Source organism: Bradyrhizobium sp. NBAIM03, from assembly GCF_020194055.1.
Classification (GTDB): Bacteria; Pseudomonadota; Alphaproteobacteria; order Rhizobiales; family Xanthobacteraceae; genus Bradyrhizobium; species Bradyrhizobium yuanmingense.
The window spans coordinates 1-228674 of the sequence record NZ_JADYVS010000008.1; the positions used below are offsets into that span (position 1 = coordinate 1).

At 62.3% G+C, this 228674-nt stretch carries 219 protein-coding genes, 2 tRNA genes and 3 pseudogenes (1 of these 224 running past the window's edge); 72 read left to right on the plus strand and 152 right to left on the minus strand.

The window, feature by feature from the left end; genetic code table 11:
- Together I6F21_RS13735 and I6F21_RS13745 are read right to left on the minus strand one after the other, a co-directional pair.
- Positions 1-249 (minus strand): hypothetical protein (locus I6F21_RS13735; protein ID WP_225183258.1); only part of this gene is annotated, 249 nt, incomplete at its 3' end.
- Positions 250-788: 539 nt separating this feature from the next.
- A complete protein-coding gene (locus tag I6F21_RS13745; RefSeq protein ID WP_050995957.1) occupies positions 789-1478 on the minus strand; it encodes a response regulator transcription factor in 690 nt (229 codons plus the stop codon).
- A gap of 892 nt (positions 1479-2370) precedes the next feature.
- On the opposite strand from I6F21_RS13745, the gene I6F21_RS13750 reads away from it, so the two are divergent.
- Positions 2371-2712 (plus strand): H-NS histone family protein, encoded by a 342-nt coding sequence (locus tag I6F21_RS13750; RefSeq protein WP_036025684.1) that lies wholly within the window; start codon positions 2371-2373, stop codon positions 2710-2712.
- A gap of 55 nt (positions 2713-2767) precedes the next feature.
- Here I6F21_RS13750 and I6F21_RS13755 read toward each other — a convergent pair whose 3' ends face one another.
- Positions 2768-2989, minus strand: coding sequence for a hypothetical protein (locus tag I6F21_RS13755; RefSeq protein ID WP_074448032.1), 222 nt, complete (start codon positions 2987-2989; stop codon positions 2768-2770).
- Between the two features lie 424 nt (positions 2990-3413).
- Between I6F21_RS13755 and I6F21_RS13760 the strand changes: the two genes are divergently transcribed.
- The 4 genes from I6F21_RS13760 to I6F21_RS13775 all read left to right on the plus strand — a co-directional run bounded on the left by I6F21_RS13760 (position 3414) and on the right by I6F21_RS13775 (position 8592).
- Complete coding sequence (locus I6F21_RS13760) at positions 3414-3977, plus strand: acyltransferase (RefSeq protein WP_050995956.1); 564 nt, start codon at positions 3414-3416, stop codon at positions 3975-3977.
- A gap of 51 nt (positions 3978-4028) precedes the next feature.
- Positions 4029-4355, plus strand: a complete 327-nt coding sequence (locus I6F21_RS13765) for a hypothetical protein (protein ID WP_036025687.1) — start codon at positions 4029-4031, stop codon at positions 4353-4355.
- Positions 4356-4373: 18 nt separating this feature from the next.
- On the plus strand, positions 4374-4616 hold the full coding sequence (locus tag I6F21_RS13770; RefSeq protein ID WP_036025692.1) for an acyl carrier protein: 243 nt from the start codon (positions 4374-4376) through the stop codon (positions 4614-4616).
- 280 nt (positions 4617-4896) lie between these two features.
- Positions 4897-8592, plus strand: a complete 3696-nt coding sequence (locus tag I6F21_RS13775) for a DUF4082 domain-containing protein (protein ID WP_225183259.1) — start codon at positions 4897-4899, stop codon at positions 8590-8592.
- A gap of 92 nt (positions 8593-8684) precedes the next feature.
- On the opposite strand, the gene I6F21_RS13780 is transcribed toward I6F21_RS13775, so the two are convergent.
- From I6F21_RS13780 to I6F21_RS13800, 5 genes are all read right to left on the minus strand, one after another.
- Entirely contained in the window at positions 8685-9521 is an 837-nt protein-coding gene (locus I6F21_RS13780) for a formyl transferase (protein WP_082641484.1), read from the minus strand.
- Positions 9515-10429, minus strand: a complete 915-nt coding sequence (locus tag I6F21_RS13785) for a polysaccharide deacetylase family protein (RefSeq protein ID WP_057029391.1) — start codon at positions 10427-10429, stop codon at positions 9515-9517. Before I6F21_RS13785 ends, I6F21_RS13780 begins: the two co-directional genes overlap by 7 nt.
- A gap of 6 nt (positions 10430-10435) precedes the next feature.
- Complete coding sequence (locus tag I6F21_RS13790) at positions 10436-11524, minus strand: glycosyltransferase family 2 protein (protein WP_225139943.1); 1089 nt, start codon at positions 11522-11524, stop codon at positions 10436-10438.
- A 441-nt stretch (positions 11525-11965) separates the two neighbouring features.
- Positions 11966-12763 carry a hypothetical protein gene (locus I6F21_RS13795; RefSeq protein WP_146207716.1) on the minus strand — a complete coding sequence of 266 codons (798 nt, stop codon included), beginning with the start codon at positions 12761-12763 and terminating at the stop codon, positions 11966-11968.
- 94 nt (positions 12764-12857) lie between these two features.
- The gene (locus I6F21_RS13800) at positions 12858-13460 is read right to left on the minus strand and encodes a transglutaminase-like cysteine peptidase (RefSeq protein WP_036029196.1); all 603 of its coding nucleotides are present in this window, start codon (positions 13458-13460) and stop codon (positions 12858-12860) included.
- Positions 13461-13784: 324 nt separating this feature from the next.
- Between I6F21_RS13800 and I6F21_RS13805 the strand changes: the two genes are divergently transcribed.
- Entirely contained in the window at positions 13785-14177 is a 393-nt protein-coding gene (locus tag I6F21_RS13805) for a hypothetical protein (protein WP_109143422.1), read from the plus strand.
- 313 nt (positions 14178-14490) lie between these two features.
- On the opposite strand, the gene I6F21_RS13810 is transcribed toward I6F21_RS13805, so the two are convergent.
- The 4 genes from I6F21_RS13810 to I6F21_RS13825 all read right to left on the minus strand — a co-directional run bounded on the left by I6F21_RS13810 (position 14491) and on the right by I6F21_RS13825 (position 22046).
- Positions 14491-15804, minus strand: coding sequence for an HlyD family type I secretion periplasmic adaptor subunit (locus tag I6F21_RS13810; RefSeq protein WP_036029191.1), 1314 nt, complete (start codon positions 15802-15804; stop codon positions 14491-14493).
- Positions 15801-17735 carry a type I secretion system permease/ATPase gene (locus I6F21_RS13815; RefSeq protein WP_225139942.1) on the minus strand — a complete coding sequence of 645 codons (1935 nt, stop codon included), beginning with the start codon at positions 17733-17735 and terminating at the stop codon, positions 15801-15803. Before I6F21_RS13815 ends, I6F21_RS13810 begins: the two co-directional genes overlap by 4 nt.
- 93 nt (positions 17736-17828) lie before the next feature.
- On the minus strand, positions 17829-20258 hold the full coding sequence (locus tag I6F21_RS13820; RefSeq protein ID WP_225139941.1) for an Ig-like domain-containing protein: 2430 nt from the start codon (positions 20256-20258) through the stop codon (positions 17829-17831).
- Between the two features lie 771 nt (positions 20259-21029).
- Positions 21030-22046, minus strand: a complete 1017-nt coding sequence (locus I6F21_RS13825; protein ID WP_225139940.1) for an aldo/keto reductase — start codon at positions 22044-22046, stop codon at positions 21030-21032.
- 2415 nt (positions 22047-24461) lie between these two features.
- On the opposite strand from I6F21_RS13825, the gene I6F21_RS13835 reads away from it, so the two are divergent.
- Positions 24462-25145, plus strand: a complete 684-nt coding sequence (locus I6F21_RS13835; protein ID WP_225139938.1) for a class I SAM-dependent methyltransferase — start codon at positions 24462-24464, stop codon at positions 25143-25145.
- 4 nt (positions 25146-25149) lie between these two features.
- Here I6F21_RS13835 and I6F21_RS13840 read toward each other — a convergent pair whose 3' ends face one another.
- The 5 genes from I6F21_RS13840 to I6F21_RS13860 form a co-directional block, all read right to left on the minus strand.
- Positions 25150-25875 carry a polysaccharide deacetylase family protein gene (locus I6F21_RS13840; RefSeq protein WP_225183260.1) on the minus strand — a complete coding sequence of 242 codons (726 nt, stop codon included), beginning with the start codon at positions 25873-25875 and terminating at the stop codon, positions 25150-25152.
- A complete protein-coding gene (locus I6F21_RS13845; RefSeq protein ID WP_346656817.1) occupies positions 25872-27062 on the minus strand; it encodes a glycosyltransferase family 4 protein in 1191 nt (396 codons plus the stop codon). The genes I6F21_RS13840 and I6F21_RS13845 overlap by 4 nt, the downstream gene beginning before the upstream one ends.
- Positions 27063-27086: 24 nt before the next feature.
- Positions 27087-28070 (minus strand): glycosyltransferase, encoded by a 984-nt coding sequence (locus I6F21_RS13850; RefSeq protein WP_225114272.1) that lies wholly within the window; start codon positions 28068-28070, stop codon positions 27087-27089.
- Positions 28071-28142: 72 nt separating this feature from the next.
- A complete protein-coding gene (locus tag I6F21_RS13855; protein WP_225139936.1) occupies positions 28143-29417 on the minus strand; it encodes an O-antigen ligase family protein in 1275 nt (424 codons plus the stop codon).
- A 225-nt stretch (positions 29418-29642) separates the two neighbouring features.
- Entirely contained in the window at positions 29643-30656 is a 1014-nt protein-coding gene (locus I6F21_RS13860; RefSeq protein ID WP_225139935.1) for a glycosyltransferase family A protein, read from the minus strand.
- 855 nt (positions 30657-31511) lie between these two features.
- Between I6F21_RS13860 and I6F21_RS38815 the strand changes: the two genes are divergently transcribed.
- On the plus strand, positions 31512-32366 hold the full coding sequence (locus I6F21_RS38815; protein WP_225139956.1) for a class I SAM-dependent methyltransferase: 855 nt from the start codon (positions 31512-31514) through the stop codon (positions 32364-32366).
- A 178-nt stretch (positions 32367-32544) separates the two neighbouring features.
- Here the strand turns inward: I6F21_RS38815 and I6F21_RS13870 are convergent, their stop codons facing one another.
- The 19 genes from I6F21_RS13870 to rfbC form a co-directional block, all read right to left on the minus strand.
- Positions 32545-33828 (minus strand): glycosyltransferase, encoded by a 1284-nt coding sequence (locus I6F21_RS13870; RefSeq protein ID WP_225114276.1) that lies wholly within the window; start codon positions 33826-33828, stop codon positions 32545-32547.
- A gap of 48 nt (positions 33829-33876) precedes the next feature.
- Positions 33877-35034, minus strand: coding sequence for a glycosyltransferase family A protein (locus I6F21_RS13875; RefSeq protein ID WP_225139934.1), 1158 nt, complete (start codon positions 35032-35034; stop codon positions 33877-33879).
- A 115-nt stretch (positions 35035-35149) separates the two neighbouring features.
- Positions 35150-36298, minus strand: coding sequence for a DegT/DnrJ/EryC1/StrS family aminotransferase (locus I6F21_RS13880; RefSeq protein WP_225139933.1), 1149 nt, complete (start codon positions 36296-36298; stop codon positions 35150-35152).
- Between the two features lie 504 nt (positions 36299-36802).
- A complete protein-coding gene (locus tag I6F21_RS13885; protein WP_225139932.1) occupies positions 36803-37318 on the minus strand; it encodes a UDP-N-acetylglucosamine--LPS N-acetylglucosamine transferase in 516 nt (171 codons plus the stop codon).
- Positions 37319-37486: 168 nt separating this feature from the next.
- Positions 37487-38344, minus strand: coding sequence for a glycosyltransferase (locus I6F21_RS13890; RefSeq protein ID WP_225139931.1), 858 nt, complete (start codon positions 38342-38344; stop codon positions 37487-37489).
- Between the two features lie 302 nt (positions 38345-38646).
- On the minus strand, positions 38647-39639 hold the full coding sequence (locus tag I6F21_RS13895) for an NAD-dependent epimerase/dehydratase family protein (protein WP_036029234.1): 993 nt from the start codon (positions 39637-39639) through the stop codon (positions 38647-38649).
- Positions 39640-39644: 5 nt separating this feature from the next.
- Positions 39645-40820 carry a DegT/DnrJ/EryC1/StrS family aminotransferase gene (locus I6F21_RS13900; protein WP_225139930.1) on the minus strand — a complete coding sequence of 392 codons (1176 nt, stop codon included), beginning with the start codon at positions 40818-40820 and terminating at the stop codon, positions 39645-39647.
- Between the two features lie 91 nt (positions 40821-40911).
- Positions 40912-41439, minus strand: coding sequence for an acyltransferase (locus I6F21_RS13905; protein WP_036029176.1), 528 nt, complete (start codon positions 41437-41439; stop codon positions 40912-40914).
- Positions 41440-41453: 14 nt separating this feature from the next.
- Positions 41454-42926: a lipopolysaccharide biosynthesis protein gene (locus I6F21_RS13910; protein WP_225139929.1), complete on the minus strand. Its 1473-nt coding sequence runs from the start codon at positions 42924-42926 to the stop codon at positions 41454-41456.
- A gap of 48 nt (positions 42927-42974) precedes the next feature.
- The gene (locus tag I6F21_RS13915; protein WP_225183262.1) at positions 42975-44039 is read right to left on the minus strand and encodes a Gfo/Idh/MocA family oxidoreductase; all 1065 of its coding nucleotides are present in this window, start codon (positions 44037-44039) and stop codon (positions 42975-42977) included.
- Between the two features lie 281 nt (positions 44040-44320).
- Complete coding sequence (locus tag I6F21_RS13920) at positions 44321-44833, minus strand: glycosyltransferase (RefSeq protein ID WP_225139928.1); 513 nt, start codon at positions 44831-44833, stop codon at positions 44321-44323.
- Between the two features lie 849 nt (positions 44834-45682).
- Positions 45683-47110, minus strand: a complete 1428-nt coding sequence (locus I6F21_RS13925; protein WP_225139927.1) for an HlyD family type I secretion periplasmic adaptor subunit — start codon at positions 47108-47110, stop codon at positions 45683-45685.
- Positions 47107-49326, minus strand: coding sequence for a peptidase domain-containing ABC transporter (locus I6F21_RS13930; protein ID WP_225139926.1), 2220 nt, complete (start codon positions 49324-49326; stop codon positions 47107-47109). The genes I6F21_RS13925 and I6F21_RS13930 overlap by 4 nt, the downstream gene beginning before the upstream one ends.
- Complete coding sequence (locus I6F21_RS13935; RefSeq protein WP_057029412.1) at positions 49304-49624, minus strand: hypothetical protein; 321 nt, start codon at positions 49622-49624, stop codon at positions 49304-49306. Before I6F21_RS13935 ends, I6F21_RS13930 begins: the two co-directional genes overlap by 23 nt.
- A 10-nt stretch (positions 49625-49634) precedes the next feature.
- Positions 49635-55343, minus strand: a complete 5709-nt coding sequence (locus I6F21_RS13940) for a DUF4082 domain-containing protein (RefSeq protein ID WP_225139925.1) — start codon at positions 55341-55343, stop codon at positions 49635-49637.
- Between the two features lie 514 nt (positions 55344-55857).
- Positions 55858-56745 carry a glucose-1-phosphate thymidylyltransferase RfbA gene (gene rfbA / locus I6F21_RS13945; RefSeq protein ID WP_109143414.1) on the minus strand — a complete coding sequence of 296 codons (888 nt, stop codon included), beginning with the start codon at positions 56743-56745 and terminating at the stop codon, positions 55858-55860.
- A complete protein-coding gene (gene rfbD, locus I6F21_RS13950; protein ID WP_225139924.1) occupies positions 56654-57643 on the minus strand; it encodes a dTDP-4-dehydrorhamnose reductase in 990 nt (329 codons plus the stop codon). Before rfbD ends, rfbA begins: the two co-directional genes overlap by 92 nt.
- Positions 57644-57650: 7 nt before the next feature.
- Entirely contained in the window at positions 57651-58709 is a 1059-nt protein-coding gene (gene rfbB / locus I6F21_RS13955) for a dTDP-glucose 4,6-dehydratase (protein WP_036029219.1), read from the minus strand.
- 14 nt (positions 58710-58723) lie between these two features.
- Positions 58724-59281 carry a dTDP-4-dehydrorhamnose 3,5-epimerase gene (rfbC, locus tag I6F21_RS13960; protein WP_036029165.1) on the minus strand — a complete coding sequence of 186 codons (558 nt, stop codon included), beginning with the start codon at positions 59279-59281 and terminating at the stop codon, positions 58724-58726.
- Positions 59282-59622: 341 nt separating this feature from the next.
- On the opposite strand from rfbC, the gene I6F21_RS13965 reads away from it, so the two are divergent.
- The 3 genes from I6F21_RS13965 (at position 59623) to I6F21_RS13975 (ending at position 65668) form a co-directional block, all read left to right on the plus strand.
- Positions 59623-61959, plus strand: a complete 2337-nt coding sequence (locus I6F21_RS13965; protein WP_225139955.1) for an AAA family ATPase — start codon at positions 59623-59625, stop codon at positions 61957-61959.
- A gap of 78 nt (positions 61960-62037) precedes the next feature.
- A complete protein-coding gene (locus I6F21_RS13970; protein WP_225183263.1) occupies positions 62038-64050 on the plus strand; it encodes a hypothetical protein in 2013 nt (670 codons plus the stop codon).
- Between the two features lie 148 nt (positions 64051-64198).
- Positions 64199-65668 (plus strand): exopolysaccharide biosynthesis polyprenyl glycosylphosphotransferase, encoded by a 1470-nt coding sequence (locus I6F21_RS13975; protein ID WP_036029161.1) that lies wholly within the window; start codon positions 64199-64201, stop codon positions 65666-65668.
- Between the two features lie 62 nt (positions 65669-65730).
- Here I6F21_RS13975 and I6F21_RS13980 read toward each other — a convergent pair whose 3' ends face one another.
- Positions 65731-66099 carry an H-NS histone family protein gene (locus I6F21_RS13980; protein WP_036013596.1) on the minus strand — a complete coding sequence of 123 codons (369 nt, stop codon included), beginning with the start codon at positions 66097-66099 and terminating at the stop codon, positions 65731-65733.
- Positions 66100-66817: 718 nt separating this feature from the next.
- On the opposite strand from I6F21_RS13980, the gene I6F21_RS13985 reads away from it, so the two are divergent.
- Complete coding sequence (locus I6F21_RS13985) at positions 66818-67204, plus strand: H-NS histone family protein (protein WP_081493007.1); 387 nt, start codon at positions 66818-66820, stop codon at positions 67202-67204.
- 146 nt (positions 67205-67350) lie between these two features.
- Here the strand turns inward: I6F21_RS13985 and I6F21_RS13990 are convergent, their stop codons facing one another.
- From I6F21_RS13990 to I6F21_RS14000, 3 genes are all read right to left on the minus strand, one after another.
- Entirely contained in the window at positions 67351-68379 is a 1029-nt protein-coding gene (locus I6F21_RS13990) for a nucleotidyltransferase family protein (protein WP_225139922.1), read from the minus strand.
- Between the two features lie 37 nt (positions 68380-68416).
- Positions 68417-69457, minus strand: coding sequence for a PqqD family peptide modification chaperone (locus I6F21_RS13995; protein WP_225139921.1), 1041 nt, complete (start codon positions 69455-69457; stop codon positions 68417-68419).
- Positions 69458-69740: 283 nt separating this feature from the next.
- Positions 69741-69986: a hypothetical protein gene (locus tag I6F21_RS14000; protein ID WP_036013565.1), complete on the minus strand. Its 246-nt coding sequence runs from the start codon at positions 69984-69986 to the stop codon at positions 69741-69743.
- A gap of 695 nt (positions 69987-70681) precedes the next feature.
- Here I6F21_RS14000 and I6F21_RS14005 point away from each other — a divergent pair.
- Positions 70682-70897 (plus strand): hypothetical protein, encoded by a 216-nt coding sequence (locus I6F21_RS14005; protein ID WP_074448160.1) that lies wholly within the window; start codon positions 70682-70684, stop codon positions 70895-70897.
- A 670-nt stretch (positions 70898-71567) separates the two neighbouring features.
- Positions 71568-71686: pseudogene (locus I6F21_RS14010) on the plus strand (SOS response-associated peptidase); the annotation flags it as partial.
- A 197-nt stretch (positions 71687-71883) separates the two neighbouring features.
- Here I6F21_RS14010 and I6F21_RS14015 read toward each other — a convergent pair.
- Positions 71884-71968, minus strand: a tRNA-Leu gene (locus I6F21_RS14015).
- Positions 71969-72164: 196 nt separating this feature from the next.
- Positions 72165-72407, minus strand: a complete 243-nt coding sequence (locus I6F21_RS14020; RefSeq protein WP_018647371.1) for a FliM/FliN family flagellar motor switch protein — start codon at positions 72405-72407, stop codon at positions 72165-72167.
- Positions 72408-72482: 75 nt separating this feature from the next.
- Between I6F21_RS14020 and lipB the strand changes: the two genes are divergently transcribed.
- A complete protein-coding gene (lipB, locus tag I6F21_RS14025) occupies positions 72483-73220 on the plus strand; it encodes a lipoyl(octanoyl) transferase LipB (protein ID WP_225139919.1) in 738 nt (245 codons plus the stop codon).
- Between the two features lie 198 nt (positions 73221-73418).
- Positions 73419-74132, plus strand: a complete 714-nt coding sequence (locus I6F21_RS14030; RefSeq protein ID WP_225139918.1) for a DNA helicase — start codon at positions 73419-73421, stop codon at positions 74130-74132.
- A gap of 45 nt (positions 74133-74177) precedes the next feature.
- Here the strand turns inward: I6F21_RS14030 and I6F21_RS14035 are convergent, their stop codons facing one another.
- The gene (locus I6F21_RS14035) at positions 74178-74600 is read right to left on the minus strand and encodes a 4-oxalocrotonate tautomerase family protein (RefSeq protein ID WP_225139917.1); all 423 of its coding nucleotides are present in this window, start codon (positions 74598-74600) and stop codon (positions 74178-74180) included.
- A 130-nt stretch (positions 74601-74730) separates the two neighbouring features.
- Between I6F21_RS14035 and I6F21_RS14040 the strand changes: the two genes are divergently transcribed.
- On the plus strand, positions 74731-75567 hold the full coding sequence (locus I6F21_RS14040; RefSeq protein ID WP_225183302.1) for a LysR substrate-binding domain-containing protein: 837 nt from the start codon (positions 74731-74733) through the stop codon (positions 75565-75567).
- A 4-nt stretch (positions 75568-75571) separates the two neighbouring features.
- Here I6F21_RS14040 and I6F21_RS14045 read toward each other — a convergent pair whose 3' ends face one another.
- From I6F21_RS14045 to I6F21_RS14055, 3 genes are read right to left on the minus strand one after another with little or no spacing between them, the layout of a single operon-like run.
- Positions 75572-77008 carry a TIGR01777 family oxidoreductase gene (locus I6F21_RS14045; protein WP_225139915.1) on the minus strand — a complete coding sequence of 479 codons (1437 nt, stop codon included), beginning with the start codon at positions 77006-77008 and terminating at the stop codon, positions 75572-75574.
- Entirely contained in the window at positions 77005-77670 is a 666-nt protein-coding gene (locus tag I6F21_RS14050; protein ID WP_225139914.1) for a DUF4166 domain-containing protein, read from the minus strand. Before I6F21_RS14050 ends, I6F21_RS14045 begins: the two co-directional genes overlap by 4 nt.
- A gap of 16 nt (positions 77671-77686) precedes the next feature.
- Positions 77687-78244 (minus strand): MarR family transcriptional regulator, encoded by a 558-nt coding sequence (locus tag I6F21_RS14055; protein WP_225139913.1) that lies wholly within the window; start codon positions 78242-78244, stop codon positions 77687-77689.
- Between the two features lie 140 nt (positions 78245-78384).
- Between I6F21_RS14055 and I6F21_RS14060 the strand changes: the two genes are divergently transcribed.
- Positions 78385-79902 (plus strand): PAS domain-containing sensor histidine kinase, encoded by a 1518-nt coding sequence (locus tag I6F21_RS14060; protein WP_225139912.1) that lies wholly within the window; start codon positions 78385-78387, stop codon positions 79900-79902.
- 44 nt (positions 79903-79946) lie between these two features.
- Here the strand turns inward: I6F21_RS14060 and I6F21_RS14065 are convergent, their stop codons facing one another.
- The 4 genes from I6F21_RS14065 to I6F21_RS14080 all read right to left on the minus strand — a co-directional run bounded on the left by I6F21_RS14065 (position 79947) and on the right by I6F21_RS14080 (position 84541).
- Complete coding sequence (locus I6F21_RS14065; RefSeq protein WP_036029132.1) at positions 79947-80246, minus strand: acylphosphatase; 300 nt, start codon at positions 80244-80246, stop codon at positions 79947-79949.
- Positions 80243-81112, minus strand: coding sequence for an isocitrate lyase/PEP mutase family protein (locus tag I6F21_RS14070; protein ID WP_225139911.1), 870 nt, complete (start codon positions 81110-81112; stop codon positions 80243-80245). The genes I6F21_RS14065 and I6F21_RS14070 overlap by 4 nt, the downstream gene beginning before the upstream one ends.
- A gap of 163 nt (positions 81113-81275) precedes the next feature.
- The gene (locus tag I6F21_RS14075; RefSeq protein WP_225139910.1) at positions 81276-83291 is read right to left on the minus strand and encodes an acetyl/propionyl/methylcrotonyl-CoA carboxylase subunit alpha; all 2016 of its coding nucleotides are present in this window, start codon (positions 83289-83291) and stop codon (positions 81276-81278) included.
- Between the two features lie 179 nt (positions 83292-83470).
- Positions 83471-84541, minus strand: coding sequence for a putative zinc-binding peptidase (locus tag I6F21_RS14080; RefSeq protein ID WP_225139909.1), 1071 nt, complete (start codon positions 84539-84541; stop codon positions 83471-83473).
- Positions 84542-84758: 217 nt separating this feature from the next.
- Here I6F21_RS14080 and I6F21_RS14085 point away from each other — a divergent pair, with 217 nt between their 5' ends.
- Positions 84759-87236, plus strand: a complete 2478-nt coding sequence (locus I6F21_RS14085) for a PAS domain S-box protein (protein WP_036013532.1) — start codon at positions 84759-84761, stop codon at positions 87234-87236.
- Positions 87237-87361: 125 nt separating this feature from the next.
- The gene (locus tag I6F21_RS14090) at positions 87362-88612 is read left to right on the plus strand and encodes an arsenic transporter (protein ID WP_225139908.1); all 1251 of its coding nucleotides are present in this window, start codon (positions 87362-87364) and stop codon (positions 88610-88612) included.
- Between the two features lie 9 nt (positions 88613-88621).
- Here the strand turns inward: I6F21_RS14090 and I6F21_RS14095 are convergent, their stop codons facing one another.
- Together I6F21_RS14095 and I6F21_RS14100 are read right to left on the minus strand one after the other, a co-directional pair.
- Positions 88622-89986, minus strand: coding sequence for an MFS transporter (locus I6F21_RS14095; RefSeq protein WP_057029694.1), 1365 nt, complete (start codon positions 89984-89986; stop codon positions 88622-88624).
- Between the two features lie 122 nt (positions 89987-90108).
- The gene (locus I6F21_RS14100; RefSeq protein ID WP_128266336.1) at positions 90109-90873 is read right to left on the minus strand and encodes a GntR family transcriptional regulator; all 765 of its coding nucleotides are present in this window, start codon (positions 90871-90873) and stop codon (positions 90109-90111) included.
- A 178-nt stretch (positions 90874-91051) separates the two neighbouring features.
- Here I6F21_RS14100 and I6F21_RS14105 point away from each other — a divergent pair, with 178 nt between their 5' ends.
- From I6F21_RS14105 to I6F21_RS14115, 3 genes are read left to right on the plus strand one after another with little or no spacing between them, the layout of a single operon-like run.
- Positions 91052-92251, plus strand: a complete 1200-nt coding sequence (locus tag I6F21_RS14105; RefSeq protein WP_225114304.1) for a mandelate racemase/muconate lactonizing enzyme family protein — start codon at positions 91052-91054, stop codon at positions 92249-92251.
- A gap of 11 nt (positions 92252-92262) precedes the next feature.
- A complete protein-coding gene (locus I6F21_RS14110; protein WP_225114305.1) occupies positions 92263-93030 on the plus strand; it encodes a glucose 1-dehydrogenase in 768 nt (255 codons plus the stop codon).
- Between the two features lie 26 nt (positions 93031-93056).
- Positions 93057-94088, plus strand: a complete 1032-nt coding sequence (locus tag I6F21_RS14115) for an L-idonate 5-dehydrogenase (protein ID WP_225139907.1) — start codon at positions 93057-93059, stop codon at positions 94086-94088.
- On the opposite strand, the gene I6F21_RS14120 is transcribed toward I6F21_RS14115, so the two are convergent.
- On the minus strand, positions 94078-94962 hold the full coding sequence (locus I6F21_RS14120; RefSeq protein ID WP_225139906.1) for a DUF3280 domain-containing protein: 885 nt from the start codon (positions 94960-94962) through the stop codon (positions 94078-94080). The genes I6F21_RS14115 and I6F21_RS14120 overlap by 11 nt on opposite strands.
- Before the next feature lie 186 nt (positions 94963-95148).
- On the opposite strand from I6F21_RS14120, the gene I6F21_RS14125 reads away from it, so the two are divergent.
- On the plus strand, positions 95149-96531 hold the full coding sequence (locus I6F21_RS14125; RefSeq protein WP_225114973.1) for a histidine kinase: 1383 nt from the start codon (positions 95149-95151) through the stop codon (positions 96529-96531).
- The gene (locus I6F21_RS14130; RefSeq protein ID WP_036029111.1) at positions 96528-97190 is read left to right on the plus strand and encodes a response regulator transcription factor; all 663 of its coding nucleotides are present in this window, start codon (positions 96528-96530) and stop codon (positions 97188-97190) included. Before I6F21_RS14125 ends, I6F21_RS14130 begins: the two co-directional genes overlap by 4 nt.
- A gap of 18 nt (positions 97191-97208) precedes the next feature.
- On the opposite strand, the gene I6F21_RS14135 is transcribed toward I6F21_RS14130, so the two are convergent.
- Positions 97209-98192 carry a VOC family protein gene (locus tag I6F21_RS14135; protein ID WP_225139905.1) on the minus strand — a complete coding sequence of 328 codons (984 nt, stop codon included), beginning with the start codon at positions 98190-98192 and terminating at the stop codon, positions 97209-97211.
- Between the two features lie 148 nt (positions 98193-98340).
- Here I6F21_RS14135 and I6F21_RS14140 point away from each other — a divergent pair, with 148 nt between their 5' ends.
- The 4 genes from I6F21_RS14140 to I6F21_RS14155 all read left to right on the plus strand — a co-directional run bounded on the left by I6F21_RS14140 (position 98341) and on the right by I6F21_RS14155 (position 102857).
- Complete coding sequence (locus tag I6F21_RS14140; RefSeq protein ID WP_036029106.1) at positions 98341-99132, plus strand: DNA-binding transcriptional regulator; 792 nt, start codon at positions 98341-98343, stop codon at positions 99130-99132.
- 72 nt (positions 99133-99204) lie between these two features.
- Positions 99205-100728, plus strand: coding sequence for a bifunctional 3-(3-hydroxy-phenyl)propionate/3-hydroxycinnamic acid hydroxylase (locus I6F21_RS14145; RefSeq protein WP_225139904.1), 1524 nt, complete (start codon positions 99205-99207; stop codon positions 100726-100728).
- Between the two features lie 23 nt (positions 100729-100751).
- Entirely contained in the window at positions 100752-101603 is an 852-nt protein-coding gene (locus tag I6F21_RS14150) for a fumarylacetoacetate hydrolase family protein (protein ID WP_225139903.1), read from the plus strand.
- A 42-nt stretch (positions 101604-101645) separates the two neighbouring features.
- On the plus strand, positions 101646-102857 hold the full coding sequence (locus I6F21_RS14155) for an ABC transporter substrate-binding protein (RefSeq protein ID WP_225132560.1): 1212 nt from the start codon (positions 101646-101648) through the stop codon (positions 102855-102857).
- Positions 102858-102920: 63 nt separating this feature from the next.
- On the opposite strand, the gene I6F21_RS14160 is transcribed toward I6F21_RS14155, so the two are convergent.
- On the minus strand, positions 102921-103763 hold the full coding sequence (locus I6F21_RS14160) for a hypothetical protein (RefSeq protein ID WP_036013504.1): 843 nt from the start codon (positions 103761-103763) through the stop codon (positions 102921-102923).
- A 214-nt stretch (positions 103764-103977) separates the two neighbouring features.
- Between I6F21_RS14160 and I6F21_RS14165 the strand changes: the two genes are divergently transcribed.
- From I6F21_RS14165 to I6F21_RS14180, 4 genes are read left to right on the plus strand one after another with little or no spacing between them, the layout of a single operon-like run.
- Positions 103978-104865 carry an IclR family transcriptional regulator gene (locus I6F21_RS14165; RefSeq protein ID WP_225139902.1) on the plus strand — a complete coding sequence of 296 codons (888 nt, stop codon included), beginning with the start codon at positions 103978-103980 and terminating at the stop codon, positions 104863-104865.
- Between the two features lies 1 nt (position 104866).
- On the plus strand, positions 104867-106063 hold the full coding sequence (locus tag I6F21_RS14170; protein WP_225132561.1) for a CaiB/BaiF CoA-transferase family protein: 1197 nt from the start codon (positions 104867-104869) through the stop codon (positions 106061-106063).
- Between the two features lie 52 nt (positions 106064-106115).
- Complete coding sequence (locus tag I6F21_RS14175) at positions 106116-107102, plus strand: tripartite tricarboxylate transporter substrate binding protein (protein WP_225139901.1); 987 nt, start codon at positions 106116-106118, stop codon at positions 107100-107102.
- 21 nt (positions 107103-107123) lie between these two features.
- On the plus strand, positions 107124-108338 hold the full coding sequence (locus I6F21_RS14180) for an ABC transporter substrate-binding protein (RefSeq protein WP_225139900.1): 1215 nt from the start codon (positions 107124-107126) through the stop codon (positions 108336-108338).
- A 17-nt stretch (positions 108339-108355) separates the two neighbouring features.
- Here I6F21_RS14180 and I6F21_RS14185 read toward each other — a convergent pair whose 3' ends face one another.
- Both I6F21_RS14185 and I6F21_RS14190 read right to left on the minus strand, forming a co-directional pair.
- On the minus strand, positions 108356-108622 hold the full coding sequence (locus tag I6F21_RS14185; protein ID WP_081493004.1) for a hypothetical protein: 267 nt from the start codon (positions 108620-108622) through the stop codon (positions 108356-108358).
- Between the two features lie 129 nt (positions 108623-108751).
- Positions 108752-109249 carry a ferritin-like domain-containing protein gene (locus I6F21_RS14190; protein WP_225139899.1) on the minus strand — a complete coding sequence of 166 codons (498 nt, stop codon included), beginning with the start codon at positions 109247-109249 and terminating at the stop codon, positions 108752-108754.
- Positions 109250-109509: 260 nt separating this feature from the next.
- On the opposite strand from I6F21_RS14190, the gene I6F21_RS14195 reads away from it, so the two are divergent.
- On the plus strand, positions 109510-109650 hold the full coding sequence (locus tag I6F21_RS14195; RefSeq protein ID WP_225139898.1) for a hypothetical protein: 141 nt from the start codon (positions 109510-109512) through the stop codon (positions 109648-109650).
- Positions 109651-109792: 142 nt separating this feature from the next.
- Positions 109793-110680 carry a manganese catalase family protein gene (locus I6F21_RS14200; protein ID WP_225139897.1) on the plus strand — a complete coding sequence of 296 codons (888 nt, stop codon included), beginning with the start codon at positions 109793-109795 and terminating at the stop codon, positions 110678-110680.
- Between the two features lie 108 nt (positions 110681-110788).
- On the opposite strand, the gene I6F21_RS14205 is transcribed toward I6F21_RS14200, so the two are convergent.
- Both I6F21_RS14205 and I6F21_RS14210 read right to left on the minus strand, forming a co-directional pair.
- Positions 110789-111280, minus strand: coding sequence for an SRPBCC family protein (locus I6F21_RS14205; RefSeq protein WP_225124945.1), 492 nt, complete (start codon positions 111278-111280; stop codon positions 110789-110791).
- A gap of 2 nt (positions 111281-111282) precedes the next feature.
- A complete protein-coding gene (locus tag I6F21_RS14210; RefSeq protein WP_225139896.1) occupies positions 111283-111663 on the minus strand; it encodes a metalloregulator ArsR/SmtB family transcription factor in 381 nt (126 codons plus the stop codon).
- 279 nt (positions 111664-111942) lie between these two features.
- Between I6F21_RS14210 and I6F21_RS14215 the strand changes: the two genes are divergently transcribed.
- Positions 111943-112998: a serine hydrolase gene (locus tag I6F21_RS14215; RefSeq protein WP_225139954.1), complete on the plus strand. Its 1056-nt coding sequence runs from the start codon at positions 111943-111945 to the stop codon at positions 112996-112998.
- Between the two features lie 9 nt (positions 112999-113007).
- Here the strand turns inward: I6F21_RS14215 and I6F21_RS14220 are convergent, their stop codons facing one another.
- Positions 113008-113712, minus strand: coding sequence for an SDR family oxidoreductase (locus I6F21_RS14220; protein WP_036013481.1), 705 nt, complete (start codon positions 113710-113712; stop codon positions 113008-113010).
- A 116-nt stretch (positions 113713-113828) separates the two neighbouring features.
- Here I6F21_RS14220 and I6F21_RS14225 point away from each other — a divergent pair, with 116 nt between their 5' ends.
- Positions 113829-114671 (plus strand): GNAT family N-acetyltransferase, encoded by an 843-nt coding sequence (locus I6F21_RS14225; RefSeq protein WP_225139895.1) that lies wholly within the window; start codon positions 113829-113831, stop codon positions 114669-114671.
- Between the two features lies 1 nt (position 114672).
- Here the strand turns inward: I6F21_RS14225 and I6F21_RS14230 are convergent, their stop codons facing one another.
- From I6F21_RS14230 to I6F21_RS14260, 7 genes are all read right to left on the minus strand, one after another.
- On the minus strand, positions 114673-115122 hold the full coding sequence (locus I6F21_RS14230; protein WP_225139894.1) for a hypothetical protein: 450 nt from the start codon (positions 115120-115122) through the stop codon (positions 114673-114675).
- 174 nt (positions 115123-115296) lie between these two features.
- Complete coding sequence (locus I6F21_RS14235; protein WP_225139893.1) at positions 115297-115578, minus strand: hypothetical protein; 282 nt, start codon at positions 115576-115578, stop codon at positions 115297-115299.
- 12 nt (positions 115579-115590) lie between these two features.
- Complete coding sequence (locus I6F21_RS14240; protein WP_036029066.1) at positions 115591-116052, minus strand: minor curlin subunit; 462 nt, start codon at positions 116050-116052, stop codon at positions 115591-115593.
- 45 nt (positions 116053-116097) lie between these two features.
- On the minus strand, positions 116098-116508 hold the full coding sequence (locus tag I6F21_RS14245; RefSeq protein WP_036029065.1) for a curlin: 411 nt from the start codon (positions 116506-116508) through the stop codon (positions 116098-116100).
- 26 nt (positions 116509-116534) lie between these two features.
- The gene (locus I6F21_RS14250) at positions 116535-116927 is read right to left on the minus strand and encodes a curlin (RefSeq protein ID WP_036029059.1); all 393 of its coding nucleotides are present in this window, start codon (positions 116925-116927) and stop codon (positions 116535-116537) included.
- Positions 116928-117046: 119 nt separating this feature from the next.
- Positions 117047-117448, minus strand: coding sequence for a hypothetical protein (locus tag I6F21_RS14255; RefSeq protein WP_036029057.1), 402 nt, complete (start codon positions 117446-117448; stop codon positions 117047-117049).
- 133 nt (positions 117449-117581) lie between these two features.
- Positions 117582-118223, minus strand: coding sequence for a response regulator (locus I6F21_RS14260; protein WP_157280488.1), 642 nt, complete (start codon positions 118221-118223; stop codon positions 117582-117584).
- Between the two features lie 589 nt (positions 118224-118812).
- On the opposite strand from I6F21_RS14260, the gene I6F21_RS14265 reads away from it, so the two are divergent.
- The 14 genes from I6F21_RS14265 (at position 118813) to I6F21_RS14330 (ending at position 129242) form a co-directional block, all read left to right on the plus strand.
- Positions 118813-120237 (plus strand): efflux RND transporter periplasmic adaptor subunit, encoded by a 1425-nt coding sequence (locus I6F21_RS14265; protein WP_225139892.1) that lies wholly within the window; start codon positions 118813-118815, stop codon positions 120235-120237.
- Positions 120234-120959, plus strand: coding sequence for an ABC transporter ATP-binding protein (locus I6F21_RS14270; RefSeq protein ID WP_225139891.1), 726 nt, complete (start codon positions 120234-120236; stop codon positions 120957-120959). Before I6F21_RS14265 ends, I6F21_RS14270 begins: the two co-directional genes overlap by 4 nt.
- Complete coding sequence (locus tag I6F21_RS14275) at positions 120956-122179, plus strand: ABC transporter permease (protein WP_225139890.1); 1224 nt, start codon at positions 120956-120958, stop codon at positions 122177-122179. The genes I6F21_RS14270 and I6F21_RS14275 overlap by 4 nt, the downstream gene beginning before the upstream one ends.
- 42 nt (positions 122180-122221) lie before the next feature.
- Positions 122222-122542, plus strand: a complete 321-nt coding sequence (locus I6F21_RS14280) for a LuxR C-terminal-related transcriptional regulator (RefSeq protein ID WP_198399585.1) — start codon at positions 122222-122224, stop codon at positions 122540-122542.
- 653 nt (positions 122543-123195) lie between these two features.
- Entirely contained in the window at positions 123196-123417 is a 222-nt protein-coding gene (locus I6F21_RS14285) for an AlpA family phage regulatory protein (protein ID WP_225183264.1), read from the plus strand.
- Between the two features lie 144 nt (positions 123418-123561).
- Positions 123562-124335, plus strand: a complete 774-nt coding sequence (locus I6F21_RS14290; protein WP_225183265.1) for a helix-turn-helix domain-containing protein — start codon at positions 123562-123564, stop codon at positions 124333-124335.
- A 5-nt stretch (positions 124336-124340) separates the two neighbouring features.
- Complete coding sequence (locus tag I6F21_RS14295) at positions 124341-124934, plus strand: hypothetical protein (RefSeq protein ID WP_225183266.1); 594 nt, start codon at positions 124341-124343, stop codon at positions 124932-124934.
- A gap of 29 nt (positions 124935-124963) precedes the next feature.
- Positions 124964-125521 (plus strand): hypothetical protein, encoded by a 558-nt coding sequence (locus I6F21_RS14300; protein WP_225183267.1) that lies wholly within the window; start codon positions 124964-124966, stop codon positions 125519-125521.
- Complete coding sequence (locus I6F21_RS14305) at positions 125521-125808, plus strand: hypothetical protein (protein ID WP_225183268.1); 288 nt, start codon at positions 125521-125523, stop codon at positions 125806-125808. Before I6F21_RS14300 ends, I6F21_RS14305 begins: the two co-directional genes overlap by 1 nt.
- A gap of 327 nt (positions 125809-126135) precedes the next feature.
- Positions 126136-127212: a hypothetical protein gene (locus tag I6F21_RS14310; protein WP_225183269.1), complete on the plus strand. Its 1077-nt coding sequence runs from the start codon at positions 126136-126138 to the stop codon at positions 127210-127212.
- A 5-nt stretch (positions 127213-127217) separates the two neighbouring features.
- Positions 127218-127754, plus strand: coding sequence for a hypothetical protein (locus I6F21_RS14315; protein ID WP_225183270.1), 537 nt, complete (start codon positions 127218-127220; stop codon positions 127752-127754).
- Positions 127747-127983: a hypothetical protein gene (locus I6F21_RS14320; protein WP_225183271.1), complete on the plus strand. Its 237-nt coding sequence runs from the start codon at positions 127747-127749 to the stop codon at positions 127981-127983. The genes I6F21_RS14315 and I6F21_RS14320 overlap by 8 nt, the downstream gene beginning before the upstream one ends.
- 505 nt (positions 127984-128488) lie before the next feature.
- A complete protein-coding gene (locus I6F21_RS14325; RefSeq protein ID WP_225183272.1) occupies positions 128489-128908 on the plus strand; it encodes a hypothetical protein in 420 nt (139 codons plus the stop codon).
- Positions 128886-129242 (plus strand): hypothetical protein, encoded by a 357-nt coding sequence (locus tag I6F21_RS14330; protein WP_225183273.1) that lies wholly within the window; start codon positions 128886-128888, stop codon positions 129240-129242. The genes I6F21_RS14325 and I6F21_RS14330 overlap by 23 nt, the downstream gene beginning before the upstream one ends.
- Positions 129243-129484: 242 nt before the next feature.
- Here the strand turns inward: I6F21_RS14330 and I6F21_RS14335 are convergent, their stop codons facing one another.
- From I6F21_RS14335 to I6F21_RS14345, 3 genes are all read right to left on the minus strand, one after another.
- Positions 129485-130816, minus strand: coding sequence for a type I restriction enzyme HsdR N-terminal domain-containing protein (locus tag I6F21_RS14335; RefSeq protein ID WP_225183274.1), 1332 nt, complete (start codon positions 130814-130816; stop codon positions 129485-129487).
- 319 nt (positions 130817-131135) lie between these two features.
- Positions 131136-132473 carry a tyrosine-type recombinase/integrase gene (locus I6F21_RS14340; RefSeq protein ID WP_225183275.1) on the minus strand — a complete coding sequence of 446 codons (1338 nt, stop codon included), beginning with the start codon at positions 132471-132473 and terminating at the stop codon, positions 131136-131138.
- Between the two features lie 972 nt (positions 132474-133445).
- A complete protein-coding gene (locus I6F21_RS14345) occupies positions 133446-134018 on the minus strand; it encodes a hypothetical protein (RefSeq protein ID WP_036011195.1) in 573 nt (190 codons plus the stop codon).
- 393 nt (positions 134019-134411) lie between these two features.
- Between I6F21_RS14345 and I6F21_RS14350 the strand changes: the two genes are divergently transcribed.
- Positions 134412-135071: a peroxiredoxin gene (locus I6F21_RS14350; RefSeq protein ID WP_036011192.1), complete on the plus strand. Its 660-nt coding sequence runs from the start codon at positions 134412-134414 to the stop codon at positions 135069-135071.
- A gap of 122 nt (positions 135072-135193) precedes the next feature.
- On the opposite strand, the gene I6F21_RS14355 is transcribed toward I6F21_RS14350, so the two are convergent.
- Entirely contained in the window at positions 135194-136924 is a 1731-nt protein-coding gene (locus tag I6F21_RS14355; protein ID WP_225139889.1) for a Cache 3/Cache 2 fusion domain-containing protein, read from the minus strand.
- 158 nt (positions 136925-137082) lie between these two features.
- Here I6F21_RS14355 and I6F21_RS14360 point away from each other — a divergent pair, with 158 nt between their 5' ends.
- Both I6F21_RS14360 and I6F21_RS14365 read left to right on the plus strand, forming a co-directional pair.
- A complete protein-coding gene (locus I6F21_RS14360; protein WP_249781902.1) occupies positions 137083-138474 on the plus strand; it encodes a deoxyribodipyrimidine photo-lyase in 1392 nt (463 codons plus the stop codon).
- Between the two features lie 66 nt (positions 138475-138540).
- The gene (locus I6F21_RS14365; protein WP_036011186.1) at positions 138541-138834 is read left to right on the plus strand and encodes a hypothetical protein; all 294 of its coding nucleotides are present in this window, start codon (positions 138541-138543) and stop codon (positions 138832-138834) included.
- Positions 138835-138950: 116 nt separating this feature from the next.
- Here the strand turns inward: I6F21_RS14365 and I6F21_RS14370 are convergent, their stop codons facing one another.
- Both I6F21_RS14370 and I6F21_RS14375 read right to left on the minus strand, forming a co-directional pair.
- Positions 138951-139823: a DMT family transporter gene (locus I6F21_RS14370; protein ID WP_225139888.1), complete on the minus strand. Its 873-nt coding sequence runs from the start codon at positions 139821-139823 to the stop codon at positions 138951-138953.
- 99 nt (positions 139824-139922) lie between these two features.
- Positions 139923-140369 carry a hypothetical protein gene (locus tag I6F21_RS14375; protein ID WP_036011182.1) on the minus strand — a complete coding sequence of 149 codons (447 nt, stop codon included), beginning with the start codon at positions 140367-140369 and terminating at the stop codon, positions 139923-139925.
- A 297-nt stretch (positions 140370-140666) separates the two neighbouring features.
- Between I6F21_RS14375 and I6F21_RS14380 the strand changes: the two genes are divergently transcribed.
- Positions 140667-140930 carry a hypothetical protein gene (locus tag I6F21_RS14380; protein WP_225113203.1) on the plus strand — a complete coding sequence of 88 codons (264 nt, stop codon included), beginning with the start codon at positions 140667-140669 and terminating at the stop codon, positions 140928-140930.
- 24 nt (positions 140931-140954) lie between these two features.
- Here the strand turns inward: I6F21_RS14380 and I6F21_RS14385 are convergent, their stop codons facing one another.
- Complete coding sequence (locus I6F21_RS14385; protein WP_036011176.1) at positions 140955-141416, minus strand: host attachment protein; 462 nt, start codon at positions 141414-141416, stop codon at positions 140955-140957.
- A 38-nt stretch (positions 141417-141454) separates the two neighbouring features.
- Positions 141455-141865 (minus strand): DUF3775 domain-containing protein, encoded by a 411-nt coding sequence (locus I6F21_RS14390; protein ID WP_036031620.1) that lies wholly within the window; start codon positions 141863-141865, stop codon positions 141455-141457.
- Positions 141866-142112: 247 nt separating this feature from the next.
- On the opposite strand from I6F21_RS14390, the gene I6F21_RS14395 reads away from it, so the two are divergent.
- Together I6F21_RS14395 and I6F21_RS14400 are read left to right on the plus strand one after the other, a co-directional pair.
- A complete protein-coding gene (locus I6F21_RS14395) occupies positions 142113-142397 on the plus strand; it encodes a hypothetical protein (RefSeq protein ID WP_036031624.1) in 285 nt (94 codons plus the stop codon).
- Positions 142398-142722: 325 nt separating this feature from the next.
- A complete protein-coding gene (locus I6F21_RS14400) occupies positions 142723-143685 on the plus strand; it encodes an AraC family transcriptional regulator (RefSeq protein WP_225113206.1) in 963 nt (320 codons plus the stop codon).
- A 73-nt stretch (positions 143686-143758) separates the two neighbouring features.
- Here the strand turns inward: I6F21_RS14400 and I6F21_RS14405 are convergent.
- From I6F21_RS14405 to I6F21_RS14415, 3 genes are all read right to left on the minus strand, one after another.
- Positions 143759-143835, minus strand: a tRNA-Arg gene (locus I6F21_RS14405).
- Positions 143836-143984: 149 nt separating this feature from the next.
- On the minus strand, positions 143985-144503 hold the full coding sequence (locus I6F21_RS14410) for a hypothetical protein (RefSeq protein ID WP_225139887.1): 519 nt from the start codon (positions 144501-144503) through the stop codon (positions 143985-143987).
- 161 nt (positions 144504-144664) lie between these two features.
- The gene (locus I6F21_RS14415) at positions 144665-145237 is read right to left on the minus strand and encodes a hypothetical protein (protein WP_036011161.1); all 573 of its coding nucleotides are present in this window, start codon (positions 145235-145237) and stop codon (positions 144665-144667) included.
- A gap of 181 nt (positions 145238-145418) precedes the next feature.
- Here I6F21_RS14415 and I6F21_RS14420 point away from each other — a divergent pair, with 181 nt between their 5' ends.
- Positions 145419-145805: a VOC family protein gene (locus I6F21_RS14420; protein ID WP_036011159.1), complete on the plus strand. Its 387-nt coding sequence runs from the start codon at positions 145419-145421 to the stop codon at positions 145803-145805.
- Positions 145806-145863: 58 nt separating this feature from the next.
- Here the strand turns inward: I6F21_RS14420 and I6F21_RS14425 are convergent.
- Positions 145864-146360 (minus strand): annotated as a pseudogene (locus I6F21_RS14425) (hypothetical protein).
- Positions 146361-146615: 255 nt separating this feature from the next.
- On the opposite strand from I6F21_RS14425, the gene I6F21_RS14430 reads away from it, so the two are divergent.
- On the plus strand, positions 146616-146969 hold the full coding sequence (locus I6F21_RS14430; RefSeq protein ID WP_036011154.1) for a GrlR family regulatory protein: 354 nt from the start codon (positions 146616-146618) through the stop codon (positions 146967-146969).
- Here the strand turns inward: I6F21_RS14430 and I6F21_RS14435 are convergent, their stop codons facing one another.
- The 8 genes from I6F21_RS14435 to I6F21_RS14470 form a co-directional block, all read right to left on the minus strand.
- Positions 146970-149657 (minus strand): PAS domain S-box protein, encoded by a 2688-nt coding sequence (locus tag I6F21_RS14435; RefSeq protein WP_036011152.1) that lies wholly within the window; start codon positions 149655-149657, stop codon positions 146970-146972. It lies immediately after the preceding gene.
- A 188-nt stretch (positions 149658-149845) separates the two neighbouring features.
- Positions 149846-150640 (minus strand): NUDIX domain-containing protein, encoded by a 795-nt coding sequence (locus I6F21_RS14440; RefSeq protein ID WP_225139886.1) that lies wholly within the window; start codon positions 150638-150640, stop codon positions 149846-149848.
- Between the two features lie 4 nt (positions 150641-150644).
- On the minus strand, positions 150645-151598 hold the full coding sequence (locus I6F21_RS14445; RefSeq protein WP_225139885.1) for a dihydrodipicolinate synthase family protein: 954 nt from the start codon (positions 151596-151598) through the stop codon (positions 150645-150647).
- Between the two features lie 125 nt (positions 151599-151723).
- The gene (locus I6F21_RS14450) at positions 151724-152602 is read right to left on the minus strand and encodes an SDR family oxidoreductase (protein ID WP_057029663.1); all 879 of its coding nucleotides are present in this window, start codon (positions 152600-152602) and stop codon (positions 151724-151726) included.
- A 179-nt stretch (positions 152603-152781) separates the two neighbouring features.
- The gene (locus I6F21_RS14455; RefSeq protein WP_225139884.1) at positions 152782-153642 is read right to left on the minus strand and encodes a MaoC family dehydratase; all 861 of its coding nucleotides are present in this window, start codon (positions 153640-153642) and stop codon (positions 152782-152784) included.
- Positions 153643-153839: 197 nt separating this feature from the next.
- Positions 153840-154229, minus strand: coding sequence for an OB-fold domain-containing protein (locus I6F21_RS14460; protein ID WP_036011139.1), 390 nt, complete (start codon positions 154227-154229; stop codon positions 153840-153842).
- Positions 154229-155386, minus strand: coding sequence for a thiolase domain-containing protein (locus I6F21_RS14465; RefSeq protein WP_225139883.1), 1158 nt, complete (start codon positions 155384-155386; stop codon positions 154229-154231). Before I6F21_RS14465 ends, I6F21_RS14460 begins: the two co-directional genes overlap by 1 nt.
- A gap of 978 nt (positions 155387-156364) precedes the next feature.
- Positions 156365-159856, minus strand: coding sequence for an indolepyruvate ferredoxin oxidoreductase family protein (locus tag I6F21_RS14470; protein WP_225183276.1), 3492 nt, complete (start codon positions 159854-159856; stop codon positions 156365-156367).
- A gap of 283 nt (positions 159857-160139) precedes the next feature.
- Here I6F21_RS14470 and I6F21_RS14475 point away from each other — a divergent pair, with 283 nt between their 5' ends.
- A complete protein-coding gene (locus I6F21_RS14475; RefSeq protein ID WP_225139881.1) occupies positions 160140-161387 on the plus strand; it encodes a c-type cytochrome in 1248 nt (415 codons plus the stop codon).
- 48 nt (positions 161388-161435) lie between these two features.
- On the opposite strand, the gene I6F21_RS14480 is transcribed toward I6F21_RS14475, so the two are convergent.
- Complete coding sequence (locus tag I6F21_RS14480; RefSeq protein ID WP_225139880.1) at positions 161436-162080, minus strand: trimeric intracellular cation channel family protein; 645 nt, start codon at positions 162078-162080, stop codon at positions 161436-161438.
- Positions 162081-162245: 165 nt separating this feature from the next.
- Between I6F21_RS14480 and I6F21_RS14485 the strand changes: the two genes are divergently transcribed.
- Positions 162246-162635 carry a hypothetical protein gene (locus tag I6F21_RS14485; RefSeq protein ID WP_036011109.1) on the plus strand — a complete coding sequence of 130 codons (390 nt, stop codon included), beginning with the start codon at positions 162246-162248 and terminating at the stop codon, positions 162633-162635.
- A 159-nt stretch (positions 162636-162794) separates the two neighbouring features.
- Here the strand turns inward: I6F21_RS14485 and I6F21_RS14490 are convergent, their stop codons facing one another.
- The 3 genes from I6F21_RS14490 to I6F21_RS14500 are packed head-to-tail and all read right to left on the minus strand — an operon-like array spanning position 162795 to position 164339.
- Complete coding sequence (locus I6F21_RS14490) at positions 162795-163604, minus strand: isocitrate lyase/phosphoenolpyruvate mutase family protein (RefSeq protein ID WP_036011106.1); 810 nt, start codon at positions 163602-163604, stop codon at positions 162795-162797.
- A 51-nt stretch (positions 163605-163655) separates the two neighbouring features.
- Positions 163656-164006 carry an antibiotic biosynthesis monooxygenase gene (locus I6F21_RS14495; protein WP_036011104.1) on the minus strand — a complete coding sequence of 117 codons (351 nt, stop codon included), beginning with the start codon at positions 164004-164006 and terminating at the stop codon, positions 163656-163658.
- 24 nt (positions 164007-164030) lie between these two features.
- Positions 164031-164339, minus strand: coding sequence for an NIPSNAP family protein (locus I6F21_RS14500; RefSeq protein WP_036011128.1), 309 nt, complete (start codon positions 164337-164339; stop codon positions 164031-164033).
- A 158-nt stretch (positions 164340-164497) separates the two neighbouring features.
- Here I6F21_RS14500 and I6F21_RS14505 point away from each other — a divergent pair, with 158 nt between their 5' ends.
- From I6F21_RS14505 to I6F21_RS14515, 3 genes are all read left to right on the plus strand, one after another.
- Entirely contained in the window at positions 164498-165196 is a 699-nt protein-coding gene (locus tag I6F21_RS14505; protein WP_036011101.1) for a winged helix-turn-helix domain-containing protein, read from the plus strand.
- A 160-nt stretch (positions 165197-165356) separates the two neighbouring features.
- On the plus strand, positions 165357-166367 hold the full coding sequence (locus tag I6F21_RS14510; protein ID WP_036011126.1) for an alpha/beta hydrolase: 1011 nt from the start codon (positions 165357-165359) through the stop codon (positions 166365-166367).
- A 195-nt stretch (positions 166368-166562) separates the two neighbouring features.
- A complete protein-coding gene (locus I6F21_RS14515) occupies positions 166563-166814 on the plus strand; it encodes a hypothetical protein (protein WP_036011098.1) in 252 nt (83 codons plus the stop codon).
- Positions 166815-166964: 150 nt separating this feature from the next.
- Here I6F21_RS14515 and I6F21_RS14520 read toward each other — a convergent pair whose 3' ends face one another.
- Complete coding sequence (locus I6F21_RS14520) at positions 166965-167252, minus strand: twin-arginine translocation signal domain-containing protein (protein WP_074448158.1); 288 nt, start codon at positions 167250-167252, stop codon at positions 166965-166967.
- Between the two features lie 143 nt (positions 167253-167395).
- Positions 167396-167710, minus strand: a complete 315-nt coding sequence (locus I6F21_RS14525; protein ID WP_036011092.1) for a hypothetical protein — start codon at positions 167708-167710, stop codon at positions 167396-167398.
- 130 nt (positions 167711-167840) lie between these two features.
- Here I6F21_RS14525 and I6F21_RS14530 point away from each other — a divergent pair, with 130 nt between their 5' ends.
- Positions 167841-168494: a glutathione S-transferase family protein gene (locus I6F21_RS14530; RefSeq protein WP_036011089.1), complete on the plus strand. Its 654-nt coding sequence runs from the start codon at positions 167841-167843 to the stop codon at positions 168492-168494.
- A 75-nt stretch (positions 168495-168569) separates the two neighbouring features.
- On the plus strand, positions 168570-168722 hold the full coding sequence (locus tag I6F21_RS14535) for a hypothetical protein (RefSeq protein WP_193374987.1): 153 nt from the start codon (positions 168570-168572) through the stop codon (positions 168720-168722).
- A 120-nt stretch (positions 168723-168842) separates the two neighbouring features.
- On the opposite strand, the gene I6F21_RS14540 is transcribed toward I6F21_RS14535, so the two are convergent.
- Together I6F21_RS14540 and I6F21_RS14545 are read right to left on the minus strand one after the other, a co-directional pair.
- Entirely contained in the window at positions 168843-169190 is a 348-nt protein-coding gene (locus I6F21_RS14540) for a hypothetical protein (RefSeq protein ID WP_036011086.1), read from the minus strand.
- A 110-nt stretch (positions 169191-169300) separates the two neighbouring features.
- Positions 169301-170833 (minus strand): acyl-CoA carboxylase subunit beta, encoded by a 1533-nt coding sequence (locus I6F21_RS14545; protein WP_225124913.1) that lies wholly within the window; start codon positions 170831-170833, stop codon positions 169301-169303.
- Positions 170834-170973: 140 nt separating this feature from the next.
- Between I6F21_RS14545 and I6F21_RS14550 the strand changes: the two are divergent.
- The 3 genes and pseudogenes from I6F21_RS14550 (at position 170974) to I6F21_RS14560 (ending at position 172834) form a co-directional block, all read left to right on the plus strand.
- Positions 170974-171375 (plus strand): annotated as a pseudogene (locus tag I6F21_RS14550) (DUF4260 domain-containing protein).
- 258 nt (positions 171376-171633) lie between these two features.
- Complete coding sequence (locus I6F21_RS14555; RefSeq protein ID WP_036011077.1) at positions 171634-172224, plus strand: hypothetical protein; 591 nt, start codon at positions 171634-171636, stop codon at positions 172222-172224.
- 190 nt (positions 172225-172414) lie between these two features.
- On the plus strand, positions 172415-172834 hold the full coding sequence (locus I6F21_RS14560) for a hypothetical protein (RefSeq protein WP_036011074.1): 420 nt from the start codon (positions 172415-172417) through the stop codon (positions 172832-172834).
- Positions 172835-172893: 59 nt separating this feature from the next.
- Here I6F21_RS14560 and blaOXA read toward each other — a convergent pair whose 3' ends face one another.
- The 8 genes from blaOXA to I6F21_RS14600 form a co-directional block, all read right to left on the minus strand.
- Positions 172894-173712: a class D beta-lactamase gene (blaOXA, locus tag I6F21_RS14565; protein ID WP_036011124.1), complete on the minus strand. Its 819-nt coding sequence runs from the start codon at positions 173710-173712 to the stop codon at positions 172894-172896.
- 76 nt (positions 173713-173788) lie between these two features.
- The gene (locus I6F21_RS14570) at positions 173789-174052 is read right to left on the minus strand and encodes an EscU/YscU/HrcU family type III secretion system export apparatus switch protein (protein WP_025036968.1); all 264 of its coding nucleotides are present in this window, start codon (positions 174050-174052) and stop codon (positions 173789-173791) included.
- Entirely contained in the window at positions 174049-175650 is a 1602-nt protein-coding gene (locus tag I6F21_RS14575; protein WP_036011072.1) for a flagellar hook-length control protein FliK, read from the minus strand. Before I6F21_RS14575 ends, I6F21_RS14570 begins: the two co-directional genes overlap by 4 nt.
- Positions 175651-175715: 65 nt before the next feature.
- Entirely contained in the window at positions 175716-176501 is a 786-nt protein-coding gene (locus I6F21_RS14580) for an ATP12 family protein (RefSeq protein ID WP_036011070.1), read from the minus strand.
- A 74-nt stretch (positions 176502-176575) separates the two neighbouring features.
- Complete coding sequence (locus I6F21_RS14585) at positions 176576-176833, minus strand: hypothetical protein (protein ID WP_225139879.1); 258 nt, start codon at positions 176831-176833, stop codon at positions 176576-176578.
- A gap of 83 nt (positions 176834-176916) precedes the next feature.
- Positions 176917-178131: an RluA family pseudouridine synthase gene (locus I6F21_RS14590; RefSeq protein WP_036011066.1), complete on the minus strand. Its 1215-nt coding sequence runs from the start codon at positions 178129-178131 to the stop codon at positions 176917-176919.
- Between the two features lie 52 nt (positions 178132-178183).
- On the minus strand, positions 178184-179521 hold the full coding sequence (locus tag I6F21_RS14595) for a replication-associated recombination protein A (protein ID WP_036011063.1): 1338 nt from the start codon (positions 179519-179521) through the stop codon (positions 178184-178186).
- Positions 179518-180924, minus strand: coding sequence for a DegQ family serine endoprotease (locus I6F21_RS14600; RefSeq protein ID WP_036011123.1), 1407 nt, complete (start codon positions 180922-180924; stop codon positions 179518-179520). Before I6F21_RS14600 ends, I6F21_RS14595 begins: the two co-directional genes overlap by 4 nt.
- Positions 180925-181236: 312 nt before the next feature.
- On the opposite strand from I6F21_RS14600, the gene I6F21_RS14605 reads away from it, so the two are divergent.
- Entirely contained in the window at positions 181237-182850 is a 1614-nt protein-coding gene (locus tag I6F21_RS14605; protein WP_225139877.1) for an OprO/OprP family phosphate-selective porin, read from the plus strand.
- 121 nt (positions 182851-182971) lie between these two features.
- Here I6F21_RS14605 and I6F21_RS14610 read toward each other — a convergent pair whose 3' ends face one another.
- Complete coding sequence (locus I6F21_RS14610; protein WP_036011060.1) at positions 182972-183346, minus strand: helix-turn-helix domain-containing protein; 375 nt, start codon at positions 183344-183346, stop codon at positions 182972-182974.
- A gap of 123 nt (positions 183347-183469) precedes the next feature.
- Between I6F21_RS14610 and I6F21_RS14615 the strand changes: the two genes are divergently transcribed.
- Positions 183470-184483, plus strand: a complete 1014-nt coding sequence (locus tag I6F21_RS14615; protein WP_109143366.1) for a zinc-binding alcohol dehydrogenase family protein — start codon at positions 183470-183472, stop codon at positions 184481-184483.
- Positions 184484-184572: 89 nt separating this feature from the next.
- Here the strand turns inward: I6F21_RS14615 and I6F21_RS14620 are convergent, their stop codons facing one another.
- The 48 genes from I6F21_RS14620 to I6F21_RS14855 form a co-directional block, all read right to left on the minus strand.
- Positions 184573-184869 (minus strand): DUF1330 domain-containing protein, encoded by a 297-nt coding sequence (locus tag I6F21_RS14620; protein WP_036027590.1) that lies wholly within the window; start codon positions 184867-184869, stop codon positions 184573-184575.
- A 10-nt stretch (positions 184870-184879) separates the two neighbouring features.
- Positions 184880-185668 carry an SDR family oxidoreductase gene (locus I6F21_RS14625; RefSeq protein WP_109143365.1) on the minus strand — a complete coding sequence of 263 codons (789 nt, stop codon included), beginning with the start codon at positions 185666-185668 and terminating at the stop codon, positions 184880-184882.
- 189 nt (positions 185669-185857) lie between these two features.
- Positions 185858-186274 (minus strand): 50S ribosomal protein L17, encoded by a 417-nt coding sequence (gene rplQ / locus I6F21_RS14630; protein ID WP_025036979.1) that lies wholly within the window; start codon positions 186272-186274, stop codon positions 185858-185860.
- Positions 186275-186422: 148 nt separating this feature from the next.
- Complete coding sequence (locus I6F21_RS14635; protein ID WP_057029637.1) at positions 186423-187454, minus strand: DNA-directed RNA polymerase subunit alpha; 1032 nt, start codon at positions 187452-187454, stop codon at positions 186423-186425.
- A gap of 114 nt (positions 187455-187568) precedes the next feature.
- On the minus strand, positions 187569-187958 hold the full coding sequence (rpsK, locus tag I6F21_RS14640; RefSeq protein ID WP_007603045.1) for a 30S ribosomal protein S11: 390 nt from the start codon (positions 187956-187958) through the stop codon (positions 187569-187571).
- Between the two features lie 131 nt (positions 187959-188089).
- Positions 188090-188458 (minus strand): 30S ribosomal protein S13, encoded by a 369-nt coding sequence (gene rpsM / locus I6F21_RS14645; protein ID WP_008549231.1) that lies wholly within the window; start codon positions 188456-188458, stop codon positions 188090-188092.
- A 187-nt stretch (positions 188459-188645) separates the two neighbouring features.
- The gene (locus tag I6F21_RS14650) at positions 188646-189515 is read right to left on the minus strand and encodes an adenylate kinase (RefSeq protein WP_225183277.1); all 870 of its coding nucleotides are present in this window, start codon (positions 189513-189515) and stop codon (positions 188646-188648) included.
- Positions 189512-190723 carry a preprotein translocase subunit SecY gene (locus I6F21_RS14655; protein ID WP_036011047.1) on the minus strand — a complete coding sequence of 404 codons (1212 nt, stop codon included), beginning with the start codon at positions 190721-190723 and terminating at the stop codon, positions 189512-189514. The genes I6F21_RS14650 and I6F21_RS14655 overlap by 4 nt, the downstream gene beginning before the upstream one ends.
- On the minus strand, positions 190720-192051 hold the full coding sequence (gene secY, locus I6F21_RS14660; RefSeq protein WP_036011045.1) for a preprotein translocase subunit SecY: 1332 nt from the start codon (positions 192049-192051) through the stop codon (positions 190720-190722). The genes I6F21_RS14655 and secY overlap by 4 nt, the downstream gene beginning before the upstream one ends.
- 149 nt (positions 192052-192200) lie before the next feature.
- A complete protein-coding gene (rplO, locus tag I6F21_RS14665) occupies positions 192201-192686 on the minus strand; it encodes a 50S ribosomal protein L15 (RefSeq protein WP_036011044.1) in 486 nt (161 codons plus the stop codon).
- Positions 192687-192761: 75 nt separating this feature from the next.
- A complete protein-coding gene (rpmD, locus tag I6F21_RS14670; protein WP_025036984.1) occupies positions 192762-192956 on the minus strand; it encodes a 50S ribosomal protein L30 in 195 nt (64 codons plus the stop codon).
- Between the two features lie 25 nt (positions 192957-192981).
- Positions 192982-193575 (minus strand): 30S ribosomal protein S5, encoded by a 594-nt coding sequence (gene rpsE / locus I6F21_RS14675; protein ID WP_025036985.1) that lies wholly within the window; start codon positions 193573-193575, stop codon positions 192982-192984.
- 44 nt (positions 193576-193619) lie between these two features.
- Positions 193620-193982 carry a 50S ribosomal protein L18 gene (gene rplR, locus I6F21_RS14680; protein ID WP_024342458.1) on the minus strand — a complete coding sequence of 121 codons (363 nt, stop codon included), beginning with the start codon at positions 193980-193982 and terminating at the stop codon, positions 193620-193622.
- A gap of 11 nt (positions 193983-193993) precedes the next feature.
- The gene (rplF, locus tag I6F21_RS14685) at positions 193994-194527 is read right to left on the minus strand and encodes a 50S ribosomal protein L6 (RefSeq protein WP_036011036.1); all 534 of its coding nucleotides are present in this window, start codon (positions 194525-194527) and stop codon (positions 193994-193996) included.
- 16 nt (positions 194528-194543) lie between these two features.
- Positions 194544-194942 carry a 30S ribosomal protein S8 gene (gene rpsH, locus I6F21_RS14690; protein ID WP_024342456.1) on the minus strand — a complete coding sequence of 133 codons (399 nt, stop codon included), beginning with the start codon at positions 194940-194942 and terminating at the stop codon, positions 194544-194546.
- Between the two features lie 14 nt (positions 194943-194956).
- Complete coding sequence (rpsN, locus tag I6F21_RS14695) at positions 194957-195262, minus strand: 30S ribosomal protein S14 (RefSeq protein WP_028137018.1); 306 nt, start codon at positions 195260-195262, stop codon at positions 194957-194959.
- Positions 195263-195308: 46 nt separating this feature from the next.
- Positions 195309-195866 carry a 50S ribosomal protein L5 gene (gene rplE / locus I6F21_RS14700; protein WP_025036988.1) on the minus strand — a complete coding sequence of 186 codons (558 nt, stop codon included), beginning with the start codon at positions 195864-195866 and terminating at the stop codon, positions 195309-195311.
- The gene (rplX, locus tag I6F21_RS14705) at positions 195859-196173 is read right to left on the minus strand and encodes a 50S ribosomal protein L24 (protein ID WP_011088142.1); all 315 of its coding nucleotides are present in this window, start codon (positions 196171-196173) and stop codon (positions 195859-195861) included. Before rplX ends, rplE begins: the two co-directional genes overlap by 8 nt.
- Entirely contained in the window at positions 196173-196541 is a 369-nt protein-coding gene (gene rplN, locus I6F21_RS14710) for a 50S ribosomal protein L14 (RefSeq protein ID WP_007603030.1), read from the minus strand. The genes rplX and rplN overlap by 1 nt, the downstream gene beginning before the upstream one ends.
- A gap of 84 nt (positions 196542-196625) precedes the next feature.
- Positions 196626-196874 carry a 30S ribosomal protein S17 gene (gene rpsQ / locus I6F21_RS14715; protein WP_024342452.1) on the minus strand — a complete coding sequence of 83 codons (249 nt, stop codon included), beginning with the start codon at positions 196872-196874 and terminating at the stop codon, positions 196626-196628.
- A gap of 13 nt (positions 196875-196887) precedes the next feature.
- Positions 196888-197094, minus strand: a complete 207-nt coding sequence (gene rpmC / locus I6F21_RS14720; protein ID WP_025036989.1) for a 50S ribosomal protein L29 — start codon at positions 197092-197094, stop codon at positions 196888-196890.
- A gap of 5 nt (positions 197095-197099) precedes the next feature.
- A complete protein-coding gene (rplP, locus tag I6F21_RS14725) occupies positions 197100-197513 on the minus strand; it encodes a 50S ribosomal protein L16 (RefSeq protein WP_008136349.1) in 414 nt (137 codons plus the stop codon).
- Between the two features lie 30 nt (positions 197514-197543).
- Entirely contained in the window at positions 197544-198269 is a 726-nt protein-coding gene (gene rpsC / locus I6F21_RS14730; RefSeq protein WP_036011029.1) for a 30S ribosomal protein S3, read from the minus strand.
- Positions 198270-198286: 17 nt separating this feature from the next.
- Positions 198287-198673 carry a 50S ribosomal protein L22 gene (rplV, locus tag I6F21_RS14735; protein ID WP_008549264.1) on the minus strand — a complete coding sequence of 129 codons (387 nt, stop codon included), beginning with the start codon at positions 198671-198673 and terminating at the stop codon, positions 198287-198289.
- 10 nt (positions 198674-198683) lie between these two features.
- On the minus strand, positions 198684-198962 hold the full coding sequence (gene rpsS / locus I6F21_RS14740; RefSeq protein WP_008136357.1) for a 30S ribosomal protein S19: 279 nt from the start codon (positions 198960-198962) through the stop codon (positions 198684-198686).
- A gap of 12 nt (positions 198963-198974) precedes the next feature.
- Positions 198975-199808, minus strand: a complete 834-nt coding sequence (gene rplB / locus I6F21_RS14745) for a 50S ribosomal protein L2 (RefSeq protein WP_024342450.1) — start codon at positions 199806-199808, stop codon at positions 198975-198977.
- Between the two features lie 12 nt (positions 199809-199820).
- Entirely contained in the window at positions 199821-200123 is a 303-nt protein-coding gene (locus tag I6F21_RS14750; protein ID WP_025036992.1) for a 50S ribosomal protein L23, read from the minus strand.
- Positions 200120-200740: a 50S ribosomal protein L4 gene (rplD, locus tag I6F21_RS14755; protein ID WP_018647243.1), complete on the minus strand. Its 621-nt coding sequence runs from the start codon at positions 200738-200740 to the stop codon at positions 200120-200122. The genes I6F21_RS14750 and rplD overlap by 4 nt, the downstream gene beginning before the upstream one ends.
- A 1-nt stretch (position 200741) precedes the next feature.
- Positions 200742-201455 (minus strand): 50S ribosomal protein L3, encoded by a 714-nt coding sequence (rplC, locus tag I6F21_RS14760; RefSeq protein ID WP_025036993.1) that lies wholly within the window; start codon positions 201453-201455, stop codon positions 200742-200744.
- 52 nt (positions 201456-201507) lie between these two features.
- A complete protein-coding gene (gene rpsJ / locus I6F21_RS14765; RefSeq protein ID WP_002712302.1) occupies positions 201508-201816 on the minus strand; it encodes a 30S ribosomal protein S10 in 309 nt (102 codons plus the stop codon).
- Between the two features lie 81 nt (positions 201817-201897).
- Positions 201898-203088 carry an elongation factor Tu gene (gene tuf / locus I6F21_RS14770; protein ID WP_025036994.1) on the minus strand — a complete coding sequence of 397 codons (1191 nt, stop codon included), beginning with the start codon at positions 203086-203088 and terminating at the stop codon, positions 201898-201900.
- A gap of 40 nt (positions 203089-203128) precedes the next feature.
- Positions 203129-205201: an elongation factor G gene (gene fusA, locus I6F21_RS14775; protein ID WP_225113226.1), complete on the minus strand. Its 2073-nt coding sequence runs from the start codon at positions 205199-205201 to the stop codon at positions 203129-203131.
- Between the two features lie 33 nt (positions 205202-205234).
- On the minus strand, positions 205235-205705 hold the full coding sequence (gene rpsG, locus I6F21_RS14780) for a 30S ribosomal protein S7 (protein WP_018647239.1): 471 nt from the start codon (positions 205703-205705) through the stop codon (positions 205235-205237).
- Between the two features lie 15 nt (positions 205706-205720).
- On the minus strand, positions 205721-206092 hold the full coding sequence (rpsL, locus tag I6F21_RS14785; RefSeq protein WP_007603006.1) for a 30S ribosomal protein S12: 372 nt from the start codon (positions 206090-206092) through the stop codon (positions 205721-205723).
- Positions 206093-206989: 897 nt separating this feature from the next.
- Positions 206990-209035 (minus strand): ABC transporter ATP-binding protein, encoded by a 2046-nt coding sequence (locus tag I6F21_RS14790; RefSeq protein ID WP_225139876.1) that lies wholly within the window; start codon positions 209033-209035, stop codon positions 206990-206992.
- Positions 209036-209169: 134 nt separating this feature from the next.
- Positions 209170-211224: an FAD-dependent oxidoreductase gene (locus tag I6F21_RS14795; protein ID WP_225139875.1), complete on the minus strand. Its 2055-nt coding sequence runs from the start codon at positions 211222-211224 to the stop codon at positions 209170-209172.
- A gap of 185 nt (positions 211225-211409) precedes the next feature.
- Positions 211410-215606 carry a DNA-directed RNA polymerase subunit beta' gene (gene rpoC, locus I6F21_RS14800; RefSeq protein ID WP_036011015.1) on the minus strand — a complete coding sequence of 1399 codons (4197 nt, stop codon included), beginning with the start codon at positions 215604-215606 and terminating at the stop codon, positions 211410-211412.
- A gap of 129 nt (positions 215607-215735) precedes the next feature.
- Positions 215736-219860, minus strand: coding sequence for a DNA-directed RNA polymerase subunit beta (rpoB, locus tag I6F21_RS14805; RefSeq protein WP_036027612.1), 4125 nt, complete (start codon positions 219858-219860; stop codon positions 215736-215738).
- A gap of 482 nt (positions 219861-220342) precedes the next feature.
- Positions 220343-220723, minus strand: coding sequence for a 50S ribosomal protein L7/L12 (gene rplL, locus I6F21_RS14810; protein ID WP_036027614.1), 381 nt, complete (start codon positions 220721-220723; stop codon positions 220343-220345).
- 54 nt (positions 220724-220777) lie between these two features.
- Complete coding sequence (gene rplJ, locus I6F21_RS14815) at positions 220778-221296, minus strand: 50S ribosomal protein L10 (protein ID WP_036010998.1); 519 nt, start codon at positions 221294-221296, stop codon at positions 220778-220780.
- A gap of 582 nt (positions 221297-221878) precedes the next feature.
- Complete coding sequence (locus tag I6F21_RS14820; RefSeq protein WP_225139874.1) at positions 221879-222832, minus strand: 2-hydroxyacid dehydrogenase; 954 nt, start codon at positions 222830-222832, stop codon at positions 221879-221881.
- A gap of 90 nt (positions 222833-222922) precedes the next feature.
- Positions 222923-223615, minus strand: coding sequence for a 50S ribosomal protein L1 (gene rplA / locus I6F21_RS14825; RefSeq protein ID WP_025037003.1), 693 nt, complete (start codon positions 223613-223615; stop codon positions 222923-222925).
- A 6-nt stretch (positions 223616-223621) separates the two neighbouring features.
- A complete protein-coding gene (gene rplK, locus I6F21_RS14830) occupies positions 223622-224050 on the minus strand; it encodes a 50S ribosomal protein L11 (RefSeq protein ID WP_011088164.1) in 429 nt (142 codons plus the stop codon).
- 129 nt (positions 224051-224179) lie between these two features.
- Positions 224180-224734 (minus strand): transcription termination/antitermination protein NusG, encoded by a 555-nt coding sequence (gene nusG, locus I6F21_RS14835; RefSeq protein WP_018647229.1) that lies wholly within the window; start codon positions 224732-224734, stop codon positions 224180-224182.
- On the minus strand, positions 224734-224925 hold the full coding sequence (secE, locus tag I6F21_RS14840) for a preprotein translocase subunit SecE (protein ID WP_036010992.1): 192 nt from the start codon (positions 224923-224925) through the stop codon (positions 224734-224736). Before secE ends, nusG begins: the two co-directional genes overlap by 1 nt.
- Before the next feature lie 327 nt (positions 224926-225252).
- Positions 225253-226521 (minus strand): class I SAM-dependent methyltransferase, encoded by a 1269-nt coding sequence (locus I6F21_RS14845; protein WP_225139873.1) that lies wholly within the window; start codon positions 226519-226521, stop codon positions 225253-225255.
- An 82-nt stretch (positions 226522-226603) separates the two neighbouring features.
- A complete protein-coding gene (locus tag I6F21_RS14850; RefSeq protein ID WP_225139872.1) occupies positions 226604-227620 on the minus strand; it encodes a lysylphosphatidylglycerol synthase transmembrane domain-containing protein in 1017 nt (338 codons plus the stop codon).
- A 12-nt stretch (positions 227621-227632) separates the two neighbouring features.
- Positions 227633-228220 (minus strand): SIS domain-containing protein, encoded by a 588-nt coding sequence (locus I6F21_RS14855; protein WP_225139871.1) that lies wholly within the window; start codon positions 228218-228220, stop codon positions 227633-227635.
- 166 nt (positions 228221-228386) lie between these two features.
- Between I6F21_RS14855 and I6F21_RS14860 the strand changes: the two genes are divergently transcribed.
- Positions 228387-228674, plus strand: the 5' portion of a protein-coding gene (locus tag I6F21_RS14860; RefSeq protein WP_036041505.1) for an SDR family oxidoreductase. Its footprint extends 729 nt past the window's final position; the window shows 288 of its 1017 coding nt (coding positions 1-288); its start codon is at positions 228387-228389; its stop codon lies off the right edge, out of view.

Below are 228674 nucleotides of genomic sequence, written 5' to 3' on the forward strand. Positions count from 1 at the left end.
CCCGCCCCCTGTTGACCCGCCGCTGGAGCTCCCCGGTCCCGATACGGACGACCGGTCGTTATCGAAGAACGACGATTGCCTCCCATCCTTCTGCGTCACTCCACGCAGGCCCCCCGAGCTTGCAATGGCTCCTGAGGTCAGGGAAGTGGATAGAAGCAGAGTCATCACTGGGGGTGTGACGGCCGCAAATCTTCCGCAGGTTTTCAAGAACGCCCGCCGGTCGTCATCTTCGTTGCCGTCCCGGGTCACAACACGCTCTCCTCGGTTTAAAATATTAATTCACGGTATTATACATTAAATGTCTTTTCAACCGATAATTTTCTTTATGTGAGTGGCGTTGCTTGACGTGCGCCGTCAATTGATCGTGGGCAATCTCCCTGCTCGTTCTTGTACTTTCTGGCCTTTCGGGCGCAGCTTCGGAGTTGCGCTCGCCATTTAATATGATTAATTTGCGTTTTAACGGACGTCGAGCGCAGGGCTCGATTGCAACGGGTGATGACGATGCCACTGCAATTCCACCGGTCTGTCCGGGACATGGAGATCTGGAGCGCAACCAGCGAGGGCTTCTCGTTCGTGATCAGCTTCGGAAGCCCGAGAGGCCCCGGCTTTCATGGCCGCGCCGGCTATTTGGCGAGTTGGCGTCCGCTCCACAAAAACCAGGCGGCAATCAAGATTGGCGGTTCGCCCTTTCGAACGTTAGCCGAGGCCGAAGGGGCCTGCAGCGACATGGCTGGGCTTCTGGCGCCACGATAACCCCCCGCGCACGTTCGGAAGAGCCAGACACCCCATTATTTTACGCTCGCCGGATCCTGATGCAAAAGATCAGGGGGATCCATCTTACGTGACGCGGCATGCAGCTCATTTCGCGAAATCGCCAATGCCGCGAGAATCGTGCGATTGCTGATGTCCAGCTTTTGGAAGATATGATGAAGGTGGACCTTGATCGTACCGTCGGCAAGGTTCAACCGACGTCCAATCTCCTTGTTCGATAGACCCTCCGACACGAGCCGCATGATTTGCCGCTCCCGGTCCGTCAGTTGTGCCAGGGGCTTCTCATCGGGGCGGGCCTCATCATTGGCTAGCCATGCGCTCGGCGAGGCCGCTGCTTGGCCCTGGGCGGCTTTCCGCAGGGTTGAGACCAGTATCTCGGCATCCGAATCCTTTGAGAGGACGATGCAGGCCCCCTCCAAGGCCAGCCTTTGCAACTCACAATCGGCCGCGACACCGGCGAAGAAGACGACGGCGGGACTTGGGCCTGAAGCGTTTGCGGGAGCGAGGATCTGCTGCCGGCTGACATCAGGCAGTGCAGCATCGACGAGCGCGACGTCCGGCACAAGAAATCGGATTGCCTCATTGCAGCTTGCGCCATCGCTGCAGGACGCAACGATCGTAAAATCACGCTGCGCTGCAAGAACGCTCCTGATCCCTTGCAAAACGATCGGATGTCGATCCGCGATGACAATTCTGGTGCGGTGCATGCTTCCCCTGCCTATCGCTAACAACCCCCCGTGCAGCCGTTTAATCCAACAATTTCTTCAAAACGCGAGGATGACGGGTCCGCTCGGCGACAACGTCACACAGTCTCAAATCCTAGACAGCCGAACGTTCGACGACTGCCCCACGGTAACTTGACCGGCAAGTATGCGCAGCACCGTAAGAATGCGGTGCGAAAGCAGCGTTGTTTCGACAACGCATGATAGATTCGATCAGCAAATTCCCCCATAGAATGTCTAGGCGCAGGGATCGGCTGCTGTGTCATGATGGTCAACATCCAATTAACTTCGTTGGCACCGTTATTACCAACGATATATTGGGTTATTCACGATTCAAATCTAACATTCGACGAAGTTTCGACGAACACAAGATCGTTCAAAAAAGCAGCGTTTTTGAAGGGAGGAAAAGTAATACTATTCATCAAGGCGAAGCTGGTTAGTAAAGCACGAAAACGGCTGCGTCGCGCAGCCAGTGTAGCAACGACGAAATCCGGTCACCCAAATTGGAGCTGCATATTCGTCAATTCAGCAACTTCAATGAGCGGTCATGGAGGGCATCGTTGGCAATGAGTAGGTGGTCACATGTATTCTTCAGCAGTTTTGCGTCAAACTCATCAGGCTCTCATCATTCAATTCACTGAATTGCAGAACTTGCGTAGCCGCGTGTCGAAGGCCGAGCAGCGATTGCTTGCGCCGAGGCGACGAGCCCGGGGGCGGAGGGCGAAGCGACCGCTGGTTCGGAGGCACGGGCCCAGCCGGTAACTCCGACCACCACGCACACTGGCGCAGCGGCACGGGTGATCGTGCTTGCCGGACCCCGGTTTGACCTGATAAGCCCCCCTCCTGTTTCGGTTCGGAGGTAGTGGGGACGGCTTCCATGGAGAACGATGACTGGGCATCTATGACCACAGCTGAGCTGTGGCGACTCTACGATGAGGTCACTGCTGTTCTGAGTCGCAGGATGACCGCGGAAAAAGCCAAGCTCGAAGAGCGGCTTCGCAAGATCGAAGGTAAGACCGGGGGGCAAACCGAGGGACGTGCACGCCGCCCCTACCCTCCCGTGCTGCCGAAGTATCAGAACCCTAAGAACCCGTCCGAAACCTGGTCCGGCCGTGGTAAGCAGCCTCGATGGCTGAAGGCGCAGCTTCGCGCCGGCAAGAAGCTAAACGATCTCTTGATCGACCGCCCGTCCGCACAACGGCGCCGCCGGGCTGGCTGAACCTCCGACCGGTCCCCGGGACGATGGTGTCAGGGCTGGGCCGCCAGGCGCCACTTTAGCGAGTGCTATCTTCTTTCCCGTTAGGACTGCCGTCGCGACCACCGTTGCCCTTGCCATTATTGCCCTGCACAACATTTCCGCCAGAACTAGCGATGGCGGATGAGGTCAGAGAGGTCGAAAGCAGCAGCGTCATCACGGGAGGAGTGACGGCGGCAAATTTTCCGCAGCTTCTCAAGAACTCACGGCGGTCGTCACTATTGGAGTCGGTCGGGTTCATCAGCGCTCTCCCTGCGATGGTCATAGAAAATAAGCGGATTTGGATGCATCGCAAGTTAAATATGTTAATTCAACCAATTTAATTGCCACCTTCCGCAAGTCCACGCCACTAGCGTGCCATGTCCCGGGAGCTATTCCTTGGCGAAAGGAATGCACGAAAACGCAGCGTGGACACACGCTGAACAGGGGAAACCGATGCCCGCGAGCGGCCAAGCGTTCTTTGATTCGAGGCGGTTGATTGACGGCGGTCCGGGACCGAAACAACGCGATACTAAAAATAATTGAAATCCCAAAAATATAACTCTAATTTTTGAATCGGCGGTTCGCCCGGGCAGGTACCTCATGTCCACTCCGCGAAGGCCGTCGATTTTAGATGGACGCCGTCGGTACGAGTCAATTGACGACGACGCAAATGGGCTTTTCTGATGCATTCAAAGCTCGATCCCAGCATGTCTGATCACAATTTGGACCAGTGGCTCGCCTTCGCGCGCGAGTTCTTGCAGGCTCTGGCAGCTCGCAAGAGGAAGCAGTTCGATCGGAGGGTGTCGATCGGAGACCTTCTCACCGAGCGCGAGGATAACGCCGCAGCATATGGCTTTGGAGAGGGCAGCACGATGTACGACAACGTGCTCGTTCTTGGGCGCGTCAAGGTCGGACGGAATACCTGGATTGGACCGGGATGTATTCTGGATGGTTCAGGTGGAGATTTGCAGATCGGCGATTGGTGCTCCATCTCTGCTGGCGTTCAAATCTACACGCATCACACGGTAAACCGCTCAATTTCGCTCGGCCGGGATCCCATCGATTGCGCGCCCACCTCGATCGGCAATGGAGTCTACATCGGGCCGAATTCGGTGATTCAGATGGGTACAACCATCGGCGACCGCGCCATTGTAGGCGCGAACTCGTTCGTCGATAGAGACATTCCCGCGGGTGCAAAGGCGTTCGGCTGTCCAGCGCGAGTTCAGCTTGCGTCTAAAGCCACATAATGCAAGCCGCATTAGGCGCTCCTGGGAAGGCCGGACTACCGGTGCTTCACGATGCGGCTCGAGGATCTATTCGGTGATTCCGGGCTCATCTCCGTAGTCATTGCAAAGATCGATGGCGGCGTCTTCGTTCTCAATACCTGGCTCATGAGTTGCCGCGTGCTGAAGCGCCAGGTCGAGGACAAGATCATGTATGAGATTTTTCGACTCGCAGAGGTGGCCGGTTGCATGACAGTGCGCGTCATTTATCTTCCGACAACCAAGAACCGTATCGTCGCCGAATTCTACGAGGAGTTTGGTTTCGCGCGTATGGAAGACTCCGCAACCCGAAAAGAGTTCGAGCTGGAGGTGAGGAAGTATCAGGTGCATTCGACAAGATAGATGTTGCCCGGAGAGCCTATGAAGCAGGCTGAAGTATTAGCGAAGTTGCAGGAAGTATTCGACGGAATCTTCCTCGAGAAGATCGCGGCCACCCCCGAGCTCTCGGCGGCGGACGTCGATGAGTGGGACTCGCTCATGCAGATCTCGCTCGTGATCGCCGTCGAGCAGAAGTTTCGCGTTCGATTTCGCGTTGGCGAGGTCGAGGCGGCGCGGAATCTGGGTGAGTTCGCCGACCTAATCGCGAAGCGGATGGAACCATAAGAGTTGGACATCGCGAGTGCGTTCGAAGCTGGGCAAACGGCACATCCCGCTGAGTGCACGAGATCCGTGACGCGCGCCTGCCTTCAAGCTCAAGAGAAGTTGACGAACGGCGCTACTCCAAAGGCATAAATCGCTTCCGATTTAATATTTTTAATGTTATTTAAATATTGTTAATATGAACCAACATGACTGCCGCGATCAAAACTACAACCCGCACAGTTGGTGTTGCTACTTTAGATAGCGTTTGATCACGCTGGCTAGCTGGGGGAGTACAACTGACGTGGTCGGCAAGCGGATCCGCGTGAATGCCACCTACACCGACCTGTTCGGCGCCAGCGAGAATGTGACCAGCGCGGCCACGGCGACGGTTGCCGCTGCGAGTGCCACCACTACGCTGTTCACCACCCAGACGCCTGTCATCACCAATGCCAGCGACGGAGTAGGTTATGAGTTGGGGATGCGCTTCACCAGCGACACCTCCGGCTCGATCCAGGCAATCCGGTACTACAAGGCTCCGAGCGAGACGGGCACGCATATCGGCCACATCTGGTCGGCCACCGGCCAGGAGCTGGCGACGGTCACGTTTACCAACGAAGGCGCATCGGGCTGGCAGCAGCAGGCGCTCGCCACACCGCTGACCATCCAGGCCGGCACGACCTACATCGTCTCCGTCAACATCAACAGCAACTACGTCTCCACCACGCAGGGCTTCGCCTCAGCCATCAGCAATGGTGGCCTGAACGCTCCAGTGGGTGCCGGCGTCTTCGACCTGTCCAAGGGCGCCTTCCCCACCAATGTCTATCAGAATGCAAACTATTTCCGCGACGTCGTGTTCGCTACGGGCTCGTCACAGCCCAATAACCGCCCCGGTGAGGTGAGCGTCAGCGGGACGCCGACGCAGAACCAGACCTTGACCGCGACCGTGAGCGATGCGGACGGAGTGCCGGGCACCGTCTCCTATCAGTGGCAGCAGAGTGCGAACGGCAACTCGTGGAGCAACATCAGTGGCGCGACCGCGAGCACGCTGGTCCTCGGGCAGGCTCAGGTCGGCAGCTTCATACGGGTCACCGCCAGCTACACGGACCTCTCGGGCAGCACCGAGGCCCCGGTGAGCACCGCGACCGCCACGACAGTGGCCAACGTCAACGACCCCGGCGCTGTCACGATCAACGGCACCGCGACCCAGAACCAGACCCTGACGGCCAGCGTCACGGACCCCGACGGCGCGCCCGCCAGCATCACCTATCACTGGCAGAGCAGCCCCGACGGCACCACTTGGACGAACCTGGCCGCCACGACCTCGAGCCTCACCCTCGACAGCAGCCTGGTCGGCAAGCGGATCCGCGTGAATGCCACCTACACCGACCTGTTCGGCGCCAGCGAGGATGTGACCAGCGCGGCCACGGCGACGGTTGCCGCTGCGAGTGCCACCACTACGCTGTTCACCACCCAGACGCCTGTCATCACCAATGCCAGCGACGGAGTAGGTTATGAGTTGGGGATGCGCTTCACCAGCGACACCTCCGGCTCGATCCAGGCAATCCGGTACTACAAGGCTCCGGGCGAGACGGGCACGCATATCGGCCACATCTGGTCGGCCACCGGCCAGGAGCTGGCGACGGTCACGTTTACCAACGAAGGCGCATCGGGCTGGCAGCAGCAGGCGCTCGCCACGCCCCTGACCATCCAGGCCGGCACGACCTACATCGTCTCTGTCAACATCAACAGCAACTACGTCTCCACCACGCAGGGCTTCGCCTCAGCCATCAGCAATGGTGGCCTGAACGCCCCGGTGGGTGCCGGCGTCTTCGACCTGTCCAAGGGCGCCTTCCCCACCAATGTCTATCAGAATGCAAACTATTTCCGCGACGTCGTGTTCGCTGCGGGCAACGTCATCTCACTACTTAGCAGTTCCACAGTGTATGTCAGTGAGACGGGAGGGATGGCTACCATCACCGTCGTACGCTCCGGCGACCTCCAATCTCAAGCAACCGTGGAGTACACGACGAACGAAATCGGCACCGGCGGCACAGCTACGGCAGGCCAGGACTTCATCCAGCCCACGTTTAATGGCCGGTCGAACACCGGTCAGGTCGTCTTCAACCCGGGAGAGAGCACCAAGAGCTTCACCATCTCAATTGTGAACGATCAGCTCACCGAGGGTAACGAGACGTTCGCGGTCGGGCTTCAGAATCCCGGTTCCGGTTCTCTCGGGACCCCGCGCACAGTGCTCGTGACCATCATCGACAACGACTCGCCCGTCGCGATCTCAATGGCGGACGCGGCGATAAGCGTTACCGAGAATACACAGACGGCAACGATTACGCTGCTGCGCAGCGGCAACACCAGTCAAACAGCTACTGTCGGCTTCACGACAAGCAACGGCAGCGCCCTCGCGGGTTCCGACTACACCGCCTCGTCAGGCACGGTGACTTTCGCTGCTGGCCAGGTGACCCAGACGATCACGGTACCGATCCTCAACGATGCGACACCGGAGAATGATGAGACCTTCACGGTCACGTTGAGCAACCCGACCGGTGCCACTCTCGGCGCCGAGACAACGACGACTGTGAAAATCCTGGATAATGACAACCCCAATCTCGGCAATCTGGCGGGCGAGACGTACGTGACGGGACTGGGCCAGGGGTATGCCGGCGGGCCAACGGCGATCGATTGGACTCCAGACGGCCGCTACATGCTGGTTGCCCAAAAGGACGGCGTGGTGCGTGTGGTGGATAACGGAGAACTTCGATCAACTCCGCTGATCGACATTTCGAGCGAGGTAAATGACGTCAACGATCGCGGATTGCTGGGTATCGCGGTGAACCCGAATTTCGCAACGAACCATTATGTCTACCTGCTCTATACCTACGATCCACCCGAAACGGCGGGCCAGCCCGGCCTTGCCGGCCCCGATCAGGCCGGCAACCGACCTGCTCGCCTGGTGAGGGTCACCGTTGACCCAACCACAATGATTGCCGATCCGGCGAGCGAGGTAGTGCTGGTCGGAAAGAACAGCATCTGGGCCTATACGAGCCGTCCCGACGTAAACAGCACAGGCGATCCGAGCATCGCTCCTTCCGGCATCGTCAACGGCACCACGATCACAGCTCCGGCGAGCCAGATCGAGAGTGGATCGCAGGACAACGATCCGGATCGGACCGGCATCCAGAACCAAAACATTCGTGACTATCTGGCGACTGATAGCGATTCGCACGGCGTAGGCGCTGTTCATTTCGGCCCGGACGGCTATCTCTACCTCACCGTCGGCGATGGCGTGTCGTACAACTTCGTCGACCCCCGGGGAGTGCGCGTCCAAGACATCCACAATCTATCGGGCAAGTTGTTGCGGATCGATCCCGTTACAGGTGAGGGAGTGCCCGGCAATCCATTCTATCAGGCAAGCGATCCAAACAGTAATGCGTCGAAGGTGTTCTACTACGGTGTTCGCAACGCGTACCGCTTCAGCTTCGATCCAGTTACTAATCTTCCTGTGCTCGGAGATGTGGGCTGGAACAGCTGGGAAGAGCTGAATACGGGGCCAGCCGGCTCGAACTTTGGATGGCCCTATCTCGAAGGCCCCGACAGGACCGGCAGCTACCAAAATCTCGCGCAGGCAATCACCTTCTATAACAATGGCAATCGGAACAATACGTCAGACCCGCCCGCCGTATTTCCGATCCTGTCTCTAAGCCACGGGGCCCCCGACAATGCCCACGTGATTACCGCGGGAGATTTCTACAATCAGAACACCATTTTTTTCGACGATGTCCAAAACGGAACGATCTTCGCTGCGACCCTGAACGCAAGCCGGCAGGTCACCAGCGTCCAGTTGGTGGACAACGTACAAGGCATCGTCGACATGCAGAAGGGCCCTGATGGCTGGATGTATGGGGCCAATTTGATTGACGGCACTATCCGACGTTGGGTCGACCCCTCAGCGGTTACGGCGCTGGGGCTCGCAGCGTCGTCCTAGCAGGCGCCGGTCACGGCTTTCCCCATCGATGACGATCTGCTGGGGCGGCTTACGATTTCGGCCGATAAGGCGAGCTTTTGCACGATTGCGCGTCAGCGAACTACCCTGTCGTTTTGACCAATGATCGAGATTTCGGCGATGGACCTCAGACGGGCGAGCCGGCGTCGCGCCACCAATTCCGGACCAATGGTCAAATCGGCTCCACGGTACTCGCGCCCAAGGCTGAGATCTTGCGAAACTCCGCTCAAGGTGCCCGCCACATAGCGTTGAACCACTCGTACATACGCTTCGGCACCGACCATCACGGCTCGGCCAAAAATCCTATGCAAATCGTCCCCTGGTTCGTATCTCGAATGCACTGTCTCAAAGATCGGCCCGCTGTCGACGCCGGACGTGCATTCGTGAATGGTCGCACCGAGCATGTCCAACTCGTCGTTGACTACAGGCCAAAAGCTGCACGCGGTTCCGCGATACTGCGGGCTAATACCTGTATGCAGATTGATGCAGATATCGGTTGCAGAGTCGAGGACCGCATTCTTCACGACCGACGTGCCGTAAATAAGAATCGCATCGGGGCGTCTCTGCCGCAGGACTTCCAAGCTTGCGGTGCCGTTTATGCCCTCGACATAGTCGATTCGATCAGATGCATAGAATGTTTGAGCCTTTTGCCCCAACAGACTTTCAAGTGACCGAGTCCGGGCCTCATCGTCTCGAATCATCTTGAGAAAGACAGCACGGGTTGCCTTTCCTAAGAAATGCACCAACCCCTTCCGTACGGCGCGCCGCAGTCTTGTTCTCCGTGCTGACCGGTCCACAATGATGCGGTCAATGGAGAGTCCAGCGCAAAGCATGTTTGCGACATAACGATGTTCTGGGCCATCCCGCGTCAGAATCACTATTCTCTTTTGTTCGGGCTGCCCAGCTACCATAGCCAATCTCTCGCACACCGTAGTACAGGCATAATCCGGAGCTTGAACGGAATCTCTTCTGGCGCGGCGTTCCCCAGGCTAATCCGATAGAAAATGTCAGCCGCTGGTTTAAAGCGGTTGCTTTTCGCATGCACTAGAAAGATCGCCTTGTGATTACGCCGTGCGGCCCGCAGCGCACCTTCGGTCGCGTCCAATGCATTCCCATAAGGAATACTCAGGCATTGAACCGTTTGTCCCGATAACTTCTCCAGAAGCTCTCGGCTTTGCACGATCTCGGTCTCCAACTCGCTCGATGAAAGCGAACGAAAGAACGTGTGGCTCATCGAGTGGTTTCCTACTTCAATCCCTAAGCTCGCAAACCGCTTGATATCGGTGATATTAAGAAAAAGCTTCGATGTACGCCGGAGCTCCAATTCATTGGTGCCCATTGCGGTACACAGCTGCTGCTTCGCCTCCGCAATTTGCGCCTGAGTCCATTTTGAAATCACGTTGGCGATGAGCCTAGGGACTGATGTTGGTCCGGTTTCGTTGATGTTCAGGAGAGCTATCAGTTGCTGTTTACCGAGCACCACCGCTGCCAACGATAGGATATTATCCACTGGCAATCTGCTTCCGAGCAGCGTTGTCGGATTGACGAAGAATAGCGAAGGTGCATTTGCCGCTTTAAGGACAGTACTTGCGGTATCGAGAACTGAGCGATATGCGTCATCGAAGGTGATCAGCAAAGGTTTACGCGGCAGAGTGCCACTTACAAGGTCCGATCCGCTCACCACGTCAAAATGACGCGCGAAATACTTGACGTGCTTCTCAAAAACCTCTGGCCTTGTAACAACTCCAAGCTTGCCGGTTAACGGGTCTTCATGGTCCGCGATATGATGATAGACCACAATGGTAACGTCGCGCCGCATCAGTGGCTATCCCTGGCGCGAGCGGGATAACGCGTCCCCTAACGGACGTTCCACAGCAGCTACCTCCTCTGGCAGGTTGTTGCGCGGATTGCCGCGCGCTCTCCTCACGCCGACATTGCTCCAGCCATTCACCCAACGTTGACGATGCTGCCAGACATAGCGCCAGTTTCGCGCCTTTTCACGCAAATCACTTCTGCCGGAGACCAGGCCGGCCGTTCCGTACCCGAGCAAGCGCAGGAGGGGGAGAAGCATGTACAGTGTCTTGCCTGCGAGAATCGTCGCAGCAGAATTGTGACGCCGCAACAGCGTGATCCGGCCGGCAAGGACCTTGATGCGTTGCTCTGCTTGATCGGGCTCGGAAGACTGGCCGTAATGAATGATGGTAGCTGCAGGCGTGATGGTTGGGGATGCACCAAGCTTGCGCGCCCGGCGGCACAAGTCCGCTTCTTCACCGTACATGAAAAACTCGGGATCAAAGCCGTCAAGTTGCTTCCAAAGTTCGCCGTCTATGAGAAGAAAGCAGCCCGTGACAATGTCGACTGCACGAATGCTGTCACGCTTCCAACCGCCGTATCCTTCGGGATTGAAAACCGAGCTGCTGCGCTTCAAGCTGGTCAGACCAGTAGCAAAACAGAAGATGCTCCATAAGGTGGCATCTCCCCAACAGGAGCCAGGATTCAAGCGGCCGTCAGACAGCACGGTGCGTCCGCCCCAGATCCCAAAGCGCGGATTCGCATCGGCGAACTCGTGCAGATGATCGATTGCGTGATTCAAGATCAGGGTGTCCGGGTTGAGCAACAGAAACCGGCGCCCCCGCGCCCGCATCGCGGCGATGTTGTTGGCGCCGGCAAACCCAAGATTTTCTTGCGACGCGATGAGCTCGAGTTGAGGGAAGTTTGCGCGAATGGCTTCCGGAGATCCGTCTGTTGAAGCGTTATCGAAAACGATGACTTCGTAGAGTACTGTCGTTGTTTGTGCCAAGACAGATCGAATACATTCGAGCGTCATGGTGCGCGTGTTGTAGCTCACGATGATGATCGAAATGTCGGGCTCAGCGGCCCCATAAATTGCATCCGACATGGGATTCAGCCTCATGCGATACGTCCGGCCCCCCCTTCAACCGAACCCATCTTCGACAACCATCTCGCTCGAACGCGATTTGTCAGGCCCGTCCTTCCTGATGGTCGCCAAACCATCCGGAATTGGCTCATCAATGTGGTGAGTGCCTGGCGACCCAGGTCGGCCATGCTAAGTGCGCGCTCCTGTAAACACGAGCTTTTCCCGGTTCCTTCGCAACTGCACCGCCCGGTCGCTGCGTGCGGCCCGGGCCGGCCACCATTTTACCACCCACATCCACTGCGAATCCCAAGCTCAAATGGAAACGACAGCCTTCCTCGTCTTCTGTATGGCATAACCGGCTGGACCCCACTATTAAACATTTATATTATTAAATTGGTTTAATTTGCAAGTTATTTTTTCCGGACGGGCGACCTTAATCCGAGAATGCAAGCCGCGGGGCTGGGGCAGGAAAATGGATCAGCGGATCCGAGGCTGAGGAAGCAAACTCCCCGGGACGAGCTGGCCATTGACGATGGTTGCACTCCTGACGTTTTCCCATTTGGTGATCGTCATTGTTCCGCCGCCCGCATTGTTGATCAGAAATGCGCCGTATAGGAACGGGCCAACGAAATACACATCCTTAAGGGAAACAGTGACGTTCATGCCATCGGGATGCATTCGCAACCCGTAAGGTCCGCCCCAGAACAGGACGTTCTCAAAGCTAACTGAGCCCCCTAATCCATCAGCGTAGAAGAATCCGGCCGTTGCATTGGTGTTGTTGTAGGTCTTGAATGTTGTATTGCGAACCGTGATGGCGTTGGTTTTGCCAGGATCATAACACTGAAGCCCGTCTGCGTGATCGCCCGGCAAACCTTTGGTTTCGATGTAGACGCCATCAATGTTGATGCCGCCAATACCGTCGGAGCCAATACACCGGAATCCCTCGTTGGATCGAATGCGGGAATTTTTCAGAGTGCAATCCCCGCAAACGACCGAGCTTCCATCGTTGTTGTGGTCCCAGGAACGATGCTCGACGACTTCACCGTTGCTGAAGAACTTCCCGTAACGGGTGTATGGCTCGGAGGAATTTCCAGCAAAGCGGGGGTCATCAAATGAGAGTGGAGGAGCCGACGCAGGAGAAGGCAAACGCGAGGAGGCAGGACCTGGCGCTTGGCTGGAGGAAAGTGTTTGATCCGCCAGTGCGGAACCGGCGTAACACAAGCCGGCGGCTATTTGCGCCCAGCCAAAGCCTCGCCAACGCGATAATTTCTTCACAGATTTCCCCTTCAAATGATTGCGACCATGCGGATTGCGCGTTCACACCGCAGGCGATCTTAACCAGAGATATTTCATTGAATGGTTGTCGGGTTCATGCTCCCTTCCCTTCGATCCTCGCCCACAGAATGTGGCGTGGCATTTGTACCCGAACCCAGCGATAGTGAACGCGCGACCATGGTTTGATTTCGGGTGATAGATTGTCGAGAACGAAATCGCCATTTCGCGTGCGCACGAGAAGCACGAGGTGGTGCTCTCCGGAACTGACGACGACTTCGCTCAGTAGCAGGACTCGCGCAGGCCAGCCGCGCCGAAGCAATTCGTGGCGCTTGCTCACGGCGTAGTCATTGCAATCGCCGTGCTTCGGGTTGATGACCCATTCCTCGCCGGCAAGGCCGAGCTCGTTGCGCGCCGGCACGATGGCGAGATTGACCGCGCGATTGACCTCCTGCAGAGCCGCCCAGCGGTCCTCGGTCAGCCGGATCGGCCCACCACGAAACGAGCGCGGCGGAAGACATTCCGCCTCGTAGCGCAGGCAGAACACCGTGTACGCAAGGGGCGGCAGCGTCGGGTTTCCCAGTTCAATGTGCTGCCCTGACCGCGGCGTCGCCGGCAAGGACATGCGCCCCGCCCCCGCCCATTGAACTCCTCCGAGCATGATAGCGACCGCCACGACGGAGCCGAAGGTTCGATACATCTGCCGATCCCCTCGCAAACGCAAAACTGAGGCTCGGATCCGCTGGCAGGCTGACACCGACAGTCCCGCGGCAACCATATTTCATCTTTAATTTATTTAATTTAATTGTCAATTAAATATAATCGGCAGGAAGAAATAATCCGTTTGCGCATTATCCAGTACAGCCACAAGCAGATCGCCCCCGCAGACGCGTCCCGGCCCCCGGCGCATCGCCGGCAAATAAGGCAACAATTTAACGGCTCCGACGAATTAATCGTTGATTTAATGTGCCCCCCGGCAGATCGTATTCCGAACGACCTCTCCGCCTCACAATCGAGATTGCATATGCCGGAAGAACTGCTCGTCATTTTGGGGGCTGAAGCCATCCTGCTTGTCTTCGTCACAGCGATGACTCTGCACAACAAGCGAATGGATGTGCTGAGCGGGCTGCACCGCCGGGCGGCTAGCTGGTCCGCCGGCCAACACAGCAAGCCTGCGCCATACTCGGTCCGTGCGCGCGCAGGAGCTTTGCTGTCGGCGCTGACGACGTGGATCGGTATTGCCAAGCTCACCCCAGCCAATCTCTGGCGGCTGCTCAGACACGCCCAATCAAGCCTGACGAAGGTGCGAAAGCTGTCCACCCTTGTGGCTCGTTCCTGGCGGCCAGAGCGCCCTCAAGCCACGCCGTCCACCTCCAGCCTCATTGCAGGGGCTCGTCGTCAGCTCGGTGCTCGTTGATGCGGCCAACGTTGCGGTCTACCCCGCATCGACTCGATCGATCTCGCGGCGCAATCTTGAGCTCCGGGCGGTCGAAGCCAAACGATAGGCTTCGGATGCAATGCGACTAGCGGCGAGCCATCCGCAGCGAGCAGCTCTCCTCGGTGTTCACCCAGCTCACGGCACGCCTGCAAGCCCGTCGTTATCTTTTCATTTGGGCTTCTTTTTCGTCTTGAACATCAATGTTGTTCGCAGCAATGGACACACTCTTGAGATTCCTCTCAGCCCCGAGTGCGGGTCCACTCGGGGCTGTGTCATTTCAAATCCAAAGGGCTCAGCGCTCTTTGAATGCGCGCTGCGCCTGATCGTGTAGCGGCTTGAGCAGGTAGGACAACGCGGTCCGCCCTGCCGTCTTGATGAAGACCTCGACAGGCATGCCGGGCAGCAACTTGGCCGAGCCGAGCTTCACCAGCTCTTCCGTCTTCAGCAAGACGCGGCCTGTGTAGTAACTCGTGCCGGCACGCTGATCCTGCGTGATGTCTGCCGAGACCATGCTGACCTCGCCGTCGATTTCGGGCGTGGTCTTCTGGTTGAACGCTGCGAAGCGCATTGTAGCGGTCTGCCCCACGTAGACCTGATCGATATCCTTCGGTGCGATCTTGACTTCGACCGCGAGCGAGTCCGCGTCAGGAACGATCAGCATGATTTGCTCGCCCGGAGAGATCACCCCCCCGACCGTGTGGACGCTGAGCTCGTGGACGCGACCGGATTGTGGCGCCCGGATATCGACCCGATTCAACTGATCCACCGCCGCAGTCTTGCGTTCGCCCAGCTCGGAGAGTTTCGAGCGGGTTTCGATCAGGTCCTTGCCGACCTCGGTACGGAGGTCCTGGTCGATCTGAATGATCTGGAGTCCGATTTCGGAGATCTTGCCCTTCGACTGAGCGATCATTCCTGCGAGCTGGCTGCGCTCGCCCTCGATGCGGGCGGAGTCGCGCTCCAGGGAATTGAGCCGGGTGATCGGCACCAGGTTCTTCTGCCAGAGGCTGCGCACGCCCTCCAGCTCCTGTCGGATGAACTCCACCTCCTTCTGCTTGGCCTCCGTCTGCCCCATATAGCCCTTGATTTCGTTCTCCAACTGCGCGCTCTTCTCCTGCAACTGCGCTTTTTGGCCGCTCCTCGCCTGACGACGCAGGTCGAACAGCTTCCGCTCCGCGGCGATTGCACGGCTCGCCTCGGAGTTGCTCTCTTTGGCTCGGTCGAGCAGTACCTTTGGAAACACGACCTGCTCGGCACTGTCGCGCTCGGCCTCGAGACGGGCCTGCCGCGCCAGCAATTCGTCGATGCTATTGGTGACGATCGTCGCATTCGCGAGCGTCTGCGTCTCGTCGAGGCGGATCAGAATGTCGCCTGCATTGACCCGATCGCCCTGGCGCACGCGCAACTCTCCGACGATTCCACCCGTGGCGTGCTGGACCTTCTTGACGCTCGAATCCACCACGACCACGCCCTGCGCGATCACCGCGCCCGACAACTGGGAAGTCGTCGCCCAGCCGCCGACCCCAAAAGTCACCAAAGCGAACATGATCATTCCGACGATCATGTAACGTTGGATGGACTGCAACGCCGGCGCTATCTGATCGTTCATCGGCCGCCTCCTTGAGCTTCTGCGACGACCTTCAGCGGCACCGGAGTCCGCAGCACTCTCTTGAGTACCTCCTCTCGCTTGCCGAAGGACTGAACTCTGCCTTCGCCGAGGCACAATACATGGTCCACACCTTCCAGCGCCTTCGGCCGATGAGCGACAACGGCCACAATCCCTCCGCGGCGTCGCACGTTCAGGATCGCCTCTGTCAGAGCCTCCTCGCCCTCCGCATCGAGATTGGAAGAGGGTTCGTCAAGCACGACCAGGAAGGGCTTGCCGTAAAAAGCGCGCGCAAGCGCGATACGCTGCCGCTGCCCCGCCGACAGCGCCAGCCCTCCCTCGCCGATCTTCGTGCTGTACCCGTCCGGCAGTGAGAGGACGAGGTCATGCGCGCCCGCGGCGCGTGCGGCTTCCAGAACAGCGGCGGCGGTTGCGTTCGGGTCGAAACGTGCAATGTTCATCGCAATGCTGCCGTCGAACAATTCTACGTCTTGGGGCAGATAACCGATGTGCTTGCCGAGGTCGTCCGAAGACCAGTGATCGAGGGCGGCGTTGTCGAGCCGGATCCTGCCTCGAATGCACGGCCACACGCCAACCAGCGCACGCGCCAGCGTCGACTTGCCGGATCCGCTCGGACCGATGATTCCGACCGCCTGCCCACTCCGCAGCTGGAATGACACTTCGCTCAGAGTGGGTCTCTCGGAGTTCGGAGCACCGATATAGAGGTTCTCGGCGGTAAGGGTTTCCACAGGCGCAGGCAATGCCAACCGCTCCTCCTCCTGAGGAAGAAGTTTCAGCAAGTAATCGAGCCGTTGTCCCGATTGGCGCGCCGCGACGAACCCCTTCCAGTTCGCAATCGCCATTTCGACAGGCGCAAGGGCCCTCGCGGTGAGGATCGATCCGGCAATGATGATGCCGGCCGTCGATTCCTGGTTGATGACGAGGACGGCGCCAACGGCAAGAACCAGCGATTGCAAGATCGCGCGGAAAATCTTCGAGGCACCACCGAGTCCGTTTGCGACATCGCTGGCCCGTTCATGGGCTGCGAGGTACTTTGCGTTGGCATCCTGCCAACGCAAAGCCGCTTGTTGCCGCATACCCATGGCCTGCAGAACTTCGGCATTGCGCCGTCCCTCGAGCGCGAGGGCAGTTCGCGAAATGGCAAGACGCGAGCTCGCCTTTGCCGGACCTCGGGTACGCGTTTCCGTGAGCATCGTAATGCCGACCAGCACCAACGCACCAGCCAGCGCAGTGATGCCAATCCAGAAGTGAAAGAGGAAGCAGACGCCGAGATAGATCGGCATCCAGGGCAGATCGAAGAGCGCCGTCGGCCCTCCGCTCGACAGGAAGCTGCGGACCTGATCGAGGTCCCGCACCGGCTGCAGGCCATCGCCATCCGCTCTGGTCTTCAAAGGCAGGCGAACAAGAGCCTCGAAGATGCGAACCCCGAGACTTTCATCGAAATACCGGCCCACCCGGGCGCTGATCCTGCTCCTGACGAAGTCGAGCCCGCCCTGAAACAGGTAGAGCACCGTTGCCAGAGCCAACAGAGCGACAAGAGTCGGTATACTGCGTCCGGGCAGCACCCGATCGTAGACTTGCAGCATGAAGAACGAGCCGGTGAGCATGAGAAGGTTGCTCATGCCGCTGAATGCCGCTAGCGCCCAGAAGATCCGGCGGCAAGACCGCAGGAACGCCGACAACTCTGACTGCGACTCGTCATAGTGATCCGCTGGCCGGGGTCGACCAGCGAATATCCGTGACCGCAGCACTTCGATCAGGCCCTTTGCCCAGCCGACCAGTTGCGGCGTCTGCAGTTGAGCGTTTTCCGCCCACTGCCGTCCGGCTGACCAGAGTCCTGATATGTAAAGAACTGGAATTCGATAGAGATTTGCGGGCGGGGGGAATACCCCCCGCCGTCCAAAGTCAATCATGGCTTCTGCCCCTGAAACGCGCCTTTGTTGGAAGATCCCTCAAGAGATCCCCCAAGGCAGTTGTTGAAGATTGCTCTCTGTGGATGCCGTCCCCTACGCGAAGTGGAAGTCGTTGCTGGTCAACGAGCCGAGCTTGGCGTTCTTCAGCGTGAGCGTATCGCTCCCCGTCGCGATCACGACATCGGTGCCGGACTGGGTCGCCTGGGAAAGAACGCTGGCAAAACTGTCGAACACACTCTTGCTGAACTCGATCGTGTCGTGAGCAGGTCCGCGGGCAACGAAGCCCTTGATGACGTCGTTGCCGAAGTTCGCGCCAAACACGAAAGTATCGGCCTGGCTGCTGCCAACGAAAGTGTCATCGCCGGAAGTGCTGGTCAGGGTCGTGTTGCCCGGCGAAGCGATGAACGTACTGCCCGCAATAGCCGCGTTGCTACCGGTTGCAGTGGATGACGTAGCTACGCTGGACGTACCGATCTGCCCGTCACTGTTCAGGTCCTGATGGAAGCTGGTCTCCAGCGTCTTGAGGCCAGAGTCCGTACCCGACACCGAGCCACCGTCCGTGGAGCCGGTCAGGGAGCTGACATGAGACACGTAGTTGCCGTTATTGTCGGTATTCCACGCCGTGTACTGACCGGTGCTCGTCTCCTTCCAGGCAACTTGATAGCCCGTCGCCGTCTTCTCCGCTCCAATGGGAGTCCAGGTGCCATCGGACCCGCCCACGAAATCCACGCCGTCATCCTTTAGTGTCGGGCCAGTGCCGGTGCTGCCGTTGAGGTAGTATTTGCCGCCACTCTCAACGAGACTTGTCACACCAGCCGATTCGACGACCTTGCCAGTCGTCGGGGTTGGCGACGTCGGGATGGTCGCAGTGGAAGTACCTACCTGCCCGTCACCGTTCAGATCCTGATGGAAGCTCGTCTCGAGCGACTTAAGGCCAGAGTCAGTACCCGACACCGAGCCACCGTCTGTGGAGCCGGTCAGGGAGCTGACATGGGACACGTAGTTGCCGTTATTGTCGGTGTTCCACGCCGTGTACTGACCCGTGCTCGTCTCCTTCCACGCAACCACATAGCCCGTCGCCGTCTTCTCCGCACCGATGGGAGTCCAGGTGCCATCCGACCCCTTCACAAACTGCACACCGTTGTCCTTCAGCGTGGGGCCCGATCCGGTGCTGCCATTGAGGTAATATTTGCCGCCGCTCTCAACGAGAGTTGTCGCGCCAGCTGACTCGACCACCGTGCCGGCAGTCGGCGACGTCGGTGACGTCGGCGAGGTCGGTGTGGCTGGCGCCGAGGTGCCGGTGATGCTGGCGGTGAACGCAGTGGACGCCGGGCCGGTATTGCCTGCTGCATCCGTTGCCGTCGCGGTAAGGCTGTGCGAACCGGCCGCAAGGGCGCTGGTTGTATAGCTCCACCCGCCGGTGCTGTTGGCAGTCGCGGTCCCGATCTGGGTCGTGCCGTCGAACACCTTCACGACGCTGCTCGCTTCGGCACTGCCCGACATCACCACCTGATTGGCGGTGTTCACGGTATGGCTGGCAATGGTCGGCGCAGTCGGAGCCTTGGTATCGATAGTGATTGCCAACGCAGACGACGCCGCGCTGGTCTGACCCGACGAGCTGGTCGCCGTTGCGGTCAGCGTATGTTTGGCGTCGGTCAGGATCTTGGTGATGTAGTCCCAACTGCCGCTCGAGTCCGTAGTCGTCGAACCAATTTGGGTCGTACCGTCGTAGATCTTGACCGTGCTGCCGGCAGCCGCGGTGCCCTTGAGCTCGATGGTATTGTCGTTGGTAATCTTGTCGCCAGCGGTGCCGCTGTCGGTCGAGAACGACGCGATAGTCGGAGCATCCGGCACGGTCGGCGTGCTGGGTGCGGTCGGTCCTTCAACCGGAAGCGGAGGCGGGATAAGGTCGCCCGGGATGAGTTGACCGTCCACGATCGTTGCGTAGCGAACATTCTCCCATTGCGTGATGTGTATGTTCGCATTGACCTCCTCCAACCAAAGCGCGCCATACGCAAATGGCCCCACAAAATACACGTCCTTGAGGGCGAGGTAGTCATCGTGACCGGCTCCTGCGTCCGCGGCAATGCGCAGACCAAAGGGGCCACCGTCGAACACCACGTTATTGAAAGTGAACGTTCCGCTATAACCATCTGCGATGAACAGCCCAGCAGTGGCATTCTGGTCGTGCGATACAATCGTCGAGTTTGTAATGGTCAGATTCCCGGTGGCGCCGGGAGCATAGGCCTGAATTCCGTCGGCGTGATCGCCCGACAGTCCCGTTGTCTCGATGTACGTATTGTTGATGGTGACATCACCGCTGCCCCCAATGCGCACGCCTTCCCTTGAAGAAATACGGACGTCGTCGATGGTGAACGAGCCGCTCCCTCCGACGGCGACAGTGTCGCTCTGGTCGGAAATGCTCACACCCGAAATCGTCTCTCCATTTCCAAGCCAGACCGTCCCCGAACTGGTCTGGTCGCTAAACATCGGATCATTCCATGTCAGAGGAATGGATGCCATCTAGTTTTCTCCTGTTAATTTCAATCTGGTTTGCCCCTGGCACGCGCCCAATTGTTTCCCCAAGCGACGCGACCCCAAGTGCGACTCTGCTGGCGCAGCGCCGTTGGGGTGCGTCTTCCCGGCGGGTGGAGGCTTTTTTGCGACGACACGACGGCTCACCCAAGGTAATTTCCTGAGCTACCCTAGACACATTCGCATCGCGCGAATTAAATGCCGGAAATTTCTTCAGTCCGATCAACCACTCGTGCACCGCATTGAACGAGGGCCACACGGAGCGGTCGAAGATATACAAAAGTATGCCGGAATCGATGTTACGCCTTCGCCACTAGACAACAGCTTACCAAGTGTCGTCGACGGCGCCACAGCAGAAAACCAATTAAATATTTCGATCCACAGATTATCCGCCGCCAAACACGACATAATTTTTGTCCGGACAATCAAGAGCGCGAGCGTCGAGCAAGAGCATTTGAGCACACATCGCGGTGCGAACAATCCGAACCCATATTGCCCGATTCAGGTAATGGCCCATCCAGCGCCATCCGCAAAACGCCAAGCAAAGCAAATGCCGTTGCGGACACACCATTCAGATCGAGAGTTACGAGCGCGCGCCGATTATCCTGATCGTTGATGTCCCCCGAGCCCAGCACACAGTCACCCGCTTCCCCGGCAGGGTCGCAACAAGATGTTCGATCAGGTCCTGCCGACGACCTGACCATACCCCGCCGCGTCTGACTGATGCAAAGTCAAGCCACCGTCGTCGGTCTGCACCGATCAGAAACTCAGATCTCGGAAGCTCGCGTCAAGAAATTCGGCAACATGCTTTCTCGCCAATAATGCGTTCAAGCCCGCGATCTGCTTCTCGTCGATAGCTCGACTGCTGACAGATCTCACGTTTGCCACAACATTCGACGGATTGGATGAGAAAAAGATGACGATCCCGTTTGGATTTGCATTCAGCGCATGAGCCAGCAGTAGATGAGCCAGTTCTGTTGAATCGCGTGGATCTACCTGCGTCAGCGAACGCCATTCAGCCGCCATCCGCTCATCGGACAACAATCGATCAAGCAGTATTTTAAATCGGCTGGTAAGAGACGAATGCGTAATCACGAGGCGGTTAGTTGCCGGAACTTTCCTGACGTTCATATTCCAGATGGCATTTGGAATCTGCACAACGTCGAACAGCGCTGCATGTCTTTGGAGGATGGACACCGTCTCCTCTATGCCTGTCGCTATGCCAATGGCGCGAACCTTCCCTTCACGCTTGAGATCATCGAGAAGACGGATCAGGTCCGTTTCCTCTACGTCGGCAGCGCTGCACTCGTGCAGGAGTAGAATATCGAGATAGTCTGTACGCAATTCCTTGAGACTAGTCTCGACACTTTTTCGGAACTCCACGAGACCAAAGGCTCCGAAACGCGGCAGATAGTTGGACGGCACAGGCAGGTAATTCTTTGAGCTTGGCGCGACATTGTGCAGAAGACGAATGCTACGACCCATTGCGCGGACATGAAGTGCATGACTTTGTGGGACAATGCCCGCCTTGCTTGTCAGAACCAGGCGCTCCCGCTTTCGCGCCGCCAACTCTCCCAGAATGCCCTCTGCGCGACCGGCGCCATACATTCGCGCAGTATCAAAATATGTGACCCCACAATCCATAGCTGCTTCGAGCAACTTAAGAGCCTCACGACGGGTTCGTCGCTTGCTCAACAGTGCGCCGGATCCAAAACCTAGGGGGAGCATGTTTCGCGGAAGGATTTCTCGAAACGGCGCGGCAGCAGCCACCGTCATGACGCGCCTCCGGCTAGTCCGAATGCAGCTTCTCGCTTTGTTTGGGCGACGGTGCTCACCGCATGATGGCATGCGCGCGCGGTCAGAGCGAGAATGGTCAAAGTGGGATTCTGCGTGCCCTGGGACGGGAAACAGGCACCATCCGTAACGTACAATCCCTGTGCGTCCCAGCACTGGTTATTTGGATCGAGCACGGAGGTCGCGGGGTCGATACCCATCCGGGCGGTCCCGCATTCATGAATCGCGGAGCCAGGCGGAGCCGGCCGTTCATTAACGCGGCTCAACGTCACGCCAGATGTTGCGGCGATCTCGCGTATGGCAGCTGCCTGATCGCGGGCACGCGCCAAATCCGCTTCGCTATAGCGGCAGTCGATATGCAATACGGGGATTCCCCATATATCCCGTCGTGTAGGATGTAGCGTTACTCGGTTTTCGGCACGAGGAAGCATTTCACCGAAGCTAACCGCAGTAAAATGGGAACGCCCGTGCCCTCCTGGAAATTGATACAACTGCACGCCAAAACCTCGCCCGCCGAGGGGCGCGGGCCCGTCGCGCGCATCGAAGCGTGGAAGGTAAATCGCGCACCCATCTTCGAGCACTGGGCTGGGCTTCAGCGGCGCACCTCCACCCCACCCAGTTACGACAATATGGTCCATCAAGTAGCGCCCCAGCGCGTCAGATCCTGCACCGAGCCCTTGGCCCCCTTTGGATGAACGCGAAAGCAAGAGTATTCGTGTCGACTCTAACGAGGACGCGCACAGAAAGACCAACGGAGCGCAAGCACGTACGTCGGTTCCACTTTGTTGATCGAACCAGACTACGCCGCGTACGCGACCTGATCGATCAACATCGATTTGCCGTACGACTGCGCCCTCACGGCATCGAAGGCGCCCTGTAAGAGCAGCAGTTTCCAAGGCATCCAGCGGTGCGGCAAAGCGCGTGAGCATCGGCCGCGAGTGAGGCCACCGTGCGCGGATCGCTGCCATCAGCGCGAACTGATTCGGTGAAGGTTCAAGTTCTCGCGAGAGGTGACTGTCAGGCTGCCATGGTACGCCATCCATGGCACCGGCAAGCGCTAGCCGTCGCTCGACCATCGAATACCAGGGGTCCAACTCACCCGGCTCTAGCGGCCAAGGCGCGCTCAATCCATCGCACGGCGCAAGGTCGGAGGAGTTCAGCCGATAGTATTGCCGGCCGTGCCCTGGAAGGCCCACGCGTCCGCCGAGCGTTCGCGCGCGTATCCAGACAAAAGGTTGGCTCCGTGGCGTCACGTAAGGCAGGTCATGATCATCTACAAACGATTCCGGTGCTCGGCCCCAGATGCTGCAGCGAGATTGGATGGGCTGGCGCAACATGCCGAGGCCTCTCAAGGCCATCTTGCCAAAGGGAACAACCGCAGGAGGGAGCAACCGAAGTGTCGCAGGGTCCGCGAGCCTACGGCTCATCCTGGCTATAGCTCGGCGCATCCCAGTCGTTCGCGGCGAATTCTGCCACCCGGCCTCAAGCACAAGCACGCGCAGGCCAGCCTCGGCGAGTAAGAGCGCCGCCAATCCCCCGGCGGCTCCCCCGCCGATCACGATCGCATCCTGCGCTCCCGGGCGCCGCAACTCCTCAATCGTCGTGGTACCTAATACACCTGAAAGCGCCGGCCCGATCTGCATGACAACTCCCTTCAAGCGAAAATTGGTCGGGGGCTAGCATGCCAAGCGGACAGCGATGGGCCACCAGCTGTGAACAGCGACTTAAGACAAATCCGTCGACCAACCCGGTAACCGAGCGCTCCGGGTTTAACGCTTAGGCGCAACCGCCCTGGCAATGCATGCAATGAAAGGGAAATTATCGCTTCCGCAAAACCATTCCTCATGGCTTTGATTTTCTGTCACAAATTGCAAAAACGAATAATGATAGGCGCAGTTAAATACATCCGTCAACTGTTAATAGGCATTTAATTTCTGCATTGCACAAGCCAACCCATTTCTCCGAATATTCGGAGTGTGTAGCTCCTGCCAAAAGCACTACCTTCTCGCGGACAATACTCCCGGCCGGCTTTCAGCTAGAAACAATGCTTTAGACCCGATCCGCGGCAACGGAAGACCCGATGTGGCAGCGTCCAGCCACTACCTGATGATGCCCGCGCGTTGGCAGCGGGGCGAGTTATTGGGACGTGCTGTGATTCTGCGGGGCGTGGTACTCTCGATCCGATCACGGAACGATAGGAGCGCAAGACATTTGCGGGAATCGTTCCTTGGCGGCTCACGGACAAAGGTCCGAGATGCGCAGGCGAATTGACCGGGCGAAGCTCACCTCACAGGTACTATGAAATCTGCAGTTCTCGCCCGCCGTACACTCTTGATCTGTCGATAACTTCACCTGTATTAAACTATCTGACGTCGAATACGCGTTGGCAGGTTGGGAATGCTTGCAGCACTTCACTACCACGCATGGCGCCGGGTGCGCGCCGCGTACTATGCCTTCGGATTGGCCCGGCTGCCTTTTGGCGACGCGCTGGGGCGTGCCGTTAGCGAGTGGGAGACTGCGCAGGGGTTCGGTGACAGCCCAAAAGCGAAATCCACTTGGGACGCCGAGTACAGCGATGGCCTCTGGACCTACATGCAGCGCGAAGTAGCTCGCTACTGGACACTCATTGGTTTCATGGACGCTTTTAGACGTGGCGGCGAGTACCTCGAGATCGGCTGCGGAGACGGCATGCTATTCGAGCGCTTCAAGCAGCTTGGATATGCACGCTATGTCGGAGTGGACATCTCTGACGTGGCAATCGAGAAGCTCCGTCTGTACAACGACGATCGCACTGACTTTTCTCAGGCTGACGGCGACGTGTACGAGCCCGACGGCCGTTTCGATGTCATCGTCTTCAACGAGTCTCTTTTCTATTTGCGCGACCCCGTTCGGTCGCTCGAGCGTTACGCGCAATCACTCAAACCGGGAGGCTGCATCATCGTCTCGAACTACACCGCATCGCGGCGATCACTGGCAGTGTTGCGGGAGGCAAAACGAGCATTCGAGGTGATCGACGAGGCCAAGACGACTCAACGGGCGATGTCCTGGCTTTGCACAGCACTGAAACCGCCCAAATACTAAAGCGCTAGTGATACCGCAAGCGCATGAGTTGGCGATAGAGCCCGAGCTTTGTGCTGATTTTCCAGGAAACGCCGCGCATCGCATCCGGATCGCGCAAGTGGCGGCGCATGTACTCAGCATCCATGTTGTTCGTCATACAAAGGCGGGAGTACAAAAAAGATTCGAAGCCGCGATGAGATCCAAGCTGGATTGTAAAGAGGTGTGTGTAGCCAGCCCTCAGCGCCGCCTCCCAGACCCGTCGGGAAAACCGTCCATATGGGAAAGCGAAGAGAGCTACCTGTCGACCGAGGCGATCCTCGAGCATCGACTTGGACACACCGAGCTCGCGCTCGAGCTCTGCGTCCGAGACGGTCGTCAAATCGACGTGGGCCATGCCATGTGAACCGATCGCAACACCCCCCTTGGCAAGCTCCTCGATCATGTCCCAACTCATACGTCCCGGCGAGCCTACAAAGTCTACCGGGATAAAGGACATGAAACCCGGAATACGACCGGTCGTCATGTAACGGGCGTAGACATGCGTATAGTCCGAAATAAATCCATCGTCGAAAGTCAACAGGACCGCGCCGGTGCCGTGGGATGTCGGATCGGAGCAATGCTCCAGAAAATTCTGGGGCGAGACCAGCGCTTCCCCGCAAAGTGCGAGATGCACTTCGAACGCTTCATGAGTCAGGCACCACGCGTTCGAAGGCGAGGCTTCCACCAGCTCATGATAATTCAAGACGATCATAGAGTTTCCATCAGATCTGAAACCCGCCGGGCCCAAGCCTGCCAGTTCAATCGGGCTTCGAAGGCGTCGCGGCTCGATTGTCTCAGGCATGCCAGCCGATCCTGGTTAGCAAAGGTCTCGAAGATGACCGCCGCATACTCCGCCTTCGTCGCGTTCGGTGGCAACAACAAGCCCGTCTCCCCGTTGCGGACGACGCAGGGGACGCCGCCAGTGGCCGGCGCAATGCTCGGTACTCCATGGGCCGCGGCTTCACAGAACACGATTCCATAGCAATCCGCCCGGGTCGGCAGCAGAAATAGATCCGCGTCCCGATAGAGTTGATCCAATCGGTTGCGCTGTTCGCGATCACACTTGTCGAGATAAGGGATGATCGTCAGGCCATCCTGAGCAACTGACTTCGACGGAGTACATCCGCAGATCACGAGCTCCGCCTCCATGCCCCTCTTCCTCAGTTCAGCGAGGACGCCGACCGCGATGTCAGCGCCCTTCTCCTCCCAGTTGGCGCCGATGAAGAGCAGACGGCAGGGACCCGGCTTGCGGCAACCTAGCACGGAGGCACGATCCGGCGCTTCTTCAAGGTTGGCGCCCCAAGGAATGACATGCACCCGGCTACGGTCGGCACCGTAGTCCCTGATGGCAGATTCGGCTGCCCATTCCGACGGGTAGAGGATCAGATCCGCGCGCGCGATCGTGTCCCGCTCCACGCGTTCAGCGACGTCCCGAGCACCTCGCGACAAGTTTCGATAGTTAGGATGGTAGTTCTCAATGAGCCGAAAGGTCGCGTCGGACGCATAGACGAGCGGAACGCCGTTAGGCACACTCCATGCAAAGGTAGAGCCGGCCGGCGCGAAGACGATATCGGGCGACACCGCTCGGATTTTACGCGCTGAGTCCGCTGCATACTGTGCAACGACCGCCCCCGCATGCAACGGGGAACGGCCGCGCCTGCGAAAGGCACGGCAAAGCCTGGAATACGTCTTGTATAGGGGCAGTATCGGTGCGCTCAACGGACCGATATGGACCAACTCGTGACCTTCACCTGCGAGCGATCTCGACATGTGAAACGGGGTACCGGACCAGAACCCGACCTGGCGCCCATCCCCGATCGTGGCGAATGCAATCCGCCGTGCCGCCGGCCTGTCGGAGATGTGGTTTTGAGTCATTCTATTCACGCACACAGGGACCATCGACCACTTCGCCGGAAAGATCTCTCATGGAGCGAGCGAGCGATCGCTGGATAGAAGTAGCTTTTTCAAACCCGCAGTAAGCGACAGAGGCATAAGAGCCACGCCGGCTCTCATAACGAGAGGTACGTGTCCCGTTTCGGCAAATCCGCGAGCGTAGGTTGAGATCGATTTCATTCGTCTTCCCGAGTGCAGATAGATCCATCCCAGATCCTTGCAATGCCGAGCGATTGCACGATTTGCCGCTTCGAGTGCTTCGCGATCTCGCCGAAGCCCCTTCTTCTCGCTCACTGCCAGCTGCAGCAAGGACGACTTATCCTCCTCCTGGAATTTCGATAGGGTTGAATCCTCGAGTACCCGCATAACTGCGAGCTTGCGATCGACGTATCCAAATCCATGATGCTTCGAGATTCTCAGGTACAGTTCCCAGTCCTCGCCCGAACACCATGATTCATTATAACCTCTAAGCTCATCCAGAACAGTGCGCCGGATCAATACCGCAGTCGGCTTGATAGGCACTTCTTCCAGCAAACACAGATACATCTCACGGCTGCTGAAGAGAAAGACATCGAAATCAGAGCGCGAGCGCGATGCGAGCAGTTTCGGAAATGCACGCATGCTTGAGACAATTGACGACGTGGATCTGCCACGGTCGACCTCAACGTCACAGAACACCGCGCCAATCTGACGATGCCGACGCAAAACATCGACGAGACTGCTGAGCATCTCCGGCTTCCACAGGTCATCCGAATCCAGATGAGCAATGATATCGCCGTTGGCGGCCTTTATACCCGTGTTGCCTGCCGCACTGACCCCGCGATTGCGATCATGCCGAATGTAACGCACTTTGTCGCTTCGAAACTTTTTCACCGCTGCGGCCGTGCCGTCTTTGGATCCATCATCAACGACGATTATCTCGAAATTCCCATACGTCTGATTCAAGGCACTCTCGATCGCTTCTCCGATGATGTACGCACGATTGTAAGTTCGTATGATAATGGAAACCTTCATGCTTTAGTCCTGCGCAGCGAGAAATCCTGATCGGCATCCCTGCCAGCGTAATGACCTCGCGGTCCACCGTCTTCAAATGTCTCCGGTAATCGGGTTGCACCTCGTTTGCGCCGCTGGTGCGGCTCTATCGCGCAGTATGGCGGTCTCCGCGAGGTTCGCTCGCATCCCGGTAAACACAGCGATGAGGATCCAACAAATGCCCCAAAAGTGCACAATGAACCCTAGAAAAGCGATCGTCGCTATTACAATTCCGAGCGCCACTGACAGCCGTCTCTCTTCGGGAGTAAGGTGAGGCGATTTGTCGATCGAGCCAAGCCAGCATGCGCTGGCAATTGTCAAAAGGATCAACGCGCTTCCCGGAATTCCATACGACATTGCGGTGGCGAGCCAAAAGGCATCTACGCTCGAACTCACGAGCGCGCCATGCGACTGCCAATTCCAGTCGCCGTTCAAACCAATTCCGAAGATCGGCGAACCGAGGACCACAGGTCCTCCCGTGTCCCAAATCGCTTGGCGAGCCCATGCCGCCTCCGGGCTTACTCCGCTGAGGCGCACAAGGGTTGCGACCGGGCTGCCAGAGAAAGTGAAAACAACAAGGAGTAGCGCGGTCACACACAACCCGACCAACTTCCATCGGGCAGCGAAGCGAGGGCTTGCGGCATAGAAACTCGCCAGCGCAAATCCGATCAAATAGGCCAACAATGGACTGCGCGCCTGCGAAAACCACACACCGATGAGGGCGATGCCCGCCACACCCCAGCCGAGTACCTGGTGCCTGAACGTAGTGAAGGCCACGACCCCAAACCAAACGCAAACAGCACCGAACAATATCGAATGCTCGAGCGGCCCCATGGCGCGAACGACACCGTCCCGATAGAACGTGTCAGCCCTGATTGCTAATGGTCCATCGTAACTGAGCTTCGCATAGCCGGTAATACCTTTGATGAACTCATAGGTGAACAGTTTATCACTCAGCGGGTCAAGGAGCGCTATGCCGACGATCACAATCATCAGCTTGCAGGAGAACCGTGCTATTCGAACGGAACTATCGACCGGCCCGAGAAGAAACCGGAACGTCAGGTATGCGCCCACAAATTCGAGCGCCTCGATTCCAGCCCCTTTAAAACCCGCCGGACCATCAGTGACTGTGGCAGCCAACATCATCCAAACGCCCGTAAGCGGAGCCAAGATATCCGATGGGACGCAGACGACGGTTCGCGTGCCTAGACGCTGTCCAAGCTGCTGTAGCGCGGCGATGAAGGAACAGAAAATTAGAACTCGAGCAACCGAGAGGCGAAAATCGCCGACGAAGAAAGACAGCCCTTCGGGCAAGACAATCGCGACCAACAATAGCTTCAGATACAGTTCCGTCCCCCAACGCGGCGCCCCCGCCGCGCGACCAACTGGACTCCGCTGCCGACCATACAGATACGTAAGCTGAGAACCCGATTCCAATTCTAAGCTTTTGCGGGTCAACGCGAGTACCTCAAATATCTGAGAAGTTCTGCAAACAAGCAGCGCGCTCGAAGCCGAGGCGCCCCACAAGGCGACGGTTCCTCCCTACGAGGCGCTTCATTTCGTCGTCTCCAGGGGAGTCGCCAGGAAGTCACGACGCAGGCGGCTCGCTACGCTGGGTGAAATCAAGGCGTAAACCAGCGCTTTGTAGTAGTGCGGATCCGTTGGGTGCAAACACGCACATTGCCAACCCGTCTTTAATGCCGACAACCGACGGTTCGACCTACGCCAATCCAGCACGCTCTTGATGAAATGGGCGGCGATGTTGTTGTCCAATAAACTGTTGTTAGATCGTCTGTAGCCGCACATCGCATTCGCGCAACCCTGCTCAAACCGCAAACCGCGCCGCTCGCATGCTCGCCTGAAGACATCGACCTCAAACTGCTTCCGCCAGGTTGGCGCCCGTCGGCTGAGGGAATTGGGAAGAATGCGGTAGGCATAAAGGCACTCCCCCAATACGATCATCGGATGCACCTCCCCGACTCTCCATATGTAATCGCAGGTCTCGGCAACCATTAATGACGGCTCGAACCGTATATCGCCAACCAATGACATTCGAAACATTCCCGTGGGATCGAGAGCCGGCATTTGAAAGGCCCTGATCTCGGACTGGCAGTCGCTCTCGCTTTTCGGCGAAAACACGGGTGCCATGAATCTCTCGTTGATGATGAGCTCGTTGCCGCAGAACACGGCAGCCAAATGCGGGCTGTTGAGCAGCGCACGAACCTGCTTTTCGATTCTAGTTGGATAGCTGATGTCATCCGCGTCTTGAATTGCGTAAAACTCGCCACGGATCCGATCGAGCGCTCGATTGATAGCAACAGGCTTGCCTGAGTTCGCTTGATGGATCACGCGAACACGCTCATCTACCAGCAAATCCTGAACTGAGCTGAAGCAACCGTCCGAGCTACCATCGTCGACAATGAGAATATCCAGGTTCCTGTATGTCTGATTAATTATGCTCAACAGCGACGGACGAAAATGTTTACCAGCGTTGTACACGCACATCACGACCGTGACCAAGGGGTCTTCAGCCCTTCCTCCAGCCTTGGGCGGATGTGCCTTGGACATCACGAAATGCTCCTGCTCAGTCGAGCCTGACACGCCGGCGCCATCTGCACGACCTCCCGGTTCGCTCGCCAGACTTTTTGCAATTCTTCAGCGCGCAAACCAAGAATGGCTTTCTCGGGCCCGCCGGAGACGCAGTCCGCAAGCACATGAAATTCCGCCTACTCACCGCTTTGTCTGCACTCAAGAATAAAACTCCGTGTCGCCTCAGGACGCATGGCATCCCGCCTGTCAGACCCGGAGCCCCTCGGAGGGCTCCTCCGCGCCTCAACATAATTAAATCTGATTTAATTTTCAATCGCCATTTATTTAAATAGTGGGGAGGCGTTTTGGTTATATTATAGCATCGAGCTTCGACTGAAATACCGGCCTCGCGCCCCGACCATGCTCAACGTTTACGGGGTGCGCCCGGCAAAGCCCACGCCGGCGCAGCCTAATCCCGGGCGACGCGGGCTTCGGTTGAACTTTAAGAGGAAGCTCTCGGAATTAAACATACGATCTTTGCCTATTTAATTTGGACAGCCGGCAGTTTGTTTATTATATTCATTGCAGATACAACAAGCTTCGACCCCCGGGCGCCAACGGAGTTCCGCTTGATTGCCCGCGGGCCGCAACCCGGCGAGAACGACAGGCGGGGCATGCAAAGTGACGGCCCGATCAAGAAGGTTGGACAGAGCGATCAGGCCGAAGGCGTCGGCAAGCTCGTCAGTTTCGCATCATAGTGAGGACACTGCACCTCTACGGCCTCACCGATCGCTGAGCCGGCAGTCGATCCGCCGTTGTGGCTAGGTACTCGATATGATTTGTAAAACTTGCTTGTCAGACAGCGAACATCGCCACCACGTCTTTATTGAGATGATGTTTGGCACAAAAGAGCGGTTTGAGTACCAGGAATGTAGTGATTGTGGGACGATCCAGCGCTTATCGGACGTAGCCGATGAGAGCCGCCTTTACCCCGATGGGTATTACTCATTCTCCAGACCGTCGCGAAATTCGCGTGTTACTGCCGTCAGGGACGCGCACGCACTTGGCACCAAAAGCATATTGGGAGCCGTGGCGTCCTTTGTGAGGTACGACCCCATCGTAGCGGTCATCGGATGCTTTGGAATTAATCCCTGTTCTCGGGTGCTTGACGTAGGCTGCGGGTCCGGGAAACTTCTTTACAGAATGTCTGCGGCAGGGTTCAAGAATCTTACAGGAGTCGATCCCTACATTGTCGAACCAACAGCAGGTGCCGTGACGATTCGAAAATCGGATCTTCAGAGTATGTCCGGCGAGTTCGACTTCATCATGTTCAATCATTCGTTAGAACACATGCCTGAGCCGGACCAAAGTCTTAGCAATGCAAGAAGGCTACTTGCGCCCGGTGGCCGCATTCTGGTTCGCATCCCAACTTCATCCTCGCATGCGTGGAGAGAGTACGGCCCGAACTGGGTGCAACTGGATGCGCCGCGCCACGTTGTGATACCCTCTCGCAAGGGAATGAGTGCATTGGCGGAGCGCTGTGGTTTGCGTGTTAGGCAATCAATCGACGACTCGACTGCATTTCAGTTCTGGGGAAGCGAAATGTACAGGAGCTCCAAGCCGCTCGCATCATCCAGACCAGACGATTTGTTCAGCCGGCGGGAAATGAGAGAGTTTGCCAAGAGGGCGGCAACGCTGAATATTGAACAGCAGGGCGACCAGGTAGCTTTCCTGCTGAACGCTGCCTAGGGCTGGATCACCGTAAGTCCAAGCCGAGGCTCACGCTTGAAGTGCAAGGGCATGAGAGCGATTGACTAAGAGATCGGCCAAGCCTGCGACATGCGGCGCGGACTGCAGGGGTCCTCCCGGTCCCGCACCTGGGCAGTGGCGCTCTGGACGGATGAGAATTCGTAGCTAATTGAAAGCTTCACCGGAAGGTTGCCCTGCGGGGGGTGTGAGACCTCGGCGAGGACATTTTGGCCTTCCTTGAATCGATATATGCAACCACCTTGCTCATTGAAGCAGAAAGAGCGCTGTTTGAATATCTTTCTAGAACCATGCTTTCAGCGCTTGCCACAAGAGCGTCATAGACCGTTTCGTTGCTTAAGGCCCTATACGCCTCGCAAAAGCTACGATCATCATTGAACTCCAAAAAATGAACGCCAGAGACGACATCCAGCCCTTCTACACCTTTCCTTGTAGAGATAATGGGCCTCTCCAAGAGTGCCGCCTCCAAAACCTTTAACCGCGTCCCGCTACCCTCGAGCAATGGCACAACAACCGCTCTACAGTCCTTGTAGTACTCGACGACATCAGGGACATCGGGATGCAACTCGACTCCCTTTGAGCGAGCGCAAGCTTCGATCACCTCTGGCAATGGGTCACGTCCAACAACCAAAAGAACGGCATCGGGGTACACATTCCTGTAGAGCGGATACACGTTCTCCAAAAACCAGAGCAAGCCGCTGACATTAGGCTGATAGTGAAGCGCACCAATAAACAGCAAAATGTGTCGGCCGGCGAACCCGCTCCCCATGGGGAGTTTTCCTGGACCTCTCATCCCCAACGTGTTTGGCACAACGAAGATACTTTCAGAGGCCTTTTCACCCCACAGATCCAATTTATCCTTCTCGGAACATACCAAGCAGGCGCCAAAGGCGGTCACACAACGAGTTTGATAGTAGGTCAGGAGCACCTTGTTGATGGCACGGAACAGTTTCCTCAAGGCATTATTCGTCGGGGTAAACAGCGTATCATAGAGTGAAAGAGTCAGGACGTCATCAATATCAACGATGACCTTCATTTTCGCCGTCTGTGACAATCCAAAAAGCCCGGCGGTATTCCGGAGGTATCGCACCAGCACAAAATCGTAGCCGCCAAACTCTATTAGCGCGACCAACTTCTCCATCGAGGCTTTGCTATACTCTCTAACGGGATACGGAAAGCCACGGACCGACATTCCGAACCGTCCCCGCAAGGTTCTAGGGTACTCCAGCTTCTGTAAACAATACTTCCCGGAGAATACGTCCTCCTTTTCGAGATGTCCCCCCGCTCCTGCCATCTGTCGCAGGCCGGAGGGCAAATCCGAGAGATACGCAATATCGACGGGCCCAAGGCCGGCAAAGTATCGTGCGAGATTCATGGTTCTGATGTCAGCGCCAAACTTCTCAGGCAGAGGAAACCTGTCGCTGATCACTAGGGTCTTCTTCATCGAACTTACAGCAAAAGAGTCGGTTAAACTCGGAAACTGATCCTTCAATCAGCCTCGCACCAAATGCTCTCGAGCGGTTCGCAGCAAGTCGCGAACCTGCCGGCCTGGACCACCGAATGAAAGAACAATCAATTTCAAGAACACCGGCAGCATGAAAGGCTTCAGCTTCAATCCCTTCAAATAGTATGATCTCGCTGATACAGAATCGCCCTCTGAATAATAGATCTCAGCCAGCGCCACCATAATGCGTGAACGGATCCACGCCTTCTCCTGCTCAGTATAAGGGCTGCGATCGAGTGTCGCTTCCACCTGCTGAAGATCTATAGTGGACCAGGATGTCTGCCCCATCCACGAATAGGGTTTTGAGGCACAATGTTTGGCATAGAAGTTGGCGAGCGCACCCAAGCAAGCCTTATATACTGTCAGGGCGCCTTTCTCCTTGGCAGCCTGCGATATCATCGTGATGACGGCCAACTCGGAGTGCCAGCAGATATCGATCTTCTCTTGAGTGATGGCGTTTGTCATACTGAGTTCATGTTCACGGTAACACACCATCGGCTCTGCAAAGTATGCGACGTGATAGTTCAAGGAGAACAATAGCCACATGTACCAATCGCCGCCCCATATGAAATCGACCGGAATTCCGGCCCATACCACGTCGACCGGATAGAGGCTCAGTTTCTCGTAACAGTCACGTCGAACAAGCACCGACGCAGCCAGAATCGCATTTCCTTTTACTTTCAATGAGTGCTTGATGATCTCCTCTCCCCTGACGATCGTATCGACGTCTCCATAGGTCGAGTAATCTATCACTGCACCTTCTTTTCCACGTCTCAGGCTAACCCCGGGGCAGAACGCGAGGCCGACCTCCGGATGATTTTCCAGGGTTTCGACGTATCTTTGCAGTATGTACGGTCGGCGCAAGCGATCATCAGCCGATATAAGCCAAACGTACTTCCCTCGACTTAAGAGTATTCCCTTGTTGTAATTCCGGAGCGCTCCCAGGTTCTGCTCGTTCCTGACATAGGTAACGCGACTGTCTGTGAATGTTCTGGCAACTTCTTCCGTGTTGTCCGGAGAGCAATCATCCATGATGAGGATTTCGAAATCCTCAAAGGTCTGCGAGAGGATGCTGTCGACACATTCTGGCAAGAAAGCAGCCAGTCGGTAGCAAGGGACGACAAAGCTAACAAGCGGCTTTTGCATTTGGAATAACTCGCCTATTGTGGATCCGCACTTTGATGAGCCTAAGCCGTAACTTGCTCGATGACGCGCCATGAAGAACGCACAGAGCGTCTTGGGCCTTGAGGAACGCGGCCTATTACAATGCAGAGGCTTGGAGCTCCCTTCGCAACGCGCAGGCGACCCGCTCCTGGTCTTCCTCGTTCATCTGCGCGTAAATTGGCAACAGAATCGAATTGTCCTGCGCGAACTCGGAGTGCCGCAGATCGTGGCGGTGCTTGTCCTTGGCGTAGGGCGCTTCCCGGTGCGAGCACATAATGCCGCGTCGAGTCGCGATGCCCTGATCGAGCAGGCTTTGCATGATCTTGAGCTGGTCGACGCGGTCCGGCAGCCCAACGCAATAGCTCTGCCAGTTGGACCGCGCCCATTCGGGCTCGATCGGCAGTCTCAGGCCTCCGAAATTGCCGAGCATTTCTCGATAGCGGGCCGCGATCGCGCGGCGTCGAGACACCAGTGCAGGCAGCCGCTCGAGCTGCTCGCGTCCGACCGCGGCCTGTATATCGGTCATGCGGTAGTTGTAGCCGACTACTAGATAGTCCTCGAAGATCACCTGCTGTGAGCCGTGCCGCACGATGTCCGGAACGCTCATGCCATGCTGGCGCAACAGCCTGAACTTATGGTCGAGCTTCGCATCGGAGGTGGTGAGCATCCCACCCTCGCCGGTCGTGATGACCTTGCGGGGGTGAAAGGAGAAGCAGGCGATCCGCCCATGCGGCTTGCCGACGCGCTCCCAGCTGCCATCCACTCGGATCTGGCTGCCGGCTGCGCAGGCCGCATCCTCGATCAAGATGATGCCCTGGCGATCGGCCAGCGTGGCGAGGGCTGTCAGATCGCAGGGCATACCCATCTGGTGGACGGCGATCACCGCGCGTGTGCGCCGAGTGATCGCTTCGGCAACCCGGTTAGGGTCGATATTGTATGTACCGGGATCGATGTCGACAAAGACCGGAGTCGCGCCGCAATATCGGATGCAATTGGCCGTGGCGATAAATGAGTGGCTGGCCGTGATGACCTCGTCGCCAGGCCCAATCTCCAGGGCGACGAGCGCCAAATGCAGGGCGGTTGTGCAGTTGGAAACGGCGCAGGCATAAGGCGCACCGACCAGGGCCGCAAAATCGCGCTCGAAGGCTGCCACCTGGGGGCCCTGCGAGACCCAGCCGGAGAGTACAGCTGCGCGAGCTGCGTCGGCCTCCTCCTCAGCAACCAACGGTAATGCGATCGGAATCACGGGATTATCGCCCTCCTGCTGGCGAGCCGCCCAGACCAACCCCTGCCCGGACTTGGCGCTACATCGATCTCAGAACTGGCCCGACGATCTTGAGCTTTCAAACCTGACAAGGGCATCAAGGACTATTCCTATTCCTGGAGCGCGATGCGGCGTCGCGATTTATTTGTCATAGATTATTATATTAAGTCAATTAACCCAACGATAATAAATCAATCTAATGTAGATGTCGCCACTATCGGGGGCAGCTTCAGGCGCCAACCTGCCTTCCTGCAGCCGATGCGCACGACACTACGGTCGCGTAGCCGAACGTCACGCGACACCACCGCGTCAGCGCAGATGGTCGCCCGGGGGCAACTGCGATCCAGTCCCCCTCGAGGAGGCATGACTATCATCCACTTTCAAGCTTGAGGTAATCATGCAAGCAATGCCTTCACGAGAAATCACGATGCGCGAAGACATGGAGCTGCTGGTCCAGCTGTGACGGCATTCCGACCGCCAGGAAACTCATAGCACCGCGCCTGTGTAATGAGGTCCCTCAGGTCGCGCCAGATGGGGCCACTGCGTCAGCCAGAGGTCGGCGCAATGACCAATACGGTCTCCCGACATCGAAAGCTGCTCGATGTTGGCGATGCTGTCGAGCCAGATAGTGCGCGCACCCATCATTTGTCCAAACCGTAGTGCCAAATATCCCGGAGCGGCACCCGTCGAAACGACGATGTCCGGCCTTTCATTCCAAACGATCCAGGCCATTCTGCGCGCCGCCTTCAACAGCGCGATTTTGGTCAACCGGTTAGCATCATTGACAAGGTAGAATTTGTGGTCGGGCACCTGGGCTTGATAGGAGTCGTGGACGGTGACGAACGTGACTTCGCAATGCTCGAAGGCGGGTTTGATCCGCAACAGCTGCACCCAATGGCCCCCACCCGAAGAGACCGCCAGCAGTTTCGGCCGAGTGCCGGGTGACCGCGGCGTGTTGTTCTTGAGCAACGTCTTGCGGTGAAAAACCGGGCTGAGAAGCATGGGCTGGCCTCCCTAGAACGCTGCAAGCTCGCAAGCTCCCATGAACGGATCGGGTCCTCGGCGCCTGCATTTAATATTTTAATTTAAATTAACATGCCGCCATTTAAAATCAAGCGATTTATATGCGCGGCACGTCCGATTTCCTGTCAGGCCAGCCGAATTAGAATCTTACTTGATTGAATCTGATAGTACCTCACGGGAAGTGTCGTCGCGTTGCCAACGATGAGCTCCAAGTCGGGAACCCAGGGTAGCCTTACAGCGAGCGGCAATGTTGACCCCACAATAAATCAATAGTCCGGCCCATAAGCGAGGTTCCTTGAACAGCGCAATGAGCGCCCGGCCATTCGCCGGTCCTTTGTTGACACGCAGTTCAGGAAAGCGCCGGGCGAGCTCGAATGTTCCCCTGTAGGCACGAGTTCTGACGGCGATAAGCTGCAGCAGAGTGCGTGGGGCGAATACCATGGACCTAACGCGGGGCAGTGTCTCCCGCTCTTCTGGTCTGAACTGAAGTCGAACAAAGGTGTCATCAGCGGTGATGTCTGGAAATTGGCCGAACCGCTTGCGTCCCGCCTCAGATAAGGCATACACGCCAGAACCGCCGATACCCTCACGCGAGGATGGCAGCCGTGACCGGATTCCGAAGTATTTACGGACGAGCCAGGAACAGCCTGCCAGATTGATGTCGGCTGTAGGCGCGACCGCCAAAACGCCACCTTCATCGAGGCGGCTTGCCAAAGCCAGAATGGCATCAACGGTAATCAGAATATCGGCATCAACATAAATCCGCGGAAAAACGTCCGCGATTTGATCGCCAAGGTTCAGAGCGTGGGTCTTCCTTGCGATGTTCGATTCCACAACATTGACGGCTGGGCCGAAACGCCGGGCGACGTTCGCAGTGTCGTCTGAGCACCCGTTGCAGACGACGACCACACGGATCTGGTCCGAAGCTGGGTTGCCAACCCATTGCCTCAACGTCCGTGCGATCACAGAACTCTCATTGTGGGCTGGGACGACGATCGAAATCATGAATGGTCCGGTCGAGATCGATCAAATTTGCGTATCTGAGGCTGCCACAGGTTCGATCAGCCTCATGGGGTGGTTCAGCCTCACAGCCGATGGCTTTCCGCGGGCGCCGCACAGGCATCGACCGAGCCGACTACAGGGGCGAACCCGTGCTCACCCCCGTCTGCGGACTCTACCGAACCTAGCCGGATGGCAGGGCCGCGCGTTCCGCCTCGGCCTCGAACGCTCCGACGCCCAAGCAGAGAGAACGGCCAGGCGCGCCGCTTCGGTCTCTTGATCTGCAAGTAGCGACATTGCGATCGGAATCACGATGCCGCCGCCTGCCGCTGATGTTCCGAAGCGAGCTCGCGCTCGGATCGCCACCATTTCACGAGATCTGCGAGCCCTTGCTCCAGCGAAACCGTGGTGCGGAAGCCCAGCAAACGCTCTGCCTTACCCGTCGAGGCCAGCCGTCGCGGTACTGGATTGACCGAGCGCTCCGGCGCGAATTCAGGCGTGAGGCCGCGGTGTCCCATCACCGACGCAAGTACCGTAGCCAGCTCGGTCAGGCTTGTTTCAGTGCCGCTCCCGACGTTAAAGACCTCATCGGTAATCTTTGCCCTGGCGGCAAGGATGTTGGCACGCGCGACGTCGCGGACGTGGACGAAATCCATGGTCTGACGGCCGTCGCCAAAGATAACGGGAGGCAATCCGGCTTCCAGCCGCTCCATCCAGCGGATCAAGACCTCGGTGTACCGTCCGTGGATGTCCATCCGGCTGCCATAGACGTTGAAATACCGGAATGCCACATAGTCGAGGCCGCATGCATCGTTGAAAGCCCGCAGTAGCCCTTCGTTAAACGCCTTGGCGGCCCCATATAGGGTTCGGTTATTGTAGGCATTCTGCCGCTCTGTCGTCGGAAACTCCTCGGCCATGCCATATACCGATGCCGAAGAGGCCGCGATGATCTTCTCAATGTCGTGCTTGATGCACAGCTCCAGCAGGTCGTAGGTGGCATCCACCATGACCTCCTTAGCCAGGCGCGGTTCGGCCGCACAATGAGTGATGCGGAGCGCGGCCTGGTGAAAGACGATGTCGGCAGCCTTGACCAACGCTTCCATCAGCTTGCGATCGCGAATGTCGCCGTGAACCAGCCTTACGGGCCCACGCCCGAGCGCCCGCCGGAGATTTTCCGGCCGGCCTCTGATCATGTTGTCGAGGGCAACAATCTCGATGCAGCCCTCGTCGCAGAGCAGATCAACGATGTGGGAGCCGATAAATCCTGCCCCGCCGGTGACCAGAACGCGTTTACCCTTGATATCGATCAAGACGCTCTCCTGTTGTGGGACCATGTCATGAAGCTTTGTGGATGCTCCGACCGGGTGCTGATGTCTGCGCTAGGCCGCAGCGCCGCACTCCTCAATATTCCGACAACCTCGGCCGTCCGTTCCGGCGGCAACTCGGGATAGATGGGAAGAGAGAGGAAGTCGTTCGCGAGCATCTCAGTGACGGGGAGATCACCGGCCCGATAGCCGAGTTCTGCATATGCCCTCTGCAGATGCACTGGGACCGGATAGTGAATCCCGGCGCCAATCCCGGCATCACGCAATCGGTTCAGCGCGTCGTCGCGGCGCTCCGATCTGACCGCATAGACGTGATACACGTGGCGGACGTACTGGGGCGGCTGGGGACGCGCGAATGGAAGACCAGAAAGCAGCGCATTGTATCGCTCAGCCAGCGACCGACGTGCGTCCGTCCAATGCTCAATATAGTCCAGCTTGACATTCAGTACCGCGCTCTGGATTTCGTCCATGCGATAGTTGTATCCGGCAATGACGTGGTCGTACTTCGCCTCCTGCCCCCAATCCCGCAACAGGGACACGCGGCGTGCGAATTCAGGCCGGTCGGTGACGACCGCCCCACCCTCGCCAAACGCTCCGAGGTTCTTGCCCGGATAAAAGCTGAAACATCCCAGATCGCCGATCGAGCCTGCGCGACGTCCGCGATATTCCGCGCCGTGCGCCTGCGCGGCGTCCTCAATGACGACCAGCCCGTGACGACGCGCTATGGCCATTATCGGATCCATGTCGGCCATCAGCCCGTGGAGGTGAACTGGCAGAATCGCCTTGGTTCGCGGTGTGATCGCAGCTTCGATCAAGCTGGGATCCATCGTCCATGTTACCGGGTCAACGTCGACAAATACCGGCCTGGCGCCGCTGTAGAGAATAGCTGCGGTTGTTGCGACGAACGTCATGGAGACCGTGATGACTTCGTCACCGGATCCGACGCCGGCCGCCAGCAAGGCAAGGTGAAGCGCCGAGGTGCCACTGTTCACCGCGCGACAAGCGGTGGTCCTGCAATAGTTTGCAAAGCGTTCCTCGAAGGCTGTGACCTCGGGTCCGAGCACAAAGTGCCCGCTACTGACGACCCTCGCCACTGCGGCGTCGATTTCCGGCTTGATCTGGCTGTATTGCGCTTTCAGGTCCAGGAAGGGTATCAAGATTCAAAGCCTTGATTTGATCGACATTATATCGGCTATTTAAATCCCACTATTAAATTTAATCAAGCGTTAAATTCAAGCAGAATATATATTACCGGTGATAGTCTTTCTGAAGCGGCTCTGCTGAGCTACGACCGCTTGGCACCCCGTCGTCAGCGGCGGCCAGAATCCGAGCAGGCACGCCGGCCACGACTGCGCCGGGGGGAATGTCCTTTGTCACCACCGCTCCCGCACCTACGGAGGCCCCCTCTCCGATCGTCACGCCGCATAGAATGGTCGCATTCGAGCCGATGGAGGCTCTCCTACCGACGTGAGTGCGCTGAAGTGTCCAGTCCGAAGCCAGCTGAGGACGACCATTTGCGGTTGTCGCCTTCGGATATTTGTCGTTCGTGAACATCACACCGTGGCCGATGAAAACTTCGTCTTCGATCGTGACGCCCTCGCAGACGAAGGTATGCGACGAAATCTTACAACGCGCACCTATCTTTGCCCCCGCCTGAATCTCGACGAAGGCTCCAATCTTGCTCTCATCGCCAACGGTGCAACCATACAGGTTGACCAGCTCGGGATGAAATATCCTGACGTCACGGCCTAGCTTCACATCCTTCGTTATAGGCATGGTTGTCCTCCAGATTATGCCGGACGTGATCGACGCAGCCTCGGCGCACTCCGGAAGAGCCCGTCTGCAACGTGGCGAAGCTGATGCAGCAGCGGATGGCCGGTCATTGTCAATCCGCACCACCAGCCGAGGCCGGCAATGGGGAACGACAGTATCAGGCCGGTCAGGGAAGTAAGCATGCCCGCTTCGATCAATGCGGCGCAAGCCAGTACACCGGGGGCCATAGCGAACGTCACCAGGCCGCTCTTCAGAGAGGCGCGGAAAAACTCCCCTGAACTGAAGGCCAGATGACGTTTGAGGAAATATATCACCACGGCGGTCTGGAACGGCAGTGTTGCGAGAGCCGCGCTTGCGACAGCCTCTACGCCGAAAAACGATGCGCCCAGAACGACCAGAAGCGAAGGTGGTAGCGAGATGAGCGAAGACACCAAGGCGTCGCGTACGCTTCCAACAGCGAGGAACACGGGATAGGTAAGGCAAGCCGCGAATAGCGCAAGATTTGCAATGCAGAGAATGCGGACCAAGGGAACTATTTCCAGCCACGTCTGCCCGAGCCAAATCAGAACGATCGGCTGAGCCATGAGCGCGACAAAAATCAAGAACGGCCACTGCACAGCCGAAAGGAGTTCAACTGCCTCGAGATAGACGGCCTTCAGATCCGCCCCTGCCCTGCGTTGTGCGACAATCGCCGGCATAATGACAGGATTTAGAGCCTGCGCGACGAGCCGGTCGAACATTTGTGTCAGATTGGTAGCCCGGGTGTACAGACCGACAGATCCAAAATCCAGGATCTTGGCGAGCAGCAGCTGCGGCGCCAGATTGTAGACGAGATTGATGACGCTGACCGCGCTGGAGTAAAGACCGAAGTTGACTACCTCGCGATGCCCGAGCAGCGATGGACGCAAGACGCCCCAGTCCCGATGATTGGCAAGCAGCATCACGGTGAATACAATGCTCCCCGCCAATCCGCCCCAGATTGGCGCCATGTAGCTGAATCCCGCCATCGCAAGCACGATCGATGCGACGGCCGTCGCCGCTCCGGTTGCCAGGTTGCACACGGCCAGCGTGCCGAATTTCATGTCGCGGCGGAGCAGAGCGGATGTTGTCCCGTGAAACGGGACTAGAACAAAATTCAGCGCCGCCACCTGGATGCCCCTTCTGAGACTGTCCTGGGCAAAGAGCTCCGAGAGCGGGCCCGCAAGCACGAACAGCAGAAGCGCAATTGCTACCGATATTCCGAGCGTGATGGTGAACGCGGAGCGAACGTCCGCCGTGGATAATTCACGCTTCTGAATCAGATAGTTTCCGCCCCCGAACTCAAAAAAGGATGCGCCAATCACCGTCGTGATGGCAGTGACGACTGCATAGACCCCGAATTCTGCCGGCGAAAGCAGACGAGCGAGGATAGCGGTGGCAACGAAGACCAGGATAAGGCTTCCATAGCGGTCGGCCGCTGAAAACAGGATGGAACGTTCTACCGAATTCATCGCGAGACCGTCGCGCTGTTCGCGGATACCGTGTCGCCCGCCAATGCTTCAAACCGTGGCCGTCGCACGTTCCGGACTCCTGTACTCCTGCCGTTTCAGTAGGACCGGCTTGCCGTGTTCGGCGATCGACCGAGATGCAGCCTCCAGGACCTCGATCACCCGCAGTCCGGACATGCCACTCGAGATCGGTGGCGTCCCATTGCGCACACAAGCGATGAAATGCTCGACCTCGACCTGCAGCGCTTCCTTAGGAGCGACGTGGGGCGCCCACATATCTCCAGCCCGATAACCGATCCGGAATTGATGGGCGTGATCGGAGGGGCCGTCCACGGTGATACCCTTGTCATACACCTTGATCTTTTCCGTCGGTTCAAGATCGTCATAGACGATCATCTTCTTGCTGCCTCCAATGAACATCTGCCGGACCTTGATTGGCGAGAGCCAGTTGACGCTGATATGGGCAACGCATGTGCTATCGAAGAACAATGTGATATGGGCCATGCTTTCCGGCGAGCCGGCCACATGGCACGATCCCGTCGCCGAAACTGCAACAGGCCTCTCATCCAAGATATGGTGGATAATCGAAATGTCGTGCACCGCTAAGTCCCAGATCACGTTGACGTCGCTCTGGAACAGGCCAAGGCTGGCCCGCGTGCTGTCGTAGTAATAGACTTCACCGAGCTCCTTCTTAAGCAAGAGCTCGCGGATTTTCCGCACGGCCGGCGTATAGACGAAAGTGTGATCCACGCTCAGTATTAGACCGCGCCGAGCTGCCTCATCGATCAGGCGTCGGGCCAGATCTGAACTTTGTGCCAGCGGCTTTTCAACCAGAACGTGCTTTCCCGCCTTGAGCGCGGATAGCGCCAATTCATAATGTGTATGAACCGGCGTAGCGATGGCCACGGCATCGATGGCCGGGTTCTTGAACAATTCGTCGTAACAGGACGTCGTTATCGCTCCCGGATAAAGACGCTTGCTGGTCGCGAGCTTCTCCGGATCAAGGTCGCTTATACCAACTAGACGTACCGAAGGATGAGCAGCGAAATTGCGGACCAGGTTCGGTCCCCAATAGCCGTATCCGACAACCCCAATGCCAACTGTATCGTTCGACATAACTGCACCAGTGATCAAAACTCGCGTGAGGTTTTCAACTTGCTAGGTTAGTTCGACAGTCCTGGCGATGGCCACACCGCTGACCTCCGCGGCCAAGTGAACACGGACAGACGCGCAGTGTGTCTAGGACATTCCAGCTCACGGTTGCCATGGCGACGTCGAGCAGGGCGGTGCGCTTTTGGCAATCTTCGTTGCTGGCTTAGGCGGAGGTCTCCGTCATCGTTACGGCACGACTGGACAGGAGAAGAGGCTCGGCCGTATTGTATTTTCATATCCACCGCCTAAGCTGAAGCGCTGTTAGGTCCGGAACGAACATGTCCCGTTTCGATGAAACTCCGAATTGCCGTGATCAGCTGCGGCGATGCTTCACCACCGAGGCGTTCGCATCGATTGACGATGTCCAACTGATCCAATTTGTCCGTTAATTCCCGTTCTTCGAAAGCGACCTCAATACGGCCTTGCGCGGCGAACTGTTTTGCCGTTGCGATCTGATGATCGTTTCGGTGTTCACCCAGGCTCGCACGGCGTGGCATGACGATAATTCGTTTTCCGAGCTCGAGGGCGGTGATAATGGAGCCCATGCCTGCATGAGCGATCACCACGCTTGCCGCCTCGACGCAACTTTTGAATCGACTTGGGTCAATGAACCGCTCGGTACGGATGTGCTTGAATGGATAGTTTGATGGCCCGATCTGAGCGAAAACATCGCTCCTTGCGCGTGCACCGGCCCATTCGTCGACCGTTCGGATCAGACGGTCGAATTGCACTTGCGTTCCGACTGTTACGAAAATCATAACGCGAGTCCTTCATAGATGCGTTTGACATGCGAACAAGGTGACGTACCGCCACCACACGCGACTTGGCTCCTGACAAATGCGGTCCGGCCATTCGCGGTGGAACTACATACGAGGCGACGCCCACTGCGCATGCGAAGATGTCGAACGCCGGCCAGCCCACAACCGCGCTCGCGAGATCGACGGTGTCGGCCATACCTTGAGTATCGAAGGACCATCGCAAACATCCACGCACGCACCGCAACCCTCTGCAGAAAAATGTATTATTCAATCGAAACAGCATTTAATTATTATTCTATAATACCGTCCGGGCGGTTATTTTCAAGAAGATAAATAAATTAAAATTTTAGATCCGTCCCTATTTTCTCGCGGTTTTTGTTCGCGACTTTGAAGCTTTCGGCCCCGCGGTTGACGATATGGAATGAAACAGCGTGCGGCGCTCTTGCCCTCCACCGCCGCGACTTCCTCCGTCAGTTCGATGCAAGTGCCGACACGCGCACCCGACAGCGCGCGCAGCACTCTTCGACAATCGCCTGTAATGCCACCCCGAAGGCATACTTCGGCCCTGAAGTGCAGTCAGCTGAGGGACGTTGGACGAAGTATCTGCTAAGGCCTAGTGCTCTCAGGCGGCAGGTGGACAGACAAGCAACACATTGAGCGTTTGGAGATCACGCCTCCTGCGAGCGATTTTACTGGTCGGGAAACATCCATCCAGACGATGGGTGTGCGCCCGGCGGCCATGTTCGGGCTGCAGCACCAAGCCTCAAAGGGCGTAGTTCGACTCTCGCGAGCGCGCGCCCTCTCCGGATGAGGACTGATCTACCTGAACCGGCATCTACGCTGATTTACCTAGTACTCCCGGATGCTTTCATCCAGTCCGCGTAGCAATGGATAGAGGAAGTAGGAGATCACGGTGCGCTTGCCGACTTTCAGTTCGGCCGTCACCGCCATACCCGGAATCAGTTGAATGCGTTCAGCCGGCAGCCGAAGGTGCGTGTCCGACAAATCGACCAGTACGCGGTAATAGGGAGCTGGCGCGCGGCGCGCACCTTCGGCCTTCGTATCCGGGGAAAACGTATCCTGACTGATGACGCGGACTTCTCCCGTTGCAGTTCCATACTTCTGGAAGGGAAACGCTTCGAACTTGATCCGAACCGACTGTCCGAGCGCCACCTGACCGATATCCCGCCCCTCGACGTTGACCTCCGCCTGAAGCGGCACGTCGCGCGGAACCAGAACAAACAACGTTTCGGCCTCGCGAACCACCGAGCCGACTGTCCGGTTCGCGATATCCAGCACCACGGCATCTGCCGGCGCCTGCAGGATGATCAACTGTCGACGAAGCTCGGCCTTCTTCAATTCCTCTGCCGCGCTATTGCGCTTCGGCAGCGTCTCCACCAGTTCCTGATAGGTGGTGCGACGAAACTCCTCGGCGAACACTTTCTGATCAGCGCGGGCCTTTTCGAGCCGATGGGTACTATCGGCGATACTGCCGCGAACACGCGCCAGATTGCTTTCGACCTCGAGCCGAGCATCGCGAGACAGCAGGAAGTTCAGCCTCGAACCGACCTCTTTATCCATCAGCGTGGTCCGCATCGCTTCAATCGAACGCATTGTGTCGAGCCGCTGAAGGAGAACCGCCTCTTCATTCTGTGCTGTCTTGAGATTGGCTTGCGCGGAAGCGATCTGTGCGTCGTAGTTCTGAATCTGCGCCTCGTAGGCGGCTCTCCTCTGCAAGAACAACTTGCCTTGCAGGATCTGATCCGCGTTCGTCAGCTCTTTGACGGCATACTCGATTCCGTTCAATTCAGCGCTCAGACGATCGATCGACGCATCGAATCCAGCCACTCTGCCGCGCAGTTGGTCGAAATCCGCCTGCGAAAACGTCGGATCGAGCGTCGCCAGAACGTCGCCGCGGTTGACGCGATCACCGGCCTTGACGTGGATCTCGCGTATGACCGACGTTTCCAACGGCTGCACGACCAGGTTGGGACGCGTCGTGGTAAGTTTTCCCTGCGCCGTGACGATCATCTCCACCTGCGAAACGGAAGCCCAGATGACCACGAAAGCAATTAGTGCAAGTACGCCGTAAAGGATGAAGCGCGCGAGCCGCGGTGGCGCTTGCTGCTCGAGTTCGGTCGCATCGGACTGGAACTCGGCGATGACTGGCGCTCGCCTCGGTACTGGCCTGAATAGCTTGCGGCGGCGCTCGACCGATCTGGCCGGAGCGAGACCGTTCGGATTCACATCCGCGCGTGATGGACCAGTCTCCCTCATGCAATCTGCTTCATCTGTTGATTCCACAAATGCCTGTAGATAGTGCATTTCGACAGGAGGTGGTCGTGGCGATCCATATCGACGATTCGGCCGCGGTCCATCACCAGGATCTGGCTTGCTTCGGTCAGCATCGACAACCGATGCGAGACGACGATAACGGTACGTCCTGCCGCCAAACGGCGGAGATTGCGCCTGATGATCATTTCGCTTTCGGCATCGAGGGCACTCGTCGCTTCATCGAAAATCAAGATCCTTGGATTGACGATCAGAGCTCTCGCAATCGCGAGCCGCTGCTTCTGCCCGCCGGACAGGTTCGATGCATCCTCCTCAAGCATGGTGTCGAAGCCACGCGGCAACCGTTCGATGAACTCGTCGGCGCCTGCGAGCTGAGCTGCAGCGACGACCTCGGCAAAGGTGGCATCACGTTTCACGCAGGCGATATTGTCGCGAATCGTCCCGCGAAACAGGAAATTGTCTTGCAGGACGATCCCAAGGTTTCGGCGCAGATGCGCGAGGTCGAGCTCCCTCGAGTCATATCCGTCGATGCGCAGCAGCCCCTGCTGCACCGGATACATGCCCGAAATCAGCCTGGTGAGAGTCGTCTTGCCTGAGCCGCTCCGTCCCACGATCCCGAAGATCGATCCTGGCTCAACGGTGAAGGAGACATGATCAAGCGCCGGGGATCCCTCGGATCCGTAGCGAAAAGAGACACTTTCGAACTCGATTTTGCCGGCAAGGTCGGGCCGCAGCCCATCTTTCCGACCGTCGCGCTCAGGCTTCTGATTCATCACCTCGCCGAGCATTTTCACGGCAAGAGCCACTTCCTGGTATTCATGCACCATGGTCACGAGCTGGACCAGCGGTCCGGAGACCCTGCCGGCCAGCATATTGAAGGCGACCAACGCGCCGATTGTCATTTCGCCGGCGAAGACATCGAGTGCCCCGACGGAGATGATTCCGAGCGTCATGATCTTCTCGAGAAATCCGGTGAGCGCCTGGGCGCCTGCGGAGATCTTCTCGACACCGAATCGCATGGTCACGGACTGCGCGCAGCGGCTATCCCAAACCCTGCTCTGCGCTGGCTCCATCCCCAGCGACTTCACGGTGCGCATGCCGTGAACTGTTTCGACGAGGAGAGCCTGCCGCGCACCTTCCGCTTGATATAGATCGTACAGTCGTCGTCGAAATGGACCCATGAGCAGGCCGACGACGGCGCCGCTCGCGGCGGTGAAGGCCAGGACCATCAAAGTCAATTTGACGCTATAAAGCGCAAGGACCGGCAGGAAGACGAACAGCGAAAGCGCATCGAGGGTCGTCAGAAACAAGCGCCCGGTCAGAAACTCACGGATCCTCGCCGCCTGCTGCATGTGCTTGACCAGGACTCCGGCGGCCATGTGCTCGAAAAACGTAACCGGTAGCCCGAGGAGATGACCGAACGTCTTCGTAGCGACGCGAATGTCGACCCTGTTGGTCGCATATAGCAACAAGTAGCGCCGCAGAAAGCCGAATATCGCGTCAAAGACGAGCGCTACGGCCGCTCCTACCGCGAGTACGTACAGAGTGGTGAAGCTTTCGTGAACCAAAACCTTGTCGATGACGAGCTGGAAAAATATCGGGATGACGAGGCCCAACGCATAGAGCAGGATGGCGGCAATGGCGACGTCCCTGAACAGCCGCCATTGAAGAAGCAGTTCCGGCACAAACCACCGGAGGCCGAAACTCCCTCGGCCATCCTGTGTCAACTGCTCGCGCTTGATCAGGATCGTGTCACCGGCCCACTGCGCACAGAATCGATCGCGCTCGACAACCAAGACCTCGTGCTTGCGGTCGGCGAGCGGGTCGAAGATGCTGACGACCTCGGTGCCATCAGTTCGCCGTCCCGCACCAAGAACGGCGATCCAGTTGCCATTGGCGAGCCTCGCCAGCGCCGGATAGGCCTCTCCAAGATGAATCAGCGCGCCCCAATCCAGCTTCGTGCTCCTCGCGCGCAGGCCTGCATCCTTCGCCATGCGCAGCAGGAGATTCAACGAGAGCGGGCCGGCTACCGCATACGCATGCTTCAAGCGTTCGACCGGCAGATCTATGCCATGGTGACTGGAAACCTTGGACAGGCATTCCAATGCCGTCTGGGTCGACAATCCGGGCGCGGGCGCGTCCGCAACCCGGTCCTTCGCGCCGCCAGCGGCATCGATGTCAGCGGAAGTTCGAAGAGACATTCAGAGACCGTGTGTTGTGCGCCAGCGCATCACGTACTCCCGACGCACCGTTGTGCGATTGAGCTGGCTGGTTCCGCCGGACGACGCCCGCATCGACCAGGCCCTGGAGCGCCTTCTGCATTACGTCGACCGAGTTAGCGAAAGATTCGACCGAAAAGATCAGCCGCTGAGAAAATACGCGCTTCGGAGCGTTGTTGGCGTCACGCTCTGTCGGTGAAAGACTGACCAGATCGACGCGGACGATGGTTCCACTGACGGTAATTTCTTCGATTCCATCGGTATAAAGTTCGGCGTGCATCTTACGTCTCCTATGCTGCTAGCTGAGGTCTGAACAGGACGTCTACGGCGTAACTCGTCGCGTTGAAACTGCTCGTCGGGAACAAACTATCGGTCCCATACGCGTAAACGCCGTTGCCGCCGCTCGACGACGACGACGGAGCCGTTAGCGGTCCACTCGTGAGGGAGCTGGCGAAGAGGTTTGGATCCGCAGAATAGCCCCCCGCACTGTGGTAAGACGCAATATACGTGGTCCCCGCCGCGATCGTCACCGGAGTGCTGAAGCTGACCTGCTGCCAGCCACTCGCCGTTTCGTTGGTGAACGTGGCCGTCGCCAGAAGCGTGCCGGTACTGCTCCACAGATCGGCAACGTGCGTACCCGTGTTGGACGGTCCCTTGTAGAAGCGTAGCCCGATGATATCACCTGGGGCGGAGGCCTGGAATTTCATACCAACCTCGATCGCCTGGCCATCGTTGGCCGATACAACACTCGGCGTGGGATTGGAGCTGAACAGGCTAACGACGTTGGACGATGGGGCATGCACCGTCACGTTGACGGAGGCGCTTGCAGTGCCGCCACGGCCGTCTGAGATGGAGTAGTCGAAAGAAGTCGGCCCGGTAAAGCCGCTCGCTGACGTAAACGTCACCGAATTGTTCTGGGCGTTGAAGCTGGCGGTCCCATTAGCGGCACCGCTCACGCCAGTGATCGTCAGAGCGTCTCCGTTCGGATCGGTATCGTTGGCAAGCAGTGCCGCCCCGTCGATAGTGAGAGGGACGCCTTGAGTGGCGTGGAAGCCGCTGTCAGTCGTAGCCACCGGTTGCTGGTTGCTGCCGCTGGTTCCGTTGAAGACGACGTCGACCCAGTAATTGCTGGCGTTGTACGTGCTGGTCGGGAACAGATTGCCGGCGCCGTAGGTGTAGACGCCGTTGATGCTCGCAGGAGCCGTGAGTGGACCGCTGGTGCGCGCGGTGGTGAAGTAGTTGGTGGTGGACGCATAATGACCATTGCTGTGAAAGCTCGCCACATAGGTCGTGCCAGCCGAGATGGACACGGGATTGCTGAATGTGACGGTCTGCCAGCCACTGCTGCCCTCGTTGGTGAACGTCGCACTCGCCAGCAGCGTGCCGGTACTGCTCCACAACGAGCCCGTATGAGTCCCGGGGTCGTTTGCACTCTTGTAGTACTTGACGCCAGTGATCGTGCCGGCCACGGAGGACGTGAATTTCACGCCAAGATTGACTTGCGACGCATCGGAATTCGACAGGATGGCCGGCGTGTCCGAGCTCGAGAACAGGCTCACGGTTGAGGGCGTTGTCGTCACCGTGAGATCAAACGTCTCGCTGGCTGACAGGCCGCCGAGATCGGTGGCCGAGGCCTTGATGCTGAGGGTGCCAACATTGCTGGACGTTGGTGTACCGCTGAAGGTCCGCGTCGAGGCGTTGAAGGTCAGCCATGCGGGAAGTGCCGTGCCGTCGGCGGCTGTCGCCGTGTAGGCGAGCGAATCCCCGGAATCGACGTCGGTGAAGGTACCCCCAGGCAGCGTCAACGAGAATGACGTACCGACCGTTGCGGTCTGATTGCCGGTCTGGGCGGCCAGCACCGGCGCGTCGTTGGCGCCATGGATTGTGACGGTGAGTGTGGACGATGCCGTGGCGCCGGCGGCGTCGCGCATCGTGTAATTGAAGATATCGCTGAGCGTGTCGGTCGATTGCCGCAAGGCCTGGACGGCCGCATCGGTCTCGTTGACCGTATATGTGAAGCCGCCCGAGGCATTGAGCACAAGGCTGCCGTGCGCTCCAGACAGCGCTGAACCGAGTGTGCCGCCGGTCGAGCCGAAGCTGACGGCGGTGACCGTCTTGGTGTCGCCCGCGTCGGGATCGGTATCGTTGGTCAGCACGTTGCCAGTCGCCGCCGTGCCACCGACGCTGTTGCTCACGCCGCCCTTCTCGGTGGCATCACCGGTGTCGGCGACCGCAGTTGGCGCCGTATTGTTGGGACTAGAGGAGCCGTTGAAGACGACGTCGACCCAGTAGTTCGAGGATTTGAAGGTATTCGTCGGGAACGTGTTTCCGGATCCGTAGGCATAGACTCCGTTGCTGCCAGCCGGAGCTGTTAGCTGCCCGTTGGCAAGCGATGTCGTGAAATAGTTCTGGGTACCGGAATAATTGCCGTTGGTATGGTAAGACGCGACATAAATGGTGCCTGCCGTAATCGCCACAGGCGTAGAGAAGTTGACCTGCTGCCAGCCGCTGGCTGTCTCGTTCGTGAACGTCGCAGTCGCGAGCAGAGTTCCGGTCGAGCTCCAGAGATCCGCAATATGGGGACCCGTATTCAACGATCCCTTGTAGAAGCGCAGGCCGGTTATCGTCCCGTTCACCGATGCGGTGAACTTGACTCCGACTTCGACGGGGCTGGTATCCCCGGAATTGGGGACGCTTGGCGCATCATTGGTGCCGAACAGGCTCTGCGAGGAGACCGGATAGTTGACCTTGAGGGACACTTGGCCGGAACCACTTTGGCCGCTCGTGTCTGTGATCGTGTACGTGAAACTCGCCGCGCCGGCATAGCCATCGGTAGGAGCAAAGGTCACCGTCTGGTTCTGCGAGTTGTAGCTTACGCTTCCGTTGACCGGGTTACCGACGCTGGTAAGCGAGAAAGCCAGCCCGGACGGGTTGGTGTCGTTCGCAAGCAACGTCGATGCCGCAATATTCAGCAAGCCATTCTGGGTAACTGTGAAGCCACTGTCGCCATTAGCTTGTGGCGACGCCACGCCTGAATCATCGAAAACGACGTCTACCCAGTAATTCGGGGCCTTCGTGGAGGAAACGGTGCTGGGGAAGGTCGGGCCGCTGCCATAGGCATAGACACCGTTGAGACTGCTACCCGGCGCGGTGAGCGCACCTTTCGTAACGCCTCCATAACCGATGAAGTAGAAGTCGGTCGACGAATAGTGACCGGTGTTCGCGTGGTAGGAAGCAACATACGTCGTGCCAGCGTTCACGCTCACAGGCGTGGCGAAATTGACCTGCTGCCAGCCGCTCGCGGTTTCGTTGGTGAAGGTGGCGCTCGCAAGCAGCGTGCCGTTTGCGGTCCAGAGATCTCCGATGTGGGTGCCAGTATTCTGAGGCCCTTTGTAGAAGCGAATGCCGGTGATCTTCCCCGACACGGCCGGGACGAATCTGACGCCGAGCTCAACCGAGGCGGAGTCGCTGTCTGAGAGCAACGCAGGCGTATCGGTACTACTGAAGAGTGTCAGGTTGGAAGATGGTGTGACCGTGTAGGTTGCGCCCGCACCGGATGTTTCCAGGTTCAGGCTGTCGTCGACCGCCCTGGTTTTGAGATTATAGGTCCCTTTGGCCCCTGTGACGAACGTGTATGACCAGGTCACGGTCGCCGCGCCGACATTGCTGTTGGTTGGGTGCCAGGTGTTTCCACCATCTGTGGAAATTTCGACGCCGGCAATCTTTCCGCCCGCGTCATTGGCCGTCCCCGTCACCGTGATCGATTGCCCCTCGACAACGCTGGCAGCCGAGAGATTGCCGATACTAGACGTCGGCGCCGTGGTGTCGGTCGACCGAATCGCGGCCGTCAGGTTTGCTTGCAGCGTCGCCGGCTGAACGCCCATATCAGCGAAAAGGTTGACCATCGCCTGCTGGACATTAGGGTCTACCGGAGTCGCAGGTCCGTCGTGGTCGCTTGCAAGCGCCCACGGCCAGTTGATCGAACCGGCCGAGAATATCAGTGCGCCACTGACGGGATCCCGATGCAGCACGAGATTGTGGGTTGCCGTGCCGTTTGCGAACGTGTTGCCATAATCGAGGAGAAGCTGTCCATTCACCTGCAATGTGGTAGATGAGACACTCATCAACCCCGCTGGGCGAAATCCGTTGTCCGGCGCCGTGTCCCATTCAACGCCTAACAGGCCAGGTACGAGCGAGGCGGTCTGCCCGGGTGACGTTTGCGCGACAGCCGTATTGCGCCAGAAGCGCAACTGGGTCATTGGATACGGTATCGTGATCGTATCGTACCGGAATGCGTTGACCGCGAACAATGTACCGGTCAACTCGTTCGAGGGGAGAGGCGGACCGAACCGCGGGTCAGAGAAATTGCCGGTCGCCTGTCCTGTTGGATCAATCAACGCATTTGCGTGCGTATCCTTGTAGCTAATGAGTGTGCGATTGGCTGATCCGCTGCCATCGATGCTGGGTGCCAACCTTGTTTTCCAATAGATCTCGTTGCCTGTGAGAAATGCAAGGTTCACGCCAGCATGCGCTGCGGCCTGTACGTTGGCACGCTGAGCTTCGGTCCAATACTCGTCGTGCCCCGCGTCCATGAAGATTTTGTGATTGAGCAACAACGAGCCGTTTGTCGCAGCATCGATTCCCGAAATGTAAGAAACGTCGTACCCGTTTTGCTCGAGCCACTGAATGGCCGCAAACTCAGCCGTGAACGGGGAGTCTCCCCCCTCGGAAAAAGTTCCCTCGCCGTCACGCGTTATGAGGGGGCGATTGTAACTGACCGCGTAGGCTGATCCACGGACGCCCGGACCATTCCCGAAATATAGGTTGGCCCCTCCCCAGCCATTGTAGGCTTGCCAGTCCTGATCACTTGTTTGGAGGACGATGTCGCTGTGCGAAGCGTCGTTCCTTATGATGAATGGGATCTGGAAAATCTCGGTGCCGTTGACGACGCTGGCTATGTAGACGCCCGAGACCGCATCGGCCGGTACGCTCCAGGAATCGGTCACGCTCCAATTGCCGGCATCGACGAGCCCGGTCGACGGATCGCGCAATGGATCGGGTTGGACGACCGCCGTTGCGGCCTGATGCTGCAGGCTCGTAACCAGCCTGGCACCATCGCCGCCGTAATAGCCGAGCCGGTAGACATCGACGCGATAGTTCGGGTTGCCGGTCAGGTTGTTGATCTTGAATTGGACCGTCCCTCCGACATTGGTGCTGATTGCTGTCGCAAATCCTTCTGTCAGAGTTGAATTCTCGCCCGGCTGAATCTGCCAGACACTCTTCGGCGTACCTGGCTTCTGGTTTTCCAGTACAATGGGATTCGTGGGCGGATCGGAAACAATGGTGCCTCCCTGCCCATCGCTTTCAAAATTCCAATTCAAGTCCATCCCCGAGAACAGCAGGGAGACATTGGCCGCACCGTTGCTGAAATCGACCGTGCTGATATTCGAGCTATTGTCGTATTGGACGGTCGCCGACATCGACGATGTAAAGGGGAGATCCTTCAAGTCGATGAGGTTGCCTGGCGCAAGCGGCGCTCCCGGCGACGAACCCGCGATCAAGCCGTGGAAGTTGGCCGACTGATCGAGGACAAGCGTGCCAGTTCCCGTTTCGAACGACACCGTTATGCCGGAGAACGATCCATTCAAGAACTGGCCGGAAACCGAACCTCCGATCTCCAAGATCGCCTTGTCTGCAATCTCGAAAGATCCAGTACCGCTGACGTCACCCCTGAACTCCCCGGTCGGAATGCGATTGCCGAGGAACGCTCCAACCTCGACTGTCCCATTGTTCAGCACATCGCGTTCGACGATAAATGGCGAGCCGGCATCCAACGAAAGCGTCGCACCTGCATCGAGGATTAGACTCCCAATATCAACACCGCCCGAGCTCGTGACGACATACGTTCCGGCTGCATCGAGGAACGCAGCGTCGATGGTGCCTGGGAGCCCGGCGCTCCAGTTCGCTGCGACATTCCAGGCTCCGTCAATCGGATGCACCCAGTGAGTGGCGCCTGGGGTGGAAGTCGATTGTGATTTCCGCGCCGCTTCGCTCGCCACAAATGAGAGCGTTGGCGTCAGGCCATTATGACCGCTCGTCAAAGACGTCGAAGATAGTAGCGCAGGCAATCGCGACCGGGAAGGTGCAGCGAAGAGAGCGGGCAAAACGCCGCGCAAGCCCGCCGAGTCGGCCCGAGACGTCCGTTCGAAGAACGAGACGTCCCCCCCTGGAGCGAATGCCCCGCTTACTGACCGATCAACACCCCGCGGAGCCCAGAGGCCAAGTGCGTCGAAACCCGCGAAAGCGCTCGCGACCGGCAATTCCTGCCAAAGGGCTGGAACATCCTGCTCCCAAAGAACGTGCCGAGTTCCCCGGCCGAAGGCGTTCGCCTTTTGAACCAGCATGAGCATACCGATTAAATAAATAATCGCCTCTCAATATTTTAATTGTCTTTTAAACTGCGGTCAATTCAATACATTAATTTAACTCAGATTCGATATCGGCCGAGTGGTGCTAACGCGAGGCAAACTGCGGCAGTCGCGTGATTTCGCTCAGATATTTGCCGTAGCCGCTCTTCTCCAATGGTTGAGCCAACGCTAGAAGTTGATCGCGATCAATGAAGCCAAGTCTGAACGCGACCTCCTCGAGGCACGCAATCTTCATTCCCTGCCGCTTCTCCAGGGTCTGGACGAACGTTCCTGCGTCGATGAGAGATTCGACCGTGCCGGTATCCAACCACGCAAATCCCCGCCCCATGCGTTCAACGTGGAGCGCATTGGCCGAAAGGTAACGCATCTGAAGATCGGTAATCTCGAGCTCGCCGCGCGCCGATGGCTCGACACGGCGAGCGTAGCGGACGACGCGGTTGTCGAAAAAATACAGCCCCGTGATTGCCCAGTTCGAAGCCGGCCGTTTGGGTTTCTCTTCGATCGACACGGGGCGGTCCGCTTCATCAAACGCGACCACGCCGTACCGTTCTGGGTCTCGCACGTGATAGGCAAAGACGGTTGCGCCTTCCGCGCGACCTGCCGCCCTGGCAAGCAACTCGCTCAGGCCATCGCCGAAGAAAATATTATCCCCAAGCACCATCGCCACGCGATCGCTTCCGATGAAATCGGCCCCGACAATGAACGCGTCTGCCAGACCAGCGGGGCGGGTTTGTTCGGCATAGCTAAGCTTGATCCCCCATTGGCTGCCGTCGCCTAGCAATCCCTCGAACTGACACCGATCCGACGGCGTGGTGATGATCAGAATTTCGCGGATCCCTGCCAGCATCAGCGTCGACAGGGGATAGTAGATCATGGGCTTGTCATAGATCGGAAGCAACTGCTTGCTGACCACTCGTGTGATCGGATAGAGGCGCGTTCCGCTGCCGCCAGCCAGCACGATTCCCTTCAGCATCGGTTTCTCCTTCTCCGACCAGCTGGTCCAGACAAGCTTGGAGTGAATGGCGCCAAGGCGCCAAGCGGATCCCGAACACGCGTTCGGCCTTGGATGAGTCCAGACGCGAGTTCAGAGGCCGGCGCGCAGCGGTCGGAAACTCCTCAGTCGTGATCGCCTCGAGCGCCCGAATCCGCGCTCCACGATGGGAACACTCGTGAAAGATTGCCTGCGCAAAATCGTACCAGCTTGCCTCGCCTTGGCCACCGAGATGAAAAATGCCGGCCGTGGCCCTGCGATCGTCGGTTAGTGATTGCTGAGCGATCCGAAGGACGGCTTCTGCGAGGTCGAACGCGTAAGTCGGGTTACCATGTTGGTCGCTGACAACCCTTACGACCTGCTGCGTCTCGCATAGCCGCAGCATCGTTCGGACGAAGTTGCTGCCATAGGGACTGTAAAGCCAGGAGCATCTGATCACGGTCGCGAGCGGGTGCGCTGCCAATACAGCAGCCTCCCCGGCAAGCTTGGATGCGCCGTAGACGTTCAACGGCGCCGGAATGTCGCTTTCGTCGTACGCCTCGGGTTTCGCACCGTCGAATACATAGTCGGTCGAGAGATGGATGAGCGGAATGTTCATTTGCCACGCGACATCCGCCAGCGCGGCCGCGCCATCGCGATTGATGCTGAAGGCCCTCGCCGCTTCAGCTTCGGCCTGATCTACCGCCGTATAGGCGGCCGTGTTGATGATCGCAGACGGCCCGATCGACGCAATGAGCTTGTCGATACCTTCCCGATTCTCTAGATCGAGTTCTGGGCGCCCGAGAGCCACCGCAGGCAAACCGCGCGTTGTGGCAAGATCACGAAGGCACATTGCCAGCTGACCATTCCGTCCGGCAAAGAGGATTGGTCGATCTGTCATCTCCACCTCAGTTTTGGGCGGCCAGGAGACCCAGACGCGAGCCGTCATAGACCCCACTACGAGCACGCTCCCACCAGGCGCGGTTCTTGAGATACCATCCGACGGTTTCGAACAGGCCGTGTTCGAAGGTTCTGATCGGTTTCCAGCCGAGCTCGCGATGTGCTTTCGATGCGTCTATTGCATAGCGGGCATCATGCCCGGGACGATCCGGCACGAACGTAATGAGAGAACGTCTGCACCCCGCGCCCGGAGATAAGCGATCCACAACGTCACAGATCCGGGTGACGACCTCCAGGTTGGATCGCTGGGCATCTCCGCCGAAGTTGTACTTCTCGCCGGGCCTTCCTTCGTGCAAAAGTCGTATCAAGCCCGCGGCATGATCATCGACGTGAAGCCAGTCGCGGATATTCCTTCCGTCGCCATAGACCGGCAGAGGCTTCCGGTCGATCGCATTGAGAATCGTCAGCGGGATGAGCTTTTCCGGAAACTGATACGGCCCGTAATTGTTCGAGCAGTTCGACACCATCACCGGCAGGCCGTAGGTCCGAAACCACGCGAGTGCGAGGTGGTCCGCGGCGGCCTTGCTCGCCGAATAGGGCGAGCTCGGCCTGTAGGGCGTATCCTCGCGAAATAGATCATCTGGTCCCAACGAGCCGTAGACTTCGTCTGTCGACACATGGATGAATCGGAAGTGCCTCCGCCTCGAAGCCGGTAGACGTTCGTAGTAGGCTCTGGCCGTCTCCAAGAGCGTGTAGGTGCCAACCACATTGGTATTGACGAAGGCGTCGGGTCCGTTGATGGAGCGGTCGACGTGGCTTTCGGCGGCCAGATGTATGATCGCGTCAGGCTCATAGTCAGCGAACGCAAGATCCATGGCCGCGCGATGGCAGATGTCGGATTGCAGGAACGCATAAGTCTCCAGCTTCTCGATGCTCGCGAGCGAAGCCAGATTGGCTGCATACGTCAACTTGTCTATGTTGATCACAGCGGCACCGGTCTGTAGCACCAAACGGCGACAGACCGCAGAACCGATAAAGCCCGCTCCGCCGGTCACCAAGATACGCATTCTACTCGTCTCCACTAGTCGAAAACGCAACCGAGCTGGCTGAGCGTAGGAAGAGTCTGATCCTTTGGCGACACATGGGCTTCTGAGGACGTCACGGGCCACTCGATCGCTAACCTTGGATCAGCCCAATAAACGCCACCGTCATGACTTGGGGCATAGACCTGGTCGACTTTGTATAAGACGACGGTCTTGGGCTGCAGCGTACAGAAGCCGTGCGCAAACCCCTTCGGGATGAACACCTGCTCGCCGGTTTCACTATCCAGCTGTATCGCGATGTGCTTGCCGAAGCTGGGCGATGAACGCCGGAGGTCAACTGCAATATCGAGAATCGCCCCGCTCAACACCCGTATCAACTTCGCCTGGGCGAACGGCGGCCGCTGGAAGTGCAGGCCGCGCACCGTGCCGATCTGATCCGAGCTGGACTGATTGTCTTGAACAAAGTCATGGAGAATTCCCTTCTCTGCAAACGCTGATCGCTGGAAGGTCTCAGAGAAGTAACCGCGGGCGTCGGAAAACCGATCTGTGCGAATGACTTTGACATCAGGGATCGCCAAGGATCGCAGCTCCAACATTGGGTACCCTTCTGTCCGCTCTCAATTCGTTGAGGCGGACCATAATCCCCGTCGAGATTAATCTTCACGCTCACAATCAACCACGAAACCGTCGCACGATTTCGGCGAAAGCCGTTAGATCAGCCTGCAAGTCACAGAAATCTCAGGGCATTAGCAAACGCCCCTTTGAGCAAAGCCGCCACACCTGCATTTTTCATCTCCGCTTCGATTAATATATTGTCTATTTAATTTGGCAAGCAGGTTTTTATAAGGTATATAATTTCATACCATCTCGCAGATCGCTTTAAATGCCGCCTGCGGACGGGCGGGCGCAATGTGACCAATCGTCGGACAGGTACGTGATGCTTCAGAACAATCTTCAACATGCGGATAGAATGCGGCTGCCGGTGAACGGACCGGCGCAACCCGCCCAGGCGGACGGTGGAGGGATCACCGACGTCATCAATTTCGGCATCGGGCTTCTACGGCGTCAGTATCTCGTAATCCTTGTTACCGCCGTACTCGCCACTGCGGCCAGCTTGCTCTATCTCCGTGTGGCTTCCCCAACCTATACGGCGCAGGTTCAGATCCTTTTGGCCAATCCCAGGCCTCAATTTGTCCAGCAGCAATCACTCCTCGCCGAGCCGGCCTTCGATCTCAGTCAAATCGAGACACAGCTTCAGCTCCTGAGATCAAAGGCCAATGCGGTTGCAGTAATTGACAAGTTGAAACTGGCCGAGGATCCGGACTTTAGTGCATCCGGCCTCTCTTTGCAGGCGCTCTGGCAACGAATTTGGCCATGGCCCTCGACTAGATCGAAGAAGGATGCGCCACCCGAGACGAATGGCGAACCATCGGACACTCTCGTAGACGCATTTCTCAGTCGGCTTTCCGCTGGACGTGTCGGGTACAGCCGGGTCATTGAGATCAGCTACAGCTCGAGCAACGCAGCTCGGGCCGCGGAGATCGTGAATGCGATAGCCGACACTTATGTTGCAGACCAGCTCAATGCAAAATTCGACGCCAATCGCAAGGCAACCAGTTGGCTGCAGGAGAGGCTACGTGATCTGGGGGACCAAGCCCTCGCCGCGCAACGTGCCGTCGACGTCTACAAGGCTCAGAACAACATTGTTTCTCTGGGTGGAAAGCCCATCGACGAGCAGCAGATCACGGAGATCAACAATCGATTGGCCGCCGCACGTGCTCAGACATCTGAAGCCACCGCCAAGTTGGCTCGTTATGAAACTCTCCTTGCCGTCGACCCGAAAAAGCCGTCCTCGATAGACAATCTGGATGCTATTGGAACGGATGCGCTTAACAGCCAGATTATTACCGGGCTACGCCAGCAATATCTGGAGCTCACCAGACGGGAGGCCGAGTTGGCCGCGAGGGTCGGTCGTGACCACTTGGCAGTCGTCAATATCCGGAACCGCGCGCGAGAGTTCCGCGTCTCCATTTTTGACGAGGTCAAGAGACTTGCCGAGGTCAGCCGAAGCGAATTCGAACTGGCCAAACAGCGCCAGGAAGAGATCGAAAAGCAATTATCCAAAGCCGTTTCGCAATCCCGTTCGGTCAATTCTGCTGAGCTGACCATCAAGGACTTGGAAAGCAAGGCAAAGGGCCTGCATAGCTTGTACGAGACCTTCCTTCAGCGCTACATGGGCTCTACACAGCAGGAGACGTTTCCCACCTCGGATACGCGGGTACTTTTTCCGGCTTCGCCGCCGGCGAGCAAGAGCAAGCCGAAAGCAAGGTTGATCCTGGCGTTTGGCATTCTCGGCGGTCTCGCGCTGGGCATCGGCTTGGCGCTCCTCAGAGACCTCATGGACCGCGTCTTTCGGACCTCTTCACAGGTGGAAACCGTACTGGAGTTGCCTTGTCTATCTTTGGTCCCGTTGTTGCCGGCCCGCAAATCTCCCAAACCACCAATCCGCCTTCAGAAGACCGATGATGATGTTCAGCGACGGATAGCCTCGTCTCCAACCGCAATTCATCAGACCGTGGTCGGGATGCCACTATCTCGATATACGGAGGCCATTCGTTCCATCAAGCTAGCGATCGACCACAACCCGGCGAAAATCTCTTCCCAGGTCGTCGGCATTACCTCTGCGTTACCGAATGAGGGGAAGACCACGATTGCAGCCTCGCTCGCACAGTTGATCGGGCACACCGGCAAAAGAGCTATCATCGTCGATTGCGACCTCAGGAATCCGTCACTAACCGGCATCTTCGCGCCCAAGGCGGCCTGCGGGATCATCGAAGTAGCAAACGGTAGCCGGTCGCTCGCCGAAGTTGTCTGGAGGGACCCGACGACCAATCTTGCATTTCTGCCCGCCGTGCGTCGCGGACCTTTGCTCCACACCAGCGAAATTCTTTGCGCGGACTCGATAAGCAAACTCTTCGACCGTTTACGAGCCGAGTATGACTACATCATCGTCGACCTTCCGCCCTTGACGCCGTTGGTGGATGTTCGAGCCACTTCATCCCTGATTGACTGCTACATTCTCGTTGTTGAATGGGGCCGGACCAAGATTGATGTCGTGCAACACGCACTGCACACGGCACCAAACGTTCACGAATCTCTGATTGGGGCAGTTCTCAGCAAGACCGATACCAAGGCGATGGCTCGATATGACGGTCATCGGAGCTACTATTACCATGATAGCCATTACATCCGTTATGGTCTTTCTGGCTCTTGAGGCTCGCTCATAGCGGCCTGCCCCTTTAGCTGGCCTGAGGGACCAGCGGAGTGACCGCACAACACCACGGGTGTTCACATGATGGTCCGGCTTGTCATATTGGCCGAGTTGGTGGCGATTGCCGCGGCGCTTGCAATGCCAGAAAGCCTGCAGGCCTGGGTATTGATATCGGTGGTACTCGCAACAGCGGCGCTAACGGTCGCGATCTTTCTACCTCCCTCCTCCCTCGGGCTTGCTAAACTGCTCCGTCCTAGTCTCGTCGTTGTACTCGCGGCTCCGGCGCTCTGGATGGCTTTGCAGGCGGTGCCGATGCCGATTGGCAAACTCGGCAATCCCATTTGGGCTACTGCATCGGCGACCTTAAACGAGCCCCTCGCCGAAAAAATCACAGTCGACACCACGGCGACCATGTTCTCGCTCGTGCAGTATTGCGCCGTGCTTGCTGCAGGTCTCACTGCAGCAGTCATCGCGCTTGACCGACATCGCGCAGCGCGACTGCTACATATTCTGCTGTCGATAGCCACAATCGTTACCGCCTTGTGGTTCGGCAGGGAAATAACCGGTGTGGCTGGGCCCGATGGCTCAACCGTCGCGGTGCTCGGTGTGTTGCTCTCCTGCGCAACGGCAATTCGTGCGGTCGATCAAATACTCCGACGCAGTCGGCCAGGAACAATTGCGCTAGGCCCTCTCCCTGCGTTGTCCGTCGCGACCATCGCATTGATTGTCTGTATGGCGGCGCTGCTCATTCGGGGCAACTCAACTGCACTCGTCTCGGCCCTCCTCGGCTCAGAAATCTTGCTCTCGGTGTTCGCGGTTCGCAGGTGGTTCCCGGGATTGTGGGGTACCGCTGGCGTCCTTGCGACTGCCACGATTGTCTTCATTGCCACGGCTACGGTCATTCCCTTCAGAACGAACACCGATCTGACGATCGTCTTGTCAATGAGCAGTCAGGCCGCGACAGAACGGATGCTGCAGGACGTCGCGCCGGCAGGATCCGGTGCGGGTGCTTCGACGGTACTTTTGCCGATTTATCAGGACGCCGGAGTTGGCGACTCGCTGGAAAGACCAACCGCCGCCGCCACGATCGTTATAGACATGGGGTGGGCTTTTCTCTGCGCGGTCGTGGTTGCTGCCTTGCTCTGCGCTTCTGTGCTGATCAGACGTGCTCTGTCGCGTGCTTACGATTACGTCTTCCCAGCGCTGGGCGCCGGTGCATTGATTGCAGTGACGATACTCGCGTTTTCCGATCATGGTATTCTGGGTTTAGGAGCATCGCTTCTGTTCGCTGCGCTTCTTGGGCTGGCGTTCGGTCAAAGCCTCTCCGACGCAGGACGTGACGCCATATCTTCTGAGCCGAAAGCGACGTCTGACCAAATTGCAGTTCAAGCACCTGCGCCTCGCCGAACGTCGACCCCAACGGTAGTCGCCATTTGGCCCCGCGTTAGCCTGATGGTACTTGGTATTGTGCTGATCGTGGAGGCAGCGTGGATGGCCCTTCCTGAGCGGTATCTCGGTGCAAGATCGTCTTTGCCGGCAGTTCTGTCGACTGCAGCAGCAGGGCCGAGCGCGATGTCGAAGACGATTTCCCTTGCGGCAGCGCGCAAAGATTTGTTGATCCGAGGGGAATCAACATTCAACCGGGATTCAGCTCTGGCTGCCGACGAACAAAGGACAGCTCCTCCCATGACTTCGGACGAGTTTGCCCGTGCATTGCGCTCTTCGCCACTCCGCGGCGACATTTGGCTCTTGCTCGCGGCGACGTCGAAGCACAGTTCGCCCCAGCCCAACACGGCAGCGATGCTCAGAATGTCATACTATACTGCGCCGAATGATTTGGACCTGCTTCCGTTGCGCGTATCGGTCGCACTCGCCGCAGATGTCATGGTGCGGGAGCCCGACCTGCGGGAATTGATCAAACGGGACGTCAGCCTCGTCGTTAGGCATCGCCCTGCCCTCAAGCCAGCCCTTGTGACCGCGTACCGGTCAGCCTCGGCTGATGGTAAGATCTATTTCGAAGGCCTGATTTCGGAACTCGATCCGACGTTCCTCGACCAGGTGCACGCGCAGAGTTCGCAAAGGGGTTCTCGATAACCTCAAGAGCCGCGCCTCAGCCCACGCCACGATCGCAGATCGGCGACAAAGGGGCGCACGCCATTAAATTTGCGGAACCCGGGTTTTTGCTTGATAAGCGCGATTAATTAATAAATAATTAAATATTAAATAGCAGAGCCCCCGGCACATGAATTTCGTGAACCGACATTTCCCCGATCGGGAGGTTACGGATCGCCTCAGTCCCGAACCGACGGTATTCCGCGAGCCCAAATGGCCCCTCCGTTATGACGCGATCGAGCACGTGGTGCTCGGTGCTGATGTTGCGACTATTCTGTTCGCCAGTCTCGTCTCTACATTGCTTTACCAAGCTCAGTATGGGCAAGCCGCGGCCAACTTGGCCAACGCCCTTGGCTTGGCGCTGGTTAGCGCAGCTTGTCTCGTTTGCCTGCTGAAGACCTACGGCCTTTATCAGCCGGTTGAGCTCCTCGTCCTCCGAAACCAGATGCGCGCGGTCTGTTTAGCTTGGATGTCTTCAGTACTTTTCATCTTGGCGGTGTACGGCTTCGCAATTCGCCCGGAGACCTCTCAGCACCCAGGCCTGCTCTTCGCGGTCTTGAGCCTGAGCTTACTTTTGGGCGAACGGTGGGGAGTCAAGGTGCTTCTCGGAAGGGCCCTGAGCGGCAGGAGGTTCGCCACTACAAACATTGTTCTGATCAGCGATCAACCATTGGCGAAGAACGTGGGATTGTCCGAGACCTTGTCGATGCACGGGTATCTCGTCAAGAAACGGTTCAGCTTGCCTCCGTTAGGCTTCGGTCCTGCCTGCCGAAGGCGGCTCACGACGCGCGTCATCGACTACATCCGCACTTGCCATCTTGATCAGGTGGTGGTGGAAGCTGAACCGGAGCGATGGCCCGAACTGCGAGCCTTTGTTGCCGATCTGCGCGTTTTGCCCTTCCCGATTATATTCGTGCCCGTTGGCACGACATCCGAATTGCTTCGACACCCCAAGCGGAGTCTTGGAAGCGCCGTTTGTGTAGAGCTCCAGCGTGGCCCCCTCACACCGCTGGAGTGCGCGATCAAGCGGACGATTGACGTTATCGGTGCGGGCCTCGCATTGGTGATGCTCGCCCCGCTGCTTGCGCTCACCGCGGTGGCGATCAAGTTAGATTCCCCGGGTCCTGTATTCTTTCGGCAGCAACGCTGTGGCTTTAACGGCCGAATCTTCTTGATCCGTAAATTCCGGACCATGCGTGTGCTCGAGGACGGGCCCGTAATCCTTCAGGCCAACCGCGCCGATCGACGCGTTACCCGCGTCGGCAAATGGCTGCGCCGAATGAGCTTCGATGAATTGCCGCAACTGCTAAACGTTCTCGATGGCAGCATGTCGCTCGTGGGCCCGCGTCCTCACGCCGTGGCTCACGACAGTGAATTTGACAAGCTTGTGCGAAACTACGCGCTTCGGCACCGGGTCAGGCCGGGATTGACTGGCTGGGCTCAAGTCCATGGCTGCCGGGGCGCCACTCCCACAGCAGTCATGGTCGAAACACGTGTCCAATATGATCTCTGGTACATCGACAACTGGAGTCTTGGGTTGGATCTCGCAATCCTCCTGCGAACTCCGGTAGAGGTCTTGCGAGGGCGCAATGCCTACTAGAGCACAGATCATGCGAGTAGCGCCTCTTATTGGCCCTTACACTCCTGCCAATTACCGATTAGTCACGCGCGCTGGCGAAGCTTCGGACTTGCTTCGCCAATGCGAAACTCTTCAATTCTCCGGCCAGACTTCATTGCGGCAACCAACCAGCGCGGCCGCTTACCACGTCCCGACCAGGTCTCGGCCGTCTGCGGATTCCGATATTTCGGCAGCACCCGAGGATATTTGCGTCTCGGCTTGCCGGTCGAAGACGCGCCTGCCGGGCTCGAATCCGCCAAAACAGCCATCCCGCCCCCAAGTGCCGCTAAGCGCTTTTCCAGCTCGTTCTTTTCCGCCTTGATCCGGTCAGACAGGATCCCGCTGATTTCCTCATGAAGCGACCAGAGATCGTCAAGGGACATCGCTTCTAACTCAAGTTTCTTAGCCGCCATGATCTCACCGTGTAGTTGCGCCCAACCCAATATTGCCTCTGTCGATATATTAATCAAGACAGAGAGCCCGATTATCCCAGAAGAATGTTTGGAACCGAACTGGAACTGGCGCTCCAGATAACTGGGTCCACGTTAATAATCAAGCCGGGAAAATGAGCGATCCGCACAATTTACCCGCGTACAGGAGATGCGCACATCTATTTGCTTAATCACCGCGCGGGAACTGCTCAAGCCCCATCAGAGATGGCATATGAGCCGATCCCGTCAGGGACCGCTGCCACGCCGCAGCATGAGATGCTGACGCGCCGGACTGCTTTTGTTAAGCCTCGGTTGGCCTACCGCCTTGCGGCCTCCCCAGCGACGCAAACGGCAGCTAATAATCCCAATATCCTTCAGCGCGCGCCGTCTGAGCTCGATTTGGAAGCTCAGGGCCCGGATATCGGACAACACGGTCGACGGAGCCGCAAACCGGCCGACTGAAACCTGAAGACGTTCAAGAGGATACTCGATCAAACCATGCCTCCTCTACGCATCTTCGCAAGATTCTTTGCCACCAAGATCAATTAATAAAATAATCGTCGCATTAATTATTAAATAATATATAATAGATTTATTGCATGGTCAATTTGAGCACTGATTTGGTCAAACATTCATTTGTCACTCGGACGAAGAATGGCTGGATGACGACGGGTCAGTCGAACGGTGTCGAGAAATGCTAATGCGAAGGCAAGATCTCGAAGCCATGGATTTTGAGGAACTTTGGCTCCTTCACGAGGAGCTGACAAAGATTCTCGCCGAAAAGATCACCGCCGAAAAGCGAGAGCTAGAAAAGCGTCTTGCGCAGCTCAACCAGCCGGATCAACTCGGCGGAGCTGAAAGCGGGGCGACTGAGGCGGGAACAGGCCAGCCGCCTCGTCGCAAATACCCGAAGGTCGTGCCGAAATACTTCAATCCGCTTCAGCCAACAGAGACTTGGTCCGGACGTGGTAAGCAGCCCCGCTGGCTCGTTGCCGCCCTGCAATCGGGCCACACGCTCGAGGAGTTCAAGATCCCCGAGAACGGCGAATCGTCCGAACGGAATGCTGGTGGTCGAGAGCATTCCTAGATGCGCCAAAGTCGGACAAACCGCATTGAGCTGGCGATTTCCACCGTGCGTCCCGAGCGGCGAATTCCGCCTCGAACAGCCGGCGGATCGAAAACCCGCTTGGCCAACCGACGCCTCAGTCGCGAAAGCGCTGACGTTCGCTGGCCTTAGACCTTGCCCGCACGAGCTGCGGTCGTCGCGTTCAAAAGAAGTCGTAAGGTGCTAGCTCTTGGCACAGTCCACAATCCCCGTCGGTTCGCCCCTGTTTTTGTCGAAACGATAGTTGCCTCTCGGCGGTAGTTTCTGAAGTCCAGAAGACTCATCGCCAGGAGAGGCACGCGCGTAGCCGGAAAGCGTGCTTGTATCAACTGACGCATGAACTGCAGGCGAGGAATCAGTCGGGAGCGCAACGCGTGTGGAATATCGACGCCAAGCAGCTCGGCAACGGCGATCAGCTGGGTTTCAACCGCGTTCTTCATCAAGTCGCCCGAGACACGAGAGGTAAGCTTCTCCCAATCGACAGGCTCGGCTGAGTGGCTTAGGTCGCGCAATTCAACAAGGTGCCGCAGGTCGAGGTCGCCGAGCCAATAACCATAGTCTTGAAACTGGTCATGGATGATCAACATCAGCGCTTGGAAGGTTGGCGTGGGGATATATACGCGTGCCCGTCCGAGCGGCGCAGGAATACAATGGTTCAGTGCAGGCCCGAAGTTCTGGTAGAGGTACGCAGGACCTGGAGCTGCCTGCTGCAGGTCGATGGATCCGACATCCTGGGGGCGATTCAGATCGGCATACCATTTATGGCTTTCGGGAGAGGTCTGGTAATGGATATCGTAACCAATTCCAGATAGCGCGGCGACAGCCGTTCTGGCGTCGTCTGGCATGACCATGATATCCAGATCGGACATTATCCGAAGACCTCTTCGCGCCTCGGGCGCGGTCGCCAGTGTCGAAGCCCCCTTGAGCACGACCGGCGTAATGCCATGACCGTTCAGCGCAACGACGGCCTCTTCGAGTTGAGCGACGAGGCGGTCATTGCGCAGCCCGTTTCGATGGTGGATATGGCGAATATAGGCGCAGACGTCCTCCGGCAGCACCGACGCGAATTTGTCGACAAAATCGATGAGCGCCGGCGTCGTCAGGGTCTGATTTGCGAGCCCGATGACTGAGGTCCACTCTATGTCGACAGGCGGCATGCCTCGCAAGCAATTGCAGAGGCTCCTGACCGCGCTGCTATGCCTTGCCATTGCACAGATCCACAAGCAGGCGCCGAGCCTCTCCGGCCTCGCAGTAGGTGAGTTGAAGCGATTGCGCACCCGCGACAATCCGCCTTAAAGCAAGAAAGCCAGTCTGCGACAGTCTACCATCGCTGGCGAATGCGTGCTCGATGAGCCGCCTCATCGAATCCAAACGATCTATTTCGGTTAGTTCGGTCGGACCGCTCGCGACCCGGTTCAAGAAGATGATCCAGCCTGCGGAGAAGCTTTCGTTCTGCGCATCAGGAATGGGTACGTACCGCACCCGAACGCCGTCGGAGCGGCAATGCGTCGCATCGTAGCGGTCGCCATGTAGTCGCGAGAGCAAGTCCCACGATCCTTCCTTGAGGGTGAGCGCAAACGGTACTCCGCAGATCGTTCCGTCACCGCCAACCAGCGCGACGTCATCGCCAGCGTACCGAAATCCGGCGTCCACCAGTTGCAATGTGAGGGTAGACTTTCCTGCTCCCGGATGGCCGCATAACAACAGGCCCATGCCGTCGTTCACGAGAGAAGCGGCATGAAGGGAGAACACCCAGCGAATGTTTCGAATAAGCCGCTCGGTGACGTGAGCTTTGATCGTAGGGGCTAGTGCATCGACTTCGCATCTGGAAATGCTGGAATCTTCTGCGCGCAAGAACACTTGTTCATCCAGCATCATTGCCTCGATCGCGATGTCGCCGTCGCCGCCGGCACTCTGGTCCGACACACTGAATGGCGACAGCAGCCGCCTCAAGAGGTCCGGATTTGCAGCCCGGATGTCTATTCTGTGGCGACCCAGATGAGCTGAGAAGGCGCAATCGGTCGGCATTCGCCAATCGACTTCGAGCAACGCTCGATCGACCCAGACATCTACGACCTGTCGCGTGAACTGGCGTGCCGTGTGCTCGTCAATGCCTTGCGCCGCAAGCCCCCGATAAATGTCTCCAAGCGAGGAGCCTTCCCCTAACTTGCACCAGATGAATGCCCCTACTCGGTCGAGTTCAAAAATCTTCTGCCCCGCTTCGCTGAAGATCATTGGTCGACCATCCAACAGCGCGAATACTGCATCCGGAGCCGGTCTCAATACTATCTCTGCCGACGATCTTTCCAGCACGGCTTCCACCAATGTGAACCATTCTGCCTCGCCTGTACCGGCGAGGCGGCGACAGCCTCCGGGATGCGATGTTGTCGCGGCACCGGACAAGCGGACCCGCCGCCACCTGCGAGACTCAATCTAGCCCGGTCTGCGGCGCCTGCGATTTCGTTCACCCGAACACACGCCACCGGTCCGGCTCGTTTGGACATGTCAATCCGGCTGGTCATGCCGCGAGCTGACCGTCCTTGCCCCCGTCTTGAGGAGAAATGTTCAACCCCTGCTCTCCCATGAGGCTCGGCCTGGCGATCGACCGATGAGCATCCAATAGGTACCGATAAGCTTCGCGATCGGCACTCCGTTCTCTTAGAATGCGTTCCTTCTCGCCAATGCTGACCAATTCTGCGCGCATCTGAGCCAGCTGCAGCGTCTCCGAGGTGAGGTTGTACTCGTTAAGAATTAATTCCCACATTGTCTCCTCCAGCCGAAGAAACCTGGACGAGTGTACCTTACGTGATCGGCAGCAATTAACCAACGAGATTTGCAGATTTTGCTTATAATCAAAATTTGTTTCATATTTGAACCTCGGGCGAGCATTCAATACCGTGACAAAGCGCAACCACGTGCCGAACCGACTTGAGAATGGTGGCCTGCAGAAGCCTACGAGAAAAGGGACTGACGTTTTTCGGTAATGCATCGCGCCGCGCAAAAATAAATCAGCCGAGAGTCGTAAATCAGACCGACAAGGCGAGTTTTAATTTGCACAAATAATAAAAAAGAGAATAGTTAATGGACTGCACCGAGGGGAGTGACACCAGTGATGCGGTTGGCTGATCTGTCCGTCGAGAGGCAATTGATGGTTTTCTCGCAGGGGGAACGTTCGACACGAAGTCGCGGGTATTTCGACATGACGGTTATTAGGCGCCTCCCAGAAGCGTTCGGTTGAGGTCGGACATTATTCAGAGTTGCGGCGAAAGCCCGCAGCTATCCCAAGAATTCGCCAAGCAGGAATCCGGTCGGTTGGAGAAGCGTCGTCACGAGCAAGCTGCCCTTTTGCTCGAACAACGACCCCAGGTGCGATGCCCCCCAAGTCACCCGCACCGACGAGAGCGCACTCCAGCCGGCCGGCCCTTTTTCTCGACAAATACGTGTTTCAGGGAGGCTCGTATGGGCATGATCATGGTCAAATGTCCGCAATCCGGCCGCGCGATTCCGACCGGCATCAAATCCGATCGTGAGACTTTCCTGCGAAGCATCGTGTTTTTCGGCAATACTCTTTGTCCGGACTGTCGGGCCAATCACAACTGGTTTGCCCGCGAGGCCTGGGTCGAGGAGCCGATCGTCAGAACAGTAGAGGTAGCTCGTACAGCGCCAACGTGCTGATGCAAATGACGCGCGCGCTTCGGAGAGTGTGTTGATATTCCCCTTCCGATAGCGCGTTGCTGTTGCAATGCATTGCAACCATTTAGAATATTTTCGCGCATTGTCGTAAAACGAACCGACGCCCCCGGTGGCCATCGCTTAGACGTTGTTGGCACGTCGCCACAAATCCGAGCTTCCGTCACGAATTCGGCAAAGGCCTGTTTGGGGGTGTTGTAGTGAGTAGTGGGATTTCCAGCCTGGCTGTTCTGCGTGACACAAGAATCGAGCTCGTCAGCCTGCTGGCCCAATTGAGGCGGCTCCGCGAGAGAGTAAGAAGGGCGGAAGCACGGCGCTCGGGACAAAGACGACGATCATCGTCGGCATCGCGCGCCCGAGGCCGCCGAGCATGAGACATCGCACGCAAGGCATCCGCAGTTCAGGGGCAATTGTGACGACTATGCTCCCTGGAGTTGAAGGCCAGCATGGAATTGCAAGCGCTCTTCTGGATCCCCGTTAGTGTAGGACCGCTTCATCGATGCCCAACGGGCGTGGAGAACGATAACGAGCGACCGTATCGCCTCTTTCGTTCCCATTATGTTCTAGCTGGGTATGTCTGACCGACCCGCGAGCTGGCGCATGCCAAACCCGCAACTGACAACCGTCCTCGCCAGGCACCTCCCGAGACCTGAACGTGTGCAACCTCTACTCGATGACGAAGAACGTGGACGCGATCCGCCGCTTGTTTGGCGAGCTCAACAGCAGCGTCGGCAACTGAGCATGCCAGGCATTTTCCCGGATTACCCCGCCCCCAATCGTCCGCAACGTGCCCGACAGGCGTGGGATCATTGCGGCCGGCTCTCCGCTGAAACTCATCATTACTTAGGATGGGGGGTGAAATCTTGAGGGCAACGAGCAAGCCACACAGTGAGCTTGCGTTCACTTTCGACGGCTCTTGCACACTCGTATTCACCGCCACGGTGGGCAACCCGCCAGCGATTTGCAAATTGTGGTGCGCTCGGAGGGACTCGAACCCCCACGGTGTTACCCACTGCCACCTCAAGGCAGCGCGTCTACCAGTTCCGCCACGAGCGCTAGGAGATGCCGGCCTGAGGTCGTTCGGGCGGCCGGATCAGCGGCGCCGATCTAACAAATCCATCAGGGGGATACAAGCCTGCAAAAGCCCTGAATTCCACAAGCTTGGCAGGAAAAACGCCGCCCTCCTCCAGGAGATCGGCCTTATAGGATACCCAGGCCGCTACCGCTTGCCCGGTCCCGTGTGACCGGGAGCCTACCGCGTCCCCGGCGAGCGCGGCAGCATCTGCTTGACCTCGACCGCGATTCTGTTGCGGTCGACCAGCACAACGCCGGAGGCGACCGGCAGATTATTGGCGAGCACCTTGACTTCGTCGGCCTCAGTTGCGTCCAGCTCGATGATGGCGCCGCGGGAAAGACGTAATACTTGATGGATCGGCATCGTGGTCGTCCCGAGGACGACCATGAGATCCACGGTGACTTTGTCGAGAGTGGGCACTGTCAGGACCGCCGCAACTTGAGACTTGGGACTCTTCATTTGCTCCAGAGATGATCACCACGTTATGGTTAGCCAATGGTTAATTCCCCTGAAAGCCACCGCCAAGACCTCGATTTGACGTCGTTTTCCGCCGCAGGCGGCGAAGTCGTCGAATGGCGGATTTCGGATGCCCCGGTGCCCTATCCGGAGGCCGTGGCCGCCATGGAGGCGCGTGTCGCGGCGATCGCCGCGGGCGAGGCCCCTGAACTGGTCTGGCTGCTGGAACATCCCCCGCTCTACACCTCCGGCACCTCGGGCAAGGAATCGGACCTGCTCGATTCCCGATTCCCGACCTTCGCGACGGGGCGCGGCGGGCAGCTCACCTATCACGGGCCCGGCCAGCGCGTGGCCTACATCATGCTGGATCTCAAGCGCCGCCGGCCGGACGTGCGGGCCTATGTCGCGAGCCTGGAGGAGCTGATCCTGAAGACGCTCGCCGCCTTCAACGTCCGCGGCGAGCGGCGCGAGGACCGGGTCGGCGTCTGGGTCAGGCGGCCCGACAAGGGACCCGAGCACGAAGACAAGATCGCGGCGATCGGCGTCCGGCTGAAGCGCTGGGTCTCGTTTCACGGCATCGCCATCAATGTCGAGCCGGAGCTGTCGCATTTCGCCGGCATCGTGCCCTGCGGTGTCGTCGATCCCCGCTACGGCGTCACCTCGCTGGTCGATCTCGGCCAGCTCGTGACCATGGCCGATGTCGATATTGCGCTCCGGCAGGCGTTCGAGGAGCTGTTCGGGCCGACCCGCGCACTGCTGCCGGAAGCGGCAGTCTAATACTTTTTCTGTTTGAGCCGACCGCGCCGCTCTCCGCCCGTCGCGGAATCAGCTACGCTTCATTTCGGTGCCGCCCACGCCTCCCCCCTCCGCCGGGAAAGCAGACTTCATGCCGGGCGAGTTGATCATCGGCCGACTGTTCGAGCGCCAGGCATAAGGAGGGGTTGCGATCCATGCTCGCAATGGGAGGTTTTGACGATGAAACTGTCTGCGCCCATCTACCATCTGAAGCGCAAGGCCAGGCGCCTGTCTCGCGAGGCCGGCCTTCCGCTCCACGACGCGCTTGACCGCGTCGCTGCGAGGGAAGGGTTTTCCGCCTGGAGCATGCTTGCGGCCAAAGCAGCCGCACTGAGTCCCGCGAGCAAACTGTTCGCGCAATTCCGTCCGGGCGATTTGGTGCTGGTCGGGGCGCGTCCCGGCCAGGGCAAGACGTTGATGAGCCTCGGACTTGCCGTCGAAGCCATGAAGTCCGGCCATCGCGCCGCATTCTTCTCGCTCGAATATACCGAGAAGGATGTGCTGGAGCGTCTGCGGGTCATCGGCGTGGAGCCGGCACAGTTCGACAAGCTGTTCGAGGTGGATTGCTCCGACGGGATCAGCGCCGATTACGTCGTCAAGCAGATGGCAGCGGCGCCGCGCGGCACCTTCGTCGTGATCGACTACCTGCAGTTGCTCGATCAGAGGCGGGAAAACCCCGACCTGACGGTGCAGGTGCGCGCGCTGAAATCGTTCGCGCGCGACACGGGGCTGATCGTCGTCTTCATCTCGCAGATTGATCGATCCTATGATCCCGCAGCCAAGCCCTGCCCCGATCTCAGCGATGTCCGCTTGCCGAACCCGCTGGACCTGAAGCTGTTCGACAAGACATGCTTCATCAACAACGCCGAAGTGCAGTTCCGCGCAGCGAGCTGATGGCTTCGGGCCGCGGGTGAGATGGCTCACCCGCGGCCTCTCGCATCACGCCGCCTGCAGCGAGACCTCGAGCTTGCCGGCGATGTAGCGCCGCTCCTGAGACAGGCCGCCAAAGCCGTAGGCATCGCCCTTGACCTCGTCGACATGCAGGTAGGTCTCGGGATGCAGCGGCCCCAGGATCTCGGCCATGCGCTTGAACATGGCGGCGAGATAGGCCGCCTTCTCGTCCTTGGTGTTCGTGCCCTCGGTGACGTGGATGTCGATCCAGTAGCTGGCGAGCTTCTGCTCGGCGAGCGACTCGCCGCCGGCGAACCAGTCGCCCGCATCCAAGGACTTCACGATGATGGCGGTGACCTTGGGGTCCTTGTGCAGGATACTTGCGGTCAGCTCGGACACCGCGCTCGCGATATCGGCCTTCAGCGAGGGGGACTGGCGAGACGTGGTGTAGGACACGGTGATCAGGGGCATCGTCGTTCTCCTCGATATGCCGCGCAATGTGTGCGGCGTCGGTAAGAAACTAGACCTGCCGCCATCATTTTGGTATCTTATCACGACTGATACCAATGATAACGATTTGTAATGACAGCCCACACTCGACATCGCCACCGTCCAGACCTTCCTTCTGGTCGCCGACCTCCAGAGCTTCACGCGCACCGCCGAAGCGCTCGGCACGACGCAGGCCGCCGTCAGTCTCAAACTGCAGCGGCTGGAGACGTTGCTGGGCAAGCGCCTCGTCGAGCGCTCGCCGCGCGCAGTCCGCCTCACCGCCGATGGCGCCGCGTTCCTCGATCGCGCCCGCGCGCTGATGACGGCGCACGATCTCGCATTGGCGGGTGATGCACCGGCCGCGCAATCGCTCTCGCTCGGCATCTCCGATCACGCCGCTGGCCCCGAATTGGTGCCGCTACTCGAGCGCCTGCACGCGATGTCGTCGAACCTCACCCTCGCCGTCACCATCGGCTTCTCGCGCGAGATGCAGGATGCCTACGATGCGGGCGAGCTCGATGCGGTGATCGTGCGCCAGGAAGGCAGCCGCCGCGGCGGCGAGAAACTCGCTGAGGACGAGTTCGGCTGGTTCGCCGCACGCCGCCTCACGTTGCCGAAGGGCGAACCGTTGCCGCTCGCAACCCTCGCCCCGCCCTGCGGGGTGCGCGCCGTCGCCGTGCGCACGCTCGACAAGGCCGGCCTCCCCTGGCGCGAGCGCTTCGTCGGCGGCGGCGTCACCGCGGTGGTCGCGGCAGCACTCGCCGGGCTTGCCATTGCACCGTTGGCGCGGCGGATCGCGCCGCCCGGGCTGATCGATGTCGGACCTGCGCACAAGCTGCCGAAGCTCGGCAGCTCAAAGGTGATGCTGCATTCGAAGGTCAGCGATCCCGCGAAACTCGCCGCGCTGCGTGCGGTGGCCGCGACGTTCCGGAGCGTGGCGGCCGCCTGAAGTCTCACAAGATCGCCTCGAACGCGCTGCGCAGCGTCTCGTGCCGAAAGACAAAACCGCGGCTCAGCGCCTTGTTCGGCAGCACGCGCTGGCCGCCGAGCAGGAGCTCGTCGGCAAAGCCGCCGCCGATCCGGCGGAGCAGGCCGCCGGGAATGCGGAACAGGACGGGCCGGTGCAGGCGGCGGCCGAGCTCTTCCGTGAACTTTGCATTGGTGACCGGGATCGGCGCGGTGGCGTTGACGGGACCCGACAGGTCCGGCGTCGCGATCACATAGGCGATCAGGCGGATCAGATCGTCGCGCTCGATCCAGGACATCCATTGTCGCCCGGTGCCGAGCGGGCCGCCGAGGCCGAACTCGAATGGCGTCAGCATGCGCGTGACGAAGCCGCCTTCCGTACCGAGCACGAGGCCGATGCGCAAATACACCACGCGCACGCCGAGCTCCTCCGCCGGCCGCGCCGCTGTCTCCCACGCGGCGCACAGCTCGTGGCTGAAGCAGGCGTGAGATTTGGCCGATTCCGTCAGCACCTGGTCGGCCCAAAGGCCGTACCAGCCGATCGCCGAGCCGCTGATCAGCACCTCGGGCCTGCGCGCGAGCCGCGCGATCAGCTTGACGACCTCGCCGGTCGTGTCGATGCGCGAGCCGATGATCTTCGCGCGCTTCGCTTCGGTCCACAGGCCGTTGCCGATCGGCTCACCCGCGAGGTTGACGATGGCGTCGATCTGCGCGTCCGAGGTGAGCTGATCGAGGCTGGTGATCAGCGTCACCGGCGGCGGCAGCATCTCGGCTTTCGCGGGATTTCGGATCAGCGCGATGACGTGATGCCCTGCCCCGCTGAGGCTTGCGGCAAGCCGGCTGCCGATGAATCCGGTGGCGCCGGTGATGAGCACGGTCTTGCGGCCGGGCAGCTTTTCGACAAGCCCGGCTGCCGCCACGCTTCGCATGCGGCCGAGCCGCCGCATCGCCGCGAAATCCCTGAGGCCGCACAGTGCCGCGCCGACTGCGCAGGCGGTCGCGGCGATGCTGAGCAGGCCCTGATCAACGACGCTCACGCCGAAGGGCTGCATGGCCCAATCGATCAGGACGGGCATCAGCAGCACCAGGATGGCGCCGTAATTGATCGCAAGCAGCGTGTGATTGATGCGCTCGCTCGGCGGCAGCTTGCGGCTCAGATCCTCCTCGACAAAATCCATCAAGGTGATGACGATCTCGGCGACCAGCACCACGACGATCAACAGCGCCAGCACGCCGTGAACCTCGAGCCAGCCGAGCATCAGGAACAGCAGCGCATAGAGCATGTTGCGGATGCCGTGCAGCTTCAGCTCGAAGCGCTGCGACGGCCGCCAGGCCAGGCGCTCGGTGAATTCGTGGTGATAGAAGGTATCGAACACACCCATCGCGATCTGGATCGCGATGAGCGTCCACAACAGCGGCGTCATGATATGGCCTCCCTGAACAGGACGGATTGATGGATCAGCGCGCCGCGACGCGAGTGAGTGACATCGAGGGTGAAGCGGAAAGCGCCCTCGCCAAGATCTCGATGCGTCACGATCAGTTCGCCCGGCGTCAGCCAGCCCGGCAGCGGGAGCCACAGCCGTCCAAGCTGGAGGCCGTAGCCGGCGCTGCGAAAGATCAGCACCTGATCCTCGACCGCGATGCGCAGCGCCATCGACACGCCGAAGCCGACATATTCCTCAAGCCCGGTCGGACCGGCGAAGCGCTTGGCGGAATGGATCACCTGCGGAAAGCCGCGCTTGCGCGCGCAGATGCGCGTCCAGGTCTGGCCGCCGGTCGCGCCGTCCTCGGTGACCGTGACGATCATGGGCACACCGATATCGCGGCCGGTCGGCAACGGTCCGCCGATCAGGCGCGCGGCCTGCGCGAACCACCAGCCGAAATCGCTGAAGGCGAGCTCGTCGACCACGCCGACATAGACGATACTGTCGCCGTCGGCGACGCGTTTCGAGAAGCGGCGCCAGGTGGCGAGCGGCAAGCGGCCCCAATCCTCGTCCGACAGCAGCGTGCGGAAACGTCGGTCGTCGAGCAGTCTTACGTGAGCGGAGGTCGATGCGTTGGAGCCCGATAGTCTTGCCGACGTCATCGCAACCTCCTCGATGCTATTTGACCTTGCCGATCGGCAGCAGGTTGGCGATCTTCTCGCCAAGTCGCATCAAGGCGACCAGCCGCGGCCGCGGCACCTTCAGCATCTGCATGAACCAGTGGTCGGCGAGCTCGGAGAACGCGAGCATCTCCTTGAGGCGCTTGGCTGCAACGGGACTGATGCCGGGATCGTCCGTGGCATCGGACACGCAGGCGCGAAGCGCCGCGATCGCCGGGTCGATCTCCCGCTCCTTGCGCCGCGCCGCGATCCTCGCGGCGATCTCCCAGATGTCGGTCTCGGCCTCGTAGTGGTCGCGGCGGTCGCCCAGGATCGGCACCCGCCGGATCAGGTTCCAGGCGAGCAGCTCCTTCAGCGAGTTGGAGACGTTGGACCGTGCCATGCCGAGCGTCTCGGCGATGTCCTCGGCCGTCATCGGCGCCTCGGCGAGATAAAGCAGCCCATGAATCTGGCTGACCGAGCGGTTCACTCCCCACTCGTCCCCCATGTCGCCCCAGTGCAGGATGAAGCGCTCAACGGCCGCAGGGAGTTTCTTTTTTCCGGTTATTTCTGTCATAACAGAAATATCTGACGAACTTGCTTTCTTGTCAAGGACCCGCCTTGCATACGGTCCGTAAAGCTTGCCTAGAAATGTCCCACAGGGCGGGAACCATCTCGCGGATGCCGCGTTTGTTCCCGTCGAGGCGGGGTCCGGGAATGGTCGAAAAGTTCAGTCAACAGAGAGACCTGTTCGAGAGCGAGCGCAGTTTCCGGCTGTTGGTTGAGGGGGTTGCCGACTACGCGCTGTACATGCTCGACCCCAACGGGATCATCACCAGCTGGAACATCGGCGGCGAACGCATCAAGGGCTACCCCCCAGAGGAGATCCTCGGCCAGCATTTTTCCCGTTTCTACACCGAGACCGACCGCGCCAATGGCAAGCCCGCCCGGGCGCTCGGCATCGCGCGGGAAAAAGGCCGGTACGAGGAGGAAGGCTGGCGCGTCCGCAAGGACGGCACGTTCTTCTGGGCGAGCGTCGTGATCGACCCGATCTACGAGGACGGCAGGCTGATCGGCTTCGCCAAGATCACACGAGACATCACAGAGCGCCGCAATGCCCAGCTCAAGCTCGAGGCGATGCAGAAGCAGTTGGCCGAGTCGCAGAAATTCGATGCGCTCGGGCAGCTCACCGGCGGGGTCGCCCACGACTTCAACAATCTTCTGATGATCATCAGCGGCAGCCTTCACATCCTGAAGAAAGGCGCCGCCGACGACCCCAAGCTCGAGCGAGCCATCTCGGCGATCGACACCGCGACCAAGCGCGGCGCAGCGCTGACCAACCAGCTCCTCACCTTCGCGCGGCGGCAAAGCGTCAACCCGCAGGCGATTGATTTTAGCGAACGCATCGCAGCCATTCGCGAGGTGCTCGACGCGGGCGTCGGCAGCTCCGTGCGTCTCGCTTTCGAGATCGACTCCGGCACCTGGCCGATCAAGGCCGACGTCTCCGAGCTCGAGACCGCGCTGCTCAACCTCGTCATCAATGCGCGCGACGCGATGCCGGACGGCGGCACGGTGACGATAGGTGCGCGCAACCTCGTGCTGAACGAGGCGCCCCTCATCGGCGATTTCATCGCAATCGACGTCCGCGATACTGGGCTCGGAATTCCTTCCGACGTTCTCGACAAGATCTTCGAGCCGTTCTTCACGACCAAGCCGATCGGAAAAGGCACGGGCCTCGGCCTTTCGCAGGTCCACGGCTTCGCCCACCAGGCCGGCGGCACGGTGAAGGTCGCGAGCGAGCTCGGCCAGGGCACGACATTCACCATCGTCCTGCCGCGCGGCAACGCTATGCCGTCGCGGGAGGTACCGGAAGCGGCGTTCCGCGGCAGCGGCACGGTGCTGCTGGTCGAGGACAATCCCGATGTCGCGCTGGTCAGCATCGGTCTTCTGGAGCAGCTCGGCTACCGGGTGCGCCGTGTCGCCGATGCAGAAGCGGCATTGCGCGAGATCGAGAGCGATGGCGTCGACTTCGTGTTCTCGGACATTGTCATGCCCGGCAAGATGGACGGCCTCAGCCTCGCCCATCACCTCCGTCAGATCCGTCCCGGCCTGCCGATCCTGCTCGCCACCGGCTACAGCGAGGTCGCCGCCGGCGTCCGCGGCGATTTCCCGATTCTGCGCAAGCCTTATGAGATCCACGAGCTGAGCGAGGCGATCGCGAAATTGCCGAGGTGACGGCTTCTTCATCTCTCCCCGCTTGCGGGGAGAGCGCGATATATCTACACCGTCGGCAGCACCGAAAACGCTTCCCCTGCCCTGCGCAAATTCAGCTCATCCACGCTTGCCGTCTCGCTGGTGACACTGTCGACGCGCGAGGACGGAGGGCCGTGGCGGCACAGCGCGACCATGTCGGCAACGTGCGTCGGGGCGCCAGCGAACAGCGCTTCCACGCTGCCGTCCCGGCGGTTGCGGACCCAGCCTTCGAGGGCATACGCGATGGCCTGAGACTCCACCCAGGCTCGATAACCGACGCCCTGCACGCGGCCGCGGATCATGACCTGGAGAATCGCCCGACTCATGTCTTCTTCCATCCGAGCAAATCGGAGCTGCGCGCCTTGACCGCGGCCTCGCGCGTAACGCGCGCCATCAGCTCCGACGATGCCAGGCCCTTGAGGCTTTTTGGCGCCATGCCCTCGCGCAACGCCTTCTGCGTCTCGTAGACGGCTTGCGTCGCGGCGGCGATCGGTGCATGGCCCTGCAGCGCGATGCGCACGCGTTGACTCGCAAGATAATCGAGCCCGCCCAATTCCTCAGACGCGCCGCCGAGCACGATCGGCAGCCGCGTGGCGGAGACGATGGCCTCGAGCTCGGCGCGCGACTTGATGCCGGTGAAAAACAGCGCATCGACGCCGGCGGCCTCATAAGCCTGGGCGCGGCGCACCGCATCCTCGATCGAGGTGATCGCGGCTGCGCCTGTGCGGCCCATGATGACCAGCGAGGGATCGCTGCGGCCGCCAAGCGCCGCCTCCATCTTGCCGACGCCCTCCTCCAGCGAGATCAGCTGCGCCTTCGTCGCACCGAATGCGGCCGGCAACAGCGTGTCCTCGATGGTGAGGCCGGCCGCGCCCGACGTCTCCAGCTCCTGCACCGTGCGGCGCACGTTCAGCGCATTGCCATAGCCGTGATCGGCGTCGACGAGCACAGGCAGCGCCGAGGCCCGCGACATCCGCCGCATCTGCTCGGCAAACTCGGTGAGCGTGATCAGCGTGACATCGGGATCGCCGAGCACGGCGAGCGAAGCCACCGATCCGCCGAACATGCCAAGCGGAAAGCCGAGATCCTCGGCAATGCGGATCGAGATCGCGTCATAGACCGAGCCGGGATGGACGCACGTCCCGCCCGACAGGATCGATCGCAGTTTCTCGCGGCGGGAACGAAAGGCCATGGTTGCCCTCCCAATATTGCGACGCAGCCGCAACGTACTCCGTCATTGCGAGCGCAGCGAAGCAATCCAGTGTCTTTCCGCAGAGGCAGTCTGGATTGCTTCGCTGCGCTCGCAATGACGGTGAGCTTGGGGCCCGGCAAGACCCCCACTCACATCTTTTATCTTACGCAAACTCCAGGATCAGCGCGTCCACCGCGAGTGTCGCGCCGGCGCTGGCGTGGATCTTCTTCACGGTTCCGTCCTGTTCGGCGCGCAGCACGTTCTGCATCTTCATGGCTTCGACCACCGCCAAGGTCTCGCCGGCCTTGACCTCCTGCCCCTCGCTGACCGCGATCGAGACGACGAGGCCCGGCATCGGGCAGAGCAGCTTCTTGCCGCTGTCGGAGGCCGTCGTTACCGGCATCAGCCGCGCGGAGGCCGCCTCGGCCTCGGTCCAGACATAGACCGGCACCTCGACGCCCTGATGCGCAAGGCGAATGCCGTTGGCGATCGGCCGAGCCTGGACCGCGACGAACTGCCCGTCGATGGTGCCCTGCCAGACCGGATCGCCCGGCTTCCACGGCGACTGCAACAGATGCGTGTTGCCGGCCTTGCCGTCGGCGTCGATGAAGCGGATCGCGATCGCCTCGCCTTCGCGCGCGACCTCGAGCAGGATCTCCTGGCGCTCGAGCCAGACCGCGCGACGCCGCTCGCGCTGCACGACGCGGCCGCCCATCTGGCCGGAGATCTGCCGCTTGCGCGCTCCGAGCACGTGATCGATCGCGGCGCCGACCGCGGCGATGCGACGCGCGACCTCGCCCTCGGGCACACGCACCGCAAAACCCTTGGGGAATTCCTCGGCGATGAAGCCGGTCGAGAGCCGTCCCTCGCGCCAGCGCGGATGATGCATCAAGGCCGACAGGAACGGGATGTTGTGGCGGATGCCATCGACATAGAACGAGTCCAGTGCAGTCGCCTGCGCCTCGATCGCCGCCGCGCGCGAGGGCGCATGGGTGACGAGCTTGGCGATCATCGGATCGTAATGGATCGAGATCTCGCCGCCCTCCTGCACGCCGGTATCGTTGCGGATGGTGATGCCGTCGTGGCTCGCTTCCGCCGGCGGACGATATTTCACCAGGCGCCCGATCGAGGGCAGGAAGTTGCGGAACGGATCTTCGGCGTAGAGGCGCGATTCCACCGCCCAGCCGGTCAGCGTGACGTCCTTCTGCGCGATGGCGAGCTTCTCGCCGCTCGCGACGCGGATCATCTGCTCGACGAGATCGATGCCGGTGACGAGCTCGGTGACGGGATGCTCGACCTGGAGGCGCGTATTCATCTCCAGGAAGTAGAAGCTCTTGTCCTGGCCTGCGACGAACTCGACCGTGCCGGCGGAATCGTAGTTCACGGCCTTGGCCAGCGCGACCGCCTGCTCGCCCATCTTGCGGCGGGTCGCCTCGTCCAGCAGCGGCGACGGCGCTTCCTCGATGACCTTCTGGTTGCGGCGCTGGATCGAGCATTCGCGCTCGCCGAGATAGATCACGTTGCCGTGCTTGTCGCCCAGCACCTGGATCTCGATGTGGCGGGGATCGACGATGAACTTTTCGACGAAGACGCGGTCGTCGCCGAACGAGGCCTTTGCCTCCGCCTTGGCGAGGTTGAAGCCCTCGGCAACCTCGGCTTTGGAATGGGCGATGCGCATGCCCTTGCCGCCGCCGCCGGCGGAGGCCTTGATCATGACGGGGTAGCCGATCTCGTCGGCGATCCGCACCGCGTGCTTGTCGTCCTCGATGACGCCGAGATAGCCCGGCACGGTCGAGACTTTTGCTTTTGCGGCGGCCTTCTTGGACTCGATCTTGTCGCCCATTGCGGCGATCGCACCGGGATTCGGGCCGATGAAAACGATTCCTGCGGCTTCCAGCGCGCGCGGAAACGCCTCGCGCTCGGACAGGAAGCCGTAGCCGGGATGCACAGCCTCGGCACCCGTCTTCCGGCAGGCCTCCACGATCTTCTCGATCACCAGGTAGCTCTCGGCCGCGGCCGGCGGGCCGATCAGCACCGCCTCATCGGCCATCTCGACGTGGAGGGCATCGCGGTCGGCCTCGGAATAGACCGCGACCGTCTGAATTCCCATCTTGCGGGCAGTCTTGATGACCCGGCAGGCGATTTCGCCGCGATTGGCGATCAGAATGCGTTTGAACATGCTTTTCTTGAGTCTCGACCTTGGGCGGGACCCTTCCCTGGCCGTTGGGGCCTTTGGGAGGGGCCGTGTGGCTCCCGTGGTACATCAAAATGGGCCGGAGGCAACGGTCTAAATCGGGCCGTCTTTGGCGTACCAGCGCAAGACCGAAATGGGCCCGGCGCGCCTGCCGTGCGGCATCCCTAGGACTTTCCGGCCTTGGCCGCGTCCCGGACCAGGTCATGAATGAAGCCCAACTTGCCGACCACCGCGGGCGACAGGATGAAGGGATAGAGGTCGCGCAGGCCCATGGCGCGGTTGACGCTGTTCATGGCGAAGGTGAAGGGCAGCCATGCGTTGACCAGCGCCTCGACATCCCTGGCCTCGTACGGGTTGAAGCGGATGCGCGCCGTCAGCTCCCCGTCGCGGTCGACCTTGGGACGCACCTCCATGCCGAACTCGGCGGCCATTTCGAGGGCATCGACGATGTGGAGGTAGTGCGCCCAGGTTTCGGCGAAATCCTCCCAAGGGTGGGTCGTGGCATAGGCCGAGACGTAGTTCTGCTGCCAGTCCGGCGGCGCGCCCTCGGCATAATGGCGCTGCAGGGCCTGGCCGTAATCGGCGCTATCGTCGCCGAAGACGGCGCGGCACTGGTCGAGCTTGCCGCCATCGCGCACCAGCACATCCCAGAAGTAATGTCCGACCTCGTGGCGAAAGTGCCCAAGCAGCGTCCGGTACGGCTCGCCCATCTCGAGCCGGCGCCGCTCGCGCTCGATGTCGTCGGCCTCGGTCAGCGCGATCGTGATCAGGCCGTTGTCATGGCCGGTCATGACCTTCTCGCCGCTGTGCGGATCGTCGGCGAGGAAGTTGAAGATCAGGCCATGTTCGGGATTGTCCTGGCGGGTCTGGAGCGGCAGCTTCCAGCGGATCAGGGAATAGAACAGCCGGTGCTTGGCCACCTCCAGCTCGCGCCAGCCGGCGAGCTGCGCCGGATCCGAAAGGTTCGGCACGGTCCCGTTGTGGCGGCAGGCGCGGCAATAGCCGGTGCTATCGCCTGCGTCGGTCAGCCAGTTGCAGGCGTCGTACTCGGCATTCCGGCACAGCATCCGGCTCTCACTCTTGTCGGCGAGGATGGTCCAGGCGTCTCCGTCGGCCTCGATCGCCGACATCGTCTCCTTCTCTGGCAGGAAGGCGATCCGATGGCCGCAGCGTTCGCAGGCGCGGTTCTCGAAATAGAGGACGTTGCCGCAGGCCTGGCAGATAAAGAGCTTCAAGATTTAGCCTCGTGGGAAAGGAAAGCCTATGAGCGCGCTGGCACCTCGCGACGACGCCTCAATCCGCCGATCGTTCCAGTATTCGGAACAAATCGCCAGACCGAACGTTACCACCGCGTACTTCTCTGCGTTCAGGCGCGCGCCCCCATTTCCCGGCACCACCTGCCCTCTAAACAATGGCCATCACGCTCCGTCTGTGTGAATATCGGTCCGGCACGTGCGCACCTGCATGACAACGGCCGATGCCTTGAACGAACCCTTGCCCGAGACCATCGCCGCCGAAAGGCTGCGCCAGCACCTCGAAGACGTCGCGCGCGAGCGCGACAATGCCTATCGCGCGCTGCAGGAGCGCGAGGCCGAGCTGGCGCGCATCCAGCGCATCGGCAAGGTCGGCGGCGTCGAGGTCGATTTCCGCGAAGGCTTCAAGAACCGGCGTTCGCCCGAATATCTGATGATCCACGGCCTTCCGCCGGAAGCCGCCGAGGAGTCGCACGAGGATTGGGTCAACCGTATCCATCCCGACGACCGCGACGCCACTGTCAAGCATTTCTTCGAAGCGCTCGCCGGAGCGAGCGAGGACTATAGCGCCGAATACCGCATCATCCGCCCCAGCGACAGCGAGACCCGCTGGATCCGGGTCGTCGCAAAGATCGAGCGCGACAAGGACGGCCGCGCCATCCGGCTCGTCGGCGCTCATATCGACATGACCGATCAGGCGCTGGCGCGCGAGACGCTGCGCGAAAGCGAGGAGCGCTTCCGGCTGATCGCCGACAGCGCGCCGGTGCCGATCTGGGTCACCAAGCTCGACCGCAAGCGGTCCTTCGCCAACCAGGCCTATGTCGATTTCGTCGGCCTGCCCTACGACCAGGCCATCGACTTCGACTGGCGCAAGGTGCTGCATCCCGACGACCTGCCGCACGTGCTGCAGCAATCCGTCCAGGGTGAAGCGTCCCTCAAACCCTTCGTGCTGGAAGCGCGCTACAAGAACGCCAGCGGCGAATGGCGCTGGCTCCGCTCGGAATCGCAGCCGCGCTGGGATGCGACCGGCAAGCATATCGGCTTCATCGGCGTCGCCCACGACGTCACCGTCGCCAAGCAGGCCGAGATCGATCTCCGGCGGCTGAACGAGACGCTGGAAGAGCGCATCGCCGAGCGCACCGCCGAGCTCGAAGCCAACGAGGCGCGGCTGCGCGCGATCCTGGAGACGAGCAATCAGTATCAGGGCCTGGTCAATCTCGAGGGCCAGCTGGTCTACGCCAACAAGACCGCGCTCGCCGGCATCAAGGCGAATTCCGCGGACGTGGTCGGAAAGCCGTTCTGGGACACACCCTGGTTCACCGGCACGGAGGGCATGAGTGCCGCCGTGCGCGAGGCCTTCGACACCGTGCTCAAGGGCGAACCCGTGCGGCTGGAGATGCGCCTGCGCCTTCCGATCGGCGAGCGCGATTTCGACTTCGGCATGCGTCCCGTGCTCGACCGCCAGGGCAACATCACCGGCGCCGTGCCCGAGGCGGTGGACATCACCGAGCGGCGCCGCGGCGAGGAAGCGCTGCGGCAGTCGCAGAAGATGGAGGCGATCGGCCAGCTCACCGGTGGCGTCGCTCACGACTTCAACAATCTTCTCACCATCATCCGCTCTGCGACCGATTTCCTGCGCCGCCGCGAGCTGCCGGAGGAGCGCCGCCGACGCTACGTCGATGCCATCTCAGACACGGTCGAGCGCGCCTCCAAGCTGACCGCGCAGCTTCTGGCCTTCGCGCGCCGGCAACCGCTGAAGCCGCAGATCTTCAACGTCGGCAGCCAGGTCGAGGGCGTGGCGCAGCTGGTGCGGCCGCTGGTCGGCGCCCGCATCGAGATCGCCGTGGAGGTTCGGGACACCGGTTGCTTCACGGTGGCCGACATCGCCCAGTTCGAGACCGCGCTGATCAATCTCGCCATCAACGCCCGCGATGCCATGGACGGCGAAGGCCGCCTCACCATCGCCGTGCGCAAGGTCTCGGGAATACCGAGCCTGCGCGCACAATCGGCGCGCCGCGGCGACTATGTCGCGATCTCCGTTACCGACACCGGCAGCGGCATCGCGCCGGAACATCTCGAACAGATCTTCGAGCCGTTCTTCACCACCAAGGAGGTCGGCAAGGGCACCGGCCTCGGGCTCAGCCAGGCCTTCGGCTTCGCAAAGCAGTCCGAGGGCGACATTGCGGTGACGAGCACGCAAGGTGAAGGTGCCACCTTCACCATCTACCTGCCGCAGGCGCAAAGCCCCACCACGGAGAAGGAAGCAGCGGCCCTGAGCCACGAGGCGGCCACGACCGGGCGTGGTTATCGCGTGCTCGTGGTCGAGGACGACGACGAGGTCGGCCGCTTCTCCACCGAGCTCCTGGAGGATCTCGGCTATGTCGTGCGCCGCGTCGCCAATGCCAACGCGGCGCTGGCGATCCTGGGCGAGAACGAATTTGCCGTCGACCTCGTGTTCTCCGACGTCATCATGCCCGGCATGAACGGGGTCGAGCTCGCCGGCATCATCCGCGAGCGCTATCCGGGCCTGCCCGTGGTGCTCACTTCCGGCTACAGCAACGTGCTGGCCGAGAACGCCCACCGCGGATTCGAGCTGATCCAGAAGCCGTATTCGGTGGAATCGCTCTCGCGCATCCTGCGCAAGGCAATCATGGAGAAGCTGTCAGTCGCAAGGTGAGTGTCACATTCGCGAGAAGCAGCCACGAATTCCAGTCCGTTGCCGCGGCAAGACTCTAGGGGAAGACAGCCGTTCCCGCATCGGTTATCGATGCCGAATGACTGACCGAACCTCAAGGAATGAACGTGCCGTCTGACGCCATCTGGGCCTGGAGCATCATCTTCGTCGCGACCGCCTGCGTCATCATCCGGCCGTTTCGCCTGCCCGAGGCGATCTGGGCCGCGATCGGCGCGAGCGCCCTGGTGCTATCAGGCTTGCTGCCTTGGCAGGACGCGCTTCTCGGCATCGAGAAAGGCCTCGACGTCTATCTCTTCCTGATCGGCATGATGCTGATCGCCGAGCTGGCGCGGCTCGAAGGCCTGTTCGATTATCTGGCCGCGCTCGCGGTGGAATACGCACGCGGCTCGCCGCAGCGGCTGTTTCTTCTTATCTATCTCGTCGGCACGCTCGTGACCGTGCTGCTTTCCAACGATGCTACCGCGATCGTGCTGACGCCGGCCGTCTATGCCGCGACGCGCGCGGCCGGCGCGAAGCCGCTGCCTTATCTGTTCGTCTGCGCCTTCATCGCCAATGCCGCGAGTTTCGTCCTGCCGATCTCCAACCCCGCCAACCTCGTCGTGTTCGGCGCGCGCATGCCGCACCTGACGGAATGGCTACGCCTGTTCGCCTTGCCCTCGGCGGCGTCGATCCTGCTGACCTACATCGTGCTGCGCCTGACCCAGCACCACGCGCTGAAGGAAGAGACGATCGCGCGCAGCGTGCCGCATCCCAAGCTCGGCCGCGGCGGCAAGCTCACCGCAATAGGCATCGTCGCGATCGGCATCGTGCTGGTCACGGCGTCAGCGCTCGACAAGCAGCTCGGCCTGCCGACCTTTATCTGCGGCGGCGTGACGGCCGCGATCGTGCTGCTGCTCAGCCGGCAATCACCCTTGCCCGTGCTGCGCGGGGTGTCCTGGAGCGTGTTGCCGCTCGTCGGCGGGCTCTTCGTCATGGTGGAGGCGTTGATCAAGACCGGCGTGATCGCGCAGCTCAACGCGTTGCTGCACCAGGCGGTAGCTCAATCGGTCCCGCAGGCGGCCTGGAGCGTGGGCATTGCCACCGCGCTCGCCGACAACATCGCCAACAATCTTCCGGTCGGCCTCGTCGCCGGCTCGGTTGCCGCCGGCGATCATCTGCCGGTGCCCGTCGTCAGCGCGATCCTGATTGGCGTCGATCTCGGCCCCAATCTGTCGGTCACCGGCTCGCTCGCCACCATCCTCTGGCTGGTCGCGCTCCGCCGCGAGAAAATCGAGGTCGGCGCCTGGCCGTTCCTCAAGCTCGGCCTGCTGGTGACGCCGCCGGCCCTGATCGCGGCGTTAGCCGCCGCGATCAGATAGCGCTCATCGTCAGTCGTTCTCGTAGCCGTAGACTTCCGGCAGGATGAAGATCGCGGCAAGCAGGCCTACCAGCGGGAAGATCGCGACCATCAGCGTGGCGTTCGCCTGCCCGATCGCGGCAAACACCGTTGGGAACAGGAAGATCGCCAGGAACGACGGCAGCTTCACGAACATGTAGGCGAAGCCGCTTGCGGTGCCCCGATATCGCGGACGGGCGACCATGGTCGGGATCGTCATGCAGTTCGACGCATCCCAATAATGGCCCCAGAGCATGCCGGCGGCGGCGAACGGCAGCAGGATCTTGTTGTCGGTGTAGAGCGCGAAGGCCGCGACCAGCAGCGAAACCAGCACGATGCCGAAGCCGGCGATGGCGATGCCACGATGGCCGATCTTCGGCGTCAGCAAGGGTCCGACCCAGCCCGACAGGGCGGCGAAAGAGAACAGCGCCATCGTCACCACATTGATGCCAAGCACGCTCGATACGCCGACCATCACAAACAGCACCGGCAGATAGAATGCGAAGGTCGAGAACTCGCTCGCCTGGGCGAAACAGGCGATCCAGCCATAAAGGGTGGCGCGCCAGCGAATCGGATCCTTCCTGAGGTCAGCGAGGAATGCGCGCGTGCTGGTCTTGGGAACCTCGACGTCCCGATCCGGCAGCATGTCGAGATTGTCGTTGAACATCTCGCGCGCGACCTGCTTGGCCTCGCGGTAGCGCCCCTTTTGCACCAGCCACACCGCCGTCTCCGGCACGTCGTGACGCATGATCAGGATGATCAGTGCCGGCACCGCACCGAGACCGAGCGTCACGCGCCACAGCATCTCGTGGTTCATGTCGACCAGCAGGAAGATCACGATGACGCCGATGGTGAGAACTTCACCGACGGCGAACATGAACTGCCAGCGGTTGCCCATGACCTCGCGCTCGCCCTTGGCCATGGATTCCATGATGTAGGTGTAGCCGGTCGAGATGTCGGAGCCGAGTGGAATGCCGAGCAGGAAGCGGATCACGACGAGCCAGCCGACGCTGGGTACGAAGGCCTGCGCCAGCGCCAGCACGATGAACAGCACCATCGTCACGAGGAACATCACGCGGCGGCCGATCTTGTCGGACAGCCAACCGCCGAGCAGCGCGCCGATCAGGGCACCGCCCTGCGTGCCCGCGGCGGCGAGGCCGAGCATCAGTGGATCGGGATTGTACTGCTCCTTGATGAAGATCAGCACGAAGGCGATCGAATAGAGGTCCCAGGCCTCGACCAGGATCGAGGCCATCATCAGCCAACCGACCTTGTTGCCTTTGGGACTGTAGTTCGTGATGAGGTAGCGGACCGCGGCTTCGCTCGCGGTCGCCTGTGGCATCGCCATCGTTGACATTCTTCTTCCTTTTCTTCAGAACTCTCTAAAGCGCGATGACATCAGGATCTCATCACGCTTTAGCTTGTTGTCTTGCGCATGATCTCTTCGGAGAACCGTCTCACACTTTTCCGGATCATGCTCTACGCGCCGAGCAGCGGCTCGATGCTGCAATCGAGCAGGCGCGGATCGATCCCCGCCTCCATGCCCGTAAACATCTCGCCCATGTAGTCGATCAACGCGTCGCTCGCCTTCACCGCCTCCTCGACGCGGCGGTTGGCAACGGCTGCAAGAATGGCGAGATGATGATCGATCGTGCCTGACAGATCCGCCTGCCCCGGCATGAAGCGATGATGGATGTAGCCGATGCGCCGATACAGCGTGTGCAGCGGCCGCAGCGTATGCACCAGGAAAGGTTCGCCGGCGGCCTCCAGCACCAGCGCATCGATGCGGCGGTCGATATGATTGAATTCGTCGAGCGTCAGGCTGGCGCGGCGCTCGCGCAGCAGGCGCTCGATGTGCAGCGCCTGATTGCGATGCGACAGGCTGGCACGATCGGCCGCGAGGCGGATCACGAAGCGCTCCATGTCGCGGCGTAAGGCCAGCAGCATGCGCTCGCGCGCCAGATCGATCGGCGCAATGTGCAGGCCGTGACGCGGCCGGATGATGATGAGGGTGTCGGCGGAGAGACGATTGACGGCGTGATGCACCGGCGTGCGGCCGAAACCGGTGATTTGCTGCAATTCCAGCATCGTCATGAATTGTCCGGGCTTGAGCTCGCAATGAACGAGCAGCTCCTCGATCCTCTGATAAGCCAGCTCGAAGAAGTTGAGACGGTTGCGCCGGGAGGGCCTGCCCTCCCCGTCGTCGTGTCTCACCACCGCGAGTGCGCGCTTGCGCCGTGCCATGCCGTCCTCTCCCGTCAGCCCGCGCTCTCGTTGCTGGGTGGCGCCTTGTTTGTGGCACCCTTAAAACATGTTGTGATATATTACAAGCAAGCGTAAGAACTCGGCACGACCTGCAGCATGCTGCAGCGCAAAATGAGACGTCGGGTGCGAAGCGCCGTTCGATGGGAGGATACTTGCCGTGAAGATCACGTCGATCGAGACATTGCGCACCGAGGAATTTTCCAACGTCATCTGGGTCCGCATCCACACCGACACTGGTCTGATCGGTCTCGGCGAAACCTTCTATGGCGCCGGCGCGGTCGAAGCTCAGATCCACGACACCTTTGCCGGCCGCCTGCTCGGCCGCAATCCCCTGCACATCGAAGCGATCCATCGCGACATGCTGAATCTGCCGATGGCGCAGTCCTCGACCGGCGTCGAATACCGCGCGGCATCAGCGATCGACATCGCGCTGTGGGATCTATTCGGCAAGGTCTGCGGTCAGCCGGTGCACCAGATGCTCGGGGGCCTCTGCCGCGACAAGCAGCGCATCTACAACACCTGCGCCGGCACGCAATATGTGCGCTCGACCAATATCAGCCCGGTGGCCAATTGGAATCTCGGCGCCTCCAAGGGGCCCTATGAAGATCTCGACGGCTTCATGAACCATGCCGATGCGCTCGCCGAAAGCCTGCTCGAAAGCGGCATCTCGGCGATGAAGATCTGGCCGTTCGATCCCGCCGCGCAGGAGAACAAGGGCCTCTACATCACCGCCGCACAGATGAAGCAGGCGATTGAGCCGTTCGAGAAGATCCGCAAAGCCGTCGGCGACAAGATGGAGATCATGGTCGAGCTCCATTCGCTCTGGAATCTACCGACCGCCAAGCAGATCGCCCGTGCGCTCGAGCCCTACAAGCCGACCTGGTACGAGGACCCGATCCGGATGAACTCGCCGCAGGCGCTGGCCGAATATGCCCGCTCGACCGACGTCTGGGTCTGCGCCAGCGAGACGCTGGGCTCGCGCTTCCCCTACAAGGACATGCTCGACCGCGACGCCATGCATGTGGTGATGGCCGATCTGTGCTGGACCGGCGGTCTCACCGAAGGCCGCAAGATCGCGGCAATGGCCGAGACCTATCACCGGCCTTTTGCTCCTCATGACTGTATTGGCCCGATCGGCTTCATCGCGGCCATCCACATGTCGTTCAGCCAGCCCAACACCCTGATCCAGGAATCAGTGCGCGCCTTCTACAAGGGCTGGTACAATGAGCTCGTCACCACGATGCCCACCATCAAGGACGGCTATGTCTTCCCGATGGAAGGTCCCGGCCTGGGCGTCGACCTCCTGCCTGCCGTCTTCGAGCGCACCGATCTCACCGTGCGCCGCTCCAACGTCTGAGGAATTTTGAGATGAGCACGTCCCTCTTCGATCTCTCCGGCCGCACGGCGCTCGTGACCGGCTCGTCCCGCGGCCTCGGTCGCGCCATCGCCGAAGGCATGGCCAAGGCCGGCGCGAAGATCATCATCAACGGCGTCGATCCCAAGCGCGTCGAGCAGGCCGTCGCCGAGTTTCGCGCCGCCGGCCATCAGGCCGAAGGCGCTGCCTTTGACGTCACTGATGAGCCCGCAATCGTCGCCGCCTTCAACGAGTTCGACAGGCAAGGCCTCGCCGTCGACATCCTCGTCAACAATGCCGGCATCCAGCATCGCAAGCCGCTGGTGGAGTTCACCACCGACGAATGGCGCAAGGTGATCGAGACCAACCTCACCAGCGCCTTCGTGATCGGCCGCGAGGCGGCCAAGCGCATGATCCCGCGCAAGCACGGCAAGATCATCAATATCGGCTCGCTCGGCAGCGAGCTCGCCCGCCCCACCATTGCGCCCTACACCGCGGCCAAGGGCGGCATCAAGAACCTGACCCGTTCGATGGCGGTGGAATGGGCCCAGCACGGCATCCAGGCCAATGCGATCGGCCCCGGCTACATGCTCACGGACATGAACGAGGCGCTGGTCAACAACGCCGATTTCAATACCTGGCTGATGGGCCGCATTCCCTCCAAGCGCTGGGGCAAGCCGGATGAGCTGGTGGGCGCCGCCATCTTCCTCGCCTCGGATGCGTCGACCTACGTCAACGGCCAGATCATCTATGTCGATGGCGGCATGATCGCCGCGATGTGATCGCCAAGACCACGAAGGAGCAAGCCATGCGCGCCGTCGTCATTCACGCCCCGAAGGATCTGCGGATCGACAATTATGCCGATCCCGCCCCCGGCCCTGGCGAGGTCCGCGTCAAGATCGCCAATGGCGGGATCTGCGGCTCCGATCTGCACTACTATCATCACGGCGGCTTCGGTGTCGTGCGGATTCAGCAACCGATGGCCCTGGGTCACGAGATCGCCGGCGTCGTCGCTGACGTCGGTGACGGCGTCGCCAATGTCAGGCCGGGCACGCGCGTCGCGGTCAACCCGAGCAAACCGTGCGGGGCTTGCCTGCATTGCCAGGAAGGCATGCGCAACCAGTGCCTCGACATGCGCTTCCTCGGCAGCGCGATGCGCTTTCCCCATGTGCAGGGCGGCTTTCGCGAGTTCATCACGGTCGACGCGACGCAGGCCGTGCCGATCTCGGACAAGCTGTCGCTGGCGGAAGCCGCGGTCGCCGAGCCGCTTGCGGTGTGCCTGCATGCCGGCAAGCAGGCCGGTCCCCTGCTCGGCAAGCGCGTGCTGATCACCGGCTGCGGTCCGATTGGCGCGCTGATGATTTTGGTCTCGCGCTTCGGCGGCGCGTCGGAGATTGTTGTCACCGATGTGGCCGACGCCCCGCTCGCGGTCGCGAAAAAGCTCGGCGCCACGCATGCCATCAACGTCGCGACCAATGCCACTGCGCTCGATCCCTGGCGCGCCGGCAAGGGCGTGTTCGACACGCTGTTCGAGGCCTCCGGCAACCAGGCCGCGCTTCGCACCGCGCTCGACGTGCTGAGGCCCGGCGCGACGCTGGTGCAACTCGGCCTGGGCGGCGAGATGACGCTGCCGATCAACACGATCGTCGCTAAGGAATTGCAGCTGCGCGGCACGTTCCGCTTCGATCCCGAATTCGAGCTCGCGGTGCGCCTGATGGGCGACGGCCTGATCGACGTCAAGCCGTTGATCACGGCCACCATGCCGTTCGAGAATGCGGCCGCGGCCTTCGAGCTCGCCAGCGACCGCGCGCAGTCGATGAAGGTCCAGCTTACCTTCTAGGCGCGTCGTTGGCCTGTTGCCCCTCGATCAGCCGGTCGGTGACCAGCCGCACGGCCCCGCGCTTCCAGGAATAGTCGGCGCCCATGCGTAGTCCGCTGTCGCCACGCGCCAGCACCGCGCCGGTCCTGGCATCGCGCACCTGGAAGCCCAGCGTGTATTCGGTGCGGCTGACGCGGCGCACCACGCCGATCAGTGATTGGTCCGCGCCGAGCTTGCGCGCAATGGAGACCTCGCAGCCGCCGCAATCCCGCAAAGCGCCGGCCTTCCCCGCCTCTGCGCCGACCTCGACGATGCGGTAACGGCCGGATTGGCCGAGCGCCTCGCGCACACCGCCAGTGACCTCCGCGAGATATGGCGCATCCGACGCACCGGACGTCCCCGCTGAGGCGGCCGTCATGTCCTCGAGCTCGAAATCGAACACGGCAAGCGCGACCGGCGCAGGCGTGCCGAGCGCGGCCATGACCTCGCGAGACACGAACATCTGGGCGCGCTCCCATGCCTCGTCATTGTCGCCGCGGAAGCTGTAGAGCTTGTCCAGCACAAGCGTCTTGGCGCCGACGTCGATAACGGCGACCTTGGCCCATTGCACCAGCGTGCTCGTCTTCTGAATGCCGCCGACCACCTTGAACACCGCTCCGTCTTGGACGGATCGCACCAAGCGGTAGCGCTGGTCTGCCTCGATGTCCCTTCGAAGCGCGGCCATGAACGCCGCCAGCCGCCGCTCGTGGGCCGCGGTCTGGTCGGTCGGCTCGCCCGAAGTGTCGGTGTAGCTGAAATCGTCCATGGCGACGCCGATGGCGGCCTGCGCAGCGAGGGGCGAGCAAGAGAGGACGAGGAGGAGACAGGCGGAGAGAACAAGGCGGCAGCGGTGCATGAACGAACCTCGTGGATGGGACGAAAATCTGGACGGGCCGCCTCAGGCCCCGCAGCTGCCACGATCCCGACCAATGCCGGGAAATTTTCACGACATTGCGGTGCGGCAAGTCGGGAACGCTTCCCGCCGCCGGCGTTCTGCCCTTTAATGAGGCGCGACAAGCCCGTTCGCACCAGGTGCAAGCCGATGTGGAATCGCCCGAGATTCGATCTCAAGGTCCGTCTGACGCTGCGCGTGGCGGCGATATCGGCTGCCTGCTTCGCCGTGATATCGACCTATTTCCTCGTCACCGCCGATAGCGCCGCGCATGCGCGCATCGACGGGATCGCCGCCATCGTGGCCAAGACGCTGGAGCTGCAGCAAGGCAAGGTGCAGTGGGCGGCGAGCCCTCGCTCGGACTTTCCGGACCTCGACCCGGTGTCGGCCCATGTGATGACGCCCGGCCTCTGCCTCGGCTTCCGCAGCGCGAGCGGCGACATGCTGCAGCGCTTTTGTAGCGGCGCGCCTGCCCCGGCGAGCCCGCCGCCGCAAGCCTTCTCCGCCTTCTATCGCAGCCTGTTCGACCCCGGCCGCGAGGCGGCGCGGCCCGTGATCGTGCGCGGAACCAAACTCGGCGAGACCGTGGTCTCGATCGACCCGGCGGTGCAGACGGCAGAGGCCTGGCATGAGGCCGGCCGCCTGATGATCGCGCTTGCGATCGCGCTGCCGCTGCTCTGTGCGCTGGTCTATGCCGCACTGGCCCGTGCCCTGCGCCCCACCCGCATGATCGGCAGCGGCCTCGAACGCATCGCCGCCGGCGACCTCACCACGCGGCTGCCGCCGTTCGATCTCGCCGAGCTCTCCGCCATCCGCGACGTCTTCAACCACCTCGCCGAAAGCCTCGACACTGCGCTTGCCGAGCGCAACGAGCTGACGCGGAAGCTGATCGCGCTCCAGGACGAGGAGCGCCGCCATCTCGCCCGCGAACTGCACGACGAATTCGGCCAGTCCCTCGCCGCGATCCGCGCGCTGGCCGCATCCGCCCGCCAGACTGCGGCACAGGACTGTCCCGACCTGCTCGGCGAATGCGACAGCATCGCCCGCACCGCGACAGGCATGATGGAGACGCTGCGCGGCGCGTTGTTCCGGCTGCGGCCGCCCGATGTCGAGGAGCTCGGCCTGGTCGCCAGTCTCGAAGGCCTGATCTCGGGGTGGAACGGCCGCAGCCGCGGCCAGCCGCGCTTCGAGATCCGGTTCGACGGCGCCTTCGACAGCGTGCCCGCCTCCGTCAGTGCCAACCTGTACCGCATCGTGCAGGAGGCACTCACCAACGCGGCCAAGCATGCCGGTGCAACGAAGGTTAGCCTGCATTTGACCATGGCCGACAGCGAGATTGCTCTCGTGGTCGAGGACGACGGCCGCCCGAACGAGGCTTCCGCAAAATCGGGCATGGGCCTGCTGGGCATGCGCGAGCGCGTCGCCGCGCTTCGCGGCCGGATCAGCTTCGAGACCGGCCTTCAGGGCTCCTCGCTGCGCGTATTCATTCCGCTCCCGGCTGCCGCCTCTGAGGCCCTGGAGCACGCTGCATGAGCACGGCGGAAGCGACCATCCTGCTGGTCGACGACCATTCCGTCGTCCGTGAGGGCTATCGCTCGGTGCTGCAGAAGCAGCCGGGCCTGCGCGTTGTCGCCGAGGCGGCCGACGGAGCGGAAGCCTATCGCCTCTACAAATCCGAGACGCCCGACCTCGTCATCATGGACCTCAGCATGCCCGGCATAGGCGGCATCGAGGCCGTCAGGCGGATCAGGCAGTGGGACAAGGCGGCACGGATTCTCGTTTTCACCATGCACGAGAACGCCGGATTTGCCGTGCAGGCGATCCGCGCCGGTGCACGGGGCTACGTCACCAAGACCAGCCCGCCCGAGACCTTGGTGCGCGCGGTCAAGGACGTGCTCGCCGGCAAGATTGCCATCAGCCCCGACATCGACCACGAGCTTGCACTCAGCCGCATCAGCGGCGAGAGCTCCGCTGCCGACGTGCTGACGCCACGCGAGTTCGAGGTGCTGCGGTTGCTGCTCGCCGAGAACACGACGGAGGAGATCGCCGAGACGCTGCATGTCAGCCCGAAGACGGTGGCGAACCTGCACTCGCTGATCAAGGACAAGCTCGGCGTCGGCTCCGACATCGAGCTGGTCCGGCTGGCGCTGCGCCAGGGCATCTTGACCGAGGTCGATCTCGGCGAAGCCTGATCGCGACGTCGCCGCAGGTCACTCACGCGCGACCACCGAGTCCAGCCACGCGCAATTGAGCGGCGGCACGCGTGGATCGGCGACGCGCACGCCGCGGGCAGCCGCATCCAGCCGCATCTCGCGCAATCGCGTGCGCTGCTCTTCGGGCATATGCAGCCGCTCGTGGCCCCACAGCGAGGGCCCATCAAAGGTCTCGTGCGGCTGCCAGGTCTCGGGATCGATGACGCGGCCGCCCCAGCCATATTCGATGAAGAAGCCGGACGGCGTATTCACGTAGAACGAGGTCATGTGATCATTGGTGTGCCGGCCCAGCGTGTAGGCAATGCGTCCCTCGTCCATTTGTGCGAGATCGTAGCCCTGCCCGACATCATCGAGGCAGCCGAGCTCGACCATGAAGTGATGCATCGCCTTCCGCCCCGAGCCGACCATCGCAAAGGAGTGGTGGCGGCCGTTGACGTGGAAGAAATAAAGCCCGTAAGGCTTCAGCCCGAAATCGGAGACGTGAAAGCCGAGCACGTCGCGATAGAACGGCAACAGCGGCTCGACGTCCTCCACATTGAGCACGACATGCCCCATGCCGAGCGCGCCGGTGCGGAAGCCCGAGATCGGGCGACCCGGCCTGAACGGCTCGCTCGCAAGCTCCGGCTTGCAAAAAGCCTCCAGCCGGTTGCCGGCGGGATCAGTGAACGCGATCAGCTCGGCGACATGCCGCTCGTCAGCGAGTGCGCGCGAGCCCTTCGCCACCTTGATGCCATGGCTTTCGAGCCGTCCTGCCAACCTGTCCAGCGCGACCGTCGACGGAACTTCCCATCCCATCACTGCAAGGCCGGCATCGCTGCCGCCGTCGACGATCAGCCGCTGCTTGCGGTCGTCCATGCGGAAGGCCCGCATCTTGCCGCCGCGATCGACCTGCTGCATGCCGAGCAGCCCGGTCGCCATCCGGCTCCACTGATCGAGCTGGGATGAACTGATTCCGATATAGCCGAGCGCTGCGATTTCCATCGAATTCCTCCCGGAGGCATCGCGGTCGCCGTACTGCGGCGAGCTTGATACCGGCCGCGCGCGATCCTACGGTGGCGTTCCGCAATCGCCTCGCGTTCGCAGGCGACAATAAGCGCGCCGCGATGTGCCACAAGGGAGGAAATAGGAAGTGTCCAAGGAGCGGACGCGGAACGGCCAGCCTCGGCAGTCTGAGGGCGTCCGTGCCTTCAAGCGCGGGCTCGACGTGCTGCACGAGGTCAACCGCTCCGGCGGCATCCGCGCCGGCGACGTCGCCCGCGCGCTCGACCTGCCCCGACCCACCGTCTACCGCCTCCTCGAAACCCTGGAGGAGCTCGGCTATATCGCCCGCAGCGCCAGCGACGACCGATTTCGGGTCACCCGGCGTGCCCTAAGCCTCGGCGACGGCTACGATCCCGGCGTGGTGATCTGCCAGGCGGCGGCGCCTTATCTCGCCGATCTCAGCAAGAAGCTGGTCTGGCCGGTCGATCTCTCGACTTACGAGAACGCGGCGATGGTGGTGCAGGAGACCACCCACTCTCGCAGCCCGCTCTCGATCGACCGCGGCATGATCGGCAAGCGCCTGCCGATGCTGCGCACGTCTGCGGGCCGCGCCTATCTCGCCGCCTGCCCTGCGCGCGAACGCGATCTCATCATCAATCATCTCCGCCGCATCGATGAGGCCGACGACCGCCCCTTCCTCGACCAGGGCCGGCTCGACCGCATGATCGCCGAGACCGCGGCGCGAGGTTACGCGATCCGAACCGAGGGCGAATACAATCCCAAGACGGCTTCGATTGCCGTTGCCATCGTGCGGGACGGCGCCGTATTCGGCTGCATCTCGATCATCTGGATCCGCTCGGCGCTAGGGATCGAGGAAGCGGTCGCGCAGTTTGCGAGCCAGCTGCTGGAAACGGCGTCGGCCATTCCTGTTGCGGAATAGAGGCCGTCCGCTGGGCGGACACTTGCCGCGCCGGCGTTGATGCGCCGGCCCTGCTTGGGGAAGAGATACCCCATGCAAGATAAATCCACCCCGGAAGAGTTTGACGTCGTGATCGTCGGCCGCGGGCCGGTGGGCGCCACGCTCGCCAACCTGCTCGGCCTGTGCGGCGTGCGGACTCTGGTGCTGGAGCGCGAGGCGCGGACCTATCATCTGCCGCGCGCGGTGCATTTCGACGATGAATGCATGCGCGTGTTCCAGACCATCGGGCTTGCCGAGGCGATCCTGCCGCACGTCATTCTCAGTCCCGGCATGCTGTTTCTCGATGCAGCCGGCCGCATGCTGCTGGACTGGTCCCGTCCGCAGACGCTGACCCCGATGGGCTGGCATCTCAGCTACCGCTTCCACCAGCCGGATCTGGAGGATGTGTTGATCGGCGGCCTCGCCCGCTGGCCACACGTCACCTTGCGCAACCGCTGCGAGGTGTTCGCGCTCGATCAGGACGAGCACGGCGTGCGCGTCCGCTGCGAAGACCTCTCCAACGGGAGGCTCAGCGAGGTCCGCGCCGGATACGTGATCGGCTGCGACGGCGCCCGCTCGCTGGTGCGCCGCTTCATCGGTTCTGGCATGGACGACCTCGGCTTCCACGAGCGCTGGCTCGTGATCGACGTCCTGCTCAATCGCGCGCGCGACGACCTCGGTGACTACAGCCTCCAGCATTGCGATCCCAGGCGGCCGGCAACTTATGTACGCGGCACCGGCATGCGGCGCCGCTGGGAGATCACAGTTCTCCCGGACGAGGATTCGCAGGACGTTGCGCAACCCGCGAAGGTCTGGGAGCTGCTGTCGCGCTGGATCACGCCCGCCGATGCCGAGATCGAGCGCGCCGCGGTCTACACGTTCCATTCGGTCATCGCGCAGCAATGGCGGAACGGGCGATTGCTGCTCGCGGGCGATTCTGCGCACCAGACCCCGCCGTTCCTCGGCCAGGGCATGTGCGCCGGCATTCGCGATGCCGCCAACCTCGCCTGGAAGCTGGCGAGCGTGATCCGCGAAGGCGCCGCGCCCGATCTGCTCGACACCTATCAGAGCGAACGGCTGCCGCATGTGCGCGCGTTCATCGAGCTCGCCATTCGCCTCGGCGGTGTCATCAACACCAAGGCGATCGAGGCCGGCCTTGCCGCCGGCGAAGCGCGCGAGAACGCGCCGGTCAAGCTGGACGTGAAGAAGCCCCTGCTCGGCCCCGGACTAGTGTTCGGCGACCTGCCGCTCGCCGGACATCTCGCGCCGCAGTTCACATTGACCGACGCCAGCCGCAGCGATGACCGGACCGGCTACAACCACGTGCTGCTCGTCGAGACGGCGGCGGCACTCTCATCGCGTCTCGCGCTGTCGCAGACGGGGATCAAGATCCTGACCAGCGACGATGCCAACGATCTTGGGCCCTGGCTGCGCGAGCACGGCATCATCGCCGCACTGGTTCGTCCCGACCGTTACATCCGCGGCTCCGCCCGCAACGAGGCCGAGCTCGACCGCCTCAGCGCCGCCATCGCGCCTCCAACCCAAATTCCTTCAGCCCAAGCGCCCTCCGCGGCCTGACCGAACCCTGTCAAGGACATTTCATGAAGCTGCTTTCTTTCCTCGCCGACGGACGCCCCACCTTCGGCGCCGTCAAGGACAACGGTGTCGTCGATCTCGGCGCGCGGATAGCGGGGTGCACCACGCTGCGGGAGCTGCTCGAAGCCGGTCAGCTCGCCGAGGCGGCAAGGCTGGCCGCCTCCGCGGCCCCTGATCATCCGCTCGACAAGATCAACTTCGCGCCCGTGATTCCCGATCCCGGCAAGATCATCTGCGTCGGCCTCAACTATCGCGATCACGTCGCCGAGACCGGCCGCACCGTCACCGAAAAGCCGGCGCTGTTTGCGCGCTTCGCCTGTAGCCAGGTCGGCCATCTCCAGCCCATCGTCAAACCTGGGGTGAGCGACGACTTCGACTACGAAGGCGAGCTCGCGCTCGTCATCGGCAAGGCGGGCCGTCACATCCCCCCTGGCCGCGCGCTCGACCACGTCGCCGGCTATTCCTGCTACAACGAAGGCAGCATCCGCGACTGGCAGCGCCACACCAGCCAATTCCTCGCCGGGAAGACCTTTGCCGAGAGCGGCAGTTTCGGTCCGTGGCTGGTGACGACCGACGAGATTCCGGATCCGTCGAAGCTCACCTTGCAGACAAGGCTCAACGGCAACGTCGTGCAGAACACCACGACGGATCTCCTGATCACAGCCATCCCCGAGCTGATCGCCTACATCTCCACCATCTGTCCGCTCCTGCCCGGCGACGTCATCGTCACGGGCACGCCGGGCGGTGTCGGCGCCAAGCGCACGCCGCCGCTGTGGATGCGCCCCGGCGACACCGTCGAGGTCGAGATCTCCGGCATCGGCACCCTGCGCAACACGGTGATCGCCGAACCGGCCTGACCGTCAACATCGATCAATCAACGATAACATCAAGGAAACGCCATGGGCACGACCCGCACCACCTCCGCCGCCACCCTCCTGATCGCACTTGCGCTCGCGCCCCTCCCCGCGCGGGCCGAGATCAAGGGCGAGGCCATCCGCATCGGCGTCCTCACCGACATGAACGGCGTGTTCGCGACCGCCATGGGTCCGGGCTCAGTCGAAGCGGCGCGAATGGCCGCCGAGGAGTTCGGCGGCAAGATCAACGGCAAGCCGATCGAGATCTTGCAGGCCGATCACCAGAACAAGCCGGATCTCGCCGCATCGCTGGCGCGAAAATGGTTCAGCGACGGGGTCCAGGCCGTCGCCGATGGCGGCAGCTCCGGCGCAGCGCTGGCGGTGCAGGAGCTGGTGCGCGGCAACGGCAAGATATTCCTCATCTCCGGCGCCGGCGCGAACCAGCTGACCGATGAAGCGTGCGCGCCAACCAGCGTGCAATGGACCCAGGACGCCTATTCCACCGCGACCGCCGTGGTCTCCGGCATCATGCAGACCAGCAAGGAGCCCTGGTTCTTCATCACCGGCGACTACGCCTTCGGCCATTCGATCGAGGTGACCGCACGCGAGCGCATCGCCGCACTCGGCGGCAAGGTCGCCGGCAGCGTCAAGGCGCAGCTCGGCACGCCCGATTACAGCTCATTCCTGCTCCAGGCGCAGTCGTCGGGCGCCAAGATCCTGGCCATCAACGTTGCCGGCGACAACGCGACCGCGATCAAGCAGGCCGAGGAGTTCGGCCTCGCCAGCCAAGGCATGAAGATCGTGCCGATGTCGTTCCAGAACGTCGACATCGAGGCGGTTGGGCTCAAAGCGACGCGCGGTGATCTCATCGTCACCTCCTTCTTCGAGGATGTCTCGCCGGCAGCCCGGAAATTCTCCGATGCGTTCTATGCTCGCCGCAAGGCGATGCCCTCGCAGATTCAGGCCGGCGTCTATTCCGCCGTGCGCCACTATCTGCAGGCCGTGAAGGACACCGGTTCCGATGAGGGCGCCGTCGTGATGGCCAAAATGAAGGCGACGCCGGTGTCGGACGCCTACACCCCCAACGGCCGCATTCGCGAGGACCAACGCATGGTGCACGATCTCTATCTGGTGCAGGTCAAGACACCGGAGGAATCCAAGGGCCCGTGGGACTTCGTCAAGCTGGTCGCGACGATCCCGCCCGACCAGGCCTTCCGCCCGCTCGATCGCAGCAAATGCAGCCTGGTCGGCAAATAAAGCCTCTGAAGCGAAGTGGATACCGCTTCGCTTCAGAGAACGCGTCAAGTTGGAATCTGACCGTCAGGCGAGATAGCGCGTCAGATAGCCTTCCATCGCGTAGAGCGCGCAGAGCGCGAGGCTCGACCACACCGCGGCGCTGAAATACAGGAACATCCAGGTCAGCTCGCCCTTCCAGTGCGCGATGTCATGGGTCACCACCCAGCGCGTCGAGACGTCATGCAGTCCTTCGAGGAAGCCGAGGAATGTGTTGCCCTCTTCATGCCCTGCCCGCCAGCGGCTGAGATACATCGGCACATCGACGGTGATGAGGAAGGCGAGGAAGCAGGCGATGCCGACGATGCCTGACATCAGCGCCCAGCGCACCACGCCCTGGAATTCCGGCATCAGGCGGCACAGCGCGATGCCGGCCAGGAAGAAGGTCACAGCCCACAGCGAATTCTCGATCGCGTTGTAGAGGAAGTTGGTCGTCACCACCGCGTACCAGGAGAAGCATTCCGCGATGATGATGATCGGCACGATCACGAGCGCGATGTTCACCGCGGTCTCCGCGCCCGTCATCTTGCCGAGCTGATGCAGGATGATGGCCCATTGCGCGGCGAAGCAGAGCTCGGCCACCGTCGCCACCGTCCGGCCGACGGCGACGCTGGAGAGCCAGGTGTCGAACAGGCAGATGCGCTGCACGTCGGCGCGCGGCAGCACCGAACGGAAGGCGCAGCCGAACACATAGCCGGCGCACAGCAGGAACATCAGCCCGATGTCCGAGCCGCCACCGAGGCTGGCCGAAGGCGTCGGATAGAACTCACGATAGAGCATGAACCAGACGAGGATATTGGCGCTGCTCACAAGCGTGAGGGATCCCCACCACCACGCCAGGGGATTTGACCGCGCCTGCCACTGCAACATGAACCGCTCCGCAAAAATTATCGATCTGACACGTCGTCGTAATAATCCTGTCACGGAACGACAGGCAATCACGACAAAAATCTGTGTGCCCGGTCGTTCCAGCGGTGCCCGGAAGGCGCAAGAAGCGCTGAGCCGAGTGTCCACATATCGGACAATTTTCCCATGGATGGCGAATCTATTGGACATTTGAAATCCGTCCGTCTGATATTCGGGGATGGCTCCGACTGACTCACCCAAGCCGCAGCGCCCGCTCTCCTCTGCCGCAGCCGTGCTGGCCGAGAGCGCGGATGACGCCGCTTTCGCCACCACTCTGGCCAAGGGGCTCGTCGTGCTCGAGGCGTTCAAGGCCGGGAGCACGCTGCTGGGCAACATGGAGCTGTCGACGCTGACCGGCATCCCGCGCCCGACGGTGGCGAGGCTGACCCATACCTTGGCCGAGCTCGGCTATCTCCGCTACGACGCCGAGCGGTCGAAGTACCGCGTCGGTGCACGGGCGCTGCGGATGGCGCATCCCCTGCTCGCCGGAATGCAATTCCGCCAGGTGGCGCGGCCGATGATGCAGGAGCTGGCGCACAGCGTCCGCGGCACGGTGTCGATCGGCCTGCTCGATGCGACGTCGATGATCTATGTCGAGACCGCGCGCTCCGGCGATGTCGGCCCGCACGTGCCCGACATCGGCATGCCCATTCCCGTCGTGATGACCGCCATGGGCCGCGCCGCGGCGGCGACCTTGCCGCCGGCCGATGCAGACCGGCTGGAACGCAATCTCGCCGCCGAGGATGCCGGATTGTGGTCGGCGCTCCGCGACAAATACCGCGCCGGCATCGCGCAATGCAAAAGCCGCGGCTTCTGCACCTGCTGGGGCGAGTACATAGCCTCGATCCATGCCGTCGCCGCGCCGCTGTTTCATATCGGCGAAGCGAAACAATCATTCTCGATCAATTGCGGCATCCCCGCCTTCCGGCTGCAGCCCGGGCAGCTCGAGGGCGAAATCGGTCCGCGCATCGCGGCGCTCGCCGATGGCATCCGGGCCATGGTCGGGCAGGCCGAGCTCAAGCCGCCGCCGCGCAAAACCAAGAAAATCATAAGCGCCGGAACATGATATGGCTGGACCGCTCGAAGGATTGAAGGTTCTCGACATCGCGACGATCATCGCCGCGCCGTTCGCCGCCACGCTGCTGGCCGACTACGGCGCGGACGTGCTCAAGATCGAGATGCCCGGGCACGGCGACGGCGTGCGGTCGTTTCCGCCGTTCAAGAACGGCAAGCCGCTGTGGTGGAAGGCCGCCAACCGCAACAAGAAGTTTGCCACGCTCGATCTGCGCACGCCGGAAGGGCTTGCGCTGTTCAAGCAGCTGCTTCCACGCTTCGACGTGCTGATCGAGAATTTTCGTCCGGGAACGCTGGATCGCTGGGGGCTTCCCAAGGAGGTGCTGTGGTCGATCCAGCCGCGTCTCGTGATTCTGCGCGCCACCGCCTTCGGGCAGGATGGTCCCTATCGGGAGCGCCCCGGCTTCGCCCGCATCTTCGAGGCCATGGGCGGACTGACTTACATCACCGGCGAGAGCGGCGGCGAACCGACCCATCCCGGATACCCGATCGGGGATTCGATCGGCGGCCTGTTCGGCGCCGTCGGCGTGCTGGCAGCGCTGTGGAAGCGGGCGCGCGACCCGGATGCGCCGGGCGAGGAGATCGATCTCGCGCTGACCGAAGCCACCTTCCGCCTGCTCGACGTCCTCGCCATCGAGCACGACCAGCTCGGCACCGTTCGCAGCCGCATCGGCAACGCCAATGGTTATTCAGCACCGGCCGCGGTGTTTCGCACCCGCGACGGTCACTGGGTCACGCTCGCAGGTTCGACCAACGCGCTCTTTGCAGCGAACTGCCGGGCGATCGGCCGCCCCGATCTGATCGCGGATCCGCGCTTTGCCGGCAATGAGCAGCGCGTCCAGCACGCCGCCGAGCTCAACGACATCTTTGCGGCCTGGTGCGCCGCGCACCCCCTCGACGAGGTCCTCGCGAGCTTCAACGCCGCGCAGGGAACGCTCGCCCCGATCTATTCGATAGATCAGATCGCCGACGACCCGCAGGTGAAGGCGCGCGAGGTGATCACGCGCGTTGCCGACCGGGATTTCGGCACGGTCGCCATGACCAATGTCGTGCCGCGTTTCACCGTCGATCCCGCGCGCCTGCGCCATGCTGCGGGCGACGTCGGCCAGGACAATGACGAGGTCTACCGGGATTGGCTCGGGCTCTCGGACGCCAGGATCGAGCAGCTCACCCAACGAAAGGTGATCTGAGGTCGTAAGAGCGGCAGATAAAAGAGAAACAAATACAGGGAGGAAGACAACAGTGGCATCGTTCAAGGTGACGCGGCGAGCTCTGCTGGGCACGATCGCGGGCGGGCTCGCGGCCGGCTCAGGCATGAGGGCACATGCCGAGGACGCCTGGCCCTCGCGCATGGTCCGTCTGATCTCGCCTTACGGGCCCGGCGGGTCCAACGACATCTCGCTGCGTCTGCTCGCCGAAGAGTTCGGCCGCAGCCTGCGTCAGCAGTTTATTGTCGAGAACAAGCCGGGCGCCGGCACGCGCATCGCCAACGACATGGTCGCCCATGCGCCGGGCGACGGCTACACCATCCTCTATGTCGCGGCGCCCTACGCCACCGCCGAGGCGCTGTTCGGCAAGCTGACCTATGAGCGCAAGGATCTGACGCCGGTGGCGATGGTGGTGATCGCGCCGCTGTTCCTCATCATCAGCGCCGACGCGCCGTTCAAGACGCTTCCCGACCTGATCGCCTACGGCAAATCCAAGCCCGACGGCCTCACCTTCGCCTCCCCAGGCGCCGGCTCGCAGCCGCATCTTGCCGGAGAGCTCCTGTTCCGCGACGCCGGCGTCAAGGGTTTGAACATCCCGTTCCGGGGCGATGCGGCCTCCTACACCGAGCTGCTCGCCGGACGCGTCGACGCCACACTGACCGCGCTGCCGACGGCCTTGCCCTACATCCAGAGCGGCAAGTTCACCGTGCTCGGCGTCGCCTCGGCCGAGCGCAGCGCGCTGTATCCGCAGGCACCGACGCTGCGCGAGCAGGGCTTTCCCAATGTGGCTGCGGCCGGCTGGTACGGCTTCATGGTGCCGTCCACGACGCCGCGCGCCATCGTGGACAAATTCCAGGCCGAGGTTCTGCGGGCGCTCGCCGAGCCTGCGATCAAGGACAAGCTGACCGCGCAGGGCCTCGAAGTGCGCCCAGGCACCGCCGCCGAGTTCAGCAAGTTCATCGACGCCGAAACGCAGAAATGGACCAAGCTGATCCGCGACGCCGGCCTCAAGGGCGAATGAGGATTGCTGGAGGAAACCGACATGAAAAACGTCGTCACCAAATTCATCGCAGCCTCCGCCCTTCTCCTCTCGGTCGCGGCAGCGCAGGCACAAAAGAAATACGATCCCGGCGCGTCCGACACCGCGATCAAGGTGGGCCAGACCGTGCCGCTCAGCGGCCCGGCCTCGGCCTACGCGGTGATCGGCAAGACCCAGGCCGCCTATATGAGGATGATCAACGACCAGGGCGGCGTGAACGGCCGCAAGGTCGAGCTGATCCAGTATGACGATGCCTATTCGCCGCCGAAGACGGTGGAGCAGGTCCGCAAGCTCGTCGAAAGTGACGAAGTGCTTTTGACCTTCCAGATCATCGGCACCGCGCCGAACGTCGCCGTCCAGAAATATCTCAACGCCAAGAAGATCCCGCAGCTCTTCGCCGCCACCGGCGCCGCACGCTTCACCGATCCGAAGAACTTTCCCTGGACCATGGGCTTCAACCCCTCTTACCTCGTCGAGGGCCGGATCTACGCGCAGTACCTCCTGAAGAACCATCCGAACGCCAAGATCGGCGTGCTCTACCAGAACGACGATCTCGGCAAGGACTATCTCGCCGGCCTCAAGGCGGGCCTCGGCGACAAGACGAACATGGTCGTCGCCGAGACCTCCTACGAGATCGGCGAGCCGACGATCGACTCGAAGATCCTGCGGTTGAGGGATGCAGGCGCCGACGTGCTGTTCAGCGCGACGACGCCGAAGCAGGCCGCGCAGGCCATCAAGAAGGTCGCCGAGATCGGCTGGAAGGCGCTGCACATCATCGACATCAACGCCTCCTCGCTCAGCGCCGTGCTGAAGCCCGCCGGGCTAGATAATTCCAAGGGCATCATCAGCGTCGGCTACGTCAAGGATGCCGCCGACCCCGAATGGAACGACGACCCCGGCATGAAGCGCTACCTCGCCTTCATGGCGAAGTACTACCCGGAGGGCGACAGGGATTCGAACCTGAACGTCTATGGCTACATCACCGCGCAGCTCCTGGTGCAGGTGCTGAAGCAATGCGGCGACGATCTGACGCGCGAGAACGTAATGCGACAGGCGGCCAACCTTAAGAACGTCGAGCTCGACCTGACGCTCCCGGGGATCTCGGTCACGACCACGCCAGCGGACTATCGCGTCAACAAGCAGTTCCAGATGGTGCAGTTCGACGGCGTACGCTGGCAGAAGCTCGGCGACATCGTCACGGACGAAGCCAGGGAGTAAACCCGCTTCGCCGGCGCTCAACGCCTTTCGGCGTAACGGCCGCCGCCACGGATGAGATCGTCGCGTTCCGCGGCATGGCGCTGGTATTCGGAGATCGCGCGGTTGGCCATGCGGATCCGATTCGTGTGTCCCTCCTCGACCATCACGGTGATGCGCTGCGCCAGGAACACGCAGGCGTCGAATTCGTCGCTGATGGCGCCCGTTCGCGTAAGAAAGTCCCAGGCGATCTCGTAGGCCTGCTCCGCCGCCGGATTGCGGTAATCGCTGAAGATGATGTGCGTCATCACTGCCAAAGCCTGATCGCAGCGATCGTTCCTAGGCTCACGCGCAGATGGCAGGGAACCCGGCGGCGCGAAAAAACCACCGGCCGCGGGGCGCGCCGGTGGTTCGCTGTCAGCGAGGAACGCGAAGAACTACGCGGCCTGGCGCTGATGCGTGAGGTACTCCATGGTGACCTTCTCGACATTGGAATCGATCCAGGCCGCCATGCGCTGCTCCTCCTTCAATGACGTCTCGAGCGGCTCCTTCGCCTCCGGCATGCCGGCCGCGCCGCACAGCGCGAGCAGCGACTTGTAGGCGGCGATCTCGAAATTCTCGAAGGCGTTGTTCGCGAAAGTGTTCTTCAGAATCTCGTCGCCGGCAACCGAATGCGCCATGGCCATCATGTTGGCCATCACCGACTGCGCCGTATCCTTCAGGCTCGACGTGCTCTCGCCACAGGCTTCCAGGCACTTTTCGAGGCGAAGCAGCTGCTCATTGGTCTCCTGAAGGTGCGCCGTGATCTTCGCCTTGACCTCGGGATATTCGTCCAGCCGCTCCGACTGGCGCTCCATCAACTCTCGCGCCTGCACTTCCATCGCATGCGCATTGCGTAGTCCCACCACGAACGTATCGCGGGCTGCATTGGCCATTTTCCTGTTCTCCATTTGACTGGCGTCGTTCGCGCAACCGGGAAGCACGGGCGATTGTTCCTAACACGGCCGCGCTGATTGCCGCAGGAGAGACCATGTCTTCGTCGCCTGTTCCGGCCGAAGGACCCAGCGCTAACCTGCGATAGCCAAACGCAAACGTGGTCTTCGACCGCGGGAACGCCGGCTGCGCCCCGCCGTTCACAGCAGCGCGTGGTCACAGCGCGAAGTTGCGCCCTCACCCAAACGACAATGACCATCTGATGTCGCGGGCCTCACCGCGGCAATCCGACGTGATCATCGTGGCGGGCACCTTGACCAACGACGGCAATTGGGTGCTGGTCGACGCGAGCATCGCCGGATCGTTCGACGAGGTCGCCGTGCCTTCCCATCGACGCGCATAGGAACGGTCGCGGGGGCCGCGTCCGTTTCGGCTCTGCGGTCGGCGAGTTTGGAAGCGATCCTGAGCTGCGATTGCAGATGATTAGGAACGCAACCCCACGGGCTTCATTGCGCCAATACCGACAGAACAAAAAGGAGTTGCGCATGTACTATTTCGACAAGCGACTGCAATACCCGGTCAGGGTCGAGAAGCCCGATCCGATCTTCGCCCGCCAGCTGCAGCAGGCGATCGGCGGCGTGGAGGGCGAGATCCGCGTCTGCCTGCAATATTTCTTCCAGGCCTGGGGCGCGCGAGCTCCGGCCAAATATCGCGACGTGTTGCTCAACACCGCAACCGAGGAGATCAGCCACATCGAGATGCTTTCGACCGCGGTCGCCCTGAACCTGGAAAATGCACCGGCGACGATGCAGGAGAGCAGCATGCAGGGCAATCCGATCGTCGGCGCGGTGATGTCCGGCGGCGAGCGGCCGCGACACGTGATCGAGGGCATGCTGCATCGGCATATCCTGTCGACGGGCATGGCGGCCTTCCCGGCCAACGCCGACGGCGTCCCGTTCGATTGTTCGCACATCTACGCCAGCGGCAATCTCGCCGCCGATATGTATTGCAACGTGGCCGCCGAAGCCACCGGCCGAACGCTGGCGGTGCGCCTCTTCAACTCCACGAGCGATCCGGGCATGCAGGACATGCTCAGCTACCTGATCGCGCGCGACACCATGCATCAACAGCAATGGCTCGCCGTGATCGAGGAGCTGGGCGGAGATGCCGCGCTGCCGATTCCGAACAGCTTCGACCGGAGCAAGGAAGCGACCGAGTTCAGCTACATGTTCATGGGTACCGAGCGCAGCGGAGCGCCGCTCGAGCCAGGCCGCTACAACGAAGGTCCGTCGCTCGACGGCCGCGGCGAATTCAGCTTCCGCCCCGCCTTCGAGCCGCTGGGCGACGAGCCCGTGCTTGGACCCGCACGTCCCGACAGCGCCGCGCAAGTGGAGCAGATGCAGGAGCCGCCGGTCACCAACGCGCTGACCTGACCTGTACAAGGCAAGCCGCCATTTCGACGGCGGCTTGATCAGAATGCGTTCGCGCACGCCGTCATTCCCGGCTCGCCATCTCAGGGCCCGGGAATGGCGGGACTGCCTTCACCGCTTCATGCCCGCCACATAGGCCGCGAGCTTGTCGAGCGTCTGGTAGCCGTATTCGACGGCGCCGAAACCGATCATGCCATCGCGCTGCTCGGTGCTCGAGGCCAGCTGCCGCATCATCAGCACGGTCTTGCCGTTGCTCTGCTCGGCAAAGGTGACGGTGAAGCGGAACATGCGGGGATCGTCATCCTGGTCTGTACCGTGATCCATCTCCATCAGCGACGGCCGCTCGATGCGGCGGAAGCGCATCCGGTTCGGATAGACCGTACCGTCGGGCCCGATCATGTTGAAGCGCCAGACGCCGCCGACGCGCACGTCGATCTCGAAGGTCTCGACCTTGAAGCCCTTCGGGCCGAACCATTGCGGCAGATGCTTCGGATCGGACCATGCCTCGAACACCAGATCGCGCGGCGCGTCGATCACGCGCGACATCACGATCTCGCGGTCGAGCGACCATTGCGACAGAGCGGGGTTGGCAGAACCAGTCATTGTCAGGAACCTTTCCGTTTGGTTGTTCGGGACGGCCGCTTGACGCCCGCCCTTTCTTTCTTGAGCTTCATCACATAGGCCTCGAAGCGGTCGAGCCGCGCTTCCCAGACCGCGCGCTGCTGCTGGAACCAATCCTCGGCGCCGACCAGCGCATCCGCGCTGAGACGGCAGGTGCGCACGCGTCCCGATTTCTCGGACTGAACGAGCCCGCTCGTCTCGAGCACGTGGATGTGCTTCATGAAGCTCGGCAGCGCCATGTCGAAGGGATCGGCGAGCTCGCCGACCGACGCCTCGCCCGCGCACAGCCGCATCACGATCGCCCGCCGCGTCGGATCGGCGAGCGCGGCGAAGATCTGGTCGAGATTGGATAATTGGTTAGCCATGAAGCTAACTATACACGCCGGGGTCGCGGCCGTCAACAATTGTTAGCCTGACGGCTCAGTTTCGCAGCCCGGATGACGGGAACCCACAACGCGCAATCGTGAATTGGGACCTCGCGGTCTTCTCGCTAAACCATGTCCGGGGCGCATCAGCATGATCGATCAGAGCACGTGCCGCCCGTTGTCATCTCATCCCCGATCACCCGGCGAGGCTTCGCCCAGGCCGCGTCCATTGCGATGGCGATGGCGCTTTGCCCGCGCCGCGCCTCGGCCGATTCCGACATGATTGCGCAAATGCGCGACATCGTCGCCGGCGAGCTGGTGCCGACCGCGACGGCGGACCATGCGGGCGGCCTCGCCGCAGCCCTCTATGCCGGGCGCCATGTCGAGTTCTTCAACTACGGGTTCGCCGACGATGCGACCGGACAGAAGGTGACGCCCGACACGCTGTTCAACCTCGCCTCGTTGCGAAAGCCGTTCGAGGCCACGCTCGTGGCGCTCGGCGTGCTGCGCGGCGAGCTGCGGCTCGACGATCGTCTGCCGAAATACCTGCCCGAGCTGAGCGGCAACTACATCCGCAACGTCACTGTGGGCCAGTTGGCGACGCACACGTCGGGCCTGCTACTGCCGACCGACCATCCGCCCTGGCCGAACGAAGAGTTTACGCGCGAGCAGTTCATCGCCCTGCTGAACGCCTTCACGCCGGCACCCGGCATCGCACCTGGCCGGCAACGCGTCTACACCCATGCCGGCTATGTGCTGCTTCAGCTCGTGCTCGAGCGTTGCTACGGCAAGCCGATCCATGCGCTGATCCAGCACCGCATTCTCCGCCCCCTCGCCATGGGCTCCACCTTCCTCCCCGAGCGCGGTCCGGACCATCGCGCCGTCATGGACGCGGCGGCGATGCAGCGCGTGGTCCAGGGCTATTCCGACCAGGGCATGGCGATCGGGCCGATCGGCAACCAGCAGAGCTACTTCGATTTTCCCGGCACGGGCCAGATGTTCGCCTCCGCCCGCGACCTTGCCGCCTTCGCGGCCGCCTGCGTCGACGGCCGCGCGATCGACCCGCATTTGCGCGAGGCGTTGCGGCTGACGCAGCGCGAGGCCTTCCGCGTCGACGAAAGATTCGGACAGGGCCCGGCCTGGGAGACCGTGCGCGTTCCAGGCGTCACCATCGTCGACAAGCCGGGCGGCCTCAACAACGCCTCCGGCTATATCGGCCTGGTGCCGGCGCGGCGGATCGGCATCGTCCTGCTGGCCAATCGCGGCGAGTATCCGCACGAGATCGCCCGCTACAAGATCCTGCCGGAGCTGGCGCGGCTCATCGCCTCACATTGAGGCCGCCGCTCAGACCGAGCGCATCAGCCCGCCGTCGACGCGGATGTTCTGGCCGGTGATGTAGGCGGCGCCGTCGGAGGCCAGGAACGAGATTGTCGCCGCGACCTCTTCGACCTTGCCGTAGCGCTTCATCGGCACGCTGTCGCGCCGCGCGTCCTGTTGCGGCAGGCTGTCGATCCAGCCCGGCAGCACGTTGTTCATGCGGACATTGTCGGCCGCGTAAGCGTCGGTGAAGATCTTGGTGAAGGCGGCGAGCCCTGCGCGGAACACCGCCGAGGTCGGGAACATCGCGCTGGGCTCGAACGCCCAGGCGGTCGAGATGTTGATGATGGCGCCGCCCTTCTGCGCCTGCATCAGCGGCGTCACCAGCCGGGTCGGACGGATCACGTTCAAGAGATAAGTGTCGAGGCCGGTGTGCCACTGCTCGTCCGTGATCTCGGTAATGGGGGCACGCGGCCCGTGCCCGGCGCTGTTGACGAGAACGTCGATCCGTCCCCACTTCGCCATCGCAGCCTCGACGAGGCGCTTCAGGTCGTCGTTCGACTGGTTCGAGCCGGTAACGCCGAGCCCGCCGAGCTCGGCCGCCAGCGCCTCGCCCTTGCCCGAGGACGACAGGATCGCGACGCCAAACCCGTCCGCCGCCAGCCGCCGCGCAGCCCCCGCCCCCATGCCGCTGCCGCCGGCGGTGACGAGCGCAACCTTCTCTACTGCCATGATCCGATGATCCCTTTAGTTGAGGCGAGCTGCAGGCTCGGCCTATCATGAGGCCTTCTACAGCCAGACGCGTCGGCAGGTCCATGGCCGAAGACATCCATCATGAGGCGCTTGAAATGAGTGATCTGCAGATCCGCAATTTGCGCCCCGACGAAATCGCCCTCGCCGTCGACTGGGCCGCTGCAGAGGGCTGGAATCCGGGGCTGGCGGATGCCGCCTGCTTCGCGATCCCCGATGCCCGAGGCTTCTTCGTCGGCGAGATCGACGGCGAGCCGGTCGCGACCGTCTCCTGCGTCAATTACGACGACCGCTTCGCCTTCCTTGGCTTCTACATCGTGCGCGAGCGCTTTCGCGGCGCGGGCCATGGCCTGCGCATCTGGAATGCCGCGATCGCGCATGCAGGCGCGCGCGTGATCGGCCTCGACGGCGTCGTGGCGCAGCAGGAGAATTACAAGAAGTCGGGTTTCCAGCTCGCTTACGCCAATATCCGCTATGGCGGCACCGTTGCGGAATCCGTCAAGCCGTCTGCCGATGTCGTGGCGCTCGACAAGGTCCCGTTTGCGCTGGTGGACGCCGATGACGCCCGTGTATTCCCCGCCGCGCGCAGCGCCTTCCTGCGCGTCTGGATCAACACGCGAGGTCATGTCGGCCGCGCGTTGCTGCGCGAGGGCAGGCTCGCTGCATGGGGTGTGATCCGGCCCTGCCGGACGGGCTACAAGATCGGCCCGCTCGTCGCCGACGACCGCGACGCCGCGGATCAAGTCGTGCAGGCGCTGCTCGGAAGCGCGGGCGCCGGCGAGGTCTTCCTCGACGTCCCCGCCGTCAATCCCGTCGCGATCGCGCTCGCCGAGGCGCTCGGCCTCGAGCCGGTGTTCGAGACGGCGCGGATGTATACGGGGCCGATCGCGCCGCTGCGCATCGACCGCGTCTTCGGCGTCACCAGCTTCGAACTCGGCTAGCTCAATAGCAGCGCATGATGTTGACGGTGTGCTCGCTGCCGCCACGGCCGGGCACCGTCACCTGCTCCGTCGGGCAGCTCGGCACGTAGGGCCGATTGGACGGCACGACGTTCGGCGGATAGCGATGCGTCCAGTCCCAGGGCACATCATAGGTGTAGGTGTAGCGCACATCGGCGGAGAGCGATTGGTTCACATCGGCGAAGGGCTGGCTGTAGCCGGCGCCGTCGTAGAAGTAGCTGCCGCCGCCCGGCCAATAGACCCAGGGAGCGCTGCGGCGGTGGAACCTGGCGCCCGGCCCGATCGCCGGACGTGCCGCAGCCGGCGGCGCGGCGGCAGTTGCGACGCCTGACGCAGTGGCGCCGGCGGGTCCGGCAAGACTGTCACTGGAGCTAAGCAGCAGCGCAGCTGCGCTGAGCGAGGCGAACAACGCCCTATATGATCTGGCAATCATGATACGCACCACACTCGTTTGGCTTCGCGATAGCGGCTCCCCGAAAGGAGGCTAGGCCGGGCTGTCGCCCACCCGCAAACGTATAATTAATTATTGGTTAAGGCACGCGAATAACCGGGAACAAGGTGCGGCAGAACGCCCGGAATTCCTCTCTCATTTCAATGGCTTCGTGCGTCAGTGGCCCTGCAGCTTGCGCAGCCAGTCGAGCATGTCATGCGGGCTTGCGCTGCCCTGTGTCACGATCGCGGTGTTGCCGCCGCTGCGGCGGGTGACCGTCGTGCGCCCGGGCTCCTTGTCGATCGTGACCTCGGCCTCCGCCGGATCACCGCTCTGCGTGATCACCGACGTGCCGTTCTCGTCCTGGACCACGGTGGTGTGACCGTCGCCGGCGCCGGCCGGCGCCATTGCAACCACGCTCATGAATCCCAGTCCGGATGCGAGCAGAAGCAGCTTCATGTTACACCTCCATCATCGGCCGAACTGGAAGATCGCCAGCCAGTTGAAACGCCCGAACTGCCTCACCGCTCCCGTGTTCATGTCGCCGATCTGGAGCAGGAGCGCGTTGGTGGAATTGCCGATCTGGGTGATCTCGGCGGTGTTGCTCACCCCGGATTGACCGATCGCCGCATTGGTGGTGCCGCCGACCTGGATCACATTGGCATAGTTGTGCGTGCCGTTCTGGATGATGGTCGCGTCCACCGTGCCGGTCCCGCCGATCTGGATCACCCGCGCGATGTTGATGCGGCTGTTCTCCTCGATCGTGACAGGCTGAACATTGTCGCCGAACTGCACGACCGTTTGGATGCTTACGTTCCGGTTGGTCACGCTGCGCTGGACGGTCCCCGCGCTTGCCGGCGTCGCCGCACCGACGGCGGCGAGCATCGCCGCCAGGGCCAAAGCCCGCCTCAGCACCTGTCTGCCGCCTCGCATCGCGCTTCCCCGTTCGTTGTCGACACTGGCGAGATCGCTCGCGCGTCAGGGACCGGTCTGGACGATGGTCGAGGCGTTGACGGTGCCGAACTGCGCCACCGTGCCCGCATTCATCGCGCCGAGCTGCGATATCAGGCTGGTCGCCGACTGGCCGGCCTGGCCGACATAGGCGAAGTTGTTGACGCCGGCCTGCCCGATCGATGCGGAATTCGTTCCGCCGAACTGCAGCACGCCGGTGGCGTTGTTGGTGCCGTTCTGGGTGACCGTCGCGCTGGTCGTGCCCCCGATCATGAACACGCCCGCCATGTTGAGCTGGCTGTTCTGGTTCAGCACCACGGGCGGCCCGCCGACCGACACGATGGTCTTGATGTCGGCCGTCTGCGCTTGCGCCGAAAGGGCGCCGGCCAGGTATAGAGCGAGCGTTGCGGCACATGCGCCGCCGAGATGACGTTTCATGACATGCCTCACCACTTCGGATCTGCTCACGGAACCTGCTGGAGGACAGTCGATCCGTTCAGGATCCCGAGCTGTCCGACGCCGGCGGTGTTGTTCGCGCCGATCTGGCCGATCAGGCTCGAATTGGAGCCGCCAACCTGGCCGGTCAGCGCGGTATTGGTTGCGGTCGCAGTGGTGCCGCCCTGCCCGATCACGGAGGTGTTGACGGTGAGCAGCGAGCCCGTCTGCAAGGTCGTCGCGGCATTGGTGGCGCCGAACTGCATCGTGGTGGCGCTGTTGCTGGTGCCGCCGCTCTGCGAAATGAACGAAGAGTTGGTCGTGCCGAATTGCAGCACGCTGGCCGAGTTGCCGGCCCGGGCATCGGCTGCCGTCAGTGCACCGAATGCTGCGAGAGTTGCAATGAAATAGGTGATCCGCATGTCCTGTCCTCCGCGAGAATGAGCCGGCGTCGCAATTGACCGTCCTGCCCGGTAGCGGTGCTCTAGAGAGTGGCCCGGACGCACCAACCTGGGTGCGTCCGACCCAAACCAACCGTGCCTCAGTTCGCCGTCTGCGAGACGGTGCTGCCGTTGATGCCGAACACGCTGAGCTGGCCGACGGCGGCGGAGTTGTTCTGGAGCGCGGCAGGCCCGAACGAGTTCTGGGTGATCGCGCTGCCGTTGTTGCCGAGCGCCACCTGGCCGGTGGCCGCCGTGTTCTGCACGCCGATCTGGTTCACGGTGCTGCCGTTGTTGAGCGAGGCAGCACTGGTGCCCTGCATCGTCGTCGCACCGTTGATGATGCCGAGCTGGCTGGTCGACGAGGTAGAGTTGGTGAGGCCCTGCTGCGAAACGCTCGAAGAGTTCACGACGCCGACCTGCACCGTGGTGGAGGTGTTGGCGGCCTGAGCTGCGGAGGACAGAGCGAACACGGCAACGGAAGCAAAAAACAATTTACGCATGGAGTATCCCTTTCTGGCCAAGTTGTCTGACTGGTTTCGGATGCCTTCCCGGAAAGAGGCCGACATCGTAGGGGTGAGACTGAACCGATCCTGGCCGGCGCGACAGACTGCAGTTCATGCTAGTCGCTACGGACTAGACGCTGCGTGTCGTCTCGGCTTGGCGCCCCATGCTGTCGACCAGGCGCACCACCTCGATCGGCGTACGCAGCTGCAGCTTTCGCATCATCCTGGCGCGATGGACCTTCGCGGTCACTTCGCTCACGCCGAGTCGTGCGGCGATCTGCTTGGCGACGAGCCCTTCGGCCATCAGCAGCATGATCTCGCGCTCTCTGGCCGTCAGCGTCTCGACGCGTTGGCGGGCTTCACGGACGCTGTCTTCGCGTTGCAGCCGCCTGCGGTCGCGCTCGATGCCGTGCCTGATCGCATCGAGGATCTCCTGCTCGCGAAACGGCTTTGGCAGAAACTCGACCGCGCCGCGCTTCATCGCCTCGACCGAGACGCGGACGTCGGAGTAGCCGCTGATGAAGACGATCGGAATGGACACGCCCGTCTCGGCCAGCCGGCGCTGAAGCTCGAGCCCGGTCGGCGACGTGCCGGGAAACCTCACGTCAAGCACGAGGCATGACGGCCCGGGCGAAACGGTCTCGGTGAGGAACTCGTCGGTCGAGGCGAACAACTTCACCTGATGCCCGGTCTCCTCGCAGAGACTTCCGATCGCGGCTCGAATCTGGGCTTCGTCGTCAACGACATAAACTGTGGCTTGGTCCGAACTCATGGCAATGGGCTCCCCGGCTTGGGGCTCGATGAAAGGGCAACGAGCTATCCATTCTTCTTGCAAGCGAGATCAAGGTGCTTGGATGATTCGCGCAGATCGAGCCAAGCGCGTCGGTCTGCCGGTTCGATGTCATAGGGCCAACACGCTCCGGAGGCGAGTGAAGGCGTTCACATATCGGGCTTCGTGATGGGAGGACGTCGATCTTACCGCCGGCGGCATCGGGGCGCACCGACATCGAGAATGCGGCAATGCTGCGTCGTGGTCTCGCCGGCTGCATCATGGCATCGCCACCCATGTGTCGGCTCGACGCCAGCTGCTGGCCGCTCCGGCCGGATCAGACGGGACGTTCAGTCAGCTTATCGAGATCGATACCGCGCGCCTCATATCGATACGCTCCGTATGCATCCTGATCAAATCACGAAAAGTAGCACCCCACCTGCTTTACCACTGGATGATGCGCCACGCCCGACCGTCAGCCCGGCGAGGACGACATACTGACATTCGATACAACCTTAGACGTTTTACAACCATAGCGAGCTTGCCACTTTTTCCTGATTCCCCGAAATTAATTCAATCGGCGAGTTTTGATATGCGATTTGTGCCAGCATTTGCCTTGCTCGGAGCTTCATGCGGCCTCGCTGCGATCCTCTACGCCGGTCCGGGCACGATCGCCGGCGCTGCCGGGAGCGCGGCGGACACGGCCGCTCGCGGCTATGAGCAGACCAGGCGGCTGCTCGTGCCCGGCGGCCGCGAAGCGCCGACCATCGGATCGGATGCCCCCTTGTTCCGCTATGCCTCGATCCAGCGTGGCAGCATCGAGCAGACCGTCACCGTCACCGGCGCCCTGCAGCCGGTCAAGACGATCGAGGTTGGATCGCAACTGTCGGGGCAGCTCGCCCGCGTCTATGTCGACTTCAACGACACCGTCACCAGGGATCAGCCGCTTGCTCTGATCGATCCGCGCAGCTTTGCGGCCAAGGTCGACGAGGCCCGGGCGTCGCTGGCCGTCGCCAATGCCCTGGTCGACATCGCCAGGGCCAAGCTCGACCGGGCCAGGATCGATCTGCAGAATGCGAGGGGCAGCCGCGACGTGCTCGCGGCCAAGCTCGAGAGCGCGCAGGCGGTGAAGTCCTCGGCTCAGAAAACGCTGCAGCGCAAGCTGGCGCTGCAGTCGCAGAACGTGGTGGCGACGACCGCGGTCGACGACGCACAGACCGAATTCACCGCGCGCCTCGCCCAGGAACGCGAAGCCGAGATCCTGATGTCCCTCAACTCCTATTCGGTGGAGGGTGCGCAGGCCGACGTCCGCCGCATCGAGGCGGAGCTGCAGCAGGCTCGCATGGCGGTGCCGGAGAAAGCCGCCGTCCTCGCCGCAGCCCAGGCCGATCTCGACCGCACCATGATCCGTTCGCCGATCGACGGCGTCGTGGTCGGCAGGTTCGTCAACGAGGGGCAGACGCTCGCGGTCGGACTTGAAGCGCGCACCACCTTCATGGTGGCGCACCGCCTGGAGGACATGGAGATTCACGCGCAGGTCGATGAAGCCGATATCGGCCGCATCGCGCCCGGGCAGCACGCGCATTTCACCGTCGACGCCTACCCGGACCGCCGCTTCGAGGCCGTGGTGCGCCAGGTGCGCAAGGCGCCGCAGACCCAGCAGAACGTCGTCACCTACACCGTGGTGCTGGCGACCGCCAACCTCGACGGCGCGCTGCTGCCGGGAATGACTGCCCTGGTGAAGATCGTCATCGAACGCCAGGACGACGTGCTGAAAGTGCCGCTTGCAGCGCTGCGATTCCAGCCGACCGGCACGCGGCCGGACACCGGACGCAGCGGCGTGTGGGTGCGCACCGCCAGCGGCGCGCTGCAGCGCGTCGCCGTCACGGTCGGCGCCGCCGGCACCGAGCAGGTCGCGCTCCGGAGCGGAGACCTCGTCGAGGGCAGCGAGGTCGCCGTCGGCCAAGCCATCCGCCCGGCGGGCATGGAAATACTCGGAATCAGGTTCGGGTCATGACCGCCGCTGCGCCCCTCATCAGCCTCCAGTCGGTCAGCAGGACCTATCGCACCGAGGGCGTCGCGGTGGCCGCGGTGCGCAATGTCAGCTTCGACATCGCGCAAGGCGAGATCGTCGCCGTGATGGGACCGTCCGGCTCCGGCAAGTCGACGCTGATGAACATGATCGGATTGCTCGACCTGCCGAGCGAGGGCGCGGTCTATCTTCAGGGCGCCAACGTTGCCGATCTCACGGAAGATCGCCGGTCGTCCCTGCGCGCTCGCAGCATCGGCTTCGTGTTCCAATCCTACAATCTGCTCGCCCGCCACGATGCCATCGAGAACGTCGCATTGCCGCTGGTCTATTGCGGCATCGCGCGCAAGGAACGCATGGCGCGCGCGGAAGCGAGCCTTCAGGCGGTCGGCATGCTGCACCGGGCCCATCACTTCCCGCGGCAGCTCTCCGGCGGCGAGCAGCAGCGCGTCGCGATCGCGCGCGCACTGATCGCCTCCCCCCTGATCGTGCTCGCCGACGAGCCGACCGGCGCGCTCGACAGCCGCACCGGTGCCGAGATCCTGTCCCTGTTCGCCGCGCTCAACCGGATCGGCCAGACCATCGTCATGATCACCCATGATCCCGGCATCGCGGCCCAGTGCCGGCGCACGATCCACCTGCATGACGGCGAGCTCGTCGGCGACGAAACGCAGGCCCCTGCTCTGGCGAAACGGAGCGCTGTGTCATGACGATGCTGCAGGGCTTTCAGATCGCGTTGCACGCCCTGCGCCTCAATCCGCTGCGCAGCTTCCTCACCATGCTCGGCATCGTGATCGGCGTCGCCTCGATCGTGACGGTGTTCGCGATCGGGGCCGGCGCGCAGCTCCGCCTCCAGGAGCAGATCCGTTCGATCGGGGCCAACGTGCTGATGATCACCCCCGGCGCGGTCTACCAGGGCGGTGTGCGTCTCAAGGACGGCAGCAAGCTGACGATGACCGAGAGCGACGTGCAGGCCATTATCGAGCAGATCCCGGAAATCCAGGCCGCAGCCGGCTCCATCGCGGGAACGGCGCAGGTCATCCACGAGGGCAAGAACTGGAACACGACGATCAACGGCACGACCACCGGCCACTTCATGGTGCGCGACTGGCAGCTCGCGGCCGGGCGCTATTTCTCCGCCACCGAGGAGGCCGGTGCCGGCAAGGTCGTGATCCTCGGAAGCACGGTCGCGCGCGAGCTGTTCGCACCCGGCGACGATCCCATCGGCGCGCAGATCAGGATCATGAAGGTCCCGCTCGAGGTGGTCGGCGTGCTCGACCGCAAGGGACCGGCTCAGGACGACGTCGCCTTCGTGCCGCTCACCACGGCCAAGCTGCGCTTCCTCGGCAGCGCCAGCAAGATCAACCGCGACGCGGTCGCCTACATCATCGCCAAGGTCGCCGCAGACGGTCAGATGGCGGGCGCGAGCGCGGAGATCGCGAACCTGCTGCGGCAGCGCCACCGCATCCCCGCCGGCCAGGACGACGACTTCAAGGTCCAGGATCCCGCCGCCGCCATGGAAGCGCAGCAGGGCGCGATCCGCACCGTCGCGCTGCTGCTCGTCGCCATCGCCTCGGTTTCGCTGCTCGTCGGCGGCATCAGCATCATGAATGTCATGATCGTGTCGGTCACCGAGCGCACGCGGGAGATCGGCATCCGCCGGGCGCTCGGCGGGCGGATGCGCGACATCCGTCTGCAGTTTCTCTGCGAAGCGCTCGTCCTCTGCCTGCTCGGCGGCGCCATCGGTGTCGCCGGCGGCATCACGCTCTCGATGACGGTCGCCCGCATGGCCGGTTGGGTCACCTCGATCGACGGCCAGGCGATCGGCCTGTCTCTCGTCTTCTCGATCGCGACCGGCCTCGTCTTTGGCTTCTATCCAGCCCACAAGGCGTCCAAGCTGAGCCCGATCGAGGCGCTCAAGACGGAGTGAGAGCATGCCGGGATGTTCGCAAAGGCCAGGGAGGCATCAGCCATGAGCTCGGATCCGAAGGACTTGATCGCACCGACGCCGCGCGAACGGGAGCTGATGACGCTGATCGCGCGGGGGATGCAGAACAAGAACATCGCCTACGAGCTCAACATCTCGGAAAACACCGTGCGGGCTCATATCGGCAACATCATGCGCAAGTACCGGCTTCAGAACAGAACGCAGATCGCGATCGCTTTTGCCCTGCACACGGCGCCATCGTCGCTCCGCCGCGATCTCGCCAAGACCGAGCTCTATCCGGCCGCGACGAAGCCGGCGCAGGCGCTTGCACCGAATCCACCGGCGGCGCAGACCGCGCCGGATTGAATGGTTGCAGCTACCATCCCTTGCGTTGCCCGACGGGCAAAACATCCAATCTATGGGTCAACGCACGCGGCCCAAAATATTCCGCTTTACCGAAATTCGGAAATCGCCTATGTGTCGCGCAACCCGGCCCAAGGAAGAGGGGCGTATCGCGATCGTCACGAACGCGGGCCGGGGGGCGGTGGACGCTGATGGCGTTGGCGCGAAAGGGTTTGCAGGGCGGAGAGCCGTGAGCAAAGACCTCGCGCATACGACCGGTGTCATCGGCGTACGGCAAAATCGTGTGGTCCTGAGCGCAAGACCTTTCTGCAGTTGCCGCAATCAGAGAAATATCAGCCTAGATCAAGGGCTTGGTCGCTCGTCTCAATCGGGAAACAGGCACGCTTAAGATGGGCAGGCCCTAATAGGCCCTATTTCACGCGAGAAGGCGGGGGCGAGTTGAACTCAACACATTGCCGCGACCCATTGTCGCTTCAATGTCGTCATGACGACCATGACGAATTCTACGCGCATTGCACGTACTGAAACGCGACATGCTCAGCAGAAACCTCATGTAATCGCGCGCGACTTCGGATGTGATCTCTCATCGTGGTTCGTGACGTGCTGCGAGGAGAGTTGCGATGGACACAAGAGGACTCGCGCCGGAAGCCCGACGCATGTTGTCGCAAGAGCAGGTCTTGGCAATCGTGCCGATCAGCTACGTGACACTGTGGCGTATGGAGAAGCGCGGACAGTTTCCGCAATCGACGTACATCACACCCAACCGCCGCGTGTGGTTCGAAGACGAGATCATAGCGTGGCAAAACGCGGTCAACGGACGCCGTCGCGGCCGCCGGCAGAAGACTGGGCAGGTGCAGCAGCATGAGAGCGACGTCTGAAAGGGCGAACGCCCCGGCGGGACACCGGGGCGGCGCATCATCATCGAGCTGCATCATCACTTGCGCCTTGGCAGGCGGTGACGGTGTAGCCCGAAACCGGGTCCCGCATCAATGCCGAACAGCAGAGCCTCCCGCACCCGCGCATTGTTCGACTGGTTGAACCGGGTATTGGCTGACGTCGAGCTGTCGCCGAACGCCTTCAAGGTCGCCTTCACGATAGGCCAGCGCTTCAATCGACGACACGGCGGAGCCGCATGGCCAAGTCTTCAAACCATTGCCGCCGACACCGGGGTTGACGAGGCCACCGCAGTCCGCGCCGTGCGGCAGTTGCGCGAGCGTGGTCACCTGATCGTCGAGCTGGGCAAGCGCGGGCGCGGTCATTCCAACCGATACCGGATGCCGAAGGCCCGAACGAAACCTGCGCCAGCGCAGGTTAAGCCAGTGGTAAAACCTGCGAACGCGCAGGTTTTGAGGCCGAAGAGAAAACCTGCGCCAGTGTCGCCAAAACCTGCGCCAGCGCAGTTGAACCATCTAGAACCATCTATGGGGACGCTTACAGCGTCCCCCAAGGGAGAGAGAGAACGCTCGCGTTCGCTCGCTGTCATCCCCGGCGCGCCCGAGCCTGACGGCGGCGCGCGGGAGGAAAAGTTCAAGGTGCTGCTCGCGATCTATGATCGCCCCTATGGCGAAGACCGCGCCGCCGCGTGGAAGGCTTACGTCGAGGTCTATACCCCGGACCATGCCGACGAGATCGAGGCGTCCGCCCGCCGATGGGTCGCTGCAAGGCCGCCTGAGAAGCTCCAGCCGCTGGAGAAGTGGCTCCGGAATGGCGCGTGGAAACATCTGCCGCCGCAGCGAAGACCGACGCGCAACGCCGGCAAGGTCTCGCTATCGAAACTCATGAACGATCTGGAGTGAATGCCATGAGCAACGTCGTTCCGATCCGGCCAATTAGTGTGCTCCGCGCGCTCAGAACGCTCGCCGACGATGCCGATGCCGTCGTCAGGCGCTACGACGAGATCGAGCGGCTGTTTCGAGCGGGCGAGCTGAGCACGCCGTTAGCTGAAGCAAGCAAGATCGCGGAGCTGAGCGCCGACGACGTGAAGCTGATCGAGCGGTGTCTCGCCGCGCTGGATCAACTCGATCCCGCCGAGAGCTACGAGGACAACGACCGCGACGAAGGCGAGCTGCGGCGCGGTGTGATCAAGGCAAGGTTGACAATCTTGGTCGGCTCGTTTCCGAACGGCGCGCCGTGCGATCCCGAAGTCTACGTGCGGGCGATGTTGGAGCACGCCTGCAGTATCGAAGGTCTTAGCCTGCTTCCGGTCGATGCCGCTTTTCACGAGATCGTGGCGACCCAGAAATTCCTGCCTGCGGTCGAAGAGGTCGTAAAGGCGCTGAGCGCCCAACAAGCGAAATGGAATGAACGAGTATGGGCGATCTACGGCCTCACCGACATTTCGCGCCGCGTGCTGGCTCGGATCGAAGCACTGAAACCCGAAAGGCGTGGCGGGTGATCCGCGCCGGCAGCGAGAGGAGACGCAACATGTCCAACATTCGGCAATGCAGAGTATGCAAAAAGGAGGACGACCTTTCGAACCTAGTAACAGTCGGACGGGAAGCCAAGGATGGCTACGCCCATTCGCGCTGTATCAAGCAACACAACAGGACCGTAGCCAAAAACCTCCGCGCGCTCGACGCATCAATGATCGCGAGCGAGATATTGGACCACGACCTTGACGCGACCGACCCCTACGTCGTCAAGCAATTCCTGCGCCGTCAAAGGCCCGAGTCTCTTCTGGGTGGCCGCTGCCCAACGGCCGACGAAATCGCCATCGCAGCCCGCGAGAAGCGCGAGCACAACCAACAGCAGTGGATATTCGAGCGCATCGAAGAGGAGATCAGGCACGAGCCCGGCAAGACCGGAGCCACTGACGCATTCCTCGCAGAGATCGCCGACGATCTGAAGCAGTTGGTCCTCAAGGATGAGGACATCTCTCACTTCGCGTCGCGCATGCTGACCCTGCAAGTGGCGTGGCGCAAAGACAGGGAAGCGTTCGAGGCCGCCAATGACGATTATCAGCGGAGCCAAGAGAACGCCTGATGCTCCGACCTCCATCGCGCCCGCACGCCAACAGGATGCGCCGACAGGCGCATCCTGGCCCCGACGCTGCCGCCCGAAAGCGCGAGCAGCGGCGGCTGGCGCAGCGCGACTATCGGCGGCGTTTCGATGACGGACTGATCGTGGTCCCGGTCGAGATCGATGGTCTCGACGGCGACGTCGTCGAGATGCTGGTCAGAAATCGGTGGCTGCTCGACGACGAACGCTGCGACCGCCGTAAGATCGGCGCGGCACTGAGCGCGTTTGTGGCGGAGGCGACGAGGTCGTGAGGTCAGATTTACCGCGCCGGGTAAATCTGCTCGATGTCGCACCGACCTCGCCGCACACAGCGAGGAGAGGTCCGATCAAGATGACAATGTAATCTTGAAGGAACAAGGCACCTCCGCCGCATATCTCGCCGCCCGGCTCCAGCGCGACCATCCCGAGATCGCCGAGCAGGTTGCCCCGAGGAAAACCAGTCTCATTCTGAGATTCGTTTTTCTTCCCGCGACCCGGCCCCCAACCGCTCTAACGCTCACCGTCTCCGGGTGCAGCTTCTAAAATAATCCGTGATCGATCTTCATCGGCCCGGCCAAAGCCGTGCGATGATGCCGGCCATGAGCACAGCCCTTGCACCAGCCCGTCAAGGCATTCCGTTTCGCGCCGACCCGAGCGCCAAGGCACGCGCGTGGGTCGAGTCGTTCATTCGCGCCGCGACCGTCCGCGTGTTGTCGCGCCTCCAGAAGACCAGCGCGGAGTCCATCCTGCGCGATACGGGATGGCACCATGACAGCCTCACCGGGCTGATCCTGCGCGCTCCTGTCGAGCCGCTGAAGCAAGCCGATCTTCCCGGCGACAGCGTGAGCCGATTGCTACTGCTGTCGCCGCGCTCGACCGCTGCGCAGCTACGGCCGCTCGCGACTGTGGTCGATCTCAAGGGCGTTTCCAGTCTCAACCTTTTTCCCTTGCCTGAGAACTTTGCGGCGGCTGGGTTTGTCGGTGAAGGTCAGTCGATCCCGTTTCGCCAAGGCGCGTTCGTCGGCCTGCCGGTCGGTCCGGTCCGCAAGCTCGCACTACTCTCTGGTTTGAGCGCCGAACTTGAGACCGCCAGCGGCGGACTCGCTCAAACCATCATCAGCGCCACACTGGAGAACGCGGTCGGTCGCGGCCTAGATGCTGTGCTGCTGTCGGCTGATGCAGCGACCGACGATGCGCCCGCTGGTCTTCTCTATGGAGTTACGCCGATTACTGCTGGCGCGTCGATGTCGGAAGATTTAGGCGCGCTTGTGGGTGCGATTGCAGCGGCTGGTATCGATACTACATCGGTCGTGTTCGTCTGCGCTCCGCCGCAGGCGATCTCGCTGTCGCTGCTCGCCGGTCCGCACTTTGGGCACAAGATCATCGAGGCGTCAGGCCTTGCTGCCGGTGTGGTGGTCGCCGTCGCCGCTGCCGGGCTAATTTTTGCCGGCGACGGTGCGGACCCCGTGATCGACATCAGTAAACAGGCGCTGTTGCATGTCGCCGATCCTGCTTCGCAGATCGGAACGGTCGCCGTGGCACCCGATCCGAACGTGATCGCTGCGCCCACCGTCTCGATGCTTCAGGCCGATCTGCTGGCCTTGCGCTGCATCAGTCAGCTTAGTTGGAGCATCGCACCGGGCGCGGTTCAACTCGTCAATGGCGTGGTGTGGTGATCGTGATGGATGTAAACGAACTCAACGCTGCCCATGCCATCGCAAAGGCCGAGAGCCGCGAGATGTTGGAGCGCACCGCCGACATCAAGGTGACACGGCGCGAGCATCGAAGCGACGGCTTCAGCACCGATTGGGCCAAGGGCATGCCGCCGAAGCCGCCGCCGGTCAGCATCGACGATGTGCGGCGCGAGATCGCCGAGGTGATGGCCAAGCGGCCGAACGGGTTGACGTCTGCCGACGTCGAGACGCTGGTCGCGGCCAAGTTCGCCACGCATGATAACATCTGGCACGGCGTCATCGGAGAGGTGATCGCCCAAATGCGCCGGGAGCTGCAAACCGAGATCGCGAAGGCCGCATGGACGCCGGGCAGCAACGAGATGTTTTATCTCGACGCGAACGGCAGGAAGCAGGACCGCGAATTGCACGGCCCGATCCTACGTGCGGTCGATGGTCCCTTCGTCGACGAGAAGATCATGGGACCGATAAGAGCAAAACACCGCGCCAAGTACCTCGCCGAGCGAAGGAGCCAACGCCGTGCGTGATGATCGTCCGCTCAGCACCGAGGCTTTGGTCGTGCTGCGGCATGCGACCGTCGCCGATCTTCGCGGCGATGCCGAGGAGTTGGCCGAGCTGGTCGCCGCGATCCGCGCGCCGTTCCCGGCGACATTGCCGGCCGATCCCGATGAGCGCGAACTCGCGCTGCTGATGATCGCTCTCCGGGCACGTGACCACGCGCGACGGATGCTCGCGTTGGTCGAGTCTGGACTCTAGGGCCTGCCGGCACAGTCGGGCTTTGCCCGGAACCGCTGGGCTGTCTTTTGGTAAGTTATTCTCCTGCGTTCCGTCCTCTTGTGTCGCGTATCGGGCCCATCGTAAAACCCAATTCGCCAATTCGATCAGTGACTTACCGAAGTGAGACATCGCGCCGAAAACCGCTTTTGCGCCAATCGGTTAGGCCTCGCGAGGATCGAGGCCGCAGGAAGCCCGCTGGTGAGCTGGACAAGCCCGAACAAGGGCGAAGTGCCAGAGGCAAGGGATTGGCCAATCAGCGGGGCCGGCAGCGGCCCTGTAAGTCAAACGGGGGCCGGGGGAGGTCCCGAAATGTTTGGAGGCAGCCAGCTCCAGCGCGGCGGCGCTCGAAAGTACCAACGCGGTACACTAGGCGTTGTAGGCTGGAACCGACGCTGCCCCCGTCGTAGAATTCCATGCTACCATCGGCATCAAAATACCAAAACCACTTCCTTGCCGACGATACAACCGCTGCGGTAGTCGTGCCATGCCCCGCAAATCCAGCCTCGACGTCGTGTTTCCTGCCGGCCAAGCCAGCCGCCTCTCGCCGCCGGCGGATTTGACCGGACCCGCACGGGCCATGTTCCTCGACATCGTGTCCAGTGTCCGCGCCGATTTCTTCCAGCCCGCGCACCGGCCGCTGCTCGTGGCCTATGCCAGCGCGCTGGTCGAGGAGCGTGTCGCGGCCGGTGAGCTGGAGGCCAACTACATCGTCGATGGCAAGGCCTCTCCGTGGCTCGCGATCTGGCAGGCGCGGATGCGCGCGGTGACAACGCTGGCCAGAGCGTTGCGCTTGAGCCCGGCCAGCCAGTGCATCACAGCTCCGAAAGAGGAGACGCTACCGCCGCTCTCCTACTACGAACGACAGGCTCTGGAGCACCGACATGGCGACCTTGAGCCCCATTGACCGCGCCGCGTTCGATCTCGCCATCGACATCGCGCGCCGGGACCCGCTACAGCGCAAGCGGATCGACGATGCGTTCGCAGCCGGCGACGACTACGCCAAGGTCGGTAAGGCTGCCGCCTATCACTGCCAGATCGAGGCGCTCGACCTGATGCCGTGGCAAAGCCCGCCCTGCTACGCCGATATGAGGGCGCTAGAGCGGCCCTATGGTGAGCCTGGCGGCAAGCGGGAGAGCGCCGAACTGGCGCTGCGCATGCGGCGCAGCAAACTTAGTCGCTGGCATCCCGACCCGGCGGGCGAATGCGCCCGGGCCGAAGCGGCACGACGCGCGGGCTGATTTCCGGCTGCGCGAGCTGGCCATCCGACGGCCTGAAGCACTTCAAGGCCTGACGCGCGAAGCATTCCGCCTGCTTGTTTCCGGTTTTCTCAATCTCTTCAATGGCCCAGATCAACATCTGGACCGCGCCAGAGTCTTCTTGGTTCATCGGCATGCCCGTTGTTCGAGCCCGAAAGTGTGATGGTTTACCTTCGGTAGAGGTTATCCGCGGCTCAGAATTGTACATTGAAAAGCTGCAACATCTAGTGATCGACGATCACACCTCGGATACCCTTCCAATATTCGACCAGTTTGGTCGCGCAATAGGGGAGGTCGGCTCGCCATGAAGCGACAAGCTCGTTAAGTTTAACGTTGTAGCTTTCCGAAGCGGGTGAGAGTCCTGAGAGTTCTTGCTTTTTTACTGTTTGAAAGCGATCCGCGAATAGGCCGCCGATCAGTTCAGACCGGTCCGCATCTAAAAGAGAGTCGCTATCGAGCGTTTTTACAAGGCCTGACCATATTGCCTGATGAATCTTTTGTTGATCTTCGGGGACGTCAAGAAGATCAATAATCGCCACGGCAGAGTGGTCGCGTAGCCATCGCGGCGGCTTGTGATAAAGTAACCTTTTTATGAATGTAGACTTCCCCGAGCCCGTGCCACCGAAGAGAACTAGAACCTCGCCTTTCCGGCCACGCTTTATATTCTTTGTGAGGCGTCCTCCAAGCTGACCACCCTTTCCGGTTTCCTCAAGTTGTTGGACGCCATAACCGGCGAAGTACGGTGATAGAGAATCTTGAAGGAGTGATCTCATTCCCTTGGATGTGTCTTCATAGTCTCGCTGCAATACGTAGCAACGATCCATGAACTCGGTCTCATGATCTCCGATGATGCCGAAATACTTATTGACGACCGGCCTCAATGCCGCAGCAAGTTTATTTGCGTTGATAGTATGCGAGTAGGCGGCGATCTTTTCCTTTGGATAAAGGATGCCTCTATCTTTTGGCGGGGCGCTCGTTAGCAAAGTTGGGAGCGATGATCGCTCAGTTATTGCAACAAACGATAGGTTGTTCCACGCTTTTGTGTATTCAGCGCGAAAGAAATCAAGACTTCTCAAAACGAACGCTTGGAGCGTCTCCCATCGCTTTCCTTTTTCAAACGTCTTGAAGAATATCCATTCGTGTCCGTTGCTAACGCACGCGTATTCACAGCCCGAGTCAAAGCAATACTTTCGCACCTGCTCCATTGCAGCGCGAATATTATCGTCCGTGAGAAGCTTCTTTATCGAGATAAACGTGGAAGTTTCGGTCGAATTGTTCGGCATCGGCAATTCGAAATATAGCCCTTCCTTCTTGGCTTCGATAAAAAGCAAGTCATCGCCATTTGCCTTTTTCAGAATGTAATCGGCATATCCCGGATGGATATTTTCCTCTACGGCGACGCGGTTCTTCGGCCACGCCAAAAACTGATGCAGAATGAAATCAATGATCTTATGACGGGTTTCGGCCTCGTTTCGATCTCTCGCGGCGGCCTCCACCATGATCTGGCTGAGCTGCTGGATCGAATCTGGACTTCCCGTTTTCGACGTCGCGTTCAACTGAGACCCTTCCATTGGCTCGAAAGTGGCTGCTTCTCGTTCGCTGAGCACCTATCGCTATCAGTGGTAGCAGCTCAAAACACAACCGATTTTGTCTCTTATGCACAATGGTCTTTCGTGCAAGGAAAGGCGCGATGCCGATTAGGTGACTGAATAGACTGAAGATTCTTCTCGCTCAGGGGCGGATGAGTCGGGCGTCCCAGTAATCCTGTGAGAACAGAGGTGGAAACGCGGGGGCATTATCCGGCGAGGAGAGAACGAAAAAAGCCCGGCCGGCGAGTGCGGACCGGGCGGAGTAAGTCGCCGTCAGGCTGTGCTATCAGGCCGCCATCCGCGATTCGATCTGCCGTGCCTTCTCGCCGATCACCTTGAGCAGCCAGCTTTCGAGCGCTGTCAACACTTCCAGCTTCTCGCGCAGCTCGATGTCGTGCGCGTGGACGTAGTGCTTGAGCGTGACGCCCGAGAGTTTGACGCCGTTGTCGTCTTTGCCCACACGGTGGTCGAGGCAGAGCGCGATCTTGGACAACGGCTGGCCAAGGTTGCGCGCCCAGCTCGCGGCCGTGCGCCGGAGATCATGCGGCGTGAACGGCTTCAGCCCGAGCAGCGCGCACAGTCCGGGCGTGCGGACGTACTGGCTGCCATCGGCGCGCCTTGCCGTGCGACCGCGCAGCGCCTCTGCCATGGCCTTGCGGTAGGCTGGCGCGTCCACGTTGCCGTCCTTGCTGGTGGCGAAGATGTGCGTGTGGTTGGACGAGCGGATCGCCTCGTTCAGGATGCTCAGCGCTAAAGGCGTCAACGGCTGCACGATGGGGCGGCGCTTCTTCACGCGCTTGAGTGGCACGTTCAGGTAATCTTGCCCATCGACCTTGACCAGTTCTTCGCGCTGCGCGCCGAGCAGCTCGCGTGAGCGCAGCATGGTGACCAATTCGAACTTCAGCGCGAGCCGCGTGCGCCGGCCCCACGGGAGGTCCTCGCGGTCGAGGCCGTGCCAGAAGGTTCTGACCTCGTCCTCGGTGAGCACGCGGTCGCGGCCATGTTCGGCGTCGAGCGCGCCGAGATGAGTCGCCGGGGAGTTCTCGATCAGGCCCTGCTCGACGCACCAGCCGAAGAACGACGAAGCCGCCTTGCGCATGTGGCGCACGGTTGACACCGAACCCTGCTTGGTACGGTTGCCCTTGTCGTCGATGTACTTGCCGTCGAAGATGTCGCGCTGCAGCTCGGCAAGGTCCGCTCGCCTGACCTCGGTGATTGCCATCTTGCCAAGTGTCGGGACAAAGAAGCGCTGCAGATGGCGGGCGGTGCCTTCCCACGCTTCAAGGCGGGGCCGTAGCTCGCCATCGGCCTTCCTGACCGGGGCCTTCATCCACGCAATGCGGTCCTCGACCGCCTCGGCGACCGTCTTACCCTGCCTCTGCGCCTGCGCTTTCTGGCGGCGCAGAGTCTCGGCGACCGCTGTACCGCCTCGGCCCTTCAAGCCATAGACCTTGGCGCGGGCGTGCTCGACCGTGAAGGTCTCGGGATTGTGGACCCCAAGCCAACCCGTGCGCTGCTTGCCGGTCTCCCGGTCGGTGAACTTGAACGAGAAGGTGGCCACGCCGGCCGTGGTGATGCTGACGTAAAGGCCGGGGCATTTGCGGTCGTAGATTTTGGTGCGCACCTCGACTCGCTTCGCGCACATGCGGTCGGTCAGGATGACGCTACCCTTGCGAGCGCGGTTGCCAGCGGATGTAGGGATGGTGGTAGTATCGGTCATGGTTTCAGCTCCAGAGGTTGGGACCATGGGCCCGGCCTTGCTCGCTCAGTCTGTCGTGCGGACGCTGAGTCGGTTAGGGCCGGGCCCTGTTTCTGGCGATTAGCGCGCTGAAGCCGATCAAGAGGTTATCGGAAAACCCCTTAGATCATAGCGGTTTGTTGCTTTCACCGGCTTTCACCGGCTTGCAAAATATAGACGTGTGGTCCTGGCGCCCGGGGTCTGTGCGCCAAGTCTTGCGGTGATGTTGCGGCCCAACCGGGCAAGCGCATCAGCCATCCGCAAGGCGACGGGGGCAATAGTGCATCGCTCCCCGGGGAGAGCACGACATAAGCCGTAAAGCCACTGCGCAGGGAAGGCCGGATGTTTGGCTTCACCTGTATGCCGCTGTGCAAATTCTTCGTTGCCACCTTTCGCACAGTGGACCGTGGGTGCCCGGCCGGCACCCGGTCTTCCCTGCGCCCTCTTTCAATTGAGGGTGGGACGACAAGGCAAAGCTCGGGCGAGAAATGCCGCGAGGATGCGGAAGCGTGTCCGCGAGCGAAATGCGAATTGAAGAACGGCGCTGCCCACCACACACTCCGTCATTGCGAGCGCAGCGAAGCAATCCAGAAATGTATCCGCGGAGGGATTCTGGATTGCTTCGCTGCGCTCGCAATGACGCTGTTGGGACAGTTGTTTGCCTGAAACTCAGGTCTCGTGCCCGGGACGCAGCGCGGCGTCTCTTGGACGATGCGCTGCAGAGCCGGGGCCCATGTCACAGCGAACCGCGCGGCGTCCTGGGTCCCGGCTCTGCGCCGCACCGCTTACGCGCTGCGCCGCGTCCGGGACAGGAGGAAACCGAACGACGCTGCGAGCCGCGACCGCGGCCCATTTGCCTTACATCCCGATGTCGAACACGTTCGGCAATTGGCCCGCCAGAGGCAGTGCGGTGGCGCCGAGGAAGGTCGCCACCATCGCCATCAGGCGACGGTTGTTCTGGCGCTTGCCACGCATCTGGCCGGCGATCCACTCCAGCATCTCGCTGTTGACCTTGGAGGCATAGGACGGCGCCCAGCTCTCGATCTCGGTGTCGGCCGACAGCGCGACGCTGCGCGGCGGCACCTTCAGGCCCGAGGCGCTCGCGGCATAATGGGCGACCGCCTTGGCAAGCAGGTCGTCGAACCGGCCGCCATCGGTGCGCTCCGTCGCGGCCTCGTTGATCTCGAACAGAACTTCGGCCTCGGCGCGGCTGACCGGCTGGTCGTTGACGGCGGTGGCGGTGAGGATGCGCACGCACCAGGCGGTGTCATCGGCGTCGAGCGAGCGGGAGAAATGCACCCGTCCCTTGGTGGTCGGGCCTTCGCCCGTGATCACGCCGTCCCGCACGACGGAAAGGGCATGAGCTGCGGTATCGCGGCAGGACGGCACGAGGGACGACGGCTCGGTGGGCTTAGGCGCAGCGGCGGACATAGTTCACTTCCAGACTTCTTCTGATCGACCAGCATTTCCATGCCGGCGTAAAGGGGTGGTTAACGATTCGATACGGGGATCGCGACTTTTCTAGATGGTTGCCAATTGGTCGCTATCAGGACCAATCTGGTTCTAGAACGCGCCGGGCGAGCGTGATGAAAGTCATAAAAGGCATTATCGGGGCGAGCGAGACCGTGTGACCCCGGGTGGAGCTGTTTCGCCGCAGCTGCCGCTGTAACAATAAGTTGCTAGAAAATCGGCTCTTCAAAGAAGGAATTCACATTTTACTTGAGCCGGTTCAGTTGGCGTTCACTTAGGCCGGCGAAGCTCTTATAATGGATGTGACGGCCGGAGACGAATTCTCGATTAGATTCAATGAGATGAGGTAAGATCATGACACTTCCGATCGGCGCCACCGCCCCTGACTTCGAAGCCGAAACCACCGAAGGGAAGATCAAATTCCACGACTGGATCGGCAACAGCTGGGCCCTCTTGTTCTCACACCCGAAGGATTTCACGCCGGTTTGCACCACCGAACTCGGCGCCCTCGCCAAGCTGAAGCCGGAATTCGACAAGCGCGGGGTCAAGCTGATGGGCCTCTCGGTCGATCCGGTCGACCGTCATGCAAAATGGTCGGAAGACATCATGGAGACCCAAGGCGCCGCGCCGAACTACCCGATGATCGGCGACACCGATTTCAACGTCTCCAAGCTCTACGGCATGCTGCCAGCCTCGACCTCTGGCGATCCCCTCACCCGCACGCCGGCCGACAACCAAACCGTCCGCAACGTCTTCATCATCGGCCCGGACAAGAAGATCAAGCTGGTGCTGGTCTATCCGATGACGACGGGCCGGAACTTCCAGGAGATCCTGCGCGTCATCGACTCGCTCCAGCTCACCGCCAAGCATCGCGTCGCCACCCCGGCCGACTGGTCGCAGGGCGACGACGTCATCATCGCGGGCTCGGTCTCCAACGACGAGGCCAAGACGATCTATCCGCAGGGCTGGAAGGAGCCGAAGCCCTACATCCGCATCGTCCCGCAGCCCAGATGACTTTTGGCGGTCGCGGATAGCGGCCCCAAAAAGTCATCCCGGGGCGATGCGTCAGCATCGAACCCGAGATCTCGAGATCCCGGGGCTGGTCCTTCGGACCATCCCGGGATGATGACCCAGAATCACGCCGCGTGCACGCGGTCGAGGAAGCTCTCGACCTCGGCCTTCAGATGCAGGCTCTCGCCCGACAGCGCCTGGGCGGAAGCAAACATGCGGCTCGACGTTTCGCCCGTCTCGCTGGCGCCCTTGGCGGCGTGACGGACATTGACCGCGACATCGGCCGTGCCTGACACCGCGGCGCGCACGCTGGCCACGATGTTGTGCGTCGCGCTTTTCTGTTGCTCGACCGCCGCCGAGATCGAGCCTGCGATGCCGCTGATGCGCTCGATGGTCTGGCTGATCGCCTTGATGGCTGCGACCGATTCCTCGGTCGCAAGCTGCATGCTCTCGATCTGGTTCGAGATCTCGTCGGTCGCCTTCGCGGTCTGGCCGGCGAGCGTCTTGACCTCCTGAGCCACCACCGCGAAGCCGCGGCCGGCATCGCCCGCGCGTGCAGCCTCGATCGTCGCATTCAGCGCCAGCAGATTGGTCTGCTCGGCGATCGAGGTGATCAGCTTGACGACGTCGCCGATGCGCGAGCCGGCCTCCGAGAGCTGCGCGATGCGCTGGTCCGTCGCTTCGGCCTGCCGCACCGCCTCGGCGGAGATCTCGTTCGATTCCTGCACCCGGCGGGTGATCTCGGAGATGGATTGAGACAGCTCGTCGGAAGCGGACGCCGCCGAACGCACATGCTCGGAGGCGCTTTCGGATGCTCCTGCCGACTGCGCCGACAGATCGGCCGTGGAGCGCGCGGCGTCGGTGAGTTGTCGCGCGGCGCGCTCGAACTCGCCGGACGATGCCAGCACTTTGTCGAGAATGCCGCCGACGCTGCCGCGGAACCCCTCGACGAAGTTGCGCAGCTCGGCCTTGCGCTGCTCGGCTGCAGCAGCGGTTGCCACTGCCTGCTCAGTGCGCAGGCGCGCCCGTTCCTGCGAGTTGCTCTTGAACACCGCGACCGTGCGGGCGATTTCGCCGATCTCGTCGGCACGGTCCTCGCATTCGATCGCGACGTCGCTCTGACCGTTGGCAAGCGCGGTGAGCGAATGCGTCACCGAGGTCAGGGGCCGGGTGATGCGCCGGACGACCAGCAGGGTCAGGACCAGCACCAGAAGCGCGGCAAGCCCGGCAGCGGCCGCCATGCTCTCCATCGCCTGGGACAGCATGCCCTCGAACTGCACCATGGGGATGCCGACATAGAGAATGCCGGCGACCTTGCCGGTGCCATCGGCGATCGGGAAATAGGCGGTCATGAACGTCTTGCCGAACAGCGTGGCCGGCCCCTTATAGGCCTCGCCACGGCGCAGCGGGGCCTGCCCCGGATGATCGGCGGCCAGCTGGGTCCCGACGGCGCGGTCGCCGTTTTCCTTTTTCACGTTGGTCGAGCGGCGGATGAACTGTCCGCTCGCCGCGTCGAACACGAACAGGGTCGCGTTGCCGCCGACATAGGACACCGCCCGGTCGACGATGGCGTGATCCCTGAAGTCGGGCATTTTGGGGATCTCGGCGCGGACCACCGCGCCGTCTCGGATCGTGATCTTGGCTTCGGGAACGGTCTCCGCAAAGGCCAGCCCCAGCGTGCGCAGATTGACCTCGATGTCGCGCAGGGCGCGGTCAGTGAAGGCGGATGTCAGTGACCAATAGCCGGCGCCGACCACGAGCGCCGTGTTCATTGCGATCAGCAGCACCGCGCACAGGACCGCTTTGGTGCCGAGCTTAAACCGCGGCAGGAACTTCGCCGTTAGAAGATTGGACATGGATGGAATGACCCCCGTAATTCCTGCATATTGGTGCAATTGACTTACAGCCGCATTAACGACGGGTTCCCACCGCCGCACGCCGTACGGTTTCCAATTGGTAAACGAGGCCTTCCCTGACCCCGCCCGTCATCGTCTGGTTTCGCGACGATCTCCGCCTGTCCGACCACCCCGCCCTCCACGCCGCCGCCAAGTCCGGAGCGCCGGTGCTTTGCCTCTACGTACTGGACGAGGCGGCGGGGCGAGCGCCGGGCGGCGCGGCACGCTGGTGGCTGGCGCAGTCGCTGCGGGCGCTCGGAGCCGAGATCGCCGCGCGCGGCGGCTCGCTCGTCCTGGGCAGAGGACCGGCGGCCAAGGTGATCCCTGAGGTGGTGCGACAGAGCGGTGCCCGCGCCGTCTACTGGAACGAGATCGCGCAGGCGCCTCATCAGGCGGTTGAGCGACAGCTCCAAGCGGCCCTTGCGAAGCTCGGCATGCACGCGCAAAGCTTTCCGGGCGACTTGCTGGTCCCGCCCGCGGCGATCCGCACCAAGGACGGCCGGGGCCTGCGCGTGTTCACCCCGTTCTGGCGCCGCGTACTGGCCCTCGGCGACCCGCCAAAGCCCCTGCCCGCGCCGAAGCAGCTGCGCCCTGCACCGAGCATCGCGAGCGATGGACTGGAGAGCTGGAAGCTCGAGCCGACCACGCCCGATTGGGCGGGCGGCCTGCGCGAGGCATGGAGCCCCGGTGCCGCCTCCGCCCATCTGCGCCTGCGCGACTTCCTCAAGCACATTGTTCGAACGTATTCCGGCGATCGTGACCGTCCGGACCGAGACGGGACCTCACGGCTGTCGCCGCATCTGCGCTTCGGCGAGATCAGCCCCCGTCAGGTCTGGCACGCCGCCCGGTTTGCCGCGGCGGAAGATCCGGCACGCGGGCAAGGCGTCGAAAAATTGTTGAGCGAGCTCGGCTGGCGCGAATTCTGCCGCCACCTCCTCCACGATCACCCCAACCTTGCCGCCGAAAACCTGCAGACGAACTTCGATGCCTTCCCTTGGCAGCCCGACAAAGAAGCGCTCACCGCCTGGCAGCGCGGGCGCACCGGATACCCCATCGTCGATGCCGGCCTGCGCGAGCTCTGGCACACCGGCGTGATGCACAACCGGGTGCGGATGGTGGTGGCCTCCTTCCTGGTCAAGCACCTCCTGATCGACTGGCGCGAGGGGGAGGCCTGGTTCTGGGACACGCTGGTCGACGCGGACGCCGGCAGCAATCCTGCCAACTGGCAATGGGTCGCCGGCTGCGGCGCGGACGCTGCGCCCTATTTCCGCGTGTTCAATCCGCAGCTTCAGGGCGAGAAGTTCGATCCTGATGGAGCCTATGTTCGACGCTGGGTTCCGGAGCTGAAGGCCCTGCCCGCCAAGCTGATCCACCGGCCCTGGCAGGCAACGCCGATCGAGCTTGCGAGCGCGGGCATCACGATCGGCAAGACCTATCCGCAGCCGATCGTCGATCATGCCAGGGCACGCGAACGCGCGCTCGCCGCCTACGCAAAGATCCGCAAAGGTTGAGCGTCGCTTTGACACGATTTCGAAACCCGCTATCGTCATCGCTCCATGCAAACCGTGGGGGACGATATGGACGACGAGAAACCGATCACCGAACAGGCGATGGAGACGATCACCACTGCCGTGGAAACGACCAAGGACGCGGCAGTCACCGCAGTCAAGCAGGTGAAGAAAGCCGCCAAGAAGGTCGCGAAGAAAGTAGCGCCGAAGAAGGCGGCCAAGAAGAAAGCCAAGAAGGCTGCGAAGAAGACGACGAAGAAGGCCGCAAAGAAGTCGTCCAAGAAGGCCGCGAAAAAGTCTGCGAAAAAGGCGACCAAGAAAGCCGGCAAGTCGAAGAAGAAGGCCAAGAAGGCCAAGCGCTGATCGCACCGGAAGACGTCTCCGGGTGCGGGCGCGCCCGGAGACAGCCCGCATCTATCCTCGCCGCTTGCTCGGCGTTGAAGCACTTCCGCGTTTCCGGCGAGCCGAACTGCGTGCCGTCAGGACCGCCAATTGACCACAAAGACCGCCGCGGCGCAGAGCGCCATGCCAGCAATGGCAATCGCATCCAGCTTTTCTCCGAACAGCAGATAGGCCATCAGGGCCGTGACGGCCGGAACCAAATAGAACAGGCTCGCGACCGAGGTCGCCGCGGCGTGGCGGATCAGCCAGTACAACAGCCCGATCGATCCGATCGAGAGCGCGACCGCGAGCCAGGCGAGCGCAAGCACAAACTCCCGTGTCCAGTGCACCACGCGATCCTCGAACAGGAAGGCGCCGACCGCGAAGAAGATGGTGACCGCCACGTACTGCACGAGATTGCCGGCGCGCCAGTCGATGTGATTGCAATAGCGGCGCTGATAGAGCGTGCCGAGCGTGATGCTGACCAGCGAGACCACCGAGGCGAGCCAGCCGAGCCCGGCTTCGCCGGTCATCGGACGGTTGTGCAGGATCAGCACCACCCCCCCGAGGCCGAGCACGAGCCCGGCCCATTGCAGCGGCGTGACCCGTTCGCCGAGCCAGCGATTGGCGATGGTCGAGGTCAGGATCGGCTGCAGACCTGGAATCAGCGCCGACAGGCCGGCCGGAATCGAATGCGCGATCGCAATCGCGGTGCCGCCGAGATAGAAGCCGTGGACGAGGATGCCGGCGACGGCGCTGTGCGCGATGCCGGCGCTATCAGGCCATTTCGGCCGGGCGATTCCCGCGATGATTGCCATCAGCCCGACCACGATCGCCATGCGGATGGCGAGATAGGTCAAGGGATCGGCATTGTTGACGACGTATTTGGTGCCGATGAATCCGGTGCTCCAGAGCAGCACGAACAGGATCGGCGCGGCGCGGGCGGCCAGGGCTTCTTGATTATGATTCATTGCCGCCCTCATTGCCCGACCCTCGGCCATGCGGCAATGCGAATTTCGTGGTGACGATATGCTGCGCTGCGACGGAGGATCGCGGTCCGTCTCAGCCGCTCACCATTCGTCCGGGCAGGGATTGACGATCTTCCAGAGCTCGACCCCGTTCTTGATCTTCTTCATGTCCGTGGTGAGCCCGCCATTGCGGCGAATCCAGTCCTTCACCGTGTCGGGGTAGTAGGACATGAGATCGGAGGTACCCTCAGCGCTGGTGACCTTGATGCCGAAGGTGAACGCCTTGTCGTAATAGGCCTGGTGGAAGCCGAGGCTCGCGCGCGGCGTCACGCAGATCTTGTTCATCGGCACGATGCCGAGCACGAGCGTGCAGGCCGAATTGCAGATGCCGTCGATGATGACCCGCTCGCCCTTTTCGCGCACCCGCTTGTACTTGGCCTTGTACTCCTCGACATAGCCGCCGTGGTCGCGCGTGATGTGCAGCTCGGCGCGCGCCGGCGTGGCGGCGGCGAGGCAGAGCAACAGCAGACTCGGAAGCGTGATGCGCATGGCGAGATGACGGCGAAGGCCTTCAGGAATGTACCGGACTCGAGGGGCCGGCAAATGCCCCCGGGCCGGCGGAAGAATTCTGAACCGAATAGTCTTTGGTCATACTTGTGTGGGGAATTCGTTAAGCATCCCGAAAAGGCCAAAAATGGGCAGCTTTGGCCGCATGTCCGGCAATTCTGTCACACCCACCCGGAAATCTGCGGGATTGGCCTTGATTTCTGGCCTCCGGAGCGATGCTTGGCCGCTCGAAATTGCTATAACAGGCTGACCCATTCGAGCGGGTTCCGGAGAATCGAGATGAGCAAGTTGACGCGTGTCGCCGCGGTTGCGGCCTTGACGGCTGCGGTCCTGGCCCCCGCCCTCGCGGAGGCGAACGGCCGCCACCGGTACCACCGCTCCTACGCGAGCCCGCTGCCCTACCCGATCAGCTACCTGCACAATTACGGCCCGGGTATCACCCCCGGCACCTTCGCCTACTATGACGGCCCGGCGACCAACCACTGCTACCGCAGCGCGGCCGCTTATATTGGTCAGGACGGCCGGCGGCACCCCTGCTACTGAGGCGCCGCGGCCGCTGCGGCTCCTCTATTTGGCGGCGCCCGACCGCAGCAATTGCTTCTCGATCTCGTAGACCGGCAGCTTGACGAGGTCCTTGCCGACCTCCCCCTGAAGCGCCTTGCGCAGCCCGTCCGAATAGTCGGCGCGGATCATGCCGAGCGCACGTGGCGAGGCCACCATGGTCAGGGCCGTCGTCTCACCGGAGCTGACGGCGGCATCGAGCCGGCCGGCTAGGCTCCGCAGAAAGGCGCGCTCGGCCTCGTCGTGCCAATCGGTCTGCTCGACCGAGCTGCGTGCGCCGCCGACCGCGCCATGCAACCGGCCCGGCGCGTCGGCCCCCTGAGCGGCGGTCGCGGGATTGGGCTGCTCGTGCACCTCCCTGGTGTGGAGGTTCGGAAACATCTCGTCGCCGAGGTTTTCCAGAATGAGCGCCTTGCGCCCGTCGCACACGACCAGCCAGTCACCCTTGTCCATTCTCATCTTGTCCATCGCAACTTCTCCTTCACTTGCAGACGCCGCATCCGGCATCAGAGCTGTTCTTCGAATTCCTCGAAGGACTTGCCGAATTGCGTCATCGCCTCCTCCAGATAGTCGGCGAGCATTGGCGTACCGATCAGGTATGAGGCGGTACGCTGGTTGTGCGCCTGGGCGGCCTGGGCGCGCAGTTGACGCCAATCGGAGAGATCACCGTCGCCGCGGCCAAGCCAGGTCAGCGCCACGAGATCGATCTGCTCGTCAACATTGAGAGCGCGGATGAAGCCCGCGAGCTCGGCACGGTCGGTGCTTTCGCCGCGCCCACCGCGGCCGTAGCTCATGTCGTCGTCGCCGAAGTCCAGGATGACGCCACCCCCTCCCGCTTCGCTGTCGGACCGGCGCGATTTCGAGATGACGAAGAACACCTTCTCCGGCGAGATCGACAGATCTGGAATGACTCGCATTCAGCTCACCTTGCCCGGCAGCAGGCACCACGCCGCTGCCATGACGGCGACAGTAAGAGCCAAGGCAAACTTGCGAATTGCGCAGGATCAAGCTCAAGTCACGACACGGCCTGCCCGGCCTACGGCCCGCTGCCGAGCCGTGACGTAAGGGTCAGCTCGCCTGTTCATCTGTATTACATTTCGGTTCGGCCACAATTTGATCAGAACAACCTCGATATCCTGCATCGCGTAAGCGAAGGAAGACATCATGAACCTCACGACTGGCCGATTGGCCGCGTTCCTGTTCGGCGCCCTCGTTGCATCGTCGACGGCATCCGCCATGCCCATCGCGCCTGCACCTGCGACACCGCAGGTCTCCGGCGTCGAGCAGGTCCGCATGGTCTGCGACGCCTGGGGACGGTGCTGGTGGCGGCCGAACTATTATGGCTACTACTACAGGCCGCGGCCATATTATTACGGCCCGCGGTACTATGGGCCGCCGCGCTATTACGGGCCGCGCCATTATGGGTACTACGGCTATCGCCGCTGGTGACGTTTGAAGGGGCCTTCGGGCCCCTTCGCTTTTGCGAGATCATGTCTTGCGCAGTGGATCACTGGCCCCAAGCCGTTCATGTTTGATCTAGATCAAAGATGAGATCAGCCGAAAAGGTCACTTATGACGATTTAACCGATCGTGTTTCGGTGCTGTCAACATGAAGGTGCAGAGCGTTGAGGAACGGCGATGAGCCAACGTACCTCATGGCATGATGTCCGCAATACTACGGCCCTGAAATTCGGTTTACTGAAACTCGATGCTTCGCCATTGATGATGCAGCGATGTTCCTTTGATTGTCTCATTTCAGCGGCCGGCCAGAATCATGTTGTTCGACGACCTCGCTCCCTCCTCTGCCCTTCAACTGATCGGCTTCTCCGATGTCGATGCGTTTCGGCCGATTGAGACGATGGAGGATGCGAGGAGCATTCCGCTCGACATCCCGAACTTCGCGGCGGCCCGAGCCATCGTCTCCCTGCCGGCGTGCCGCATCATCGTGATGAGATCGTTCGCGCGGATCCTAGATACCGCTTATCGCATGTCGAGCGGGATGGTGATCCTGTCGATGAGCGACGATCTTCAGGTCAACTTCAAAGGTGTGGATCTCGACGCCCGCTTCTTCGCTGCCCTCCACGGCAACGATGAGTGCCATTTCGTCGAGCCCCGGACCAATCATCACGCCATGATCATCTTCTCCCCCGAGCTGAGAGACCGGGGCTGGTTCGACCGCGCCGACCATTTGCGCGCCCATGTCGCGAACCGGCCCGCCCTGCTCCACACCCGACAGCTCCTGCTCGACATCCTGCGCACCGCGTCAGTGCAGCCAGACCTGTTCGAGACGACCGAGGTTGCGGCCCATCTGCAGGAAGGCCTGCTGCTCGCGCTCGACGATTTGTTTCGAATCGATTCGACGTCGGATCGGAGCACCTCGGTCCACAGCGAGCGGGCGATCAAGCTCGTGCAGCGCATCGACGACTACGTCGCTACCTATCCGACCGCGCCGATCTATACAGCCGATCTCGCCCGCGAGTTCGACGTCTCGATCCGTACGCTCGGCGGCGCCGTCAGCAAGGTGCGGGGCATGAGCCTGCACCAGTACATTCGCCTGAAGAGGCTGTGGGCGACCCGCGCCCGCCTCCTCAAGGGTGGCGTCACCGTGGCCACCTGCGCACGTGCCCAAGGCTTCCATCATCTCGGCGAATTTGCCGCAGCCTACCGCGCGATCTTCCACGAGGCGCCCTCCGACACGCTGGCACGCGGCCGGCAAAGCGGTGTCCCGGCAGGCTGATGGACGCCGCAGGCCCTCGCGGCGGTGACCCGGCATCCTCGCCGCTTTAGAACATATATGGAACAAAGAGGACTGGCGCGCTCGGAAGGATTCGAACCTCCGACCCTCGGAATCGAAATCCGATGCTCTATCCAGCTGAGCTACGAGCGCCCTGGCCCGAGTAGCGGGCCACCGAGATCCGCCGGCCGGCACTGGCGAGGAGCCAGCACACCCGACGGCGGTCGGATTGGTTCGAATTAGCAGAGAGGCCGGCCAATAAAAAGCCCTTCCCACCTCGATCGAGGCAGCCGAAGGCGCCGTCACCAAGTCGTGCTGAAGAGACCGAAATGCGGCTGCTGAGCGACCAGCATCATGGGGCGGCCCGGCTGATGCGCCGGTTGCGTCCTGACGATCTTACGCTTGGGCTGAGCCTGGACAGGAGACGCTTGGGCCTGGAACGTCTGGGGCTGGCCCGCGTCGGACTTCCTCGCTGCGGCGGTCCCGGCCCTCGGCTCTGGCGTGAACTGGGCGAAGGTCTCGCGCACCCGCGTCTTGGCAGACATCTCGGCCAAAGCCGGCGACCGGCTCTCCTGTACCGGTGGCTGGGGAGCCGCAACTGCGGCAGTCTGAACCGCGGGTGCGACAATCGTCGGCTGGCTGGTGTCGAGGACGACGCGCTCAGGCAGATGGCGGTCGGACCGGATTCGGATCAGCGGCTGGTCGTTGCTTGCGGTCGCGACGGCCTGCGCTACGGGCGCCGCCGGGAAAACGAAATCCGCCGCGAACAGCAGTGTGAGCAAAGCTCCACCGACAAAGATGAAATACCTAAAGATGGGCATTGGCCGCGCTCCGCCCCCCGCATCCCCGCGTGGGCTCTGCTCGCCTCAACAGGCGATCTTCCAATTGGTTCCTGGCCCAGCCGTTCGGTTCAAATGGTGATGCATAGTTTTCGGCCAAGGACTGCAGAAGGTAACTTTTCAGCTACCGGGACAAGTCGCCTTCAAGCACGGCGTGCTGCAACCGGGGAACATTTTGCCTGATCGGCATTCACGTTAACGAAGCCGATCGGGATACGCACAAAGGTCTTGCGGCTCTTCATGCTGACCGGATCCGCCAGCACGCGGCTGCGGTCGGTCAGATGACTTCCATCGCGCCGCGTGAAGGCGCAGACGATCTCGACATCCTTTACGGCATAGTCGTTGTCGTTTCGCAGCGTGAACGTCACCAGGGCTTTGGAGCCGAGGCCGCCGCGACGCCAGGTCTGTGATGAAATCCTGAGACGACCAAGTTCTGCTGTCGCCGGCACCTGAGCTTCGGACACTGGCGAGGCTACTTTGGACGCATCGCCGGAGGGAGGCGCTTCAACAGCCGCCAGCTCAGGCCTCACCGGCTCAGCACTGTTGCCCTTGGAGAGAGGTAGCAGCATCCAAATGCCGCAACCGACGATGATTGCCGCCAACAGCCATAGAAGGCTTCGGCCAAATGAGACGCTCGCAATCGTCACCGCCCGCGCCAGTCGTTCGCCGGTGCCGGCCAAGCGCCCCAATCCGAGTCGGTCGAGCCTCGCATTCATGGTTGCACACCGATCGCGACCGCAGCACCATCGAAGATGGATTTAGTCACAGCTTACCTTAATTCGGGCGACGAACTAAGGTTCCCCCAACGTCATGCGAGTCGGCAACGGCGGTGGTGGCCACCGGCGATACTGCTAGCATGCGCCGTAGCATCGAATAGACCCGTTGGGAGAGTATGAAATGCCGTTCGCCGTCGCTTGGGATCACGTCCATCTGCGCAGCCCCGATCCAGAGGCCACTGCGGCCTGGCTGCAGGACATCCTTGGTGGCGAGATCGTGCGCGCGCCGGGACGAATCGACGTGAACCTCGGCGGAGCCAGGATCTTCATCGCGCCGCTCGAGGGCGACAGCGCCGTCAGCCCGCCACCTCCGCACCCGCATCAGGGCCTCGACCATTTCGGCTTGACGGTGAAGGACATCGACGCGGTCGCCGCCGAAATCAAGGCCAAGGGTGTCACGTTCACGCGCGAGCCGACGACCATCCGTCCCGGCGTACGCATCTGCTTCATCCGCGGGCCTGAAGGCATCTCGATCGAGCTGCTCGAGCGCGACAAGAAATATACCTGACGCGACGGAGCGCCCCGCCGTCCAGGCACCGAGCCGGCGACGACGTCACGCCCGAAGGCTAAGTCATGCTACCGGGCATAAAGCAGCGGATGGTGACACCCATGTAGCCGTAGATCGGCCAGACCATGGTGCGTCCCACCCGGTTCGGCTCCGAGATCACGGCCTCCGCGGGCACGTCGACCCAGACGAGCTCCTGCTGCTGGCCATCGAGCGCAAAGCCATAGCGCGGGACGCGAACGCGATAATGCCCGTCCTTGCTGTCCCAGTCGGAGTCCGAGAGCGCCGAACCGTCGGCATCGGAGCAGCAAGGCCCCTTGCCGCTGCGCAGACTGTCGAACCAGGCCTTCAATTCGGGATTGGTGTTGGCGAACTGTCCGCGGTCGCGCACGTGCCCCGAGGAGGCTGCGAGCGCGATCAAAGCCAACGCGGGCGCCAGCCTCGTCAGGCTTGCCCGGCGTATCGCATCACCAATCCGCCGTTGTTCGCTTTTGCAATCGTGGGACGCGCACCGTACAGACGCGGCTCATTGCCGCCGGAATCGATCCAGTTGGTCACGTTCGTCTTGCTCCAGCACCCCGCGGCCAGTGCAACAATGGTTATGCATTTCGCGGGCCAACTCTGATTCGCAACGTCGGGCCTCGCCTCACCATCAGAGCGTCACGACGGTGTCATGGACAAACCGGAACAACTACGGCTCGCAGGCCGCCGCGACCGGCCGGCAAACTGCCTCGTTGCGCGCAGGGATGGGCTTTGGCATAAAAGCGGGACCGGTTGCGCCATTGGGCGATGGCGGCCGGCCTACGGGACGTTATGAAAAACGGCCTCTATTCAATTCACGTCACCCTGCTCGATGGTCGAGTCGGCAAGGGCAGCGGCGTGATTCTCTTCCGCGACGGCAAGATTCTCGGCGGCGATGCCTACCTGTATTACACCGGCAGCTACACGGTGAAGGACAACAACAGCTTCAAGGGCGAGGTGTTGGTGCAACGGCACACCTCGCCTCGAGGCGATGACAATCCGCTGTTCGGCGGCCCTGCCCCGGTCGGCATCGGCGTCACCGGCACGTTCACGGACACGCGCGGACAGATGACCGGCACCGCGCTGGTCGGCAAGGCCAGCCAGATCTTCGGCGCGACGCTGCACAAGCTTGCAGACGTCGATTAGCTATTCCGCGGCCTGTTCGAGCGGCGCCACACGCGGCAGGATCATCTGGATGCGCGTACCGCCACCCGGTTCGGAATCGAGATCGAGCCGGCCACCGAGCCGGTTGGTGACGATGCTGTAGACGATGTGCAGCCCGAGGCCGGTGCCGCCTTGGTCGCGCCGCGTGGTGAAAAACGGATCGAAGGCGCGGCGACGGACGTCGAGCGACATGCCGCAGCCATTGTCGGAGAAGATGATCTCGACGTTGTCCTTGCCGGACTCGCGCACCTGGATCTCGATCGTCCCGGGCCGGCCGTCCGGGAAGGCGTGCGCCACCGAGTTCAGAAACAGATTGGTCAGCACCTGGCCGTACGGGCCGGGATAGCTGTTCATGGTCAGGTCCGGCTGACACTCGACGTTGAGCGTCAGATTGTGCTTACGCAGGCCCGGCCGCAGGCTCATCACCACCTGCTCGGTGAGGTCACCGAGATCGAAAGTACGCTGATCCGAATAATTGCGGTCGGCGGCGACCTGCTTGAACGACTGGATCAGCTCGGCGGCGCGGTTGAGATTGGAGACGAGCTGCGAGGACGCATCGCGGCTGGTACTGAGGAAATCGTTGAGCGTGGAGCGGCGCAGCTCGCCGCGCTCGACTTCGGCGGTGAACATGGCGGTCTTGCGCTCCAGCGCGGAGGCGACGGTGAGACTGATGCCGACGGGATTGTTGACCTCGTGGGCGACGCCGGCGACGAGGCGCCCGAGCGCGGCCAGCTTCTCGGCCTCGATCAGGGAGGCCTGGGTCTCGCGGAGATTGCGCAGCGCGGTTTCGGCGGCTTCCTTGGCCTTGCGCATCTCCTGCTCGCCGCGCTTGCGCTCGCCGATATCGAGCGCAACGGTCACGATCCGCTCGATCTCGCCCTCGGCGTCGAGCAGCGGCAACTTGTTGACCAGCCATTGCCGCATGTTGCCGGAGGCGTCCTGATACTCCTCCTCGTAGAAACCGAGACCTTTTCGAAGCTTGAGCACCCGCTTGTCGCTCTCGTCCGACTTGGATGCGCCGTAGCGCGACATCAGGTCGGCCGTGGTGCGGCCGAGCGCCTCGCCGGGCTCGATGCCGAAGATGCCGGCCATGTAGCGGTTCATCAGCACGTAGCGCAGATTGCGATCCTTGACGTTGATCACCGCCGGCACGGTGTCGATGACCTGCTGGAGCAGGCGCCGGCCTTCGGCGATGGCTTCCTCCGCCCGCTTCTGGTCGGTGATGTCGCGCAGCGTGCCCTCGTAGCGGATGATGTTGCCCGCTTCGTCTCGCACGCCCGTGGCGCTGTCGGAGAGCCAGAGGATGTCGCCGCTGCGCTGGCGCACCTGATACTCGAACTCGCGCACCATGCCGTCGCGCGCCATCAACCGCTGGTATTCGGCGCGCGCCTCGGGGTGGACGTAGATCGTGTGGGCGATGTCGCTGATGCTGTCGATCAGCTGCTGCGGGCTGTCGTAGCCCATCATGCGCGCCAGCGCGGGATTGGCGTTGAGGAGGTCACCGGCCGGGGTCGTCACGTAGATGCCGTCGATGGAGCCTTCGAACAGTTTTCGATAGCTCTCCTCGGCGAGCCGCTGCTCGGTGAGCGCGCGCACCGCCGCCTCGCGCGCGGTGTCGGCCTCCTCCAGCGCGCGGCGAAACACTTCGGCCGCCCGCGCAATGTCGCCGATCTCGTTGCCGAGGTCGGCGGACGGAATTGAGACATCTTTCCGGCCGGCGGCAAGCGCGCGAATGGATCGCGCGATCTGGGCGAGCGGACGCACCGTCCTGCGAACCACGAACCAGGCAGCGCCGATGCCGATCAGCACGCCGACCGTGCCGAGCACGATGCTCTGCCATCGCGCCTCGGTCAGTGTCCGGGCGAAGTCGCGCGACAGCACGTGACCGCGTCGGGAGCTGACCTCGCGCAGCAATTCGGTGACGCGGCCGATCAGCCGTCCTTCCGTTCCCAGCACCTCGCGATCGATGTCGGCGATCTGCCGCTCGCGGACGGCGACGGCCATGATCGCCTCGGCATAGTCGTTCACCGCCGACTTCAGCTTGGCATCGGCAATATCGAGCCCCCGCATTCCCTGTGCAGCCTGCTCGGCTGCGGACGGGTTGCGCGCGAGCAGCCCGATCGCGATCCGGCCCTGTGCCTCGGACAGGCGGGACGCCAGCTCGCGGTCCGCGGTGCCTTCAACCGCTGCGTCGAATTGTTCGCGCAGCGGCGGCAGTCCGGCGAGCAGCTGGGCGCGGCGGTCGATCAGCGTGGAGATCCGCTCGAGGCCGGAGCGATAGGTTGCGAGCCGCTCGGTGACCCCGTCGAGCATGTCCTGCTGCTCGGGCGCGAGCTCGATGCGGGTCTTCTTCAGGATGTCGCTGAGCGTCGAGGCCGCCTCGCCGACCTGCTGGAACTGGATGCCGGCACCGGGATCTGTGACGAAGTCGCGCGCGGCAAGACGCAGTTCGTTCATGCGGCGATCGATGTCCTCGGCGAGGTCACCGACGCTCTGCAGCCGCTGCAGCTCGGCGAAGGTCGAATCGATGTGCCGGATCGCAATCACGCTCGCAGTCGAGGTGACAATGATCACCGCCAGCACCAACAGGAAGCTACCGAAGGTGAGCTGGCCGATGGAGAGCGAGAAAGTTCGCCTTTTCTCAGGGGACGGCTTCAATTCGGCGGACATTGGTGGTTTGAGGACCGGACTGCTGGAGGTCCAATATACGACGTAATGCTGCCCGGGGGGAACATGCCTCGGGACGCGGAATATCGTTAATATCGGGACTTGGCGCCCGCTTCAGCTTTACGACAGTTTGACGATGGCTGCCCCTGCGGCCCGGGATTCGTCGATACTTCGTTGCGTGTCGAAGTGTACTAGCCGACGGCCCCGACCTCGAACACCTCGCCGTCATAGCCGGCCTCGCTGGGGATGCGGAGCTGACGGCCGGTTTCGGTTTTGGTCATCACCGGCATCACCGTAACGATCGAGAGGCCGCGGGCGTGCTCCAGCGCCGCGCTCACGCTTCCCTGCTTGGCGAGCCGGATCAGGTTGCGTGTGGTCGGGAACGGCAGCTTGAAACGGCCGCTCTCCCCGCCCTCCACCGCCTCGCGCGGCGACACCCAGATCGAATCGGTGGATTCCCGTCCGTCATGGGCACCGAGCTGGTCGGGCGGTGCCGCGGCCAGGAAGAACCAGGTGTCGAACCGCTTCGGCATGCCCTCGGGCGTGATCCAGTGCGCATAGGGCACGAGCGTGTCGAGCGCGAGCTGGAGATTGTTGTCGGCGAGAATGCTGAGGAAGCTGATCTTGTGCTCGTTCAGCGCAACGCGATGCTTGTCGGCGATCTCCCCTGCTCGCCCGGCATCGATTGGCGTACCCGTGTCCTTCGACCGCGCCAGCAGGATCCCGCTCTCCTCGAAGGTCTCGCGGATCGCGGCGATCCGGAAGCCGCGGTCCGCTTCGCTGAGGCTTTCGCCGCCCGAATAGAGGTCGGCGCGGGCGACGATCTCGTTGTCGCCGGCATCGACGCTGCCACCGGGAAACACCAGCGCGCCCGAGTTGAACTCGATCTGATGATGGCGGACCATCATGAAGACTTCGATTTCCTTAGCGCCGTCGCGCAGCAGGAGGATCGTCGAGGCCGGGCGTGATGCTGATGTCTCGGCCATGCAACTAGCCTGCGGCGCTGGATTGCGGGCCGAGATTGGCGCGCTTGTCGAAACGGGCGACCCGCGACAAGAGATAGTCGACCTCGGCCTTCGCCGTCGCCGTCATCGTCGCACCGGGCTTGCGCTGCGCGCTGGAGGCGATGATGCCGCGCTTCTGCAGCACGTATTTGCGCACGGTGAGGCCGACGCCGGGCTGCTGCTCGTAACGGATCAGCGGCAGATGCGCGTCGAAGATGTCATGCGCAGCGTCGCGCTTGCCGGCCTTGGAGAGGTCCACGACGTCGATCAGGAGCTCCGGGAAGGCGTAGCCGGTCATGGCGCCGTCGGCGCCGCGCTCCATCTCGAAGTCCAGGAAGGTGCCGCCATTGCCGCAGAGGATCGAGAGCGGACGGAGCGAGCCGTCCTTCTGGAAGCCGCGTAGTGTCGAGATCTTCTCCAGGCCCGGCCAGTCCTCGTGCTTGAGCATCACGCAGTTCGGATTGTCCATGACGATCTTGCGGATCACGGCGGGGGTGAACACCACCTGCAAGGTCAGCGGATAGTCCTGCAGCACCCAGGGCACATCAGGGCCGATGGCTTCCGCCGCCTGCTTGAAATAGCCGATGATCTGGTCGTCGGTGCGAAGCGAGGGCGGCGGCGCGATCATGACGCCGGCCGCGCCCGCATCCATCGAAGCCTTGGCCAGCGAACGCATGGTGGCAAAGCCCGGCGCGGAGACGCCGACGATCACCTGCATCTTCTTGGCGCGCTTGACGTAGCGCACCGCGACCTGCTCGGCCTCGACGGCATCAAGCTTGGGGGCTTCACCAAGAATGCCCAGCACCGTGACGCCGTCGCAGCCGACCTCCTCGTAGAAATCGGTCAGGCGGTCGATCGAGCGCTCGTCGATCCGGCCGTCGTCGTGGAACGGCGTCGGCGCGATTGCGAAAGTGCCCTTGGCGTCGGCGGTGAGTTTCATCGGTCCTCGTCTTTCTCTAATCTGTCATTCCGGGGCGCGACGCAGTCGCGAGCCCGGAATCCATAACCACGATCCGGAGTATGGATCCCGGGCTCACGCTTCGCGTGCCCCGAGATGACGGCCTTCTAAAACCGCCGTGCCCCCATCTTGATCTGCTCCTCGGAGAAGAAGATCTCCTTGGCATGATCGACAATGTCCTGGGCGTTCCAGCCCGAGTGCGGCGGCTTCCAGCCTTCCATTTCCATCATCCGCATCTCGCGCACGCCGCGGGGCCCGGACACGCCCAGCACCTTGCCGGTCTGGTCGCCCGACAAGTCGCTGACCATGTATAGCACGGCCGGCGCGATGCCGTCCGGCCCGAGCGCGGCGCCGGGGTTCTCCTTATAGCGGGGCAGGTCTGCGGTCATGCGGGTCAGGGCGCCCGGGGCCAGCGTCCAGATCCGGATGTTGTACTTGCGGCCCTCGATCGCGAGCACGTTGGACAGGCCCCAGATGCCGCCCTTGGCCGCGCCGTAATTGGTCTGGCCGAAATTGCCGATCAGCCCTGACGTCGAGGAGGTGTTGACGATGACGCCGCCGCCGTTTTCCCGCATCCAGCGAAACACCGGCATGGTGCAACAAAAGGTACCCTTCAGATGGACCTTGATGACCTTGTCCCAGTCGGCCTCGCTGGCCTTGTGAAAGGTCTGGTCGCGCAAAATGCCGGCATTGTTGACCAGGATGTCGGCCCGGCCGAAATGCTTGATGGCGTCGTCGAACACCGACTGGCCGCCTTCCATGGTGGAGATGTCGGCACCGTTCGCGACCGCCTTGCCGCCCTGGGCCCTGATCGCGTCCACGACCTGCTGCGCCATGGACTTGTCGGCGCCGGAGCCGTCGCGGGGACCGCCGAGATCGTTGACCACGACCGAGGCCCCCTCCCGCGCAAACAGCTTTGCATAGGCCTCACCGAGCCCACCGCCCGCGCCGGTGATCAGCGCGACCTTGCCGTCGAGTAGTCCCATGGTGGCGTCTCCGTGTTTGTTTTCTTTCTAACCTCTCCCCGCCTGCGGGGAGAGGTCGGATCGCTCTTGCGATCCGGGTGAGGGGGTACAGGTCTCAATACCGGCCCGACTCGTGGTGAGAGCCCCTCACCCCACCCTCTCCCCGCAAGCGGGGCGAGGGAGTGAAACGCCGGTGCCCACTAACCCAGCACCGTCTTGCCGTTCTTGATCACCGTCACCCCGCGCGACTTCACCTTGGCTTCGAACGCGATCACGTTGCCGTCCTTCCAGAGGTCCATGGTCACGGTCTCGCCGGGATAGACCGGCGAGGAGAACCGCGCGACGTGCTGACGGAAGGCGCTCGCATCGTAGTCGGCATAGGTCTGGAGCACGCCGCGGCAGGTGATGCCGTAGGTGCACATGCCGTGCAGGATCGGACGCGGGAAGCCGGCTTTCTTGGCGAACTCGGGATCGGAGTGCAGCGGGTTGCGGTCGCCGCAGAGGCGATAGACCAGCGCCTGGTCGGGGCGCGTGGTGATGTCGATGGTCTTGTCCGGCTCGCGCGATGGGATCTTGTGCGGATCGGGCTGGGTCAGGTTCGGCCCGCCGAAGCCGCCATCGCCGCGGGCAAAGCGCGAGGCGACCAGCGTTGCCAGCTTCTCGCCCTTCTCGTTCTTCAGCACGGTCTGGTGAACGATGACCACGCCCTTGTCCTTGCCCTTGTCGTAGACTTCGAGCACCGAGGAGTCGGCGGTGATGTTGGCGGCGACCGGCAGCGGCTGGTGGAAGGTGATGTCCCGTTCGCCGTCGACCACCATGACGCGGTTGAGATTCATCTCGCCCGGGCCCGAGCCCCAGGCCGCGACAGAGGCGAAGGTCGGCACCACCTTCAGCGGCCGCGGCGTGAACGTGCCCTCGTTGACGAAGGCGAGTTCGTTCTCGTCCATGGGATCGGCACCGAGGCCGATGCCGTAGGCGTAGAGCATGACTTCGCGATCGGTGTAGGCGTATTTCTGGCCGAGATTTTTCAGGCTTTTGAGCTCTTCGTATCTGGCGGACATTCTTCTGGTTTCTCCCGGGATTTCACCGGCGCTTACTGATGCGCCCTCTCCCCTTGCGGGAGAGGGCTCCGAGGTGCCGGCCACATACGCGTTTGGGTGAGGGGTTGCTTCCACGTTGAAGATTCTCTCCGTGGAGAGAACCCCTCATCCGGCGCTTCGCGCCACCTTCCCCCGCAAGGGGGGAAGGAAGAAAGCAATCAAGCCACCGTGAAGAACGGCAGCGGGGCGCCGTCGGTCGGCTTGAACACCACCTTCACCTTCTGACCGATCTTGAGCTTCTCCAGATCGCAGTCGACGAAATTGGTCTGCACCGATGGCCCCTCCTTCAGCGTGACGTAGCCGATGGCGTAAGGACCGGTCGGCGATTTCCGCATCAAGCTGTAGGTGTAGATCGTGCCCTCGCCCGAGGCCTGCTCCCACACCGTCTTGTCGGAGTAGCAGAACGGGCAGATCGAGCGCGGGAAGTAATGCGCTTCGCCGCAGGCGGTGCAGCGCTTGATCATGAACTTGCCCTCTTTCGCGGCGTCCCAGAACGCTGATGTCTCGGGATTCGTCACCGGGGCCGGATACTTTTTCACTTCGCTCATCACACGCGCTCCAGAATGGCGGTCGAGGCGGCGTGGCGGACGCCGAGGAGGCCGCCGGTGCCGTGGGCGATGGCGAGATCGCAATTCTTGACCTGCACCTTCGGATGCGCCTCGCCGCGCAGCTGCCTGACGGCCTCGAGGATCTTGGTCATGCCGCCGCGGTTGACGGGGTGGTTGCTGCAGAGGCCGCCACCATCGGTGTTGAACGGCAGCTTGCCGACGCCCGAGATCAGGTTGCCGTCGGCGACGAACTTGCCGCCCTCGCCCTTCTTGCAGAAACCGAGGTCTTCGAGCTGCATCAGCACGGTGATGGTGAAGCTGTCATAGATCGAGGCGTATTTGATGTCCTTCGGCGTGATGCCGGCTTCCTCGAACGCACGCGGACCGGACCAGACGCCGGCGGAGTAAGTGAGGTCGAGATCTTTGCCGCCGCGCGGGCCCTTCATCGCCTCGCCATGGCCGATCAGGCGCACCAGCGGCTTCTTCAGGCTCTTGGCAATCTCCGGCGTCGTCACGATCAGCGCGCCGCCGCCGTCGGAGACGACGCAGCAATCCATGCGATGCAGGGGATCGGAGATCATCGGCGAGTTCAGGACGTCCTCGACAGTGACCACGTCCTTGAGCATCGCATGCGGATTGTACTGCGCGTGATGCGAGGCCGCGACCTTGATCCAGGCGAGCTGCTCGGAGGTGGTGCCATAGTCGTGCATGTGGCGCATGGCACACATGCCATAGGCATTGTGCGTGGTCGCCCCGTAAGCGGTTTCGAAATCGACCTCGGCGCCGGAAGCGCGCGGCGGCATCGCGCCGGTGCGCGGCTTGCCGGCGAGCGTCACGAGCGCGATCGAGCATTTGCCCGCGGCGATCGCCTCGGCGGCATGGCCGAGATGGATGATGTAGGAGCAGCCACCGGTCTCGGTGGAATCAATGTGGCGAAGCCTCTTGGTGTTCAGGCCGAGATAATCGACCATCGGCCAGGCGCCGCCGGGCGCGTCGCCCGCACAGAAATAGCCGTCGATATCATCCTTGCTGATCCCGGCATCCTCGATCGCGCCCTTGGCGACCTCGGCGTGGAGCTGGGCGGTGGATTTGTCCGGCGCATGCCGGGTCGGGTGTTCGTAGATCCCGGCAATGTAGGCCTTGCCCTTGATGGTCAAAACTTCAGTCTCCGCTCGCGTCTCGTTCGTGGCTCTTTTTTTGGCTCTTTTTTCTGAACCGCACCGGGCTGATTGGCAAGCGCGGAAATATTCCGCCCCGCGAGAGGGTAGTGGATTGGCGCAAGGGGAGCACATCCGAAAATCCGCCCCAGATAGCAAGCGAACCTGCCCTCCGCGTCGTCATTGCGAGGAGCCCTTGCGACGAAGCAATCCAGAGCCCCCTCCATTGAGGAATTCTGGATTGCTTCGCTACGCTCGCAATGACGGAGTTTGTTGCCACTGATGGCGCTGCTTCAACTCAAGACTCGCTCGCAGACACACGCCCGCATCCTCGCGGCACATCTCGCCCGAGTTTTGCTCCCGTCTTGCTCCCTCCGAAGACAGAGGGCGCAGGGAAGACCGGGTGCCGGCTGGGCACCCATGGTCCGCTGTGCGCGAATTGCGCGAAAAACAGATGCACAGCGGCATACAGGTGAAGCCCAACATCCGGCCTTCCCTGCGCAGTGGCTTTACGGCTTATGTCGCGCTCTCCCCGGGGAGCGATGCACTATTGCCCCCGTCGCCTTGCGAGAGAGACCCGCACGACTTGACGCACAGACCCCGGGCGTCAGGACCACACGATTTTGCCGTACGCGAGACCGCGCCCGTCGTGCGCGCGAAAGACTCGCGCGACGCAGCCCGCGTCCACCGCCGCTCACCCCGCGTTTCGTGACGATCGCGATACGCCCCTCTGAGAGGGATGAGGTGGCGGACAGATACGATAATTCCGAATTTCGGTAAAGCGGAATTTTTTTGCGCGACCGGCTTGACCATGGCTTGAGTGTTTTGCCCGACGCGTAGTGCTAGGGGTGGTGTCGTAGGGTGGGTTAGCCGAAGGCGTAACCCACCGCTTCGCTCTCAGCGGCGGCAGAAGCGGTAGGTTACGCCCCGCGAACGCGCTTCGCGCATTCACAAGGCTAACCCACCCTACGGGAGCGCCTACTCCGCCGCGATCTGCCGGGGCGCCGGCGGCGGGTTGGCCAAATCCGCGGCGAGCTGGGCGTAGCGGGCCTTGGCGTCGTGTACGGCCTTCTCCTTCACGGGGCCGTAGCCGCGGATGCGGTCGGGCAGTGAGAGCAGCTCGACCGCGGTGTCAATCGTGAGCGGCGACAACAGGCCGAGCACGGTGGCGACGTCCTTCTCGTAGCTGGCGATGAGATCGCGCTCGAGCTTGCGGTCGGCGCTGCGGCCGAAGATGTCGAACGGCGTGCCGCGCAGGAACTTGAACTTGGCCAGCACTCGGAAGACCTTCAGCATCCACGGGCCGAAGGCGCGCTTCTTCGGGCGCCCAAGTGCATCGACACCGCTGCTGAGGATCGGCGGCGCGAGATTGAAGTTGAACTTGAAGTCGCCCTCGAACTGGTCGCGGAGCTGCTGCTCGAAGGCGCCGTCGGTGTAGAGGCGCGCCACTTCGTATTCGTCCTTGTAGGCCAGGAGCTTTGCATAATTCACGGCGACCGCGCGCGGCAGTGCATCGCCATAGCCGCCCTTCGCGGCGGCATCGCGGACCTGGTCGACCAGCTTGCGATAGCGCTTGGCGAGACGAGCGTTCTGGTAGGCGGTCAGATGCTTGGCACGGTGCTCGATGACCTCGTCGAGCGTCATGGCATCGAGCGCCTTCGGCGCAGCCACTTCGTCCCCGCCCTTCAGCATATCCGCAAGGCGCTTGGGGTCGGCGACCGCGAGACGGCCAAGGCGGAAAGCTTCCTTGTTCATCTTGATCGAGACGCCATTGACCTCGATCGCCTGCTCGATCGCTTCCGCGGAGAGCGGCAACAGACCCTTCTGATAGGCATAGCCCATCATCATCATGTTGGTGGCGATGGCATCGCCGAGCAGCTGCTCGGCAGGCTTGGTGAAGTCGAAGAACACCGAATCCTTGTGCAGCGCCGTTTCCAGGAGCCCGTTCAGCTTGCGGGTCTGGAAATTGAAATCGCGATTGAGGATGAAATCGGCGGTGGGAATGACGTGGCTGTTGATGATGCCGTGGGTGCGGCTGGTGTCACAAAGGGTGATCGTGTCCTTGGCGACTGCGACGACTTCGTCGGCGGCGAGCACGAGATCGGCCGTGCCGGTGACGATGCGCGAGCAGGTCACCTCGGCCGGATGATCTGATAGCCGCACATGGCTGAGCACCGCCCCGCCCTTTTGCGCGAGGCCCGACATATCCAGGATCATCGAGGCCTTGCCCTCGATGTGGGCGGCCATGCCGAGCAGCGCGCCGATGGTGAGCACGCCGGTGCCGCCGACGCCGCCGACGGCGATGTTATAGGGCTTGTCGAGCGTCGGGCGCGAGGCCGGCTCGGGCAGCGTGCCGATCTCAGCGAGCTCGGCTGGCGCGCGGTGGCGCGGCGCGCCGCCGTCGATGGTGACGAAGGACGGACAGAATCCTTTCAGGCAGGAATAGTCCTTGTTGCAGGATGACTGGTTGATAGCGCGCTTGCGGCCGAACTCGGTCTCCAGCGGCTCGACCGAGATGCAGTTCGACTGCACCGAGCAATCGCCGCAGCCTTCGCAGACGGCCGGATTGATCATGACGCGGCGCGCCGGGTCCTCCATCAGGCCGCGCTTGCGGCGACGGCGCTTCTCGGCGGCGCAGGTCTGCACGAACACGATCGCCGAGGTGCCCTTGAACTCGCGGCACATCTTCATGACGTTGTCGAGCTCGTCGCGGTGATACTTCTTCACGCCGGGCGCGATGGTATCGGCCGGGTAAGCGTCTGGGTTTTCCGAGACCAGATAGAGCTCGCGGATGCCTTCGGCGTAAAGCTGCTGGGTGATCTGCTGCGGCGAGAGATCGCCGTCATGACGCTGGCCGCCGGTCATGGCTACCGCATCGTTGTAGAGGATCTTGTAGGTGATGTTGGCCTTGGAGGCGATCGCCTGGCGGATGGCGAGAATGCCGGAGTGGAAATAGGTGCCGTCGCCGAGATTGGCGAAGATGTGGTTCTCGTTGGTGAAGGGCGCGATGCCGACCCAGGGCACGCCCTCGCCGCCCATATGCGTGAACGTCTCGGTCGAGCGGTCCATCCACAGCGCCATGAAGTGGCAGCCGATGCCGGCCAGCGCGCGGCTGCCTTCGGGGACTTTCGTCGACGTGTTGTGGGGGCAGCCGGAGCAGAAATACGGGGTTCGGGAGACAGGCGCGACCGCCTGCATCTGGGTCGCCTGGCGGCCGTTGAACCAGTCGGCCTTGGCGCGGAGCATCTCCGCAATTTCAGGGTTGAGATCAAGTCGAAGCAGGCGCTCGGTGAGCGAGGTCGCGAGCGAGGCGACGCTGAGCTCGGCGGCGAAGGTCAGGAAGCGCTTGTCGTGCTCGTCCATCTTGCCGACGATGCGCGGGCGCACATCGTCGCGCCAGTTGAACAACACCTGCTTGACCTGGTTCTCGACGATCTCGCGCCGCTCCTCGACGATGAATATCTCCTCCAGGCCGACGGCGAATTCGTGCACGCCTTCCGGCTCGAGCGGCCAGGGCATGCCGATCTTGTAGAGACGAAGGCCGATTTTGGCGGCGACCTCCTCGGTGATGCCGAGCTCGCGTAGCGCCTGACGAACGTCCTCGTAGCTCTTGCCAGAGGCCATGATGCCGAAACGGGCGTTCGGCGAATCCATGGTGACGCGGTTGACCTTGTTAGCGCGGGCAAAGGCGATGGCGGCAAAGCCCTTGTAGTCCTGCAGGCGCCGGTCCTGCTCGAAGCGGTCGTCGGGCCAGCGCAGGTTGAGGCCGCCGGGTGGCAGCTCGAAGTCGGTGGGAATGATGAACGGCTTCATCTCGTCGGTGAGGTCGATCTCGGCGGTGGTCTCCACCGTCTCCGTGATCACCTTCATGCCGACCCAGCAGCCGGAATAGCGCGACATCGCGATGCCGAGCAGGCCCATCTCGATCATCTCGTGGATGCTCGACGGGTAGAGATACGGCATCAGTGCCGACATGAAAGCATGGTCGGACTGATGCGGGACGGTGGAGGATTTCGCGCCGTGGTCGTCGCCGGCAAGGCACAGCACGCCGCCGTTCTTGGCCGAGCCCGCGGCATTGCCGTGACGGAACACGTCGCCGCAGCGGTCGACGCCCGGGCCCTTGCCGTACCAGATGCCGACCACGCCATCGTATTTGGCGCCGGGCGAGAGGTTGAGCTGCTGCGAGCCCCATACCGCGGTCGCGGCGAGGTCCTCGTTCACGCCGGGTTGGAACTTGATATTGTACTGCTCGAGATGCTTGCGCGCGGCGAACAGCTGCTGGTCGTAGCCGCCGAGCGGCGAGCCGCGATAACCGGAGATGAAGCCCGCGGTGTTGAGGCCGTTGGCGCGGTCGCGCCGGATCTGGGCCATCGGCAAGCGGACCAGGGCCTGGATGCCCGTGGTGAAGACGTGTCCGGTCTGCTGGGTGTACTTTTGATCGAGACTGATCGGACCCTGGTTGATGCCCATGCTGTCCTCGCTTGCGCCCTGTTCAGGTCTTGCTGACTTAAGTCGTTGCCTGCCCATTGGTTTTAGCTAGGGCGCGCCGACCACCTCCGCCACTCTATGTCGGATATTTCATGCTCCGCATCACAATTCTGGACCAAAGGAGGCCTCGGGTAAAAATCGCAATTTCGTGGCCTGAAACACGTTGGCGATTTTCAGTTTGTGTCACCATACCCCCATCGTTGCGAAATGAATCGACGCTTCCCTTCATGCAGGTAGGGTCGATGGGTCGCAGGGGAGGCTGTCGATGCGGACGATTCTGACGGGCCTGGCGCTTGTGGGCCTGGCGTTGTGCAGTGCGGTTGCAAGTACGGTCACAAGCGCGGCCGGCGCCGCCGGACCATCTTCCGAGCTGATCGCCTATGGCAAGGCGCTGGCCGAGGCCGGCGACTGCGCGGGCTGCCACACTGCCGATCCGGCAAAACCGTTCGCGGGCGGCAAGCGCATCGACACGCCCTTTGGCGCGATCTATGCGCCGAACCTGACGCCGGACCGCGACACCGGCATCGGCGGCTGGACGGATGCCGATTTCACCCGCGCCTTGCGCACCGGCATCGCGCCTGACGGCTCGAATTATTACCCGGCGTTTCCCTACCCCTATTTCACGAGGATGACGAAGGACGACACGCTGGCGATCCGCGCCTATCTCGCCACGCTGGCGCCCGTCACCAGCCGCAACAAGCCGCCGGAGCTGCGCTGGCCATTCGGCTATCGCGGCCTGATGCGGCTTTGGAACACGATGTATTTCAAGCCCGGCCTGTTCGAGCCGGACCAGACCAAGAGCGCGGCCTGGAACAGAGGCGGCTACCTGGTCACCGGGCTCGGCCATTGCGGCGCCTGCCACACGCCCAAGAATTATTTCGGCGCCGACCGGGATGCGCAGGCGCTGTCCGGCAACGCGGTCGGCGGCTGGTTCGCACCGCGGCTCGACGGCGCCCCGCGCACCGGGCTGAAATCCTGGAGCGAGGCCGATATCACGGAGTACCTGCAAAGCGGGCGCAATGCCAAAAGCCACGCCGGCGGGCCGATGGCGGAGGTCGTCGTCAACTCGACCTCGAAGATGAGCGATGCCGACGTGCGCGCGATCGCGATCTATCTGAAGAGCCTGCCGCCGGCCCGGCGCGAGACGATCGTAACGCCGCCGGACGCTGCCGAGATGAAGGCCGGCCAGGCGGTCTACGCAAAGCTCTGCATCGCCTGCCACGAGGCCGACGGCACAGGCAGCCCGCGCATCTACCCGCCGCTGCCGGGCAATGCGCTGCTGCAATCGATCAATCCGTCCTCGACCTTGCGCATCATCCTCGACGGTGCCCACACCGTGACGACGCCGCGCGCGCCGAACACCGGCGAGATGCCGGCTTACGCCAAGCAGCTGTCCGACGCCGAGATCGCCGCGGTGACGAACTACATCCGCAATTCCTGGGGCAATGCAGGCCCGCTGGTGACATCGGCACAGGTGGCAAAAGCAAGGAAGCGAGAGGCGAATGGGGAATAGCGAATGGCCCAGAACCATTCGCCATTCGCCATTCGCGCGCGACAGCGCTCACCGCTCTTCATCCCCCGTGAACACGAATTTCGGCATCTCCCATTTGTAGCGCACCGCAAGCAGGCGGAAGCTGATGCCGAGGACAAATGTCAAAATGGTCCAGAGCTCCGCGTTGAGCTTGAGACCGAACGCGGTCGCATAGAACAGTCCCGTCACCACCGAGACGCTGGCATAGAGCTCGGAGCGAAACAGCAGCGGCACGTCGTTGCAGAGCACGTCGCGCAGCACGCCGCCGGCGCAGCCCGTCACCATGCCCGAGACGATGACGATTGGCAGCGAGGCATCCATCTGCCAGGCAACGTCGCAGCCGGCCATGGTGAAGACGACGAGACCGATGGCATCGAGCACGATGAAGGCGACCTTCAGCCGGTGCGCGAGGCGCGCAAACAGGATGGTGAGGAAGGCGGCGCCGCCGGCGAGCGCGAGATAGATCGGGTTCTGCACCCAGGCCAGCGGATAATGTCCGAGGAAGAGATCGCGCAACGTGCCGCCGCCTAGCGCGGTGATGCAGCCGAGGAAGCAGACGCCCAGCCAATCCATGCTGCGGCGTCCGGCAGCGAGCGCAGCCGTCATGCCCTGCGCCGCCACCGCGGCCAGGGACAGGAAATGCAGCACGCTATCGGTAGGCGGCAGGCTCCACATCGCGTGTTCCCTCCTCCATGGCCCTCGAACTCAGGCGTGGGTTTCCCATGGAACAGGTTCCCGATTCCCCACACCGAGGCAACATGCGACGAAAGCACCAAGGCGGCGGAACAGAATCTCGCACCTGAGGGTTGTCCCGGGGTCATAACCGAGGAGACCAAATCGATGGCAGACGACCGTTTTCCCAACGATCCGTACCGCCCGAACCTCGCCGACGATGAGTACTCTCGCGCGGCGCGCCGGGATGCCGACCTGCAGGCCGATCCCGAGCTCGGGGAAGGCCCCGCCTCCAGCGGCAAGATCGCGCTGTTTGCGGTCGCTGTCGCCCTGGTGCTGGGCGCAGTGTTCTACGGCTTGAACAATTCCAGCACCACCAACGAGGCCAGCAACACACCGGCCTCGCAGACTGCGCAGACGCAGCCGACCAATCCGGCCGCACCTCCCGGCATGCGTGACGTGACGCCGCGCAGCAACACCGAGCCGGGCGTGACCACGGGTGCAGCGCCGAACAGGCCGGCCCCGAATACGCCAGCTCCGTCCGACGGCGCGAAGTAACATTTCGTAATGATGCGCGAGAGCGGCGGGATGCAACATCCCGCCGCTCTTCGTTTGGCTAAAGCGCGATGGGATTAGGATGAATCGTCATCGCGCTTTAGGTTATTGTTTGAGCATGATCTTCTCGGAAAACCGCCACGCACTTTTCCGGATCATGCTCTACCCGAACATCTTGTTGAGCTCGCCGCCGGGATAGCCGCCGCCGAGCTCGTTGAAGGTCCCCTTCTCCGCCATCTCCTTGGCCGCGCGCATGAAGCCGCCCCAAGCGGCGCGGGCGAGCGAGCCGCCGACGCTGATGCGGCGCACGCCGAGATCCTGGGCTTCCTGCAGCGACAGGCCGGAGCCGCCGATCAGAAGATTGAACGGCTTCGGTGCGACCGCCTTGACCACCGCGGCGATGTCCTCGCGGCTCTTCAGACCCGGCGCATAGAGGCAGTCGGCGCCGGCATCGGCATAGGCGGTGAGCCGGTCGATAACGAGCTTGAGATCGGTCACGCCCCACAGATAGGCCTCGCAGCGGCCGACCAGCAGCGTGCCGCTGTCGCCGATCGCCTTGCGCGAGGCCTTGATGCGCTCGACGGCCAGCGCGCGATCGTAGAGCGGCTTGTCCTTGTCGCCGGTGGAATCCTCGATCGAGAGGCCCGCAACGCCGGTGCGTACACCGCGCTCGACATTGTCCGCGACCTTGTCAGGCTCGACCGCAAAGCCACCCTCGAAATCGGCGTTCACGGGGATGTCGACAGCCGAGCTCAATGCTGCCAGATGCTGACAGACGTCCTCGACGGTGACGTGATTGTCGGCCTTGCCAATGGTCCAGGCAAAGCCCGCGCTCGATGACGCGATCGCCTTGAAACCGAGATGCTGCAAGGCTTTCGCGCTGCCGACATCGACCGGATTGGGCAGGATGAAGCAGCCGCTCTCGTGCATCTTCCTGAACGTCGCGCGCTTGTCAGCGGTCGTCACGTGCATGTTTCTCTCCCTTGTTAGCCGCGCAGAGATAAGGCTGCGTTTTCGAGTCCGCTAGTGCGCGTCATGCACGGCGCGGCTGTCCTTCGGCGCCTCGTCGCGGTCGTTCATGCCGTAGTCGCGGATGACGCTGGCGATGCGTAAGTGATAATCGGCGAAGATCTGCGCCCTGCCCCTGGCCTGGGTGCGGCGGTGCTCCATCGTGTTGCGCCAGGCCTGGACGGCCGCTTCATCCCGCCAGAACGACACCGACAGGATCTTGCCCTTCTCGGTCAGGCTCTCGAATCGCTCGACCGAGATGAAGCCGTCGATGGTCTGCAGCAGCGGCTTCAGATCGGCTGCAAGGTCGAAATAGGTCTGGCGGTGTTCCGGCTTGGGCCAGACCTCGAAGATCACGGCGATCATGGGCGTCTCCTGCTGTTGGTGGGCCTACAATACCACCTTGCGCAGGAAGGTGCGTTCTTCGGCGAGGATGAATTTCTCCGCCTCGGCAAAGTTGAAGTTTGCCATACCGTCGAGATCGGCGCGCAGCCGTTTGCGATAGGCTTCATAGGCGGCCAGGCTCTCGAACGAGATCAGGGCGGACGCGATGTTGTTGGTGCCCTCATGCGGCATGAAGTAGCCAATCAACTCGCCGCCACATCTTGGGATGATGGTGAGCCAGCGCTTCGAATATTCCTCGAACTGCGCGCGCTTGAACGGATCGAGCTGGTAGCGGATGAAGACGGTGACGGACATGATGGGCTCCTTTGTTTTCGCCGTCATTGCGAGCATAGCGAAGCAATCCAGGACTCCCTCCGCGGACGCAGTCTGGATTGCTTCGCTACGCTCGCAATGACGACGTGGTGACACGATACGCCCTTGCCCGACACCAACGCTTCGGTTACCATCGAAGCATGAAATCAGGACCCGACATCGCCATGGTCGCCTCGCTGGTTGGCGACCCCGCCCGCGCCAATATGCTCACGGCGCTGATGAACGGCCGTGCGCTCACGGCGAGCGAGCTGGCTCAGGAGGCCGGCATCACGCCGCAGACCGCAAGCTCGCATCTGTCGAAGCTCGAGGCCGGCGGCCTGATCGAGCCGGAGAAACAGGGCCGCCACCGCTATTACCGCCTCACCGACGACGACGTCGCCGGCGTGCTCGAGGGGCTCGCCGGCCTTGCCGCGCGGACCGGCCATATGCGCGTGCGCACCGGGCCGAAGGACCCTGCGCTGCGGCGCGCGCGGATTTGCTACGACCATCTCGCCGGCGATCTCGGCGTGCAGATGCTGGACTCTTTGCGCGAGCGACATCTGGTCAGGCAGAGGAAGCAGGAGATCGAGCTGACCGCCGAGGGCGAGCGCTTTCTTGTGAAGCACCTGCAGATCTCGCCCGACATGCTCAGCCATCCGCGCCGCCCGGTCTGCAAGGCCTGCCTCGACTGGAGCGAGCGGCGGCACCATCTCGCCGGCACGTTGGGCGCGGCCATGATGCAGCGCTTCGCCGAGCTGAAATGGGCCGCGCGCGATCCCATGCCCGGCAGCCGCGTCGTGAATTTCACCCGCACCGGCGAGAAGCAGTTCGCCGCGCTTTTCGGCGGCGGGAAGGACTGAGCACACTTTTGCGTGTGCCCTCTCGCTTCCGTCATGGCCGGGCTTGACCCGGCCATCCACGTCTTTATTGCGGCTGGCACGTGGATGCCCGGGCCTTCGCCTTGCCGAAGCGGCTTCGGCCGCGCAGGCGGGACAAGCCCGGGGCATGACGGAGACCGTGATGAACCGCATCTTCCTGGCCGCGCTTGCCGCCGCCCTTCTCGTTTCCCAACTGACATCGACCCGCGCCGCCGACACTGCGCCCCGCGAGCCCTATGGCATCGCGCTCGAAGGCTTTGCCTATCCTTACCCGGTGCACTTGCTCCCCGTCGTCAACGACGGCGAGCAGCTCAGCATGGCCTATATGGATGTCGCCGCGGCACGGCCGAACGGCCGCACCGTCGTGCTGCTGCACGGGCGCAATTTTCCGTCGAGCTATTGGGCGCCCGTGATCAAGATGCTGAGCGAGGCCGGCTTTCGTGTCGTGGTGCCGGACCAGGTCGGTTTCGGCAAGTCTTCCAAGCCGGCGGGCGAGCTGCATTTCGACAATCTGGCGCGCAACACCATTGCGCTGCTCGATCACCTCAAAATCGACAAGGCCGAGATCGTCGCGCATTCGCTCGGCGGCATGCTCGGCGTGCGCATCGCTCGCGCCTATCCGGACCGCCTCGCCCATCTGGTTCTGACCGCGCCGATCGGGCTCGAGGACTACCGCCTCTACGTGCCGCCGACGCCGACCGAGAAGATGATCGAGACCGAGGACAAGCTCACCGCCGACGGCTATCGCAAGCAGCTCCAGACCAATTACGCAATCAAGCTGCCGGCCGAGGCGATCACGCCGTTCATCGGGGCTCGCTTCAATATCAAGGGCAGCCCGGACTATCCGCGCTGGCTGCGCGCCTTCGTCTCTTCCGGCCAGATGATCTATCGTGAACCGGTGGCGCACGAGATCCCGCTGATCGCGACACCGACTCTGTTCATCATGGGCGCGGACGACCACAACGCGCCGGGCCGGCCGCTCGCGCCGGAGGCGCTGCGGGCCAAGATGGGGCAGAACGCAGAGCTTGCGAAGCAGCTCGCCGCGAAGATGCCGAACGCGCGGGCCGAGGTGATCCCCGACACCGGCCATCTCGTGTTCCTGGAGGCGCCGGAGACGTACAAGGAACTGGTGCTGGGCTTTCTCGGCCGCTAGCGACACCAGCGTGTCGTCCGGGACCAGATGCGGGGAACGTTCATGCCGCATTCAGGTCATGATTGGCAGGTTTGGATCGCAACGTGCCGGCACGTTTCTCCAATTTTAACGTGTCGAATCGTGTCTGTTGATTCATTGTGCGCCACAAGCGCCATCCCCCTAAGCCTGCCCCCAGGACGAGAAGGAAGATCAAAAATGAAATACCTGTTAGCCGCCGTCATGCTCGCCAGCGCGGCCGTCGTCGGTTTCAGCGAGGCGGCCAGCGCCGCCGAGGGCTGCGGCCGAGGGTTTTATCGCGGCCCCTATGGTCAGTGCCGCCCGATGCGTGGCGCGGTCGTCGTGCGCCCCGCCCCCGTGGTGGTCGCCCCGCCGGTCGTCGTGGTGCCCCGCGCGCGCGTCTGCCCCTACGGCTTCCGCTGGTACGCCGGCCGCTGCCGTCCTTACTGATCTTCTCCGCACTCCAGAATGGCCGCGCGGCATCCGCTGCGGCCATTTTCTTTTGGCGCTCTGACTTTCGCCCACGGAGCCGGGCGTCTCCAGAATCGAAACGGGGACCGCCAGCGGCGATCCCCGTTGAGTCCGCGAATGGTCGCGAGCTTACCAATAATGGCGGCGGCGCCAGCGCCGACGGTGCCGGCGCCAATGACGGCGGTGCCAGCCCCAGTGGCGGCCACGCCCACGCCAGTGAACCTGCTCAGGAGCGAGTTGCGCAGCTTCCTCACTGGTCGTGACGGCGGGATGAGCGTCGGGATTGCCTTGCGGCGCGTGAGTGGGATCAGCGAGCGGCTGCGGTGACAGCGGCGCGGCCTGTGCCGCGGTCGCGGCGAAGGCAGCGGCGCCCGCCGTCAATCCCAAGGCAAGTTTCAAAAAGTTCCGGCGCTCCATCGTTTCTTCCTTCTTGGATCATCGTGCACGTGATGCAGAAGGAATGTCGCTGCAACGCCATGAACCGAAGCTGAAGCCGGCGTTCAGATTCATTGCGAGCCGAGATGAAGAATTCGTGACTCCATCCGGGCTACAGGACCTCGCTACGTCGCGAACTCCTGCGCCAGCACCAGCGTCTCGCGCGAGCGCTTCACGTCGGGCCAGTCGCGGTTGAAATCGGCGACGAGCTTTTTCAGCGCGTCACCTTTCAGCATCGCGTTCAGCTTGGCCTCGTCATCGAACTGATAGATCGCCTGGTGCAGCGAGGGATCGTCGAGGCTCCAGAATCGCCACGCCTTGCTCACGCCGAAGGCCTTCACTGCGTCGGGCAAGTGTTCCGTCTCGTACCACCGGTCGAACGCAGCGCGCTTTTCGGCGTCGGAGACGACGGCGCGAACGACGAAGAAGGCTGCTGGCATCGGATTTCCTCCTGTTGTTTGGGGCGAGCCTAGCCGGTTAAGCCGCCGGCGACAAAAAGAGTTGGCCTGGATGTCGGAACGGGCGCTCTTCGTTCGTCCTTTGCATCGAACCAGGACACGGAGACAGAAAATGGCCGAGCTCACCCTGACCACCTTCGATTGGGTTCCCGCAGCGCCGCGAGGCTTCGTGCGTGACTTCCGCGTGCGCTGGGCGCTGGAAGAAGCCGCCTTGCCCTATCGCGTCGCCAGCGTGCCATTCGACGACCGCGGGCCCGCGCACTTCGCCCACCAGCCGTTCGGCCAGGTTCCGTGGCTGACCGACGGCGACCTCTCGATCTTCGAGACCGGCGCGATCCTGCTGCATCTCGGCGGCCTCAGCGAGAGGCTGATGCCAAAGGACCAGCGCGGCCGCACTGAAGCGGCGGAGTGGATGTTCGCGGCGCTCAATTCGGTGGAGATGGCCAGCCTGCCCTGGGGCATGTCCAAATTCATGGGACATCCGACCGACACGGCAGCATGGAAATTCGTGGACGACTTCCTCAAGCTTCGGCTCAAGCATCTCGAGGCGGTGCTGGCCAGCCGCGAATGGTTGGCGGGCTCCTTCTCCGTCGCCGACATCCTGATGGCGGACGTGCTGCGCGTCGTCGATGGTTTCAACGGGCTGACGGATAGTCCTGCCTGCCGCGCTTACGTCGCGCGCGCCACCGGACGTCCGGCGTTCGCCAAGGCCCACGCCGACCAGCTGGCGCATTTCGCCGCGGCGGATAAGGCGCGCGGGGCGTGATGCACCTCACATAATCGATGCTGTGCTTGGCATAGAGTCGCCCGCATCGGAACGATTCAATTCGACAGGTGACCCATGGTCCGCATCGAATATCTCAAGCGACAGATCGCCCGCGCCGAGCGGTTGGCCAAGGCCATCCTCGACCGGCAGACCGCCGACCGGCTCCAGGCCTACGCCGCCGAATGCCGCGCCGAATTGTCGGAGCTGACAGTCAAGCAGGCCGCGTGAGGCTTGCTGGCGCTGGAGGCGTCTGATGCGTAGGGCGGATTAGCGATAGCGTAATCCGCCACTTCTCCATCCGATGACGCACACCTTGGTGGATTACGCTTCGCTAATCCACCCTACACCTCACACCAGCTTCAGCGGCGCATCGGCAACGACCCTGAGGTCAATGCTGCCGATCAACGCCGCACGCCGCGCCTCCGCAGCACTGATGGCCTCGTCCGTCTGCCGCAACGTCGAGACATTCGAGCCGAGCGAGACAATCCCGCCGAGCACCAGCGCAATCGATCCGAGCGCCGCGGTCTGATCAAATCCGAACAGACCGAGGATCGTCACCAGCAGCAGCGCCGCCCCGCCACCGATCGCGATCTTGGACGCGAGGATGTACTTGCGGCACCGCTCAGCGATCTCGGCGAGCTCTTCGATCCGATCTTCGATATCGGAGATTTCATCGGTCGGATCGTCTTCGGTCATTGGATCGAGCGTGCCAAATCAGAAGGAGCCTGTCGCCCGCATGAGCAAAGCGACATGCGGGACCTCGGCAAAGACCCGGATTTCGCTGCGCTCATCCGGGCTACCTCCTATTACAACGGCAAATTGTCGTGCTTCTTCGCCGGCATTTCCGTCTTTTTGTCCTTCAGCATCGCCAGCGCCCGCGCGATGCGCTTGCGGGTCGAGTGCGGCATGATGACGTCGTCGATATAGCCGCGCTCGGCGGCGATGAAGGGCGACAGGAAGCGGTCTTCGTATTCCTTGGTGCGGGCGGCGATCTTGTCGGGGTCGCCGATGTCTGAGCGGAAGATGATCTCGACCGCGCCCTTGGCGCCCATCACCGCGATCTGGGCGGTCGGCCACGCATAGTTCATGTCGGCGCCGATCTCCTTGGAGGCCATGACGTCGAAGGCGCCGCCATAGGCCTTGCGGGTGATGATGGTGACGAGCGGCACGGTGCACTGCGAATAGGCGAACAGGAGCTTCGCGCCGTGCTTGATCAGGCCGCCATATTCCTGCGCGGTGCCGGGCAGGAAGCCCGGCACGTCGACGAAGGTGACGATCGGGATGTTGAAGGCGTCGCAGAAGCGGACGAAGCGCGCCGCTTTCCGCGATGCGTCGCTGTCGAGCACGCCGGCCAGCACCATCGGCTGGTTGGCGACGAAGCCGACGGTGCGGCCCGCAATGCGGCCAAACCCGGTGACGATGTTCTTGGCGAAGGCATCCGCGATCTCGAAGAAGTCGCCCTCGTCCACGACCTTCAGGATCAGCTCCTTCATGTCGTAGGGCTTGTTCGGATTGTCGGGGATCAGCGTGTCGAGCGACATGTCGACCCGCTCGATGTCATCGAAGCTCGGCCATTCCGGCACGCCGTCGGTGTTGTTGGAGGGCAGGAAGTCGATCAGGCGACGCATCTGCAAGAGCGTCTCGACGTCGTTCTCGAAGGCGCCGTCGGCGATCGAGGAACGCGTCGCATGCACCGAGGCGCCGCCGAGCTCCTCGGCGGTGACGACCTCGTTGGTCACGGTCTTCACCACGTCGGGACCGGTGACGAACATGTAGCTGGTGTTCTTCACCATGAAGATGAAGTCGGTCATCGCAGGCGAATAGACGTCGCCGCCGGCGCAGGGGCCCATGATGACGGAGATCTGCGGGATCACGCCCGAGGCAAGCACGTTGCGGCGGAACACGTAGGAATAACCGGCGAGCGCGGCGACGCCTTCCTGGATGCGGGCGCCGCCGGCGTCATAGAGGCCGATGATGGGCGCCCTCGCCTTCATCGCCATGTCCTGGAGCTTCGTGATCTTCAGCGCATGCGTTTCCGAGAGTGAGCCGCCGAACACCGTGAAGTCTTTGGCAAACACAAAAGTCTTGCGGCCGTTGACGGTGCCCCAGCCGGTGACGACGCCGTCGCCCGGCACCTTGCTCTTCTCCATGCCGAACTCGGTGGAGCGGTGCTCGACGAACATGTCGAACTCCTCGAACGATCCCTTGTCGAGCAGAAGCTCGATGCGCTCGCGGGCCGTCAGCTTGCCGCGGGCGTGCTGCGCCTCGATGCGCTTCTCCCCGCCGCCGAGCTTTGCGCCGGCACGACGATCTTCAAGGGCGTCCAGGATGTGTTTCATTTGCTCCCGCCAGTTCTTAAGTGATGGGCGGGTTCTAACACGGCATTTTGCGGCCCGGAAAGCCGCTTTCGCCGTCGCAGGGCTGCCCTGCCGTAGCGGGAAAGCGCAAGGAATTACAAAGTTTTGCCCGGGAGGCGAGCGTGAGCGAAGGAACGGCCGAGACGGGCGCTGCAACAGGCGGCGTCAACATCCTGCTGCGGCTGGAGGGCCTCACCTTGTTTGCAGGAATGGTGACGCTCTATGCGGCCTGAGACGGGTCGTGGCTGGTGTTTGCGCTGCTGTTCTTCGTACCCGATCTGAGTTTCCTGGCCTACCTGTCCGACGCTAGGTTCGGTGCGATGGTCTACAACGCCGCCCACAGCTACTTGGTGCCGGTGGCGCTGCTGACGCTGGGCTTCGCCCTCGCCTCGCCCCTCACCCTCTCCATCGCCTTGATCTGGCTTGCCCATATCGGCATCGACCGGGCGCTCGGCTACGGCCTGAAATATTCCGCCGGGTTCGGCTTCACCCACCTGGGGCGGATTGGGCGGAGGGACTCCTGATCTCCCTTCCGGCTGAGTGCGTAGCCCGGATGGAGCGGAGCGTAATCCGGGACGGTGCAGCGCGGGCGCGATTCCCCCGGATTTCGCTGCGCTCCATCCGGGCTACAGGACCGCATTTGTCGCACCAGCGGGTTGACCGGGCCGACCGATTCAGGCTTGCTCCGAGTCAGATCAGGCGCCGAATGTTGCGTGAGCCCAATCGGTACGGCGGTGATCATCATGCCCTAGCTCCAGCGTCTACCTACTGGCATCACCGAGATGTCCGCGACGGTCGTCCCCTTGCCGCCGAACCCAGCGTCCGAAACGATCGACTTCCTGCGCCGCATGGCCGGCATGGTGTCGGGGCGGAACGGCGAGATGCTGCTGCGCGCAGCCAGCATGATCGAGACGCTGAGCCAGCGGGCGATGTCGGCCGAGCGGCTCTATCATCAGGCGCAGGAAGAGAGCACGCGCAACGCCGAGCTGCGCGAGTCCGCCGAACTCGCCTCCGACGCCATGGTCGGCCAGATCGCGGCGCTGCGGGCACCGCTCGCCGAGCTCACCGCCGCGACCGCAGCCGAGCGCGCCGCCTTCGATGCCGAGCGCGGCAAGCTGCTCGAGCTGATGCAGCATGCCGAGAGACATATCGGCAAGCTCACGACGGAGCTCGACAGCTTGCGCGCCTCCGTCGACAGCTTCAACGAGACCGCGGTCTCGGTGCCGATCGAAGTGCTGCGGCTGGCGCGGACGCAGTTCGATTATCTCTCCAGCGGCTTTGCCCGGCGCGGCGATCCGATCTCGCAGGCCATGAGCGAGATCGGCGGCTTCGCCATCGACCGGGCGCTGACGGCGAAGCCTGACAACGCCTGAACTCCGTCCCCGAAATCGTCGACTTTCAGCTCGAGCTGGACCGCCGGGCTGGCGCTCAGAATTGCCGAGGAGTTGCCGATGGCTGCGTGGTGTTGCCATGGCGTCATCATAGCAGTGACACCGAAACCACTACAGGCCGGGCGTTCGAAGGCGATATCAGCGCAGCAAGCACCCACGACCGGAGAGAGCAATGTTCGTCGATATCGATAATGCATCACTCGAAACGGCAGGCTCGAGCCTGCCCGGAGATCAACCCATCTTCATGCTCAATCTTCTACGCTATCGGGATGAGGCCTTGTACCCAGACAAATCCGAGCTTCCAGCCTGTAGCGGCCGCGAAGCCTATTTCACGCGCTATGTCCCCGCATTTCGCAAGGTCGCGATTCCGCAAGGGGTCAGGCCAACTTGGCTAGGATCCGTCGGAGCTCTGCTGGTGGCGGCGCAAGGCGACGCCTGGCACGACGCCGCAATCGTGCGCTACCCGGACTTCGCGACCTTTCGAGTCATCGTCTCGAGCTCCGATTACCGGCGTGAGGCCGAACCCCACCGCTTTGCCGCGCTCGCCGATTGGCGTCTGATTGCGACGACTGAGGTTCAGGTGCCGGCTTGACGTGCAACCGCACGCATTGACCGTGTGCGAACAGGTTGCTTCTAAACCTCACGGTCTCGCTAGAGCGCGCCGATCTCGGCAAGGCAGGCTTGGGTCAGCGTCATGCGAGCCTCGATGTGGCGCGGCTCCTTGCAATCCATGTTGAGCGCGAACACGGTATGGGCTTCGCCCTTCTCGGCCCAGCCGACCATCCAACCGAGCGACGGATCGCCGCGCTCGGCGCCCAGGAGACCGGACTTGGCGCGAATGACGGCGTCGCCGACCTTCGTCGCCGGCAGGATATCGGCAACGAGATCCTGGCTGCGCTTCGAGATCGGCAGCGCGCGGCGGCGCAGCCGGTCGACGAAATCGACTTGCTCGACCGGATCGATGCGCAACGCCCCTGTGAGCCAGAACTGGTCGATGCCGCCGCCGATGTCGCGATTGCCATAGTCGAACGCGTCGACATATTGCTGCATGCGCACCTCGCCGATGCGGCGCGCGATCTCCTGATAGACCGGCACCGCGCTCACCGCGATTGCGCTGCGCAGCGTGTGATCCTTGTTCCAGGCCTCGATCGGCCGCTTGACGCCGTCCCAGGCAAACACGTCCTTGTCGGGGTCAGTGACGACACCGGCCTCGAGCGCAATCAGCGAGTTGGGAATCTTGAAGGTCGAGGCCGGCAACTTGCCCTCGCCCGAGCGCTCCTTGTCGCTGGCGACGATCAGATAGTCCTCGACCTTGTAGCCGACGAAGGTGCCCGACGTGCCGAGATCGGTGAAGCGCTTTGCAAGAGCGTCGCGGATTTCATTGCGCGGCGGCGCGACATGGGCGCGCGCGCGTCGAGGCAGGATCACGGTTGCGGCGAGGAGGCCGAGGGTGGAACGGCGGGTCAGCAAGGGCGGGTCCATTGAGCGGCGGAAAAACCGGTGCGACCATGCAGCCGCTAAGTGTTGAAACGATGACAGGTTGTTTTTACCGTCCCCGGCCCGACAGCCGCAGCACGAACACCAGCACCTCGGCGACGGCCTTGTAGAGATCCGGCGGGATCTCGTCGCCGAGCTCGACCTTCGACAGCGCGCCGGCCAAGACCTCGTTCTCCTCGATCGGAATGTCGTGGGCCTTGGCGATCTCGACGATCTTCTCACCGATCGTGCCCTTGCCCTTGGCGACGACGACGGGCGCGCCAGATCCCTTCTCGTAATGCAGCGCGATCGCGAGCTTGGAGGGATCGCTCATGTGGCGCGATCCAGGAAGTGGCCGGCGCGAGCCGGCGCCGGTGGCGGCGGCGTGCCGTCGCGGACCACGATATCGCCGGGCTTGAGCTCGGCCTTCGTCAAGGCCTGGCTGAGCTCACCGATGCCGGCGCGGAGCTGCTGCGCCGTGGCCGGCCGCTCCGCCCACATCCGAACGAAGGTCTTGTCGCCGTTCAGCGTGATCAGCGCATGCACGGGTCCGGCCGGCTCGACATCGAGCGAGAAGCGCGCGCGCCAGGCGCGCTTGGCGGGGTCGTCCGACTCATTGCCGCCATCGCGCGAGATCTCGAACTGCGCCATCGCGGTACCTTGCGGGGTCGCGAACGGAATTTCGAAATTCCACTGCGGCGCGGCCGGATCGATGCGGTGGCCGCTGGCGTCGGTGCGATCGGGGAGCGAGGCAATTTGCAACAACGTCTGGCGGGCGATCGCGGCATCGGTCTCGTCGAGCAGACGATGCACGGTTGCAGCCAGCGGCGTATCCGGCGCGAGCGACGGCATGGCAATGGACTGAGGCGCCGGCAGCGCGCCCCGGACCGGCGGAGGTGTCGGATGCGCGGCCGCCTCGAAGATATGGGCATCCGGCACGGACTTGTTGGAGCCCGGCACGTTGCCGGTCAGGCGCGGCAGGTTTTCCGTGACCTCCTGCAGCAGGCTCGTGGCAAGGCCCCCGGACATGGTGCGCGACACCAAAGCTTGCGGATTGTTGCCCGCCACATCGGCCAGCAGAGCGGCAGCAAACGCACCGCGCGACGCTTGCGCCGGGCGGGCGCGTTCCGGCAACGCCGCTTGTGCCGTTTCGCCCGCCAGCGCGGAGGCTGCGGTCTGCGTCGTGGCCGCAGCACTCGCCGGCAGCGCCACACCTTGCGCAGTTGCCTGCGGCGCGCCGAAGGTCGATGCCAGGGTCTGGCGCAACACCAGCAGAGCGGCCTTCAAGTCCGGGATCGCGCCGGAGGACGGCGTCGTGCCTGCGGCCAATGAGGCCTCGAGAAACAGTCCGGACTTCTGGAACGCGGATTCGATATCGCCGCCGTCGAGGGCGGTGTTGAGCGGCGTCTGCTGCGCCAGCACGTCGAGCACCGCCTGCTTCAGCCTAGCGGGCAGATTGCTGCTCGTCACAACAGAGGCCAGGTTGGCGAACAGCGGCGCCTGGCTGCCCTGTTTGGTCACGGCCCCGGCAGAGGCCGTTTGAACGGCCACCTGCTCGGACGGAGTGAGGGTGTTCCGTGCCGTGGCCACCGACGGCGCCAGCGGCGGGCTCTCCACCAGCGAGGCCGTGCGCGGCGTCAGCGTGACCTGATCTCCCGCCGCCTCGCCTGCCCCGCCCATGACCGCGAGGCGAATGGTGCCGTTGCTCTGCGAGACCGCGAGCTGGAGATTCTGCCCTGGCGTCAGAGCCACCTCAGACATCACGTCCATCGCCAGGTTGGCGATCGCGATCCGCACCAGATTGTCGGCGAGCACGCTGACCACCCTGGCATCGACGACACTGCCGGCTTGAAGCATGAGATCCGGCGTCGCCGCATCAGCCGGGCGGCTGGCGGCGTTGACGGGAGCGATGGGGGTGACCGGCGTCGGCATCTCGGCAGCCCTAGGGGAATGCCGGCTACCGTAACCGCCGCCTCGTAAACCTCTCGTTAAGGACCTCAGATGGCCGGCTGCTTCACCGCCGCCAGAACCGTCACAGCGGCCTGGAAATCCTTCAGGCGGGCGGCGCGGCGGGCGGCCGCCTCCTCGTCCACGCCCCATTGCTCCACGTTCCAGTCCTCGTCGACATGGGCGGCGGCCCAGACCTGGTCGGCATCGCGCACGCCTTGGTCCAGCGCCAGCGCAAGCAGTGCCGAGCCGGTCAGGGTGGTCACCATGTGGAGCGCGGCGACCGACCAGGGATCGCCGGGCAGCGCCGCCCGTGCGGCCTTCACCGCCTCGTCCGGCTGCTTCACGTGCATGACGCCTTCGGACAGGATGAAATGCGCACCCAGTGTCTGCGCCGCCCAGGACAGCACGGGATCCCAATGCGCAGCCTCCCGGGCGACCAGTCCCTCGGGATGGCCGGCGCGATAGAACAGCAGGTCAGATTCGAAATATTTGGCGAGGTCGTCGCTGACGAGCTCGACGCGATCGATAACGCCCTCGACCACGCTGTTGGCGATGCGCGTCAAAGGCATGGTCACGGGATCGATCGCCTCGCCTTGGGCGGCCCATTCCGCGGCGACGCTATCTGCGAGCGCGCGCGTCGGGATCACCAATTGGCGGCCGGAGGGCGTACGGATCGGCTTGCCGTCGAGAGTGATGGCGAAGCCGCCCTCGGCATCGACGACGCCGGCCTCCTTGTAGAAGCGCTTGCGCATTGGCGTGCGCGCGGACGCGCGCGCCGATTCCCGGGGATCCGGCGCAGGCTGCCTTGCTGCTTCCTCGAACAATTCGCGCATGTCGGTTTTTCCGATCCTATCGTCTGTCAAATTACCTGTGTCGTCATGGCCCCGCTTGGACGCCGATGAGGCGGCTAGTTCGCGCAGCTACGCGCATAAGTGCCGCGATCGGCCGGGCCCAGTCCTGCGGCTGCAGCGTCGTGGAGGCACTTCGTGACGCGATCGCCGAAGGAATTGCGCGGCAGCGGCTGGTAATTGTAGCGCGGCGGCGCGTCAAACTGCGGAACCTTGGGCACCTCGATCTTCGGCGGCGGTGGCGGCGCAGGCAGCGGTGGAGCGAGCCGCGCGGCGTCCGGCGAGACATATTGCGCGCGGACGGCCGGCCCTACCAACAGAGTAGCCAAGAGCGCCAAGCAGATCGACAGTCGTCTCATGGGGAAACATGTCGTGCGTCAGTCGCCCCTATTCAACCTCACTATTCTTCAGGCGCGTTCTCGATCGGATCAAATCTGGTTGCGTCCAGCCCCAGCAGGTTCCACGACTGCTGCATGTGCGGCGGCAACGGCGCGGTGGCGTCGATCACGCCGCCGCGCGGATGCGGAATGACGATGCGGCGTGCGAGCAGATGCAGCCGGTTCTGCAGGCCGCCCGGCAGCTGCCAGTTCTCGATGTTGAAATATTTGGGATCGCCGACGATGGGATGGCCGATATGGGCCATGTGGGCGCGCAGCTGGTGGGTGCGGCCCGTCACCGGCTTCAGCGACACCCAGGTCAGCTTGTTGCCGGCGGTCTCGACCACGGCGTAGTACGTCACCGCGTGACTGGCGCCCTCATCGCCATGCTGGGCGATGCGCATGATGGTGTCGTCCTCGCCCTCCTCCTTTGCAAGGAAGGTCGAGATGCGGCCCTGCTTCGGCTTCGGCAGGCCCGGCACCAATGCCCAATAGACCTTGCGCGCCGACCGCGAGCGGAACGCGCCGGTCAGGTGTGAGGCAGCGAAGCGCGTCTTGGCGATCAGGAGACAGCCCGAGGTCTCGCGATCGATGCGGTGCACGAGGCGGGGCTTCTGGCCTTTGGCATCGCGCATCACTTCAAGCATCTGGTCGATGTGCCGCGTCATGCCCGAGCCACCCTGCACGGCAAGGCCGGCCGGCTTGTTCAGGACGAGGACGTCGTCGTCCTCCCAGATCGTCATCTCCTTCAGCGCCTTCAGCGTCTTCTGCGCGGCCTCCGAGAGCTCGCCGACGACCTTCGGCGCATCGAGCTTGAGCGGCGGGATGCGGACGCTCTGTCCCTCCTCCAGCCGGTCTTTGCTGTCGACGCGCTTGCCGTCGACGCGCAGCTCGCCTTTGCGTACGACGCGCTGGATGTGGGAGAACGACAGGCCGGGAAAGCGCGCCTCGAGGAATCGATCCACGCGCATGTTGTTCTCGTCGGCCGTGACCGTGACGGTCTGCACCTTGGTCGGTAGCAGCGCCTCGACGGACTTTTCAGGCGCAGGCCTCTCCTGGACCGCTTTGGGCGGACGCCGCTCGGCGCGCTCGCCGGCAAAGCGCGGCGGCTTACCGCCGGGCTTGCCACCCGGACGCGGCCCGGCCTTCTTCGCGCTACGCGCCTGATGCGCCCGCGAGTCGTCGCGTTCGTCACGCGACCGTGGCTTTGGGTTCATTCTCTTGATACGGCGGCTCATGGTTGCCTGCGTACCCCAAAAGCGGCCTTCCGTCACGACGAAATGGCCGCTTCTAGCGGGAGTCGCCCCGCTCCTTGCGCAGCTTGGCCCAGTAATCCAGCCGCTTCCTGATCTCGCGTTCAAAACCCCGGTCGGGCGGGTCGTAGAAGGTCTGGCGGCCCAGGGCCTCCGGGAAGTAGTCCTGGCCGGAGAAGGCATCCGGCGCATCGTGGTCGTATGCGTAGCCGGAGCCGTAGCCTTCCGACTTCATCAGCTTGGTCGGGGAATTGAGGATGTGCTTTGGCGGCAGCAGCGAGCCGGCCTGCTTGGCGACCTGCATCGCGGTGCCGAAGGCGGTGTAGACCGCGTTCGATTTCGGCGCGGTGGCGAGATAGACCACGGCCTGGGCGATGGCGAGCTCGCCCTCGGGATGGCCGAGGAAGTCGAAGGCGTCCTTGGCGGCATTGGCGATGACGAGCGCCTGCGGATCGGCCAGCCCGATGTCCTCGACCGCCATGCGCACGACGCGGCGGGCCAGGAACAGCGGGTCCTCGCCAGCGTCCAGCATGCGCGCGAGGTAATACAGCGCGGCATCGGGATCGGAGCCGCGCACCGATTTATGCAGCGCCGAGATGAGATTGTAGTGGCCGTCGGCCGATTTGTCGTAGATCGGCGCGCGGCGCTGCAGAATCTCCTGCAGCTGCGCGGCATTGAAAATCTCGTCCGCCCGCGCCGAACGCCAGACTTCTTCGGCGAGCGTCAACGACGCACGGCCATCGCCGTCGGCCATGCGCACCAGCACCGCGCGCGCCTCCGCATCGAGTGGCAGCTTCCTGCCCTCGACGGCTTCGGCATGCACGAACAGCTTTTCGATCGCGGCGGCATCGAGCGAGCGAAACACCAGCACGCGCGCACGCGAGAGCAACGCCGCATTGAGCTCAAAGGACGGGTTCTCGGTGGTGGCGCCGACCATGACGACAGTGCCGTCTTCCATCACCGGCAGAAAGGAGTCCTGCTGGGCGCGGTTGAATCTGTGCACCTCATCGACGAAGAGCAGCGTGCCCTTGCCCATCTCGCGACGGGCGCGCGCGGCATCGAACGCTTTCTTGAGGTCGGCGACGCCAGAGAACACCGCAGAGATCTGCTCAAAATGCAGATCCGTCGCGTCAGCCAGGAGCCGCGCCACCGTGGTCTTGCCGGTGCCGGGCGGGCCCCAGAACACCAGCGAGCCGAGCGTGCGCGTTTCCAGCATGCGCGTCAGCGCACCATCGGGGCCGAGGATGTGATCCTGGCCGACGACCTCCGACAGCGCACGCGGGCGCAGCCGGTCCGGCAGCGGATGCGGAGCATCGTGATCGAGCCCCGCCGCAGCAAAGAGAGTCGGTGTCTCCGTTGGTCGCTTCGGACTCATCCGCCCAGCGTGACGTTGATCTGCTGGCCACCACGCACCAGCGTGATGCGCCAGATCCGTGCCCGTTCACCTGCAGCCTTCTCGAGGTCGCCGGTCTTGCTGATCTTCTGATTGTTGACGGCCAGGATGATGTCGCCCTTCTGGAAGCCGACACTCGCAGCCGCGGTATCGCCGCCGATATCGGTGATCACGACGCCTTCGGTGTCGGCATCCAGACGCAGCTCATCGGCGACGGCCGGCGTGATGGTCGAAACCTTCGCGCCCTGGAACGGCGAACGCGCGGTGACGACGAGCTCGTTGCGCCCGGTGTCGGGCGCGGTCTCCAGCGCTACCGTGAGCTTCACCGACTTGCCGCCGCGCTGCACGTCGAGCTGCGCGGTGCCGCCGAGCGGACGGGTTGCGAAGCGATAGTCGAAGGCGTTGGGATCATCCACGATCTGGCCGTCGATCCCGGTGATGAGGTCGGAGGATTTCAGGCCGGCTTTCGCCGCCGGACCGTTCGACACCACGCTCGCGACCAGCGCACCGGTCGGCGAGCGCAAGCCGAGGCTCTCGGCGATGTCGGGCGTCACCGCCTGCAATTTCGCACCGAGCCAGGGCCGCTTCACCGCCTTGCCGCCGCTCTTGGCGGAGGCGACGACGACGCGCACCATGTTGGCGGGAATCGCAAAGCCGATGCCTTGCGAGCCGCCGGAGCGCGAATAGATCGCGGTATTGATGCCGGCGAGCTTGCCACCCATGTCGACCAGCGCGCCGCCGGAATTGCCCGGGTTGATCGCCGCATCGGTCTGAATGAAGAACTGATAGTCGGTGATGCCCACTTGCGTGCGCGCCAGCGCCGAAATGATACCCTGGGTCACGGTCTGGCCGACGCCGAACGGATTGCCGATCGCGAGCACGACGTCGCCGACCAAGAGCTCATCGGAATTGGTGAAGTCCAGCGTCGGGAACTTCTCCTTGCTGTCCTTCAGGCGCAGCACGGCGAGATCGGTCCGGGAATCCTTGAGCAGGATCTCGGCCTCGAACTCGCGCTTGTCCGACAGCGACACCTTCACCTGGTCAGCGCCCTCGATGACGTGGACGTTGGTGACGACGAGGCCGGAGGCATCGACGATGACGCCGGAGCCGAGCGAGCGCTGCATCTGCTCGGGCTGCTGGCCCGGCACGCCGAAGAAGCGGCGGAAGATCGGATCGTCCAGTAGCGGATTGCGGTTCTGCACCACCTTGGCGGCATAGACGTTGACGACCGCCGGCTGCACCCGCTGCACGATCGGCGCATAGGACATCCGCAGCTCGGCCGGCGACGACGGGACCCGACGGTCCTGCGCAGCAGTCGGATTGAAGGTGGCCGAAAAGGCTACGCACAGCGCCGTAAGGGCGGCAGTCCAGGTCGCTCGAAACATTCCTACCTCTTGGAAAAGACGCCGGAATATAGGCGCGTTCGCCTCCCAATAGAAGGCCGCCGGCGGGCAATATTCGGTCCCTTCGCAGCCGTGTCCGGCATGCAAGGGTGCCGTGCGAATCGGCCATTTGCCCGGCGGCGGATTGGCATGATGTGCGTCATCTTGCATGGTGGTGTGAAGCGGATTCGGTTGCGGCGAATTTGCATCAGTGGGAACCCACGCAACCGCTCGCAGCGTCGCGGGGCAGTCATCGATCACACCTAGGCTCTCCCTTCGCGACTTGGGGAAAACAGTCAGATGATGGAGCGTAACGTGAGCAGAACAAGAATTGCGGCCACCGCGATTGGTCTCGCCGGCGCGCTGGCGGCCTCGCAGGCCCAGGCCCAGTCGGCAAGCAGCAGTGAGCAGGAGATCGCGCTGTTGAAGCAGCAGTTGAAGATGCTCGAACAGAAGCTCGACAAGCTGCAGAGCCAGACCGCGGCGAACACGGCAGCCGCAGCAAAGGCGAAAGTCGAAGCCAAGGCAGAGGCAAAGGCCGAGGCGCGCGCGGAGGCAAAGGCCGCGGTGGCCAATGCCAACGCGGCAATTCCCGTCAAGGGGCCGGCGCCGGCGTCCGGCGTCGTCGTGACGATGCCGAACAACCGGCCGACGATCTGCACCGCCGACCAGGCCAATTGCGTCGCCATCACCAGCCGCCTGCATTGGGATGTCGGCGGCTATGACTATCGTCCCAACACCGCGGCGACCGTGCCGCAAAAGCTCGACAGCGGCCAGAACGTCCGCCGCGCGCGCATCGGTGTCACCGGCAAGTTCTTCCACGATTGGAATTTCGCGCTGGTCTACGATTTCGGCGGCTCGTCCGACGGATTTGGCGGCGCCGCGCCGGGATCGCTGCCCGGCGGCGGCGTCTCCGGCGTCGAGAACGCCTATATCAGTTATACCGGCTTGAAGCCGTTCGGCGGCAAGATGGCGATCGAGGCCGGCATCATGGATCTGCCATACACGCTCGACGAAGCGACGAGCTCGAACGACATCATGTTCATGGAGCGCGCCTCGCCCGGCGTGATCGCGACCAACATCGCTGCCGGTGACTTCCGTTCCGCAGCCGGTGCGCGCTGGTTCAACGACCAGCTCTGGATCGGCGGCTATGTCACGGGACCGACGACCGGTGCGATCCATTCCGCCTCGAGCGCGGCGCCGCCCGGCACCAGCGAGCAATATGGTGCCGTGGCGCGCGTCGCCGGCAATCCGATCAGCACGAAGGACTACTCGGTGCATATCGGCGCCAATGCGCAATGGCTGATCCAGCCGCCGCGCAATCTCATCGCCAACACCCAGACGGTCACGCTCAGCGATCGTCCGGAATTGCGTCTCGACCCGACCACGCTGATCTCGACCGGCGCTATCGCCAATGCCTCGGGCGCGCAGGTCTACAGCGTCGAGGCGGCGGCGACCTACGGTCCGTTCATCGTCCAGGGCGAGTATTTCTGGTACAATGTCGATCGCACTGCCAACACGGCCGTGCCGCTGACGGGTGCACCGAGCCTGAAATTCCAAGGCGGCTACGCGCAGGCCGGCTATGTGCTGACCGGCGAAGGCCGCTCCTACAATGCGGCGAACGCGGCCTATAGCGGCGTCAAGCCGGCACATCCGTTCTCGCTCGACGGCGGCGGCTGGGGCGCGTGGGAGATCGCAGGACGGTTCTCGACGATCGACCTCAACGATCAGCTCGCGACCGCGAGCGGCGTCGCAGGCGGCCGGCAGACCGTCTATACGCTCGCGCTCAACTGGTACGTCAACGGCAACGTGCGCTTCATGCTCGATTATCTGCACGGCACGGTGTCGCGACAGGCCTCGCCGATCTCGACCGCCGACGTCGGCTCGAAGTTCGACGCGGTCGCGATGCGCACGCAGTTCGCGTTCTAGAGCATGATCCGGAAAAGTGTGAAGCGGTTTTCCGAAAAGATCATGCTCAAACAAAAACCTAAAGCGCGATCGCGCTTTAGAACGCGCTCGTTCGGGAGCGGCAGCGTCCGCTTCCGAACGATCACGCCGCGCGCTTCTTCTTCACGACCACGGGCGGCGGCGCGCAGGACAACCGCTCCTGGTGGCTCTCGCCCCAGGCCTTCAGGATGTCGATCACGGGCCTCAGGCTCTCGCCCAGTTCGGACAGGCAATACTCCACCCGCGGCGGCACCTCGGCATAGACCTTGCGGATGACGAGCCGGTCTTCCTCCAGCGCGCGCAGCTGCTTCGTCAGCATGCGCTGGGTGATGCCAGGCATCCGGCGGCGCAATTCGCCGAAGCGCTGGGTGCCGCTCTGCAGGTGGTAGAGGATCACGCCCTTCCACTTGCCGTCGATCAGGTCCAGCGTCGCCTCGACCGAGCAGCCTGGACGGCGGGCGAAGTTACGGCGTTTCATGCGGCTTTTTCCCAATAGTATCCAAACAGGGACTATATCCCCAAATTTACAGTACTTGCCAAATCGGAGCTAGAGCGACAGTTAGGGCAGCGGGCGAACAAAGCCATCTGATGGAGACACGCCATGAAAGCCGTCGGCTACAAGAAATCGCTTCCGATCGAGGACGCGGAATCACTGTTCGATTTCGAGACCGCTAAACCCGACCCCAAAGGGCGCGACATCCGCGTCGCGGTGAAAGCGATCTCGGCCAATCCGGTCGACTACAAAGTGCGCAAGCGCGCCGCCCCGCCCGAGGGCGAGACGAAAATCCTCGGCTACGACGCGGCCGGCGTGGTCGATGCGGTCGGGTCTGAGGTCACGCTGTTCAAGCCAGGGGACGAGGTGTTCTACGCGGGCTCGATCCTGCGCCAGGGCACCAACGCCGAATTCCATCTGGTCGACGAGCGCATCGTCGGCGCCAAACCGAAGAGCCTGTCGTTCGCCCAAGCCGCCGCTCTTCCCCTCACCTCGATCACCGCCTGGGAGCTGCTGTTCGACCGGCTCGGTGCGGTGCCGGGCAAGAGCGTCGATCCGCGCACGCTGTTGATCACCGGCGGCGCCGGCGGCGTCGGCTCGATCCTGATCCAGCTCGCCCGCCGCCTCACCGGGCTGACGGTGCTCGCCACCGCGACACGGCCGGAGTCGCAGAAATGGTGCCTCGATCTCGGCGCGCATGCGGTGATCGACCATGGCAAGCCGATGAAGGAGCAGATCGAGAAATTGAACCTGCCGCCGGTTGCGCTGGTGGCCAGCCTCACCTTTACCGACCAGCACTACAAGGCGATCGCGGAATTCATGGCACCACAGGGCAAGTTCGGCCTGATCGACGATCCCCCGGAGTTCACGATTGCCGCATTCAAGGGCAAGGCAATCTCGGTGCATTGGGAATCGATGTTCACGCGCTCCTCGTTCCAGACGCCTGACATGATCGCGCAGCATCATCTGCTCAATGACGTGGCCGACCTCATCGACAAGGGCGTGTTGCGCACCACACTCGACCAGACCTTCGGCACAATCAACGCAGCCAACCTGAAGCGCGCGCACGCGCTGTTGGAGAGCGGCAAGTCGCGCGGCAAGATCGTGCTGGAGGGATGGTAGCTTTCGTCGGGTGGGCAACGCGCACTTGCGCAGTGCCCACCATCTCTCTCTAGTCGCGACAATGGTGGGCACGCTTCGCTTTGCCCACCCTACGGCACCGGCGTCCCTTCAACGAACAACAGCCGCCGCTCCAGCGCCGTCTGCCGCACCTTGAGCGCTTCGGCATATTCCCGCGAGGCGTACCATTCCTTCAGCCGCGCCATCGACGCGAACTCGACGATGATAATGGCCTTCGGCGGCAAATTGCCTTCGGCAAGCTCGGCCTTGCCGCCGCGGACGAGATAACGCCCGTCGTACTGCGCGATCGTCTTGGCAGCCAGGGCGCGATAGGCCTCGAATGCGGCGGGATCGCGCACCTCGACCTCCGAGATCACATAGGCCGCCATGCGCATCTCCTCAGGCGATCGTGTTGACGATGCCACCTTCTGCGCGCAGCGCTGCGCCGTTGGTGGCGGATGCCTCCTTCGAGGCGACATAGACCACCATGTTGGCGATCTCGTCGACGCTGGCGAAACGCTGCAGCAGCGAGCTCGGGCGATGCTGCTTGACGAAGTTGGCGGCGGCTTCATCCACGGACTGGCCGTTCTGCTTCGCGAGATCCTTGACGAACGTCTCGACGCCCTCCGACATGGTCGGGCCCGGCAGCACGGAATTGACGGTGACGCCGGTGCCGCTGGTGAGCTGCGCCAGGCCGCGCGCCACCGAAAGCTGGGCCGTCTTGGTCATGCCGTAGTGGATCATCTCGACGGGAATGTTGAGCCCGGATTCCGAGGAGATGAAGACGATGCGGCCCCAATTGCGCTTCAGCATGCCCTTCATGTAGGCGCGCGACAACCGCACGCCGCTCATCACGTTGACCTCGAAGAAACGGCTCCAGTCCTCGTCGGAGATGTCGAAGAAATCCTTGGGCTCGAAGATGCCGGCATTGTTGATGAGGATGTCGACCTCGGGCAGCGCCGCAACGAGTGCCTTGCAGCCTGCCGCGGTCGAGACGTCGGCCGCGATGCCGCGGACCTTGGCGCCCGTCCCTTCCAACCTGCGCACCGCCGCATCGACTTTGTCCTGGCCGCGGCCGTTGATCACGACGCTGGCGCCGGAGCCGGCGAGACCCCTGGCGATGGCGTGGCCGATACCGGCGGTCGAGCCGGTCACGAGAGCGGTTTTTCCGGAAAGGTCGATCTTCATGCGATATCTCCATGGATGCGGATGGAGATATCGGAAGCGGCTCCCTCAGCTGCAATCGGGGCTCACCGACGCGTGAGGAGCGTGAATGGTGGGCACGGCGCGCTAAGAGCGGGCCTTTGTCCACCCGACCGTTCCAACAAAAAAGCGGCGCCAAAGGCGCCGCTCTTGAAACGTCATGCCGATCGGGCTTTACGCCGCCTCGGCTTCCTTCTCCTGCACCGGACCGGAATCCTGGCCCTTGGCATCGACGTCGCGATCGACGAACTCGATCACGGCCATCGCGGCGTTGTCGCCGTAGCGGAAGCCGGCCTTGATGATGCGGGTGTAGCCGCCCTGGCGGTCCTTGTAGCGGGTCGCCAGCGTGTCGAAGAGCTTCTTGACCATGTCGACGTCGCGCAGCTCGGAGATGGCCTGACGGCGCAGCGACAGGCCGCCCTTCTTGCCGAGGGTGACGAGCTTCTCGACGATCGGGCGAAGCTCCTTGGCCTTGGGCAGCGTGGTGACGATCTGCTCGTGCTTGATCAGCGCGGCCGCCATGTTGGCGAACATCGCCTTGCGGTGCTCGGCCGTGCGGTTGAGCTTCCGATGAACCTTGCCGTGACGCATGTGTGTAGTCCTTCTTCGATTGTGTCGCGGTGGTTCAGCGACTGGTTTTCAGGTGGGCTTCCTGCGTTCGCCCTAGGTCGCGAGTGGCGAATGGTGAGTAGCGAATAGATCTTCTTCCCCTACTCGCCACTCCCTACTCGCCATTCGCTCAGTAATGATCCTCGAAGCGCTTGGCGAGCTCGTCGATGTTCTCCGGCGGCCAGCCCGGCACTTCCATGCCGAGGTGCAGACCCATCTGGGCCAGCACTTCCTTGATTTCGTTCAGCGACTTGCGGCCGAAGTTCGGGGTGCGGAGCATTTCCGCCTCGCTCTTCTGCACGAGGTCGCCGATGTAGACGATGTTGTCGTTCTTCAGGCAGTTGGCCGAACGCACCGACAGCTCGAGCTCGTCCACCTTCTTGAGGAAGGCCGGGTTGAAGGCGAGGTCCGGGATGATCTCCTGGGCGACTTCCTTGCGCGGCTCTTCGAAATTGACGAACACGTTGAGCTGGTCCTGCAGGATGCGGGCGGCGTAGGCCACCGAGTCATCCGGCGTGATCGCGCCGTTGGTCTCGATCGTCATGGTCAGCTTGTCGTAGTCGAGAATCTGGCCCTCGCGGGTGTTCTCGACCTTGTAGGAGACCTTGCGGACCGGCGAGTACAGGCTGTCGACCGGGATCAGGCCGATCGGCGCGTCCTCGGGACGGTTGCGCTCGGCGGGCACGTAGCCCTTGCCGGTCGAGACCGTGAACTCCATGCGGATCTCGGCGCCATCGTCGAGCGTGCAGATCTGCAGATCGGGGTTGAGCACGACCACGTCGCCGACGGTCTGGATGTCGCCGGCGGTGACGACGCCCGGGCCCTGCTTCTTCACGACCATGCGCTTGGGGCCTTCGCCCTGCATCTTGATCGAGATGTCCTTGATGTTGAGCACGATGTCGGTGACGTCCTCACGGACGCCCGCGATCGAGGAGAACTCGTGCAGCACGCCGTCGATGTGCACCGACTGCACCGCCGCGCCCTGGAGCGAGGAGAGCAGGATGCGGCGCAGCGCGTTGCCGAGGGTCTGGCCGAAGCCACGCTCGAGCGGCTCGGCGACGATGGTCGCGAAACGCGAGGGATCGCTGCCGGGCGTGACCTGGAGCTTGTTCGGCCGAATCAGTTCTTGCCAATTTTTCTGGATCGTCACTGTTTCACCCATACAGGCCAGTCAATTTGACGGTGCAAATACTGGCGTTGGAGAAAGGCCGCAGATCATTCCCGCGGCTTCTTGCAAAGTCGCCGCGGGCGCCGACGCGCCCGCAGCTCGTCAAAATCAAACGCGCCGACGCTTGCGGGGACGGCAACCGTTGTGCGGGATCGTGGTCACGTCGCGGATCGAGGTGACGGTGAAGCCCGCGGCCTGGAGCGCGCGGAGCGCCGATTCGCGGCCCGAACCGGGACCGGCGACCTCGACTTCCAGCGTGCGCATGCCGTGCTCCTGCGCCTTCTTGGACACGTCCTCGGCGGCAACCTGCGCGGCATACGGGGTCGACTTGCGCGAGCCCTTGAAGCCCATCGTGCCGGCCGAGGACCAGGCGATCGTATTGCCCTGCGCGTCGGTGATGGTGATGGTCGTGTTGTTGAACGACGAGTTCACATGCGCGACGCCGGAGGCGATGTTCTTGCGCTCACGACGACGAACGCGGGTGGCTTCCTTGCCCATTGAGTCCCTTTCCTGAAGATCTCAAACGCCGCCGTAATGCCAGCGGCTACACCTATGGAAGCGAATAGCGAGTAGCGAGTGGCGAATAGGGAAGCCCCCTACTCGCCACTCGCCACGTCCAATTCGCCAGTTTACTTCTTCTTGCCGGCGATGGCCTTGGCCGGGCCCTTGCGCGTGCGCGCATTGGTGTGGGTCCGCTGACCGCGCACCGGTAGACCGCGACGATGACGCAGGCCGCGATAGCAGCCGAGGTCCATCAGACGCTTGATGTTGATGCCGACCTCACGACGCAGGTCGCCCTCGACGAGATAGTCGCGGTCGATCACTTCGCGGATCTGGAGCACTTCGGCGTCGCTGAGCTGATTGACGCGACGATCCACGGGGATCTTCACCTTCTCGAGGATCTCACCAGCGATCTTCTGGCCGATGCCATGGATGTACTGGAGCGCGATCAGTACGCGCTTGTTGGTGGGAATGTTCACGCCGGCAATACGGGCCACGGCCTTCTCTCCTGTTGCCGATCCCTCGTCAGGGCTCGGGCTTTAAGTGCTTGCTTTCTCGGGCAGGTGTTCACAAACGCGAACACGACGCCCACCCCCGGTCTTCCTGGGGCCCGGCATCGTCTGAAACTATCCGACTTGGATGCGGGGCTTATTAGGGGATTCCGGGGGCTTTCGTCAACCGCTGCTAGCGCTTGGCTCGCTTTTTCGTGACCTTTTTTGCGGCCTTTTTGGCACCATTTTTGACCGACTTCTTGGCTGCTTTCTTGACGGTTTTCTTGGTGGCTTTCTTGGAGGCTTTCTTGGCCGCCTTCTTTGGGCCTTTCACCGCCGATTTGGCGGCCTTTTTAGCCGATTTGACGCCCTTTTTGGCCGTTTTTGCCGGCCTTGCCGCCGCCTTCTTCCCCGCCTGGGCCTTTTTAGCCGGCGCCGCCTTGGCGGCGCTCCGGGCATGCGTCTTGGGCTCGACCGCCCCCAGAGCCAGCAGCTGGCGATGGATGGCGCGGGTGACCTCGTCGATGGTCATCATGCCGTCGATGGTCGAGAGTTTCCGCCGCTCGGAATAGTAGTGAATCAGCGGTTCCGTCTGGCTGCGATAGCTGGCCAGCCGCTTGGTCAGGACCTCCGGGGTATCGTCGAGCCGGACCTCCTCGCCGCGCTCCCGCATTTGGGCGACGCGGGTCTCGACGCGGCTCAGAAGCGCACTCTCATTGACCCGGAGCTCGATCACCGCGTCCAGCTTGAGGTGCTTGCGCTTGAGCAGCTCGTCCAGCGCCTCGGCCTGCGGCACGGTGCGGGGGAAACCGTCGAGGATGAAACCGCTCTTGGCGTCCGGCTGCTCGATGCGGTCGGAAATGATTCCCACCACGACGTCATCGGGCACGAGGCCGCCGCTCGCCATGATCTCCTTGGCCTTCAACCCGACCGGGGTGCCGGCCGCAACCGCGGCACGCAGCATCTCGCCAGTCGAGAGCTGGACGATGCCATAGCGCTGCACCAGGAGCTGGGCCTGGGTCCCCTTGCCCGACCCCGGCGGTCCCAGAAGTATAATTCTCATCGGCGTACGCCCCCCGGATTGGTGAGCGACACCTCGCGCACCTGCGTTTTGATATCAAGAACGGTGCAAACCACAACCAGCACTGCACCACCATTGACGACCATACTATAAGGCAGCCCGATCCCGTAAAGCTCGAACACCTCCGGAATCAACTGCAACGCCGTCAGGTAGACGGCTCCGACGACTGTCGTCAATGACACGACGCGATCGAGATAGTCCGCGGTGGCCTCGCCGGGAGCGACACCGGGAATTGCGCCCTCATGGCGGGTCAGGGATTTGGCGGTGTATTCGGGATCAATCACATAAGCAGTGTAGACGAAGGCGAGCACGAACACGGCGATCGACACGAGAATGAGGTGCGCCGGCTGCCCCAGCTGGAGATGCCGGTAGGTTGCGGCAACCAGGGGATGATCGCCTCCCAGGATGAAGCCCGCAAAGGCAAGCGGCAGATAGAATATCCACGGCGCCACGGTGACGGGAATCACGAACCCGGCGCTGTTGAGCTTGATCGGCAGTACTGCATCGCGCACAGGCAGCTGCCGCGTACCGACGCTTTGTGCTGCGAACTGGACCCGGATATTTCGCCGCGCACCTTCGACAAGCACGATCACGACGACGATCGCGATCCAAAACACGACATGGCCGAGCACAAGATTGCCCGAGATCGTCCCGCTCCGCACGAGATCCGCGATACCGGCAATGTTTTGCGGAACGGCGACGATGAAGCCGGCACTCAAGATCAGCGCCAAGCCATTGCCGATGCCGTAGCGGGTCATCTGTTCGCTGAGCCACACCAGCACGACGACGCCGCCGACCATCGAGGCCGTGCCCGTCGTCACGAACCAGCCGTCGGGATTTTTGACGAGGCCCGGGATCGACGTCAGTGCCGAGGCGATGCCGTAGGCCTGAAAGGCCGCAATTCCGAGTGTGAGCCCGAGCGTGGCACGTGCGATCTTACGCCGTCCGCCCTCGCCGGATCGTTCGAGCGAACTCAGGCCGCGCCACACCATGGACAGCAGCCGGATCAAGATTGCCGCAGTCAGATAGGGAATGAGGCCGAGCGCAAAGATCGAAAGCCGGGAGACGAGATCCAGCGCCGGCGAGACGTCGGAGAGATTCAGTCCCGCAATCGGGATCTGCATGCCGAGCCTGAAAAGGAGCAGCGCGCCGATCGTGAAAGCGATTCGGCGCGCGAGCTCCCTGCTCATCTACGGCGGCCCCGCAGCTTGGACTTGCGGATCAGACCTTCATACTGGTGCGCCAGCAGATAGCCCTGGACCTGCGCCACCGTGTCCATGGTGACGCTGACGACGATCAGCAGCGAGGTGCCGCCGAAATAGAACGGCACCGAAGCGTAGGAGATCAGGATTTCCGGGATCAAGCAGACGATGGCGAGATAAATCGCACCCAGCACGGTGATGCGCGACAGCACGTAGTCGATGTATTCCGCGGTGCGTTCGCCCGGGCGAATGCCGGGAATGAAACCGCCGTGCTTCTTCAGATTGTCCGCGGTCTCGGTCGGGTTGAACACGATCGCGGTGTAAAAGAAGGCGAAGAACACGATCAGCGCCAGATACATGATCAGGAACAGCGGACGGCCATGGCCGAGCTGTGTGGTGATCCACTGGAACCATTCCGGCCCGCTGCCCGTGTTGAAGTTCGCAACCGTCGTCGGCAAGAGGAGCAGCGAGGATGCGAAGATCGGCGGGATCACGCCGGAGGTGTTGAGCTTGAGCGGCAGATGCGAGGACTGGCCCTCGAACATCTTGTTGCCGACCTGGCGCTTCGGATACTGGATCAAGAGGCGGCGCTGGGCGCGCTCCATGAAGACGATGAAGGCGATCACGACGACGGCCATGATGATGACGACCAGGATCAGGCCGGTCGACATCGCGCCCTGACGGCCGAGCTCGAGCATGCCGGCGAGTGCCGCGGGCAACTCGGCGACGATGCCGGCCAGAATGATCAGCGAAATGCCGTTGCCGATGCCGCGCGAGGTGATCTGCTCGCCGAGCCACATCAGGAACATGGTGCCGCCGGTCAGCGTGATAGAGGTCGAGAGCAGGAAAAACAGTCCAGGTTCGCTGACGACATTGCCGGCGCCCTGAAGTCCTACCGCGATGCCGTAGGACTGGAACGCGGCCAGGATCACCGTGAGATAGCGGGTATACTGATTCAGCGTCTTGCGGCCGGCTTCGCCTTCCTTTTTCAGCGCTTCGAGCTGCGGCGACACCGTAGTCAACAGCTGGATGATGATGGAGGCCGAGATATACGGCATGATGTTCAGCGCGAAGATCGCCATGCGGTTGATGCCGCCGCCGGCGAACATGTTGAACATGCCGAGGATGCCGCCGGCCTGCGAGCGGAACACCTGTTCCCAGGCGCTCGGGTCGATGCCGGGCAGCGGAATGTAGGTCCCGAGCCGATAAACGAGCAGCGCACCCAGGGTGAACCAGATGCGCTTCTTCAGTTCGTCGGCCTTGGCAAACGCGCCGAAATTGAGATTGGCTGCCAGTTGTTCCGCTGCAGAGACCATCTTGGACTTTCTCCCGCCGCCTATTGCGCCGTTGATGCCCGCGGCCGGGCTGAATTAGCGGACGCCGGACATTATCTGGGGCTCGGCTTCGATAAGTCCACGTCCCGCATGCGTAAAGGCCCGCGCGCCGCGGGCCAATGACGCAGTTGTTACGCCGCCTCGCCTTCTTCCTTGGGCTGGGCGAGGATCTTCACCGAACCGCCGGCCTTCTCGACCGCGGCGATCGCGGTCTTGCTGGCGCCGTGCACTTCGATGTTGAGCTTGGACTTGAGCTCGCCTCGGCCGAGCAGCCGCAGGCCGCCCTTGGCGCGGCGCAGCACGCCGCCTTTCACCAGGGCCTCGACGTTGACGACGCTGCCGGCGTCGATCTTCTTGGCGTCGACCGCTTCCTGGAGCCGGTCGAGATTGATCTCGGCGAACTCGACGCGGAAGATGTTGTTGAAGCCGCGCTTGGGCAGACGGCGATGCATCGGCATCTGGCCGCCTTCGAAACCCTTGATGCGCACGCCCGAACGCGCGGTCTGGCCCTTGCCGCCGCGGCCGGACTGCTTGCCCTTGCCGGAACCGATGCCGCGGCCGACGCGCATACGCTTCTTGCGCGAGCCGGCGTTGTCGGCGATATCGCTGAGCTTCATCGCCCTTCTCCTTGTGTCTTGCGCACGATCTTCACCGAAAACCGCTTCCCGCTCTCCGGGACCGTGCGCCTTTGCTTACTTCTCGTCGATGATGCGGACGAGATGGTGAACCTTCTCGATCATGCCGCGGACCGCCGGGGTATCCGGCAGTTCGCTGGTGCGGCCGATCTTGTTGAGCTTGAGCCCGATCAGGGTCGAACGCTGCGAGTGATGGCGGCGGATCGCGCTGCCGGTCTGCTCGACCTTGATCGTCTTTGCGGCCTTGGCCATGGGAGTCTACTCCGAAAAGCTTCCGTTAGTCGGCGGCCGCCTCGGCATCGCCGCCGATACGACGGGACTGGAGGGTGGACACCTTGATGTTGCGGCGGGCTGCGACCGAACGCGGCGAATCCTGGTGCTTCAGCGCGTCGAAGGTCGCGCGCACCATGTTGTACGGGTTCGACGAGCCGATCGACTTCGCCACCACGTCCTGGACGCCGAGCGTCTCGAACACGGCGCGCATCGGGCCACCGGCGATGATGCCGGTACCGGCCGGAGCTGCACGCAGATAGACACGGCCCGCGCCATGACGGCCGGCGATGTCGTGATGGAGCGTGCGGCCCTCGCGCAGCGACACCCGCGTCAGGTTGCGCTTGGCGGACTCGGTCGCCTTGCGGATCGCCTCGGGCACTTCGCGCGCCTTGCCGTGACCGAAGCCGGCGCGGCCCTTCTGGTCGCCGATCACGACCAGCGCTGCGAAACCGAAGCGCTTGCCGCCCTTGACGACCTTGGCCACGCGGTTGATGTGGACGAGCTTGTCGACGAACTCGCTGTCGCGCTCCTCGCGCTCCCTGCGTTCACGTCCGCCGCCGCGTTGATCGCGTCCACCACGTTGTTCGCGTTCTGCCATTTTTCTAATCCTTCAGAGACTTACGCCTCAATCCTCAAATTCTGTTAGAAGCTCAGCCCACTCTCACGCGCTGCATCGGCAAGAGCCTTGACGCGCCCGTGATAGAGATAGCTGCCGCGATCGAACACGACTTCCTTGACACCCTTCTCTGCAGCGCGCTCGGCCAGCAGCTTGCCGACCGCCTTCGCCGCATCGATGTCGGCGCCGGTCTTGCCGCCGTCGCGCATCGACTTCTCGAGCGACGAAGCAGAGGCTAGCGTCTCGCCCTTCAGGTCGTCGATGACCTGGGCGTAGATGTGCTTGGACGAGCGGAACACCGACAGGCGCGGACGGCCGCCGGCGGAACGGCGCAGCTTCAGCCGCACACTCCGCTTGCGCCGGGCATTCGTAACCTTGGCTTTCGACATGACCGGCTCCGTTACTTCTTCTTGCCTTCCTTGCGGAAGATGAATTCGCCCACATACTTCACGCCCTTGCCCTTGTAGGGCTCCGGCGGACGATAGGAGCGGATCTCGGCGGCGACCTGGCCGACGCGCTGGACGTCGCTGCCCGCCACCGTGATCTCGGTCGGCTTCGGCACGGTGATCGTGATCCCCTCGGGGATCGGGTAGATCACGTCATGGCTGTAGCCGAGCGCGAGCTGCAGGTTCTTGCCCTGCATCGCGGCGCGATAGCCGACGCCGGTGATCTCGAGCTTCTTCTCGAAACCCTTGGTGACGCCTTCGACCAGATTCGCGACCTGGGCGCGAGCGGTGCCGTAGAGGGCCCGCGCGCGGTTGGTCTCGGTCCGCGGCTTGACCTTGACCTGGCCGTTCTCGAGCTTCACCTCGACGTCGTCGTGGACGACGAACTGAAGCTGGCCCTTCGGCCCCTTCATCTTGACGGTCTGCCCATCGACGGTCGCGGTCACACCCGACGGAACCGCCACAGGCCTTTTGCCAACTCGTGACATGGATGAAAAATCCTTCTCAGAACACCGTGAAGAGGACTTCACCGCCCACATTCGCGTCGCGCGCGCTGTGGTCGGCCATGATCCCCTTCGGCGTCGACAACACCGAAATGCCGAGACCGTTGTTCACCCGCGGCAGGTTCTTCACCGAGGCGTAGACTCTGCGCCCGGGCTTGGAAACGCGCTCAATCTCGCGAATGACGGGCTCGCCGTCGAAATACTTCAGCTCGATCTCAATCTCGCTGCGGCCCGAGGAGTGCTCGAGCGTGGCGTAACCGCGGATGTAGCCCTCAGCCTTCAGAACCTCGAGCACGTTCTCGCGCATCTTCGAGCCGGGCGTGGAGACCTTGGTCTTCGAACGCATCTGCGCGTTGCGGATACGGGTGATCAGATCGCTGATTGGATCGTGCGTAGACATCTAAACGACCCTCCTTACCAGCTGGACTTCACGAGGCCCGGGACCATGCCCTTGGAGCCAAGTTCGCGCAGCGCGATACGGGACAGCTTGTTCTTGCGATAGTTCGAGCGCGGACGGCCCGACAACTCGCAACGCAGGCGGATGCGGGTCGCCGACGAGTTGCGCGGCATTTCCGCCAGCTTCAGGGTCGCGGCGAACCGCTCCTCCATCGGCAGCGTCTTGTCGGCGATGATCGCCTTCAACCGCTCGCGCTTGGCGGCGGCGTTCTTCACCATCCGCTTGCGCCGGTTGTTCTTCTCGACTGAACTCTTCTTTGCCATGCTTGGCTCCTGGGTATCCGCGTTTGAGAGGCTCTAAGTCAGCGTCTCACTGCCGGAACGGGAAATTGAAAGCGGTCAACAAGGCCCTCGCCTCTTCGTCGGTCTTGGCCGTGGTGCAGACCGTGATGTCCATACCGCGGGCTTCCGTGACCTTATCGAAGTCGATCTCGGGGAAAATGATGTGCTCCTTGATGCCGAGCGAGTAGTTGCCGCGGCCGTCGAAGCTCTTCGGGTTCAGGCCGCGGAAGTCGCGCACGCGCGGCAGCGCGACGTTCACCAGGCGATCGATGAACTCGTACATGCGGGCCTTGCGCAGCGTGACCTTGCAGCCGATCGGCTGGTTCTCACGCAGCTTGAAGGTCGCGATCGCGATGCGCGAATAGGTGACGATCGCCTTCTGGCCGGCGATCTGGGTCAATTCGGCAGCGGCGGTCTCGGCCTTCTTGCGGTCGTTGACGGAATCGCCAACGCCCATGTTCAGCACAACCTTGTCCAGGCGCGGAACCTGCATGACATTCTCGTAACCGAACTTCTCGGTCAGAGCCGTGCGGATCTTCGCGTCATATTCCGCGCGCAGGCGCGGCGTGTAAGCGGCCTCAGCCATCGATCTCAGCTCCCGAGCTCTTGGCGATGCGGACCTTCTTGCCGTCCGCCAGAATCTTGAATCCGACGCGGGTCGGCTTTCCGTCCTTGCCGACATACGCGATGTTGGACAGTTGGATCGGCGCCTCTTTCGAGATGATGCCGCCCTCCTGGGCCTGCGTCTGCTTCTGGTGACGCTTGACCATGTTGATGCCGCGCACCAGCGCGGTGCCGGCGTCGGGGCGAACCTCGAACACTTCGCCGGTGCGGCCCTTGTCGCGGCCGGTCAGCACGACGACCTTGTCGCCCTTGCGGATCTTCGCAGCCATCACAGCACCTCCGGCGCGAGCGAGATGATCTTCATGTGGTTCTTGGCGCGCAGCTCGCGCGGCACGGGCCCGAAGATACGGGTGCCGACCGGCTCGGACTGGTTGTTGATCAGCACGGCGGCGTTGCGGTCGAAACGGATGACCGAGCCGTCGGCGCGGCGGATGTCCTTGCGGACGCGCACCACGACGGCCTTCATCACGTCGCCCTTCTTCACCTTGCCACGCGGAATGGCTTCCTTGATCGACACGACGATGATGTCGCCGATCGTGGCGTAGCGGCGCTTGGAGCCTCCGAGCACCTTGATACACATGACACGGCGTGCGCCAGAATTGTCGGCCACGTCGAGGTTGGTCTGCATCTGAATCATTGATGCACCTCGTCCTCTTTCTCTTTGCGCCAGCCCAGCCGGCGCTCAACATTTCCCTGAAGTCAGTCGGCTAAAGCCAACAGATCAGGCGCTTTTCTTGTGTTCGCCCCGGATCACGACCCAGCGCTTCAACTTCGAAATCGGCTTCGTTTCCTCGATCCACACCATGTCGCCCGGCTTGAACTGGTTGCTCTCGTCGTGCGCGTGGTAGTTCTTCGAACGGCGGATCGTCTTCTTGTAGATCGGGTGCGTGAAGCGGCGGTCGACGCGCACCACGATGGTCTTGGCTTGCTTGTCGCTGACGACCACGCCCTGCAAAGTACGTTTCGGCATCTTCGTAAGCCTCTTACTTCTTCTTCGCGCGCGTCTGCGCGGCGATGGTCTTGATCCGGGCGATGTCGCGGCGGGCCTCGCGCAGGCGCGAGGTGTTCTCGAGCTGCCCGGTGGCGCGCTGGAAGCGCAGGTTGAAGCGCTCCTTCTTCAGGTTCAGGATGGCCTCATCCTGCTGGTCGGGGCTCATCGCGCGGATGTCTTCGATCTTCATCTGTGCCATGGCCATTACTCCGCAATGCGCTCGACGAAGCGCGTCTTGATCGGCAGCTTGGCGGCCGCCAGGGTCAGCGCCTCACGCGCCGTCTGGGTATTGACGCCGTCGATCTCGAACAGCACCCGGCCCGGCTTGACGCGCGCGACCCACAATTCCGGCGAACCCTTGCCGGAGCCCATGCGGACTTCGGCCGGCTTCTTCGACACCGGAACGTCGGGGAACACGCGGATCCAGACGCGGCCGGCGCGCTTCATGTGGCGGGTCAGCGCGCGGCGGGCGGCTTCGATCTGGCGCGCGGTGACGCGCTCAGGCTCGGTCGCCTTCAGGCCGAACTGGCCGAACGCCAACGTCGCGCCCGAAGACGCAACGCCGTGGATGCGGCCCTTATGCGCCTTCCGGAACTTCGTTTTCTTAGGTTGCATCATGGCTTTAAGCCCTCAAATTCCTGTCTGGCCTTAGGCAGCGGCCGTCTCGCGGCGCTGACGGCCACCGCGATCGCCACTGCCGCCGGTCTCGCCTTCGGCCATTCTCTTGTCCTGGGCCATCGGATCGTGCTCGAGGATCTCGCCCTTGAAGATCCAGACCTTGACGCCGCAGGTGCCGAAGGTCGTGAACGCGGTCGCAACGCCGTAGTCGATGTCGGCACGCAGCGTGTGCAGCGGCACGCGGCCTTCGCGGTACCACTCCATGCGCGCGATTTCCGCACCGCCCAGACGTCCCGAGCAGTTGATGCGGATGCCCTCCGCGCCGAGACGCATTGCCGACTGCACGGCGCGCTTCATGGCACGGCGGAACGCCACGCGGCGCTCGAGCTGCTGCGCGATCGATTCGGCCACCAGCGTCGCATCGAGCTCCGGCTTGCGGATCTCGACGATGTTGATGACGACGTCGGACGAGGTGATGTCCGCGACCCTCTTGCGCAGCTTGTCGATGTCGGCGCCCTTCTTGCCGATCACCACGCCCGGACGGGCCGAGTGGATGGTGACGCGGCACTTCTTGTGCGGACGCTCGATCACGATGCGGGCGACGGCCGCCTGCTTGAGCTCCTTGTGCAGGATCTCGCGAATCTTGACGTCCTCGTGCAGCAGCTTGCCGTATTCCTGCTTGCCGGCGAACCAGCGGGAATCCCAGGTCCGGTTGATGCCGAGACGCAGACCGATCGGATTGATCTTTTGACCCATCGTGTTCTCCTGCGCCCTTAAGCGGCGGCTTCAGCTTCGACCTGACGAACGATGATCGTCAGCTGCGAAAACGGTTTGTAGACACGGCCCGAGCGGCCGCGGCCGCGGGCGGCGAAGCGCTTCATCACGAGGCCATTGCCGACGAAGGCCTGCGCCACGACGAGATCGTCGACGTCGAGGTCGTGGTTGTTCTCGGCGTTGGCGATCGCCGATTCCAGGCACTTCTTCACGTCGACCGCGATCCGCTTGCGCGAAAACTGCAGGTCGGCGAGCGCGGCAGACGCCTTCCGGCCGCGAATGAGCTGGGCGACCAGGTTGAGCTTCTGGGGGCTCACCCGCAGCATCCGGGCGACCGCCTTGGCCTCGTTGTCGGCGAGGCTCCGTTCGCGCTTAGGTTTGCTCATCGTTTAATCCTCAAGCCTTCTTGGCTTTCTTGTCGCCGGAGTGGCCATGGAAGGTCCGGGTCGGCGAGAACTCGCCGAACTTGTGACCGACCATTTCCTCGTTCACGGCCACCGGCACGTGCTTCTGACCGTTGTAGACGCCGAAGGTCAGGCCGACGAATTGCGGCAGGATCGTCGAGCGACGGCTCCAGATCTTGATAACGTCGTGACGGCCGGACGCGCGCGCGGCATCTGCCTTCTTGAGCAGAGAACCCTCGACGAACGGGCCTTTCCAGACTGAACGAACCATGTCCGGCGTTCCTTACTTCTTCCGCTTGTGGCGGCTTAGGAGAATGAATTTGTTGGTCGACTTGTTGGTGCGGGTCTTCTTGCCCTTGGTCGGCTTGCCCCACGGGGTGACCGGGTGGCGGCCGCCCGAGGTACGACCTTCACCACCGCCGTGCGGATGGTCGATCGGGTTCATCGCGACACCGCGGTTGTGCGGCCTGCGGCCCATCCAACGCTTACGACCGGCCTTGCCGATCGAGGTGTTCATGTGATCCGGGTTCGACACCGCGCCGATCGTGCCGCGGCAACGACCATGCACGAGGCGCTGCTCGCCCGAGTTCAGGCGGATGATGACGTAATCCTGGTCACGGCCGACGAGCTGGGCGTAGGTGCCGGCGGAACGCGCCAGCTGGCCGCCCTTGCCGATCTTGACCTCGATGTTGTGGATGATCGTGCCGACCGGCATGTTGCCGAGCGGCATGACGTTGCCCGGCTTCACGTCGACGTAATTGCCGGCGATGATCGTGTCACCCACCGCCAGGCGCTGCGGCGCCAGGATGTAGGCCTGCTCGCCGTCCTGATACTTGATCAGGGCGATGAAACCGGTGCGATTGGGATCATACTCGAGACGCTCGACGGTCGCGGGCACGTCGATTTTCTCACGCTTGAAGTCGACGGTACGCAGCGTCTGCTTGTGACCACCGCCGCGGAAGCGCACGGTGATGCGGCCGGTGTTGTTGCGGCCGCCCGAGGACTTCTTGCCTTCGGTGAGCGCCTTGACCGGCTTGCCCTTGTAGAGGGCCGAACGATCGACCATGACCAGCTGGCGCTGGCCCGGCGTCGTGGGATTGAATGTCTTCAGTGCCATCGTCGTACGACCTTACAGACCGGTGGTGACGTCGATCCGGTGACCCTCTTCGAGGGTCACGATCGCGCGTTTGCTGTTCGACTGCGAGCCGATGGTGCCGCGGAAGGCCTTGACCTTGCCCTTGCGGACCAGCGTGTTGACGCTCTTGACCTTGACGTCGAACAGCTTCTCGATCGCTTCCTTGATCTGCGGCTTGGTCGCCTTGGCGGCCACCTTGAACAGCACCTTGTTGTGCTCCGAGGCGATCGTCGCCTTTTCGGTCACGACCGGCGACAGGATCACGTCGTAGTGCCGAGGCTCGATGTTCTTGCTCATTTGAAGCGCGCCTCCAGCGCATCGATGGCGGCCTTGGTCAGAACGAGCTTCTGACGGCGCAGGATGTCATAGACGTTGATGCCCTGGATCGGCAGCACGTCCATGTTCGGGATGTTGCGAGCCGCAGCGGCGAAGCCGTTGTTGAGCTCGGCACCGTCGATGATCAGCGCGTTGGTGAGGCCGAGGCCCGAGAAGTGGCCGAGCAGCGCCTTGGTCTTGGCGGCTTCCAGCGCGGCCTTCTCGATCACGACGAGATCGCCGTCCTTGGCCTTGGCCGAGAGCGCATGCTTCAGAGCGAGCGCACGGACCTTCTTCGGCAGGTCGGTGGCGTGCGAACGCACCACCGGACCGAAGGCACGACCGCCGCCGCGGAACTGCGGCACGCGGGCCGAGCCGTGACGAGCACCGCCGGTGCCCTTCTGCTTGTACATCTTCTTGCCGGTGCGCCAGATCTCGGCGCGGCCCTTGGCCTTGTGCGTGCCGGCCTGGCGCTTGTTGAGCTGCCACTGCACGCAGCGCGCGATGATGTCCTCGCGCGGCTCGAGGCCGAAAATGGCGTCGGACAGCTGGACGGAGCCGGCTTCCTTACCTTCGAGGGTGGTGACCTTCAATTCCATCTCACGCCTCCTGCGCAGCCGGAGCGGCTTCCGCGTCGCCAGCAACCTTGAACTTGCCGGGCTTCGGGGCTTCCTTCGGCAGCGGCTTCTTGACGGCGTCGCGCACGCGGATCCAGCCGCCCTTGGAGCCGGGAACGGCGCCTTCGACGAGGATCAGGCCGCGCTCGACATCGGTCTGGACGACGCGAAGGTTGAGCGTGGTGATGCGGTCGACGCCCATGTGGCCGGGCATCTTCTTGTTCTTCCAGGTCTTGCCGGGGTCCTGACGGCCACCGGTCGAACCGATCGAGCGGTGCGAGATCGACACACCGTGCGTGGCGCGCAGACCGCCGAAGTTCCAGCGCTTCATGCCGCCGGCGAAGCCCTTACCGACCGAGGTGCCGGTGACGTCGACGAACTGGCCGACGACGAAGTGGTCGGCCTGGATCTCGGCGCCGACCGGGATCATGGCGTCCGCGGTGACGCGGAATTCCTCGACCCGGCGCTTCGGCTCGACCTTGGCGACCGCGAACTGGCCGCGCTCGGCCTTCGGCATGTAGACGGTCTTGCGGCTGCCCGAACCGAGCTGGAGCGCGACGTAACCGTTCTTCTCTTCGGTGCGGTGGCCTACGACCTGGCAATTGCCGAGCTTCAGCACGGTCACGGGGATATGTTCGCCGGCCTCCGTGAAGACCCGCGTCATCCCGACCTTTTGTGCGATCACTCCGGAGCGCATCGGCTTGCTTCCTGTTCTCTTTGTCCGCTTTTGGCGAACGGGATCCAAAATCTTAGAGCTTGATCTCGACGTCGACACCGGCGGCCAGGTCGAGCTTCATCAAAGCATCGACGGTTTGCGGGGTCGGATCGACGATGTCGAGCAGGCGCTTGTGAGTGCGCATCTCGAACTGTTCGCGGCTCTTCTTGTCGACGTGGGGCGAACGGTTGACGGTGAACTTCTCGATGCGGGTGGGCAGCGGAATGGGTCCGCGGACCTGCGCGCCGGTGCGCTTCGCCGTGTTCACGATCTCACGGGTCGACGTATCGAGGATACGATGGTCGAACGCCTTGAGACGGATACGAATGTTTTGGCCGTTCATTGCCGAATCTTTCTTAGTGAGTGGCGAGTAGCGAATAGCGAATAGAAACTATTCGCCACTCGCCATTCCCTATTCGCGTTGTTACTCGATGATCGAGGCGACGACGCCGGCGCCGACAGTGCGGCCGCCTTCGCGGATCGCGAAGCGGAGCTTCTCTTCCATCGCGATCGGCACGATCAGGTGCACTTCCATCGCGATGTTGTCGCCCGGCATCACCATCTCGGTGCCTTCCGGCAGGTGCACGACACCGGTCACGTCGGTGGTGCGGAAGTAGAACTGCGGACGGTAGTTGGTGAAGAACGGGGTGTGGCGACCGCCCTCTTCCTTGGTGAGGATGTAGGCCTCGGCCTTGAACTTAGTGTGCGGCTTGACCGAACCGGGCTTGGCCAGAACCTGGCCGCGCTCGACGTCCTCGCGCTTGGTGCCGCGGAGCAGCGCGCCGATGTTGTCGCCGGCCTGGCCCTGATCGAGCAGCTTGCGGAACATTTCGACGCCGGTGACGGTGGTCTTCTGGGTGGCGCGGAGACCGACGATCTCGATTTCCTCGCCGACCTTGACGACGCCGCGCTCGACACGGCCGGTCACGACGGTGCCGCGGCCCGAGATCGAGAACACGTCTTCAACCGGCATCAGGAACGGCTGGTCGATCGGACGCTCCGGCTGCGGGATGTACTCGTCGACGTTCTTCATCAGCTCGAGGATGGCGTCGTGGCCGAGCTTCTTGTCGGAGTCTTCGAGAGCGGCGAGCGCCGAACCCTTGATAATCGGGATCTTGTCGCCGGGGAATTCGTACTTGGAGAGCAGCTCGCGGACTTCGAGCTCGACGAGTTCGAGCAGCTCCGGATCGTCGACCATGTCGCACTTGTTGAGGAACACGACGAGCGCGGGCACGCCGACCTGGCGGGCGAGCAGGATGTGCTCGCGGGTCTGCGGCATCGGGCCGTCAGCGGCCGACACGACCAGGATCGCGCCGTCCATCTGGGCAGCGCCGGTGATCATGTTCTTGACGTAGTCGGCGTGGCCGGGGCAGTCGACGTGGGCGTAGTGGCGGTTCGGCGTCTCGTACTCGACGTGCGCGGTCGAGATGGTGATGCCGCGGGCCTTCTCTTCCGGCGCCTTGTCGATCTGGTCGTACGCGGTGAACGTCGCACCGCCGGCTTCGGCGAGAACCTTGGTGATCGCCGCGGTCAGCGACGTCTTGCCATGGTCGACGTGACCGATGGTGCCGATGTTGCAGTGCGGCTTGGTACGTTCAAACTTTGCTTTGGCCATTTGACTCTCCGTTCAATCGTCAGCTTTCAACCGACGACAATCAGGCAAACTTCTTCTGGACTTCTGCCGACACGTTGGCCGGCGCTTCTGCGTAGTGATCGAACTGCATGGTGAAGGTCGCGCGACCCTGGCTCATCGAGCGCAGATTGTTCACGTAACCGAACATGTTCATGAGCGGCACCATCGCGTTGATGACGTTGGCGTTGCCGCGCATGTCCTGCCCCTGGATCTGACCGCGCCGGGAATTCAGGTCGCCGATGACCGAGCCGGTGTAGTCTTCCGGGGTCACCACCTCGACCTTCATGATCGGCTCGAGCAGGACCGACTTGCCCATCTGCAGCGCTTCGCGGAAGCAGGCGCGCGAGGCGATTTCGAAGGCGAGCGCCGATGAGTCGACGTCGTGATACTTGCCGTCGACCAGCTGCACCTTGACGTCGACCACGGGGAAGCCCGCGACCACGCCAGACGACAGCACGCTCTCCAGGCCCTTCTCGACGCCCGGGATGTATTCCTTCGGCACCGCGCCACCGACGATCTTCGATTCGAACTCGAAGCCCTTGCCGGGCTCGTTCGGCTCGACGATGAACGACACGGCCGCGAACTGGCCGGTACCGCCGGTCTGCTTCTTGTGGGTGTAGCTGTGCTCCACCCGCTTGGTGATGCGCTCACGGAACGCCACCTGCGGCGCGCCGATGTTGGCGTCGACCTTGTAGGTGCGCTTGAGGATGTCGACCTTGATGTCGAGGTGGAGTTCGCCCATGCCCTTGAGGATGGTCTGGCCGGACTCGTGGTCGGTCGACACGCGGAAGGACGGATCCTCCGCGGCGAGCTTGGCCAGCGCCACGCCCAGCTTCTCCTGGTCGGCCTTGGACTTCGGCTCGATCGCGATCTCGATGACCGGCTCGGGGAACTCCATCTTCTCCAGGATCACCTGCTTGTCGGGATCGCACAGCGTGTCACCGGTGCGCGCTTCCTTCAGACCGGCCAGCGCGACGATGTCGCCGGCATAGGCTTCCTTGATGTCCTCGCGGTTGTTCGCATGCATCAACAGCATGCGCCCGATCCGCTCCTTCTTCTCGCGGGTCGAGTTCACGACGCCGGTGCCGCTCTGCAGGATGCCGGAATAGATGCGGCAGAAGGTGATGGTGCCGACGAACGGGTCGTCCATGATCTTGAACGCGAGCAGCGCCAGCGGCTCCTTGTCGTCCGCCTTGCGCACGACCTCGTTGCCCTTGTCGTCGGTGCCCTTGATCGCGGGCACGTCGAGCGGCGACGGCAGATAGTCGACCACGGCGTCGAGCAGCGGCTGCACGCCCTTGTTCTTGAAGGCCGAGCCGCACAGCACGGGATAAAACGCGCCGGTCAGCACCGCCTTGCGGATCAGGCGCTTCAGGGTCGCCTCGTCCGGCTCCTTGCCGTCGAGATAGGCGGCCATGGCATCGTCGTCGAGCTCGACGGCGGCTTCCACCATCTTCTCGCGGTATTCCTTGGCCTGGTCGACGAGGTCTTCCGGAATGTCGACATAGTCGAACTTGGCACCGAGCGACTCGTCGTTCCAGACGACGCCCTTCATCTTCACGAGGTCGACAAGACCCTTGAAGTTGTTCTCGGCACCGATCGGAAGCTGGATCGCGACGGGCTTGGCGCCCAGACGGTCGACAATGTCCGCCAGACACTTGAAGAAGTCGGCACCGATCTTGTCCATCTTGTTGGCGAAGACGATGCGCGGAACCTTGTACTTGTCGCCCTGGCGCCAGACGGTCTCGGTCTGAGGCTCGACGCCCTGGTTGGAGTCGAGCACGCAGACGGCGCCGTCGAGCACGCGGAGCGAACGCTCGACTTCGATGGTGAAGTCGACGTGACCGGGCGTGTCGATGATGTTCAGGCGCTTGCCGTTCCAGAACGCGGTGGTCGCAGCCGAGGTGATCGTGATGCCACGCTCCTGCTCCTGCTCCATCCAGTCCATCGTCGCGGCACCTTCGTGCACTTCGCCGATCTTGTGGCTCTTGCCGGTGTAATAGAGGATGCGCTCGGTCGTCGTGGTCTTGCCGGCGTCGATATGCGCCATGATACCGAAGTTACGGTAGTCCTCGATGGCATGTTGGCGGGGCATGGGTCGTTCCTTGCGAGTCCGAGTGTGTCGCCGTTACCAGCGGTAGTGCGAGAAGGCGCGGTTGGCTTCCGCCATGCGGTGCACGTCTTCGCGCTTCTTGACGGCGTTCCCCCGGTTGTTCGATGCGTCCAAGAGCTCCGCCGAGAGCCGCTCGGTCATGGTCTTCTCGTTGCGCTCGCGCGCAGCCGCGATCAGCCAGCGAATGCCGAGCGCCTGCCGGCGGGTCGAGCGGACCTCGACCGGAACCTGGTAGGTCGCGCCGCCGACGCGGCGGGAGCGGACCTCGATGGTCGGCATGACGTTCTCGAGCGCCTGCTCGAACACGCCGAGCGGGTTCTGCTTGGTCTTAGATTCGATGATGCCGAACGCACCATAGACAATGCCTTCCGCAACCGACTTCTTGCCGGCGTACATCACCGAGTTCATGAACTTCGTGACGATGATGTTCCCGAATTTCGGATCCGGAAGAACTTCGCGCTTTTCCGCAGAGTGGCGACGAGACATAGGCTTGGTTCCCGCTTACTTCGGACGCTTGGCGCCGTACTTCGAACGACGCTGCTTACGGTTCTTGACGCCCTGGGTGTCCAGAACGCCGCGGAGGATGTGATAGCGCACGCCCGGCAAGTCCTTGACGCGGCCGCCGCGGATCATGACCACCGAGTGCTCCTGGAGGTTATGGCCCTCGCCAGGGATGTAGCCGATCACCTCGAAGCCGTTGGTCAGGCGCACCTTGGCAACCTTACGAAGCGCCGAGTTCGGCTTCTTCGGGGTCGTGGTGTAGACGCGCGTGCAAACACCACGCTTCTGCGGCGACTGCTGCAGCGCCGGCACCTTCTTGCGCGACTTCTGCACTTCCCGCGGTTGAGCGATCAGCTGGTTGATCGTCGGCATACTGGCCTTCACCCTTTTTCTGCCGCGGCCCCTCTCGGGTCCGCTGTCTTGCCGCGGCCCGTCACCGGGTCCGCAAATTCTGCTCGAGCTACCCGCCCGAACGGGCCGCCTGGCGCGAAAGACCCGCGCAAAGCGAAATTGCGCCAACCGCTCCATCAACGAGCGGAAAGCGCTTCGACGCCACAGAGGACCGCAGTCTCGAAGCCGTTCAGCGTAACGCCGCGGCCCGCGCACTGAGGTCATGCATCCGAATTCGATCTCAAGAGAACGTGCTCGAGAGAACTAAAGTCGCACTGGCATTGCCTAGCTATGATCGACAGCGTTTGAGCGGCATTCGTCGAGGTTGGTGCCCGTCTTTGCGACCCCTGGCAGATCTAGTCTTTGGGGATCAACGGGTGGCCCGTTCCGACGCTGGCGATGCTCACCGCCTGTCGTTAAGTGAGGCGCTTTCTATAAGTGGGAATCGGTCAAGTCAAGGTGAAACGACAGTCACAAAGCGCTTCATGCGCCTGCAAAAAATCGCCTCTTCGCCGCCTCCCCGCGCCTGCCTGATATAGGACCGAGGCGACTGACCTGCCAGATCTGAGAACAATTATACCCGGGTTTAATGTAGTTTTATCACCAAACTGAGGGGCTTTTTTCCTGCCTGCGCTCAGTTTGTTGGCTGGTGGCCGGTCTACCAGCTTTTCCCGGCCCGCCGCGATGCCCGGTGTGACGCGGCTTCAGCCCGGACTGGTCGATCCGCGAATGGCTCTTGCCCCAAACCATCCGTGCGAAAAAACGCGGCGCGCGGCGGCCGAACGCCTTGCATCAGAGAATCGACGAGTCGACGCTGAACCGCGCGTTGCCGTGAGACGAGACGATCAGACGCGGCCGCTCGAAGCTCACCGCCCGCGGTTACTCCTCCTCGTCGTCCTCATCGTCATCGAGGTCTTCGTCCTCGTCGTCATCATTGCGGTCGGCGTCGGCGTGAGCTGCCGCGCCATGGGGCTGGTGGATCTGGTCGTTCCACAGCTTGCGATAGGTGCCATTCTTGGCGAGCAACTCGGCATGGGAACCGCGCTCGATCGCCCTGCCCCCTGAAATCACGATGATCTCGTCCATCTCGACCACCGAGGTCAGGCGGTGGGTCGACCAGATCATGGTGCGACCCTTGGCGACCCTGAGCAGCGTGCGGTTGATTGCGGCCTCGGTGGTCTGGTCCAGCGCCGAAGTTGCTTCGTCCAGCAGCAGCACGGAGGGGTTGCGGATGATCGCGCGCGCGATCGCAATGCGCTGGCGTTGGCCGCCCGACAGCGTGTCGCCGCGCTCGCCGACCGGCGTGTCGTAGCGCTGCGGCAGGCTCATGATGTAGCGGTGGATCTCGGCCTTCTTGGCCGCCTCCTCCACCTCCTCGTCGGTTGCGCCCTCCTTGCCGAGCCGGATGTTCTCGCGGATCGACATGTTGAACAGCATGTTCTCCTGGAACACCACCGCCATGCTCCGGCGCAGCGAGTCCAGCGTCACCTTGCGGACGTCGACGCCGTCGATGGTGACGCGGCCTTCGTCGGGCACGTAGAGCCGCAGGATCAGATTGAGCAGCGTGCTCTTGCCGGAGCCGCTCGGACCGACGATCGCGATGCGCTTGCCGGCGTCGAGCTTGAGGCTGAGATTGTCCAGCACCGGCGTCTGACCACCCTCGTACTGGAAGGTGACGTGATCGAAGGTAATGTCGTGGGTGATGCGCGGCAGATCGGGCGCGCCCGGCCGATCGGCGCTGCGGGTCGGCTCGTCGAGCAATTCCTGGATGTGGCGGATCGCGGCGGCCGAGGAGATCGACACCGGGATGAAATGCATCACATGGGCGATGTTGTAGGAGACCTCCCAGAACGCGCTCTCGAAGGTGACAAAGGTGCCGATGGTGATATGGCCCTTGGTCGCCAGATACGCGCCGATCGCGAGCACCACAAGGTGCAGGAGGAGCACCGAGATGGTGACGGTCCGCTCCACCATGGTCGAGAGGAATGTGGCCGAGGCCATCTTGTTGCGGGTCTCGTCGTTGCGCAACCGGAAGAAGCCGAACATCTTGCGTTGCAGGCTGAACGCCTTGATGACCGCCTGGGCGGCCACGTTCTCCTGGACTTGGCCCAGCAACGCCGATTCATTGAGCTTCTGTTCGTAATTGGCCTGCACCGCCTTCGGCGTCAGGATCCGCGGGCCGATCAGCGTGATCGGGAACACCAGCAGCGCGACGACGGCGAGCTGCCAGTTGAGGAACAGCATCAGGATGATGCCGGCGATCAGCTCCAGGAACGGCAGCGCGGCACTGTTGGCGAACGTCTTGACCGAGCCTTCGAAGGCCGAGAGATCGACCGAGAAGCGCGACAGGATCTCGCCGCGCCTGGTGCGGCCGAAATAGGCGGCGGGCAGGTCCTGGACGTGCTCGAACAGGCGTGTGCGGACATCGGAGATGATGCAAGCGGCAAGTCGCGCGTCCCAGCGTTCGTACCAGACTGCAACGATCGAGGTGAAAATGCCGGCGACGGCGAGCACGCCGAGGATCTTGTAGAGCGCCTGAAAATCCTCCTCGCCGAGTGCATCGTCGATCAGGAACTTGAGGCTGAGCGGCATGATGACGTTGAACAACGTCTCGACCACGACGCCGAATGCCACGAATGACAGCATCCGCTTGTAGTTGGAGAGATAGGGCTTGACGAACCCGACAATGGTCGCAAGGGCCCCGGCGGCTTCGCGCGCGGTAAAGACGACGAGGTCCTCGTCCTCATCGTCCTCGTCGAGCTCCAGCTCGTCATCCCCCTCGTCTTCGGCGTCCTCGTCGTCCTTGAGATCCGGCTTGGCAGCGTCGGCGAGCTTGCCATCGAGCCCGGCCGCCTCCTCCGCGGCGAGCTTCTGTTGATCGGGAGATAGAGGCTTGTCGCCAGGCAAGAAAGGCTTGGATGCCATGAAACCAACCGATGCTGACGGCCGGCATGACCGCAGAGAACGCAGGAAATAGCGGCAACCGCTATTGCACCGATTCTATGCGATCAAGATGAATTCGGCAAAACAATTGGCGAATTCGGTTGGCGTCCCCCGGGCTAGTCCTCGTCCTCGACCTTGTCGAAGAAGGAATAGCGCAAGCTGTCCGCGTCGGCGTACCACTGCCCCGGCCCCTTGTTGGCGGCGAGCGTCGCCTCCCACAGCGCATCGGTGCAATCCTTGCGGTGCATCGACAGGTCGAAGCCGTTGCCGAAGAACAGTTCGGACCATTCCCACCAGGTGCCGAGCTTCTTGACTCCGCGCAAGAGGTCGTAGCGGTCGATCAATGCCGGCGCCATGTCCGAGGTGATGGAGCCGAACACGAGGCCGGTCTTGACCACGCGGTTGAGCTCGCGGATCGCGCGGACCACTTGCTTCGGGGAAACGTGGCAGAGGCTGGTCTCGAACACGAAGTCGAACGTGCCGTCCTTGAACGGCATGTCGGTGATCGTGCCGAGCTTGTTGTACTTCTTCAACGCTTTCGGCGTCCTGGCGTGGATCGCGCGGTTGTTTTCGATTCCCCATGCATCGATGCCGCGATCGCGCAGGGCGCCGACCAGTTCGCCGCTGGCGGAGCCCGCGACCAGCAGCTTGGCGCCCGCCGCCCTGCCCCAGACGATGCCGATCAGCTTCGTCAGGTAGTCGGGATCGGTGAAGTGCCGCCACGCCTGATGATAGGGGCCGAGACCGCGATAATTCTCGAAATATTTGCGATCGATCTTGTCCGAGAGCGGCTTGTCGTCCTGCGCGCGCTGGCGGCGCAGGCGCATCATCTCGGTCAGGATGATGTCGGTCGCCGCGTCCGAGGAATCCAGCAGGCCGTTCAGCGTCGAATCGAACAGATAGTCGCCGACCACCACGATGCCGGGGTGCTCCTTCGGCTCGGGCCGGTGATTAGTCATGACGTCGCGCGCGGGCAAACCACCAGGCAGCGCGTTCACCGAGGACAGCCAGCGGTGGATCTTGCCTTCCATGAAGTGCAGACGCGCATCGCCGAGAGAAGCCGGCAGCGATTTCAGGGCGGCCTCGATCAGCTCCTGGTCCGACAGATTGGCAAAAGCCAGCGCATCGGAGCCGGGAATGAGCCAATTCAGAACACCATGCTTGCCGACGTCGTGACGTGCGCCCTCGTTGTAGACGCAGCAGCCGCCGAAGGCTTCCGACATGAACCAGGCGCCCGGAATCTTGTCGCCCCAGAACGGCTCGTCGAACAGGATCGAGACGCGCAGATAGTGCGCGGGCCGGTCGAAATAGGCCACGTGCTTGACCATCGACCTGCGCAGCTGCTCGCCCTCCCAGCCGAGAGTGGCGAGCCAGGAATGCGGCAGGCAGACTAGCACGAGATCGAAGTCACGGGTCTCCGGCCCCTTGCCGTTCATCATCTTGAGCTGATACCGGCCGGTCGGCGCCTTGCCGACGGTGAGCACGCGGTGATTGAGCTGGATGTCGGCATTGACCTCCGACTGCAGGCATTCGATCAGCTGCTCGTTGCCGTTCTGGATGGAATAGAGGCCGATATAGCCGTCGACGTCCATCAGATAGTTCTTGAGCGCGTTGAGCCCGTTGGTGTTGTGGCTCTCGGTCGCGATGTCGGAACGCGCCATCACCTTGAAGAAGCGCTTTGCGGTGACGTCCTCGACCTCCTCGTCGAGCACCTGCTCGGCGGTCTTGTAGGCCCAGGGATGTTCGTTGTCGTGCGCGCCGACGCCCTCGTAATATTCCACCGGCGACATCACCTCGGCGCAGCGCTTGCGGAAGGCTTCGATCGCGGCGGCAGTCTTGGCGCCGTATTTGCGGCGCATGCCGGGAACGTCGTTGAGCAGCTCACCGCCGAACTGCACCTGCTCAGCATCCATCGGAATGGTCTGAAGGCCGAAATGCTGGATCAGCTCGCGCAGCGGATCCGGGCCTGTCATGGAGTAGTCGTAGATCTCGGCAACGCCGGCCTCGTACATCGCGGGCGCCGAATCGAACTTGCGGGTGGCGATCTTTCCGCCAAGCCTGTCGGAGGCCTCGTAGATGGTGACGCGGCAGAGGTCGCCGAGCTTGCGCTTCAGGTACCAGGCGCTCATCAGCCCGCCGGGGCCGCCGCCTACGATTGCGAGATCAAGCATGAGAGTTCCGTGGTCTTCCGGCCCTGCCCCCTTGGCGGGACCACCGGTCTAAGGCGCCATAGCACAAGCGCTTTTGCGGCTGAAGGAAAGATGAACAAAGGTTGATCCCGCATCGCAATAAAGCAGCAAAAAGGCCGGCAAAAGCCGGCCTTTTCATTGTCCTCGGTATTCCTACGGATGAACGATCACTCCGCGGGCGGCAGCGCAGGAAGCTCGGCTTCCGGCGCCGGCGACACGACGGCGGCCTGCTTCTCGCGCTCGTCCAGGATCAGCTTGTCGCGCTTCATGGCGACTTCGCGGATCTTGGCCATGGAGGCGCCGGTGCCCGCCGGGATCAGCCGGCCGACGATGACGTTCTCCTTGAGGCCTTCGAGCGGATCGATCTTGCCGTTGACCGCCGCCTCGGTGAGGACGCGGGTGGTCTCCTGGAACGATGCCGCCGAGAAGAAGGAGCGGGTCTGGAGGCTCGCCTTGGTGATGCCGAGCAGAACCGGCGTTCCCGTGGCGGGCTTCTTGCCCTCTTCCTTGGCCTTCACGTTCAGCGCGTCGAACTCGATCTTGTCGACCTGCTCGCCGGAGATCATGTCCGTGTCGCCCTGGTCGGTGATTTCCACCTTCTGGAGCATCTGACGGACAATCACCTCGATGTGCTTGTCGTTGATGAGCACGCCCTGCAGCCGGTAGACCTCCTGGATCTCGTTGACCAGATAGGCAGCGAGCTCCTCGATGCCCTTGACCGCGAGGATGTCGTGCGGCGCCGGGTTGCCTTCCACGATGAAGTCGCCCTTTTCGACGACGTCGCCGTCCTGAAGGTGGATGTGCTTGCCCTTCGGGATCAGGTACTCGCGCGGCTCGTCGGTCTTGTCCATCGGCTCGATCGAGATGCGACGCTTGTTCTTGTAGTCGCGCCCGAACCGGATGGTGCCCGCGATTTCGGCGATGATCGCCGCATCCTTCGGGCGCCGAGCCTCGAACAGTTCCGCCACCCGCGGCAGACCGCCGGTGATGTCACGCGTCTTGGCGCTTTCGGTCGAGACACGGGCGAGGATGTCGCCCGGCTGGACCTTGGCTCCGATGTCGACCGAGAGAATGGCGTCGACCGACAGCATGTAGCGGGCATCGCCGCCACGGGCGAGCTTGAGCACCTTGCCGTCCTTGCCCTTCACCACGATGGCCGGACGCAGGTCCGAGCCGCCGCGCGTCGAACGCCAGTCGATGACCACGCGCTTGGCGATACCGGTGGCCTCGTCGAGCGTTTCCGAGATCGACTGCCCCTCGACCAGATCCTCGAAGCCGATGGTTCCTTCGACCTCGGTGAGCAGCGGACGGGTGTAGGGATCCCATTCGACGATGCGCTGGCCGCGCTTGACCATGTCGCCCTCGTCGACGTGCAGACGCGAACCGTACTGGATACGGTGCGTCGCACGCTCGGTGCCGTCGGCATCGACGATCGCGACAACCATGTTGCGCACCATCGCGATCAGGTGACCTTCGCTGTTGCGGGCGATGGCCTTGTTCCTGATCACGATCTTGCCGTCGAAGTTGGCTTCGACGAAGGACTGCTCGTTGAGCTGCGCCGCACCGCCGATGTGGAAGGTGCGCATGGTGAGCTGGGTGCCCGGCTCGCCGATCGACTGCGCCGCGATGACGCCAACCGCTTCGCCGTGGTTGACCGGCGTGCCGCGGGCGAGGTCGCGGCCGTAGCACTTGCCGCAGATGCCGTTGACGAGCTCGCAGGTCAGCGCCGAGCGGATCTTCACCTCCTGGATGCCGGCCTGATGGATGGCATCCACGTGGCTCTCTTCCATCAGCGTATCGCGCTTGACGATCACCTGGCCCGAGCTGTCACGCACGTCTTCGCAGGCCGTGCGTCCGAGGATGCGCGAGCCGAGCGAGGCGACCACGGTACCGGCGTCGACGATGGCGCGCATCTTGATTCCGAGCTTGGTGCCGCAGTCGCTCTGCGTGATGATGCAGTCCTGCGCCACGTCGACGAGACGACGGGTCAGGTAGCCGGAGTTCGCGGTCTTCAACGCGGTGTCCGCGAGGCCCTTGCGGGCGCCGTGGGTCGAGTTGAAGTACTCGAGCACCGAGAGGCCTTCCTTGAAGTTCGAGATGATCGGCGTCTCGATGATCTCGCCCGACGGCTTGGCCATCAGGCCGCGCATGCCGGCGAGCTGGCGCATCTGGGCCGGCGAACCGCGGGCACCGGAGTGAGCCATCATGTAGATCGAGTTGATGTCGGCGTCGGCTCCGCTCGCCGTCTTCTTGGTGGCGGAGATCTCCTTCATCATCGCCTTGGCGATTTCTTCCGTGGCCTTCGACCAGGCGTCGACGACCTTGTTGTACTTCTCGCCATGGGTGATCAGGCCGTCGTTGTACTGCTGCTCGAAATCCTTCGCCAGCGTACGAGTGGTGTCGACGATCTTCCACTTGCCGTGCGGCACGACCATGTCGTCCTTGCCGAACGAGATGCCGGCCTTGAACGCGTTGTAGAAGCCGAGCGCCATGATGCGGTCGCAGAAGATCACCGTCTCCTTCTGGCCGCAGTGGCGGTAGACCTGGTCGATGACGCCGGAGATCTCGCGCTTGGTCATCAGCTTGTTGATGATCTCGTAGGAGATGCGCGGGTTCTTCGGCAGCAGATTGCCGAGCATGACGCGGCCGGCGGTGGTCTCGATCCAGCGCTTGGAGACCTTGCCGGTCTCGTCCATGCCTTCCCACCGGTACTTGATCTTGGTGTGGAGGTGGATGACCTTCGCGTGCAGCGCATGCTCGAGCTCGGCCATGTCGCCGAACACCTTGCCCTCGCCGGGCAGGCCTTCGCGCATGATCGAGACGTAGTACAGACCGAGCACGATGTCCTGCGACGGCACGATGATCGGCTGGCCGTTCGCGGGATGCAGGATGTTGTTGGTCGACATCATCAGGACGCGCGCTTCCAGCTGCGCTTCGAGCGACAGCGGAACGTGCACGGCCATCTGGTCGCCGTCGAAGTCGGCGTTGAACGCGGAGCAGACCAGCGGGTGAAGCTGGATCGCCTTGCCCTCGATCAGCACGGGCTCGAATGCCTGAATGCCGAGGCGGTGCAGCGTCGGGGCGCGGTTGAGCAGCACCGGATGCTCGCGGATCACCTCGTCCAGGATGTCCCAGACCTCGGGCCGTTCCTTCTCGACCAGCTTCTTGGCCTGCTTCACGGTGGTGGACAGGCCCTTGGCGTCGAGCCGCGAATAGATGAACGGCTTGAACAGCTCGAGCGCCATCTTCTTCGGCAGGCCGCACTGATGCAGGCGCAGCTCGGGACCGACCACGATCACCGAACGGCCCGAATAGTCGACGCGCTTGCCGAGCAGGTTCTGGCGGAAGCGGCCCTGCTTGCCCTTGAGCATGTCGGCGAGCGACTTCAGCGGACGCTTGTTGGCGCCGGTGATGACGCGGCCGCGGCGGCCGTTGTCGAACAGCGCATCGACCGCTTCCTGAAGCATGCGCTTCTCGTTGCGGATGATGATGTCGGGCGCGCGCAGCTCCATCAGCCGCTTCAAGCGGTTGTTGCGGTTGATGACGCGGCGATAGAGGTCGTTGAGATCAGAGGTCGCGAAACGGCCGCCGTCCAGCGGCACCAGCGGACGCAGGTCCGGCGGAATCACCGGGATCACGGTCATGATCATCCATTCCGGCTTGTTGCCGGAATGGCGGAACGCTTCCACGATCTTCAGACGCTTGGCGAGCTTCTTGTGCTTGATGTCGGAGTCGGTCTCCTGCATCTCGGCACGCAGCGAGGCCTCGAGCTTCTCGAGGTCCATGCCCTTGAGCAGCTCGCGGATCGCCTCGGCGCCGATCATGGCGGTGAAGCTGTCCTGGCCGTACTCGTCCTGCGCCTTCAGATACTCGTCTTCCGACAGCAGCTGACGGTCCTTCAGCGCGGTGAGGCCCGGCTCGAGCACGACGTAATATTCGAAGTAGAGGATCCGCTCGAGATCCTTCAGCGTCATGTCGAGCAGGAGGCCGATGCGCGAGGGCAGCGACTTCAGGAACCAGATGTGCGCGACGGGGGCTGCGAGCTCGATATGACCCATGCGCTCGCGCCGGACGCGCGACAGCGTGACCTCGACCGAGCACTTCTCGCAGATGATGCCCTTGTACTTCATGCGCTTGTACTTGCCGCACAAGCACTCGTAGTCCTTGATCGGCCCGAAGATGCGGGCGCAGAACAGGCCGTCGCGCTCGGGTTTGAAGGTACGATAGTTGATGGTCTCCGGCTTCTTGATCTCGCCGTAGGACCAGGACAGAATCTTCTCTGGAGACGCGATCGAGATCCGGATCTGGTCGAAGACCTGAGCCGGCGTCGTCGGGTTGAAGAGATTCATAATTTCTTGGTTCATCGTCTTCTCCTCGCGTGCCGGTCGCCTCCGGCCGCAAATTCGAAAATCACTTCTGCATGGCGCCCTGCCCTCAAGGCCTCGGGCGGGGCGCCGATGCCCGGCCGCGAAGGCCGGGCATGACAGGTCGAATTACTCGGCCGCTTCCGACGTCGGCGCCGGTCCCATCTTGGAGTTGTGCAGGTCGACGTTGAGGCCGAGCGAGCGCATTTCCTTGACCAGCACGTTGAACGATTCCGGAATACCGGCCTCGAACGTGTCGTCGCCGCGCACGATCGCCTCGTACACCTTGGTACGGCCGGCGACGTCGTCCGACTTCACCGTCAGCATCTCCTGGAGCGTGTACGCCGCGCCGTAAGCCTCGAGCGCCCACACCTCCATTTCGCCGAAGCGCTGGCCGCCGAACTGCGCCTTGCCGCCCAGCGGCTGCTGGGTGACGAGCGAGTACGGACCGATCGAACGCGCATGGATCTTGTCGTCGACCAGATGGTGCAGCTTGAGCATGTAGATGTAGCCCACCGTCACCTTGCGATCGAACGGATCGCCGGTGCGGCCGTCATAGACGGTCGACTGACCCGAAGCGTCGAGACCGGCGAGCTTCAGCATCTCCTCGATATCGGCTTCCTTGGCACCGTCGAACACCGGGGTTGCGATCGGCACGCCGCGGCTGAGGTTATGGCCGAGTTCGAGCAGCTCGTTGTCGTTGAGCGACTTGATCGTCTCGTCCTCGCCGTAGACCTTCTTCAAGGTCTCCTTCAGCGGCTTGATGTCCTGCTTCGACAGGTACGCATCGACGGTCTGGCCGATACGCTTGCCGAGGCCGGCGCAGGCCCAGCCGAGATGGGTCTCGAGGATCTGTCCGACGTTCATGCGCGAAGGCACGCCGAGCGGATTGAGCACGATGTCGGCATGCGTGCCGTCTTCGAGGAACGGCATGTCCTCGATCGGCACGATCTTCGACACCACGCCCTTGTTGCCGTGGCGGCCGGCCATCTTGTCGCCGGGCTGGATCTTGCGCTTCACCGCGACGAAGACCTTGACCATCTTCATCACGCCGGGCGGCAATTCGTCACCGCGCTGAAGCTTCTCGACCTTGTCGAGGAAGCGCTGTTCCAGTCCCTTCTTCGACTCGTCGTACTGCTTCCGCATGGCCTCGATCTCGGCCATCAGCTTGTCGTTCGGCGAAGCGAACAGCCACCATTGCGACTTCGGATACTCCTCGAGCACCGCACGGGTGATCTTGGTGTCCTTCTTGAAGCCCTTGGGACCTGCAATGCCCTGCCGCCCCTCGAGCAGCTCGGCAAGACGGTTGTAGACGTTGCGGTCCAGGATCGCCTGCTCGTCGTCGCGGTCCTTGGCGAGGCGCTCGATCTCCTCCCGCTCGATCGCCAGCGCACGCTCGTCCTTGTCGACGCCGTGGCGGTTGAACACGCGCACTTCGACGATGGTGCCCTGCACGCCCGGGGGAACGCGCAGCGAGGTGTCGCGGACGTCGGAGGCCTTCTCGCCGAAGATGGCGCGCAGCAGCTTCTCTTCCGGCGTCATCGGGCTTTCGCCCTTCGGCGTGATCTTGCCGACCAGGATGTCGCCGGCGCGCACTTCCGCGCCGATGTAGACGATACCGGCTTCGTCGAGGTTCTTCAGCGCTTCTTCCGAGACGTTCGGAATGTCGCGGGTGATTTCCTCAGGTCCGAGCTTGGTGTCGCGGGCCATCACCTCGAACTCCTCGATGTGGATCGAGGTGAAGACGTCCTCCTTCACGATCCGCTCGGAGAGCAGGATCGAGTCTTCGAAGTTGTAGCCGTTCCACGGCATGAACGCGACCAGCACGTTGCGGCCGAGCGCGAGCTCGCCGAGATCGGTCGAAGGACCGTCGGCGATGATGTCGCCCTTCCTGACGACGTCGCCGACCTTCACCAGCGGACGCTGGTTGATGCAGGTCGACTGGTTCGAGCGCTGGTACTTCATGAGGCGGTAGATATCGACGCCCGACTTGGTCGGATCGAGATCTTCCGTGGCACGGATGACGACGCGGGTCGCATCGATCTGGTCGATCACGCCCGAACGGCGCGCCGCGATCGCAGCGCCCGAGTCACGGGCAACCACGCCCTCCATGCCGGTGCCGACGAACGGCGCCTCGGCGCGAACCAGCGGCACCGCCTGGCGCTGCATGTTCGAGCCCATCAGCGCGCGGTTGGCGTCGTCGTTCTCGAGGAACGGGATCAGCGCCGCGGCGACCGAAACGAGCTGCTTCGGCGACACGTCCATGTAGTCGACCTTGTCGGGCGTCATCGGCACGACGTCGCGGGTGCCGCTCGAACGGCAGACCACGAGGTCTTCGGTGAAGCGGCCCTTGGCGTCGACCGGCACGTTGGCCTGGGCCACGGAATAGCGCCCTTCCTCCATCGCCGACAGGTACACGACCTCGTCGGTGACACGGCCATCCTTGACCTTGCGATACGGCGTCTCGACGAAGCCGTACTTGTTCACGCGCGCGAAGGTCGCGAGCGAGTTGATCAGGCCGATGTTCGGACCTTCCGGCGTCTCGATCGGGCAGATGCGGCCGTAATGCGTCGGGTGCACGTCGCGCACCTCGAAGCCAGCGCGCTCGCGGGTGAGACCGCCCGGTCCGAGCGCCGAGAGGCGGCGCTTGTGGGTGATCTCGCTGAGCGGGTTGGTCTGGTCCATGAACTGCGAGAGCTGCGAGGAGCCGAAGAACTCGCGCACCGCGGCGGCGGCCGGCTTGGCGTTGATCAGGTCCTGCGGCATGACCGTGTCGATGTCGACCGAGGACATGCGCTCCTTGATCGCGCGCTCCATGCGCAACAAGCCGATGCGGTACTGGTTCTCCATGAGCTCGCCGACCGAACGCACGCGGCGGTTGCCGAGATGGTCGATGTCGTCGATCTCGCCCTTGCCGTCGCGCAGATCCACCAGCGTCTTGATGACGGAGAGGATGTCCTCCTTGCGCAGCGTGCGCTGGGTGTCGGGCGCATCGAGGTCGAGGCGCATGTTCATCTTGACGCGGCCGACCGCGGAGAGGTCGTAGCGCTCGGCGTCGAAGAACAGCGACTGGAACATGGCCTGCGCCGATTCCAGCGTTGGCGGCTCGCCCGGACGCATCACGCGGTAGATGTCGAACAGCGCGTCCTCGCGCGTCATGTTCTTGTCGGCCGAGAGCGTGTTGCGGATGTAGGGGCCGACATTGACGTGGTCGATGTCGAGCAGCGGCAGCTCCTTGTAGCCCTGCTCGTTGAGCGCCTTCATCAGCTTGTCGGTGATCTCCTCACCGGCCTCGGCGTGGATCTCACCGGTCTTGGGGTTGACGAGATCCTCGGCGACGTAATTGCCGACCAGTTCCTCGTCGGCCATGCGCAGCGCCTTCAGCCCCTTCTCCTGGAGCTGGCGGGCGGCGCGGACGGTGAGCTTCTTGCCGGCCTCGAGCACGACCTTGCCGGTGTCGGCATCGATCAGGTCGTTGACCGTGGAGTAGCCGCGGAAGCGGTTGGCGTCGAACGGAACGCGCCAGCCTTCCTTGGTCCGCTTGTAGAGAATCTTCTTGTAGAACGTGGACAGGATCGCCTCGCCGTCGAGGCCGAGGGCGAACATCAGCGACGTCACCGGAATCTTGCGGCGACGGTCGATACGCGCATAGACGATGTCCTTGGCGTCGAACTCGATGTCGAGCCAGGAACCGCGATAGGGGATGACGCGGGCGGCGAACAGCAGCTTGCCCGAGGAATGGGTCTTGCCCTTGTCGTGGTCGAAGAACACGCCGGGCGAACGGTGCATCTGCGAGACGATGACGCGCTCGGTGCCGTTGACGATGAAGGTGCCGTTCATCGTCATGAGCGGGATGTCGCCCATGTAGACGTCCTGCTCCTTGATGTCCTTCACCGACTTCGCGCCGGTTTCCTCGTCGATATCGAACACGATGAGGCGCAGCGTCACCTTGAGGGGCGCAGCGAAGGTCATGCCGCGCTGGCGGCACTCGTCGACGTCGTATTTCGGCTGTTCGAACTCGTAGCGGACGAATTCCAGCATCGAGGTGCCGGAGAAGTCGGAGATCGGAAACACCGAGCGGAACACCGCCTGCAGACCCTCGTCGAGACGTCCGCCCTGGGGTTCGTCCACCATCAGGAACTGGTCATAGGACGCCTTCTGAACCTCGATGAGGTTCGGCATCTCGGCGACTTCCTTGATGTGTCCGAAGAACTTGCGAACGCGTTTGCGACCGGTGAATGTCTGCTGCGCCATCGTGGCCTCTCATTTTCGTCGCCCGCCCTGGGCGCACCGTCCGGACCGCGGCTGCCACCGCTTTCCGGGTTGAATTTTCGAACCCGTCTTGGGGGCCGGAGACGCAGTTTCAGGCGCCGATGTCCTGAATCTGTTCTTCAGACCTTCAAAACGCAAAACGACGCGCGGGGCGCAGATGCGCGCCCGCCCGTCACAACGATCATCTTCACGGACTGCAAAAGCCCGAAATAGCCTGCTCTCCCAACGGCTTACAGGGAAATCCGGCATCCCTGCCCACCGCGCTTTCGTGCTGCCGACCCGATATGGGGCGACAATAGTGCAGATTCGAGGGTCAAACCCTCAAATCCCCACACTTTTTCGTGTTTGGCCTGCGTCGGATCGTTCCGTCGCACGCCTTTTGCATTCTGGTCCACCCTCTCGAAGGGGGACCAGGATCCCGGGCAGAGCCGTTGCCCGCCCGGGATCCCGCCAGTAAGCAGTGCTTACTTGAGCTCGACCTTGGCGCCAGCCTTCTCGAGCTGGGCCTTGATCTTGTCGGCTTCGTCCTTGTTCACGCCTTCCTTCAGCGGCTTCGGAGCACCCTCGACGAGGTCCTTTGCTTCCTTCAGGCCGAGACCGGTGATGGCGCGGACTTCCTTGATGACCTCGATCTTCTTGTCGCCGGCGCTGGCGAGAACGACCGTGAACTCGGTCTTCTCTTCCGCCGGAGCGGCAGCACCGCCGCCGCCAGCGGCCGGGCCGGCCACGGCGACAGCCGCGGCAGCCGAAACGCCCCACTTCTCTTCGAGGAGCTTCGCGAGTTCGGCAGCTTCGAGCACGGTCAGGCTCGAGAGGTCGTCAACGATCTTCTGCAGGTCAGCCATTGTTCAGTTTCCTTAACTGTAAGTCTGGTTCGGGTTTGAGTTTTGCGAAGGGCGTCAGGCCGCTTCGCCCTTTGAGGCATGAGCCTGGATGACGCGCGCGAGCTTGCCCGCGGGCGCGTTGGCGAGCTGGGCCAGCTTGGTCGCCGGGGCCACGATGAGGCCGACGATCTTGCCGCGCAGTTCGTCAAGCGACGGCAGCGAGGCAAGCGCCTTCACGCCGTCGACATTCAGGACGGTCTTCCCCATCGATCCGCCGACGATGACGAACTTTTCGTTCGCCTTGGCGAATTCGATGGCGACCTTTGGCGCCGCTACCGGATCGTTCGAAGTCGCGATCACGGTCGGCCCCTTCAGCATGGGGCCGATGGCAACGACGTCAGTGCCTTCAAGAGCAATTTTGGCGAGACGGTTCTTCGAGACCTTCACCGCGGCACCCGCCTGCTTCATCTGCTGGCGCAGCTTCTGCATCTGGGCGACGGTGAGGCCGGAATATTGAGCAACGATCGCGACGCTCGTGGTCTTGAAGACCTCGTTGAGCTGTTCGACCGCTTCTTTTTTTGCCGCTCGTTCCACAGCAAGCTCTCTCCGGTTGGCGGTCATCGCGAGAAGCGGGACCGCCGGGTTGCACCCATCGTCCCGCCCAAACCTGAACCTCCGGGTCAAAAACCCATCGGACACGCCGGGCAAGACGACATTCAAAGCCTGCCCTCCGGGAGCCCAAGGGCCCACGGCGTGTCGAGGTCCGAACCAGACCCGTTTCGCAAAACCAGCCCTTAAAGCTGGATGCGAAGTGAAATCCGGTCTTCACCCGTCTATGCAGGCAATGCGATTAAGCCGTTGAGGAATCGAGATTCCCCGCGGGCGCCTGCAGTCTTGGACAGGACGAGGTCAGCCGGCGAACCGCCCGACCTCTGCCCGCATCCCTGCCAGAAGACGGATCTTCCTTCCTTTTCGGGCAAATCCTCACGGACGTCCTGAAAAGGAATGATCTCCTGTCGTGTCGGGTTTTCGGAATGCGTGCACGAACGCGCCAGCCGAGGCCGGCACGTCCGGAGGCGGTTCTTTAACCGCTCGGAGCCTGCTTGCCAAGAGCAAAATTCACACCAGTTCCAATCGATTGGCGGTTGGCCTTGAGATGGCCCAACAAGGGCCGATTCAGGCCGATTTGATCCGGTACGGCAGCGTTTTGCCCTCGAAGAATGCGGTCAGGTTGGCCAGCACGCAGTTCTGCATGGCGACGTGCGAATCCAGGGTGTGGCCGCCGATATGCGGGGCGAACACCACGTTGGGGAGTTCGGTCAGGGCGTCAGGCGCGTGCGGTTCCTTCTCGAAGACGTCGAGGCCCGCCCCCGCGATGGTCTTGTCGGTGAGCGCCGCGACCAGGGCCTTCTCGTCGATGACGGAGCCGCGGGAGATGTTGACGACGTAGCCCTCCGCCCCGAGGCGCCTGAGGATATCGGCGTTGACGGCATGTTGGGTCTCGGCCCCTGCCCGCACCGCGATCATCAGGACGGGGCACCAATCGGCGAGCGCCTCCAGGGTCTGAAAGTACTGATAGGGCAGATCATACCGGGTGCGGCTGAAATAGCCGACCTCGCTCTCGAAAGCAGCACAGCGCGCGGCGATCTTGCGGCCGATCTCACCCATGCCGTAGATGCCGATGCGGCGGCCGGGCATGCCGGCCTGGGGACGCATCATCGGTGACTGTTTCGAGGCCGCCCAATCGCCGCTGCGGACATATTGGTCGGCCACCAAAATCCGCCGCGTCGTCGCCAGCATCAAGGTCATCGCGATGTCGGCGACAGAAGCCGCATTGGCACCGGGGCTGTGACCGACCGCGATGTTCCGGCTGGCCGCCGCCTTCAGGTCGACGCCATCATAGCCAGTCCCATAGCAGACGATGGCGCCGAGATTCGGAAACAGGTTCATCGCCTCCGCACCGAGTGGCGAGCCGCCAGCAGTCAGCAGTGCGCGGATGCCGCCCAGCTCCTCCGCCGGAAACACCTCCCGCACGGGCTTGCCGCCGGTGTCGAGCAGCTCGAACCGCTCGGCGAAGCGCGCCATCATCGACTTGGGAAAGCGCGAGTAGATCAGGACCTTGTCAGCCATTGTTGTTGTTTCCGAAGAGCGCCGCCACAAACGACGAGGGGCGGAATCGGTCGCCCGATCCCGCCCCTCGCCTCATGCAATTTCCAAACCTCAGCCGAGAATGGTGCCCGGCTCGACCTTCACGCCGGGGCCCATCGTCGAGGACACCGCAACGCGCTGGATGTAAGTGCCCTTGGAACCGGCCGGCTTCGCCTTGGAGACCGCGTCAGCCAGAGCCTTGATGTTCTCGACCAGCTTCTCCTCGGAGAACGAGGCCTTGCCGACGCCGGCCTGCAGGATGCCGGCCTTCTCGACGCGGAACTCGACCGAGCCGCCCTTGGCGCCCTTCACCGCACCGGTGACGTCCATGGTCACGGTACCGATCTTCGGGTTCGGCATCAGGCCGCGCGGGCCGAGCACCTTACCGAGGCGGCCGACCAGCGGCATCATGTCGGGGGTGGCGATACAGCGGTCGAAATCGATCGTGCCGTTCTGCACCTTCTCGACCAGGTCCTCGGCGCCGACGACGTCCGCACCGGCGGCCTTGGCTTCATCGGCCTTGGCGCCGCGGGCGAACACGCCGACGCGGAGCGTACGGCCGGTGCCGTTTGGCAGGGTCACGACACCGCGGACCATCTGGTCGGCGTGGCGCGGATCGACGCCGAGATTGATCGCGACCTCGATGGTCTCGTCGAACTTCGCTTTCGCGCGTTCCTTGACCATCTTGATGGCGTCCGCGAGCGGGTAAAGCTTTTCGCGGTCAATGCCTTCGCGGGCTTTGTTCAAACGCTTTCCGATTGCCATGGCCGCTTACCCCGCAACTTCCAGACCCATCGAACGGGCCGAGCCCTCGACCATCTTCATGGCCGATTCGATGGTGTCGCAATTCAAGTCCTTCATCTTCTTCTCGGCGATCTCGCGCACCTGCGCCTTGGTCACCTTGCCGGCCTTGTCACGGCCCGGCGCCTTCGAACCGGACTGGATTTTTGCAGCCTGCTTGAGGAAGTAGGACATCGGCGGCGTCTTCATCTCGAAGGTGAAGGAACGGTCCGCATAGATGGTGATGATCACCGGGATCGGGGTGTTCTTCTCTTCCTTCTGGGTCTGGGCGTTGAACGCCTTGCAGAACTCCATGATGTTGAGACCGCGCTGACCGAGCGCGGGACCGATCGGGGGCGAGGGATTCGCCGCGCCGGCCGGGACCTGAAGCTTCAGGTATCCGGTCACTTTCTTTGCCATGTATCACTCCTGTTGTGCCGGCAGGACCGGCGGTTTCAGGTTCGTGGTCTGGGTCGGATGCGGCTGGCAACCGCCCCTCCCTCCCACGGCCTCTTGTTGCGCGAGACCGAAGCCTCCCGCGTTACCCGATCAGACCTTCTCGACCTGACCGAATTCCAGCTCGACCGGCGTCGCGCGGCCGAAGATCGACACGGCGACCTTCACGCGCGAGCGCGCCTCATCGATCTCCTCGACCACACCCGAGAACGAGGCGAACGGGCCGTCGGCCACGCGCACGTTCTCGCCGATCTCGAACGACACCGACGCCTTCGGCCGTTCCACGCCCTCCTGCACCTGGTGCAGGATGCGCATGGCCTCGGCTTCCGAGATCGGCATCGGCTTGTTCTCGGCGCCGAGGAAGCCCGTGACCTTCGGCGTGTTCTTGATCAGATGGAACGCCTCGTCGGTCAGCTTCATCTTCACCAGCACGTAGCCGGGGAAGAACTTGCGCTCGGCGTCGATCTTGCGGCCGCGGCGCACTTCCGTGACCTTCTCGGTCGGAACCAGCACCAGCTCGAACAGCTCCTCGAGCCCGCGCTGCTTGGCCTGCTCGCGGATCGATTCGGCGACCTTCTTCTCGAAGTTCGAATAGGCGTGGACGATGTACCAGCGCTTGTCGGACACTTGAGCGGTTGCTGTTGCCATCATTGAATGCCCAGGAGGAAGGTGACGAGGTAGCGAATGATCAGGTCGGCGGCGAAGAAGAAGATCGAAGCCACCGCGACCATGACGAACACCATGATGGTGGTGATCGTGGTCTCACGGCGGGTCGGCCAGGTGACCTTGGCAGTCTCCGAGCGCACTTCCTGCAAGAACTTGAACGGGCTGACTGCCATCGCTTGAGGTCCAGCGTCCGTCGACAGACGCAAATGAATTTCAGGGATCCGAACAGCCGCCGTTGGCCCAGCCCTCTGTCTCGAAGGATGAGCCGGAAACCGGGCTCGATTGTTCGGGGATTTCAAGGCCGCGCCGGAAATCCGCGTCTAACGGGCCGGCTGCGAGTGCCGGGTATCTACTGCGGATGCGGCCAAAGGTCAAGGTAGAGAGAGTTCGCCCGGGCAGGCCGCCCTCCCCCCGAGGGTCGTGCAGAGGCCATGTGGATCAAGGACTTGTCGACCGCCCGGAACGCGCCATCCCATCCCCGGCAAGGCTATCGGGAGCCGTCAGTCGGCCCGGTCGACCATGGAAATCCCCGGCAGCGGCACCACGAACTTCCCGCCTTCGGCGAAATAGCGGGCGTGCTTGGCCCGGATCGGGTCGACATAGCGCCAGGCGAAGACCACGACGAACGCGGGTTTGCGCTCGTAGAGAGCGGCAGGCGGCAGGATCGGGATGTCATAGCCGGGGCCCGCCATCACCTTCCCCTTGTTGGGATCGTCGTCCACCAGGAAGTCGATCTTGTTCTCCAGGCCGAACTGCGGCAGCAGCGTCGTGGTGCCCACCGAGACGCCATAGCCGGCGACCAGCTCACCGCGCGCATGGGCGGCATCTGCCATCGCGACCAATTCGTCACGGATGGCGGCGATCCTCTTCACGTACGGCATATAATAGGCCGGCTGATCGACGCCGAGCCGGTCTTCCTCGGCAACGAAACGCGCGACCTCGGCCGACGGTTTCTTGGCGCCGCCGGCGCGCTGCACGGTCACGCGGATCGAGCCGCCCTTGGTCCAGATGTGCTGGACGTCGATCAGCTCCATGCCCAGCCGGGCGAAGAAACGGATCAGCGGCTTGATGTTAAAATACGACAGATGCTCGTGATAGACGGTATCGAGCAGGTTCTTCTCGGTGACGTCGACGCCGTATTGCGTTTCGAAGACGAACAATCCGTCCGGCGCGAGTACGTCGCGAACCCCGATCACCAGCGGATCCAGATTGTCGACATTGGCGATCATGTTGTTGGCGATCACGACGCTCGCCGCGCCATGGCTCTGCAGGATGCGGCGACCAACGGCATCGGTGAAGAAATCGCCGATGGTCTCGATGCCCGCCTCCGTGGCGCGCCGCGCGATGTCGACGGCGGGATCAACACCCAGCACCCGCATCCCCCGCTCCTTGAAGAAGCCGAGCAGCGATCCGTCATTGCTGCCGAGCTCGACCACCAGCGAACCCGGCGCAATGCCGAAACGGCTGACGACGTCGTCGGCATAGGTAGCGAAATGCTCGCGCAGGCCGAGCGAGAGCGAGGTGGTATAGACATAGTTTCGGTACTGGATCTCCGGATTGCCGACATGGAGAATCTGGAGGTGGCCGCAGTCCCGGCACAGATGCAGCGCCATCGGCACCGCAGCGCGGAACACGGGATCGTCGACGCTGGCGTTCGGCACCTGGAAGTTCGGCGTGCCGATCGGCATGCCTGCCATCGGGACGACCAGCTCTTGCTTGTCGGAATGACAGAGGCGGCAAGTATTGCGGACGTAGAACAGGTTTTTCATCGTGCAACCGAAGAATGAGATACGCGCGCGAGTGGGATAGTCTCACCCTGTGAAGACCAGATCGGCAACGGGCTCAAGCGGGTCATGGGTGGCTCGAGGCCTCGTTGCCCAGCCCGTAGCCGGGCGCGTCCTCCGCTGCCTTGGCCACCTTGTCGGCCGAATACGAGCCGCGCTCCGGACTTGCCAGCCAGATTACGCCACCGACGAGCCCGATGATCACGCTAATGGCGCCCAGCAGGAGCGATACCGACAGCGCCTGCTCGGACGACACACCCGCCAGACCCAGGCAGGCGACCATCGCTCCCTCGCGAACGCCCCAGCCGCTGATCGAGATGGGGACCGCCGTCAACAGCACCACCGGCGGAATCAGAATGCCGGCGTCGAGGACAGAGAGCTGCGCTCCGACGCCGCGCGCCAAGGTGTAGCAGGCCGCGGCGGTGACGAGATGGATGAGGAGCGCCGATCCGAACAGCAGCGCACGGCGCTCGGACTGCAGGAGCAAAAACCTGACCAGCGTTCCGAACCGCACGAAGCTCGCGATCGCGGGAAGCGCAATGAAGCGTTTCGGCAGACGGTCGAGCGTCAACAGGACCAGCGTGCCGGCGACGCCGGTCACCGTCAGTCCGCCGATCGCCAGGATCGCAGCGTGATTCGACACGCGCGACATCAGAAACGGCAATCCGGCCACCATCAGCACGACCAGTCCGATCAATGCCGTGAAGCGGTCGGCTGCAACGCCCTTGACCGCCTCCGGCCACTGCACGCTGCGTTGACGCAGCAGCCAGATCCGCACCGCGTCACCGCCGACCGATGACGGCAACACCTGATTGAACCAGAGGCTGGTCATCAGTATCCGCCAGCCGGCGAGCCAATCCAGCGACACGCCGAGCGCGCGCATGATCAGCTCCCACCGGCCGTTGAGCACGAAGGTCTGGACGAAGATCAGCGCAAGCGCGACGACGAACAGGACCGGATCGACCGAGACGAGATGGTCGCGCAGCTGGCGCAGGTCGAGACCGCGCGCGATGTAGACCAGCACGGCGATCGACAGCAGCAGCTTCACCGAAAACAGGGCCGCATGCTTGAATCGCGACTGCATCGGATGCCCGCCTCAGGACGCCGGATATTCCGCACGACCGATGACGAGGTCGATTGCGGCCATCATCCAGAACTGGTGCGTGGTCTCGACAATGTTGTAGCTGCGGCTGTCGACCCAGAAATTGACGTCGCCGAGATTGCGCAGCGGATTGTCCGCGTTCATGCCCGACAACGTGATCACGTCGAGCTTCATCTTGCGCGCCTGCGTGACCGCGTTGAGGATGTTCGTCGAACGCCCCGACGAGCTGATCGCGACGAGGCAATCGCCGGCGCGCGCATTCAGCCGCACGGCGTGCGCGATCCAGTCCTCGAACCCGTAATCGTTGGCAAGGCACGACATCATGCTCGCATCGCTGAAGCAGAGAGCGGGCACTGACGCATTCTTCGCCAGATCGATCGCCAAATGCGAAGCGATGCCGGCCGACCCGCCGTTGCCGATGAAGATGACGCGACCGCCCTGCTCGCGCGTGCGTAACCAGGACGCGCGCGTCGCGGAGATCCTCGCAAAAATACCGTCGTCGACCGCCGTCGCGCGATGCAGGCGCCCCACGTAATCGTCGAGGAAAGCCTTGTGGTCGGGATCGACGGATTCGGCAGGCATGGGCTGACGGCTCGATTGCAACATTACCGGGTGATACCGGCTATTACCAAGGATTGCAAAGGTATAATACTTGCAAAGTTTGCGGGCGGCTGATAGTCGGCTTTTCGGGTTTCACTCAACATTGGCGAGCCTATTTCGCTGGGCATTCGCGTCACGGATGTTCCCTATGAAATGCATTGTTACTGGCGGCGCCGGGTTCATTGGAAGTCACCTCGTCGATCGCCTGCTCGATGACGGCCATGAGGTCATTGCGCTCGATAATTTCGTGATCGGACGCGCTGAAAACCTCGCCGCACGCGCCGGTTCGAGCCAGTTGAAGGTCGTGCGGGCGGACGTCACCGATCTGGACGCGATCAAACCGTATTTCCACGGGGTGGATTGGGTCTTCCATCTCGCCGCGCTGGCGGACATCGTACCCTCGATCGAATCGCCGATCCCCTATCATCGCGCCAAT

Coding starts and splice junctions, on each gene's coding strand:
- I6F21_RS14285 (WP_225183264.1), top strand. CDS start 123,196: ATGTTGTCGCAAGAGCAGGTCTTGGCAATCGTGCCGATCAGCTACGTG.
- rpmC (WP_025036989.1), bottom strand. CDS start 197,094: ATGGCACAGATGAAGATCGAAGACATCCGCGCGATGAGCCCCGACCAG.
- nusG (WP_018647229.1), bottom strand. CDS start 224,734: ATGGCAACAGCAACCGCTCAAGTGTCCGACAAGCGCTGGTACATCGTC.
- rplK (WP_011088164.1), bottom strand. CDS start 224,050: ATGGCAAAGAAAGTGACCGGATACCTGAAGCTTCAGGTCCCGGCCGGC.
- I6F21_RS14650 (WP_225183277.1), bottom strand. CDS start 189,515: ATGAGAATTATACTTCTGGGACCGCCGGGGTCGGGCAAGGGGACCCAG.
- I6F21_RS13860 (WP_225139935.1), bottom strand. CDS start 30,656: ATGTCCAAGGCACATCCGCCCAAGGCTGGAGGAAGGGCTGAAGACCCC.
- I6F21_RS14850 (WP_225139872.1), bottom strand. CDS start 227,620: ATGCAGTCGCGATTCAAGCATGCGGCCCTGTTTTCGGTGAAGCTGCTG.
- I6F21_RS14230 (WP_225139894.1), bottom strand. CDS start 115,122: ATGATTGCCAGATCATATAGGGCGTTGTTCGCCTCGCTCAGCGCAGCT.
- I6F21_RS14045 (WP_225139915.1), bottom strand. CDS start 77,008: ATGACGCCGCTGTTGTGGACGCTCATCGCGATCCAGATCGCGATGGGT.
- I6F21_RS13810 (WP_036029191.1), bottom strand. CDS start 15,804: ATGAACGATCAGATAGCGCCGGCGTTGCAGTCCATCCAACGTTACATG.
- I6F21_RS13765 (WP_036025687.1), top strand. CDS start 4,029: ATGCGGCTCGAGGATCTATTCGGTGATTCCGGGCTCATCTCCGTAGTC.
- I6F21_RS14480 (WP_225139880.1), bottom strand. CDS start 162,080: ATGTGGAGCCTGCCGCCTACCGATAGCGTGCTGCATTTCCTGTCCCTG.
- I6F21_RS14600 (WP_036011123.1), bottom strand. CDS start 180,924: ATGTTTCGAGCGACCTGGACTGCCGCCCTTACGGCGCTGTGCGTAGCC.
- I6F21_RS13815 (WP_225139942.1), bottom strand. CDS start 17,735: ATGATTGACTTTGGACGGCGGGGGGTATTCCCCCCGCCCGCAAATCTC.
- I6F21_RS13870 (WP_225114276.1), bottom strand. CDS start 33,828: ATGAAGAAGACCCTAGTGATCAGCGACAGGTTTCCTCTGCCTGAGAAG.
- I6F21_RS14070 (WP_225139911.1), bottom strand. CDS start 81,112: ATGGCCTTTCGTTCCCGCCGCGAGAAACTGCGATCGATCCTGTCGGGC.
- rplV (WP_008549264.1), bottom strand. CDS start 198,673: ATGAGCAAACCTAAGCGCGAACGGAGCCTCGCCGACAACGAGGCCAAG.
- I6F21_RS14380 (WP_225113203.1), top strand. CDS start 140,667: ATGAGCAAGTTGACGCGTGTCGCCGCGGTTGCGGCCTTGACGGCTGCG.
- I6F21_RS14125 (WP_225114973.1), top strand. CDS start 95,149: ATGTGGAATCGCCCGAGATTCGATCTCAAGGTCCGTCTGACGCTGCGC.
- I6F21_RS14005 (WP_074448160.1), top strand. CDS start 70,682: ATGGGCATGATCATGGTCAAATGTCCGCAATCCGGCCGCGCGATTCCG.
- I6F21_RS13845 (WP_346656817.1), bottom strand. CDS start 27,062: ATGGTCCCTGTGTGCGTGAATAGAATGACTCAAAACCACATCTCCGAC.
- I6F21_RS14160 (WP_036013504.1), bottom strand. CDS start 103,763: ATGTTGCAGTGGCAGGCGCGGTCAAATCCCCTGGCGTGGTGGTGGGGA.
- I6F21_RS14300 (WP_225183267.1), top strand. CDS start 124,964: ATGTCCAACATTCGGCAATGCAGAGTATGCAAAAAGGAGGACGACCTT.
- I6F21_RS13875 (WP_225139934.1), bottom strand. CDS start 35,034: ATGCAAAAGCCGCTTGTTAGCTTTGTCGTCCCTTGCTACCGACTGGCT.
- I6F21_RS14495 (WP_036011104.1), bottom strand. CDS start 164,006: ATGATCGCCGTGATCTTCGAGGTCTGGCCCAAGCCGGAACACCGCCAG.
- I6F21_RS14790 (WP_225139876.1), bottom strand. CDS start 209,035: ATGGCATCCAAGCCTTTCTTGCCTGGCGACAAGCCTCTATCTCCCGAT.
- rpsS (WP_008136357.1), bottom strand. CDS start 198,962: ATGGTTCGTTCAGTCTGGAAAGGCCCGTTCGTCGAGGGTTCTCTGCTC.
- rplP (WP_008136349.1), bottom strand. CDS start 197,513: ATGATGCAACCTAAGAAAACGAAGTTCCGGAAGGCGCATAAGGGCCGC.
- I6F21_RS14150 (WP_225139903.1), top strand. CDS start 100,752: ATGAAGCTGCTTTCTTTCCTCGCCGACGGACGCCCCACCTTCGGCGCC.
- I6F21_RS14255 (WP_036029057.1), bottom strand. CDS start 117,448: ATGCGTAAATTGTTTTTTGCTTCCGTTGCCGTGTTCGCTCTGTCCTCC.
- rfbB (WP_036029219.1), bottom strand. CDS start 58,709: ATGCGTATCTTGGTGACCGGCGGAGCGGGCTTTATCGGTTCTGCGGTC.
- I6F21_RS13970 (WP_225183263.1), top strand. CDS start 62,038: ATGATGGTCCGGCTTGTCATATTGGCCGAGTTGGTGGCGATTGCCGCG.
- I6F21_RS14240 (WP_036029066.1), bottom strand. CDS start 116,052: ATGCGAGGCGGCAGACAGGTGCTGAGGCGGGCTTTGGCCCTGGCGGCG.
- I6F21_RS14575 (WP_036011072.1), bottom strand. CDS start 175,650: ATGCCGACGCCGGTCACCCCCATCGCTCCCGTCAACGCCGCCAGCCGC.
- I6F21_RS14220 (WP_036013481.1), bottom strand. CDS start 113,712: ATGGCAGTAGAGAAGGTTGCGCTCGTCACCGCCGGCGGCAGCGGCATG.
- rplO (WP_036011044.1), bottom strand. CDS start 192,686: ATGAAGCTCAGCGATATCGCCGACAACGCCGGCTCGCGCAAGAAGCGT.
- I6F21_RS14205 (WP_225124945.1), bottom strand. CDS start 111,280: ATGACTGGTTCTGCCAACCCCGCTCTGTCGCAATGGTCGCTCGACCGC.
- I6F21_RS14390 (WP_036031620.1), bottom strand. CDS start 141,865: ATGCGAGTCATTCCAGATCTGTCGATCTCGCCGGAGAAGGTGTTCTTC.
- I6F21_RS14245 (WP_036029065.1), bottom strand. CDS start 116,508: ATGAAACGTCATCTCGGCGGCGCATGTGCCGCAACGCTCGCTCTATAC.
- rfbA (WP_109143414.1), bottom strand. CDS start 56,745: ATGCTGAAGGGAATCGTGCTGGCTGGCGGCAGCGGAACGCGCCTCTAT.
- I6F21_RS13820 (WP_225139941.1), bottom strand. CDS start 20,258: ATGGCATCCATTCCTCTGACATGGAATGATCCGATGTTTAGCGACCAG.
- I6F21_RS14385 (WP_036011176.1), bottom strand. CDS start 141,416: ATGGACAAGATGAGAATGGACAAGGGTGACTGGCTGGTCGTGTGCGAC.
- rplD (WP_018647243.1), bottom strand. CDS start 200,740: ATGGAATTGAAGGTCACCACCCTCGAAGGTAAGGAAGCCGGCTCCGTC.
- I6F21_RS13965 (WP_225139955.1), top strand. CDS start 59,623: ATGCTTCAGAACAATCTTCAACATGCGGATAGAATGCGGCTGCCGGTG.
- I6F21_RS14215 (WP_225139954.1), top strand. CDS start 111,943: ATGATTGCGCAAATGCGCGACATCGTCGCCGGCGAGCTGGTGCCGACC.
- I6F21_RS14190 (WP_225139899.1), bottom strand. CDS start 109,249: ATGGCCAATGCAGCCCGCGATACGTTCGTGGTGGGACTACGCAATGCG.
- I6F21_RS14050 (WP_225139914.1), bottom strand. CDS start 77,670: ATGACGTCGGCAAGACTATCGGGCTCCAACGCATCGACCTCCGCTCAC.
- I6F21_RS13805 (WP_109143422.1), top strand. CDS start 13,785: ATGCCGGAAGAACTGCTCGTCATTTTGGGGGCTGAAGCCATCCTGCTT.
- rfbC (WP_036029165.1), bottom strand. CDS start 59,281: ATGTTGGAGCTGCGATCCTTGGCGATCCCTGATGTCAAAGTCATTCGC.
- I6F21_RS14370 (WP_225139888.1), bottom strand. CDS start 139,823: ATGAATCATAATCAAGAAGCCCTGGCCGCCCGCGCCGCGCCGATCCTG.
- I6F21_RS14235 (WP_225139893.1), bottom strand. CDS start 115,578: ATGAAGCTGCTTCTGCTCGCATCCGGACTGGGATTCATGAGCGTGGTT.
- I6F21_RS14155 (WP_225132560.1), top strand. CDS start 101,646: ATGGGCACGACCCGCACCACCTCCGCCGCCACCCTCCTGATCGCACTT.
- I6F21_RS14590 (WP_036011066.1), bottom strand. CDS start 178,131: ATGAGCCGCCGTATCAAGAGAATGAACCCAAAGCCACGGTCGCGTGAC.
- I6F21_RS13750 (WP_036025684.1), top strand. CDS start 2,371: ATGGAGAACGATGACTGGGCATCTATGACCACAGCTGAGCTGTGGCGA.
- secY (WP_036011045.1), bottom strand. CDS start 192,051: ATGGTCTCTGCAGCGGAACAACTGGCAGCCAATCTCAATTTCGGCGCG.
- I6F21_RS14485 (WP_036011109.1), top strand. CDS start 162,246: ATGGCAGACGACCGTTTTCCCAACGATCCGTACCGCCCGAACCTCGCC.
- I6F21_RS14330 (WP_225183273.1), top strand. CDS start 128,886: ATGGCGACCTTGAGCCCCATTGACCGCGCCGCGTTCGATCTCGCCATC.
- I6F21_RS14060 (WP_225139912.1), top strand. CDS start 78,385: ATGGTCGAAAAGTTCAGTCAACAGAGAGACCTGTTCGAGAGCGAGCGC.
- I6F21_RS14185 (WP_081493004.1), bottom strand. CDS start 108,622: ATGACGCACATCATCTTCAGCGATTACCGCAATCCGGCGGCGGAGCAG.
- I6F21_RS14845 (WP_225139873.1), bottom strand. CDS start 226,521: ATGAAAAACCTGTTCTACGTCCGCAATACTTGCCGCCTCTGTCATTCC.
- I6F21_RS14305 (WP_225183268.1), top strand. CDS start 125,521: ATGCTCCGACCTCCATCGCGCCCGCACGCCAACAGGATGCGCCGACAG.
- I6F21_RS14420 (WP_036011159.1), top strand. CDS start 145,419: ATGCCGTTCGCCGTCGCTTGGGATCACGTCCATCTGCGCAGCCCCGAT.
- I6F21_RS14490 (WP_036011106.1), bottom strand. CDS start 163,604: ATGCACGTGACGACCGCTGACAAGCGCGCGACGTTCAGGAAGATGCAC.
- I6F21_RS14595 (WP_036011063.1), bottom strand. CDS start 179,521: ATGAGTCCGAAGCGACCAACGGAGACACCGACTCTCTTTGCTGCGGCG.
- I6F21_RS14855 (WP_225139871.1), bottom strand. CDS start 228,220: ATGCCTGCCGAATCCGTCGATCCCGACCACAAGGCTTTCCTCGACGAT.
- I6F21_RS14500 (WP_036011128.1), bottom strand. CDS start 164,339: ATGTCCGTCACCGTCTTCATCCGCTACCAGCTCGATCCGTTCAAGCGC.
- rplR (WP_024342458.1), bottom strand. CDS start 193,982: ATGTCGAAAGCCAAGGTTACGAATGCCCGGCGCAAGCGGAGTGTGCGG.
- I6F21_RS13980 (WP_036013596.1), bottom strand. CDS start 66,099: ATGGCGGCTAAGAAACTTGAGTTAGAAGCGATGTCCCTTGACGATCTC.
- I6F21_RS13990 (WP_225139922.1), bottom strand. CDS start 68,379: ATGCCGCCTGTCGACATAGAGTGGACCTCAGTCATCGGGCTCGCAAAT.
- I6F21_RS14280 (WP_198399585.1), top strand. CDS start 122,222: ATGAGCTCGGATCCGAAGGACTTGATCGCACCGACGCCGCGCGAACGG.
- I6F21_RS14625 (WP_109143365.1), bottom strand. CDS start 185,668: ATGAAGATCGACCTTTCCGGAAAAACCGCTCTCGTGACCGGCTCGACC.
- I6F21_RS14415 (WP_036011161.1), bottom strand. CDS start 145,237: ATGAATGCGAGGCTCGACCGACTCGGATTGGGGCGCTTGGCCGGCACC.
- I6F21_RS14180 (WP_225139900.1), top strand. CDS start 107,124: ATGAAAAACGTCGTCACCAAATTCATCGCAGCCTCCGCCCTTCTCCTC.
- I6F21_RS13985 (WP_081493007.1), top strand. CDS start 66,818: ATGCGAAGGCAAGATCTCGAAGCCATGGATTTTGAGGAACTTTGGCTC.
- I6F21_RS14145 (WP_225139904.1), top strand. CDS start 99,205: ATGCAAGATAAATCCACCCCGGAAGAGTTTGACGTCGTGATCGTCGGC.
- I6F21_RS13760 (WP_050995956.1), top strand. CDS start 3,414: ATGCATTCAAAGCTCGATCCCAGCATGTCTGATCACAATTTGGACCAG.
- I6F21_RS13925 (WP_225139927.1), bottom strand. CDS start 47,110: ATGAGGGAGACTGGTCCATCACGCGCGGATGTGAATCCGAACGGTCTC.
- I6F21_RS13800 (WP_036029196.1), bottom strand. CDS start 13,460: ATGTATCGAACCTTCGGCTCCGTCGTGGCGGTCGCTATCATGCTCGGA.
- I6F21_RS14270 (WP_225139891.1), top strand. CDS start 120,234: ATGACCGCCGCTGCGCCCCTCATCAGCCTCCAGTCGGTCAGCAGGACC.
- I6F21_RS14635 (WP_057029637.1), bottom strand. CDS start 187,454: ATGGGTGAAACAGTGACGATCCAGAAAAATTGGCAAGAACTGATTCGG.
- I6F21_RS14355 (WP_225139889.1), bottom strand. CDS start 136,924: ATGTCCAATCTTCTAACGGCGAAGTTCCTGCCGCGGTTTAAGCTCGGC.
- rpoB (WP_036027612.1), bottom strand. CDS start 219,860: ATGGCGCAGCAGACATTCACCGGTCGCAAACGCGTTCGCAAGTTCTTC.
- I6F21_RS14455 (WP_225139884.1), bottom strand. CDS start 153,642: ATGTCCGCCAGATACGAAGAGCTCAAAAGCCTGAAAAATCTCGGCCAG.
- I6F21_RS14580 (WP_036011070.1), bottom strand. CDS start 176,501: ATGCGCGAATTGTTCGAGGAAGCAGCAAGGCAGCCTGCGCCGGATCCC.
- I6F21_RS13850 (WP_225114272.1), bottom strand. CDS start 28,070: ATGAAGGTTTCCATTATCATACGAACTTACAATCGTGCGTACATCATC.
- I6F21_RS13770 (WP_036025692.1), top strand. CDS start 4,374: ATGAAGCAGGCTGAAGTATTAGCGAAGTTGCAGGAAGTATTCGACGGA.
- I6F21_RS14120 (WP_225139906.1), bottom strand. CDS start 94,962: ATGCACCGCTGCCGCCTTGTTCTCTCCGCCTGTCTCCTCCTCGTCCTC.
- I6F21_RS14535 (WP_193374987.1), top strand. CDS start 168,570: ATGGTCCGCATCGAATATCTCAAGCGACAGATCGCCCGCGCCGAGCGG.
- I6F21_RS14410 (WP_225139887.1), bottom strand. CDS start 144,503: ATGCCCATCTTTAGGTATTTCATCTTTGTCGGTGGAGCTTTGCTCACA.
- rpoC (WP_036011015.1), bottom strand. CDS start 215,606: ATGAACCAAGAAATTATGAATCTCTTCAACCCGACGACGCCGGCTCAG.
- tuf (WP_025036994.1), bottom strand. CDS start 203,088: ATGGCCAAAGCAAAGTTTGAACGTACCAAGCCGCACTGCAACATCGGC.
- I6F21_RS14275 (WP_225139890.1), top strand. CDS start 120,956: ATGACGATGCTGCAGGGCTTTCAGATCGCGTTGCACGCCCTGCGCCTC.
- I6F21_RS14030 (WP_225139918.1), top strand. CDS start 73,419: ATGAAACTGTCTGCGCCCATCTACCATCTGAAGCGCAAGGCCAGGCGC.
- I6F21_RS14445 (WP_225139885.1), bottom strand. CDS start 151,598: ATGAAACTCACCGCCGACGCCAAGGGCACTTTCGCAATCGCGCCGACG.
- I6F21_RS14110 (WP_225114305.1), top strand. CDS start 92,263: ATGAGCACGTCCCTCTTCGATCTCTCCGGCCGCACGGCGCTCGTGACC.
- I6F21_RS14325 (WP_225183272.1), top strand. CDS start 128,489: ATGCCCCGCAAATCCAGCCTCGACGTCGTGTTTCCTGCCGGCCAAGCC.
- rpsN (WP_028137018.1), bottom strand. CDS start 195,262: ATGGCAAAGAAGAGTTCAGTCGAGAAGAACAACCGGCGCAAGCGGATG.
- I6F21_RS13825 (WP_225139940.1), bottom strand. CDS start 22,046: ATGACGGTGGCTGCTGCCGCGCCGTTTCGAGAAATCCTTCCGCGAAAC.
- rpmD (WP_025036984.1), bottom strand. CDS start 192,956: ATGGCCAAGGCCGCAAAGACGATCAAGGTCGAGCAGACCGGCAGCGCG.
- I6F21_RS13915 (WP_225183262.1), bottom strand. CDS start 44,039: ATGTCGAACGATACAGTTGGCATTGGGGTTGTCGGATACGGCTATTGG.
- I6F21_RS14035 (WP_225139917.1), bottom strand. CDS start 74,600: ATGCCCCTGATCACCGTGTCCTACACCACGTCTCGCCAGTCCCCCTCG.
- I6F21_RS14450 (WP_057029663.1), bottom strand. CDS start 152,602: ATGGGACTACTCGACGGCAAGGTCGCGCTGATCACCGGCGCGGGCGGT.
- I6F21_RS14440 (WP_225139886.1), bottom strand. CDS start 150,640: ATGGCCGAGACATCAGCATCACGCCCGGCCTCGACGATCCTCCTGCTG.
- rplL (WP_036027614.1), bottom strand. CDS start 220,723: ATGGCTGACCTGCAGAAGATCGTTGACGACCTCTCGAGCCTGACCGTG.
- I6F21_RS13910 (WP_225139929.1), bottom strand. CDS start 42,926: ATGAATTCGGTAGAACGTTCCATCCTGTTTTCAGCGGCCGACCGCTAT.
- I6F21_RS14460 (WP_036011139.1), bottom strand. CDS start 154,229: ATGAGCGAAGTGAAAAAGTATCCGGCCCCGGTGACGAATCCCGAGACA.
- I6F21_RS14075 (WP_225139910.1), bottom strand. CDS start 83,291: ATGTTCAAACGCATTCTGATCGCCAATCGCGGCGAAATCGCCTGCCGG.
- I6F21_RS14530 (WP_036011089.1), top strand. CDS start 167,841: ATGGCCGAGCTCACCCTGACCACCTTCGATTGGGTTCCCGCAGCGCCG.
- rpsH (WP_024342456.1), bottom strand. CDS start 194,942: ATGTCTACGCACGATCCAATCAGCGATCTGATCACCCGTATCCGCAAC.
- I6F21_RS14545 (WP_225124913.1), bottom strand. CDS start 170,833: ATGAAACACATCCTGGACGCCCTTGAAGATCGTCGTGCCGGCGCAAAG.
- I6F21_RS14000 (WP_036013565.1), bottom strand. CDS start 69,986: ATGTGGGAATTAATTCTTAACGAGTACAACCTCACCTCGGAGACGCTG.
- fusA (WP_225113226.1), bottom strand. CDS start 205,201: ATGCCCCGCCAACATGCCATCGAGGACTACCGTAACTTCGGTATCATG.
- I6F21_RS13885 (WP_225139932.1), bottom strand. CDS start 37,318: ATGCTTCTCAGCCCGGTTTTTCACCGCAAGACGTTGCTCAAGAACAAC.
- I6F21_RS14475 (WP_225139881.1), top strand. CDS start 160,140: ATGCGGACGATTCTGACGGGCCTGGCGCTTGTGGGCCTGGCGTTGTGC.
- I6F21_RS14555 (WP_036011077.1), top strand. CDS start 171,634: ATGTCCGCGACGGTCGTCCCCTTGCCGCCGAACCCAGCGTCCGAAACG.
- I6F21_RS13905 (WP_036029176.1), bottom strand. CDS start 41,439: ATGCCTATAACGAAGGATGTGAAGCTAGGCCGTGACGTCAGGATATTT.
- secE (WP_036010992.1), bottom strand. CDS start 224,925: ATGGCAGTCAGCCCGTTCAAGTTCTTGCAGGAAGTGCGCTCGGAGACT.
- I6F21_RS14375 (WP_036011182.1), bottom strand. CDS start 140,369: ATGCGCATCACGCTTCCGAGTCTGCTGTTGCTCTGCCTCGCCGCCGCC.
- rplX (WP_011088142.1), bottom strand. CDS start 196,173: ATGGCTGCGAAGATCCGCAAGGGCGACAAGGTCGTCGTGCTGACCGGC.
- lipB (WP_225139919.1), top strand. CDS start 72,483: ATGGTTAATTCCCCTGAAAGCCACCGCCAAGACCTCGATTTGACGTCG.
- I6F21_RS14525 (WP_036011092.1), bottom strand. CDS start 167,710: ATGCCAGCAGCCTTCTTCGTCGTTCGCGCCGTCGTCTCCGACGCCGAA.
- I6F21_RS14395 (WP_036031624.1), top strand. CDS start 142,113: ATGAACCTCACGACTGGCCGATTGGCCGCGTTCCTGTTCGGCGCCCTC.
- I6F21_RS13780 (WP_082641484.1), bottom strand. CDS start 9,521: ATGGTAGCTGGGCAGCCCGAACAAAAGAGAATAGTGATTCTGACGCGG.
- I6F21_RS14350 (WP_036011192.1), top strand. CDS start 134,412: ATGACACTTCCGATCGGCGCCACCGCCCCTGACTTCGAAGCCGAAACC.
- I6F21_RS14470 (WP_225183276.1), bottom strand. CDS start 159,856: ATGGGCATCAACCAGGGTCCGATCAGTCTCGATCAAAAGTACACCCAG.
- I6F21_RS14400 (WP_225113206.1), top strand. CDS start 142,723: ATGTTGTTCGACGACCTCGCTCCCTCCTCTGCCCTTCAACTGATCGGC.
- rfbD (WP_225139924.1), bottom strand. CDS start 57,643: ATGACAGATCGACCAATCCTCTTTGCCGGACGGAATGGTCAGCTGGCA.
- rpsC (WP_036011029.1), bottom strand. CDS start 198,269: ATGGGTCAAAAGATCAATCCGATCGGTCTGCGTCTCGGCATCAACCGG.
- I6F21_RS14095 (WP_057029694.1), bottom strand. CDS start 89,986: ATGTCAACGATGGCGATGCCACAGGCGACCGCGAGCGAAGCCGCGGTC.
- I6F21_RS13995 (WP_225139921.1), bottom strand. CDS start 69,457: ATGATCTTCAGCGAAGCGGGGCAGAAGATTTTTGAACTCGACCGAGTA.
- rpsG (WP_018647239.1), bottom strand. CDS start 205,705: ATGTCTCGTCGCCACTCTGCGGAAAAGCGCGAAGTTCTTCCGGATCCG.
- I6F21_RS14310 (WP_225183269.1), top strand. CDS start 126,136: ATGAGCACAGCCCTTGCACCAGCCCGTCAAGGCATTCCGTTTCGCGCC.
- I6F21_RS14520 (WP_074448158.1), bottom strand. CDS start 167,252: ATGGAGCGCCGGAACTTTTTGAAACTTGCCTTGGGATTGACGGCGGGC.
- I6F21_RS14560 (WP_036011074.1), top strand. CDS start 172,415: ATGTTCGTCGATATCGATAATGCATCACTCGAAACGGCAGGCTCGAGC.
- I6F21_RS14170 (WP_225132561.1), top strand. CDS start 104,867: ATGGCTGGACCGCTCGAAGGATTGAAGGTTCTCGACATCGCGACGATC.
- I6F21_RS14615 (WP_109143366.1), top strand. CDS start 183,470: ATGAAAGCCGTCGGCTACAAGAAATCGCTTCCGATCGAGGACGCGGAA.
- I6F21_RS13890 (WP_225139931.1), bottom strand. CDS start 38,344: ATGATTTCGATCGTCGTCCCAGCCCACAATGAGAGTTCTGTGATCGCA.
- I6F21_RS14065 (WP_036029132.1), bottom strand. CDS start 80,246: ATGAGTCGGGCGATTCTCCAGGTCATGATCCGCGGCCGCGTGCAGGGC.
- I6F21_RS13935 (WP_057029412.1), bottom strand. CDS start 49,624: ATGCACGCCGAACTTTATACCGATGGAATCGAAGAAATTACCGTCAGT.
- I6F21_RS14210 (WP_225139896.1), bottom strand. CDS start 111,663: ATGGCTAACCAATTATCCAATCTCGACCAGATCTTCGCCGCGCTCGCC.
- I6F21_RS14510 (WP_036011126.1), top strand. CDS start 165,357: ATGAACCGCATCTTCCTGGCCGCGCTTGCCGCCGCCCTTCTCGTTTCC.
- I6F21_RS14365 (WP_036011186.1), top strand. CDS start 138,541: ATGGACGACGAGAAACCGATCACCGAACAGGCGATGGAGACGATCACC.
- I6F21_RS14435 (WP_036011152.1), bottom strand. CDS start 149,657: ATGTCCGCCGAATTGAAGCCGTCCCCTGAGAAAAGGCGAACTTTCTCG.
- I6F21_RS14315 (WP_225183270.1), top strand. CDS start 127,218: ATGGATGTAAACGAACTCAACGCTGCCCATGCCATCGCAAAGGCCGAG.
- I6F21_RS14250 (WP_036029059.1), bottom strand. CDS start 116,927: ATGCGGATCACCTATTTCATTGCAACTCTCGCAGCATTCGGTGCACTG.
- I6F21_RS14195 (WP_225139898.1), top strand. CDS start 109,510: ATGTCGCGGGCCTCACCGCGGCAATCCGACGTGATCATCGTGGCGGGC.
- I6F21_RS14570 (WP_025036968.1), bottom strand. CDS start 174,052: ATGAGCGATCCCTCCAAGCTCGCGATCGCGCTGCATTACGAGAAGGGA.
- I6F21_RS14430 (WP_036011154.1), top strand. CDS start 146,616: ATGAAAAACGGCCTCTATTCAATTCACGTCACCCTGCTCGATGGTCGA.
- rplE (WP_025036988.1), bottom strand. CDS start 195,866: ATGGCTGAGGCCGCTTACACGCCGCGCCTGCGCGCGGAATATGACGCG.
- I6F21_RS13920 (WP_225139928.1), bottom strand. CDS start 44,833: ATGATTTTCGTAACAGTCGGAACGCAAGTGCAATTCGACCGTCTGATC.
- rpsE (WP_025036985.1), bottom strand. CDS start 193,575: ATGGCAGAACGCGAACAACGTGGTGGACGCGATCAACGCGGCGGCGGA.
- I6F21_RS14130 (WP_036029111.1), top strand. CDS start 96,528: ATGAGCACGGCGGAAGCGACCATCCTGCTGGTCGACGACCATTCCGTC.
- I6F21_RS14620 (WP_036027590.1), bottom strand. CDS start 184,869: ATGGCGGCCTATGTGATCTCGGAGGTCGAGGTGCGCGATCCCGCCGCA.
- I6F21_RS13840 (WP_225183260.1), bottom strand. CDS start 25,875: ATGATCGTCTTGAATTATCATGAGCTGGTGGAAGCCTCGCCTTCGAAC.
- rpsK (WP_007603045.1), bottom strand. CDS start 187,958: ATGGGCAAGGAAGCCACCCGCGTTCGTCGTCGTGAGCGCAAGAACATC.
- I6F21_RS14345 (WP_036011195.1), bottom strand. CDS start 134,018: ATGTCCGCCGCTGCGCCTAAGCCCACCGAGCCGTCGTCCCTCGTGCCG.
- I6F21_RS14265 (WP_225139892.1), top strand. CDS start 118,813: ATGCGATTTGTGCCAGCATTTGCCTTGCTCGGAGCTTCATGCGGCCTC.
- I6F21_RS38815 (WP_225139956.1), top strand. CDS start 31,512: ATGTTTGGCACAAAAGAGCGGTTTGAGTACCAGGAATGTAGTGATTGT.
- I6F21_RS13930 (WP_225139926.1), bottom strand. CDS start 49,326: ATGTCTCTTCGAACTTCCGCTGACATCGATGCCGCTGGCGGCGCGAAG.
- I6F21_RS14135 (WP_225139905.1), bottom strand. CDS start 98,192: ATGGAAATCGCAGCGCTCGGCTATATCGGAATCAGTTCATCCCAGCTC.
- I6F21_RS13785 (WP_057029391.1), bottom strand. CDS start 10,429: ATGCGGCGCGACGTTACCATTGTGGTCTATCATCATATCGCGGACCAT.
- rplC (WP_025036993.1), bottom strand. CDS start 201,455: ATGCGCTCCGGAGTGATCGCACAAAAGGTCGGGATGACGCGGGTCTTC.
- I6F21_RS14515 (WP_036011098.1), top strand. CDS start 166,563: ATGAAATACCTGTTAGCCGCCGTCATGCTCGCCAGCGCGGCCGTCGTC.
- I6F21_RS14165 (WP_225139902.1), top strand. CDS start 103,978: ATGGCTCCGACTGACTCACCCAAGCCGCAGCGCCCGCTCTCCTCTGCC.
- I6F21_RS14225 (WP_225139895.1), top strand. CDS start 113,829: ATGAGTGATCTGCAGATCCGCAATTTGCGCCCCGACGAAATCGCCCTC.
- rplB (WP_024342450.1), bottom strand. CDS start 199,808: ATGGCACTGAAGACATTCAATCCCACGACGCCGGGCCAGCGCCAGCTG.
- I6F21_RS14200 (WP_225139897.1), top strand. CDS start 109,793: ATGTACTATTTCGACAAGCGACTGCAATACCCGGTCAGGGTCGAGAAG.
- I6F21_RS14505 (WP_036011101.1), top strand. CDS start 164,498: ATGAAATCAGGACCCGACATCGCCATGGTCGCCTCGCTGGTTGGCGAC.
- I6F21_RS14655 (WP_036011047.1), bottom strand. CDS start 190,723: ATGAGCAGGGAGCTCGCGCGCCGAATCGCTTTCACGATCGGCGCGCTG.
- I6F21_RS13755 (WP_074448032.1), bottom strand. CDS start 2,989: ATGAACCCGACCGACTCCAATAGTGACGACCGCCGTGAGTTCTTGAGA.
- I6F21_RS14055 (WP_225139913.1), bottom strand. CDS start 78,244: ATGACAGAAATAACCGGAAAAAAGAAACTCCCTGCGGCCGTTGAGCGC.
- I6F21_RS13790 (WP_225139943.1), bottom strand. CDS start 11,524: ATGAGGCTGAATCCCATGTCGGATGCAATTTATGGGGCCGCTGAGCCC.
- rplQ (WP_025036979.1), bottom strand. CDS start 186,274: ATGCGTCACGGCAAGGTTCATCGGAAGCTCAACCGCACGGCCGAGCAC.
- I6F21_RS13745 (WP_050995957.1), bottom strand. CDS start 1,478: ATGCACCGCACCAGAATTGTCATCGCGGATCGACATCCGATCGTTTTG.
- I6F21_RS14115 (WP_225139907.1), top strand. CDS start 93,057: ATGCGCGCCGTCGTCATTCACGCCCCGAAGGATCTGCGGATCGACAAT.
- I6F21_RS14820 (WP_225139874.1), bottom strand. CDS start 222,832: ATGGCTGACAAGGTCCTGATCTACTCGCGCTTTCCCAAGTCGATGATG.
- rplF (WP_036011036.1), bottom strand. CDS start 194,527: ATGTCACGAGTTGGCAAAAGGCCTGTGGCGGTTCCGTCGGGTGTGACC.
- rpsL (WP_007603006.1), bottom strand. CDS start 206,092: ATGCCGACGATCAACCAGCTGATCGCTCAACCGCGGGAAGTGCAGAAG.
- I6F21_RS13975 (WP_036029161.1), top strand. CDS start 64,199: ATGAATTTCGTGAACCGACATTTCCCCGATCGGGAGGTTACGGATCGC.
- I6F21_RS14750 (WP_025036992.1), bottom strand. CDS start 200,123: ATGAGCAAGAACATCGAGCCTCGGCACTACGACGTGATCCTGTCGCCG.
- I6F21_RS14260 (WP_157280488.1), bottom strand. CDS start 118,223: ATGAGTTCGGACCAAGCCACAGTTTATGTCGTTGACGACGAAGCCCAG.
- I6F21_RS14540 (WP_036011086.1), bottom strand. CDS start 169,190: ATGACCGAAGACGATCCGACCGATGAAATCTCCGATATCGAAGATCGG.
- rpsJ (WP_002712302.1), bottom strand. CDS start 201,816: ATGAACGGCCAAAACATTCGTATCCGTCTCAAGGCGTTCGACCATCGT.
- rplA (WP_025037003.1), bottom strand. CDS start 223,615: ATGGCAATCGGAAAGCGTTTGAACAAAGCCCGCGAAGGCATTGACCGC.
- I6F21_RS14100 (WP_128266336.1), bottom strand. CDS start 90,873: ATGGCACGGCGCAAGCGCGCACTCGCGGTGGTGAGACACGACGACGGG.
- I6F21_RS13835 (WP_225139938.1), top strand. CDS start 24,462: ATGCTTGCAGCACTTCACTACCACGCATGGCGCCGGGTGCGCGCCGCG.
- rplN (WP_007603030.1), bottom strand. CDS start 196,541: ATGATTCAGATGCAGACCAACCTCGACGTGGCCGACAATTCTGGCGCA.
- I6F21_RS14795 (WP_225139875.1), bottom strand. CDS start 211,224: ATGCTTGATCTCGCAATCGTAGGCGGCGGCCCCGGCGGGCTGATGAGC.
- rpsQ (WP_024342452.1), bottom strand. CDS start 196,874: ATGCCGAAACGTACTTTGCAGGGCGTGGTCGTCAGCGACAAGCAAGCC.
- I6F21_RS14610 (WP_036011060.1), bottom strand. CDS start 183,346: ATGAAACGCCGTAACTTCGCCCGCCGTCCAGGCTGCTCGGTCGAGGCG.
- I6F21_RS14295 (WP_225183266.1), top strand. CDS start 124,341: ATGAGCAACGTCGTTCCGATCCGGCCAATTAGTGTGCTCCGCGCGCTC.